The sequence below is a fragment of the Arthrobacter sp. T2-23 genome (assembly GCF_055398325.1).
In genome coordinates, this window is record NZ_AP027917.1 from 229,047 (window position 1) to 454,709 (window position 225,663).

At 67.4% G+C, this 225,663-nt stretch carries 204 protein-coding genes, 1 tRNA gene and 1 pseudogene (2 of these 206 running past the window's edge); 80 read left to right on the top strand and 126 right to left on the bottom strand.

Annotated elements, in window-relative coordinates:
- From ACZ5Z0_RS01085 to ACZ5Z0_RS01105, 5 genes and pseudogenes are all read right to left on the bottom strand, one after another.
- On the bottom strand, nt 1-603 hold the 5' portion of the coding sequence (locus ACZ5Z0_RS01085) for a phosphotransferase (protein WP_464109514.1). 156 nt of this gene lie to the left of the window's left edge; 603 of the gene's 759 nt are visible here — the first part of the coding sequence; its start codon is at nt 601-603; its stop codon lies off the left edge, out of view.
- Between the two features lie 56 nt (nt 604-659).
- Nucleotides 660-884: a hypothetical protein gene (locus tag ACZ5Z0_RS01090; RefSeq protein ID WP_464109515.1), complete on the bottom strand. Its 225-nt coding sequence runs from the start codon at nt 882-884 to the stop codon at nt 660-662.
- A gap of 74 nt (nt 885-958) precedes the next feature.
- Nucleotides 959-1,711 (bottom strand): hypothetical protein, encoded by a 753-nt coding sequence (locus ACZ5Z0_RS01095; protein WP_464109516.1) that lies wholly within the window; start codon nt 1,709-1,711, stop codon nt 959-961.
- Nucleotides 1,712-1,814: 103 nt separating this feature from the next.
- Nucleotides 1,815-3,185: a sensor domain-containing phosphodiesterase gene (locus ACZ5Z0_RS01100; RefSeq protein WP_464109517.1), complete on the bottom strand. Its 1,371-nt coding sequence runs from the start codon at nt 3,183-3,185 to the stop codon at nt 1,815-1,817.
- A gap of 284 nt (nt 3,186-3,469) precedes the next feature.
- Nucleotides 3,470-3,854: pseudogene (locus ACZ5Z0_RS01105) on the bottom strand (phosphomethylpyrimidine synthase ThiC); the annotation flags it as partial.
- 1,512 nt (nt 3,855-5,366) lie between these two features.
- Here ACZ5Z0_RS01105 and ACZ5Z0_RS01110 point away from each other — a divergent pair.
- Nucleotides 5,367-6,596, top strand: coding sequence for a hypothetical protein (locus ACZ5Z0_RS01110; RefSeq protein WP_464109518.1), 1,230 nt, complete (start codon nt 5,367-5,369; stop codon nt 6,594-6,596).
- Between the two features lie 440 nt (nt 6,597-7,036).
- Here ACZ5Z0_RS01110 and ACZ5Z0_RS01115 read toward each other — a convergent pair whose 3' ends face one another.
- The 3 genes from ACZ5Z0_RS01115 to ACZ5Z0_RS01125 form a co-directional block, all read right to left on the bottom strand.
- Nucleotides 7,037-9,229 (bottom strand): putative bifunctional diguanylate cyclase/phosphodiesterase, encoded by a 2,193-nt coding sequence (locus ACZ5Z0_RS01115; RefSeq protein ID WP_464109519.1) that lies wholly within the window; start codon nt 9,227-9,229, stop codon nt 7,037-7,039.
- A complete protein-coding gene (locus tag ACZ5Z0_RS01120) occupies nt 9,226-9,687 on the bottom strand; it encodes a YegP family protein (protein WP_464109520.1) in 462 nt (153 codons plus the stop codon). The genes ACZ5Z0_RS01115 and ACZ5Z0_RS01120 overlap by 4 nt, the downstream gene beginning before the upstream one ends.
- A 123-nt stretch (nt 9,688-9,810) precedes the next feature.
- A complete protein-coding gene (locus ACZ5Z0_RS01125; RefSeq protein WP_464109521.1) occupies nt 9,811-10,602 on the bottom strand; it encodes an EAL domain-containing protein in 792 nt (263 codons plus the stop codon).
- Nucleotides 10,603-10,659: 57 nt separating this feature from the next.
- Here ACZ5Z0_RS01125 and ACZ5Z0_RS01130 point away from each other — a divergent pair, with 57 nt between their 5' ends.
- From ACZ5Z0_RS01130 to ACZ5Z0_RS01145, 4 genes are all read left to right on the top strand, one after another.
- A complete protein-coding gene (locus tag ACZ5Z0_RS01130; RefSeq protein ID WP_464109522.1) occupies nt 10,660-10,917 on the top strand; it encodes a hypothetical protein in 258 nt (85 codons plus the stop codon).
- Between the two features lie 1,659 nt (nt 10,918-12,576).
- Nucleotides 12,577-13,398 carry an ABC transporter ATP-binding protein gene (locus ACZ5Z0_RS01135; RefSeq protein WP_464109523.1) on the top strand — a complete coding sequence of 274 codons (822 nt, stop codon included), beginning with the start codon at nt 12,577-12,579 and terminating at the stop codon, nt 13,396-13,398.
- A gap of 8 nt (nt 13,399-13,406) precedes the next feature.
- A complete protein-coding gene (locus tag ACZ5Z0_RS01140) occupies nt 13,407-14,150 on the top strand; it encodes an ABC transporter permease (protein WP_464109524.1) in 744 nt (247 codons plus the stop codon).
- Complete coding sequence (locus ACZ5Z0_RS01145; protein WP_464109525.1) at nt 14,147-14,764, top strand: TetR/AcrR family transcriptional regulator; 618 nt, start codon at nt 14,147-14,149, stop codon at nt 14,762-14,764. The genes ACZ5Z0_RS01140 and ACZ5Z0_RS01145 overlap by 4 nt, the downstream gene beginning before the upstream one ends.
- Nucleotides 14,765-15,742: 978 nt before the next feature.
- On the opposite strand, the gene ACZ5Z0_RS01150 is transcribed toward ACZ5Z0_RS01145, so the two are convergent.
- From ACZ5Z0_RS01150 to ACZ5Z0_RS01190, 9 genes are all read right to left on the bottom strand, one after another.
- Entirely contained in the window at nt 15,743-16,138 is a 396-nt protein-coding gene (locus ACZ5Z0_RS01150) for a DUF7793 family protein (RefSeq protein WP_464109526.1), read from the bottom strand.
- A 221-nt stretch (nt 16,139-16,359) separates the two neighbouring features.
- On the bottom strand, nt 16,360-16,686 hold the full coding sequence (fdxA, locus tag ACZ5Z0_RS01155; RefSeq protein ID WP_464109527.1) for a ferredoxin: 327 nt from the start codon (nt 16,684-16,686) through the stop codon (nt 16,360-16,362).
- A gap of 6 nt (nt 16,687-16,692) precedes the next feature.
- Nucleotides 16,693-18,180, bottom strand: a complete 1,488-nt coding sequence (locus ACZ5Z0_RS01160) for an aldehyde dehydrogenase family protein (RefSeq protein ID WP_464109528.1) — start codon at nt 18,178-18,180, stop codon at nt 16,693-16,695.
- 57 nt (nt 18,181-18,237) lie between these two features.
- Nucleotides 18,238-19,026: an SDR family oxidoreductase gene (locus ACZ5Z0_RS01165; protein ID WP_464109529.1), complete on the bottom strand. Its 789-nt coding sequence runs from the start codon at nt 19,024-19,026 to the stop codon at nt 18,238-18,240.
- Complete coding sequence (locus ACZ5Z0_RS01170; RefSeq protein WP_464109530.1) at nt 19,026-19,958, bottom strand: dihydrodipicolinate synthase family protein; 933 nt, start codon at nt 19,956-19,958, stop codon at nt 19,026-19,028. The genes ACZ5Z0_RS01165 and ACZ5Z0_RS01170 overlap by 1 nt, the downstream gene beginning before the upstream one ends.
- Nucleotides 19,959-20,008: 50 nt before the next feature.
- Nucleotides 20,009-20,839 (bottom strand): enoyl-CoA hydratase-related protein, encoded by an 831-nt coding sequence (locus ACZ5Z0_RS01175; RefSeq protein WP_464109531.1) that lies wholly within the window; start codon nt 20,837-20,839, stop codon nt 20,009-20,011.
- On the bottom strand, nt 20,836-22,098 hold the full coding sequence (locus ACZ5Z0_RS01180; RefSeq protein WP_464109532.1) for a CaiB/BaiF CoA transferase family protein: 1,263 nt from the start codon (nt 22,096-22,098) through the stop codon (nt 20,836-20,838). Before ACZ5Z0_RS01180 ends, ACZ5Z0_RS01175 begins: the two co-directional genes overlap by 4 nt.
- Complete coding sequence (locus ACZ5Z0_RS01185) at nt 22,095-23,477, bottom strand: FAD-dependent oxidoreductase (RefSeq protein WP_464109533.1); 1,383 nt, start codon at nt 23,475-23,477, stop codon at nt 22,095-22,097. The genes ACZ5Z0_RS01180 and ACZ5Z0_RS01185 overlap by 4 nt, the downstream gene beginning before the upstream one ends.
- A gap of 221 nt (nt 23,478-23,698) precedes the next feature.
- Nucleotides 23,699-24,307, bottom strand: coding sequence for a helix-turn-helix domain-containing protein (locus tag ACZ5Z0_RS01190; RefSeq protein ID WP_464109534.1), 609 nt, complete (start codon nt 24,305-24,307; stop codon nt 23,699-23,701).
- 581 nt (nt 24,308-24,888) lie between these two features.
- Here ACZ5Z0_RS01190 and ACZ5Z0_RS01195 point away from each other — a divergent pair.
- Entirely contained in the window at nt 24,889-26,196 is a 1,308-nt protein-coding gene (locus tag ACZ5Z0_RS01195; RefSeq protein ID WP_464109535.1) for an MFS transporter, read from the top strand.
- Between the two features lie 8 nt (nt 26,197-26,204).
- Complete coding sequence (locus ACZ5Z0_RS01200; protein ID WP_464109536.1) at nt 26,205-26,699, top strand: cytidine/deoxycytidylate deaminase family protein; 495 nt, start codon at nt 26,205-26,207, stop codon at nt 26,697-26,699.
- Nucleotides 26,700-27,237: 538 nt separating this feature from the next.
- On the opposite strand, the gene ACZ5Z0_RS01205 is transcribed toward ACZ5Z0_RS01200, so the two are convergent.
- Together ACZ5Z0_RS01205 and ACZ5Z0_RS01210 are read right to left on the bottom strand one after the other, a co-directional pair.
- Nucleotides 27,238-27,459: a hypothetical protein gene (locus ACZ5Z0_RS01205; RefSeq protein WP_464109537.1), complete on the bottom strand. Its 222-nt coding sequence runs from the start codon at nt 27,457-27,459 to the stop codon at nt 27,238-27,240.
- Nucleotides 27,460-28,651: 1,192 nt separating this feature from the next.
- Entirely contained in the window at nt 28,652-29,413 is a 762-nt protein-coding gene (locus tag ACZ5Z0_RS01210) for a response regulator transcription factor (RefSeq protein WP_464109538.1), read from the bottom strand.
- Nucleotides 29,414-29,789: 376 nt separating this feature from the next.
- Between ACZ5Z0_RS01210 and ACZ5Z0_RS01215 the strand changes: the two genes are divergently transcribed.
- Nucleotides 29,790-32,405: an AMP-binding protein gene (locus ACZ5Z0_RS01215; RefSeq protein ID WP_464109539.1), complete on the top strand. Its 2,616-nt coding sequence runs from the start codon at nt 29,790-29,792 to the stop codon at nt 32,403-32,405.
- A gap of 19 nt (nt 32,406-32,424) precedes the next feature.
- On the opposite strand, the gene ACZ5Z0_RS01220 is transcribed toward ACZ5Z0_RS01215, so the two are convergent.
- The 4 genes from ACZ5Z0_RS01220 to ACZ5Z0_RS01235 form a co-directional block, all read right to left on the bottom strand.
- Nucleotides 32,425-32,766 (bottom strand): phosphodiester glycosidase family protein, encoded by a 342-nt coding sequence (locus ACZ5Z0_RS01220; RefSeq protein ID WP_464109540.1) that lies wholly within the window; start codon nt 32,764-32,766, stop codon nt 32,425-32,427.
- Between the two features lie 430 nt (nt 32,767-33,196).
- Nucleotides 33,197-33,535, bottom strand: a complete 339-nt coding sequence (locus ACZ5Z0_RS01225) for a YciI family protein (RefSeq protein ID WP_464109541.1) — start codon at nt 33,533-33,535, stop codon at nt 33,197-33,199.
- 49 nt (nt 33,536-33,584) lie between these two features.
- Nucleotides 33,585-34,565, bottom strand: a complete 981-nt coding sequence (locus ACZ5Z0_RS01230; RefSeq protein ID WP_464109542.1) for a TIGR03086 family metal-binding protein — start codon at nt 34,563-34,565, stop codon at nt 33,585-33,587.
- Nucleotides 34,525-34,929 (bottom strand): ArsR/SmtB family transcription factor, encoded by a 405-nt coding sequence (locus tag ACZ5Z0_RS01235; RefSeq protein ID WP_464108943.1) that lies wholly within the window; start codon nt 34,927-34,929, stop codon nt 34,525-34,527. Before ACZ5Z0_RS01235 ends, ACZ5Z0_RS01230 begins: the two co-directional genes overlap by 41 nt.
- Nucleotides 34,930-35,310: 381 nt before the next feature.
- Between ACZ5Z0_RS01235 and ACZ5Z0_RS01240 the strand changes: the two genes are divergently transcribed.
- Entirely contained in the window at nt 35,311-35,745 is a 435-nt protein-coding gene (locus ACZ5Z0_RS01240; RefSeq protein WP_464109543.1) for an SRPBCC family protein, read from the top strand.
- Nucleotides 35,746-35,949: 204 nt separating this feature from the next.
- Here the strand turns inward: ACZ5Z0_RS01240 and ACZ5Z0_RS01245 are convergent, their stop codons facing one another.
- From ACZ5Z0_RS01245 to ACZ5Z0_RS01260, 4 genes are all read right to left on the bottom strand, one after another.
- Nucleotides 35,950-36,057: a YegP family protein gene (locus ACZ5Z0_RS01245; RefSeq protein WP_464110672.1), complete on the bottom strand. Its 108-nt coding sequence runs from the start codon at nt 36,055-36,057 to the stop codon at nt 35,950-35,952.
- A gap of 705 nt (nt 36,058-36,762) precedes the next feature.
- Nucleotides 36,763-37,854 carry a glycerophosphodiester phosphodiesterase gene (locus ACZ5Z0_RS01250; RefSeq protein ID WP_464109544.1) on the bottom strand — a complete coding sequence of 364 codons (1,092 nt, stop codon included), beginning with the start codon at nt 37,852-37,854 and terminating at the stop codon, nt 36,763-36,765.
- Between the two features lie 598 nt (nt 37,855-38,452).
- Nucleotides 38,453-38,803, bottom strand: a complete 351-nt coding sequence (locus tag ACZ5Z0_RS01255; protein ID WP_464109545.1) for a hypothetical protein — start codon at nt 38,801-38,803, stop codon at nt 38,453-38,455.
- 135 nt (nt 38,804-38,938) lie between these two features.
- The gene (locus ACZ5Z0_RS01260; RefSeq protein WP_464109546.1) at nt 38,939-39,283 is read right to left on the bottom strand and encodes a helix-turn-helix transcriptional regulator; all 345 of its coding nucleotides are present in this window, start codon (nt 39,281-39,283) and stop codon (nt 38,939-38,941) included.
- A gap of 292 nt (nt 39,284-39,575) precedes the next feature.
- Between ACZ5Z0_RS01260 and ACZ5Z0_RS01265 the strand changes: the two genes are divergently transcribed.
- The gene (locus ACZ5Z0_RS01265) at nt 39,576-39,944 is read left to right on the top strand and encodes a hypothetical protein (protein WP_464109547.1); all 369 of its coding nucleotides are present in this window, start codon (nt 39,576-39,578) and stop codon (nt 39,942-39,944) included.
- Nucleotides 39,941-40,714 (top strand): metallophosphoesterase family protein, encoded by a 774-nt coding sequence (locus tag ACZ5Z0_RS01270; protein ID WP_464109548.1) that lies wholly within the window; start codon nt 39,941-39,943, stop codon nt 40,712-40,714. The genes ACZ5Z0_RS01265 and ACZ5Z0_RS01270 overlap by 4 nt, the downstream gene beginning before the upstream one ends.
- Before the next feature lie 443 nt (nt 40,715-41,157).
- On the opposite strand, the gene ACZ5Z0_RS01275 is transcribed toward ACZ5Z0_RS01270, so the two are convergent.
- The 6 genes from ACZ5Z0_RS01275 to ACZ5Z0_RS01300 all read right to left on the bottom strand — a co-directional run bounded on the left by ACZ5Z0_RS01275 (nt 41,158) and on the right by ACZ5Z0_RS01300 (nt 47,846).
- A complete protein-coding gene (locus tag ACZ5Z0_RS01275) occupies nt 41,158-42,408 on the bottom strand; it encodes a hypothetical protein (protein WP_464109549.1) in 1,251 nt (416 codons plus the stop codon).
- A gap of 259 nt (nt 42,409-42,667) precedes the next feature.
- Nucleotides 42,668-43,009, bottom strand: a complete 342-nt coding sequence (locus ACZ5Z0_RS01280; protein WP_464109550.1) for a helix-turn-helix domain-containing protein — start codon at nt 43,007-43,009, stop codon at nt 42,668-42,670.
- The gene (locus tag ACZ5Z0_RS01285; protein WP_464110673.1) at nt 43,006-44,139 is read right to left on the bottom strand and encodes a tyrosine-type recombinase/integrase; all 1,134 of its coding nucleotides are present in this window, start codon (nt 44,137-44,139) and stop codon (nt 43,006-43,008) included. Before ACZ5Z0_RS01285 ends, ACZ5Z0_RS01280 begins: the two co-directional genes overlap by 4 nt.
- A gap of 352 nt (nt 44,140-44,491) precedes the next feature.
- Nucleotides 44,492-44,800: a hypothetical protein gene (locus ACZ5Z0_RS01290; RefSeq protein ID WP_464109551.1), complete on the bottom strand. Its 309-nt coding sequence runs from the start codon at nt 44,798-44,800 to the stop codon at nt 44,492-44,494.
- Complete coding sequence (locus tag ACZ5Z0_RS01295; protein WP_464109552.1) at nt 44,797-45,267, bottom strand: HIT family protein; 471 nt, start codon at nt 45,265-45,267, stop codon at nt 44,797-44,799. The genes ACZ5Z0_RS01290 and ACZ5Z0_RS01295 overlap by 4 nt, the downstream gene beginning before the upstream one ends.
- Nucleotides 45,268-45,446: 179 nt before the next feature.
- Nucleotides 45,447-47,846, bottom strand: a complete 2,400-nt coding sequence (locus ACZ5Z0_RS01300) for an ATP-binding cassette domain-containing protein (RefSeq protein ID WP_464109553.1) — start codon at nt 47,844-47,846, stop codon at nt 45,447-45,449.
- A gap of 170 nt (nt 47,847-48,016) precedes the next feature.
- On the opposite strand from ACZ5Z0_RS01300, the gene ACZ5Z0_RS01305 reads away from it, so the two are divergent.
- The 5 genes from ACZ5Z0_RS01305 to ACZ5Z0_RS01325 all read left to right on the top strand — a co-directional run bounded on the left by ACZ5Z0_RS01305 (nt 48,017) and on the right by ACZ5Z0_RS01325 (nt 52,912).
- Complete coding sequence (locus ACZ5Z0_RS01305) at nt 48,017-49,252, top strand: type III polyketide synthase (protein ID WP_464109554.1); 1,236 nt, start codon at nt 48,017-48,019, stop codon at nt 49,250-49,252.
- A gap of 11 nt (nt 49,253-49,263) precedes the next feature.
- Nucleotides 49,264-49,977, top strand: coding sequence for a class I SAM-dependent methyltransferase (locus tag ACZ5Z0_RS01310; protein ID WP_464109555.1), 714 nt, complete (start codon nt 49,264-49,266; stop codon nt 49,975-49,977).
- Complete coding sequence (locus ACZ5Z0_RS01315) at nt 49,974-51,122, top strand: FAD-dependent oxidoreductase (protein WP_464109556.1); 1,149 nt, start codon at nt 49,974-49,976, stop codon at nt 51,120-51,122. The genes ACZ5Z0_RS01310 and ACZ5Z0_RS01315 overlap by 4 nt, the downstream gene beginning before the upstream one ends.
- Nucleotides 51,123-51,244: 122 nt before the next feature.
- The gene (locus ACZ5Z0_RS01320; RefSeq protein WP_464109557.1) at nt 51,245-52,207 is read left to right on the top strand and encodes a hypothetical protein; all 963 of its coding nucleotides are present in this window, start codon (nt 51,245-51,247) and stop codon (nt 52,205-52,207) included.
- Nucleotides 52,208-52,216: 9 nt separating this feature from the next.
- The gene (locus ACZ5Z0_RS01325) at nt 52,217-52,912 is read left to right on the top strand and encodes a peptide deformylase (protein ID WP_464109558.1); all 696 of its coding nucleotides are present in this window, start codon (nt 52,217-52,219) and stop codon (nt 52,910-52,912) included.
- Here ACZ5Z0_RS01325 and ACZ5Z0_RS01330 read toward each other — a convergent pair.
- Nucleotides 52,909-55,017: a S9 family peptidase gene (locus tag ACZ5Z0_RS01330; RefSeq protein WP_464109559.1), complete on the bottom strand. Its 2,109-nt coding sequence runs from the start codon at nt 55,015-55,017 to the stop codon at nt 52,909-52,911. The genes ACZ5Z0_RS01325 and ACZ5Z0_RS01330 overlap by 4 nt on opposite strands.
- 110 nt (nt 55,018-55,127) lie before the next feature.
- Here ACZ5Z0_RS01330 and ACZ5Z0_RS01335 point away from each other — a divergent pair, with 110 nt between their 5' ends.
- The 4 genes from ACZ5Z0_RS01335 to ACZ5Z0_RS01350 all read left to right on the top strand — a co-directional run bounded on the left by ACZ5Z0_RS01335 (nt 55,128) and on the right by ACZ5Z0_RS01350 (nt 58,253).
- A complete protein-coding gene (locus ACZ5Z0_RS01335) occupies nt 55,128-56,012 on the top strand; it encodes a methyltransferase domain-containing protein (RefSeq protein WP_464109560.1) in 885 nt (294 codons plus the stop codon).
- 127 nt (nt 56,013-56,139) lie between these two features.
- On the top strand, nt 56,140-56,616 hold the full coding sequence (locus ACZ5Z0_RS01340; protein ID WP_464109561.1) for an NfeD family protein: 477 nt from the start codon (nt 56,140-56,142) through the stop codon (nt 56,614-56,616).
- Nucleotides 56,617-56,734: 118 nt separating this feature from the next.
- Nucleotides 56,735-57,634 (top strand): SPFH domain-containing protein, encoded by a 900-nt coding sequence (locus ACZ5Z0_RS01345; protein ID WP_464109562.1) that lies wholly within the window; start codon nt 56,735-56,737, stop codon nt 57,632-57,634.
- Between the two features lie 271 nt (nt 57,635-57,905).
- Nucleotides 57,906-58,253: an RNA polymerase-binding protein RbpA gene (locus ACZ5Z0_RS01350; protein WP_026266329.1), complete on the top strand. Its 348-nt coding sequence runs from the start codon at nt 57,906-57,908 to the stop codon at nt 58,251-58,253.
- 76 nt (nt 58,254-58,329) lie between these two features.
- Here the strand turns inward: ACZ5Z0_RS01350 and ACZ5Z0_RS01355 are convergent, their stop codons facing one another.
- The 18 genes from ACZ5Z0_RS01355 to ACZ5Z0_RS01440 all read right to left on the bottom strand — a co-directional run bounded on the left by ACZ5Z0_RS01355 (nt 58,330) and on the right by ACZ5Z0_RS01440 (nt 79,223).
- Complete coding sequence (locus tag ACZ5Z0_RS01355) at nt 58,330-59,067, bottom strand: polyprenol monophosphomannose synthase (protein WP_464109563.1); 738 nt, start codon at nt 59,065-59,067, stop codon at nt 58,330-58,332.
- 117 nt (nt 59,068-59,184) lie between these two features.
- Entirely contained in the window at nt 59,185-60,867 is a 1,683-nt protein-coding gene (locus tag ACZ5Z0_RS01360) for an amidohydrolase (RefSeq protein ID WP_464109564.1), read from the bottom strand.
- 91 nt (nt 60,868-60,958) lie between these two features.
- Complete coding sequence (locus tag ACZ5Z0_RS01365) at nt 60,959-63,865, bottom strand: DEAD/DEAH box helicase (RefSeq protein WP_464109565.1); 2,907 nt, start codon at nt 63,863-63,865, stop codon at nt 60,959-60,961.
- Between the two features lie 24 nt (nt 63,866-63,889).
- Nucleotides 63,890-64,684 (bottom strand): twin-arginine translocase subunit TatC, encoded by a 795-nt coding sequence (gene tatC / locus ACZ5Z0_RS01370; protein WP_464110674.1) that lies wholly within the window; start codon nt 64,682-64,684, stop codon nt 63,890-63,892.
- 48 nt (nt 64,685-64,732) lie between these two features.
- Nucleotides 64,733-65,002, bottom strand: coding sequence for a Sec-independent protein translocase subunit TatA (tatA, locus tag ACZ5Z0_RS01375; protein WP_464109566.1), 270 nt, complete (start codon nt 65,000-65,002; stop codon nt 64,733-64,735).
- A 35-nt stretch (nt 65,003-65,037) separates the two neighbouring features.
- Nucleotides 65,038-65,436 carry a hypothetical protein gene (locus ACZ5Z0_RS01380; RefSeq protein WP_464109567.1) on the bottom strand — a complete coding sequence of 133 codons (399 nt, stop codon included), beginning with the start codon at nt 65,434-65,436 and terminating at the stop codon, nt 65,038-65,040.
- Nucleotides 65,437-65,441: 5 nt separating this feature from the next.
- Entirely contained in the window at nt 65,442-67,496 is a 2,055-nt protein-coding gene (locus ACZ5Z0_RS01385; protein ID WP_464109568.1) for a helix-turn-helix transcriptional regulator, read from the bottom strand.
- 168 nt (nt 67,497-67,664) lie between these two features.
- Nucleotides 67,665-68,060: an FKBP-type peptidyl-prolyl cis-trans isomerase gene (locus ACZ5Z0_RS01390; protein WP_464109569.1), complete on the bottom strand. Its 396-nt coding sequence runs from the start codon at nt 68,058-68,060 to the stop codon at nt 67,665-67,667.
- A gap of 54 nt (nt 68,061-68,114) precedes the next feature.
- On the bottom strand, nt 68,115-69,056 hold the full coding sequence (locus ACZ5Z0_RS01395; protein WP_464109570.1) for an FKBP-type peptidyl-prolyl cis-trans isomerase: 942 nt from the start codon (nt 69,054-69,056) through the stop codon (nt 68,115-68,117).
- Nucleotides 69,057-69,168: 112 nt separating this feature from the next.
- Entirely contained in the window at nt 69,169-70,533 is a 1,365-nt protein-coding gene (gene pafA / locus ACZ5Z0_RS01400) for a Pup--protein ligase (protein WP_138769317.1), read from the bottom strand.
- A gap of 1 nt (nt 70,534) precedes the next feature.
- Complete coding sequence (gene prcA, locus ACZ5Z0_RS01405; protein WP_464109571.1) at nt 70,535-71,242, bottom strand: proteasome subunit alpha; 708 nt, start codon at nt 71,240-71,242, stop codon at nt 70,535-70,537.
- Between the two features lies 1 nt (nt 71,243).
- The gene (prcB, locus tag ACZ5Z0_RS01410; protein ID WP_464109572.1) at nt 71,244-72,068 is read right to left on the bottom strand and encodes a proteasome subunit beta; all 825 of its coding nucleotides are present in this window, start codon (nt 72,066-72,068) and stop codon (nt 71,244-71,246) included.
- Between the two features lie 110 nt (nt 72,069-72,178).
- Complete coding sequence (locus ACZ5Z0_RS01415; protein WP_146337557.1) at nt 72,179-72,379, bottom strand: ubiquitin-like protein Pup; 201 nt, start codon at nt 72,377-72,379, stop codon at nt 72,179-72,181.
- 126 nt (nt 72,380-72,505) lie between these two features.
- The gene (gene dop, locus ACZ5Z0_RS01420; RefSeq protein WP_464110675.1) at nt 72,506-74,116 is read right to left on the bottom strand and encodes a depupylase/deamidase Dop; all 1,611 of its coding nucleotides are present in this window, start codon (nt 74,114-74,116) and stop codon (nt 72,506-72,508) included.
- 47 nt (nt 74,117-74,163) lie between these two features.
- Nucleotides 74,164-75,981, bottom strand: coding sequence for a proteasome ATPase (arc, locus tag ACZ5Z0_RS01425; protein ID WP_464109573.1), 1,818 nt, complete (start codon nt 75,979-75,981; stop codon nt 74,164-74,166).
- Nucleotides 75,982-76,058: 77 nt separating this feature from the next.
- Entirely contained in the window at nt 76,059-77,156 is a 1,098-nt protein-coding gene (locus tag ACZ5Z0_RS01430; RefSeq protein WP_464109574.1) for a tRNA (adenine-N1)-methyltransferase, read from the bottom strand.
- Nucleotides 77,157-77,257: 101 nt separating this feature from the next.
- The gene (locus ACZ5Z0_RS01435; RefSeq protein ID WP_464109575.1) at nt 77,258-78,481 is read right to left on the bottom strand and encodes a site-2 protease family protein; all 1,224 of its coding nucleotides are present in this window, start codon (nt 78,479-78,481) and stop codon (nt 77,258-77,260) included.
- Nucleotides 78,474-79,223 (bottom strand): HAD family hydrolase, encoded by a 750-nt coding sequence (locus ACZ5Z0_RS01440; protein ID WP_464109576.1) that lies wholly within the window; start codon nt 79,221-79,223, stop codon nt 78,474-78,476. Before ACZ5Z0_RS01440 ends, ACZ5Z0_RS01435 begins: the two co-directional genes overlap by 8 nt.
- A 120-nt stretch (nt 79,224-79,343) precedes the next feature.
- Between ACZ5Z0_RS01440 and ACZ5Z0_RS01445 the strand changes: the two genes are divergently transcribed.
- Nucleotides 79,344-80,249, top strand: a complete 906-nt coding sequence (locus ACZ5Z0_RS01445) for a PAC2 family protein (RefSeq protein ID WP_464109577.1) — start codon at nt 79,344-79,346, stop codon at nt 80,247-80,249.
- An 11-nt stretch (nt 80,250-80,260) separates the two neighbouring features.
- Here ACZ5Z0_RS01445 and mshC read toward each other — a convergent pair whose 3' ends face one another.
- A complete protein-coding gene (gene mshC, locus ACZ5Z0_RS01450) occupies nt 80,261-81,556 on the bottom strand; it encodes a cysteine--1-D-myo-inosityl 2-amino-2-deoxy-alpha-D-glucopyranoside ligase (protein ID WP_464109578.1) in 1,296 nt (431 codons plus the stop codon).
- A 15-nt stretch (nt 81,557-81,571) separates the two neighbouring features.
- Nucleotides 81,572-82,405 (bottom strand): undecaprenyl-diphosphate phosphatase, encoded by an 834-nt coding sequence (locus tag ACZ5Z0_RS01455; RefSeq protein ID WP_464109579.1) that lies wholly within the window; start codon nt 82,403-82,405, stop codon nt 81,572-81,574.
- 51 nt (nt 82,406-82,456) lie between these two features.
- Between ACZ5Z0_RS01455 and ACZ5Z0_RS01460 the strand changes: the two genes are divergently transcribed.
- Nucleotides 82,457-83,392, top strand: a complete 936-nt coding sequence (locus ACZ5Z0_RS01460) for an aldo/keto reductase (protein ID WP_464109580.1) — start codon at nt 82,457-82,459, stop codon at nt 83,390-83,392.
- A 74-nt stretch (nt 83,393-83,466) separates the two neighbouring features.
- Nucleotides 83,467-83,994 (top strand): DUF427 domain-containing protein, encoded by a 528-nt coding sequence (locus tag ACZ5Z0_RS01465; protein WP_464109581.1) that lies wholly within the window; start codon nt 83,467-83,469, stop codon nt 83,992-83,994.
- 469 nt (nt 83,995-84,463) lie between these two features.
- On the opposite strand, the gene ACZ5Z0_RS01470 is transcribed toward ACZ5Z0_RS01465, so the two are convergent.
- On the bottom strand, nt 84,464-84,730 hold the full coding sequence (locus tag ACZ5Z0_RS01470) for a hypothetical protein (RefSeq protein ID WP_138769331.1): 267 nt from the start codon (nt 84,728-84,730) through the stop codon (nt 84,464-84,466).
- A gap of 39 nt (nt 84,731-84,769) precedes the next feature.
- Between ACZ5Z0_RS01470 and ACZ5Z0_RS01475 the strand changes: the two genes are divergently transcribed.
- Nucleotides 84,770-85,003: a DUF5703 family protein gene (locus ACZ5Z0_RS01475; RefSeq protein ID WP_138769332.1), complete on the top strand. Its 234-nt coding sequence runs from the start codon at nt 84,770-84,772 to the stop codon at nt 85,001-85,003.
- 44 nt (nt 85,004-85,047) lie between these two features.
- Here the strand turns inward: ACZ5Z0_RS01475 and ACZ5Z0_RS01480 are convergent, their stop codons facing one another.
- Together ACZ5Z0_RS01480 and ACZ5Z0_RS01485 are read right to left on the bottom strand one after the other, a co-directional pair.
- Nucleotides 85,048-86,223: an acyl-CoA dehydrogenase family protein gene (locus tag ACZ5Z0_RS01480; protein WP_464109582.1), complete on the bottom strand. Its 1,176-nt coding sequence runs from the start codon at nt 86,221-86,223 to the stop codon at nt 85,048-85,050.
- A gap of 16 nt (nt 86,224-86,239) precedes the next feature.
- Complete coding sequence (locus ACZ5Z0_RS01485; protein ID WP_464109583.1) at nt 86,240-87,544, bottom strand: M20/M25/M40 family metallo-hydrolase; 1,305 nt, start codon at nt 87,542-87,544, stop codon at nt 86,240-86,242.
- 161 nt (nt 87,545-87,705) lie between these two features.
- Between ACZ5Z0_RS01485 and ACZ5Z0_RS01490 the strand changes: the two genes are divergently transcribed.
- A tRNA-Leu gene (locus ACZ5Z0_RS01490) sits at nt 87,706-87,788 on the top strand.
- Nucleotides 87,789-88,080: 292 nt separating this feature from the next.
- Here ACZ5Z0_RS01490 and ACZ5Z0_RS01495 read toward each other — a convergent pair.
- The 3 genes from ACZ5Z0_RS01495 to ACZ5Z0_RS01505 form a co-directional block, all read right to left on the bottom strand.
- Complete coding sequence (locus ACZ5Z0_RS01495) at nt 88,081-88,713, bottom strand: GNAT family N-acetyltransferase (RefSeq protein ID WP_464109584.1); 633 nt, start codon at nt 88,711-88,713, stop codon at nt 88,081-88,083.
- 244 nt (nt 88,714-88,957) lie between these two features.
- Nucleotides 88,958-91,159 carry a 4-alpha-glucanotransferase gene (gene malQ / locus ACZ5Z0_RS01500; protein ID WP_464109585.1) on the bottom strand — a complete coding sequence of 734 codons (2,202 nt, stop codon included), beginning with the start codon at nt 91,157-91,159 and terminating at the stop codon, nt 88,958-88,960.
- 7 nt (nt 91,160-91,166) lie between these two features.
- Nucleotides 91,167-91,709, bottom strand: coding sequence for a hemerythrin domain-containing protein (locus ACZ5Z0_RS01505; RefSeq protein WP_464109586.1), 543 nt, complete (start codon nt 91,707-91,709; stop codon nt 91,167-91,169).
- A 167-nt stretch (nt 91,710-91,876) separates the two neighbouring features.
- On the opposite strand from ACZ5Z0_RS01505, the gene ACZ5Z0_RS01510 reads away from it, so the two are divergent.
- From ACZ5Z0_RS01510 to ACZ5Z0_RS01530, 5 genes are all read left to right on the top strand, one after another.
- Nucleotides 91,877-92,230 carry a TraR/DksA family transcriptional regulator gene (locus ACZ5Z0_RS01510; RefSeq protein ID WP_464109587.1) on the top strand — a complete coding sequence of 118 codons (354 nt, stop codon included), beginning with the start codon at nt 91,877-91,879 and terminating at the stop codon, nt 92,228-92,230.
- Nucleotides 92,231-92,258: 28 nt separating this feature from the next.
- Nucleotides 92,259-93,047 carry a M50 family metallopeptidase gene (locus ACZ5Z0_RS01515; RefSeq protein ID WP_464109588.1) on the top strand — a complete coding sequence of 263 codons (789 nt, stop codon included), beginning with the start codon at nt 92,259-92,261 and terminating at the stop codon, nt 93,045-93,047.
- 9 nt (nt 93,048-93,056) lie between these two features.
- On the top strand, nt 93,057-94,121 hold the full coding sequence (locus ACZ5Z0_RS01520) for a glutathione S-transferase family protein (RefSeq protein WP_464109589.1): 1,065 nt from the start codon (nt 93,057-93,059) through the stop codon (nt 94,119-94,121).
- A gap of 73 nt (nt 94,122-94,194) precedes the next feature.
- Nucleotides 94,195-95,352, top strand: coding sequence for a serine hydrolase domain-containing protein (locus ACZ5Z0_RS01525; protein ID WP_464109590.1), 1,158 nt, complete (start codon nt 94,195-94,197; stop codon nt 95,350-95,352).
- 73 nt (nt 95,353-95,425) lie between these two features.
- Entirely contained in the window at nt 95,426-96,586 is a 1,161-nt protein-coding gene (locus tag ACZ5Z0_RS01530; RefSeq protein ID WP_464109591.1) for an FUSC family protein, read from the top strand.
- Nucleotides 96,587-96,685: 99 nt separating this feature from the next.
- On the opposite strand, the gene ACZ5Z0_RS01535 is transcribed toward ACZ5Z0_RS01530, so the two are convergent.
- From ACZ5Z0_RS01535 to ACZ5Z0_RS01545, 3 genes are read right to left on the bottom strand one after another with little or no spacing between them, the layout of a single operon-like run.
- Nucleotides 96,686-97,600 carry a MaoC family dehydratase gene (locus ACZ5Z0_RS01535; RefSeq protein WP_464109592.1) on the bottom strand — a complete coding sequence of 305 codons (915 nt, stop codon included), beginning with the start codon at nt 97,598-97,600 and terminating at the stop codon, nt 96,686-96,688.
- Nucleotides 97,597-98,937 (bottom strand): 3-oxoacyl-ACP reductase, encoded by a 1,341-nt coding sequence (locus ACZ5Z0_RS01540; protein ID WP_464109593.1) that lies wholly within the window; start codon nt 98,935-98,937, stop codon nt 97,597-97,599. Before ACZ5Z0_RS01540 ends, ACZ5Z0_RS01535 begins: the two co-directional genes overlap by 4 nt.
- Before the next feature lie 8 nt (nt 98,938-98,945).
- On the bottom strand, nt 98,946-100,292 hold the full coding sequence (locus tag ACZ5Z0_RS01545) for an acetyl-CoA C-acetyltransferase (protein ID WP_464109594.1): 1,347 nt from the start codon (nt 100,290-100,292) through the stop codon (nt 98,946-98,948).
- A 59-nt stretch (nt 100,293-100,351) separates the two neighbouring features.
- On the opposite strand from ACZ5Z0_RS01545, the gene ACZ5Z0_RS01550 reads away from it, so the two are divergent.
- Both ACZ5Z0_RS01550 and ACZ5Z0_RS01555 read left to right on the top strand, forming a co-directional pair.
- Nucleotides 100,352-101,059: a TetR family transcriptional regulator gene (locus tag ACZ5Z0_RS01550; protein ID WP_464110676.1), complete on the top strand. Its 708-nt coding sequence runs from the start codon at nt 100,352-100,354 to the stop codon at nt 101,057-101,059.
- 89 nt (nt 101,060-101,148) lie between these two features.
- Complete coding sequence (locus ACZ5Z0_RS01555; protein ID WP_464109595.1) at nt 101,149-103,314, top strand: acyl-CoA dehydrogenase family protein; 2,166 nt, start codon at nt 101,149-101,151, stop codon at nt 103,312-103,314.
- Between the two features lie 98 nt (nt 103,315-103,412).
- Here the strand turns inward: ACZ5Z0_RS01555 and glgA are convergent, their stop codons facing one another.
- Complete coding sequence (glgA, locus tag ACZ5Z0_RS01560; protein ID WP_464109596.1) at nt 103,413-104,612, bottom strand: glycogen synthase; 1,200 nt, start codon at nt 104,610-104,612, stop codon at nt 103,413-103,415.
- Between the two features lie 102 nt (nt 104,613-104,714).
- Between glgA and glgC the strand changes: the two genes are divergently transcribed.
- The 3 genes from glgC to ACZ5Z0_RS01575 all read left to right on the top strand — a co-directional run bounded on the left by glgC (nt 104,715) and on the right by ACZ5Z0_RS01575 (nt 108,240).
- A complete protein-coding gene (gene glgC, locus ACZ5Z0_RS01565) occupies nt 104,715-106,133 on the top strand; it encodes a glucose-1-phosphate adenylyltransferase (RefSeq protein ID WP_464109597.1) in 1,419 nt (472 codons plus the stop codon).
- An 89-nt stretch (nt 106,134-106,222) separates the two neighbouring features.
- Nucleotides 106,223-107,674, top strand: coding sequence for an SDR family NAD(P)-dependent oxidoreductase (locus tag ACZ5Z0_RS01570; RefSeq protein WP_464110677.1), 1,452 nt, complete (start codon nt 106,223-106,225; stop codon nt 107,672-107,674).
- A 98-nt stretch (nt 107,675-107,772) separates the two neighbouring features.
- Nucleotides 107,773-108,240: a pyridoxamine 5'-phosphate oxidase family protein gene (locus ACZ5Z0_RS01575; RefSeq protein WP_138769350.1), complete on the top strand. Its 468-nt coding sequence runs from the start codon at nt 107,773-107,775 to the stop codon at nt 108,238-108,240.
- Nucleotides 108,241-108,264: 24 nt separating this feature from the next.
- On the opposite strand, the gene ACZ5Z0_RS01580 is transcribed toward ACZ5Z0_RS01575, so the two are convergent.
- Entirely contained in the window at nt 108,265-108,708 is a 444-nt protein-coding gene (locus ACZ5Z0_RS01580) for a universal stress protein (RefSeq protein ID WP_138769351.1), read from the bottom strand.
- Nucleotides 108,709-109,067: 359 nt separating this feature from the next.
- On the opposite strand from ACZ5Z0_RS01580, the gene ACZ5Z0_RS01585 reads away from it, so the two are divergent.
- Nucleotides 109,068-109,802, top strand: coding sequence for a response regulator (locus ACZ5Z0_RS01585; protein WP_464109598.1), 735 nt, complete (start codon nt 109,068-109,070; stop codon nt 109,800-109,802).
- Between the two features lie 34 nt (nt 109,803-109,836).
- Here the strand turns inward: ACZ5Z0_RS01585 and ACZ5Z0_RS01590 are convergent, their stop codons facing one another.
- Nucleotides 109,837-111,537 carry a GAF domain-containing sensor histidine kinase gene (locus ACZ5Z0_RS01590; RefSeq protein ID WP_464109599.1) on the bottom strand — a complete coding sequence of 567 codons (1,701 nt, stop codon included), beginning with the start codon at nt 111,535-111,537 and terminating at the stop codon, nt 109,837-109,839.
- 160 nt (nt 111,538-111,697) lie between these two features.
- Between ACZ5Z0_RS01590 and ACZ5Z0_RS01595 the strand changes: the two genes are divergently transcribed.
- Nucleotides 111,698-112,183, top strand: coding sequence for a pyridoxamine 5'-phosphate oxidase family protein (locus ACZ5Z0_RS01595; protein WP_464109600.1), 486 nt, complete (start codon nt 111,698-111,700; stop codon nt 112,181-112,183).
- 20 nt (nt 112,184-112,203) lie between these two features.
- Here the strand turns inward: ACZ5Z0_RS01595 and ACZ5Z0_RS01600 are convergent, their stop codons facing one another.
- Genes ACZ5Z0_RS01600 through ACZ5Z0_RS01610 form a run of 3 tightly spaced genes read right to left on the bottom strand, consistent with a single transcriptional unit; the run spans nt 112,204 to nt 115,569 of the window.
- On the bottom strand, nt 112,204-113,055 hold the full coding sequence (locus ACZ5Z0_RS01600) for a transglutaminase family protein (RefSeq protein ID WP_464109601.1): 852 nt from the start codon (nt 113,053-113,055) through the stop codon (nt 112,204-112,206).
- Nucleotides 113,052-113,978 carry an alpha-E domain-containing protein gene (locus ACZ5Z0_RS01605; RefSeq protein ID WP_138769355.1) on the bottom strand — a complete coding sequence of 309 codons (927 nt, stop codon included), beginning with the start codon at nt 113,976-113,978 and terminating at the stop codon, nt 113,052-113,054. Before ACZ5Z0_RS01605 ends, ACZ5Z0_RS01600 begins: the two co-directional genes overlap by 4 nt.
- Entirely contained in the window at nt 113,971-115,569 is a 1,599-nt protein-coding gene (locus ACZ5Z0_RS01610; RefSeq protein ID WP_464109602.1) for a circularly permuted type 2 ATP-grasp protein, read from the bottom strand. The genes ACZ5Z0_RS01605 and ACZ5Z0_RS01610 overlap by 8 nt, the downstream gene beginning before the upstream one ends.
- 236 nt (nt 115,570-115,805) lie before the next feature.
- Between ACZ5Z0_RS01610 and ACZ5Z0_RS01615 the strand changes: the two genes are divergently transcribed.
- Both ACZ5Z0_RS01615 and pepN read left to right on the top strand, forming a co-directional pair.
- A complete protein-coding gene (locus ACZ5Z0_RS01615; protein WP_464110678.1) occupies nt 115,806-116,726 on the top strand; it encodes a YeiH family protein in 921 nt (306 codons plus the stop codon).
- Between the two features lie 31 nt (nt 116,727-116,757).
- Complete coding sequence (gene pepN, locus ACZ5Z0_RS01620) at nt 116,758-119,370, top strand: aminopeptidase N (RefSeq protein WP_464109603.1); 2,613 nt, start codon at nt 116,758-116,760, stop codon at nt 119,368-119,370.
- A gap of 179 nt (nt 119,371-119,549) precedes the next feature.
- Here the strand turns inward: pepN and ACZ5Z0_RS01625 are convergent, their stop codons facing one another.
- The 5 genes from ACZ5Z0_RS01625 to ACZ5Z0_RS01645 form a co-directional block, all read right to left on the bottom strand.
- Entirely contained in the window at nt 119,550-120,656 is a 1,107-nt protein-coding gene (locus tag ACZ5Z0_RS01625; RefSeq protein ID WP_464109604.1) for a lipoate--protein ligase family protein, read from the bottom strand.
- Nucleotides 120,657-120,767: 111 nt separating this feature from the next.
- Nucleotides 120,768-121,025 carry a type B 50S ribosomal protein L31 gene (locus ACZ5Z0_RS01630; RefSeq protein WP_056739465.1) on the bottom strand — a complete coding sequence of 86 codons (258 nt, stop codon included), beginning with the start codon at nt 121,023-121,025 and terminating at the stop codon, nt 120,768-120,770.
- Nucleotides 121,026-121,190: 165 nt separating this feature from the next.
- A complete protein-coding gene (locus tag ACZ5Z0_RS01635) occupies nt 121,191-122,000 on the bottom strand; it encodes a TrmH family RNA methyltransferase (protein ID WP_464109605.1) in 810 nt (269 codons plus the stop codon).
- An 8-nt stretch (nt 122,001-122,008) separates the two neighbouring features.
- The gene (locus ACZ5Z0_RS01640; RefSeq protein ID WP_464109606.1) at nt 122,009-122,794 is read right to left on the bottom strand and encodes a sulfite exporter TauE/SafE family protein; all 786 of its coding nucleotides are present in this window, start codon (nt 122,792-122,794) and stop codon (nt 122,009-122,011) included.
- Between the two features lie 18 nt (nt 122,795-122,812).
- Nucleotides 122,813-123,598, bottom strand: a complete 786-nt coding sequence (locus tag ACZ5Z0_RS01645) for an ABC transporter ATP-binding protein (RefSeq protein ID WP_464109607.1) — start codon at nt 123,596-123,598, stop codon at nt 122,813-122,815.
- A 132-nt stretch (nt 123,599-123,730) separates the two neighbouring features.
- Between ACZ5Z0_RS01645 and serB the strand changes: the two genes are divergently transcribed.
- On the top strand, nt 123,731-124,621 hold the full coding sequence (gene serB, locus ACZ5Z0_RS01650; protein WP_464109608.1) for a phosphoserine phosphatase SerB: 891 nt from the start codon (nt 123,731-123,733) through the stop codon (nt 124,619-124,621).
- A 103-nt stretch (nt 124,622-124,724) separates the two neighbouring features.
- On the opposite strand, the gene ACZ5Z0_RS01655 is transcribed toward serB, so the two are convergent.
- The 3 genes from ACZ5Z0_RS01655 to fabG all read right to left on the bottom strand — a co-directional run bounded on the left by ACZ5Z0_RS01655 (nt 124,725) and on the right by fabG (nt 127,169).
- Nucleotides 124,725-125,489, bottom strand: coding sequence for an SDR family oxidoreductase (locus ACZ5Z0_RS01655; RefSeq protein ID WP_464109609.1), 765 nt, complete (start codon nt 125,487-125,489; stop codon nt 124,725-124,727).
- A gap of 424 nt (nt 125,490-125,913) precedes the next feature.
- The gene (locus ACZ5Z0_RS01660; RefSeq protein WP_138769364.1) at nt 125,914-126,333 is read right to left on the bottom strand and encodes an Hsp20/alpha crystallin family protein; all 420 of its coding nucleotides are present in this window, start codon (nt 126,331-126,333) and stop codon (nt 125,914-125,916) included.
- A gap of 110 nt (nt 126,334-126,443) precedes the next feature.
- Nucleotides 126,444-127,169 carry a 3-oxoacyl-ACP reductase FabG gene (gene fabG, locus ACZ5Z0_RS01665; protein WP_138769365.1) on the bottom strand — a complete coding sequence of 242 codons (726 nt, stop codon included), beginning with the start codon at nt 127,167-127,169 and terminating at the stop codon, nt 126,444-126,446.
- A 155-nt stretch (nt 127,170-127,324) separates the two neighbouring features.
- On the opposite strand from fabG, the gene ACZ5Z0_RS01670 reads away from it, so the two are divergent.
- Genes ACZ5Z0_RS01670 through ACZ5Z0_RS01685 form a run of 4 tightly spaced genes read left to right on the top strand, consistent with a single transcriptional unit; the run spans nt 127,325 to nt 129,389 of the window.
- Nucleotides 127,325-127,780: a DUF3099 domain-containing protein gene (locus tag ACZ5Z0_RS01670; RefSeq protein ID WP_464109610.1), complete on the top strand. Its 456-nt coding sequence runs from the start codon at nt 127,325-127,327 to the stop codon at nt 127,778-127,780.
- Nucleotides 127,777-128,028: a hypothetical protein gene (locus ACZ5Z0_RS01675; RefSeq protein WP_464109611.1), complete on the top strand. Its 252-nt coding sequence runs from the start codon at nt 127,777-127,779 to the stop codon at nt 128,026-128,028. Before ACZ5Z0_RS01670 ends, ACZ5Z0_RS01675 begins: the two co-directional genes overlap by 4 nt.
- Complete coding sequence (locus ACZ5Z0_RS01680) at nt 128,029-128,910, top strand: SURF1 family cytochrome oxidase biogenesis protein (RefSeq protein ID WP_464109612.1); 882 nt, start codon at nt 128,029-128,031, stop codon at nt 128,908-128,910. It begins immediately after the preceding gene.
- Nucleotides 128,911-128,921: 11 nt separating this feature from the next.
- A complete protein-coding gene (locus ACZ5Z0_RS01685) occupies nt 128,922-129,389 on the top strand; it encodes a YbaK/EbsC family protein (protein WP_464109613.1) in 468 nt (155 codons plus the stop codon).
- A 54-nt stretch (nt 129,390-129,443) separates the two neighbouring features.
- On the opposite strand, the gene ACZ5Z0_RS01690 is transcribed toward ACZ5Z0_RS01685, so the two are convergent.
- Complete coding sequence (locus ACZ5Z0_RS01690) at nt 129,444-131,042, bottom strand: ABC-F family ATP-binding cassette domain-containing protein (protein WP_138769370.1); 1,599 nt, start codon at nt 131,040-131,042, stop codon at nt 129,444-129,446.
- A 309-nt stretch (nt 131,043-131,351) separates the two neighbouring features.
- Here ACZ5Z0_RS01690 and ACZ5Z0_RS01695 point away from each other — a divergent pair, with 309 nt between their 5' ends.
- The 3 genes from ACZ5Z0_RS01695 to ACZ5Z0_RS01705 are packed head-to-tail and all read left to right on the top strand — an operon-like array spanning nt 131,352 to nt 133,449.
- Nucleotides 131,352-132,059 carry a biotin transporter BioY gene (locus ACZ5Z0_RS01695; protein WP_464109614.1) on the top strand — a complete coding sequence of 236 codons (708 nt, stop codon included), beginning with the start codon at nt 131,352-131,354 and terminating at the stop codon, nt 132,057-132,059.
- The gene (locus ACZ5Z0_RS01700; RefSeq protein ID WP_464109615.1) at nt 132,056-132,811 is read left to right on the top strand and encodes an energy-coupling factor ABC transporter ATP-binding protein; all 756 of its coding nucleotides are present in this window, start codon (nt 132,056-132,058) and stop codon (nt 132,809-132,811) included. The genes ACZ5Z0_RS01695 and ACZ5Z0_RS01700 overlap by 4 nt, the downstream gene beginning before the upstream one ends.
- Nucleotides 132,808-133,449, top strand: a complete 642-nt coding sequence (locus ACZ5Z0_RS01705; RefSeq protein ID WP_464109616.1) for an energy-coupling factor transporter transmembrane component T family protein — start codon at nt 132,808-132,810, stop codon at nt 133,447-133,449. The genes ACZ5Z0_RS01700 and ACZ5Z0_RS01705 overlap by 4 nt, the downstream gene beginning before the upstream one ends.
- Before the next feature lie 344 nt (nt 133,450-133,793).
- On the opposite strand, the gene ACZ5Z0_RS01710 is transcribed toward ACZ5Z0_RS01705, so the two are convergent.
- Together ACZ5Z0_RS01710 and ACZ5Z0_RS01715 are read right to left on the bottom strand one after the other, a co-directional pair.
- Nucleotides 133,794-135,011 (bottom strand): thiolase family protein, encoded by a 1,218-nt coding sequence (locus ACZ5Z0_RS01710; RefSeq protein ID WP_464110679.1) that lies wholly within the window; start codon nt 135,009-135,011, stop codon nt 133,794-133,796.
- A gap of 19 nt (nt 135,012-135,030) precedes the next feature.
- Complete coding sequence (locus ACZ5Z0_RS01715) at nt 135,031-136,434, bottom strand: class I adenylate-forming enzyme family protein (protein WP_464109617.1); 1,404 nt, start codon at nt 136,432-136,434, stop codon at nt 135,031-135,033.
- 58 nt (nt 136,435-136,492) lie between these two features.
- On the opposite strand from ACZ5Z0_RS01715, the gene ypfJ reads away from it, so the two are divergent.
- The gene (gene ypfJ / locus ACZ5Z0_RS01720) at nt 136,493-137,377 is read left to right on the top strand and encodes a KPN_02809 family neutral zinc metallopeptidase (protein ID WP_464109618.1); all 885 of its coding nucleotides are present in this window, start codon (nt 136,493-136,495) and stop codon (nt 137,375-137,377) included.
- Nucleotides 137,378-137,519: 142 nt separating this feature from the next.
- Here ypfJ and ACZ5Z0_RS01725 read toward each other — a convergent pair whose 3' ends face one another.
- From ACZ5Z0_RS01725 to ACZ5Z0_RS01750, 6 genes are all read right to left on the bottom strand, one after another.
- Nucleotides 137,520-137,852 carry a metal-sulfur cluster assembly factor gene (locus tag ACZ5Z0_RS01725; RefSeq protein ID WP_138769377.1) on the bottom strand — a complete coding sequence of 111 codons (333 nt, stop codon included), beginning with the start codon at nt 137,850-137,852 and terminating at the stop codon, nt 137,520-137,522.
- 13 nt (nt 137,853-137,865) lie between these two features.
- A complete protein-coding gene (sufC, locus tag ACZ5Z0_RS01730; RefSeq protein ID WP_138769378.1) occupies nt 137,866-138,663 on the bottom strand; it encodes a Fe-S cluster assembly ATPase SufC in 798 nt (265 codons plus the stop codon).
- A 116-nt stretch (nt 138,664-138,779) separates the two neighbouring features.
- Nucleotides 138,780-139,139 (bottom strand): non-heme iron oxygenase ferredoxin subunit, encoded by a 360-nt coding sequence (locus tag ACZ5Z0_RS01735; protein WP_464109619.1) that lies wholly within the window; start codon nt 139,137-139,139, stop codon nt 138,780-138,782.
- Nucleotides 139,140-139,168: 29 nt separating this feature from the next.
- Complete coding sequence (gene sufD, locus ACZ5Z0_RS01740; protein WP_464109620.1) at nt 139,169-140,455, bottom strand: Fe-S cluster assembly protein SufD; 1,287 nt, start codon at nt 140,453-140,455, stop codon at nt 139,169-139,171.
- Complete coding sequence (gene sufB / locus ACZ5Z0_RS01745) at nt 140,455-141,918, bottom strand: Fe-S cluster assembly protein SufB (protein ID WP_146337630.1); 1,464 nt, start codon at nt 141,916-141,918, stop codon at nt 140,455-140,457. The genes sufD and sufB overlap by 1 nt, the downstream gene beginning before the upstream one ends.
- Nucleotides 141,918-142,748 (bottom strand): helix-turn-helix transcriptional regulator, encoded by an 831-nt coding sequence (locus ACZ5Z0_RS01750; RefSeq protein ID WP_464109621.1) that lies wholly within the window; start codon nt 142,746-142,748, stop codon nt 141,918-141,920. Before ACZ5Z0_RS01750 ends, sufB begins: the two co-directional genes overlap by 1 nt.
- 114 nt (nt 142,749-142,862) lie before the next feature.
- Here ACZ5Z0_RS01750 and ACZ5Z0_RS01755 point away from each other — a divergent pair, with 114 nt between their 5' ends.
- From ACZ5Z0_RS01755 to ACZ5Z0_RS01770, 4 genes are all read left to right on the top strand, one after another.
- Nucleotides 142,863-143,828 carry an ABC transporter ATP-binding protein gene (locus ACZ5Z0_RS01755; RefSeq protein ID WP_464109622.1) on the top strand — a complete coding sequence of 322 codons (966 nt, stop codon included), beginning with the start codon at nt 142,863-142,865 and terminating at the stop codon, nt 143,826-143,828.
- Nucleotides 143,825-144,610 (top strand): ABC transporter permease, encoded by a 786-nt coding sequence (locus tag ACZ5Z0_RS01760; RefSeq protein ID WP_464109623.1) that lies wholly within the window; start codon nt 143,825-143,827, stop codon nt 144,608-144,610. Before ACZ5Z0_RS01755 ends, ACZ5Z0_RS01760 begins: the two co-directional genes overlap by 4 nt.
- Before the next feature lie 7 nt (nt 144,611-144,617).
- Entirely contained in the window at nt 144,618-145,562 is a 945-nt protein-coding gene (locus ACZ5Z0_RS01765) for a COX15/CtaA family protein (protein ID WP_464109624.1), read from the top strand.
- Between the two features lie 118 nt (nt 145,563-145,680).
- Nucleotides 145,681-146,340 (top strand): DedA family protein, encoded by a 660-nt coding sequence (locus tag ACZ5Z0_RS01770; protein WP_464109625.1) that lies wholly within the window; start codon nt 145,681-145,683, stop codon nt 146,338-146,340.
- 14 nt (nt 146,341-146,354) lie between these two features.
- On the opposite strand, the gene ACZ5Z0_RS01775 is transcribed toward ACZ5Z0_RS01770, so the two are convergent.
- Nucleotides 146,355-147,317 carry a heme o synthase gene (locus ACZ5Z0_RS01775; RefSeq protein WP_464109626.1) on the bottom strand — a complete coding sequence of 321 codons (963 nt, stop codon included), beginning with the start codon at nt 147,315-147,317 and terminating at the stop codon, nt 146,355-146,357.
- Nucleotides 147,318-147,841: 524 nt separating this feature from the next.
- Here ACZ5Z0_RS01775 and tkt point away from each other — a divergent pair.
- From tkt to pgl, 6 genes are all read left to right on the top strand, one after another.
- Entirely contained in the window at nt 147,842-149,959 is a 2,118-nt protein-coding gene (gene tkt / locus ACZ5Z0_RS01780; protein WP_464110680.1) for a transketolase, read from the top strand.
- Nucleotides 149,960-150,026: 67 nt separating this feature from the next.
- The gene (tal, locus tag ACZ5Z0_RS01785) at nt 150,027-151,145 is read left to right on the top strand and encodes a transaldolase (RefSeq protein WP_138769387.1); all 1,119 of its coding nucleotides are present in this window, start codon (nt 150,027-150,029) and stop codon (nt 151,143-151,145) included.
- A gap of 6 nt (nt 151,146-151,151) precedes the next feature.
- Nucleotides 151,152-152,801 (top strand): glucose-6-phosphate isomerase, encoded by a 1,650-nt coding sequence (locus tag ACZ5Z0_RS01790; protein WP_464109627.1) that lies wholly within the window; start codon nt 151,152-151,154, stop codon nt 152,799-152,801.
- Nucleotides 152,802-152,816: 15 nt separating this feature from the next.
- The gene (gene zwf / locus ACZ5Z0_RS01795) at nt 152,817-154,379 is read left to right on the top strand and encodes a glucose-6-phosphate dehydrogenase (RefSeq protein ID WP_464109628.1); all 1,563 of its coding nucleotides are present in this window, start codon (nt 152,817-152,819) and stop codon (nt 154,377-154,379) included.
- Complete coding sequence (locus ACZ5Z0_RS01800) at nt 154,376-155,317, top strand: glucose-6-phosphate dehydrogenase assembly protein OpcA (protein WP_464109629.1); 942 nt, start codon at nt 154,376-154,378, stop codon at nt 155,315-155,317. Before zwf ends, ACZ5Z0_RS01800 begins: the two co-directional genes overlap by 4 nt.
- 37 nt (nt 155,318-155,354) lie before the next feature.
- The gene (gene pgl, locus ACZ5Z0_RS01805; RefSeq protein ID WP_464110681.1) at nt 155,355-156,125 is read left to right on the top strand and encodes a 6-phosphogluconolactonase; all 771 of its coding nucleotides are present in this window, start codon (nt 155,355-155,357) and stop codon (nt 156,123-156,125) included.
- Here pgl and ACZ5Z0_RS01810 read toward each other — a convergent pair.
- The 19 genes from ACZ5Z0_RS01810 to ACZ5Z0_RS01900 form a co-directional block, all read right to left on the bottom strand.
- The gene (locus ACZ5Z0_RS01810; protein WP_138769392.1) at nt 156,078-156,473 is read right to left on the bottom strand and encodes an RNA polymerase-binding protein RbpA; all 396 of its coding nucleotides are present in this window, start codon (nt 156,471-156,473) and stop codon (nt 156,078-156,080) included. The genes pgl and ACZ5Z0_RS01810 overlap by 48 nt on opposite strands.
- Nucleotides 156,474-156,586: 113 nt before the next feature.
- Entirely contained in the window at nt 156,587-156,844 is a 258-nt protein-coding gene (secG, locus tag ACZ5Z0_RS01815) for a preprotein translocase subunit SecG (protein ID WP_464109630.1), read from the bottom strand.
- Nucleotides 156,845-156,893: 49 nt separating this feature from the next.
- Nucleotides 156,894-157,709, bottom strand: coding sequence for a triose-phosphate isomerase (tpiA, locus tag ACZ5Z0_RS01820; protein WP_464109631.1), 816 nt, complete (start codon nt 157,707-157,709; stop codon nt 156,894-156,896).
- A gap of 78 nt (nt 157,710-157,787) precedes the next feature.
- Nucleotides 157,788-159,014: a phosphoglycerate kinase gene (locus ACZ5Z0_RS01825; protein ID WP_464109632.1), complete on the bottom strand. Its 1,227-nt coding sequence runs from the start codon at nt 159,012-159,014 to the stop codon at nt 157,788-157,790.
- A 10-nt stretch (nt 159,015-159,024) separates the two neighbouring features.
- On the bottom strand, nt 159,025-160,035 hold the full coding sequence (gap, locus tag ACZ5Z0_RS01830) for a type I glyceraldehyde-3-phosphate dehydrogenase (protein WP_138769396.1): 1,011 nt from the start codon (nt 160,033-160,035) through the stop codon (nt 159,025-159,027).
- Between the two features lie 264 nt (nt 160,036-160,299).
- On the bottom strand, nt 160,300-160,923 hold the full coding sequence (locus ACZ5Z0_RS01835; protein WP_464109633.1) for a superoxide dismutase: 624 nt from the start codon (nt 160,921-160,923) through the stop codon (nt 160,300-160,302).
- A 176-nt stretch (nt 160,924-161,099) separates the two neighbouring features.
- Nucleotides 161,100-162,080: a DNA-binding protein WhiA gene (gene whiA, locus ACZ5Z0_RS01840; protein WP_066438143.1), complete on the bottom strand. Its 981-nt coding sequence runs from the start codon at nt 162,078-162,080 to the stop codon at nt 161,100-161,102.
- A 10-nt stretch (nt 162,081-162,090) separates the two neighbouring features.
- A complete protein-coding gene (locus ACZ5Z0_RS01845; RefSeq protein WP_464109634.1) occupies nt 162,091-163,110 on the bottom strand; it encodes a gluconeogenesis factor YvcK family protein in 1,020 nt (339 codons plus the stop codon).
- Nucleotides 163,110-164,033: an RNase adapter RapZ gene (gene rapZ, locus ACZ5Z0_RS01850; RefSeq protein WP_464109635.1), complete on the bottom strand. Its 924-nt coding sequence runs from the start codon at nt 164,031-164,033 to the stop codon at nt 163,110-163,112. The genes ACZ5Z0_RS01845 and rapZ overlap by 1 nt, the downstream gene beginning before the upstream one ends.
- A gap of 114 nt (nt 164,034-164,147) precedes the next feature.
- Nucleotides 164,148-166,157 (bottom strand): excinuclease ABC subunit UvrC, encoded by a 2,010-nt coding sequence (uvrC, locus tag ACZ5Z0_RS01855; RefSeq protein WP_464109636.1) that lies wholly within the window; start codon nt 166,155-166,157, stop codon nt 164,148-164,150.
- Between the two features lie 98 nt (nt 166,158-166,255).
- On the bottom strand, nt 166,256-166,924 hold the full coding sequence (locus tag ACZ5Z0_RS01860) for a lysophospholipid acyltransferase family protein (RefSeq protein WP_138769401.1): 669 nt from the start codon (nt 166,922-166,924) through the stop codon (nt 166,256-166,258).
- Nucleotides 166,911-167,648 carry an HAD hydrolase-like protein gene (locus ACZ5Z0_RS01865; protein WP_464109637.1) on the bottom strand — a complete coding sequence of 246 codons (738 nt, stop codon included), beginning with the start codon at nt 167,646-167,648 and terminating at the stop codon, nt 166,911-166,913. Before ACZ5Z0_RS01865 ends, ACZ5Z0_RS01860 begins: the two co-directional genes overlap by 14 nt.
- Before the next feature lie 90 nt (nt 167,649-167,738).
- Nucleotides 167,739-170,594: an excinuclease ABC subunit UvrA gene (gene uvrA / locus ACZ5Z0_RS01870; protein ID WP_464110682.1), complete on the bottom strand. Its 2,856-nt coding sequence runs from the start codon at nt 170,592-170,594 to the stop codon at nt 167,739-167,741.
- A 186-nt stretch (nt 170,595-170,780) separates the two neighbouring features.
- On the bottom strand, nt 170,781-171,173 hold the full coding sequence (locus ACZ5Z0_RS01875; protein ID WP_464109638.1) for a GntR family transcriptional regulator: 393 nt from the start codon (nt 171,171-171,173) through the stop codon (nt 170,781-170,783).
- Nucleotides 171,170-173,059 (bottom strand): ABC transporter ATP-binding protein, encoded by a 1,890-nt coding sequence (locus ACZ5Z0_RS01880; protein ID WP_464109639.1) that lies wholly within the window; start codon nt 173,057-173,059, stop codon nt 171,170-171,172. Before ACZ5Z0_RS01880 ends, ACZ5Z0_RS01875 begins: the two co-directional genes overlap by 4 nt.
- Entirely contained in the window at nt 173,056-174,819 is a 1,764-nt protein-coding gene (locus ACZ5Z0_RS01885; RefSeq protein ID WP_464109640.1) for an ABC transporter ATP-binding protein, read from the bottom strand. The genes ACZ5Z0_RS01880 and ACZ5Z0_RS01885 overlap by 4 nt, the downstream gene beginning before the upstream one ends.
- Nucleotides 174,820-175,006: 187 nt before the next feature.
- A complete protein-coding gene (locus ACZ5Z0_RS01890) occupies nt 175,007-175,786 on the bottom strand; it encodes a trans-aconitate 2-methyltransferase (RefSeq protein WP_464109641.1) in 780 nt (259 codons plus the stop codon).
- Between the two features lie 98 nt (nt 175,787-175,884).
- On the bottom strand, nt 175,885-176,517 hold the full coding sequence (locus ACZ5Z0_RS01895; RefSeq protein ID WP_464109642.1) for an alpha/beta hydrolase: 633 nt from the start codon (nt 176,515-176,517) through the stop codon (nt 175,885-175,887).
- The gene (locus ACZ5Z0_RS01900; protein ID WP_464109643.1) at nt 176,518-177,159 is read right to left on the bottom strand and encodes an NADPH-dependent F420 reductase; all 642 of its coding nucleotides are present in this window, start codon (nt 177,157-177,159) and stop codon (nt 176,518-176,520) included. It abuts the gene before it with no gap.
- Nucleotides 177,160-177,360: 201 nt separating this feature from the next.
- Here ACZ5Z0_RS01900 and ACZ5Z0_RS01905 point away from each other — a divergent pair, with 201 nt between their 5' ends.
- The 3 genes from ACZ5Z0_RS01905 to ACZ5Z0_RS01915 all read left to right on the top strand — a co-directional run bounded on the left by ACZ5Z0_RS01905 (nt 177,361) and on the right by ACZ5Z0_RS01915 (nt 181,757).
- A complete protein-coding gene (locus ACZ5Z0_RS01905; protein WP_464109644.1) occupies nt 177,361-179,907 on the top strand; it encodes a DEAD/DEAH box helicase in 2,547 nt (848 codons plus the stop codon).
- A 19-nt stretch (nt 179,908-179,926) separates the two neighbouring features.
- Nucleotides 179,927-180,427 (top strand): N-acetyltransferase family protein, encoded by a 501-nt coding sequence (locus tag ACZ5Z0_RS01910; protein WP_464109645.1) that lies wholly within the window; start codon nt 179,927-179,929, stop codon nt 180,425-180,427.
- Between the two features lie 64 nt (nt 180,428-180,491).
- On the top strand, nt 180,492-181,757 hold the full coding sequence (locus tag ACZ5Z0_RS01915) for an alpha/beta fold hydrolase (protein WP_464110683.1): 1,266 nt from the start codon (nt 180,492-180,494) through the stop codon (nt 181,755-181,757).
- Nucleotides 181,758-181,836: 79 nt separating this feature from the next.
- On the opposite strand, the gene ACZ5Z0_RS01920 is transcribed toward ACZ5Z0_RS01915, so the two are convergent.
- The 4 genes from ACZ5Z0_RS01920 to coaE all read right to left on the bottom strand — a co-directional run bounded on the left by ACZ5Z0_RS01920 (nt 181,837) and on the right by coaE (nt 187,821).
- Nucleotides 181,837-183,195, bottom strand: coding sequence for an MFS transporter (locus tag ACZ5Z0_RS01920; RefSeq protein WP_464109646.1), 1,359 nt, complete (start codon nt 183,193-183,195; stop codon nt 181,837-181,839).
- Between the two features lie 54 nt (nt 183,196-183,249).
- A complete protein-coding gene (locus tag ACZ5Z0_RS01925) occupies nt 183,250-184,278 on the bottom strand; it encodes a TerC family protein (protein ID WP_464109647.1) in 1,029 nt (342 codons plus the stop codon).
- Nucleotides 184,279-184,456: 178 nt separating this feature from the next.
- On the bottom strand, nt 184,457-186,538 hold the full coding sequence (uvrB, locus tag ACZ5Z0_RS01930) for an excinuclease ABC subunit UvrB (RefSeq protein ID WP_464109648.1): 2,082 nt from the start codon (nt 186,536-186,538) through the stop codon (nt 184,457-184,459).
- Nucleotides 186,539-186,579: 41 nt separating this feature from the next.
- The gene (coaE, locus tag ACZ5Z0_RS01935; RefSeq protein WP_464109649.1) at nt 186,580-187,821 is read right to left on the bottom strand and encodes a dephospho-CoA kinase; all 1,242 of its coding nucleotides are present in this window, start codon (nt 187,819-187,821) and stop codon (nt 186,580-186,582) included.
- A 22-nt stretch (nt 187,822-187,843) separates the two neighbouring features.
- On the opposite strand from coaE, the gene ACZ5Z0_RS01940 reads away from it, so the two are divergent.
- The 3 genes from ACZ5Z0_RS01940 (at nt 187,844) to ACZ5Z0_RS01950 (ending at nt 189,918) form a co-directional block, all read left to right on the top strand.
- Nucleotides 187,844-188,545: an IMPACT family protein gene (locus ACZ5Z0_RS01940; RefSeq protein WP_464109650.1), complete on the top strand. Its 702-nt coding sequence runs from the start codon at nt 187,844-187,846 to the stop codon at nt 188,543-188,545.
- Nucleotides 188,529-189,065 carry a GNAT family N-acetyltransferase gene (locus tag ACZ5Z0_RS01945; protein WP_464109651.1) on the top strand — a complete coding sequence of 179 codons (537 nt, stop codon included), beginning with the start codon at nt 188,529-188,531 and terminating at the stop codon, nt 189,063-189,065. The genes ACZ5Z0_RS01940 and ACZ5Z0_RS01945 overlap by 17 nt, the downstream gene beginning before the upstream one ends.
- Nucleotides 189,066-189,483: 418 nt before the next feature.
- Nucleotides 189,484-189,918: a DUF1810 domain-containing protein gene (locus ACZ5Z0_RS01950; RefSeq protein WP_464109652.1), complete on the top strand. Its 435-nt coding sequence runs from the start codon at nt 189,484-189,486 to the stop codon at nt 189,916-189,918.
- Nucleotides 189,919-190,080: 162 nt separating this feature from the next.
- Here ACZ5Z0_RS01950 and rpsA read toward each other — a convergent pair whose 3' ends face one another.
- The 4 genes from rpsA to polA form a co-directional block, all read right to left on the bottom strand.
- Nucleotides 190,081-191,556, bottom strand: a complete 1,476-nt coding sequence (rpsA, locus tag ACZ5Z0_RS01955) for a 30S ribosomal protein S1 (RefSeq protein ID WP_138769415.1) — start codon at nt 191,554-191,556, stop codon at nt 190,081-190,083.
- Nucleotides 191,557-191,735: 179 nt separating this feature from the next.
- Nucleotides 191,736-192,527 carry a polysaccharide deacetylase family protein gene (locus tag ACZ5Z0_RS01960; RefSeq protein ID WP_464109653.1) on the bottom strand — a complete coding sequence of 264 codons (792 nt, stop codon included), beginning with the start codon at nt 192,525-192,527 and terminating at the stop codon, nt 191,736-191,738.
- Between the two features lie 312 nt (nt 192,528-192,839).
- Complete coding sequence (locus tag ACZ5Z0_RS01965) at nt 192,840-194,126, bottom strand: GNAT family N-acetyltransferase (protein WP_464109654.1); 1,287 nt, start codon at nt 194,124-194,126, stop codon at nt 192,840-192,842.
- Between the two features lie 79 nt (nt 194,127-194,205).
- The gene (polA, locus tag ACZ5Z0_RS01970; RefSeq protein WP_464110684.1) at nt 194,206-196,845 is read right to left on the bottom strand and encodes a DNA polymerase I; all 2,640 of its coding nucleotides are present in this window, start codon (nt 196,843-196,845) and stop codon (nt 194,206-194,208) included.
- Between the two features lie 211 nt (nt 196,846-197,056).
- Here polA and ACZ5Z0_RS01975 point away from each other — a divergent pair, with 211 nt between their 5' ends.
- A complete protein-coding gene (locus tag ACZ5Z0_RS01975) occupies nt 197,057-197,521 on the top strand; it encodes a hotdog fold thioesterase (protein WP_464109655.1) in 465 nt (154 codons plus the stop codon).
- Between the two features lie 13 nt (nt 197,522-197,534).
- On the opposite strand, the gene ACZ5Z0_RS01980 is transcribed toward ACZ5Z0_RS01975, so the two are convergent.
- From ACZ5Z0_RS01980 to ACZ5Z0_RS02010, 7 genes are all read right to left on the bottom strand, one after another.
- Complete coding sequence (locus ACZ5Z0_RS01980) at nt 197,535-198,083, bottom strand: dihydrofolate reductase family protein (protein WP_464109656.1); 549 nt, start codon at nt 198,081-198,083, stop codon at nt 197,535-197,537.
- A 70-nt stretch (nt 198,084-198,153) separates the two neighbouring features.
- Complete coding sequence (locus tag ACZ5Z0_RS01985) at nt 198,154-198,375, bottom strand: hypothetical protein (protein WP_464109657.1); 222 nt, start codon at nt 198,373-198,375, stop codon at nt 198,154-198,156.
- On the bottom strand, nt 198,372-199,583 hold the full coding sequence (locus ACZ5Z0_RS01990; RefSeq protein WP_464109658.1) for an anion permease: 1,212 nt from the start codon (nt 199,581-199,583) through the stop codon (nt 198,372-198,374). The genes ACZ5Z0_RS01985 and ACZ5Z0_RS01990 overlap by 4 nt, the downstream gene beginning before the upstream one ends.
- A 297-nt stretch (nt 199,584-199,880) precedes the next feature.
- Nucleotides 199,881-200,336, bottom strand: a complete 456-nt coding sequence (locus tag ACZ5Z0_RS01995; protein ID WP_464109659.1) for a hypothetical protein — start codon at nt 200,334-200,336, stop codon at nt 199,881-199,883.
- 81 nt (nt 200,337-200,417) lie between these two features.
- Nucleotides 200,418-201,287: a universal stress protein gene (locus ACZ5Z0_RS02000; RefSeq protein WP_464109660.1), complete on the bottom strand. Its 870-nt coding sequence runs from the start codon at nt 201,285-201,287 to the stop codon at nt 200,418-200,420.
- Nucleotides 201,288-201,513: 226 nt separating this feature from the next.
- Nucleotides 201,514-202,830: an erythromycin esterase family protein gene (locus ACZ5Z0_RS02005; protein WP_464109661.1), complete on the bottom strand. Its 1,317-nt coding sequence runs from the start codon at nt 202,828-202,830 to the stop codon at nt 201,514-201,516.
- Nucleotides 202,827-204,209 (bottom strand): MBL fold metallo-hydrolase RNA specificity domain-containing protein, encoded by a 1,383-nt coding sequence (locus ACZ5Z0_RS02010; protein WP_464109662.1) that lies wholly within the window; start codon nt 204,207-204,209, stop codon nt 202,827-202,829. The genes ACZ5Z0_RS02005 and ACZ5Z0_RS02010 overlap by 4 nt, the downstream gene beginning before the upstream one ends.
- 211 nt (nt 204,210-204,420) lie before the next feature.
- Here ACZ5Z0_RS02010 and ACZ5Z0_RS02015 point away from each other — a divergent pair, with 211 nt between their 5' ends.
- Together ACZ5Z0_RS02015 and ACZ5Z0_RS02020 are read left to right on the top strand one after the other, a co-directional pair.
- A complete protein-coding gene (locus tag ACZ5Z0_RS02015) occupies nt 204,421-206,199 on the top strand; it encodes a long-chain-fatty-acid--CoA ligase (RefSeq protein WP_464109663.1) in 1,779 nt (592 codons plus the stop codon).
- A gap of 346 nt (nt 206,200-206,545) precedes the next feature.
- Nucleotides 206,546-208,903, top strand: a complete 2,358-nt coding sequence (locus ACZ5Z0_RS02020) for an FdhF/YdeP family oxidoreductase (RefSeq protein ID WP_464109664.1) — start codon at nt 206,546-206,548, stop codon at nt 208,901-208,903.
- Nucleotides 208,904-208,986: 83 nt separating this feature from the next.
- Here ACZ5Z0_RS02020 and ACZ5Z0_RS02025 read toward each other — a convergent pair whose 3' ends face one another.
- Complete coding sequence (locus ACZ5Z0_RS02025) at nt 208,987-209,304, bottom strand: DUF6457 domain-containing protein (protein ID WP_464109665.1); 318 nt, start codon at nt 209,302-209,304, stop codon at nt 208,987-208,989.
- A 117-nt stretch (nt 209,305-209,421) separates the two neighbouring features.
- Entirely contained in the window at nt 209,422-210,402 is a 981-nt protein-coding gene (locus ACZ5Z0_RS02030; protein WP_464110685.1) for a LysR family transcriptional regulator, read from the bottom strand.
- 119 nt (nt 210,403-210,521) lie between these two features.
- On the opposite strand from ACZ5Z0_RS02030, the gene ACZ5Z0_RS02035 reads away from it, so the two are divergent.
- From ACZ5Z0_RS02035 to ACZ5Z0_RS02075, 9 genes are read left to right on the top strand one after another with little or no spacing between them, the layout of a single operon-like run.
- Complete coding sequence (locus tag ACZ5Z0_RS02035) at nt 210,522-211,412, top strand: FAD binding domain-containing protein (RefSeq protein WP_464109666.1); 891 nt, start codon at nt 210,522-210,524, stop codon at nt 211,410-211,412.
- A 5-nt stretch (nt 211,413-211,417) separates the two neighbouring features.
- Nucleotides 211,418-211,984, top strand: a complete 567-nt coding sequence (locus tag ACZ5Z0_RS02040) for a (2Fe-2S)-binding protein (RefSeq protein ID WP_464109667.1) — start codon at nt 211,418-211,420, stop codon at nt 211,982-211,984.
- Nucleotides 211,981-214,374: an aerobic carbon-monoxide dehydrogenase large subunit gene (locus ACZ5Z0_RS02045; protein ID WP_464109668.1), complete on the top strand. Its 2,394-nt coding sequence runs from the start codon at nt 211,981-211,983 to the stop codon at nt 214,372-214,374. Before ACZ5Z0_RS02040 ends, ACZ5Z0_RS02045 begins: the two co-directional genes overlap by 4 nt.
- Nucleotides 214,374-215,300, top strand: a complete 927-nt coding sequence (locus ACZ5Z0_RS02050; RefSeq protein WP_464109669.1) for an XdhC family protein — start codon at nt 214,374-214,376, stop codon at nt 215,298-215,300. The genes ACZ5Z0_RS02045 and ACZ5Z0_RS02050 overlap by 1 nt, the downstream gene beginning before the upstream one ends.
- Nucleotides 215,284-215,913, top strand: coding sequence for a nucleotidyltransferase family protein (locus tag ACZ5Z0_RS02055; RefSeq protein ID WP_464109670.1), 630 nt, complete (start codon nt 215,284-215,286; stop codon nt 215,911-215,913). Before ACZ5Z0_RS02050 ends, ACZ5Z0_RS02055 begins: the two co-directional genes overlap by 17 nt.
- A complete protein-coding gene (locus ACZ5Z0_RS02060) occupies nt 215,910-216,833 on the top strand; it encodes an AAA family ATPase (protein WP_464109671.1) in 924 nt (307 codons plus the stop codon). Before ACZ5Z0_RS02055 ends, ACZ5Z0_RS02060 begins: the two co-directional genes overlap by 4 nt.
- Nucleotides 216,826-218,154: a vWA domain-containing protein gene (locus ACZ5Z0_RS02065; RefSeq protein WP_464109672.1), complete on the top strand. Its 1,329-nt coding sequence runs from the start codon at nt 216,826-216,828 to the stop codon at nt 218,152-218,154. Before ACZ5Z0_RS02060 ends, ACZ5Z0_RS02065 begins: the two co-directional genes overlap by 8 nt.
- A complete protein-coding gene (locus ACZ5Z0_RS02070; RefSeq protein WP_464109673.1) occupies nt 218,144-218,944 on the top strand; it encodes an SRPBCC family protein in 801 nt (266 codons plus the stop codon). The genes ACZ5Z0_RS02065 and ACZ5Z0_RS02070 overlap by 11 nt, the downstream gene beginning before the upstream one ends.
- A gap of 10 nt (nt 218,945-218,954) precedes the next feature.
- Nucleotides 218,955-220,100 carry an XdhC family protein gene (locus tag ACZ5Z0_RS02075; protein WP_464109674.1) on the top strand — a complete coding sequence of 382 codons (1,146 nt, stop codon included), beginning with the start codon at nt 218,955-218,957 and terminating at the stop codon, nt 220,098-220,100.
- A 52-nt stretch (nt 220,101-220,152) separates the two neighbouring features.
- Here ACZ5Z0_RS02075 and ACZ5Z0_RS02080 read toward each other — a convergent pair whose 3' ends face one another.
- Both ACZ5Z0_RS02080 and ACZ5Z0_RS02085 read right to left on the bottom strand, forming a co-directional pair.
- A complete protein-coding gene (locus ACZ5Z0_RS02080; protein ID WP_464109675.1) occupies nt 220,153-220,701 on the bottom strand; it encodes an NAD(P)H-dependent oxidoreductase in 549 nt (182 codons plus the stop codon).
- Complete coding sequence (locus tag ACZ5Z0_RS02085; protein WP_464109676.1) at nt 220,698-221,567, bottom strand: SDR family NAD(P)-dependent oxidoreductase; 870 nt, start codon at nt 221,565-221,567, stop codon at nt 220,698-220,700. Before ACZ5Z0_RS02085 ends, ACZ5Z0_RS02080 begins: the two co-directional genes overlap by 4 nt.
- A gap of 186 nt (nt 221,568-221,753) precedes the next feature.
- On the opposite strand from ACZ5Z0_RS02085, the gene ACZ5Z0_RS02090 reads away from it, so the two are divergent.
- Both ACZ5Z0_RS02090 and ACZ5Z0_RS02095 read left to right on the top strand, forming a co-directional pair.
- Nucleotides 221,754-222,374: an L-threonylcarbamoyladenylate synthase gene (locus ACZ5Z0_RS02090; protein WP_464109677.1), complete on the top strand. Its 621-nt coding sequence runs from the start codon at nt 221,754-221,756 to the stop codon at nt 222,372-222,374.
- Nucleotides 222,375-222,418: 44 nt separating this feature from the next.
- The gene (locus ACZ5Z0_RS02095; RefSeq protein WP_464109678.1) at nt 222,419-222,973 is read left to right on the top strand and encodes a GNAT family N-acetyltransferase; all 555 of its coding nucleotides are present in this window, start codon (nt 222,419-222,421) and stop codon (nt 222,971-222,973) included.
- A gap of 186 nt (nt 222,974-223,159) precedes the next feature.
- Here the strand turns inward: ACZ5Z0_RS02095 and ACZ5Z0_RS02100 are convergent, their stop codons facing one another.
- The gene (locus ACZ5Z0_RS02100) at nt 223,160-223,774 is read right to left on the bottom strand and encodes a class I SAM-dependent methyltransferase (RefSeq protein ID WP_464109679.1); all 615 of its coding nucleotides are present in this window, start codon (nt 223,772-223,774) and stop codon (nt 223,160-223,162) included.
- Between the two features lie 311 nt (nt 223,775-224,085).
- Between ACZ5Z0_RS02100 and ACZ5Z0_RS02105 the strand changes: the two genes are divergently transcribed.
- Nucleotides 224,086-224,517, top strand: coding sequence for a LexA family protein (locus ACZ5Z0_RS02105; RefSeq protein WP_138769442.1), 432 nt, complete (start codon nt 224,086-224,088; stop codon nt 224,515-224,517).
- A gap of 5 nt (nt 224,518-224,522) precedes the next feature.
- Nucleotides 224,523-225,663 carry the 5' portion of a Y-family DNA polymerase gene (locus tag ACZ5Z0_RS02110; protein ID WP_464109680.1) on the top strand. It continues 152 nt past the right edge of the window, so 1,141 of the gene's 1,293 nt are visible here — the first part of the coding sequence; its start codon is at nt 224,523-224,525; its stop codon lies off the right edge, out of view.

Sequence of the window (225,663 nt, forward strand, 5' to 3'; positions counted from 1 at the left end):
CGCCGCGGCGCGCTGAGACATGGCTTCTGGCAGCTGCTCGCGCATAGTTCGATCCGCATCGTACCCATCAACAAAGGCCGTCAAATTCTGCGCGGCTTCCTCTGGTGCCTGGTTCGTGTAGGAGAGCGTGAATGCCTGAGCAGCATAGGCCAGATCCCACAGTCGCGTGCTTGGTGCGGCAGCGTCCCAATCGATAAACGTCCAACGATCACCGATGATGAGATTCCACGGCGCCAAGTCGTTATGACAGACCAATTCTTCGCCGGGCGACGGGATCGCTACGGTCCACCGCGCGTCAAGCGGGGGAACGAATGACTCGCTCGCGTCGTGGATCGCGCGGACCATCGCCCCGACACGATGAAGCTCCGAATGCGTGAGTGGATCTGAATCGAGCGCGAGTCGCCCCGGAATGAACTCCGTGATTTGTCGGCCCTGCTCATCCTGGCCAAGGACCGCTGGCACGTCGACGCCGGCTTTCCTAATAGCTGTCATGAATTCGAAGACGCCCGGTGTTGAGTCCATCCACGGCTTGCGGACCGTCGATCCAATGCGAACGACACCATCGCTGACATTGCCACCTTTGAGTAACTGCTCGGCATCCATTACTAGATGCTAGCTCGCCCTTAAGCCGGTCCCTCAACGTGCATGCCAGATGGACGCTATGAGCCAATGTTTAGTCCAGCCAGCCTGGGCAGTGTTCGCCGGAGACTTCGGAAACTTACAAGAGTCCGCTCCAGCCTCACATCGATCTTCAAGAGCGCCGTGAACCGTGATGAGCTCAGACGAAATATAGAAGCATCCATGACGGCGAGCAGGTCGTGGGCGTTTAGGCGCTCGGTGATGGCACTGCGCAGCCGGGCGTACTCCGGGATGATGGGCTCCATGACCGTCATTCTAGGAGCAAACAGGGCCGGTGCAGCGAGAGACGGACGCAGGCGGTAGAGGCAGACACGCCGCCCTATGGGTACACGCAGACCTGGAAGTAGGCGTGCGCGGCGGCGCCGTTTTGCCAGGAGGCTGCCGTGACCGTCTTCTTGACCATGCCCACATAACCGGCGGCCTTTGACAGGATGTCGCTGGACAACCCGCTGAGGTTCACGTACTTCTGGACCACATCCAGCGTCGTCTTGGCGTCGGTGACGGCTTGCGTCAATTCGCCGTAGACGTTTCTGCCTGGACGCGCCGGTGCTGTGCCGGGGCGCGGTGTGAAGGTCGGCTGTGGGTTTTGTGCGTTCATCTCGTTGGCGAACGCGTCGCAGGTGGCTTCTTTGAGGATTTTGCCGGCGGCTTCATCCAGATTCGTTTCGAACTGCGCGCTGTGCGGCAGGGGCCGCAGCTGTCCCCGGACCAGGGTGACGGCGTCCTGCGTGAACAAGGCTTTGACACTGTCGGCCACGCCGAGCATCCGCGCGATCTCCTGAAGGGCCTGGGCGCGCTGCGCGGCGGTGTCCAGGATCTCCTTCTCGTCGGCTTTCAACCCGCCCGGGTCCGGCACCTCGGCTGCCATCTTCGTCAACCGGTCGGACAGGGCGGAGTATTCGGCAGGCTTGGCTTCGCTGGACAGGAGTCTCATGGCGTCTTCGCCTGCGCCCTTCAATGCCTGGACGGAACTGCCGACCTCCGCTGCACCGCCCCCGCAGGACGTGCCGACGAGCAGGAAGCCGGCAAGCAGGAGGGCGCTGACACGGAGACGTCTCTGCCGGACCATCATTGGACCCCACCTTTAGTCGCTGCTTAGGTGCCGGTCTACAACTGTGGGCGGCCCGCGTCTATACGCAGGGCGCCCGGACAGCCGCAGGGACCATGCGAGGTGTCTAGGCCTGGTCGGGTCCGAGGCGCAGGCTTTCAGACCACGAGGCCCAGTCCCTGGGCTCGATCGAGGGGCGGCCGATGAGGTAGCCCTGCCCGGCTGTCATGCCGAGGCCGGCCACCGCGGCGAGCTCCTCGGGGGTTTCGATGCCTTCGGCAATCAGTGTGGCGCCGATCTGTCGGGCGAACTCCACCATGGCAGCGCCGAGCGCGTGTTGGCCCTGGTCGTCGTCGATCCCGGCGATCAGGCTGCGGTCCAGTTTGATGATGTCGGGCCGGATGTGGAGGACGTGGCGCATGGAGGCGAACCCGGAGCCGGCGTCGTCCACGGCGATGCGTAGCCCCTCTTTCCGCAGCGGGCCCAGCACCGACAGTAGCGGGGCGTATTCGGAGACTTCCAGCCGCTCGGTCAGCTCCAGGACGATCCGCTTCGGGGGCAGCCCGGAGCGTTTGAGGAAGTCCGGCAGGCGCGGATCCAGGCATGTCTCCGGGGAAAGGTTTAAAGCCACGTAGATGTCAGGCGGAAGTCCCTGGGCCGCCTCCAGCGCTTTCTCCATGGCGGCGAATTCGAGTTCGCTCAGCAGGCCGACGATGGCGGCCTCTTTGAACCAAAATTCGGTGCCGGTCGCACCCTCGTCGACGAAGCGGGTCAGCGCCTCGACTCCGAGGAGTTTGCCCGTGGAGAGGCTGTGGATGGGCTGGAAGGCGGTTAGGAGCCCGTCTTGGTCGAGCATAAGCTGGAGTTGTTCGCGGTTGAGGGAGTCGATAGCCTCCCGCGCCGTCAGCGGCGGGAGCATCCGGCTCGTGCCCTCGAAGCCGCCGGGCCGGTCGTCCGTGGCCGCGCGGCGGGTGCCGGAGACGTCCATCCACACGGCCCTGCCGTCGCGGTGGCGGCACCGGACGATGAGTCCTGCCCAGCCCGGTCCGGGGGCGGCCGCCACGTCAATCTTGGCGCGGGCCAGGTCGCCCCCGTCAATGACCACGTCGCACCGCTGGCCGAGCAACTCCTCCGGTTTCCATCCGAGGAGGTTCTCGCTGCTGGGGCTCGAAAACGTAAAACGTCCTTGATTATCGACCGCCCACACCCACTCCTGGCTGGTAGTCAGGACGGTGTCCATCAACTGGGCGGTAGCCCCCGCGCGGCGCCTCTCGGCCCTGTGCCCCCTGCGGAAACGCACAGCCAGGACGAGGGCCATGACCATGGGCCCCAGAAGGAGCAGACCGGCCAGCAACCGGTCCCTGGGCTCATCCAGGATGCCCTCCGGGTCAAGAATCACGATGGCAGCCGCCGCCACGGCGAACACCATCTGGACGACCAGCACAACTCCCAGGACATCGCGAACCCGCGGCGAACCCGACTTTATCGACATATCCATACCCCCAGGCTTGGTGAGACGAGCGTACTACCATGTACGGCCGGATTGGCTGCTTCGGCGCCGCACCGCGCCCCCCGATTCGTCGAACTCATGTTCGGGGACATAGGAGCGCGCCGCCTCAGCTTCATGTGAAGGCCTGACGGTTCGGATCGGCACGGTGGCCGCAGTGCCCGGATGGCCGTCCCTTCCGGGTCACTGGCCCTGCACCGCACCGCCCCGGGAGGGCGCGGGTCGCAAGGATTCGAAGGAAGGCGACCGTGTCATCCGATCCTTCATCGCCGGCGTCAACCGCAGCCGGCACGCCCAGGCCTCTTAAGGTGCGGGCAGGGCTGTGCTTGGGCCTGTGCTCCCACCTTGGGCTCGGGCAGGTAGACCTTGCCGGCGGGCGCCGGGAATTCGTCGCTCTTCTCCCGCATTCCGGCCACCATCTGGGCCAATGCTGCCTGCGAATCCGCCGAACCGTCGTCGTCCCGGATGTCCTGGCCGATCCGCTTGGAGCAGAACTTTGGCCCTCACGTCGAGCAGAAATGGGTTGTCGTGGCGGGCTCCGCCGGCAGGGTCTCGTCGTGGAATGCCTCAGCGGTCACGGGTCCAGGGAAAGCGCGAACTGGTCCCGCCAACGGGATTCAAACGGGCTTTGGACAGGGCATCATCGCGTTCGTGCGCGCCCAGTCAGACGCCTTAACCATGGAGGCGAGATCACCGTTTCGTTGATCGGCCGGCCTCCGCAGCTCCCGCCGCATCGTGGCGACAGATGTGATCCGGAGGCTTCCCTATCATGGGACTTCACGAGGTCACGAGGCCTCCGCGTTGCCGACCAAAAGTGAGTAATGCCAGGAATTAGAGCGGCGGCCCGGATGTGCGGTCCCGACAGGGCGATGCGCTTTCTTGTGCTTTCTCATGTAACCGGGCGGATCTGCATCGGAATGTCTGAGACCATTGTCAATCTGGGAACCTGCCGTCTAGTCTTGCCGTGGGATGCGGCCCGGGCAACCCGTTGAGGGGCAGGTCGTACGGCGTCATCAACTGCCGGTTCCCGCACAAGGCTGGCTCCATGGTCTCAATACGATGGAGCCAGCTTGCGGGACAATGCGGCGCAGACGCGCGTTACTGAGCCCGCTGTTTGAGTCTTGGCATTATTTGTCGACGAATTCCCTAGACAGTCGAAAACATCTGGTTCTAGGATTAGCGAATCTTTGGTATGGGACGCAGCGGCCGCTAGGGGGCGAACCGATTGGCTCCACAACCTCATCACCGCACCGCCACTTTCTTGCGCGCTCTCGTTACCGCTGCCTTCCTTTCCTTGGCCTGGCTGCTCCTATCCTCCGCGTCGGCGCAGGCAGACTCCGGGAGCGAATCCACCATTCTTCCAACCTCGCCGATACATCTAATACCCACACAAGTGACGGCCGCGGCCCCGACCCCGCCGGTAGATGGCCGCACGGTATCGGTACCCGTCCTCCCTGCGGTCGGTGCCCCGGCGGGGCCAGCAGACTCGCAGGTGCTTGGGACTGTCGTTGCGGCGGCCAATGAGCTCGCTGGCGAAGTGGAGGCGACGTCTGCTCCAATCCTGGCGCAGGTCCCGCCTTTGACCGCGTTGGTTGAGCCTCCGACGCTTTCGGTTCTTGTCCTGCCGGTCCCTAAGGTCGTCGCAGAGCTGGATGCTTCCCTCGGACTTCCAGCAGGCAGTCCGCCGCCCGATCAACCCACGCTGGTCTCACCCGGGCGTGTAATCGCACCCCTCGGCGGATTACCAATATCGTTGTCCGCGCCGTCCATTGGGGCGACGACCCATGCATATCAAGCCGCAAATCCGCTCCTCTACCCGCAGCCTTCGACAGAATCTGGCCGGCCCGAAAGCGCCGCAACAGTTGCAGGGAGTGGTCCCGGCCTGCCTGGCCCCCTGCCGGTGGCACCGTCAGACGTGAGCGGGTCGACCGTCAGCCCAGGCAACAGGAATGCCTCTTCTTCCCAGATGTCCGCTGAGCCCGCGTATTTTGGCCTCGTGGGCGGTCCTGACCACGCGGAGGGGGGACCTGGCAACGGTTGGAAGTTGCCGGCAAGTCTAACTCTTCCTCCCGGCTCCTCGCCTGACTGAGTAGGTCGCTGCTGCCCATATTGCGGCGGTCAACGACCATGGGCGCCACTGCGTCCGAAGACTCAACCAGGAGAATCCACATCATGAAAACATGCCTCAAGCGCGGCCTCTTTAGCGCCCTTTTCGCAGGAGGGGTGCTGGTGCTCGGTGCCAGCGCAGCCTCCGCAGCCACTGGCGATCCACTTACGGGCACTCAGGCCAACGCGCCTGTTTCAGCGCCGGTCACTATCAACACGGAAGGAACCGAACCCGTCGAAAACACGCTGGCCCTGCCGGTGCTGCCGGGCACAGGTTCGCCGGTAACCGGCACTCAATTCAGTGCCCCGGTCACGGCGCCGGTCACTATCAACACGGAAGGAACCGTACCCGTCGAAAACACGCCGGCCCTGCCGGCGCTGCCGGGCACGGGTTCGCCGGTAACCGGCACTCAATTCAGTGCCCCGGTCACGGCGCCGGTCACCGTCAACACGGAAGGAACCGAACCCGTCGAAAACACGCTGGCCCTGCCGGTGCTGCCGGGCACGGGTTCGCCGGTAACCGGCACTCAATTCAGTGCCCCGGTCACGGCGCCGGTCACCGTCAACACGGAAGGAACCGAACCCGTCGAAAACACGCTGGCCCTGCCGGTGCTGCCGGGCACGGGTTCGCCGGTAACCGGCACTCAAATCAATGTGCTGGGCGGTGCGGGGACTTCGGCGAGTGTCGGGCCAGACGGTCTTTCGGTTGTGGGCGGCGCGAAAGCCGGGGGTGTTGTGTGGTCGCCGGCCATCGTGGACCTGGGTCTGGGCGCGGATGGGATCCCGGTCCTCGTTCCAGGCTTTGGGACCAGCGGTGGCACGGGGGAAGGTTCTTCCGGGGGCCTTTCTTCCGGTCCGTCCGGAGCTAGCTACGCCACTGCTGTCGGTGGATTGACCGGATCTGCGGGCGCGACGTCGTCCGGTAAGTCGAGAAATCCAAGTACGGCCGGTTTCGCGGTCGTCGGAGAGTTTTCAGGTGCTCTGAACGGCCAACAGGAGACGCCCTCGGGCGGCGTCGGGGCACCCCAGTCCGGAGCCGCGGGAAATGTCGAATCTGGGCACCGGGGGTCCGGAGAAGTAGGTCCCGGCGCTGATGTTTGTTTGAGCCAAACCGGCGCTCTGAGACTGCCGACTGCTAGTCCGGTCGGCGGTCTACAGCTTGCGGGGATGCTTCCACACGTTGCTGTGTTGGGAGCTCTGGCCGGTGTTCTGCTCCTGTTGCCCTTGCGGCGCGGCATGTGTGTACTGCGGCTCGGGCGCCGAGTGGGAAACTGGCCGGATCCATGCACTAGCTGATCGCCCGACGACGGTCGCGATTTGCGGGCCGGGCCGTAGAAGCTGACATATTTGTCGTCAGCTTCCCGGGTCTGTAATTGTGCCGCCGGCAGGCCCTGTCGGCGGCACAATTCAGAGCGGCCGCTGACATGGCGTTCTTGGCTCTGGAGGCCTGGAATTTCGAACGTAGGGACGCAGGGATGGGTCAGTGCGCCTGCGCGGTCTTCCGGCGATGCCTGACCTCTAGTCCGGCATCCTGTGAGCTGTGACTGGATTGATTTTTGTCCGGACCCTTTCCAATCGGAGGGATCGTAGTGTGATCGATGGCCTAATCCGAATCTGCACAAGGCCTTCCCGATCGCCCCGAATTTCTAGGGTTGGTTGCTCCGGACTCTGCGGAGGTGCGCAGCAGCCTGATTGAACTTGTTGCATTGAAGGAGGTGCACAAGCCGGGGAATGGCCTAATGAGTCCTGGGGACGCCAAAGCTCAATTCGGTGGGGCGTAGATTCCGGAAACGCTCAGTGGCGTGAATCTCAGCGACGGGCAGACCGGTCATCGGCACGGGAGGCGAGAAGAGATAGCCTTGCAGGGCATCGCAGTTCAAGCGCAGCAAATGCAACGCTTGTTCCGGGGTTTCAACACCCTCGGCGGTGATGTGGAGCCCGAGGTGACCGGCCATGGCAGTCATGGAACTCAGGATGGGCAGGTTCTCGTCACCGGTGATGATGACGGAAACGAAGGACCTGTCGATTTTCAGAATGTCCACGGGCAAATCCTGAAGCCGGCCGAGTGAAGAGTAGCCGGTGCCGAAGTCGTCCAAGGCGACCCGGAGTCCCTGACCGCGCAATAGCGTCAGTTGCTCCGTCACGTATGGTGCGGGATCGAGGAAAACGCTTTCGGTGACTTCGAGGATCAACTGGTCCCCCCTCACTCCGGCGGTTGCCAGGGTTTCCAACACCGAGCGGGCGTAGCCTGGTTCGCGTAATTGCACAGCCGAAACATTCACGGCTACGGAGCGCGACGGGTCTGCTGCCAGCCATGACTGCAGCTGGGCGCAAGTCTGTCTCAGTACTTCGTGGCCGATGGAGATGATGAGCCCGGAACTCTCGGCGGCTGAGATAAAGTCGGCAGGAGGCATCGAACCATCCGGCCGCTCCCAACGGACCAGGGCCTCGACCTGGGCGACTCTGGCCGACGTGGCGCAGACGACCGGCTGGTAGTGCACGGCAATCTCGCCGCGTTCGACAGCGTGACGAAGCCCATTTTCGAGATCGTTCCGGGCCAGGAGGGCGGTCATCATGTCCGGGTGGAAACGCAGGTACCGGTTCTTGCCCGCGGCCTTGGCAGCATACATTGCAATATCGGCCCGCCTCATCAGGTCGGGTGCATGCATTACGGCATCCGCGCTGGTCAGACCGAGGCTGACGCTGGGGTGTAGCTCGTGGCCGTGCAAAGCAAAGGGTTCATTCAGCCGGGCCACAATTCCGGCGGCGACCGCGGCCGGGTCCGTTGAATCGGTCAGGAGAACGACGAATTCGTCCCCTCCGAGCCGGCCCACAGTATCCGCTGCGCCTACCCTGCTTTGCAGGCGGCGGCCAACTTCGATGAGCATCTCGTCTCCGGCCTGGTGGCCCAGGACGTCGTTTACTTCCTTGAAGTCATCCAGATCCAATAGCAGCACGTGCACCCGGGAACGGTCCGGGACGGTGAGAGCGTGTTCGAGCCGCTCACGAAAAAGCGCCCGGTTGGCCAGGCCCGTGAGGTGGTCCCGGAAGGCTAGGAGCTTGAGTTCATCGGCTTGCCGGCCGAGTTCGGCCAGTGCCGCCCGTGCCTGTTCCTGGGCTTGGACACGGGCGGTGATGTCGCGAAAGCTCCATACACGCCCGACGATCATCTCTGCGACACGCTGCGGTCGCGAGTAACGTTCGAATGTACGCCCGTCAGTGAAGTGAAGCACGTCGAGGCTTTCCGCCGCGGGGCGGGCGTAGAGGTCCTGAACCTTTGCAACGAAGGCGATCGGGTCAGTGAGCTGGTCCAGTACGAAGTCCATGAGCTTCGCATCGTCGTGGGATTCCAGAAGCTCACCAGGGATGCCCCACATTGTCGCGAACCGCTCGTTGGACCCGGCGATCTTGCCTTCGGCAGTGACTACCAGGATCCCGTCAGCAGTGGACTCCAGGGTTGCGCTGAGCAGTGACAGCGCCTCGCGCAGGGCGGCATCGCTGCGTTTGCGTTCGCTCACGTCCCGGACCGCTGCGATGATCCGCGGGGCCTCCGGGCCCGGGAGCGTCGCCAGATTTACTTCGATGGGAACTTCGGTGCCATCGCGTCGAAGGCCAAAGAGGTCAAGGTCTGTCCCTATCTGCCGCGTCCGACGAGCAGAGTCGAAAATCGCCCGGAAGTCTTCATCGCGGCCCTGGAACCGGCCGGGCAGGAGCGCCCCGTAATAGCGGCCCAACAACCACTCGCGCCTGTATCCGAAAAGTGATTCCGCGGCGGCATTCAGAAAAGTGATTTTGCCGCCCTTGTCAACCATCAACATCGCGTCGGGGGCACATTCCATCATTTCCCGGTAAGCCGAGTCGCCGAAGGAGCGGGGCGCAGAAATGGCTCCCACATGCAGGTTTCGAACGCGGTCCACAGCCCCGGTCATCTGGCCTCGACCGGCCATTTGGGTCGGGGACTGCGGAGAGCAAATTTTGTCCGGACGCGCCGATGCCGCCCAGTCGAGGCGTCCCCTGTTGGGAGTGGCGCGGCCACAGTAGGCTGACGTCGAGCCAGAGGGTAATCCGCGCAATGATCCGGAGTTACACACGTATCGGAAATTGGGCCCATCCCTGCGCATTCCCGAACCTCACTGATTCCATCCACGGCAGCTGGTTTACCGTCGAAGGACCGGGAAATTGCCAGAACGGTCCCGTCGGCAGCAACCAACCGGAATCTGTAGTGTGAGTCGCCGTCGAGAAACAATTCAAAGATGCCTGCCATCGATGACCTCCCAAGTCGCAGGACCATGGTCCGCTTGGAGCCGTTTCGAGTCCAGGTTCGGCGAAAGGATCGCGGACCGGAATCGCCGACTTTGTAAATGACACTTCCCGTTAAGCGGATCATCGTTTTTTGTCAATACACTTGATGATCGTTCAGAATACGCTCCGGGGCAAGTTGTTTTCTTAAGCTCCGGACGCAAATATCCGGAGGCGCGGATTCTCTATTGGGTAGGGGACCGCGCTCCCTTTAGAGGATCGTTTCCGTCGGGCTGTTCTGTGCGACTCGCGTCCAGCCAGCCCATTCCTCGGTATTGGTGGTGGGCGTGCCCAGCAGATAGCCCTGCACGGCGGCCACCCCGAGGCGGCGTACAGCTTCGAGTTCTGCAAAGGTCTCGATTCCCTGAGCTATCACCACGGCGTCAAGGTAGTTTGCGAAGCCAACCATGGCTTCCGCAAGGGAGGAACGCAGCGGGTCTGCCTCAATGCCGGCGACAAGGGTCCGGTCAAGTTTGATGAAGTCCGGCCTAAGTTGCCCGATGTGCCGGAGGGACGTGAAGTGGGAGCCCGCATGGTCGATCGCGAGGCGGACGCCGCCCCGGCGCAACGGGGCCAGCGCCGCCCCCAGCGCGACGGGTTGTTCGCGGGTCATCTCCTCGGTAAGTTCCAGGACCAGGCGTCCAAGGTCCAGGGAGCAATCGTTGAGCAGCTCGGGCAGCAGCGGGTCGAGGCACGTCGCTGGCGAGATTTTAAGCGCAACATACAAGTGCGGCGATAAGTCCTGGGCGGCTTCCAGCGCGGATTCCAGGGCCGCGAATTCTAGTTCGCTGCCCAACTGTTCTTTCTTGGCCGTCGCAAACCAGTCCGCAGCCTCGTCGCCTCCCTCGCTGAAGAACCGGGCCAGGGCCTGGGCCCCGACGACACCCCCGTGGGAGAGTGCACATATCGGCTGGAAAGCCGTGATCAGCATCTGGCCCTGCAGGATCGACTCGACGCGCGAACCGACCTGCGTTATCGATTCCGGAGAGGACGTGCCGGTCATGGGCGCCAGGTTCGCGGCCGCGCCTACGGAGCCTGTACGCTTCCTCAGCGCAATCAGGTGCTCCACGAGCGCCACTTCCGGCCGGGCCGGATTCGCTGCGAGAAGCTCACGAAGCTGCGTTCGCGCGGCGGCCTGCGCCGACTCGGTTCCGGCCAGGACCGTCGCGATTATCTCTGCGGCTTGCGCGCGAATCCGTGGCGCAACGTGGTCCGCCGATTCGCCCTGGAGAGGGCGGCCATTCCGGCCGTCGGCGCGTTCCTGAAAAGACGAAGGCTCTATCGGCATTGGCTGCTCCCTTTCTCCCGTTCCGGCTGAGCCGGAACGCACCAGCCGCCGTGCACTCTCTCGCGCCAGATTCCGAGAGTAGCCATCCGCTGCTGTGACAAAATTTTACAACGGGACTAACCGGAATGTCGTATCAGCGTGGAAATTGGCCAATGTGGGCGAGTATGTCCGATTCGGCCCTGGCTTTGGTCCTGCCCAGTGTCTTGAGTGCGGACTCGCCGGCGCATAAATGCCGTTGTGTTCTGCCCTTCTCCCGGTGCCCCCGGGCATGGCGCTGAAACCCGGGTGCCCCGTTCACGAATACCACGGGCGCAACGGTCGCCGTGGGCGATGTAATTTGGACGCAATCGTCCCGCAGAGAGCACCAAGGGGGGCTTTAGCGCAGAATTGGGATCCGAATGCGTCAGAAGAGCGCAGGAAATAGGCAGTTTTTGCACAGCAGTGGCGGGCTACTTTTATCGCTTGGCTAGCTTTGACGCTAACCGTGGGGCCTGTCGAAAGCGTCACTCTCCCGGACAGACCAGGCACCTTCCTGGCCGGTGATCCGGTCCGAGCAATGGTCTCAACCAATCCGAAATCTCTCTCGTGTATCCCTCGTCGCCGCTGCCTCAGCCGCTCTAATGGGCTCGATGGCATTGTCGGCCACTGCTGCAACAACCTCAGGCACCGATGTCACCGTCACAGTTCCCACCGGTAACCTTTCGATCTCGGCACCGGGCACCGCGGACCCTGCCCTCGGGGCGCACCAACGTCTACTACGCTTCATTTCTCAGCTGCGTCCTCTTGCTCCCAAGTCCCGCTGGCGGCCCTGTACACACACCAGTAGCTGGTCGCTTCGCCGTGGATCGATTCGCGGATGCTTATCCAGGTCCTGTCACCTTCCCGGGGCGCGCGGGGGGTGGGGAGCTCACCGCTGGCGGCGCCCGACCCATCAGGCTCCTCGTTCACGCAAATTCACCCCTCTTATATTGCATCCAGAAAACAAGAATGCCCCGGTTGAGACAGACGCGACAGGGGCATACTGCCCTATGGCATTGGCAAGGGACGCGTTGAATGAGCCTGATGGTCAGCGGTGGTCGTAAAGGGATACATGGTTGGGAGTGAGCCACGTTTTCGCCGGTGGGCTGCTGGACTGCCCTGTCTTGTCGACAACGGCGAGCCTGCGCGGCGAGTGTCTGAGTCGGTAGCTGGGGCTTTTGGGGGCAACGACGTAGTCGTGGTGAATGATGCGGCCGATAACGGCGGAAGCGACAACCTGGTATCCGAACAAGGAGAGAATGCGGGGCGTTCACTGATTGTGGCATCAGGAGAGCCGGGCCTCACCGATCGGCTAAGCCGGCCGTAAAGCGTTCCTCATGGGTTCCGTCGGTTGGGGTGTAAGCTCCGGATATTTGTCGTCGGCGCTTTAGGTCGAGGATTGTGCGATTGCGACGGCAGGGTGATTGACCTGAACGAACACAACAATCCGGATGAATGCATCCTGAGGCCTAACAACCGGGGCACAGGTATGGAGTCGGGGCCACACGGTCCGCGGGGCCCGTCACTTCCCTGCCGGGGGACGATTCCCGTTTGCAGGTGACGGCGAGCCGTTCCAAGAATTGACCCGCGTCGCGGCATTGACTGCAGGCATCGGCCGGATCTAGCGTTTATTCATCGAATGATGAATAAACGAGACCATTGGAGGTCTTGATGTCCCCGGTCGAAAATGATGACAGAGTCGCCGGGAGCCGGGATGACAGGCTCGCTTCCGAGGGAGCCCCGGCCGTCGTGGCTTCGAAGCTACACATCTCAAGGGGTCGCACTGGAATCCTGCGGGGTCTTGACTTCTCCATTGAGTCCGGCCGCATCACCGGGCTGCTCGGACCGTCGGGCAGCGGAAAGACCACATTGATGCGCGCCATCGTTGGCGTTCAGAAAATCACCGACGGGTCCATCCGCGTGCTCGGGCGGCGGGCCGGCGAGCCCTCCTTGAGGCACGACGTTGGGTATGTCACCCAGGCGCCCAGCGTCTACACCGATCTGAGCGCAGAAGCCAACGTCCGATACTTCGGTGCGATGCACGGCGCGACAGCGGCGGATACCGCGTCGGCCATTGCCGCCGTCGGACTAGAACAGTTCGCCGGGCAGAAGACAGCGGACCTGTCCGGCGGGCAGCTAAGCCGGGTTTCGCTCGCGTGTGCGCTCGTCGCGTATCCGAAGCTGCTGGTTCTAGACGAACCGACGGTGGGTTTGGACCCGGTCTTGCGCGCCGAGTTGTGGCAGCGCTTTGCCGCGATGGCGGAGGCTGGGACCACTCTGTTGGTGTCCAGCCACGTAATGGAAGAAGCCTCGCACTGTGCGTCACTGCTTCTGTTGCGTAACGGCCTGCTGCTGGCGCAGCTCACCCCCGCCGAGCTCGCCGAGCGAGGACGCAGCGACGACCTTGAACAGGCCTTTCTGCACATCATTCAGGACGCTGAGGCCGGATCGGATTCGGGCCCGGAAGCACAGGAAAGTCAGGCGGTACGATGAACCCGCGGATGATGCTGGCCACGACGGCCCGGGTGCTGGACCAGCTGCGTCACGACCACCGCAGCGTGGCTTTGATCATGGTGGTGCCGGCGCTGTTGCTGACGGCCGTATATTTCCTGTTTGAAAATGAGACCGTGCCCCCTGGGTCCCCGCGGACTTTTGACCGCGTAGGTCTGATGATGCTGGCCATATTCCCGTTTGTCGTCATGTTCCTGGTCACCTCCATCACGATGCTGCGCGAGCGGACGTCCGGGACGCTGGAGCGCCTGCTGACCACGCCCATCCACAAGGCCGACCTCCTGTTCGGCTATGCCTTGGCATTCTCAATCATGGCGGCGCTGCAATCGATCGTTGCAACGTCCGTGGCGTACTGGGCCCTTGGGCTTGACATCAAAGGTGACCCTGGGCTCGTGGTATTGATCGCGGTCATTAATGCCGTGCTGGGTGTGGCTCTGGGGTTGCTGTGCTCCGCGTTTGCCCGCACGGAGTTTCAGGCCGTGCAGTTCATGCCCGTCGTGGTTATCCCCCAAATTCTGCTGTGCGGACTTTTTGTGGCCCGGGAGCGGATGAACGAAGTCCTTGAGGGGATCTCCAATGTTCTGCCCCTGACGTTCTCGGTGGATGCCCTCCAGGAGATCGCCGGCCATTCCGAGGCCACGGCCGTCATGTGGCAGGACGCGGTTGCCATGACGTCCATCGTCTTGGGGATTCTGGTCCTCGCGTCCCTGACGCTGCGACGGCGGACTTCATGAGCGGAGGCCGTCAGCCCTTGCGGCGCGGGCGGCGGGGCAGCGGCGCGGACTCGAAGGAGCTGATCCTGGCCGCTGCCCGGCGTCTATTTTCCGAACGCGGCTTCGACGGCACTAGCCTCCGGCAAGTTGCCCGGGAAGCCGGGGTCGACCCGGCAATGGTCCACCACTACTTCAGCAGCAAGGACCAGCTCTTTGTCTCGAGCGTGGAACTTCCCGCAGACCCGGAGACTGTCCTGGCCGGAGTGGAAGACTTGGACGCGGCCGAGCGTGGCGAAGCAATCGTCCGGGCTATGCTTTCCCTCTGGGAAAGCCCCGCCCAGCGGGGATTGGTGGCGTTCGTCCGCGGCACCATCGGCTCGAAAGCCAAGACCGCGCTGCTCCGCCAAATACTCGACCGGACCATCTTGTCACGGATCTTGGCCGGAGTGCCCGGGACGCCAGAGGAGGCCAGGATACGCGGCGATTTGATCGCCACCCAGATGGCGGGGCTATTGCTGATGCGATACGTGGTGCGTCTGGAACCGCTCGCGTCGGCCGCGCCCCAGGACGTAGTGCGGATGGTCTCCCCAACCGTCCAGCGCTACCTGACCGGCATGTTGATTACCCGCCGGTAACGCGCAGCCATTGTCGCGAACTGGTATCACATTCGGCGTGCCTCGGGTCGCCGCCGCGGAGTCACCCACCCGCAAGCCCTTGTTATTTCGTTGACTCCAGGACCAAGGCGGCGCCGTCACCTTCGAGGTGGAGGCCGCTGCAGCCGGGGTCCAGCCCGGGTCGGGGACGGTACCCTTCCGGTCAGGCATGTCCTTTCTCGTATGGGGCCGCCGGCAGAGCCGTCAATCGCAGAAAGGGTCGTCGATAGCACCAGTTAGTAGCGGTTGCTGAGTGCTGGTTGGAACTGCTCGGCTGTGCTGTGGTCTTCAGACGACGCCCTCAATGGGGGCGATCCCGCTCTGCGGTGGTCCGAGTGGATAGGATGTCGGGATGAGTTGCCGTGAGCGTCATGAGGAGCCCCGCGCGAGTCCGTGGACTCAAGCGCGAAGGCTCCCGGCTCTCCACGCTGGGGGACTGGAGAGCCGCTTCTAGTTTAGTGGCATGAATGCACTCGTGGGGACTTCGGTGGCCCGTGGCGTATCCATTGGGGCCCGGGCACCCCGGATGCGCTCTGCCGTTCTCCTTGGAGTGGCATGGTTTAGGAGCCTCAGACTCTCCGTTTCGAGCGTATCTGCGGCTGCCTTGAGCAACGTCGAAGCATGGTCGCAATTGCCCGTGCCTCCTGGCTTTGGGTTGCTGCGAGGAAATCGAATATCAGCTGCCCAGTTGATCACTTCTTCCGTTCGGCCAGATTCAGCTGGGGACACGGTCTGACGTGAGGCGGCCTCGGACCTCGAATCCATGGGGGTTCCGATAGAGTGCGGTGTCCGTTGGTATGCGACGATTGCGGGTCCGGCGTACACAAGGATGGCGATGATTTTCGGCCTCGGTCAGGCTCTGGTCGTTAGACCGCGGCTCCACCTGAGGAGAGATCGTCGTCCGCGGGCCGGCGCCCGATCCTTTGGAGGAGCCCGGAGGCTGGCTTTTTCGCGTGTCGGCTATACGACGGATTCTGCCAAAATATCGGGGGCTGGCAATGTGCTGAGCCACTCACGGGCCTCCCCGACGGATGTGAAGTATCCTGTAGGATATTTCTGATTTCGAAGGAGTGCCACGGAAACAACCTGGTCTACAATGCTGGCCCCGACGACGGCGACGGCTGATACGAAGTGTTCGGTCTGGAGCGTTGAACGGGCTTCCGGGCTTACGTTCACCTCGGACAGTTCTACAAGTATGGGCTGCAGCGTGGTGCCTCCCAGGGACCGGATGGCGAAGATCACCGCATCGGCGTCGGCCGCGGCAATGGTTACGCCCGGCGTCCACTTCAGGTGCAACGTTCCGCCCTCGTCGACGCGCAGGCTTGCGTTTACAGCTGGCATAGCGATTTCGACCACGTGGTCCCCTTAATCCCGAGCATGACAATAGCCCACAAAGCGTCACATATGCAGTTCCGCCTGTGTGTCATGGCACGCCGATGATGCGGCATCTCAGTGACAAGAGCGAAGACGCAGGGCGAGCCTGTGGATCTCTAGCGCAGAGACCGCGCGAGACCGATTCCTTGTTGGGCCACAACGGACGTCAGCGACGCTGCCTGACGGCAGCCCCCGGGAACGGGTCACCCACGAGTGCCCGCAATCGAGGCGCCGGCGATCACGGGATGGTCGCGGTGCAGGTTCCCGAGGGTCGACGCGCCCTGGGGCGAGCCCAGCTCATCGAAAAACTCGACATTTGCGAGCACGTAATCGGCCCATTCGTCCGGTACATCATCCGAATAGTAGATCGCTTCAACGGGACAGACCGGATCACAGGCGCCACAGTCCACGCACTCGGAGGGGTGGATATAGAGCGAGCGTTCGCCTTCATAAATGCAGTCCACCGGGCACTCGTCGATACAGGCCTTGTCTTTGACATCCACACAAGGCTGGGCAATCACATAGGTCATGGCAGGCTAGACCCCGGTGTAGACAGTCTTGCCCCAGGTGAAGAAGTCGAGCGCCGACTTCCCCTGCTCGCGGAACGTGTTGGTGGACGAGTCCTTGACACCGCCGAAGGGAACGTTAAGGTCCAGGCCAGCGGTCGGCCGGTTGACCTTGATGACGCCTGCCTGGGCGCGTGCAGCGAAGTCAGTGGCCAAGGCCAGCGAGTCGGTGCAAATTCCGGCGGTGAGGCCGTAGCGTGAATCGTTGATCGCGGTGAGCCCGGCCTCGTAGTCCGGGACCTCCAAGACTGCGACGACAGGTCCGAAGATCTCTTCGGTCACGGCGGCATCGTCGAAGGGCAGGTCCGTGAGAATGGCAGCTGGGAACAGGAACCCGGCGTCGGCGCCGCCGTCGAACTCGCCGTGCAGCAGCGTGGCGCCGCGTTCGACGGCGGTGCGCACCGCGGCCTGGTTCTGTTCGAACTGCTGGCTGCTCACCACGGCGCCCATCCTTGCGGCTTCGAGGCCGTCGCCGGCGGTGTACTGCGCAGCTTCCTCGGTGAGAGCGTCCAGGAATGCGGCGCGGATGCCGGGCGTGACGTAGACGCGGGACGTGGCGGTGCAGGCCTGGCCGGTAAGGCCGAACGCGCCGGCCGCCACAACCTGGGCAGCCTTGCGAGGATCGGCGTCGTCCAGGACCAGCACCCCGTTCTTGCCGCCCATTTCCAGTTGGACGCGGGCGCGGCGGCCGTTGAGGATTTCCTGCAGTCCGAGTCCCACTTTGGTGGAGCCGGTGAAGGACATGCCGGCGATGCGGTGATCGCGGGCCAGGGCGTCGCCCACCACGCGGCCCTTGCCGTGAACCACGTTGAACACGCCCGCGGGCAGCCCGGCGTCCTGCAGGGCGCGGGCCAGGTGCGTCGCGGAGAGCGGGGTGAGTTCGGCTGGCTTGATGACGACGGCGTTGCCGCTGATCAGTGCCGGGGCGGCCTTCCAGGCCGGGATGGCGATGGGGAAGTTCCACGGCGTGATGAGCCCGACGACACCGAGGGCCTCGCGGCGTGTGGTGATGGTGGTGTCCGGCAGGCCGCTGGGCAGCACTTCGCCGGTGGCCGCCCAGCCGAGGGAGCCGAAGAAGCGCAGCACGTCGGAGGCGCGTTTGACCTCGCCTTTGGCTTCGGCGAGGGTCTTGCCTTCTTCGCGGACGAGGTCTTCGGCGATGGCGGTCTGGCGTTCGAGGAGCAGGTTGCCGGCGGCTATCAGGATGGCGCCGCGGGTCGGGGCGGGCAGGGCGGCCCAGGCCGGCTGCGCGGCGGCGGCGGCGGTGATGGCGGCGTCGACGTCGGCGGCGGTGCCACTGGGGGAGAGGGCGGCGAGCTCGCCCGGGCGGGCCGGGTTCATCCGCTCGGTGTCTGCTCCGCCGACCCATTCGCCGTTGATCAGGTGCCGGGCGGTCATGCGGTCCGCGTCGGCGGAGCTCTCGGTTGCAGTTGCGGTGTCTGGTGCCGTGGAAGTCATGGTGGTCCTTCGGGGGAGTCGGAGCATTGTGTGTTGAAGGCTCAGAGCCTACTGGGGTTAGAGCCCGCGGATCAGGCCGCCGTCGCAGCGCAGGGCCACGCCGGTGATGTAGGAGGCTGGTGCGCTGCAGAGAAATGCCGCGGCGGCGCCGAATTCCTCGGGTTCGCCATAGCGTCGGGCGGGAATGGTCTTACGGGATTCGAGTTGGATTTCCTCGGGGGTGGTGCCGCGCCGCTTGGCGGCGGCCTGGTCGAGCTCGGCGGTCCGGTCCGTGGCGATGCGTCCGGGTAGGAGCATGTTGACCGTGACGGCATCCAGTGCCACCTCGGCGGCGAGGGTCTTGAGGTAGCCGGCCAGCGCTGCACGGCCGGTGTTGGACACTGCGAGGTTGGGCAGTGGTGCCACGACGCCGCTCGATCCGACGGCCAGGATCCGGCCCCAGCGCCGTTTCCGCATTTCCGGCAGGATGTGCGAGACGAGGGCGTGGTGGGGTTTGACGAGCTGTTCGAACGCCGCGGCGATGTCGTCCGCGCCGAGGGTGGCGGCCGCGCCGGGCTTGGGCCCGGGACCGTTGAGGACCAGGATGTCGATGGGCCCGAGTTCCGCGACGGCCTGTTCGACGGCGGCAGCCACGCCTTCTGGAGTGCTGAGGTCCGCTGCGATTGCCACGGCGCTTGGTCCGTAGGTGTCCGTCAGTTCGGCCACGATCTCCTTGGCCCGGACTTCGCGCCGGCCTGTGATGGCCACCCGGACGCCTTCGGCGGCGAGTGCCCGGGCGATGGCGAGGCCCAGACCGCCGGTTGACGCGGACACAAAGGCGGTCTTTCCGCTGATTCCGAAGTCCATCAATGCCTCCCTGCGGTGGTCAGGGCGGTGGCCCGGTTGCGGCCGAGGGCTTCGGCGGCCTCGGCCAGGTGCGTGCGCAGCCCGGTCCGGAGAACCTCGGGGAAGACGAACGCAGGGGCGCGGACGCTCGCGTCGGCGATGAGTCCGCGCTGTTGCAGGCATTCCTTGCGGATCGCTAGTGCGATTTTCGCCTGCTGCTCAAAGTTGATCAGCGGCAGGTAGGGCAGCAGGGCCTCGCGGGCGGCCTGGTAGCCGGCTTTGTGCCAGGCCTGCACGCAGGCGATGAGCGCTTCCGGGTAAGAGAACCCCGTCATCGCCCCCGCGGCGCCGGCCATAAGCTCGTCCAGGAGACCTTGGCCGCCGAGGCCGCCGAAGACCGAGACATCGAGCGCTGCCGTGAGGTGTCCGATGGCCACGGAGGTCGGCGGAGCCTCGGCCTTGACCGCGGTGACGAAGCCGCAGGCCTGAACCACGGAGATGAGGGCCTCGGTGCTGATGTGGACGCCGCTGGCCAACGGGTAGTCCTGCAGCACCACGTTCGCTCCGGTGGACTGGTGGATGGCATTCAGGTGCGCGATGACCACGCCGGGGTTGGCGGAGTTGGCCTGCACCATAACGGCCGACAGCCGGTCGCCAGTGGCAGCCCGGATGGATCGGATTTCATCGACGGCGGTGCCGGTGAAGAGTGAGGTCACCCCCACCACAAGAGGCAGGCGCGTTTCCTCCACGACCACCTCCAGGACCAGGTTGCGCTCGGCCGCCGTCAGGGCCGCGGCCTCGCCGAACACGCCCAGGACCGTGAGTCCTGTGGCGCCGATCGACTCGTAGTAGCCCACGAGCCCGGCCAGGCTGTCCGTGTCGACGTTCAGGGCGCTGCCTTGGAACGGTGTGGCGACGACACCCCACACTCCGGGTGTCAGTGACTCCCTCATTGGTTTCTCCTTCTAAACTCTTGTTGTTCTTCGAACGGCCGAATGTTTGGCTAGCGGCCCGGCCAGACCGGCGGGCGCTTTTCCTGGAAGGCGCGGACGCCCTCGGCGGAGTCTTCGCTGTCCAGGGCCGCCATGAGAGCCGGGAGCCGAAGGCCGCGGGCCTCGGCGGCGGTCAGGTGCGCGGTCCGTGTGACCATCTGCTTGACCGCCCGGACGGACGTGGGGGCGCAGGCCAGGATCTGGTCCACCCAGCGCTGTACCGCGGCGTCGAGCTCCTCCGCGGGGACCACCTCATTGACCAGGCCCATGGACTGCATCTCTGCGGCCTCGGCCTTTCGCCCGGTGAGGAGCATACCCATCGCCTGGGTGTAGGGGATCCGGCGCACCAGCTGGTGGATGCCGCCGTCGAGGGCCAGGCGCCCTACGCGCGGTTCTGTCAGCCCGAAGCGGGCTGTGTCCGCTGCTATCACGATGTCCGCGCCGAGCACGATTTCCATGCCGCCGCCGAGTGCGTAACCGTTGACCCGGGCGATCACCGGGACGTCCAGGGTGGTGCGCAGGCTTAGCCCGCCGAAGCCGTTCGGGTCCAGGTTCGCCCAGTATTGGAGGCCGGTCTTGTCCACGGCAGAGGCGGACATGTCAGCGCCCACGCAGAAGGCACGTGTCCCGGCGCCTGTGATGACCACGGCGCGGATGTCCGGATCGGCTTCGAGCTGGTCCCAGATCTCGTTGAGGCGGGCCTGGGCGCCGCTGTCGACGGCGTTGAGCACGTGTTGGCGGTCGATGACCACGGTGGCGACGTGGTTCTCGATGGTAAGGGTGACCTGGTCAACGGCGGTGGCGACTGGGGCGGTCGTCCCGGCCTCTGAAACGGCGGTCATCGCAGGACCCCCAGTTGCTGCAGGCGCTCGATGGTCTCGGCGTCGAACCCGTTCTCCAGCAGCACCTCTACATTGTGTTCGCCCAGCCGTGGGGCTACCCGGCGGATGGTGGGCGGGGTGGCGGAGAGCCGGATGGGCGCGTTGAGCATTTTCACGGTGCCGACGCCGGGGTGTTCGGCCTCGACGATCATGCCGTTGGCCTGGGTCTGCGCATCGGCCAGGGTCTGCGCCAGGGTGTGCACGGGTGCGTTGAGCAGCCCCTGCTCTTCGAGCCGGGTGGTCCAGTATTCGGTGCTGTTGGTAGCGATGCGTTCGCGGAAGATCGCCTGCAGCGCAGGTTTGTGTTTGAACTGCTGCTCGAGGTTGGCGAACTCGGGCCGCTGCGTGAGGTCCTCGTCCAGGCCCAGGGCCTCCGAAATGCGCAGCAGCGGGTCCGGGGTGAAGCCGCCCACCATGCAGACGGCGCCGTCGGTGGTTTCAAAGACGCCGCTGAGCGGCATGGCGCCCCAGTTCACCTCGTAGCCGCGGTTGAGCTGCATGCAGGCCTCCTGCATCTGCAGGTGCAGCATGGAGTCGTACATGGTCACTTCCACCTTCTGCCCGACGCCGGCGGACTCGCGGGTGCGCAGTGCCAGCAGGATGCCCTGCATGAGATGCATGCCCGTGATGTAGTCGCACAGCGTGGTGGGGTAGATCGAGGGCTTCACGTCATCCGATTCGCGCCGCCACATGACACCGGAGTAGGCCTGGGCGATCGCGTCCTGGCCGCCCTTGTGCGAGTAGGGGCCCTCGGGGCCGAAACCCGTGCCGGAGGCCCAGATGATGCCCGGGTTCTGCTCTTTGAGGTCCTCGTAGCCGAAGCCCATCCGCTCCATCACGCCGGAGCGGAAGTTGCTGACCACCACGTCCGCGTCTGCGAGCAGCCGGCGGAGCACGTCCTTGCCCTCCTCGGTGCGGGTGTCCACGGAGATGCTGCGCTTGTTCCGGTTGATGGACAAAAAGATCGGGTTGTCCTGGCCGTCCTTGTCCGGGAACGAGTTGCGGGAGATGTCCCCGGCGCCCGGACGTTCCACCTTGATGATGTCCGCGCCGTAGTCGCCCAGCAACTGGGTGCAGGACGGGCCCATAAACACCTGGGTGAAGTCCACGATCTTGATGCCCTCGAGGGGGAGCGGGGTGCCGGCAGCTTCCGCGGCAACCGCCGTCGTGCCTTCTGCCGTTGAACCTGCGTTGAAGAGTTCGTCGATGACGGTGCTCATGCCCCTACCACCGCGTCTACGTCGAGGGTGGCGTTCGACGACGGGACGTCGCCTGGGTCGGCGCCGTGCCGGCGCATGCCCTGCTGGATCTCCATGGCGGAGACGTCGCGGACGAGGGTGCCGTTCTGGACCGCCAGTGCGGCGGCGACTCCGACGGCCTGGCCCATGGCCATGCAGGGTGGGATCTCGCGGGACATCTTCTGCGCCTCGGGGGTGGCGGAGTAGTGGCGGCCGGCAACCAGGAGCTGGTCGACTTCCTTGGGCAGCAGCGAGCGGAAGGGGTAGTAGTAGTCGCGGCCGCGGGCCACGGTGTCCGCGAAGTGGCGGCGGGAGGTGACGTCGTCCTTGGTCATGACGTACTCGCCCTCGAGCAGGCGGGTCTGGCGGACGCCCATCTGGGAAGCGACGTCGAGCATGTAGCAGTTCTCGAAGCCGGGCAGGTTGGCGCGGACGTAGTCCACGGCCTCGGTGATGCGGTCACGCGCGGCGAATTCGGCGGCGGTCATGTCCGCCGGGTCGACGCCGTCGAAGCCGGTCATGTGGGGTGCGTTGCACCAGACGACGCCCTCGATCGGGGTCTTGAGCCACCACAGTTCCCAGGCGCCGCCGAGGAGTCGCTTGATCTTGCGGTTGATAGCGCGGGCTTCCTTCGGGTTGGCCTGTTCGAAGGCCTCCGCGGCGTCGGTGTCGACGTTCCCCAGGCGGAAGACGAGCGTGGTGAGGTAGCTGTCCTTGACGTAGCTGGCGCCGGCCCGGGAGGCGACGTCGATGTCGCCGGTGGTGTCGATGACGATGTCCGCCATGAAGGCCTGGGGGCCGGACTTGGTTTCGCAGATGACGCCTTTCATGACGCCGTTGTCCACGATCGGGCGGGAGAACCAGGAGTGCAGGCGGAGGTTCACGCCGGCCTCGCGGACGAGGTCGTTGGAGACGCGCTTCCAGCCGTCCGGGTCGAAGGCGGCCGCGTAGCAGACCGGCTTGGGGGTGGAGTGGGAGTGGAAGTCGAAGGTGCCGTAGCGGCCCCACTTGTTCCAGAGTTCCTCGGAGGTTTTGCGGTCGTCCGCCGGCGGCACGATCGCCAGGCCCAGCTTCTGCAGGCGCTCCACGTATTCGGAGACGATGCCGGTGACGGTGATTTCCTGGCCGTTGATCATGTCATCGAGCACTAGGACCATGCCGCCGGAGGCGAGGCCGCCCAGGGAGGAGTAGCGCTCGAGAAGGGTGACGGAAGCGCCCGAGCGGGCTGCGGTGACTGCAGCGGCCACACCGGCGGGGCCACCGCCGACCACCAGGACGTCGGAGCGGGAGATGACGGGTGCAGTGAGGTCCGCCGTGGTGGTGCTGAGATCCAGCGACGACAGGGCTGTGGACGGGTTCATGGAGGATCCTAACTTTTCCGGCGCAAATGCCGTTGGAAAGGCGGCCGGTGACGTAGAAGACGGTGCTCGGGAGGGGCGCGGCGACGTCGGCCGCGAATTCCACCCGGCAGGGGGTATGACGCATCGCGGCCCGTTGCGGGCCGTGCTGCGGACTGTTGGAGGGGCTCCGGGGGCTACGTGGTATCCGGACCGGAGAAAGGGTGGCGGCTAGAGCCGGCGGGTCACCACGCGTGCGGTGCGTTGACCCAGATCGCTACGCAGACCTCTTCGTAGCTGTTTTTGTACCAGTGGGGCGTTTCCGAAGAGAAGGTGATCGAGTCGCCTTCTTCCAAGGTGTACTTCTCGCCGTCCAGGAAGATGTCTTTCCGGCCGGAGATGACGATGCCGAATTCCTCGCCGCTGTGGCGGAAAGGAGTGGCGCTGGTGTCGTGGCCTGGCGGACTCACGATCCATTGGGCCTCCAGCGCACCGTTGAGGTCCGGGGTGAGCAGCTCATAGACGGCTTCACCTACAGCCTTCTTAGTGACGCCCTTGAGGTTCCGCCGCTCGGCCTTGCGGACCACGGGGGACCTGGTTTCCTCCTGCCCGAGGAAGAACTTCCCCACAGGAATGTCCAAGCCGTGTGCCAGCTGCGCCAAGGTGGTAAAAGACGGATTGGCCAAACCCCGTTCGATCTGGCTTACGATCGCCGGGCTGAGGCCAGTGACTTCGGAGAGTTTCGCAAGGGTCATCCCTTTGTCCTTGCGCATGTTGCGGACCTTGTTGCCTACAGTGGCAAGAAGAACGCTCGTGCCGGCGGGGGAATGGCCCGTGACGATTTCGTTGGTCATGCTCCGACTCTCTCTTGGTGAGCTAACACACATAACTATAGTGAAAACTTTTAGCGAATCAAGGTTTTAGCGAATGTTTTACGCTCCCGGCCTCAACTTGCCTCTGACGTGCTACTTTGCCCAGGTTCGGCGTGCGCCTCCCGCTGGTGGGCGCGAGTTCAAAAAAACCATTGACTCCGTGAAGATCTTCAATATAGTTGTGTGAGCCGCGACACTTTTTGGAAGAACGCCGAGAACGGATGGGACGCACGGCCTCCTGGCTAAGGTGCATCCAGCCCGTGAAGACGGTTTTTCGGTCAGTACAGCTGCCGTGACATCTGCCAAGCCATCCGCAGACCACGATATTGCCCGGCCAAGAAGGATTAGTCTCTCTTGCCGAGCTGGATGGCCCGTTTTGCATTCAAGCGCTACGAAGAGGCATGCGTAGCTATCTGGGCTAACTCGCCTCCCATGTGGTGAGCCGGTCCCGCCCCGGACCAAGCCAAACGATAGTTTCGATTGCCGGCGACCCCACTGGAGGTACCTGCTGGCAATCCGTACCCTCACGCACCCCGAAGGTGCGGGGGAAGGAAAATGGAATCATGACTGACACTGTCGTCAAGACTGACCTGGAGAATGGCCGCAAGCCCCGCCTCTCTCCGGAAGTACGCCGGGGACTCCTCGGCCTTGGACTCGGAAACACTCTGGAATGGTACGACTGGATGGTCTTTGGCCTGCTGTCGGCCTTCATTGGGCCCAAGTTCTTCCCGTCGCAGGACCCCGTTGCCGCAACGCTGAGCGCGCTGGCTGTCTTTGCCGTCGGCTTCGCGTTCCGTCCCCTGGGCGGCATCCTGCTCGGCACCTTCGCCGACAGGATCGGCCGACGACGGGTAATGCTCTGGTCCATCATGATGATGGCGGTGACCACTCTGGTCATTGCCGTGTCGCCGACCTATGACCAGATTGGCCCAGCGGCTGGCATCATCCTGCTGGTCTGCCGCATCGTCCAGGGCATCTCAACGGGCGTTGAAGCTCCGCTGTCCACCGCCCATGCCGTCGAACTCGTCCCCGAGGGACGAGAGGGCTTTGTCGCGGGCATCATCTCCTTTTACGTCAACGCAGGCATCCTGCTCGCATCGCTGGTCAGCTACCTGTCGTCCCTGATGCTCGGTGGAACCGCCATGGCCGACTGGGGCTGGCGTGTGCCCTTCATCGTGGGCGCAGCCTTCGGCTTCGTCGTTGTCTACCTTCGCCGGACCCTTCCGGAAACCATGAAGCCCGAGGAGCTTGCGGAAAACAACTCCGCCAAAACCGTCTGGGGCGGAGTGCGCAAGCACTGGCTCAGCGTCCTTGCCATCACGTTCGTCGTGGGCGCCGCGCAGGCCTACAACTACGCCTGGAACACGGGCCTGCCGACGGCGGCCCGCACCGGTTTCAAGGAAGACGCGACTGCTGTCTTCGCACTCACCACAGTCCTTGGCATCGTGCTGGTGGTCGGAAGCCTCATCATCGGCAAGGTCGCCGACGGAAAATCCATCTCCAAATGGTTCCTGATCACCCGGGCCCTATCCATCCCCTCCGTCTTCCTCATGCTGATGTACGTCCGCCCCGGAATCGCCGGCTTCGCTGCCGTCCTCCTGGGAGGTTCGGTGGTGCTGGTGCTCAACATGACCCTGTACAACGTCGTTACCAGCTCCCTCATGCCCAAGGGTTGCCGGGGTGCCGGAACAGCCCTCGGCTACGGACTGGGCGTCGCACTGTTCGGAGGCACCGCCTCCTACCTCCTGGTCTGGCTCCAGTCCCTGAACGCATCCTGGATCTTCCCCGTCTACGTCGCCGTCCTCTCAGCACTCAGCATCGTCTTCTACCTGCTCGCACGGAAGAAGAACGGCATCTTCATCGGAAGGTAGAAACACCCATGGACATCACCTCTACAGCCGGGCGCAGCCCGGACCCCGATGCGCCCTCCGAGCTCAGTAATGCAGACCTGGAACTGTATGAGACGGCACGACGATTGCTCATAAGCGCCCATCACACCGAAAACCACCGAGTTGCCGCCGCCATGCGCGGCGGGTCCGGAGCGATTTACCTCGGGCTTCACGTTGGCTCGAAGCGCATCAACGTGTGTGCCGAATCCAGCGCCCTCGCCAACGCACGCATCGCCCAGGAAGACTCAATCCATTCCGTGGTGGCGGTCAGCATGGACGGGGACGGTGAACCGCAGGTCACCAACCCCTGCGGTGTCTGCCGCGAACTGCTGCGCAGTTACGGTGCAGGGACATTTGTCCTGGTCGACGCCGAAGGCGAGGTGGAAAAGGTCCGTATTGATCAACTGCTGCCGTATCCCTGGATGCGTGCAACGGAAACAGAATGGGACACGCGGCCGCCACAGCTTGGGCGGGCGTACAGCTAGCAAGACCGCAATGCGGCACGATCTGAGCATCGACGGAGGCCGGGACACAGAAGTCCCGGTCTCCGTGTGTGCGTCGGATTGGGGGCAACCGGGGATGCCGGTCAGGGGCCGGCATCCGGATTGCGGTCCAATAAATACCGCTTACGAACGTTGATCTCTCGAATGAGAATTTGCGACGCATGGGTAATAATCGCGTGGAGCGAGGGGTTGTTAGCTTTGCGCGCAGGTGCCCCTGACTTGAAACGGTGTCAGATTAGGAGCCTTTTAGTTCGGACTCAGTGGTTAGAAACGCCGGCCGAAGGGCACTGAGCTCCGCGCAGAATCCGGCCGCCCTGGAGTCCATTGCAGAATATTATCGAAGACGTGTGAGCGGGGGACGGGGCCGAGGGAACGGCGCTGGATACCAAGAGATTCCCACCACATGCGGGAGTGGGTTGAGCCGAAGCGTGGGGAGCCAAGAGCGGTCCGGTTGCCCGATGGCAGCGCGCGCAAGATCTCAAGTGGGGGCGAGGCTACAGGCCGCCTAACTTTGTGGCTTTTATTGGAAGATAAGCTGCAGGAGGGTGATGAATAGTCCAGTGTAAAAAAGCGCGCCGCGGAGCCACTCACCGACTGATTTGGCGGTCCTGAGTAGGGTAGGGTCGACGGCGTCCGGCATGTTAAATAGGGCGACTGTCACCTTTATCTGGAAGCGGATCACCTCCCGGCGAAAGACGTACCAGATCCCTGCCAGGAGCAGCATTCCAAGTCCGAGGTCCATGCTGATTCTTGTTCCGGATGATTCCATGCCTACCCGGGGATCAATACGGCATTTAACCCCGCGGCGCCCGGGAATGCGCACCCTGCGAGACTTAGCCGTCTGCGCCGCCGGGCAAAAACGCGGAAACTCCGCTGTGAATGGGCGCGACCGGCTACGAATCCCAATGCCATGGAGACTGCCAGGAGCGAGGCGCCGAACAGGGTGAACGAGGGCTCGAGCATGGAGTTCGTCTTCGCATTTTCAATGAGACCAGATGATTGCCGGGCCAGCGAGCAATCATCCGGACTTCGCCTTTCGTTGACCTCGGAGGGGATGCGTTCGTCCCCGCTTGCAAACTTGGTGATCGAGACTGGTGACCGCATGCGCAGCGGCAGTTTGAAGGCTGCACTAATGCGTATTATCGCGCTTCGCCGAAAGCTCCGCCATGGCGCGGGGCCGTGTCAGTTTTGTTGTGTGTACGGGTACCTCGGTCATGTCGGTCCCACTAACCATCGAGGCAGTTTCCCGCGGCTGCGGGCGGTGTGGAGGCCTTTCGTCTTGTCGTATGCGTCCTTGAGGTGGGGAGGCCACGCCATTGAGGGGACGCCGAGGTTTTTCCGCGGTGCACCGGCCGGGTGTCTGGATGTCAGCAGAGTCGATCCTTAGGGCGGTGGCTCCGCCAGCGGCGAGGCGGAGAGGCTTGCGCTTTTGAGGATGAGAGTCTTCTGATGCGGGATGGTGAGTCTTCCAATGACGGGACTTCCGCCGCAAGGACGTCGATGGTGGGCGCCGCAGCCGCGCTCCGGTCGGTCAGCGTCGCCTGCTGATCAAAACAGGCGGAGCAGTCATGGGCCTGGTGCGGTCTAGGTCAGCGACCGACCGAGGTGTAGTCCTGGCCGGATGCCGGGTCCCTCTGCGATCGGGCCGATAGTCGCGTTGTCGGTCCTGCGGCTTTGGCCATGTTGATAGCCATCTTGTCGTCATCTGGGATTCATTGGGCCGGCCAGTGTGTCGGGCGGGAAGCTGTGGAAGGTGAGCTTACCGTCGACCAGACATCCACGGTCAGGGGCCGGGGCGCCATGACGAATGGACAGATTACCTGCCGCCCTTGGTCGCCGTGACGCCAGACGCGGGGCCGGCCCAGGGCTGACAGCGGCGTCACGTGCGTATTGCCGCCCGAAGGCGATTCCAGGAGGGACCCGTTCGGAAGTTTCTAGTCCCGCAGAGTCGTGGACTTGGGGCTTGACGGGGCCGCTTTGATTAGGTATCCGAGGCTGCGAAGCGTGTGGATCATGGGAGGGCCGGCGGGGTTTATTTTTCGCCGCAGATAGGAGATATAGAGCTCGACGTTGTTTGCGCCCCGGTCGAGTTTCCCGGGCCATACGTGATTGGCGATCTCGTCCTTGCGTATGACAATCCCGGGATTCTCCATCAGCAACTGCAGGACGGCGCATTGAGTCTTCGTCAGCTGGATCTGGTGGGCGGCCCTTTGAGCAACGAGCAATCGGGGGCGGAGGGTCAGGTCCCCGACGGTGATTTCGGGGTCCTTGTCTGCTTTGCTGCCGTGGCGGGTGAGCCAACGCAGGCGCATTGCGACATCGCGGGCGTTGAAGGGGGCGAGAATGTAGTCGTCCCCAGGCACCGTCCCTCCGGCCAGCAGGGGTTCAAGGGTTTCGCGGGTGGCAAGGAACAGCGCCGGTGTACCTGGCATGGACAGTCGGATTTGGGCGATGGAGGCGCGCTTCTGGGCGTCGTATTCGGCGGCATCCAGGATAAGGATGGAAGGATGCTTAGGCCAGATCGCATGGGCGCGGCCGTTCGTGGCGGTCATCCATCCGGCCGCAGCAAGTTTCTGGGCCAAAGTCGCGGCGGCGCCGTGGCCCGGGGGGACGATGAGGACTGGCCACGGTGCCGCGGCAGGGTTGGCCGCCACGGAAGGGTTCTCCGCTGTCGGCAGTGCGTGGGGGAACGTCATAGCAAACATTATCCATTCACTAGATGACCGTCGCGGGGTCGGGTCCACGGCGTTTCCCGTCGAACGGTCGACAGGCCCGCGCATACCCAAGCGGTGGCAGTTTCGGTGGCCCACTGGCAAGCTGTCGTCCTGACGTCTATAGCGTCCAGTCCGTCGTCCGGGGATGATTGCCCTTGGGCGGGGAAGGTTCCATCTTCCGAATGATTCGTGTGCGTTGGGCCCGTGGACCGTCTGATGTTTTGAAGTGTCGGGCCCTGGTCGCTAGGCCGGTTGACTTCGGTGCCGTGAGGATTGGCGGGGTAGTCGCGGTGCGATTACGCAAACTTTTTGTATCGTAATTTTGCTTAGGTCAGCCTAAGCTAATACTATCGACCGGGTGACCACGCAGCTTGACTTCACGCGGGTGCCCTTCGCCGCCGATTTAGCGAGCTACGGGGACCGGCCCGCCATTCTTACCGACACCCTGACGCTGAGCTACCGAGAACTGGTCGAACGCGTCGAGGACCTCGCCGTCCGGCTCGGCGCCGAACGGCGCCTCGTCGCGCTGGCCGCCGCCAACGACGTCGACTCGCTAATCGCTTATCTGGCGGCGTTGGTGGGCGGACACCCGCTGATCCTCTTGCCCGAGGACAAGCCTGCCGCCCTGGACTCCCTCATTGCGGCCTACGACCCCGACGTCGTGCTCCGCTCCGGCAGCGGACATACGGTCCTGGAGGAGCGCCGGCCGGGCACGCGACACGAGCTCCACCGGGATCTCGCCCTCCTGCTCAGCACGTCCGGATCCACCGGATCGCCCAAGCTGGTCCGCCTCTCGCACGCCAACCTGCAGTCGAACGCCGAGTCGATTGCCGAGTACCTTGGCATCTCCCCGGACGACCGTGCCGCGACGACGCTGCCGATGTCCTACTGCTATGGACTGTCGGTGATCAACAGCCACTTGCTCGGCGGTGCCGGCCTGGTCCTCACCAGCCTTTCCGTCGTTGACCCGTGCTTCTGGGAGCTCTTCCGAAACCGTGGAGCGACGGCATTCGCGGCCGTTCCCTACACCTTCGAGCTGCTCGAACGCGCGGGATTCGCGGAGATGGAGCTGCCCGGGCTACGTTACGTCACCCAGGCCGGTGGCCGGTTGGCCCCGGAGTCGGTGAGTCGATACGCCGAACTTGGACGCCGGAAGGGCTGGGATCTCTTCGTGATGTACGGCCAGACGGAAGCCACAGCACGGATGGCGTACCTGCCGCCGGAACTCGCCGCCACCGTCCCCGGTGCCGTCGGCGTTCCCGTACCCGGCGGCTCCTTCCGGATCGACCCCGTGCCCGGCCTGGAGCACGGCGAACTGGTCTACACCGGCCCCAACGTCATGCTGGGCTACGCCGAGGGCCCGGCGGACCTCGCCGCGGGCCGGACTATCACGGAGCTCCGCACCGGTGATCTCGCCCGGCAACACCCCGCCGGAGTCTACGAAGTGGTGGGCCGGCGCAGCAGGTTCGTCAAAATCGTCGGACTGCGCGTCGACTTGGGGCAGGTGGAGCGCATCCTGGCCGACCTCGGCGTGCAGGCAGCCGCCGCCGGTTCGGACGAGGGCGTCGTTGTCGCCGTCGAGGGCGACCACGATACCCGTCTGCTCGGCAAGGTACTCGCCCAGGGCATGGGCCTGCCGCGCGCAGCCCTCGAGCTCCACCCCGTCCAGCGGCTCCCGCGCCTGGCCACGGGCAAACTCGACTATCCGGCCGTCCTGTCGCTGTCCCGGCCCGGCGGCGAGCCCGTGGTCGCGGCGGCCGCCGACGCCGTCGGCCACAGCAGCGTTCGGGGTATCCTGCGCGACGCGCTGGAATGCGACAAGATTTCCGACGGCGACACCTTCGTCTCCCTCGGCGGGGACTCGCTGTCCTACGTGGCAGCATCGGTCCGGCTGGAGCAGGCCCTGGGCCACCTCCCGCAAGACTGGCACGTGACTCCGGTCCGCGACCTGGAGCAGCGCGCGGGCGAGGTACCGGTGCGGAAACGGCGGCGGCTTTTCGCGCCGCTCGAAACGAGCATCGTGCTGCGGGCTGTGGGGATAGTCCTGATTGTCAGCACCCACGTGGGCCTCTTCAAGTGGCAGGGGGCAGCCCATGTCCTGATGGCCGTGGCCGGATACAACTTCGCCCGTTTCCAGCTGTCCGGGGAGCGCATGGCACGGCTGCGGCGGCAGCTGGCGAGCCTGGCCAGAATCGTGGTGCCCAGCATGGCGTTCATCCTGTTCGCCTATCTGGTCACCGATAACTACACCCCGGCCAACATCCTGCTCCTGAATGCCATCGTCGGGCCCGAGGCCGTGACCACTCAGTGGCACTTCTGGTTCGTCGAAGTCCTGGTCTACCTGCTCGTGGCCATGACAACGCTGTTGGCCGTGCCCTGGATGGACCGCGCCGAGCGGCGCTTCCCCCTGCTGTTCCCGCTGGCCCTGACCGGCGCCGGCCTCTTCACGCGCTACGAGCTGGTTCATCCGGGTGTTCCCCACACGGCGCCCGCTCTCTGGCTCTTCGCCCTGGGCTGGGCCATCGCTCGGTCCCGGACGCTGGCCCAGCGCGGCGTGGTCTCGGCCATTGCTGTGCTGACCGTTCCGGGTTTCTTCGAGGATGCCGCCCGGGAAGGCACGCTGCTGGCCGGGATCCTGCTGCTCGTCTGGCTGCCCAGCATCCCGGTCCCGGCGGGCCTCCGCCGGGTCACGGTGGTGCTCGCGAGCGCCTCGCTCTATGCCTACCTCGTCCACTGGCTGGTGTACCCGCCCCTGGCCGCGATAAGCCCGGCCCTCGCGGTCGCGGGCTCGCTCGCCGCGGGGGTAGCGTACTGGGCGCTGTGGATGCGCGTGATGAATGCAGCCAGCCGGCGGAGTGCCGGCTTACCTCTCAAGAACGACCCCGCGACCGTCGCCGGGTCAGGGGCCCGAGAGCCCCAACCGCGGATAGCGGGCCTCGAAGTCCTTGTCCGGAAAACCGGAGAAGGGGCTTGAGGTGAATGATGCGTCTTTCCTAGTGGTTGCGGCTGGGCAGTACGAGAAGTGCGTATCCGACGGGACGTTCTCCGGTAGCGTCAGAGGGGGAGTTCACGACCTCGCGGCCCTGGACCATAGTCGTGGATCCGTCGCCGTCCAGGTTGAGCGCGTCGATCATTCCCAAGGACTTTGCCACGTCAGCCGCTTCCTTGATGCTCAGTCCGAGGGAGGTGGTCTGCCGGCCGTCGGCTGTGACAATCAGTGTTCGGCCCTGGGCGTCGACGCCGACGATAGAGCGGGGGTTGCGCTTGTGTACCCACCCGTAAACGAAGGCGGCCCTCGCAGCACGGTGGAACCTGGCATGTGAGGCGATGGCCAAACACCTTGAGGCATTGGACACTGGCGAGGAATGATGAGCCCGGTCCTGAAACATCCGGACGCGCGCTTAGCGCGCCCTCACCCGGATCTCTAACGGCGCGCTCCCGCTTCCCGGAAACCTTCCGAACCCGGCTGGGCCGCCGGATGGTTTGAACGGCGAAAACCGTAGGCCCGGTGGGAGCGGCAGGCACAAGATCTATTCCAGCCGGCGGGTCCTCAGGCATCGGTCCCGGGAAGGCGGGCAGCTCGAGTTGTGTGCCCGCGTCAGCGGCCGCCTGGATTTGGTTGAACAGCGGCTCCCGGCGGCAGAACAGCCACGCTCGCATCATGAGGTTGGTTTTGCCTATGTCTTCAAGGCAATGGCTGGCCGCCCTGCGTTCCGTTATCTGTGCCACGCACCCGACCGGCTGTGCGCTGAATGTGGTCCGCCTCTACATTCCGGGGATCTGCTGGGCTTCGTGGACCTCGATTTCGCAGCCGCCGGGCATGTTAAGGTGCGGGTGCACCTTGGCGAGCTCCACGGCTGCCTCAAGGCTGTCGGCCTCGATGATGCTGTATCCGGCGACCTCACGCTGGCTCGGTGCGGTGGCCCCGTCGGCGGAAACGCGGGTGCCGTTGGCCAGGGGCGTGCCGAAATCGATCAGGCCCTTGCCGACCTTGCCGGCCCAGACGTTCCACTGCTCCATGGCGGCGGCCATGTCCTCCGGGGCCGGCGGGGCGGCTTCCGCCGGGGTCATCGGGGCGTGGTAGATGAAGACGAACTTGGACATGCTGTTCCTGCTTTCCTTGGTTTTCTTACGGATTACTGGGTGGAGATCTTTAGGCGGCTACGGACCGGCCGGTGAACCCGATCAGGCGCTCAAGACTCCCGGCGCTCTCTGCGACAGGCTGGGCAGCGGCGAAGCTGCCGCTGGCGCGGACCTGCTCGGAGATGGTCAGCTGGGCAAGGCCCTCGACGTAGTCGGTGACGACGTCGGAGACGACGAGCTCCTGTCCGGTGGCTTTCGCGAAGTCCCAGGCGTGAACGAGCAGTTCCAGGTTCAGGATGCCGGCCACGACGGTGGCCGGGAGTTCGGCGAAGCCCATGTCGATGGTGCCCTCGGTGCCTCGGCGGGTGAAGGCTTCCAGGGTGGACTGCGCCAGTGCGGCGATGCGCACCTCGGGAGAGGCGTCCGGGTGGTCTGTCACGTCCGCGCCGAGTGCGCCGCCGATCTGCTTCAGCGATCCGGCCAGGTGCTCGAGCAGTTCGTGGGCGGTGAAGTCCGCGCAGGGGGTTGCTTTCTCCCGGTCTGCCGGGGTGAGCTTGCGTAGCACGCCCAGGAGCACGGCGAGCGATGCGTCGGCCGAGCTGAGGGGATCGATCCCTTCGGGAGCAGCGGACCATTCGTCCGGTCCGGCGCCGGCAGCGGTGGACGTTTCGGCGATGAGGCGGTCCAGATAGTGGTTCCAGCCCTCGGCGTGCGCTGTGGCTTGTTCGGTGGTGAGTCCGTCGTGCACCAGGCGCAGCGAGGTGCCCTCGGCGTCGGGCTCCAGCGTGATGGTCACGGTGGATGCCCCGGGTGCCAGGTCCATTCCGGATTCCCAGCCCCAGGTGAAGACGACGCGCTTTCCCGGTTCGATCTCCTGGAAGGTGCCGGTCGCGTGGTGGCCCGGGGTGACTGTCCAGCGGTACTCGCCCCCGATCCGCAGGTCGACACGTGCGGCGACCGTCTGCCAGCGGCGCAGACGCTCAGGGTCGGTGATGAGCGCAAATGCCTCGTCAGCGCCGACGGGCAGGTGGATGGTTTGATCGAAGCTCATGGGAGGGGTCCTTAGTCTTGAGGGAATTATCCGAATGGGACTGGTGATGTTTCGGGGGTCCTTGGCGCTGGGCGGCTAGCTCTGCGGCGTCGGAGGCCAGCAGATCCAGTTCGTCGGTCCAGAACTGCTCGACGAGTTCACGCAGCCGGCCCATGCCCCCGGGGTCGAGCCTGTAGTACCTGTTCCGCCCTTCTTTGCGGGCAGTCACGAGCCCGGCCTGCTCAAGCAACAGCAGGTGCTGCGAAACCGCAGAGCGGCTCACTGTGAATTCGGCGGCCAGCTCACCTACTGTCTGTTCCCGGCCTACCAGGAGATGCAGCAGCCGGCGCCGGTTCGGCTCTGCGGCTATCTCCAAGGCGTCCAACACAAGAAATACGTTAGTGGACGCTAACGTATTGCGCAAGGCGTCGGGGAGAGCCCGTGACTGACCGACTCCACCGGTGACGGCAGGCCGGTCAGGAGCCCCGGGGCAACGTTCGGCACCTGCGGCGCCGCGGGGGTCGGGACGCGGGCACAGCGCGCGGCATGGAGATAAAAACGAAGGTTGCTTCAGGCCGTGAGTCCCCGCCGGGTCCCGGACGCTGGCCGGCAGAACAAACAATTAATGTGTCCGACACCGGGGGGACCACGATGACGATCTACGTTCACCCGTCCTTCCTGCTGGCCGGGTGTCCGGAGCTCCGGCCGGCGGAAGTGCGCGTATCCTCACAACAGGTCCAACCGCGCCCCACCCGAGAGGAACAAAATGGCACACGCCGAAAACGAGATCACCATCGACCGCCCCGCGACGGAGGTCTACGCATTCCTCGCGGACGGGCTGAACAATCCGGCGTGGCGACGGACCGTGCAAAGCATCGCTCTCCAGAGCGGCGCCCCGGGCGAAACCGGCGCCGTTTACAGCCAGACCCTGACGGGACCGCGCGGCAAATCCATCCAAGGCGACTACCGGATCATCGCCGCCGATCCGGCCCGCGCCCTGGCCTTCCAGGTCATTGCCGGCCCGGCGCGTCCCGAAGGCCAGTACCTGCTGACAGAGTCCGAGGGCCGCACCACCGTCCGCTTCATTTTGGACCTCAAGCCCTCCGGCCTGATGAAAGTCCTCGACGGACTCATCACCAAGACAATGAAATCCGAAGCCAGCCAGCTGCAGGACCTGAAAACGGTCCTCGAAGAAGCCTGAACCTGCCACAACGGCCGGTCCGATACCCCGCCGGACCGGCCACACCCTAGGATCCATGACCGCGGAGTGCGGTTCGCCGGGCCGGCCTGGAGTGTCAATCCGGTCCGTGCCGCAGCGGTCCGGGTCATCCGGAAGAAGCGGCCGTAGGCGGACCAAAGCCCGGCTACCTCGCAGCCGGCAGCCGGGCTCAGCCAGGAATTCCGGTCAAGACTTGTCAGTGAAGTCCACGACGTCAGCCGAGGCATTCTTCTTCACCAATTCGACGCAGCCCATCGCGCTGGCCTTGGTTTTGTAGGTCTCCGAAGACGCGATCGTTTCCCCGGTCCCGGCCCTGAGGCGGAACCGGTAGCCGCCAGACTTGTGCTTTTAGACCTCGAATATGCCAGTCATGGGTGCTCCTTCGGTTGATCGGCCGGTCGCGCGGGCCGCTGACCACAGTGTGCCCGCAGCCAGGTTCCGGACCGGCAATTTCCCCTACGGCGCCAGCAGCGCGCAGACGTCCGTCGCGGATCCCTGGCAGGTGATTCCCCCGTTCGGGTAGTCCGGAGCGTTCAAGGACCAGCTTTGCCGACGGTGAGGAACAGGCCGCCCGGGTAGTCTCCGTGCTGTGGATCGCTGATCCGGTTTCTCCCCGTTCCTGTGATGACGAGGTCTAACTCGCGACTAAGAACAATGGTCCAGCTGATGCTGCCGTTCAGCGAAAAACTCAGGACTTTCGATGCGGGTGCCGGCCGCCCAGGAGCCAAGGGAAGGCGCCGGCGGCGCTTCCCAAGACGCGGACCACGAGCCAAGTGTCCCGGGAAAAGGTGCGCATGTTCCGTTCCTCGGTCCGGCTGAAATCCACCAGGCAGTACGCCCAAGGCCCAGCCAGGGGACCAGAACGAGAAAGGGCAGCCACAGCATGGCGAGGGATGTATCCATGGGCTCAGTATGCGCCGATTAACGTACGGTGGCCGGTGCCTCGTCATGAGGCACCGGCCACTTCAATGCTGCCGGAATTAGACCCGCAACGGTGGTTTAGTAGATTCGCGGAAGCTTCATGCCGGTCTCGGACATGACCTCGCGGAGCACGTTCGGGTAGTCGGTGATCAAACCGTCGACACCGTCGGCGATGAGTTTCCGCATGGTGGGCTTGTCATCGACGGTCCAGGGGATGACCTTCATGCCGGCCGCGTGGGCACGCTGCACCATGTCCGAGGTGACGTAGGGGACGTAGTTGGCGTCGGTGACCTTGCCGTTCTGCGGGGAGCCGTGCACAGGGGAGATCGCGTCGAAGTGCAGGGACGCGGCCGCTGCGACCAGGTCGCCGCCGAAGTCATCGGCGTCGATGCCGCCAAGCCACGGGGACTTACCGGGCTGGCCGACCTGCAGGAAGTCCTTGTTGGTCAGTGCGACGGTCGGGATCTGGGGCGCCTGCTGCTGGACGAGGCGCAGGGAGCCCCAGTCGAAGCTTTCGATGGAGACGCGGTGCTGCATGTGCGCCTTGTTGATTTCGCGCAGGGCGACTTCGACGAACTGTTCGCGGGGTGCGGTCTGCTCCGGGGCGCCGGCTTCGACCTTGGTTTCGATGTTGAACTTCACCTGGCTGGCGTGCTTGGCGTCGGCCATGGCGAAAACCTCGGCCAGGGTGGGCATCTTCGCCCCGGGGGAGGCCTGCTGGCCAGGGAACTGGGGCAGGGTGAGCGTGCCGCAGTCCAGGCTACGGACCTGCGCGAACGTCAGATCCTTGACGTACTTGCCGACATACGGGAACTGGGGGTCATTCGGGGTGACCGGTGCGGTGTCCAGGCACTTCCTGCCATCGATCTTCCGGTCATGGGTGATGACCTCGCGGCCGTCCTTGGTGATCTGGAGATCCATTTCAAGGGTTGACACGCCCGTGTCGATGCCTCGGGCGAAGGAGGCCAGCGTTGACTCGACGGTGAGCCCGATGCCCCCGCGGTGTGCCTGGAGGTCGAAGTGGTTGTCGTTGCCGTTCTGGTTGTAGTTGCCGTTCTGGTTGGTATTGCTGCCGTTCTGGTTGGTGTCGGCAGCCATGGCCGGGGACTGGAGGGCGAGCAGCAGGGCTGCGCTGAGTACGGCAGCGCCGAGCTTGGTCGTGGTGCGCATGAGGTGGTGTCTCCACTCTGGTGGTGTGCAGGGGCACGTGACACTGTGTCCGCCACACATCAACAGGCGGCCGCCTCCGGCTGGCTGGCATGGAAACGGCAGGTGAACGGGCTGGGGTGGTCCTCACTGTTACCGGCCGCCGAAGACCTCGGCCATGGCGCCGAGTACCAGGTAGTCCCCGGCGGCGGCCTGGAAGCCGTAGTCGGCCCAGTACGTCAGCAGCGCCTTCCTGGCAGCGGCGTGTTCGGGGCTTCCTTCCAGGGGTCCGTCCGCGGTCAGGATGGGGGAGGCCTGAAGGATGACGAGGGCCGCGGCCCGTCCGACGGTGCCCAGGATGGCCCGGAGGATCGCGTGGCCGAGCTTGTGCCCGCGGTAGACTTTTCCGCGACACTGCCATCGCCCTCCGCAGTTTCGAGGAGTAGCCGGGGAGAGGGTGCCTGCGGCGGCCTGTTCCTGGCGCCGGGTGAGCCACCCGGCCAGGGCCGACCCCCGCGCGGACCGGCCCGCGATGGGCAGCAGGGGCCTCAGCCTGGAAGAACGCCAGGGGGTCTGTCACGTTGCGCTAGAAGGCTGCAGAACCTCCGCCGGGCCGCGGTTGCTAGCGGGGACTGTCTAACAGCAAGGCCCTGACTTGGGCCACCAGGAGGGCATCCTCTTGGTCCACAAACCGGTAAGTACTGAGCTCCTCCAGTAAGGCGAGTCCGGCTTTCCGCCGTTCCGGCTTGTCGTCCAAAGCCATATCCACGGCCCATTCAGCTTTGCTCCACCATTCCGCGCGCCTTCCCGATCCAGCCGCTGGCGCTGCCGTCGGTCGGCACAACGCGAGCAGCGCAAACACAAGAGCCAGAAGCGTTGCGAGTGTTGTGAAAGCAGCCACAACCTGCCACCACTCGGCGGGCTCTCCATGCATGACCACGTCGATGCCGCTCACCGCGTTATGAAAGTTCACGAGACCAGCTTAGAACGGAGCCTACTTCGCCCTGTGCTCGCCACCGGCCTCGGTTCATTCTGATGGCGTCAACGCGCGGCCTGCTGCGGCTGGCCAGCTCTGACGCCCTGCCAGCCGTCTCATGTCTGCTCCGCGCTACAACTCGGGCGTCGACTCGTGGGAACTTACGTTTCGGTCCCTGTGGCGACGTCGGCCACCCCGATAAATGATTCTCTGGGGCATGGTTTCAGGTGGAACGAACAGATCGACTATGTCAACGCCCAGCACCGCAGAGATGTCCCAGAGGCGTTCATAGCCCAGACTCCTCTGGCCCAGTTCGATGTACAGGACGGTCTTCCGATCCATCCCCGCGGCGTTTCCGAGTCCCTCCTGCGTCAGACGTCGTTCCAACCGCAATTCGCGTATCCGGGCCCCTACCGTCTTGCGACGCGTGCTCCAAAGGTCTAGCTGCTCGGCAGAGGGCTTACGGGGAACGGGCATCGTTCAATGTCACTAAGATGGGACATTGTTGTCTGTCCAACTAGTTGGACATGGGACCCAAATCACCTTTCAAGCGAGGAGAACCAGCCTTGGCAGTACAGGTCAGACTCGACCTTTCGAAATCAGTCTCCGTCCGTGATCTCCGTATCTTCCTCAACTGCATGCCGCAGTACGTCGACGAAGCGAAAGACCTGCGCTACACCTACGTGCAAGAGGATAGGATCGTTTACCTCGCCGTAGATTTCCCTTCCCAATCGCCGCAAATCGAAGCGGCTCTGAGTAGCCAGGCCGCATGACGAAGCCTTCGCAGTCCGAGAACGCAAAAAGGCCTGTTAGAGCCCAGCGCATCGACCCCGACCTGGTGGAGGCTGTCTCCGACCTCGACTTCGGCCGTTATTCAGTGACAACCGCTTCAGGTTCGGCATACGCCCTCGACATCGGACCCCAGTCCAGCGCCCTCGTCCGATCCTCCCGGCGCCAAACAGGGGGCAAATGGGAGGCGGTGCCTTTGCGACGGGATGGGGAGACGGTGCCCTTACTCGGAATCATCCAACTTCGGCTCGGTCGGCGGGCGATCTTCCGCCTCGACGTCAGGGGTGATGGTATCGAGACGATAAGAACTACAACTCCCGTGTGCATCATCAAGACGTTCACAGAGTGAACGCCGTCCGGTTCGCTGTGGCAGGCGACTGGCACGGCGACCTAAGCATCGCCCGAGCCGTGGTCCGAACGTTGAAGAGTGAAAACGTGCACTTGCTCCTTCACGTCGGCGACTTAGCCGTTCGGTGGCCGGGCCCAAAGAAGGGGCGTTTCGACAAGCGCCTCGGCCAGCTGCTCGACGAGGCCGACATCGAATTTCTCTTCATCGACGGCAACCACGACAACCACAAGGAACTCCGCGAGCTTTCCCCCCTTCCTGACGGGACCAGGAGGCTGTCCGATCGGATGAGCTACGTGCCGCGGGGGGCTGTAATCGAGCGCCATGGCATCCGCATCGGGGGCCTAGGGGGCGCATACAGTGTTGATAGGCGATGGCGAACCGAGGGCAAAGATCTTTGGGCCGATCTAGAGGAACCGACGCCGGAGGAGGCCGAACGGCTTTTCGCGTCTGCTCCTGTTGATGTGCTTCTGACGCACGACGCCCCGGCCAGCTTCCAAGGACTCAAGGGCCTCCCGTTGCCACCAGAGATAGCCTCTGCTGCAGAACGCACGCGAGGACTGCTCCAGAGAACCCTCGAGGTGCTGCAACCTGCCCTGCTGTTTTCCGGACACTGGCACCAGCGCAAGAGTCAGGAGTTCGTCTGGGGCAAGAGCACCCTCACGGCCGCTCACGTCCTCGCCCACGAGGGCTCGTGGGGCGGGAACACCGTTCTGGTCCAATGGGCGAAGGGCGAGAGGCCACAGGTCCTGCCGCTCATAATCAGGTCCTAACACGCTTGCTGTTCATTCAATGCCGCAGGAACAGATAGCTCGAAAGTTGCCGGGTCCGAATGAAGCCAAGGGCTGAGTACGAGGGGCAATGCTTGGAATGCTGCCCTCTTCGGGTCGATGAGGAACTCGCGGAAACAATGGGGTCAACTACACAGGATGGTCCAGATAGGTCGGACTCTCACACACGCTGCTCGGTCAGCCATTGCGTGTATGTAGCGAGCGCATCTTGCTGGGCGGCAGACATTGTGAGGAACCCGTCCAAGTCGCGCTGGGGAAACGTGGCCAAGGAGTCCCCGTTGGTGCGAATTTGATTGAGTAGTTGGGCGAAGTGTTTCAGCGCGGACCGTTGTTGCGCCTACCAAGAGTTATGGGGACCCTGAATCGCGTGAGCCGGCTTTAGTTCTGCCCCCGTTATGGATCCCGTGGTCCGATCAACTGAGCTCCTACGGACTTGGCTTCTCTTTCGTGAAGCGGGGGTTCTTGCCAATGACGTAACTCGACCAGGGAACCGTTGCGGCCGATCCATGCTTGCTCATGACTTGCTTGCTGTAGCCGAGCATCTTCGCCAATGAGCTCGGATCGATCTCCTCGACTAGGCCCCGGAGCGTCCTGTTCCGGACACCCTGAATGTCGATGCCGATTCCGACTCGGAGCTGCGTCAGGAGGGTGTTGGGGGACTTAGGCCTACCAGCCCTGGCCCCAGGGAAGAGCCAGATCGTTCCAGCGTTCACCGTGCCGGCGGAGTCGCGTGCGTGCAGATGCGCGAGGAATAGAGGTATCAGAACATCCGGGACCGGGGCAGGAATCTCGCCCAGCAGGATTGTGATGCCCGTCGGCCGAATATCGAGCTGGTCGACGGTCATCATGCAAAGCCGCCCAATAGGGACGCCGAAGAGGAGGAAAATCAGCCCAGCGACGCGCGTTGATTCGCTGAGATTGACTGCTTCCATCAGGGTCTTGATGTGGTCCATGCGCTGCCGCTGCGTAAGCATCGGCGTCGTCTGCGCAAGCCGGACAGGTACGTCTACGCCGTTGGCCGTGCGCTCTCGCCCCAGGTAGCGAACGAAGTTCCGGATATGTTTCCTCGTCGATGGGCCTTCCGAGAGGTATTCGTCAACGTGGACTTGGCCTATGGATGCGCTCGTCTTGCCATGGGTCTCAAGAAGCCAGCTAAGGAACTTGCCAGCTTCCGTGATCTCCTGCTTGGCGCTCCGGACGGCGTAGTTCATGTTCTTTGTACTGGAGGACTCCGTCTTGAGCCTTCGAAGGTGGTGCCACTTGGCAAAGCGTTCGATAGGGGAGTGGATGTCCGGTGTCACCTGGAGCATGTGGAGCCGCTCTTGCAGCCATTGTTCGAACATGGCCAGCTGGCGGTCGTCCTGAGTGGGAAGCATGCGGTTGTGGCTCAGTATCGCTCGCAAGTGCTCAACTGAGGCAGTCTTCGGCAACGCATCGAAGGCCTCGTGCGAGAGATCGATTTCTCGGGCGCCTATGCGTCGTAACAGATCCGCTGAGACGCCCCCATTGCTGTGGAGCCAGGTATAGATGCTTTCGGGACGATCGACCGCAGTGAGGACCTTCACTAGCCGCTTCAGACGGAGATCCGGCGGATCGTTTGGTCTGAGGAGATCGGTGACCTCGGCTTCGATAACGCAGACGATGCAGTGGCCACCGCGGAATCTTTCCCGTTCCATGCCGCATTTCTCGCAGGTGAGCGCTGTTTGGATACCGGCGCAGGATGAGCAGATGTTCTCACCGGTTATGAGTCGACCGGGGAGCATTCGGTGCTTCCCGCAAAGTGGGCAATCTCCATAGGTGTGAACCGCCTCGGTGAAGCAAATGCCGCAGATGTCGCCGTCCGGCCAGCGCACGCGGATCTTTCCGGTTTCGCGGCCGCATCGGCCGCAGGTGTAGCCCGTTCGAGTTGATCGGGGTCGTCCCCGCGGTTTGAATTCAGTCATCCTCTGGCCTGCGGATGCGTGCCCTAACGGGCCGGTAAGCCTCTAACAGCGGGACGTCTGTTCCGTCGCCAGCGACTTTCCGTCGCGGCATCTTGACGTCAGCGCTGGTATAGGTGACCAACTGATTCATCTCGACGCCCAAGATGTCGCAAAGGGCGACGAGGACCTGGAAGGCGATACGATCCGGGTTGTGAGCGACGATCCGGTTGATCTGCGACTCCGAAAGAGTGATGCCGCGGTCACGGAGTGGTTCCACCAGATCTCTGCTGGTGTGAATTCCAGAGCGTGCCATTAGCTCGCGAACGTGGAACTTGTACTCGATCCGACGCTTCATCGGGAGGCCCTTCCTTGATTTCTCGCTGGTTTGAGCAGGAGCTTGCCCTTGCTTTTCAAAAGATCCTTGCTCAGAACCCGCTCCATCTCACTGGCAGCGAAGTCAGGAGAGGGGAGTGTGTAAATGGTCGTAGTGGTTTCGTGCGCGTGTCCGAGCTGCATTGAGATGAACTTCACGTCGTAGCCGTAGACGGTCTGCATATGCGTTGCGTAAGACCGGCGGAGGCCGTGAATGTCGAGCCCGGGGGAGAGGTCGAGGGCATTCACGAAACCGATGAACCGACTGTAGAGATCTCCCTCTGCAACTAGCCCTCCGGTCGACGTGGGAAAAAGGTGGGTCATGGGCTGGCCGTATCGGGGAAGACCGAATTCCACCCATTCCGCGACCGCTTCGGCCGCCCAGTCCACCAGCGTCTGAACCGTCCGCTGCTTCTTTGGGGCACCTTTATTGGGCTTGCCGTTGCGAACTCTCAGGAGCCCGTAGTCGCCGAAGTACGGGGCCTTGACGTTGGGGGAGAAGTCCACTATGTCGAGCTTTCTAAGTTCGTCGTGCCGCAGACCCCACCCGTAGCAAACTTTCAGAGCTGTGACGTCTCGCCAGGCGGCCAGGCCGCCCTTGACGTGGGAACTGATAATGCGGGCAACCTCGTCATCCGCGAAGTCAAAGAACTGTTGCAGCTCATCAAGCTCGAACGCCCGCTTGGTGGGCCCCATCGTTGCGGCCTGCGTGTGTCGGGCCTTGTTGAGGTCCGTGATGATCTGAGACATCGAAGACCCAAAGAGTCGCCCGCAGGTTTCGTTCCACGGGTAGCTATCGCTGGTGGCGTAGCTACAGAACAGCGATACATCGCTCTGGTATGCGCGGATCGTTTCCTGGACCAGACCTCTTACATTGACAAGGTGGGAGAAGTATTCGTCCGCGTCCGTCGGCATCCACTCCCAGGGAAATTTGCCCGTAGCGTCGCAGAAGTCGAGGACCCGATTGATCCGGCGACTGATTGTCCTTTCAGTGAAGTTCTTGGTGTACTGCTGTCGTTTCCAGCCGGTCAGGATCTCTGCGAGAAATGCGTCTTTGTTGGGACCGCGATCCGGCAACGGAAGAAAGGAAAGACCGCCCCTTTTCTCGACCATCACTCAGCGGCCATCATCTGCATGAAATGCAGACTATCTGCATAAAGTGCAGACGGCAAGAGAAAACTCGTAGTCAGATATGGTGTTGGCTGCTCGTCTTGCATGAAGATCGAGGTTTGATGGAGGGCGCCGCGAGAATCACCCGAGAAGGGCAAAAGCGCAGGTCAGAGGCATTTCGATCACTGCGGGGCAGTGGATACACGATTCATGGCTATCGGCAAAACATGCGGATGACTACGTTACTACTTGACATAATGTTGATTATCGGCGTTACGCAGACAAGCTCGGTAGGGCCGGTGCCCTCAGGTTTGAACACACTTCAAGGGCACCGACTCCCCGTCGTGCAGGTTCTCTAGAACCACAGTCTGAGGCGGAAGCGATACTTGTTTCCGAGAGCGTCCTCGAGGGCGTCTCGGAGACGGACGCCCTCCAAGTCAAAATGTTTGCGCAGTCCTTCGCTACCAAACATTCCTGTTTCGGAATTCGCATGGTCGTTGAAGAACTTTGCCCAGGCCCTCAGATCCTCGTAGAGCTGTGCCGGAAGCTCACGCTCCCAGTCAGGGATGTCCACAGGCTCCCAAAAGATCGTCGACATTGGCCACGAATACCCGTAGTCGACGTCGAGAAGAATCTCAGGCCTCGGGTCGTCCCAGGGATTCACACCGACAGGTTCTTGATCTGCACTGTAATGGCGGATCTGTAGGGATCGTGTGCGGGGCTCAGCGCTGTGGCCGGGTCGGACCAGTTCGTCCCTGGGTACAGCCACACCGGTTTGGTGCGCAATTCGGGTTCTTCCCATTGGTATCGCGGCCAGATATGCGTGTGCAAGAACGGATCTTTGTTGCCGAGAATCTCGATATTGACCCGGAGGAATGTCGGATCCAATTCCGCGCAGGCAATTTCGACGGCTTCGGCCAAAATGTCGACGCTGCTTAAATAGGCCATCCGTTCGGAGCGCGGCAGATCAGTCAGCCGGTCAACGCCGACCTTGTCTGTGATCAGCACCGAGTAGCCTGGAAGCCACTGGACGTCTCCGATGACTGCAAACCCGCCATTGAGTCGGGCCATCACGGTGGGGTTCTCCCCCGCTATCGCCGAACCCACCCGGTCGGTCTTCCAAGACTCCATTTATTTACCCTTCGTAAAGCATGAAATTCGCCGCAAGTGCACAATGTACGGTTGCATTTTAAATTCTCTATATCAATACCAGGCATTGTCGAATAACGCCACAGTATACATGCGCGGCGCTTTTGTTTGTGTCAAAGGATAACAATCACATAGATCAGGCTTTTCGGCTGGAGCGGCCCTCACTCCCCCACATAAGCCGCTAAATGTTCTCCCGTGAGAGTGGGCCGCGTGGTGACCAGTTCGGCGGGTGTGCCCTCGAAGACGATCCGGCCGCCGTCGTGTCCGGCGCCGGGGCCGAGGTCGATGATCCAGTCGGCGTGCGCCATGACCGCCTGGTGGTGCTCGATGACGATCACCGACTTGCCGGAATCGACCAGCCGGTCCAGCAGCCCGAGCAGGTTCGCGACATCGGCCAGGTGCAGGCCCGTGGTCGGTTCGTCGAGGACGTAAACGTCCCCCTTCTCCGCCATCTGGGTGGCCAGCTTGAGCCTCTGCCGTTCACCGCCGGAGAGCGTCGTCAGAGGCTGCCCCAGGCTGAGGTAGCCGAGGCCGACGTCCACGAGGCGGTCGAGGATCCTGTGGGCCGCCGGCGTGCGGGCCTCCCCGTCGGCGAAGAACAGCTCGGCCTCGGTCATCGACATCGCCAGCACTTCAGCGATGTTGCGGCCGGCCAGCTTGTACTCCAGTACCGACGCCAGGAACCTCCGGCCCTCGCAGTCCTCGCAGGTGGACTCGACGGTGGCCATCACGCCCAGTTCGGTGAAGATGACGCCGGCGCCGTTGCAGGTAGGACAGGCACCTTCCGAGTTGGAGCTGAACAGTGCCGGTTTCACGCCGTTGGCCTTCGCGAATGCCTTCCGGATCGGCTCAAGAAGGCCCGTGTAGGTCGCCGGGTTGCTGCGCCGTGAACCCTTGATGGCGCCCTGGTCGATCAGGACCACACCGTCCCGGCCGGCCACCGACCCCTGGATCAGCGAGCTCTTACCGGATCCGGCCACGCCCGTGAGCACACAAAGCACACCGAGCGGGATGTCGACGTCGACGTCACGGAGATTGTTCGTGGACGCGCCGCGCACCTCAAGCGCGCCGGCCGGCGTGCGCACCGTCGCCTTGACCGAAGCCCGGTCGTCCAGGTGGTGGCCGGTGATGGTATCGCTGGACCGGAGGCCCTCGACGCTTCCCTCGAAGCAGACATTCCCGCCCGCGGTGCCCGCCCCTGGACCCAGATCAACAACGTGGTCGGCGATGACGATGGTCTCCGGCTTGTGCTCCACGACGAGCACGGTGTTGCCCTTGTCGCGGAGTTGCAGCAGCAGCTGGTTCATCCGTTCGATGTCGTGGGGGTGGAGACCGATTGTCGGTTCGTCAAAGACGTAGGTGATGTCGGTCAGGGATGATCCAAGGTGGCGGATCATCTTGGTGCGCTGCGCCTCTCCCCCGGACAGAGTGCCCGCCGGCCGGTCCAGCGAAAGATAGCCCAGCCCGATCTCGGCAAACGAATCGAGCAGGTGCCGCAGCCCTTTGAGCAGCGGCTCGACCGAGGGCTCGTTGAGTCCGCGGACCCAGAGGGCCAGGTCGCTGATCTGCATCTGGCACAGTTCGGCGATGTTCATCCCCTGGATCTTCGAGGATCGTGCCTCCTTGCTGAGCCGGGTGCCATCGCATTCGGGGCATGCCTGGAAGGTGATGGCCCGTTCGACAAAGGCGCGGATGTGGGGCTGCATCGCCTCCACGTCCTTGGAAAGCATTGATTTCTGGATCTTCGGAATCAATCCCTCATAGGTGAGATTGATGCCCTCGACCTTGATCTTGGTCGGCTCCTTGTAGAGCAGGTCGTTCATTTCCTTTTTGGTGTACTTCGCGATCGGCTTGTTCATGTCGAAGCCGGCGCCGCTGAAGATGCGCCCATACCAGCCGTCCATGCTGTAGCCGGGGACCATCAGGGCACCCCCGGCCAGCGACTTGCTCTCGTCATAGAGCGCCGTCAGGTCGAAGTCGGAGACCGAACCCATGCCCTCGCACCGCGGGCACATTCCGCCCAGATAGACAGCGTTCTGGACCACGCTCTTTTCAACCCTGCCGCCGGCCTTCTCGGTGCTCATCACGCCGCTCGCCTTCCGGGTCGGGACGTTGAAGGAGAAGGCCGTGGGCGGTCCCACCTTCGGTGTCCCAAGTCGGCTGAACAGGATGCGCAGCATGGCATTGGCGTCGGTGGCGGTGCCGACGGTGGACCTCGGGTTCGCGCCCATCCGCTCCTGGTCGACGATGATCGCCGTCGTGAGCCCCTCCAGAAAGTCGACGTCGGGCCGTGCCAGGTTGGGCATAAAGCCCTGCACGAAGGCGCTGTAGGTTTCGTTGATCATCCGCTGCGACTCGGCGGCGATCGTGGCGAACACCAGCGAGCTCTTTCCCGAGCCGGAGACACCGGTGAACACCGTCAGCCTGCGCTTCGGAATCTCGATGCTGACGTCCTTGAGGTTGTTCTCACGCGCGCCCTGCACCCGGATCAGATCGTGGGTGTCGGCGACGTGGAGCGCGGCCGGCTGCCGGTCCGCGCTGGTGCCCGTGGCCGTGCTCATCGTGTCTCCCTCTGTCAGGCGGGGCCTCCGCCGCGGTGAACGACGGCATCGGCTGGCTCAATGGGAACAGCTTAGAACAGTCGGTGGGCATATCTTCCGACAGGCTTGTCCGGCGCACAGGGCGCCGGAGAATCCATTGTCATATCCGGCAGGCTCACTGAGAATGAACCATGACGGTCTACCTGAGGTCCCTGGAAACTGCAGTCCCGCCCACCGTACTGATTCAATCCGAAGCCCGTGACGTCTTTGCCGCCCAGCCGGGGCTCAGCCGCCTTGGCTCCCGGCTGGTGAACACCTGCTTTGACTCCGCCGCCATCGACACCCGCTACACCGCCGTTGAGGAACTGACCACCGGCAGCCGGGCGGAGAACCCGCAGTTCTTCGATCCCGCCACCGGCCTGCTGCTGAGCCCCAGCACCAAGGTCAGGAACGACATCTTCGCCACCGAAGCCACCAAGCTGTTCATCGATGCCGCGGAAAAGGCGGTGGACGCTTGCCCCGGCCTCGATCGCGGCGACATCACCCATCTGGTCACCGTTTCCTGCACCGGCTTCTTCAACCCCGGACCGGACTACAAGATTGTCCGGGCCCTCGGGCTGAACCCGGCAGTCCAGCGTTACCACCTCGGGTTCATGGGCTGCTATGCCGCCTTCCCGGCGCTGCGTGCCGCGAAATCCTTTTGCGACGCGGACCCGGACGCCGTGGTGCTGGTGGTCTGCGCGGAACTCTGTTCCCTCCACGTCCGTACGTCCAATGATCCGGACACCATCATGGGATCGGCGCTGTTCGCCGACGGCGCGGCGGCCGCAGTCGTCAGCGCCCGCGAACTGCAGGACCAGCCCGCCCTGCTGACCCTGGACCACTTCGAAACGGTACTGACGCCGGTGGGCGAGGAAGCGATGGCGTGGAACATCGGTGACGAAGGCTTTGAAATGGTCCTCGGGACCTACGTCCCGCACATCATCGACGACCACATCATCGGCGCCCTCGAACCGCTGCTGTCCCGGGATGCCTCGCTGATCGGCATTCCCTACCGCGACATCCGCCACTGGGCCATCCACCCCGGCGGCCGCAGCATCCTGGACAAGGTGCAGTCCCGGCTGGAGCTCAGCGACGAACAGCTGGTGCCTGCCCGGGAGACCCTCCGCAACTACGGAAACATGAGCAGCGCCACGGTCCTCTTCGTGATCCGGCACATCCTCGACCTCCCCGCTGCCGGCAACGCCGGCGGGGAACCCGGCGGAACAGTCGACGACGGCGGTGAACGCATCTGCTCTATGGCGTTCGGACCGGGGCTGACGGTGGAAACAGCGCTCTTCACAAAAATCACCGCCCCGCAGGCACCGGGGTCCCACGCCGGGCAGGAGCGGCCCGGTCTGACCCGGGCGGAAACGGCCCTCGCCTGAGCGCCGGAGCCATGGCCCTGCTGCGTACGCGCGCCCTGGACGCCGTCGAGGAGATGGACCGGCCCGACTGCGACCCGGTACGGCTTGACCGGACCTATGCCCAGTTCGCACTGGTCAACCGTGCGGTGTCCGGCTGGCGGGGCATCTACCGCCGGCAGCTGCGGCCGCGGCTCGCTGCGGGGACGGCCACCACGCTGCTGGATATCGGCTGCGGCGGCGGCGATGTGCCGGTGCTGCTGGCGCGTTGGGCGGCCCGGGACGGGCTGCGGCTTGAGATCACGGCGATCGACCCGGATCCGCGTGCCGCCGCGTTCGCCGCACGCTGGCGGAGCCGCGCCGGCGTGACCTTCCGGCGCCAGAGCGCAGCGGAGCTGCTGGGCGCGGGAGCGCGTTTCGACGTCGTGGTGTCCAACCATGTGCTGCACCACCTGGGCGCCGAGGAGCTGACGGGATTCCTCGCGGAATCTGCTGCCCTGGGCACCGGAACGGTCATCCACAATGACCTCCGCCGCAGCCCAGCCGCCTACGCGCTGTTTTCCGCAGCTGCGTTGCCGTTCCACGGCTCCTATATCCGGCAGGACGGCCTCACTTCGATCAGGCGCAGCTACACGGCGGCGGAACTCCGGGCCGCCGCTCCCCCGGGCTGGACCGTGGTACCCCGCCCACCCTTCCGCAACCTGCTGATCCTGGAGAGGACCGGGTCGCCGCGTAGGGGCCCAGCGTGAGCGAGGTCGTCATTATCGGCGGGGGCCCGGTGGGGCTCTATCTGGCGGCACTGTTGCTGCAGCGGGGCGTCGAGGTCGCGGTGCTCGAACAGCGGACCGCGCCGGAACCGCACTCGCGGGCCATCGGCATCCACCCGCCGGCGCTGGAGGCTCTCAGCCGGGCCGGGGTGGCCCAGGAGCTCGTCGGCCGGGGTGTCCCGATCCGTCGGGGCCTGGCCCTCAGCCGCGGCGCTGCCTTGGCCGAAATGTCCTTCGCCGGAGTGTCCGAGAGGTTCCCGTTTGTGCTGTCGCTGCCGCAAAATTCCACCGAGTCCGTGCTCGAGGAACGGGTGCTCGGACTTGACCCGCATGCGCTGCGCCGCGGTCTACGCGTCACGGGGCTGCACGACGACGGCGGCCACGTCACGGTTCAAGCCTGCGTTGCCGGAGAGCAGGAGCGGATCACCGCACCCCTCGTGATCGCCGCCGACGGGGTCCGGTCCGCTGCCCGGGCGGTCCTCGGCGCACCGCTGCGGCGCCGGGACTACCCGGACCGTTATCTTATGGGCGACTTCGCGGACAGCACCGTTTTTGGTTCCGACGCCGCGCTGTTTCTGGCCGGCGAGGGCATCGTTGAGTCGTTTCCACTGCCGGGGCTGCGGCGGCGCTGGGTGGTCCGGCGCGGTCCGGCCGACGACGGCGGTGCCGACAACTCTGCGGGTCTCGACGCCGGCTGGCTCGCCCGGGAGGTCCGGCGGCGTACCGGCATCGACGTCGATACCGGCAGTAACAGCATGCTCAGCGGCTTCGGCGTGCGAGCCCGCCTGGTCCGGCGCATGGTGTTCGGCCGGGTCATCCTGATCGGCGACGCGGCGCACGAGATCAGTCCGATCGGAGGCCAGGGCATGAGCCTGGGCTGGCTCGACGCCCTGGCCTTGGCGCCCCTGGTGCCGGCCCTCCTCGCGGGCAACCGCGCTGGACTGGCGGCATTCGAACGGAACCGGCTGCGCGAGGCGGTGCGCGCGGCACGGCAGTCCGAGATCAACATGGCGCTGGGCCGGCCGTTGCACGGTGGCCTGTTGACCGCCCGCAACGGCGCCATTGCCGCCGTGGCTGCGGTCCCCGCCGCCAACAGGCTCGTGGCACGCCGCTTCACCATGCAATAGCCACATCCGGCGGCGGCGCCGAACCCCTTACGGCGGCGTGTACCAGCAGCCGTAGCTATGCTGGCTGATGATCCGGCCGTCCTGAAACTCCGGACACCGCCATCCCGGCCTAGACTGGCCGCATGGTCAGCATTCCGCCGTCACTCCGGTGGGCCGCCGTCGCGCTGCTGCTCCTGGCGACGGCGTCGTGCAGCGCGGGCACCGGAGCCGCCGGTCCGGGGAACGGGAGCGGTACGCCGGCGTCGCCGTCGGCGTCCGCGTCGGTTGCCGCCCCGCTGACGGCGGAGATCAGCCAGTTCCGTGACAACTACAGCCGGCAGATCATCGAGATCCAGCTGACCAACACCACCGGCGAGCCGGTCACCGTGCTTGCGGCCGGGCTGCGGAGTCCACTCTTCGCGTCCCGAATCAGCTGGACCGCGGCGGCCGCCGGAACAGAACTGCCGCCGCACCAGACAAAAAGCCTGCCCGCCAGCCTCCCGGCCGCGTCCTGCCCCGACCAGGGTGTCGAGCAAAGCCGGGCCCCTGAACAAAGCCGGGCAGGGCAACCGCCCGTCGCCGTCGAGGTGCTGCTCGCGTCCGCTTCCGGGGCACCGGGACAAACGGTCACAACGGACGCAGCCGATCCCTTTGGCGTGCTGGCAAGGAACAACGTCGAAATATGCGTGGCGCAAGAAGCCGCCGCCATTGCCGACCTCCGGTTCGCCCCCGAACTGGAGCTCTCCCCGGACGCCCGGACCGCGTTCCTGCACCTGCTCATCACCCCGCGGAACTCCGCCGCTAGTCCTGCGGACCGGGCGCTGACAATCGACAGTGTCGGCGGAACCACCCTTTTGGAGGAGGATCCCGGTGCACCGTGGCCCAGCGGGCTGCGGGTCGACGCCACGGGCCCGGCGCGCGAGCTGCGGCTTGGCATCCGACCGGCCCGGTGCGACCCGCACGCGGTGGCGGAGGACAAGGTGGGCACCCTGATCCCGCTGCGCGTCTCTGTCGCCGGCCGGGAGGGAGTGCTGAAGGTCGATGCGGGCACGCAGCTGCGGGGCCGGATCTACGATTTCGTCACTTCGGCGTGCGGACGCCAGTAGTCTGTTCCCATGTCCGAAGATGCCAGGTACGACGTCAGCTACACCGCCCCCACCGCCGAGACCAGCGACGACACCATCCGGGAGGCCGTCGAGCAGATCCTGAACGCCGGGGTGCTGCCGCCGATCGTCCAGGTAGGGCACCCGGTTCTCCGGCAGCAGGCGGTCCCGTTCACCGGCCAGCTCGACGACGCCGAGCTCGGCCGACTGGTTGACCTCATGCGCCGCGTCATGCACAAGGCCCCTGGTGTCGGGCTCGCCGCCCCGCAGCTGGGGATCCCGCTGCAGCTGGCCGTCCTGGAAGACAGGTTCGACGTCGACCCCGAGGTCGCGGCGGCGCGCGGCCGGGAACCGCTGCCGTTCTTCGCCATGCTGAATCCGCGTTACGAGCCGCTGGGTACGGCAAAGAAGGCTTTTTACGAGGGCTGCCTGTCCCTGAACGGGCTGCAGGCCGCCGTGCTGCGGCCGGAATCCGTGCGCCTGGACTTCACCGCGGTGGACGGGACGGCGCAGCAGCGGGACTTCACCGGCTGGCAGGCCCGCATTGTGCAGCACGAGACCGACCACCTGCACGGCGTCCTGTACCTGGACCGGGCGGAACTGCGTTCGCTCAGCAACAACGCGGAATACTCCGCCCGCTGGGCCCAACCGGACATCAGCCACGCCCGGCAGGAACTAGGGTTCCTGCCGGGCGAACCCGACGGTTAGCCGGCAGCGGGCGCCGCGGCAGCCGTGTCGTCCTGCGGCGCCGGGTTGGCCGCTGTCGGAAGGTGCCGGGACCACCAATGCAGGATCTGGTCGAAGCGCTGCCGGCGGTGGTGTGGGGTGCCGGAGCGTGAGAGCTCATGGTTCTCGCCCGGGAAAACCAGGAAAGCGGTCTCCACACCCAGCTGCTTGAGGGCGGTGAAATAGCGCTGGCCCTGTTCCACCGGGCAGCGCAGGTCATCCTCGCTGTGGATCACCAGGGTGGGCGTCCGGACCTGGTCCACCCTGGCCATCGGGCTTTGCGCCGCCATCTGCTGGGCCGAGCGGCCGGTGTACTCGCCGCCGAAGAACCAGCCGATGTCCGAGGATCCTGTGAAGCTCACCGGATCGAGGTACCCGCGCTCCACGATGGAGGCCTTGAAGCGGTGGTCATGGCTGATGGTCCAGGCCGTCAGGTAGCCGCCGTAGGAACCGCCCATGATGCCGAGGGCATCGCCGTCGAGCTCTTCGAACTTTTCGAGCGCACCGTCGAGGAAGGCCAGGACGTCCTGCATATCCACGGTTCCCATGCGTTCCTTGATGGCGCGGCCGTGGGCCTGGCCATAACCGGCGGAGCCGCGCGGATTGCACATCAGCACCGCGTACCCGGCCTCGGCATAGACTTGGGCCTCGTCGAAGAGAGCGCCGGTGAACTGGGCGAACGGGCCGCCATGGATGTTGAGCAGCACCGGGTGCGGGCCCTCCCCCGCCGGAGTGACCAGCCAGCCGTGCACGGGATAGCCGTCGGCCGCGGCGAACGTGAGTTCCTGTGGGGGAAGGATGCCCGAGTCGGAGCGCAGCGGCGCCGAGAAGTCCGTCAACACCCGGAGCCGACCGGCTTGGAGGGCGGCGACGTCGCCGGCGGTCCCCGCATCGCTGAAGCTCAGGAGCACCGATCCCGCGCGTTCGGCCGCTCCGGTCACCACACGGTCGCCATCGAGCAGGGTGTTGCGAAGCCCGTCGGGACCGAACTCCAGCAGCTGCGTGGTGCCGCGCGCGTTGTTCAGGACCAGGACACCGTCCGAGCCGGCCGGTTCGAGGCCGCCGCCCAGGTCCATGGTTTCCACGTCGCTGAGCGCGACGGCGTCGCCGCCGTCTGCGGACATAGCGTAGAGCGCCGTGTTGCGGGCGACGAAGTCCTGGCCCGAGGCGCCGAGGTCCTGCGCCGCAAAGTACAGCCACTGGCCGTCCCGGCTCTGGCGGACCGCGGAGACGGACAGCCCGTCCGTGCCGGCGGGGATCACGGCTTCGGGCTCGGCCGGCCCGGCGTCCTGCCCGGCCCGGGTGCCGCTGTCGCCGGGCAGCGGCAGCCGGTAGATCCCGGTGACCAGGTCGTTGTCGCTGTCCTCGTGCAGGGCCGCGGTGAAGTAGATGGCGTTGCCGTCGGTGCTGTAGCTGGCGCCGTTGTGGTCGGTGGCGGCCGTGGTCAGCTGGCGCGCCTCCGGAAGGTTCCGGGCACCCTTGCCGCCGTCCCCTTCGCCGCCGCCGGCGGACTTGGCCGCCTTCAGCGCCCGGCCTGCCGGGGCCACTGCGGGCTCCTCGTCCAGGGAAGGGACGGCTACCAGGAAGAGTTGCAAGGGCTTGTCCGCCGTGTAGCCGACGCCGTTCATCCGGTACTGGTAGTCCGTGATCAGCCGGGCGTCCTCGCCGCCGGCGGAGACCCCGTCGACCGTGCCGTAGCGGCCTTCCTCGGGCGTCCGTGCGCTGAAGACGATACTGCGGGAGTCCGGGGACCAGGTGAATGCACTCACGCCCAGCGGCGCGTCCGTCACCGCCACGGGCTCCCCGCCGTGGGCCTCGACGACGTGCAGCTGGGGTTTGCCGCCGGGCTCGGCACGAAGGAACGCCAGCACCTCCCCGTCCGGGGAAAAGTCCGGCGCGGTGTCGCGGAAGCCACGGGTCAGCCGGCGCGGGCGCTGCGCCGGGTCCACCGGCACGGACCAGAGCTGGCCCACGTAGGCATCGGCCTCGAAATCGGGGCGAACCACGGACACGACGGCCCGTGAGCCGTCGGGGTGCGCGGCGGGGGCCGAAACGGACTTGAGCAGGGGCAGATGTTCGGATTTCACGAGTGCGAGCCTAGCCGCTGCCGCCCGCGAGGTGAAATGCCTCACACCGGCGCGCCGAGGCGTGGAGTACACACTGCCGGCCCGGACATGCCGGCCCTACGATGGACTCTATGCCAGCAGCCTCCCTCGCCGCCCTCGTGTGCCCCGTATGTCGGAGCCCGTTCGCGGCAGGCGACGGTGGACGTTCCCTCGCCTGCCCGGCGGGGCACAATTTCGACGCGGCCAAACAGGGCTATTTCAACTTCCTGACCGGCAGGGGAACCGTCTTCGAGTCGGACACCGTGGACATGGTCGCGGCCCGCTTCGACTTCCTCTCAGCCGGGCACTACCGGGGCCTGGCCGACGCCGTCGCCGACCTTGCCGCACCGTACCTTGCCGCCGCCGGGTCCATCGTGCTCGACGCCGGCACCGGCACCGGCCACTACCTGCGGGCCGTGTTGGACCGCGCGCCCGCGGCGGCCGCCGTTGGCCTGGACATCTCGAAATTCGCGCTGCGCCGGGCGGCGCGGCTGAATCCGGAGGCGGTTAGCCTCGTCGCCGACGTGTGGCAGCCGCTCCCGCTCGCGGACGGCGCCGTCGACGTCGTCACCGTGGTTTTCGCGCCGCGCAACGCTGGCGAATTTGCCCGTGTGCTCCGGCCCGGCGGCCGCCTGATCGTGGTCACGCCCAGGCCCGGCCACCTGGCCGAGATCGCCGGCCAGACCGGCATGCTGGGGATTGAGCCAGCCAAGGACGAGCGCCTCGCCGCCTCACTGGCCGGGCAGTTCCAGTCCCAGGGCGGACGCGAGCTGGACCTGGCGCTGAGCCTGACACCTGCCGACGTGGCCAACCTCGCCCTGATGGGCCCCGCAGGACACCACCTGGACCGCGGCGCCCTCGCTGCCCGGGTGGCAGGGCTGCCAGTCCGCACCGCCGTGTCTGCCCGGTTCCGGATCAGCGTCTTCGAGCCGTTGCCCGTGCCCGCAACGCCGGCGGCCAAGTCGGCGGCTACGTAACGACTTGGCCACGTTCGGGGGCTGACTTCCGCATCCCGTGCCGGTCCTTGCCGTCCGGCTTAGGATGGAACCACGTTACGGAGGCCTGCGCCTGCAGCCGTCCGTGCGGACCGGCAAGGGGGAAAAGATGTTTGCATGGCTGGCCGAAAACTGGTGGGCGTTGTGGCTCACGATTTTTCTGGTGTTCGCGGTGGTGGAGATGCTCACCCTCGACCTGTTCTTCATCATGCTCGGCGGCGGCGCCCTGGCCGGGCTGGCTTCCGCATTCGCGGGGGCCGACCTCTGGCTACAGATCGTCATCTTCAGTGTCGTATCCCTGCTGATGATCGGGTTCGTGCGGCCCGTGGCCCTGAAGCACCTGCGCAGCAGCCCGGCCGACCAGCGCAGCAACGTCGAACGCCTGATCGGTGAATCCGCCCTCGTCGTCGAGCCCGTGAGCGCCCTTGGGGGCCGGGTCAAGATCGGCGGGGACGTTTGGAGCGCCCGCATGGAGACCGGGGAACTCGCACCCGGGCAACATGCCGTCGTCAGGGCCATCGACGGTGCCACCGCCGTCGTCGTTCCGGAGCAGGACCCGGCCGCGCAGGATCCGGCGGCGCAGTAACGGCCGTCCGGTTCCGATTCGGTTCACACAGTCTTCCTGTAGCCGCCACCGGCAGCAGGATCCGCGGCAGCCGAACCGCCGCACAAACAAAACCACATATTTGGGGAAAAGGTGATGTATGGATATCGCAGTCGCAATAGTGCTGCTGGTACTCGTTGCGTTCGTAATAATCGTGCTGGTGCGCTCGGTGCGGATCGTGCCGCAGGCCCGCGCCGGCGTCGTGGAACGCCTCGGCAAGTACCAGCGGACGCTGAACCCGGGCCTGACTATCCTGATCCCCTTCGTTGACCGGCTGCTGCCCCTCCTCGACCTGCGCGAACAGGTGGTCTCCTTTCCGCCGCAACCGGTGATTACCGAGGACAACCTGGTGGTCTCAATCGATACCGTGGTCTACTTCCAGGTCACCGACGCGCGGGCGGCCACGTATGAGATTGCCAACTACATCCAGGCGGTCGAACAGCTCACGACCACGACGCTCCGTAACGTTGTCGGCGGTTTGAATCTCGAAGAAGCCCTGACCTCGCGTGACCAGATCAATGGCCAGCTCCGCGGTGTGCTGGACGAAGCCACCGGCCGCTGGGGCATCCGGGTCTCCCGGGTGGAGCTCAAGGCCATCGACCCGCCGCACTCCATCCAGGACTCGATGGAGAAGCAGATGCGCGCCGAGCGTGACCGCCGCGCCGCCATTCTGACCGCCGAAGGAACCAAGCAGTCCGCCATCCTCACCGCCGAAGGCCAGCGGCAGTCCTCGATCCTGAAGGCCGAGGGTGACGCCCAGGCGGCAATCCTGCGGGCCGACGGCGAGGCGCAGGCCATCCAGAAGGTCTTCGACGCCATCCACAAGGGCAATCCCGACCAGAAGCTCCTGGCCTACCAGTACCTGCAGACGCTCCCGAAGCTCGCCGAGGGCAGCTCCAACAAGCTGTGGATCATCCCCAGCGAGGTGGGCGAGGCGCTCAAGGGCATCGGCAACGTCCTGGGCGGCACCAACCCGAACCCGCGCTCGGACGGCAATTAACGCCTGAGTTACCAAGAGGCACCCGTTCCGGCGGGTGCCTCCCCTCGATCGCCGGCTTTACCTGCGGCGCCGCACCCGCGTATACTTGAGTATTTGTCCGGAAGGTTCAACCTGCCGGAACATTTACGCTTCGCGGCGCGTTATACCTACTGACGATTTCTGTAGTGGGTACGCCGTAGAAAATCGCATGCAACAAGTAGTCCGGCGTGGTCCTGGTGGCCGCCGGCTAGCGCAGGGCCCGGCCCTGCGAACCGACCATAAGGGAGAAAAGATGAGCGATCGCAGCCTGCGGGGTATGCGCCTTGGCGCACAGAGCATGGAGACCGAATCCGGCGTCGAGCCGGCTCCGCGCCAGCGTGTTGAGTACCGCTGCGAGGACGGCGAGCAGGTGTTCGTGACCTTCTCCTCCGAAGCAGAGATTCCCCCGGTCTGGGTCTCGAAGACCGGCAAGGAAGCCCTCCTGGTCGACGGCGAACGCCCTGTGAACAGCAACGAGAAGGCCGTCCGCACGCACTGGGACATGCTGCTGGAACGCCGCTCCCTGCCGGAGCTGGAGCAGATCCTCGAAGACCGGCTCACCATTTTGCGTGAACGCCGCGGCGAACGCCGCTCGGCGTAGCCAGCTAGCCGCTCAGCAAAAAGGCCGGGCCGGCACCTCATGGAGGTGCCGGCCCGGCCTTTTTACGTGGCAGGCACTACTGGCGGCCCAACTTGCGGCTCAGGGTGTTCCAGCGGGCGGTGAGGCCCCACTTGGTGACGTTGATCATGGCCTCGACCACGATGTTGCCGCTCATCTTCGAGGCGCCCAGTTCGCGCTCAACGAAGGTGATGGGGCGTTCCACGATGTTCAGGCCCAGCTTGGCCACGCGCCAGGCGAGGTCCACCTGGAAGCCGTAGCCGACCGAGTCCACCGAATCGAGATTGAGCTTTTCGAGCGTGGTCCGGCGGAAGGCACGGAAGCCGCCCGTGACGTCCTTGATCTTGACGCCCAGCATGATGCGCGCGTAGGTGCTGCCGACGCGGGAAATGGCCTGCCGGTACAGCGGCCAGTTCACGACGCTGCCGCCCGGGACCCAGCGGGACCCCATGGCGAGGTCTGCGCCCTGCTCGACTGCTTCGATCAGCTGTGGCAGCTGCTCCGGCTTGTGCGAGCCGTCGGCATCCATCTCGACGAGGATGTCGTAGCCGGCGTCCAGGCCCCACTTGAAACCGGCGATGTACGCCGCTCCGAGTCCGGCCTTGCCCTCCCGGTGCAGGACGTGGACCTGGCCGTCCTCGGCTGCGATGCGGTCGGCCAGCTGGCCCGTACCGTCGGGGCTGTTATCGTCAACCACCAGAACGTCGGAGGCCGGCACGGCGGTGCGAAGGCGCCCAAGGGTCTTGGGCAACGATTCCAGCTCGTTGTAGGTCGGGATGATCGTGAGGACACGCACAGCGAGGCCTTTCCTTGAAGGGAGCGGTCGAGGGGCCGGCGCAGCCGGCGGTTTGCCGACGACAGGCACAGCTCCCCATTATAGTCAGTCAACCGGCGGCCGCCGCCGGGCGGGACGCTAGCTTCCGAGGGAGCCGGCGGAGAAGAGTTCGACGCCGTCCCGCACCGTCTGCAGGCAGACCGGATCGTTGCCGGTGTCCAGGGCCGGCAGCAGCGGTGTCCGGGCGCGCGGGTCCGTGCTCCAGGACTGGACCCTGCCGTCGGCCACCTGGACCATAAGCTCTTCGACTTCCCAGACCGCGAAGCTGGCCGGAGCGCCGGGAACCAGCTGGCCCGCCATCGGGTTCCGGTAGCGGGCGGCGCGCCAGCCTGCCCTGGTGTGGCCCAGGAAGGCGGCCCGGGCGGAGATCCGCTCGTCGGCGTTGTGGTGTTCCAGGCAGGCGCGCACACTTGACCAGGGCCGCAGCGGGGTGACCGGGCTGTCGCTGCCGAAGCAGACCGGAACGCCGGCAGAGTAGAAGGAGCCGAAGGGGTTCATGGCCGCGTGCCGGGATCCGAGGCGCTGGGCGTACAGGCTCCCCTGGCCGCCCCAAAGGGCGTCGAAGGCGGGCTGGGCGCTGACCGTCACCGAGTACTTAGCCAGCCGGGAGATTGCCTCGGGGTCGGCGATTTCGACGTGTTCCAGGCGGTGGCCGGCTGCGCGGACGCGCTGTTCCCCGACGTCGGCGGCGGCGCGGTCCAGCGCCTCCAGTGCGGCGTCGAGCCCGGCGTCGCCAATCACATGGAACCCGGCTTGGATGCCCAGGACCGAGCAGGCCGCAAGGTGTGCCGCTGCTTCGTCGACGGAGAGGTACTGGCTGCCCCGCTCCCCCGCCGCATCGCTGTAGTCGCTGCGCAGCGCTGCGGTGCGCGAACCGATCGAGCCGTCCATGTTCAGGTCCCCGGCCAGGCCGAGCACCGGGACGCCCAGGCTGTCCAGGATGGACCGGGCATGCTCCGCGGAGCTGGCCAGCTGGCCCCAGTACGGCAGGATCTCCGGGACGGCTTCGCCGGCGCGGCCGCCGTCGTTCCAGCCGGCCGCGAGTTGCAGGTCCTCGATGCTCCCGATGTGCGGGGCCGCCATTTCGGCCAGCGCCACGTACCCGTTGGCGGCTGCCTCGGCAAGGGCAGCGTGCTGGTAGCCGCGGAGGGCGTCCGCCGGGAGTTTCCGCGCGGCGAGCCGCGCGGCGGTGTGCGCGGCCCGCTTGACCTGCCCGTCGGAGTCGGCGCCGGAATAGCCGTCGAGTCCCTCGAGCCCGGAAGCGGCCGCCAGCGACGCGGACACCAGGGCTGAATGCACGTCCACCCGGGAGAGGTACACCGGCCGGCCACCGGCGGCCCGGTCCAGTTCTTCCCGGCTCGGCAGGGTGGGGTCGGCCCAGAGCGTCTCGTCCCAGCCGTGCCCCAATACCGGGCCGCCCGAGCCCGAACCGGAGCGGGCGACGGCGTCGAGCAGCTCGGCGGCGGAACGCACACCGCCGAGCTGCAGCGAGTCCAGGGCGATCCCGGTTTCCGTCAGGTGGACGTGCGAGTCGACGAAGCCGGGAGCGAGGAGGCCGCCCTGCAGGTCAATGACCTCCATGGAGGAGTCGGCGATGGACGTGGCCGCCTGTTCGGAGCCGACCCAGGCCACGGTGTCGCCGTCGACCAGCATGGCCGTCGCGAAGGGGTCCGCCGCGGTGTAGACAGAGCCGTTGCGGTACAGCGTCACCTTGCGCTGCGCTTTGGGTGACTCGGGTGCCTCGGACGGTGAAGCGGTCATGGTGCGGATCTCCTTGTTGCTGGGCGCCGGCGGCACGCCGGGCAGGGTGAAGAATGGGCGGGCAGCACGGGCCGCTGCCGCTAGGGAAGGCTCACGCGACGGCCGAGTAGGCGACGACGCCGCGCTTGACCAGCGTGATCGCGTCGGCGCAAAGCCGGGCAACACGCGGGTCGAGGCCGGGAATCTTGGCGAGCTGGTCCAGCAGGTCGATGACCTGCTTGACCCAGCGGACGAAGTCGCCGGCGGCCAGGTCCGTGCCGCTGAGCACCTCCTGGAGGTGGCGGCCCTTGGCCCACTTGAAGATGGGCCAGACCAGGCCCAGTTCGGGCTCCCCGGTGAGGGGCAGTTTGTTGGCCTCCTCCACGTCCTCCAGGGCGGACCACTCGCGCACCACGGTGTCGACGGCGGACTCCAGCGAGACGCTCGGCATCTTGGGCCGCAGGCCGCGGTCCTCCCGCTTGGCCTGGTAGACCAGGACGCTCGCCAGTGCCGCGATCTCGGCGGCGTCGAGGTCGCTGAAGGCGCCCATCCGCAGGGACTGTGAAATGAGCAGGTCCTTTTCACCGTAGATCCGGCGGAGCCGCTGGCCGTCCGGGCTGATCGAGAGGGTCCCCGCGTCTGAGGTTTCGAGGTAGCCGTAGCTGGAGAGGACCCCGCAGACGCGGTCAAACGTCTTGGCAATGGTGTTGGTGCGGCCCTGGATCTGGCGGATCAGGCCGTCGGTCTCCTGGCGGAGTTTCCACCAGCGCTCGGACCAGCGGGCGTGATCCTCGCGTTCGCTGCAGCCGTGGCAGGGGTGGGCGCGGAGTTCGCGGCGCAGATCCGCGATCTTCTTCTCCATGTTCGGGAGCGCGGCGGCACGGCCGAAGTCCTCGTTGCGGTTCGGCGGTGCCGGCGGGCGGCTCTCCCGGATGGCGTTGCGGACCGAGGAAGCCAGGTCGCGCCGGGACTTCGGCACCTTTGCATTGAACGACTTGGGGATCCGGACCCGGGTGATCGGCGCGAGCGGACCTTCGACGTCGTGCAGGCCGATCCGGCGCAGCTGGTTGTCCATGGTCATCACCGCGGGGCGCGGTTCGCGCGAGTGGTGGTCCGAACTCAGCACGACGGCGAGGCCGGGCGCCCGGCCCGAGGGTACGTCAACGACGTCGCCGGGCAGCAGCCGGCTCAGCGAGTCCTCGGTCAGCGACTTCCGGGCCCTCGAGGTGCCCTTCGCGGCGTTGTTCTCCGCATCCGAGAGTGCCCGGCGCAGCCTGGCGTACTCGGTGAAGTCGCCCAGGTGGCATTCCATGGACTTGCTGAAGCCAGCGAGGGATTCCTCCCGGCTGCGGACCTGCTTGGCCAGGCCGACGACGGAGCGGTCCGCCTGGAACTGGGCGAAGGAGGACTCCAGGATCTCGCGGGCGCGCGGCCGGCCGAACTGCGCCACGAGGTTGATCGACATGTTGTAGGTGGGCCGGAAGCTGGAGTTCAGCGGGTAGGTCCGCCGGGAGGCGAGGCCGGCGACGGCCGCCGGGTCGGTCCCCGGCTGCCACAGCACGACGGCGTGGCCCTCCACGTCGATCCCGCGGCGCCCGGCCCGGCCGGTCAGCTGGGTGTACTCCCCCGCCGTGATGTTCACGTGCGCCTCGCCGTTGAACTTGTCCAGCTTCTCCAGCACGACGCAGCGCGCCGGCATGTTGACACCCAGGGCGAGGGTTTCGGTGGCGAACACGGCCTTGACGAGGCCGTCGACGAACAGCTTTTCCACCACTTCCTTGAACGTGGGCAGCATGCCGGCGTGGTGCGCGGCGAGGCCGCGGAGCAGCCCGTCCCGCCAGCTCCAGAAACCGAGCACGTCCAGGTCGTCGGAGGGGATGTCCTGCGCTGCCTCGTCGACGCGCCGGGCGATGATGAGCTGCTCCTGCTCGGTGGTCAGCCACAATCCCGCGGAGACACACTGCGCCACGGCGGCATCGCAGCCGGCGCGCGAGAAAATAAAAGTGATCGCCGGCAGCAGGTCCATCCGGTCCAGGCTGGCGATGACCTGCGGGCGGCTGGCCTTCCGGACCGGGCTGCGTGTGGCCTGCGGGGCCTGGTCACGTTGGCTGCGCTGGTTCCGCTGGCGCTGGTTGCGGCCGCCGTGGCCGAAGCGCCCGCGGAAGTTCATTTGGCTCTCGGCACGCGCCATTGACAGCAGTTCCGGGTTGACCTCAAAGCCGGCGCGTTCGGTGATGACACCGCCGCCGGCGGTTTCCGCGGTGGCGGACACGGCGGACACGGCGGCCTCGCCCGCGGGGGCAATCTCGTCGAAGCTGGTGTCTCCGGCAAACAGGTCCACGATCTTGCGGCCCACCATCACGTGCTGCCAGAGCGGGACGGGACGGTGCTCGGAGACGATCACGTCGGTCTGGCCGCGGACGGTGTCCAGCCAAGCGCCAAATTCCTCCGCGTTGGAGACGGTGGCGCTGAGCGAGGCCACCTGCACCTCGCTGGGCAGGTGGATGATGACCTCTTCCCACACGGCGCCGCGGAAGCGGTCGGCGAGGTAGTGGACCTCGTCCATCACGACGAAGCCGAGGTCGTCCAGCGTCGCCGAATCCGCGTAGAGCATGTTGCGGAGCACTTCGGTGGTCATCACCACCACTGGCGCCTCGCCGTTAATGCTGGTGTCACCGGTCAGCAGGCCCACCTGGGCGGCGCCGTACTTGTCCGCCAGTTCGGTGTACTTCTGGTTGCTCAGCGCCTTGATCGGCGTCGTGTAGAAGGCCTTCAGTCCGCGCTGGAGCGCCAGGTAGATGGCGAACTCCCCCACAATCGTCTTTCCGGCTCCGGTCGGGGCCGCCACCAGCACACCGCGGCCTGCCTGCAGGGACAGGCACGCCTCGCGCTGGAAGGGATCAAGGTCGAACGCGAGCGAGCGGGTAAATCCGCCCAGGTAGGTCTTGGCTTCTGCGGCCCGCTCGGCGCTGGCACGGTAGCGCTCGGACGGCGACTCCGGCCCGGGTAGTGAGGACATGCTTCCAGCCTAGTGCGCCAACGGCTAGAGATTCTCCAGCTCGGAGCTTGGAGTCGCCTGGTCGGCGGTGGCTTCAGTTTCCGCGGCCACCTTGGCGGCGCGTTTGTCCCGCCGGCGGTCGTTGAGCAGGCACAGTCCGATAGCCGTGAAGAAGAGCACCAGCATGGGGATAGCAAGGTAGAACATGCTCATCGCGTCCGCACCGGGCGCGGCCATGGCGGAGAAGAGGCAGACGAGGAACACCGTGATCCGCCAGCTCTTGACCAGCTGACGGCCCTTGATCAGTCCCGCCAAGTTCAGCCCGAACAGCACCACCGGCAGCAGGAACGCGATGCCGAACGCCAGCAGCAGGCGCAGGACAAAGGACAGGTACACCTGGGCGCTGATGAAGTTCGAGCCGCCGGAGGGGGTGAAGTCGGTCAGCACGCGGACGGCGTTGGGCAAGACCAGCCAAGCCAGCAGCACGCCGCCGACGAACAGCGGCACGGCGGCAGCTACGAAGGACAGCGCCAGCCGCCGCTCCTTCTTGTGCAACCCCGGGACGATAAAGGCCCAGAGCTGGTAGAGCCACACCGGGCTCGCGACGATCAGGCCCAGGAATACGGACACCTGGATCATCAGGTCGAAGGAGCTCGCCACGCCGTCGAAGTTCAGCGAGGCCTGCCGGCCTTCATGTTCGTTCAGGTCGCGGATTGGTTTGATCAGCGCCGCCAGCATGGGCTGGTAGACGAGGAAGCCGGCGACGGTCCCAAGGACCACGGCGATGGACGACTTAAACAGCCGGTTCCGTAGCTCCTTGAGGTGGTCCAGCAGGGCCATTCGGCCCTCGGGGTTCGATCGGCGGCTCATGGTTACTGCCATGTGGTTCTAGGCGCGGTTCGGCGGCGGAACGTCGGTTCCCTCGCCGGGGCGGCTTTCGGTGCCGGTGGACCGGGGGTGGTTCACGACTTTGCCTTCAACGGCGTCGGAATCGGCGGCCGCTTCCGGATTGCCGTCCTTCTTCATTTCACGGACCTCGGATTTGAAAATCCGCATCGACTGGCCCAGGCTGCGGGCCATTCCGGGCAGCTTCGGTGCAGCGAAAAGCACCAGTGCCAGAACGATGATGATGATGAGATGCCAGCCTTCAAGCCTCATGTCGGGTGGTCCTTTCGTTTGAATCCATCGTATGTCTAACGGAGATCGATGTCGCGCAGCGCCTGGGGCTGGCCACGCTCCGTCTTGCGCCGGATCCGGCGCAAGCGCCGGGCTTCCTGCCGGGCAACTTTGGATGCATGGTAATCATGTCGCATCAACGCGGGCGGGGCAAAAACGGCTGAGCCTGGCACAGCATACGCACCGGATTCGGTTCCTCCCCCGTCGCCGTCCGAGCCTACGGCGTCCACATGAACAGCAGCTGAACCGGAGGTAAGGGGCGCTGCGGCGAAGTTCGAGAAGCGGTCCCCCGCCTCCCCGAGTTCTTTGACCGTGGCCATGAATTTACGGAACAACCGGACGCCCAGCACGCCGTAGAAGAGCAGTGACAACGCAATGAGCGCTATCCAGATAACGATCCAAGTCCACCAAGGCATGCTGATCAGTCTAGCTGGCGCACAGCGTGCTCCCCGTACCCGGCCAGGGCGGCGTCCAGCCATTCCCGGGCCGCGTCGGCCAGGTCCTGGGGCTGCAGGATCCGGACAGCGCCCCCGTGCTGGGCCACGAACATCGGCAACCAGTCCGCGCTGCCGAATCGGATTTCCGCCAGCATGTTCCCGTCCGGAAGCGCTGCGGTCCGCTCGGCGTAGTAGTCGTCCGCCAGCCCGGCGCCCTGCCGGGTCAGCTCCAGAACCACGACGGCGTCGTCGTCGTTCGGGGTGAAGAGCTTGACCGGGAAACCGCCGGCCGGGTTGCCGGCCGAGGATACCGGCCGGCCGGTGGGCCGCAGGTCCTGGATGCGGTCCAGCCGGAAGTTCCGCAGGCCCTCCGCGGTGTGGCAGTACGCCTCGAGGTACCAGGTGCTGTCCAGCGAGTAGAGCCGATGCGGATCAACGTCGCGTTCGGACACGGCGTCGCGCTGCGGGGCGAGATAGCTGAGCCGCAGCTGTGCTCCGGTGCGGATGGCCTCGCGAGCTGTTTCCAGGGTGGCGGAATCCTCCGGTGCAACCTCGGGCCCAGAGACCGCGGCGGCCTTGAGGCCCTCCTCGCCCGCGGCAGCCATCAACTTGAGCGTGACCGACTCCAGGGCGCCGCCCTCATCGAGGCCGGGCAGGCCGTTGAGGGCCTCCAAACCGGTCAGCAGGGCACATGCCTCGTCCACGCTGAACCGGACCGGGCGTTTGAGGTCCAGGTCCTCGAAGATGTACACATGGTCGTCGTCCCACCGGATGTCCAGCAGATCGTCCGGATAGCCCTCCGGCAGGCCGGAGCAGATCAGGATGCGCAGGTCGTCTTCGAGTTCCTTGCGGGTGATGCCAAAGCGGTCGGCAACGTCGCTGATGTGCAGTCCCTGGTTGTGGACCAGGAACGGGACCAGTTGCAGCATCCGCTTGAGTTGATCCTCCGAGGTGCGCTTCCGGCGTTTCGGCTGTTCCGAGCGCGGAAATTCGATCGGCGGCTCCGGTGCCGCGGCGAAGGCCGCGGCGGCAGCCAGCCGCCTCCGTACGGCCGCGTGCAGGCCCGCCGGGGAGACGGCGATGGCCTTAGGGCCGTAGGAGGCGAGTTCTTCCGCGAGGGTTTCAGCGTCCCGGTACGGCACCCTGAGCCGGTCGAAGCCGGCGGGCGGCGGGACGGCAACGGCCTCAGCTGCGGATTCTGCGGCTGATTCTGCGGCTGCGCCGCCCGTTCTGGTGCCGCCGTCGAAGGGTTCGGAGTGCTTGCGCAGCCCCAGCAGAGCACCGGCGGCGACGTTGACGACGGCGTGCCGCACGGGCAACTCGGGCAGCGCGGCCAGTTGTTCGCGGACGTTGAACGACGGCGGGGGCGTGAAGGTGTCCTCCAACACGCTGACAGCGGAGGTGAAGCGCGAAAGCCGGAAGAACCGTTTATCACCCCGGGCGCGGTCGTGGCCGACGAGGTACCACTGGCCGAAGCGGCTGCCCAGGCCCCAGGGTTCGACCGTCCGCATTTCCTCCTGCCCGGTGCTGCCTGCCAGGTAGCTGAAGCTCACGGGGTGTTGGGCGTGGATGGCCGCGACCAGGTCCTCGAAGGCCTGACCGGCCGGCCGGATGCGGGGCTGGACGCCGGCGGGAAGTTCGGCGTCCACCAGGCCGCCGGAGGCCTGGAGTTTGCGCATGGCGTTCTGCGCGGCGGAGCCGAGAGCCGCCTGTTCCCAGAGCTGCGCGGCCAGGATCAGCACCGTGCACTCCGCGGGGGTGAGGCTTACGTCCGGGAGCCGGTTGGATTCCTTGCCGATCCGGTAGCGGGTGGTCGCGGGATCATCCGAGCCCCAGCCCTTGTCCGTCACCGTTTCGACCTCAAAACCAAAGTGGCGCAGTTCGCCCTTATCCCGCTCGAACATCCGTCCGAAGGCGGCCTCGGAGCTGGTCGTGTCGTGGTACACCTTTTCGCGAAGTTCGCTCCGACGCAGGCCGTACTTGGTGTTGAGCAGCGCGATGAGCAGGTTCAGGAGTCGTTCGGTACGTGAGGCGGACACTCCGCAAGGTTACTAAAGTCCCCACGCTTAAACGGCGAAAGCGCGGCAACAGCCGGAAGAACTTTCCGATTGTTACCGCGCTCGCACCGGATGACGCTAGGCCGGTGGGTGGGCCCACGCCCGCAGGGATCCCTGTCCGAGCTTGCGAGGATAGGGGGCGGGTGGGGACTAGCGGACGGCCACGAGGTCGACGACGAAGATCAGTGCCTCGTTGGGGCCGATCGCTCCACCGGCGCCACGCGAGCCGTAGGCCATTTCGGAGGGGATCTCCAGCCGGCGGCGGCCGCCGACCTTCATGCCCAGCAGGCCCTGGTCCCAACCCTGGATGACCTGGCCGACGCCGACCCGGAAGTCGAGCGGCGCGCCGCGGCCCCAGGACGCGTCGAACTCTTCGCCGGTGGACCAGGCCACGCCAACGTAGTGGGTGGAGACGGTGTCGCCGGCCTTGGCCTCGGCGCCGTCGCCCTCGATCAGGTCGGTGATGACGAGCTCGGCGGGTACGGCGCCCTCGGGGAAGTCAATCTCCGGCTTCTGGCGGTCGATGTTGCGTTGTCCAAATGACATGGGTTACTCCTTCGTGGGTGTGGCTTGGTGGTGGTGCGGTTTACCTGACGCGGTTTACTTCACGCCGAGGATGTCGACGACAAAGACCAGGTCACCGACCGGCTGGCCACTCGCAGCAGTGGCGTCGGGGTAGGCGAGGGCCTTCGGGATGACCAGGAGGACCCGGGAACCGACGGTCTTGCCGGAGAGGCCCTGGGTCCAGCCCTTGATCACGCCGTTGAGCGGGAACGTGGCCTTCTTACCGCTGTCGAAGCTGGAATCGAAGACATTGCCCCCGGCCAGCGCCACACCGACGTAGTTGACGGTGATGGTGTCGGTTTCCTTGACCGCCTGGCCCTTGCCCTTGATCAGGTCCTGGGAGATGAGGGCGGTGGGTGCGGCCACGCCGTCGACGGAGATGACGGGAACGCCCTTGTCGTTTTCCTTCACGGTCGGCAGGCCGGCCGGCGGGGTTACGGCGTCGCCCTCGGGCTTGTCCAGCACCTTGGGCGCGTCCTTGGCGGCGAGGATCTTGATTACCAGCAGCTGCGAAGGCTGCGCATCGCCGCCCTGGGCGCTGGCGGCCTTGCCGGGGACTGCCAGGGCAAGGTGGGAGCCGACCTTGGCGCCGACGAACGCGTTGTAGATGACCGCGCTGCCGGACTTGAGGTCGTCGTTCAGCTCCAGCTTCTCGGGATCCTTGGCGAAGGTGTCCTCAACGGTCGAACCGTCCTTGCCGTTGAAGGCGACGATGGAAATGTCCGCAACCTGGTTGGCCTTGACGCGGTCGCCGTCGCCCTCCTTGACCACCTTGATGGTCGGGTCCTTGACGTCGAGCGGCTTGGTGAACTCGACGCCGGGGGCCTTCTTCTCGCCATTGTCCGTCAGTTTCAGGGAGTCGAGCTTGGCGGTCTCACCGGCGGACTGGCTGGTGGGCTCGGGGGCGGCAGGTTCCCCGCCACCACAGGCGGTGAGCAGCAGCAGTCCGGGGATGAGAATTGCTAATAGTCGGCGCACGTAAGAACTTTCGTCGGGGCAGGATGGACGCTTCACCGGACGGGTGCCAGCGGCAAAGCATGCGGTAGCCGTGAAACGGCACCTTCCCCAGAATAACGCGGAAAGCTGGGTATCAGCCCATAGAGTCCAGCAAGGCGTCCACCCGGTCGTCCACGCTGCGGAACGGATCCTTGCACAAAATGGTCTGGTGGGCGCGGTCGTTGAGCTTCAAATGGACCCAGTCCACCGTGTAGTCGCGGCCCAGTTCCTGGGCCCGGCGGACGAAGTCGCCGCGCAGTTTGGCCCGGGTGGTCTGCGGCGGGGCGTCGACCGCGTCCTTGACCGCGGTGTCGTCCACCACGCGCCGGGCCGCGCCGCGGGACTGGAGCAAATAGAACAGCCCGCGGCTACGTGAAATGTCGTGGTAGGTGAGGTCCAGCTGCGCGATCCGGGGTGCGTCCAGCTCGAGGCCGTGCCGTTCCCGGTAGTTATCCATCAGCTTCTTCTTGATCGCCCAGTCCACCTCGGTGTCGATGGCGCTCGTGTTCTCGCTTTCAATCGCGTCCAGGGTGCGTTCCCACAGGTCCAGGATCAGCGGGACGTGGGCGTTGTGGGCGCCCCGGTCCGCCACGAACTCGGTCACCTTGGCCAGGTATTCGCGCTGGATTTCCAAGGCGGTCAGCTGCCGGCCGTTGGCGAGGCGCACCACGGCGCGTCCGGTCAGGTCGTGCGAGATCTCCCGGATGCTGCGGATGGGGTTCTCCATCCGCATGTCGCGCATGATCACGCCGGCCTCGATCATCCGCAGGATCAAGTCCACGGTCCCGACCTTGAGCAGGGCCGTGGTCTCGGACATGTTCGAGTCCCCCACGATCACGTGGAGCCGCCGGTAGAACTCGGCGTCGGCGTGCGGTTCGTCACGGGTGTTGATGATGGGCCGCGAGCGGGTCGTGGCCGAGGAGACGCCCTCCCAGATGTGGTCCGCACGCTGGGAGAAGGCGAAAGTGGCGCCGTGCGGGGTCTTCAGGATCTTGCCCGCGCCGGCGATCAGCTGGCGGGTGACGAGGAAAGGGATCAGGATTTCGGCCAGCCGGGAAAACTCCCCGCGGCGGGGTATCAGGTAGTTTTCGTGGCTGCCGTAGGAGTTGCCGGCCGAGTCGGTGTTGTTCTTGAAAAGGTACACGGTGCCGTTGAACCCTTCGGCCGCCAGGCGTTCCTGCGCCTCGTCGACAAGGTCATCCAGGATTAATTCGCCGGCACGGTCGTGGGCGATGAGCTGGGCCAGGTCGTCGCACTCGGCGGTGGCGTACTCGGGGTGGGATCCGACGTCGAGGTACAGCCGGGAGCCGTTGGTCAGGAACACGTTGGAGGACCGCCCCCAGCTGACGACCTTGCGGAAGAGGTAGCGGGCCACCTCTTCCGGCGCCAGCGGGCGGGACTCCGGGCTCGAGTAGGAAATTCCGAATTCGGTTTCGATCCCGAATATGCGCTTGTCCATCTCAGTTCTCCTCAGCGAGCAGTGCCACAACATCGGCGTCGTCGAGGCGGCGGAAAGCGCGCCGGGTGCCCCGGGCGCTTTCGGAGCCGCGGTCCAGCACGGCGACCTCCACGGCCGACGCCGGGAGGGCATCGGCTTCCTTGTCCGCGACCAGTCCTGCCAGGGCCAGCCGGATGGCCCCGGCGAAGTCCAGCTCTCCCCGCCAGCCGGCGGCGACGGCCTCGGAGACCTTGTCCGCCTGGCCGCCCATCACGATGAACCCCTGCTCATCGGCGATGGATCCGTCGAAGGTGAGCCGGTAAAGGTGGTCTGTTTCCGGGCCGGACCCGACTTCCGCGACGGCCAGCTCCACCTCGAAGGGCTTCTGCTCGGCCGTGAACACCGCGCCCAGGCTTTGCGCGTAGACGCTGGCGAGCCCGCGGGCCGTGACGTCCTCGCGGTCGTAGGAATAGCCGCGGACGTCGGCGTACCGCACCCCGGCCTGTCGCAGGCTCTCGAACTCGTTGTACTTGCCGACCGCGGCGAAGGCGATTTTGTCGTAGATTTCGCCGATCTTGTGCAGCGACGGCGAGGGGTTCTCCGCCACCAGGGCAATCCCGTCGCGGCAGCTGATGACCACCACCGAACGCCCCCGCGCGATTCCTTTCCGGGCGAAGTCCGCCCGGTCCTTCATCAGCTGTTCCGGTGAGACATAGAATTGCTGGGTCATCTTAGGCCTCCCGCTGGGCTACGGCCCGTGATTCGATGATGGTGCCGGCCGCGGCCGCGAGCTCCCGCTCCGGGACACGGACGGCGCCGGTCCGGCTGACCACGTAGACCACCGGCCAGAGCTGCCGGACCGGGTCCGGGCCGCCTGTGGCAGAGTCGTCGTCGGCCGCGTCGTACAGTGCTTCGACGGCCACTTTCACGGCGTCCGCCTCGGAGAGGCCGGGGCGCCAGAGCTTTTTCAGCGCGCCGCGGGCAAACATGGAACCCGACCCGACGGTGTGGTGTTCCTGCTCCTCGTAGCGGCCGCCGGTGACGTCGTAGGAGAATAGGCGGCCGACGCCGGCGGGCCGGTCAAAGCCGGCGAACAGCGGAACGACGGCGAGGCCCTGCATGGCCATCGGCAGATTGCCGCGGATCATGGCGCCGAGCCGGTTGGCCTTGCCGTCCAGGCTCAGCTGGGTGCCTTCGATTTTTTCGTAGTGTTCGAGTTCCACCTGGAACAGCCGGGTGATGTCCAGGGCAATGCCGGCCGTCCCGGCGATACCGAGCACGGAGTACTGGTCCGCGGGAAACACTTTCTCGATGTGCCGGCTGGCGATCACGTTGCCCATGGTGGCGCGGCGGTCCCCCGCCATCAGCACTCCCCCGGCGTAGGTCATGGCAACGATCGTGGTCGCGTGCGGGGTCTGCAGCGGCACGGCGGCGGTTCCAGAGGGTAGGCCCTGTAGGACGGAGTACGGCAACAGTTCGGGCCGTGAACGCTGCAGATGCTCGGTGAATGAGGACGTCGCGTTGGCTGCTACCTGGTTGGCTGATGTTTCCTGCACTGGTGCACTCCCTCAACGTAGTGGATCAACGACTTCCGGCCCTCAGCCTGGTGTCTCCTCAGTTCCGGTTCTCCTCCGGTGGTGCCGCGGTCAGTCGGTGCCCGGTCGGCCTACTGGCCGCCCTTCTGGACGAAGGCCCGCACGAACTCTTCGGCGTTGGACTCGAGGACGCCGTCGATCTCGTCGAGGAGGTCATCCACGCCCTGGGTCGCGGCTGAGGCCTGGGCCTCGGGCGCCGCCGGCGGCGCCGGGATGTCCTCTTCGACCTCAGTGTCGCGGGACTGCGGCTGCTGCTGCTCCTGGCCTGCCATCGTTATCTCCTTCGTGTCGTCCCACTGCTCTAACCCACTGTTTTGTCCCACTGTCTGCCCCGTGGTGCGTGGGACATCCTGTAAGCAATATTGCCACGCCCGGGCCCCGCGCGGGGGTCTTTGCGGTTACGAACCGGGGGTCAGTCCCAGCAGCTCCGCCAGGAACGGTCCGGCCTCATGGTGCCGGGCGAACAGGCCGCCGGTCAGGGCCTCCGTGCCGCGCAGTGGTTCCCGGGTGGGGACCCGCTGCAGCTTCCCGCGGCCGGGCAGGTCGAAGATCACCGAGTCCCAGCTCGCCCCCACCAGGTCCTTGCCGAAACGGCTGACGCAGCGCCCGCGGAAGAACGCCCGGGTGTCCGTCGGCGGCTCCGTCGCTGCGCGCGCGATCGCTTCGTCGTCGACGAGCCGCTGCATCCGCTCGCGGGCCAGCAGCCGGTAGTAGAGCCCCTTCTCCGGGCGGATGTCCGCCCACTGCAGGTCCACCAGGCCCAGCCGGGCGTCCGACCACTCCAGCCCGTCGCGTTGACGGTAGCCCTCCAGCAGGGAGAGCTTGGCCAGCCATTCCACGGTCGACGCGGCGGCCGTCCGGTCGCTGTCCAGCGCGGTGAGGGTCGCGGACCAGCGCTCAAGCACCTCATGCGTGTGCCCGTCGCCGTCGACGGCGTCCGCGACGCCGGTGTCCTGCGCGAGTTTCGCGGCAGCCTCGAAGTACATCCATTGCAGGTCCAGCGCGGTGACGCGGCGCCCGTCGAGCAGCCGCAGGGTCGCGGTCAGCGAGGTGTCGTGGCTGACCGACTGCAGGGCCGCCACCGGCTCGTGGACTTCGATCCGGGGCGCCAGGCCCGCCTCGATCAAGCTCAGGACCATGGCGGTGCTGCCGAACTTGAGGAAATTGGAGCCCTGGCTGAGGTTCGCATCGCCGATGATGACGTGCAGGCGGCGGTACTTGTCCGCGGTGGCGTGCGGCTCGTCCCTGGTATTGATGATGGGGCGGCGGATGGTCGTTTCGAGCCCGACCTCGGTTTCGAAGAAGTCCGCCCTTTGGCTGATCTGGTAGCCGGACCGGGAGCTGTCCTGGCCCAGTCCGACGCGGCCGGCGCCGCAGATGATCTGGCGTGTGACGAAGAACGGCGTAAGCCCGCGCACGATTTCCGCGAAGGGGACCGAGCGGGGCATCAGGTAGTTCTCATGCGAGCCGTACGAGACCGACTTGTTGTCCGTGTTGTTCTTGTACAGGTTGATCGGCGGCAGGTCAGGGTCCGCGGCCAGGCGGCGGACAGCGGCGAGGGCCACAAGGTCCCCGGCGGCGTCCCAGATGACCGCGTCACGCGGACTGGTGACTTCCGGGCTGGAGTATTCCGGGTGGGCGTGGTCGACGTAGAGCCGCGCGCCGTTGCCGAGCACCATGTTCATGAGCAGGGAACCGGATTCGTCCTCACCGTCGTGGTCCAGCTCGGCGCGGCCGTACGCCAGGGCGATCGCCTCGGCGTCCAGGGCCGGCGGCCGGTCGGTGAGCTGTTCGGGCTCGGCCGCGCTCCGCTCAAGGGTCCAGCCCCGGGCATCGTGCAGGGGCTCCTCGTCGGTATAGTCCCAGCGCGTTTCCGCGCCGCCGGCTGCGCGCTGCCGCGTCACCTGGGCGTAGGCCTGGATGACCCGGGCCGACATCATGGTGGCGTTGGCGCCCGGCGCGGAGGGCGCGTGGATGCCGTACTCGGTCTCCGAGCCCATCACGCGCATGGCGCCGCCAGCCGGCAGGCCTCCGGAAACCGCCGAGGAACCGGCCGTCACAGGTACTGGCCCGTGCTGGGCATCGTCTCGATGGACTTCCCGGGCTCCTGGCCGGCCTTGCCTTGGACGATGGTGCGGATGTACGTGATGCGTTCGCCCTTCTTGCCCGAAATCCGTGCCCAGTCGTCCGGGTTCGTGGTGTTGGGCATGTCCTCGTGCTCCCGGAACTCGTCAATGACGGCGCGGAGCAGATGGTCGATGCGCAAACCCTTCTGGCCGGTGGTGAGCAGGTCCTTGATGGCGGACTTCTTGGCCCGGTCCACCACGTTCTGGACCACGGCGCCGGAGTTGAAGTCCTTGAAGTAGAGCATTTCGGTGTCGCCGTTGGCGTAGGTCACCTCGAGGTACTCATTGGACTTCTCGGTGGAGTACATGGCCTCCACGGTGCGCTGGATCATGGCGTCCACGGTGGCCTGGATGTCGCCGTTATGCTCGGCCAGGTCCTGCTCATGGAAGGGCAGGTCCGTGGTGATGTACTTGTTGAAGATGTCCGCCGCGGCCTCGGCGTCGGGGCGCTGGATCTTGACCTTCACGTCCAGCCGGCCCGGGCGCAGGATCGCCGGGTCGATCATGTCCTCGCGGTTGGACGCGCCGATCACGATCACGTTGTCCAGCCGCTCGACGCCGTCGATCTCGCTGAGCAGCTGCGGCACGATCGTGGTCTCGACGTCCGAGGAGATGCCGGTGCCGCGGGTGCGGAACAGCGAATCCATCTCGTCGAAGAACACCACCACCGGGCTGCCCTCTGAGGCCTTCTCCCGGGCGCGGGCGAAGATCAGGCGGATGTGCCGTTCTGTTTCGCCGACGTACTTGTCGAGGAGTTCAGGTCCCTTGATGTTCAGGAAGTAGCTCTTCATGTCCGTCTTGCCGGCACGCTCGGCGGCCCGGGCGGCCAGAGAGTTGGCCACCGCCTTGGCGATGAGGGTCTTGCCGCAACCCGGAGGGCCGTACAGCAGGATGCCCTTGGGTGCCTTGAGGCCGTGCTCCCGGTAAAGGTCGGGGTGCAGGAACGGCAGTTCGACGGCGTCTCGGATCTGTTCGATCTGCGGGCCGAGGCCGCCGATGTCCTGGTAGGTGATGTCCGGAACTTCCTCGAGGACCAGGTTCTCCACCTCGGAGCGGGGGATCTTCTCCAGCGCGTAGCCCGTGCGGGAGTCGATTGAGAGCGCGTCACCCACCCGCAGCTTCTGGGCCAGCAGGGCGCCGGAGAGCCGGATAACGCGCTCCTCGTCGGCACGGCCCACCACGAGGGCGCGGTCGGAGCCGAGCAGTTCCTTGAGCGTGACGAGGTCACCGGCCCGCTCGTAGCCCAGTCCGGCGACCACCAGCAGGGCCTCGTTGAGCAGGACTTCCTGACCGACTGCGAGCTGGTTAATGTTCACCAGCGGGCTGATGCCGACCCGCATTTTGCGGCCGGCGTTGAAGATGTCCACGGACTCTTCAGTGGCGGCCTGCCCGCTGCTGCCGGGGGCAGCGTGCCGCTTCGGGTTCAGCTGCAGGATGGTGCCGAAGCTGTACGGCGGCTGCCCCTCCTGGTCGAGGGCGTTTTTCAGCCGCAGGATCTCCGCTTTGGCCGTCTCCAGCATGCCGACGAGTTTGGAATTGTTCTGCGTAGCGGCCGCGAGCTGACGGTCGATATGGCGGAGTTTGTCGCGCAGGATATTGACCTGGCGCTCGGCGACTGACAGCTCGGCCGCCGCGTAACGGTCAACCTCGCCTGCCACCGACGGCTCGGACCGGTCGGCCGCGCCGGCGGCCAGGTCATCGTCCTGGGCCGGCGTACGCCCGTTCTCGTTGTTGGGAGTCTCCATCATGCATCAGCCCCTTCAGTACTTCTATTAAGACCTTAGCCCCAAGACGGCGGTGCTGCTGAAGACTTCCGGAATGCGGACTAGTTCGTATCCCCGGGAGTGTCCTTGACGTTGGTGCCGGCGATCGCATCGCGGGCCGCCCGCCGCAGCTTCTTGTCCGAGACTGCCCGTTCGCCCACGGCGCCGGGAGTCCAGGCATTGACATCCTCGGCGTCGAACTCGGTCTTGGAAGGGCGGCGCTTCACGGAGATGCCGGTGACGCCGTCGGCCAGCCGGCGGGTGACCAGCAGGAAACCGGTGTGTGCCACCATCCGGTGGTCCGGACGTACGGCGAGGCCCTCAAGGTGCCAGCCGCGCACCATCGACTCCCAGGCGTCGGGCTCGGTGAAGCGGCCGTCGGCGCGGATGGCCTCGGCGGTACGGGACAGCTGCGTAACAGTCGCGACGTAGTTGATCCAGACGCCGCCGGGAGCCAGCACCGTCGCGACGGCGTCGAGGCATTCCCAGGGGGCCAGCATGTCCAGGACCACCCGGTCCACGGAGCCCGGAGCCTCGGTCCGCACGACTTCCTCCTGGAAGTCACCGAGGGTGATCTGCCACGCCGGGTGGGGGCCGCCGAAAATCGTCTCGACGTTGCCGCGGGCAATGTCCGCGAATTCCTCACGCCGCTCGAATGAGTGCAGGTAGCCGTTGTCGCCCACCGCGCGCAGCAGCGAGATGGACAGCGCGCCGGAGCCAACGCCGGCCTCAACCACGCGGGCGCCCGGGAAAATGTCCGCCATGGTCACGATCTGGCCGGCATCTTTGGGGTACACCACGGCAGCGCCGCGCGGCATGGAAAGCACGAAGTCCGACAGCAGGGGGCGCAGAGTCTGGTACTGCTGGCCGACGTTGTTCACCACAACCGAGCCATCCGGCTTGCCGATGATCTCGTCGTGGTTGAGGAAGCCGCGGTGCGTGTGGAACGCGCCGCCGGCCTCAAGGCTGATGGTGTTCATCCGGCCGCGTTCGTCGGTGAGCTGGACCCGCTCGCCCTCTCGGAACGGCCCGCGGCGCCGGTTGGCGCCCACCGGCGCAGTGGCTGTTTGGGTGGCTGTTTCAATGGCTGGCGCCACTGTGCTGTCGACGGCCGTGCTGTCCCCGCTGGGGGTCGCGTTGGCGGCGGTGTCGCTGCTCATGGAATGTTCCTCGCTCCTGTAAAAGCTTCGGTGGCCGCGGCTGTGGCGGCTGGCACCGGCCCGTGTTCGTGGGCCGGAAAATTCACGACCGGCAGGTAACTCTACCGGTTCCGGTCCCGATTCCGGCCCTCGCCCCCGGCGGGGGTGCCCGCACTGCCGCGCTGCTGCTTTCCGGTCAGGGCATTGAGCACGGTCAGCTGCCGCAGCAGCCCCGTAACCGAGCCGCCGTCGTTGACCACCGCGTAGTCGGAGCCCTCGAGCTGGGCCAGGTACGCCAGCAGTTCGGCGCCCCGGTCGGTTTCCTTCACGTACGCGCCCGCGGTGAGCGGGTAGGCAACGGCGGTTGCCGGGGTCGTGCCGGCCAGCGCGGCTGGAACGTCGGCGGCGGCAGTTTCGTCGACGACGGCGGCGGGCCGTGCGTCCGGACCGTAAAGTACGACGGCGGGGACCCCGGCCGGTGAGTGCCGCAGCACGTCCGCCACGGTAGCGGTCTCCGGCAGTCCGAGCGCCGGTTCGGCGAGGGCGGCGGCGTCGACCAGGTGCAGCCGGCTCCGGTAGCGGGCCTGCTGGATCGAGGCGGTGGCGCCGAGCCAGAGGAAGCTGCCCACCAGGACGGTGATCAGCATCAGCGAGGTGTCCGGGCGGTTGCCGCTGAGCAGCGGCAGCGCCACGAACCAGACGGCGAGGGCGATCACGATGATCCTGCCGGCCCAGCCGGCCGCGATGGTGCCTTTTTCATGGCTGCCGGTGGCCTTCCAGACCGCGGATTCCACCAGCCGGCCGCCGTCCAGCGGCAGGCCGGGCAGCACATTGAAGACGCCGATCAGCAGGTTGGCCCAGACAAAGATGTTCGCCAGGGTATCCGCGACGCCGGTGAGCTGGCCGCCGGAGATCAGCAGCCAGCCGCCGGCCGCGAGGACCAGGTTGGCGGCGGGGCCGGCCATGGCCACCAGCACGGACCGGCCCGGTGAGGCGGTGAAGTCTTCGAACTGGGTGTGGCCGCCCCAAAGGTTAAGGACAATTTTCCGGGTGGGCCAGCGGTACAGCCGGGCGGTCAGGGCGTGGGCCAGTTCGTGGACCAGGACCGAGATCAACAGCAGCACTGAGTAGGCTAAGGCCACCAGGTAGGCCGTGGCACCGAGGCGCGGGTCGTTGTGCGCGAGTACCGGCCCATAGGCGATCACGGTGAAGGCCGCGATAGCGAACCACGAATAGGCCAGCACCACGGGGATCCCAGCGATCCGGCCGAGCGGGATTCCGCCGCGCAGGGAATATGGCCGCCCGTCGGCGTCACCCTGCGCTTTCGGCGACGACGGCTCAGTCAAGCCGGCCTCCGCTGCCCGCGCGTTCCCGTTCGAGGTTCCAGGACCCGGCGTCTGCGTGCCGCAGCGTGACGAGCTCCTCAAGGTCCGCGACGGTGCGCCCCGCGAGGGTGTCCCAGGTTGCGCGACGCGGGTCGTCGGGCAGCGGGACGATGTGCGGAATAGCCACCGTGACCACCCCGGAAGCCACGGCCGCGGCAACTCCGGGCGCCGAGTCTTCGAGCGCGACACAGTGCCGGTGGTCCAGTTCGGGGTCGTGCTGCTGCAGGAGTTCAACGGCCTTCAGGTAGGCCTCGGGGTGCGGCTTGCCCTGCGTGACGGTGTCTCCGGTGACGAGGAATTCAAAATACGGTTTGGGCAGGCTGGCAATGATCTCGCGGGCCAGGGGCGCCTCGGACATGGTCACGAGGGCGCAGCGGACGCCGGCCGTGTGCAGTTCGTCGAGCAACTCTCGAGCCCCGGGCCGCCACGGGACCGACTCCCGGACCAGGCTGACGACGTGCCCGGTGAGGGTGTCTATGATTTCGCGCTCTTCGAGTTCCACGCCGGCTTCCTGCAGGATGCCGGCCGAGAACGCCAGCGACTGTCCAACGAGCTGCATTGCCTTCTCGTGCGACCACTCTCCGCCGTGGGCCGCGACCAGGGCGTGCTCAGCCTCGATCCAGTAAGGTTCGGTGTCCACGATCGTGCCGTCCATGTCCCATAACGCGGCTTTGAGCAGGGGCTGGGAGGCTGGAGATCGCATGCCCTCCAGTCTACGGTGCGGCCCCGGCGCCTTGCCCGCGCTACGCCGTCGGCGAATTTCAGGGGACTTGCGGTGCCCGCCTGCCTGCGCTCCCCCGCAAGTTGGACGTAGGGTGAACACATGAATAGCTTCGAGCCAGACACCACCGAAACGGGCCTCACGCCCGAGCCGGAGCGGCTGCTGCAGCCCGTACCTGAGGGCCAGCGCATCACGGTGATGCTCGCGGCGTTCGAGGGATGGAACGACGCCGGCGAAGCCGCGAGCGATGCCCTGCGCTACCTGAACAAGCTTTGGGGCGGCAAGAAAGTCGGCTCGATTGACGCCGACGAGTACTACGATTTCCAGTTCACCCGGCCGACGATCCGGCGCACCGCTTCCGGCGAACGCAAGATCAAGTGGCCGTCCACCCGGATCTTCAAAGCCAGTGTCCCGGGTTCCAACGTGGACGTTATTTTCGTCCAGGGCACCGAGCCCTCGTACAAGTGGCGTGCCTACACGGCCGAACTGCTGGTGCACGCCGAGGCGCTGAAGGTGGACTACGTCATCCTGGTCGGCGCCCTGCTGGCGGATGTGCCGCACAGCCGGCCCATCCCGGTCAGCGCCTCCACGGACGATGCCGCGTTGCGGGAGCGGATGGATCTGGAAGCCTCACAGTACGAGGGTCCCGTGGGGATCGTGGGGGTGCTCGCCGAGGTGGCCCTGCTGGCCGGGCTGCCCACGGTGTCACTCTGGGCTGCCGTGCCGCACTACGTGGCACAGGCGCCCTCGCCGAAGGCGCAGCTGGCCCTGCTGCACCGGATCGAGGAACTGCTGCAGGTCCCGTTGGACACCCAGGAGCTGGTCGAGGACGCCGACGCCTGGGAGCGCGGCGTCGACGAACTCGCCACCGAGGACCCGGAGATCGCGGCCTACGTGCGCCAGCTGGAAGAGGCCAAGGACACGGCGGACCTGCCCGAGGCCAGCGGCGAGTCGATCGCGCGGGAGTTTGAGCGCTACCTCAAGCGGCGCGGCAAGGACAAACCCTAGGGTCTGACGCTTTAGAGTTCGACGCCGAGCAGGGCGTTGACGGCGTCGGACACCAGCGCCGCGTCAGCGGCCGATCCGGCGTCGGCTTCGGTTACCGGACGGGTTGCCAAGGCGACTGCGGCCCAGGCATCCACTGCGGCGAGGGCGCGAGGGGCGTCCAGGTCGTCCGAGAGCGCGGCCCGCAGTTCTTCGATGAGCGGGCCGGCGGAACCTGCCGGAGCCAGGGCCACGGCGGCGCGCCAGTTGCGCAGCCGGTCCTTGGCCTCGGCGAAGCCGTTCTCGGTCCAGTACCAGTCGCTGCGGTAGTGGTGCGCCAGGATTGCGAGCCGGATGGCGCCGGGATCCTCGCCGGCGGCCCGCAGCTTGGACACGAGCACAAGGTTGCCCTTGGACTTGCTCATCTTTTCACCGTCCAGGCCCACCATGCCGGCGTGCGCAAAGTGCTTGGCCAGCGGGACCCCGCTCAGGGAGTAGGCGTGGCCCGCCCCCATTTCGTGGTGCGGGAAGATGAGGTCGGATCCGCCGCCCTGCACCGTGAAGGGCGCGGGCAGGTACTTCTGGGCGATGACGGTGCACTCAATGTGCCAGCCGGGCCGCCCCTCCCCCAGTTCGCCGCCGGGCCAGTTGGGTTCGCCCTCCCGGGCGACCCGCCACAGCAGCGGGTCCAGAGCCTGGCGTTTCCCGGCGCGGCCGGGGTCGCCGCCGCGTTCGGCGAAGAGTTCCAGCATTTCGGCGTCGCCCAGGCCCGAGATGGAGCCCAGCGTCCAGGCGTCGCGGGCCTCGGCGGAGTGCTTCCCGGCCGCTTCGACGTCGTAGTAGACGTCGCCGTCGGGCTCGCCCGCGGCGCCGGCGACCCGGTAGGCCAGTCCGCGGCGGACGAGGGATTCGATGGCCGGGACGATCAGCGGAATGGCTTCGACGGCGCCCACATAGTTGTCCGGGGCCAGCACATTCAGGGCTTCCATGTCGGTCTGGAACAGTTCGATCTGGCTGGCGGCGAGTTCACGCCAGTCCACGCCGGTCGCCGTCGCACGCTCCAACAGCGGATCGTCGACGTCGGTGACGTTCTGGACGTAGGCGACCTGCTGGCGGCCGTCCCGCCAAGCGCGGTTGAGCAGGTCGAAGGCAACGTAGCTGGCGGCGTGGCCCATGTGGGTGGCGTCGTACGGCGTGATGCCACACACGTACATGGACTGCTGGCCCGTCGCGTCGAGGGTGACGAGTCCGCCCTTGGCGGTGTCAAAGAGTCGCAGCGCGGGCATGCGGCCCGGGAGCTGGGGAACAGGGCGGGAGGTCCAGGATTTCACAGACCAAGCCTAGTGCTAGGCGGTGATGACATTGAAACCGAGCAGCACGTACAGCGCGAGCCCCAGGCCGATCCGGTACCAGACGAAGAGACGGTAACTGCGGGTGGAAACGTATTTGAGGAACCACCCGATGATGACGTAGCCCACCACGAAGGCGATCACGGTGGCGAGGCCGGTTTCGGGCAGGCCGTACGGTCCGGTGATCCCTTCCTTCGTGACCACCTTGTACAGCTGGTAGAGGCCGCTGCCAAAGACCGCCGGGATTGCCAGCAGGAAGGAGTAGCGGGCCGCAGCTTCGCGGGTGTAGCCCATCAGCAGTCCGGCGGTGATGGTTCCGCCGGAGCGCGAGACCCCGGGAATCAGGGCCATCGCCTGGGCGAGGCCGTAGTAGATGCCGTGCTTGTAGGTGAGTTTGGTCAGGTCACGTTCCTGGCGGCCCACGGCGTCCGCGACGGCCAGGATCATGCCGAAGACGATCAGCGTGGTGGCGACGATCCACAGGCTGCGCAGGACGGATTCGATCTGGTCCTGGAAAAGCAGGCCCAGGAAGATGATCGGGAGGCTGCCCAGGATCACGAGCCAGCCCATCCGGGCGTCCGGGTTCTGCCGGGACACCCTGCCGGTGAGCGAGCCGAACCAGGCCTTCACGATCCGCACGATGTCGCGCCAGAAATAGACGATCACCGCGGTCTCGGTGCCCAGCTGGGTGATGGCGGTGAAGGCCGCCCCGGGGTCGGCCGCGTCCGGCAGGAACGCCCCCACGATCCGTAGGTGCGCGCTCGAGGAAATCGGGAGGAATTCTGTCAGTCCCTGCACAAGGCCCAGAAAGGCTGCTTCTAACCAGTTCACGTTTATAGACCCTACGTTATGAACGTTCCGGAGCATCGTAAGCTTGCAGGCATGCAGCAGCGTTATGTCGGCAACAGTGGGTTGCGTGTCTCGTCCCTTTCCCTTGGCACCATGTCGTGGGCCGGTGAGACCGATGAGCAGGATGCCTCCGCCCTGCTCCGCACCTTCGTCGACGGGGGCGGAACGCTGATTGACACCGCCGCGTCCTACGCCGGCGGCCGCGCCGAGGCACTCCTCGGCAGCATGCTGGGCGACGTGGTCGCTCGCTCAGAAGTGGTGATCTCCACCAAAGCAGGGCTGACGACGTCGGGCGGCCGGCACAGCGTCGACACCTCCCGCAACGAAATGCTGTCCGGCCTTGACGCGAGCCTGGCCAGGCTCGGCACCGACTATGTGGACCTCTGGTTGGCCCAGGCCTGGGATCCTAACGTTCCGCTGGAGGAAACCCTCTCAGCCCTGGAATTCGCCGTCCGGTCCGGCCGGGCACGCTACGCCGGTGTCTCCAATTTCAATGGCTGGCAGACCGCGAAGGCCGCCGCCGTCGCGGGCTTCCCCCTGGTCGCCTGCCAGTCCGAGTACTCGCTCCTGCAGCGCAAGCCCGAAGCCGAGTTGATTCCCGCCATCGAGGACGCCGGGCTCGGCCTGATGGCTTGGGGCCCGCTGGGGCGCGGCGTTCTGACCGGCAAGTACCGTGGCCACATTCCGGCCGACTCCCGCGCCGCGCACCAGAAGCTGGCAGGGTACGTGGAGCCGTACCTTGAAGGGAGCGCCTCCAGCGTTGTCGAGGCGGTCGCGATGGCTGCCAAGGGACTCGGCCGGACCGCACTGGACGTGTCCCTCAGCTGGTTGCTGTCACAGCATGGGGTGGCGACCGCGGTAGTGGGACCCCGGACGGCTGTCCAGCTCAAGGAGATCCTGGACGCCTCGCTGGCGCCGCTGCCGCCGGAGATTGCCGTGGCCCTGGAGGACGTCTCCGGCGGAGTCTAGGCCGCGGGCGGGAGGCGGGCTGGCTCCGCCGGCATTCAGGGTCTTATCCCAGCCGAACGTGTCACCATGGGGACATGACTCCAACACACGGTATTTCGGGTTTCTTCCGGCGTCCCCAGCCCATCAAACCCTTGGCGGGGCAAGAATCGGTGTGGGACTACCCGCGCCCGCCACGGGTCGAGCCGCGATCCGAACGCGTGGTGGTGCGGCTCGGCGGGCAGGTAATTGTGGACACGACGGATGCCGTTCGCGTCCTGGAGACGAGTCATCCCCCTGTCTACTACCTGCCAATGGACGCATTCGCTGCCGGTGTACTCGTCCCGGTCCAGGGCACCAGCTTCTGCGAGTTCAAGGGCGAGGCGCACTACTTCGACGTCGTTGGCGGTGGCGTCGTTGCTCCCCGCGCCGGGTGGGCCTACCCGGAACCCACCCGGGGCTTCGAGGCGCTCAGTAGCCGGGTGGCCCTCTACCCGGCTCAGATGGACTCCTGCACGGTCGACGGCGAGCAGGTGACCTCGCAGGAGGGCGACTTCTACGGCGGGTGGATAACCTCGCAGATCGTAGGTCCGTTCAAGGGCGGCCCCGGCACGGCCGCGTGGTGACTGACTCCCAGCTGGCGACCAGTGCGGACCGCATCGTCGCCCGCCGTAAACGTTGGAGTGCGGTGGACGGTAGTCACGACGTAGGCTGGTCAACCTCGTTGCCTATTCGGCCGCGGATGTCAGGGCCGTGGTTCCGCTGATGGCCTCGGTCTCCTGCCCGGTCCTGGTATCAAGCCGGGCGGTCTACACCGACGCGGTGGGCAGGCACGTCAACGGCGACGAGCCGCCGGAATTCGAGGCGCCGATTACGGAAGATACTCCCACAGGCCATTGCCGCGCGACTTGGCTGGAATGGAGGGATAGAGCTGGTGCCCGCCAGGGCCGACCGGGGGGGGGCCATCCGTGGCGGACGTCCATGACCTTGGATACCGCCGCGGCCCACGAGCTGGGACACACAACCCCGTCGGAAAGGGTCACGACTTACTGGCCGACGAAGTGGAGTGGGTTCGGTCCCAAACCACGGGCGGCCCTAATCCTGGATGAGTTCGAGGTCTTCCTCGTCGTCGACGTCTTCGTTTTCCTCGTCGTCATCTTCCTCGTCAATGACCTCAAGGGGTGTCACTTCGCCATACGCTTCGTAGAGGGAGTCGTCGTAGACTTCAAAGGCATCGGCAACGGCGAAGAAGGCCGCCTCGACCGCGGGGTCCCCGTCTCCCCGCCGCGCCGCTGCAGCAGCCAAGTGCTCCTCAAGGGCGGAGGTAAGGGCCTGAAGCGCGACACGCGGATCGATGCTCATGACTTCACGTTAGCCCGAAAAAGACGAAAATGGAGAGCAATGAAGGAACATTTTCTGAGCAGCTCGGTCCGTCGGGAGCGGGACTATGCGCGTCAGTACGAGTACCTCGTGCTGACGGTCAGCCCTGAGGATTCCCTGCCGGAGGCGCGACGCCTCCTTGCGGCCCACTCCGAGTACGGCAAGTGGGAGCTCGAGCGCAGCGTCCTGTACGTCGGCGGCGGACGCCGCTTCTGGTTGCGGCGCAAGGTCATCCAAGTCCAGCGGACCGTATAAAAAGCCCAGCGGACCGCCCTGGACCCCGGAGCCATGCCCGGCGGCTAACCCTCCAGCGGGCCCAGCCATGCGTTAGCTACCGTATTGTGCGCCGATTCGTCGTCGGAGGGGTGGAACATCCCCGCCAGGACGTCCCGGTAGAGGCGCTCCAGCTCGGAACCGCGGAAGTAGCTCGAGCCGCCGGAAACCCTGATCGCAAGGTCGACGACGGTGCGTGCCGTTTCGGTGGCCCGCACCTTCACCCCGACGAGTTTCGGGAACCACTGCCCGCCGTGATCAGTGAGGGCGTCGACGTCGGCCGCCACGCTCGCAAGCTGCGGGTAGAGCGCGTCCATGGCCATGGCCGCGTCCGCGACCTTCCAGCGGATGTCCGGGTCTTGGGCGTAGCTGCGGCCGCCGTTTTTGAACGAGGTGCGGCGCTTGACGGCTTCGACGCCCAACTGCAGTGCGCGCTCCCCGATCCCCGTGTAGACCGCGGCCAGCAGCGTCTCGAAGCAGGCGAAAATGGCGAAGATCAGCGGGTCCGCGTTGGGTCCAACGGGGAGCTTCCGGAAGATCCGCTCGGGCGGAACCACGGCGCCTTCGAGGACCGTGGTGTTGGACTGGCTGGCCCGCATGCCCAGCGTGTCCCAGTCGGACAGGATCTGGTAGCCGGGGGTCTCCCGATCAATGAAGCCATGCACCAGTTCGCCCTCGCCGTCCCTCCCCGCGGCGTCCTTGCCGAAGATGCCCAGCCGGGTCCACGCCGGCGAGAGGCTGGTGAAGATCTTCCGCCCGGTAAAGCCGTAGCTTCCGTCCGGCAGCGGCGTCGCCTCTGTCCTCGAGTCGAAGAGCACGGAGTCGTTCCCCGCCTCGGAGTTGCCGAAGGCAAAGATCTCGCCCTCCGCGGCATCCTTCAGGACGAAGTCCAGCGAGGAATCGCCCCGGGCCGCCAGGACATGGGCGACGCCGGTCCACACCAGGTGCATGTTGATCGCCAGGGCGGTGGCCGGTGCGGCGGCGGCCAGCCTCCGCTGCAGCTGCGCCGCCCCGGCGAGCCCCAGGCCCAGGCCGCCGTCGGACGCCGGGACGAAGATCTTCAGGTAGCCGGCGTCCGCAAGCTCGCGGAGGTCCTCCGTGAAGAAGGCGTTGTCCCGGTCGTACCCGGCCGCGCGGGCGCGGATCCGCTCCAGCAGAGCCTCGGGCAGGATGTCTTCGGGCGTCGTGCCTGTAGGTGCCATTCTCGGTGCGTTCCGCTCAGTAGTTGCTCAGGAGGGTGTTCAGCACGCGGGAGCCGAACTTGAGCGAGTCGGCCGGAACCCGCTCGTCCACTCCGTGGAACATGCCGGTGAAGTCGAGGTCGTCCGGGAGCATGAGCGGCGCAAATCCGTAGCCGGTGATGCCGAGCCGGCTCAGGGCCTTGTTGTCAGTGCCGCCCGAGAGCGTGTACGGGAGGACCTTCGCGCCGGGGTCCTCGGAGTGCAGCGCGTCGATCATGGAGTCCACGAGGTTCCCGGCGAACGGAACTTCGAGCGAGACGTCCTGATGGACGTAGCTGACATCCACTCCGGTGCCGGCAAGTTCGCGGACGATCTCGAGGACCTGTTCCTGCTGGCCGGGCAGCGTCCGGCAGTCCACGAGGGCCTCTGCGGATTCCGGGATGACGTTGTGCTTGTACCCGCCCTGGAGCAGGGTGGGGTTGGTGGTGTTCTGCAGGGTGGCGCCGACAAACCGGGCCACGGTGCCGAGTTCCTTGAGGATCTTGTCCGGATCGTCCGGATCGAACTCGACGCCGGTGAGTTCCGTCACGCCGTCCAGGAACTGCCGGGTGGTGGGGGTCAGCTCCACCGGCCAGCGGTACTCCCCGATCCGTGAGACGGCGCTGGCTAGCCGGGTGACGGCATTGTCCATGTTGATCTGGGAGCCGTGGCCGGCGCGGCCGTGAGCCACCAGCCGCAGCCAGGACAAACCCTTCTCCGCGGTCTGCAGCAGATAGGTGCGCTGTCCGCCGATGGTGGCCGAGAAGCCGCCCACTTCGGAGATCGCCTCGGTTGCGCCCTCAAAGAGTTCGGGCCGGTGTTCGACGGCGTAGCCGGCACCGTACGTGCCGCCGGCCTCCTCATCCGCGAAGAACGCGAAGATCAGGTCGCGCTTGGGCTTCCGGCCGGTCCGGGCGAAATCCCGCAACACGGAAAGGATCATTGCGTCCATGTCCTTCATGTCCACGGCGCCGCGGCCCCAGATCAGACCGTCCTTGAGTTCCGCACCAAAGGGGTCCACGGACCACTGCTCCCGCAGCGCGGGGACGACGTCGAGGTGGCCGTGGACCACGAGCGCGCTGGCAGAAGGATCCTCGCCCGCCAGCCGGGTCACCACGCTGGCGCGGCCGGGTGCGGATTCGAAGATCTCGGCGTCCAGCCCGACCTCCGTGATCAGTCCCGCGGTGTATTCGGCGGCTGCGCGCTCCCCCGGTCCGGAACCGTCACCGTAGTTGGAGGTGTCGATCCGGATCAGTTCCTGGCAGATCCGGACAACCTCGTCTTCGGGCCGAATGTCAGTCATATCGCTCCTCGTGGCAGTGGCTCAGTGCTGGCTTCAGCCTACCCACACCGCCCCGGCAGACCCCGATTATTTGTTTCCGGAATCTTCGTGTAGAGTCTTTCTCGCTGCTTCCGAGAAAAGCAAAACGCTGAAAGGCGAAATTCTTCCCGGAAATACCACCTGCGCGGGTGGCGGAATGGCAGACGCGCTAGCTTGAGGTGCTAGTCCTCGAAAGGGGGTGGGGGTTCAAGTCCCCCTCCGCGCACAACAGGAAATGCCCTGGAATCCTTCATGGATTCCGGGGCTTTTTTGTGTCCTGCGCCCACCCGATCCGGCTTCCGGTCTGCCGCCACTCTTAGGGGCCGCCGGCTGGGCCGTCGCCCCTGGCCGAACCGCCTCCAGAGGCCCCCGGATTAGGTGATGGAAAGCGCCGTGCCCGAGGGCGGCTTCCTCCCACGGGAGCTCCGGCCACGCCCTTTCAACCTCTATCCACAGTGCCCCGGTATAGGCGTCGAGAGTGTTCACGAGGGTCAGTCTCTCGGAAGCGATGCCCGCCCCTAGACGGCGAGCAGCCCGGCGGGCTTCTGTCCCGCCAGGGAGGCCAGCGCACGGGGACGCAGTTCCGGCCACTCCTCGGTCAGCAGCGACAGGATGACGAAGTCACGCCAGAGTCCGTCGACGTTCCGGGAGGATCGGCGGCGGGTGCCCTCGGCCGTGAAGCCGAACCGGACCAGCGAGGCCAGCGACCGCTGGTTGCGGGCGTCCACGTCGCATTCGATCCGTCCGGCCCCGCAGGAGAACAGCCAGTCGAGCAGCGTGATCTTGACCTCGTGGTTGACCTTAGCGCCCCAAAGGTCCGGGTCCAGCACGGTCCGGCCGATCTTTACGCGTTCGGTGGCGTCCTCGTGCTCCGTGATGCCAGTGGTCCCGACGAACCGGGACTGTCCCAGAGGCAGCTTCTGGTACACGGAAAAAACCTGCAGTCCGGCGAAACGGCGGTCCGCAAACGCCGTCAGTTCGGCCTCGCCGACGGGCCTGGCCTCGCTGTCGCTAAATCCCTGGGACCAGATTTCATCGCGGGCCAGAAGGCGCGCCAGCGGCTCGACGTCGAGAGCTGTAAAGGGTGCCAGGACGAACCTGCCGGAGACCGTCTGAAGGGTCGGCAGGGTGTCGGGAAGGAGCAGCGCCATTGCGGCCTTTCTGGTGCGCGGTAATGCGTCCGGGAGGGGGGAAACGAGGGGCATATTTGTCCGCGAATTTCAGGCGGCAAGTGAAATTATCACCCCGGTGCCCCACCTCGCAACGACACGCTGGCGGGAGGCATCCCCGGGTCCAAGGTGCACCGTCCGGAACCTGCGCGGAAATCGCGGCACCCCGCTAAGGCACGTAGCGCCGCGCAGCCCTCGACATTGCCGTGGCCGTCTCTGCGGCCTACTACGCGTCCGACAGCCCGGGCCTCGTCCGCGTGCCCGGCCGGAGGGCTTGCTGTACCCTGCTCAGAAGGGAACGGAACCTGGCATTCTCCGGTAGCTCTTCGATGAGGACGACGCCGTCCGGTCCGGCGAGCGGAATGCACCAGTTGGGATACTCCGTGCTGGTGCCCGGCTGGTTCTGCGTACGGGTCTCCCCGACGGCATCGACCAGCGCCACGCCCAGCAACGACGACGGCGTAAGGGCGGTGAATGCGTACAGGGCCTCGACGGTGGCCTGCACCCCTGCCGCAGGCTCCCGGTCCGGTAGCAGTCCGCGCTCCCGCACGAGGGCCAGGACCTCTTCCTGCTCTGCCGCGTCGGCGGCCCGTTCCTCCGCGACCGGACGCCGCAGCAGCCCGAGCGACTCCCGCAGCGTGACATGAGCGCCGGCCAGGTAGCCGGCGGTGGGTGGCAGATCGTGGGTGTTGACGCTCGTGAGGCACTCCTGCCGGTAGCGTTCAGGCGCCAGCGGTCCGGCGTCGTCGCGTTCGAACCACAGGATGGAGGTGCCAAAGATTCCCCGTTCGGCGAGGTAGTCCCGCACCCAGGGTTCGAAGACGCCCAGGTCCTCGCCGATCACGACGGCCCCCGCACGCTGGGCCTCCAGGGCGAGAATCCCGATCAGGGCTTCATGGTCGTAGTACACATAAGTGCCCTCGCCTGGCCCGGCACCCTCTGGGATCCACCAGAGCCGGAACAGGCCCAGCACGTGGTCCACCCGGATCCCGCCGGCGTGGCGCAGCACGGTCCGCAGCATGTCTCGGTAGGCGGCGTAACCGGATTCCGCCAGCCTCGCCGGATGCCACGGCGGCTGGGTCCAGTTTTGGCCCTGCTGGTTGAACATGTCCGGCGGCGCGCCCACCGTCACACCCTGTGCGAGGGCGCCGGAGAGCGCCCACGCGTCGGCGCCACCGAGCTTCACACCGACCGCCAGATCGTGCACGATCCCGATATCCATGCCGGACCGCCTGGCCGCGTCCTGTGCCGACTCCAGTTGCTGGTCGCAGATCCATTGCAGCCAGCGGTGGAAATCGATCCGGTCCGCGAGCGCCGTCCGTTGGGCCGTGGCGTACCCGGTGTCCGGGGCGGATGCGGCGTCGTCCCAGTCGTGGGCCGACGGGCCAAGGGACTCCGCGAGGGCCGACCACAGGGCGAAGTCGTCGAGCCCCTGCCCCTGGTCACGGCAGAAATCGCTGAACTGCCGCGAGCGGGCCGGGCCCCGGCGGACGCGGAACACCAACTCGAGCGCGGCGAGCTTGGCTTCATAACTGGCGTTGCGGTCCAGCAGCCCCGCCTCCCGGTTGGCGAGCTGCAGGTGCGAGGCCAGCCGCTCCGTCTCCGCCAGGGACCGGGGGTCCAGATAGGCGTACTCCGGTATCTCCTCCACCCGGATGTACAGCGGGTTGAAGAAGCGCCGGGTGGTGGGCAGGTACGGCGAGTCCTCCACCGGCGGACGGGGCTCCGCGGCGTGCAGTGGGTTGACCAGGACGAATCCCGCTCCCTCGGTGCCGGCCACAGCGGCAAGGTCGGCCAGATCGGCGAAGTCGCCAATCCCCCAGGAACGCGAGGAGCGCACCGAGTAGAGCTGGGCCGTGAGTCCCCAGCTGCGGCGCCCTGCCAGCGCCTCGGTGGTACGCAGCCGCTGCGGGGTCACCACCAGGGGACACTCCGAACGGGTGCCGGCGGCGTCGGCCCAGACGGTGTGCCAGCCCAGCGGCAGGCCGTCCGGAGTACTAAAGCTCGCCCGCCCGGTGAGCACACCATCGACCTCGCGGGGCGCCTCCCAGTTCTCCAGTTGCGCTGCCTCGTGCCGCGTGCCGTCCTCCGTGACAACCCATACGCTGACGTGGCTGCCGTGCGGCACGTGGACCTCTAAAGCCGCCGCAGCACCCTCGCGTGCCACCACGATGGGCGGCAGGAGCCGGCGCCAGGGAGCCACGTCCGCGTCGGCCAGTGCAGCCCGCAACTGCGCCGGGCTGTCGGCGGCGATGCCCAGGGCGGTGAGGACACGGCGCAGGGTGCTGCTGGCGACGGGGCGTTCCACGCCGTCCCAGCCCCAATAGGAGGTGCCCACCCCGTGGGCCGCGGCCAGTTCGCGTAAGAGGGCCTCGGTGTCGTGCGCCGGGTCCGGGTGCCCGCCGTGTGGCTCTGTGCTGTCCGTCATGGGTGCGTCAGCCGTTGACCGGGTGAGCCGGCGGCTCGGTGCTGTGCTGGGTGGCCTGGACGTGGGTCTCTCCCACCAGTTCGTGCAGCCCGGCGACGGAGTCGGCCAGGTTGAGCCCGGACGACTCCACGATGAAGGGCATCAAGAGCCGGTTCTCCTTGTCCAGGTGCAGGGCGAACACCTCGCCGATTGCGCCCGCGGCGACGGCGGCGTCGACCCCCTGCGCGGCCCGGAGCCGTTCGACCAGCCCGACGATTACCTGGTGTTCGGCGAGCATGGCCGCCACCAGCAGCCGTCCCTCCGGTGTGTCCCCGGCTCCGCTGTACAGCGGCCCCTCCTCGGCGAGCGCGTGCGGGACGAGTTCGGTCTCGCACCACTCGACCAGCACCTCGTGGGCGTCGTGCTCCGTCAACGTGTCGTGCGCTTTCACCGCCTGGGTGAGGGCGGCGACTAAGGCGTGGAGTCGTTTGAGCATCCCCGCATGGTGGGTCTCCACGGCCGCGAGCGCCCGGGCTTCGTCCCCTGAGTTCTTGGGAACCGGCGTGTCCATGGCTTCTCCCTTGCTGGGCGGAACGTTGTTCCGGCTGGATCTGGTCCAACTGTACGGCCGGTAGGGTTCCCGGGAACAGGCCTTTCGCCCCGGGCAAGTATCCGGCCACAGCCTCCGCCCGCCCCCGTTTCGTCGCCGGGCAGCCAGCCGCGCTAGCCTTACATCCTATGGTTGACGTCGAACGGTTCAGGGTCCTCCTCACCGAGGAGCGCGAGCGGAAGCTAGCCCTGCTACCCGCCCTCCGCAAGGACATCACCTCAGTGAACGCCGCCCGGCAGGACTCCAACGTCGACGACGAACACGATCCGGAGGGCGCGACGATCGCCTTCGAACTCTCCCAGGCCTCCGCGTTGCTCGAACAGAGCAGGGCGGGGCTCGCCCAGATCGAGGCAGCCCTGGCCCGCATCGACGCCGGCAGTTACGGGATCTGCGAAGTCTGCGGCGGCCCCATCGCCGAGGGCCGGTTGGAAGCCAGGCCGTGGACGCCCTACTGCATCCGGCACAGCGCCGGGCGCGCCTAACAGGGAAGGCGTAAGACTCCCCATGAGCATGGACGCAACAACCCTCGCTGCCAACGACCTCGCCGGGACGTGGTGGCAGCGGATCCTCGGCGGCTTCAGCCACTCCCCCGCGCCGGTGGTGACCGGCACCGAGCTGCTGCTGATCATCGCGGTCGCCGTCACACTGTCCCTGCCGCGCGTGAGTTGGCGGTACTTCGGCCTGCTCGCCACCGTGACCCATGAGCTCGGCCATGCCTTCGCCGCCCTGATGACCGGGCAGCGGCTTGGCGGTATCAGGCTGAGCCTGGACCACTCCGGCACCACCACGAGCTACAGCCGGCGCCCGCTCGCCGCGGTCTGGTCGACGTTCTGGGGCTACCCGGTGCCGGCCGTCGTTGGCGCCGCCATGGTGTGGTCCGGCTTCAACGGCTGGGGGCCCGCGGCCATGTCGGTGGGCACCCTCCTGCTGCTGGTTTCCTTCCTCTTCCTGCGCAACGGCATCGGGGTGCTGATCACGGCGGCTGCAGTCCTCGCCGCGGCGCTCCTTGTCCTGTTCGTCCCGGCCGAATTCATCGGGCACGTGATGATCGGCCTGGGCATCGCGCTGCTCGTGGCTGCCGTCCGTGACCTGGGCAAACTGGCAGCGGTGCATTCGAGGCACCGGAACCGTCTCTCGACGTCGGACGCGTACCTGCTGTCCCGCGCAACACGCGTCCCCGCAGCGGTCTGGATCGTTCTCTTCGCCGCCGTGGTGGCCGCCTCCTGGTGGTTCGCCTGGCAGCCGATGGTGCAGGTGTTCGCCACACTCCGGCAGGGCACGGGTCCTTTCCCGGCTTAGGCTGGGACCATGAACACGACACACACCGACGACCCGGCCTTCAGTACCCGGGGCGCCTACGTCACCGGCGGTGCGGAATTCAACCGTGACACCAACTACATCGAAGACCGGATCACCCGCGACGGCTCCCCCGGGGCGAACGGGGAACCCGGATGGCCCGTCGAAGCCGGCCGGTACCGGCTGGTCGCCGCGCGCGCCTGCCCCTGGGCCAACCGGACCGTGATTGTCCGGCGGCTCCTCGGCCTCGAGGACGTAATCTCGCTCGGCCAGCCCGGACCCACCCACGACGCCCGCTCCTGGACCTTCGACCTCGATCCCGGCGGCAAGGACCCCGTCTTGGGCATTGAACGCATCCAGGAGGCCTACTTCCGCCGGTTCCCGGACTACCCCCGGGGCATCACGGTGCCGGCCATCGTTGACGTGCCCAGCGGCGCCGTCGTGACCAACAACTTCCCCCAGATCACCCTCGACTTCTCCACCGAGTGGACCGAGTTCCACCGCCAGGGTGCCCCGGACCTTCATCCGGAGGCCCTTCGCGAGGAGATCGACGCCGTCAACAAACGCGTCTTCACGGAGGTCAACAACGGCGTCTACCGCTGCGGCTTCGCAGGCTCCCAGGAGGCGTACGACGCCGCCTACGACCGGCTCTGGACGGCACTCGACTGGCTTGAGCAGCGCCTCACCGGACAGCGGTACCTGGTGGGCGACACGATCACCGAGGCCGACGTGCGGCTATTCACCACCTTGGCCCGTTTCGACGCCGTCTACCACGGGCACTTCAAGTGCAACCGCCAGAAGCTCAGCGAAATGCCGGCACTGTGGGCTTACGCACGGGACCTCTTCCAGACGCCCGGTTTCGGCGACACGACGGACTTCGTGCAGATCAAACAGCACTATTACATCGTCCACGAGGACATCAACCCCACCGGAATCGTCCCCAAGGGGCCGGAACTGGGCAACTGGCTCTCGGAACACGGCCGTGAAGCCCTCGGCGGACGCCCCTTCGGCGACGGCACGCCCCCCGGGCCGGTCCGCGCCGGCGAAGAGGTCACCCCCGGGCACGGCGCAGGCTAAGCCCCGGCCGGCCCCGCCCGGCCTTCCGGCAGGGTGTCCGGCGCGGCAGTCCAGGCGGCGCTAGGGTGGGGCCATGGATCTCTCCACCGGGCCCCGTCCCACGTCGTCGGTCGCAGCACCAGCCCCGCCCCGGTCCGTCGGAACCGCCGCCCCGGAGTTCCGGGCCGTACGCGAACTCTTCGACTCGTTCCTTGCGCAGGATCCGGAATACAGTGCGCAGCTGGCGGTGTACCGGGCCGGCACGAAGGTCCTGAACCTCGCCGGCGGCCCAGGACTTTGCCCGGACGACATCACCGGCACTTACTCGTGTTCCAAGGGCGCCGCTGGGCTCGTCATCGGGCTGTTGGTCCAGGACGGCCTGCTCGACCTGGACGCCACCGTCGTGTCCTACTGGCCGGAGTTCGGCGAGCACGGCAAGGACCGGCTGACCGTTCGGCAGGCCCTCTCCCACCAGGCGGGCCTGCCGGGCATCGCGGGCGGCTTCGCCCTCGAGGACTTCCCGACGCCGAAAGCGGCGCGGGCCCTGGCCGCCGCCCTCCCCTTGTGGCGCCCGGGAAACGCCTTCGGGTACCACGCGCTGACCATCGGCATCCTGATGGAGGAGCTCTGCCGCCGGGTCGCCGGGATTTCCCTCCAGGACCTCTACGACGAACGCGTCCGCCGCCCCTTCGGGATCGACTTCTTCCTAGGCCTGCCTCCGGAGGAGGAATCGCGCTACCGCGAGGTGCTCTACACCGAGGACCCGGCCGCCGCCTGGCTGGATCCGCTCGGCTACGCGGGACTGAACAGCAACGCAGCGGTCAGCACCATCATGGAGCTGCCCAACCACCGCGTAATCCGCGCCGGCGGCATGAGCAGTGCCGGCGGGGTGGGCTCCGCCGAAGGACTGGCGCGGCTCTACGCCGCGGCCACCACCGGCGTCGAGGGCCGTCCCGGGTTCCTGACACCCCGGACCGTCTGCCTGATGGCCGAGGAACAGGTGTGGGGCCTTGACCGCTCCTCAGGACAGGACAACGCCTTCGCCGTGGTCTTCATGAAGCCACAGCCGGGCCGCGATTTCGGCAGCCACCTCGCCTTCGGCCATGAGGGTGCCAATGCCGCCCTGGGATTCGCCGATCCCTGCTACGGAATAGGTTTCGGCTACGTTCCCCGGCGCAGTGAGGAAGGCCGCACCAACGGTAGGGCGCAACGCCTCTCCGCCGCGGTACGGCAGGCCTGCGCAGCCTCCTGAGGCCATCCCTGAGTCCCCGCCACGGGGTTCGTCCAGTTGTCGCAGCAGCGCCGCGCGCCTAGGGTGAGCCGGGATGGCAACTACAAACGAACACGACGCCGGCGGCCACCCCTCGCGCGTCCGCAGGCTGGGGCGAACCGTGGCCGGGAGCATCACCGCCGCCTTGCTGTGGCCGCGCCTGAAGCTGGCCACCAAAGCGGCCATCGCGGCGGGCCTCGCGTTCTTCATCGCACCGTTTATGCCCGGCTCCGCTGCGGACTATCCCTATTACGCACCGTTGGGCGCCCTCGTCGCCATGTACGAAAACGTCTCGGGTTCCATGCGCCAGGGCGTTCAGACGCTCGTCGGCCTGGCCATCGGCATCGGGCTTGCCTTTATGCTGTTCAGCCTCGGGAGCCCGTCGCCGCTGACCGTCGCCATCGTGATGGGGCTCGGCGTGATCCTCGCCGGCCTGCCCCGGATCGGCTCGGGCAGCGACTGGATCCCAACGGCGGCCCTGCTGGTGCTGCTGGTCGGCGGCCACAACCCCGACAAGTTCTCTTTCGGCTACCTGGTCCAGATGGGCGTCGGCGTCAGCGTCGGCATCCTGGTGAATCTACTCGTCTTCCCGCCGTTGCATTTCAAGGCGGCGGCACTCAGCCTGGCCGAGCTGCGGCTGGCGCTGGCCCAGCAGCTCTGGGATATGGGCAAGGCGCTGCAGGAGAAATGGCCGCCGGAGCACGAGGACTGGTCGCGCCGCTCGGAGTCGCTGGCGACCCACGCCCGTTCGGTGCGCGCCGCCGTGCAGAAGGCCGACGCGAGCCGGCAAGCCAATCCGCGGCGCCGGCTGCATCCGCGGGACGTGGACGAGGATTACCGGAGCCTGCGTGACCTGGAACGGCTGACCTTTCACATCCAGGACGTGACGCAGGTGCTCTCGGATGTCATCTGGGCGACGGACCACCCTTTCGTGATCCCCGACGGACAGGCCGCCCCTCTCGCGGAGGCCATGACCCTCGTGGGCGATGTGCTGCGCGCCACCGAAGAGGAGGATGCGCAGCGGCAGGCCCAGCTCATCGAGGAGGCCGACGCCTCCGTCAAGGAGCTCACCGCCCGCATCGCCAGCGAGGACAACTCACCCGGGGCGCCGAACGCCGTCGAGTCGATCCTGCTGAGCCTGCACCGGATGCTGCGCGTCGTGAAATCCGGCGGCGGCAAGCAGGCAGCGGATGCCTCCCCCGCAGGCTCCAGCTAGTCGGCCGCCTGCTCCCCTGCACCAACACCCTGCACACGACGACGGCGGCCGCCACCGGAATTCCCGGGGCGGCCGCCGTTTGTGTACGCCGTGGCGGTGTTACTTCAGTGAGGCAACGGATCCGCTGAAGTGTTTCCGGCCCGAGCGCGGGTTCCAGGCCACGTAGTCGGAACGCTGCCATGCGCCGTCCTCGGGCTGCACGGTGCTGATGTCCAGCGCGACCCGGGCCGGCAGGAACACGGGCGCCTCGAACGCCACGTCCCAGCTGAAGGCGTCACCCTTCGCGGCGCCGACGTCGGCCAGGGCCCGGGAGGCGAGGTACATGCCATGGGCGATGGAGCGGCGCAGGCCGAGGGCCTTGGCGCTGAGGACGCTGAGGTGGATGGGGTTGAAGTCGCCGGAAACCGAGGCGTACGCCCGGCCGGTATCCACCCCAAGCTGCCACAGTGCCGTGGGGTTCGGCACCCGGAATTCCTCCGGCACGGCGGCCGCGGTGGGCTTGTCGATGCCCGGGAGGAACACGCCCTTCGCCAGGTAAGTGGACACGCCGCGCCAGCGGACGAAGTCCTCTCCCGCCCCGCGCACCTCGGCCACCAGGTCCAGCTGGGTCCCGGCCCGGTGCCCGCGCAGGTTTTCCGCCCAGGCCCGGATGTCCAGCGCCTCGGTGAAGAGCACCGGAGCGCTCTGGACCACGTTGTTCGTGAGGTGGATCATCCCGAGCAGAGGCAGCGGAAAGTCATCCCGGTTCATCACGGACATGGACAGCGGGAACGCCAGGGCGTGGATGAATCCCGCGGGCAGCACGTCGCTGGCGGTTTCGCCGATCAGGTGCTGGTAGGCGGTGAGGTTCTCGACGCCCGCTTTGACGCCGTGGACCTCGTGGCTGCTCGCGGGCAGCTGTGAGCCCGAGTGCGTGCCGAGCACCCTTCGCCGTGCCGCGGTGGCAGCGGCGTTGACGTAGAGCTTGGAGAGGGATGGCATCTCGCCCAGTATGACGGGCTGCAAACCGGTCATGCGCCCACCAGGTTCTGTCCGCAGACGCGCAGCACCTCACCGGAGATCCCGCCGGCGGCGTCGCTGGCCAGGAAAGCGATGGCCTCCGCCACGTCCCCGGGCCGGCCGCCCTGCTGCAGCGAGTTGAGCCGGCGGGCCACCTCGCGGGTGGCGAACGGGATTTTTGCGGTCATCTCGGTTTCGATGAAGCCGGGGGCGACGGCGTTGATCGAGCCGCCGTGCGGCGCGAGCAGCGGCGCCGTGGCACGGACCATGCCCATCACGCCGGCCTTGGATGCGGCGTAGTTGGTCTGCCCGCGGTTTCCGGCAATGCCGCTGGTGGAGGCGACGGAGACGATTCGCGGCGAGTTCCGGAAGTGCTCCGAGGCCAGCAGTGCCTCGTTGATCCGCAGCTGGGCCGCAATGTTTACGGCGATCACCGAATTCCAGCGGCCCTGGTCCATGTTGGCGAGCAGCTTGTCCCGGGTGATGCCGGCGTTGTGGATGACGATGTCCAGCCGGCCGTGGCGCTCCACCGCGTGGTCGATGATCCGCTGCCCGGCGTCCTCGCGGCTGATGTCGAGCTGCAGGGCGGTCCCGTGTACCTCGTTGGCAACCCCCGCCAGGTGGTCTCCTGCGGCCGGAATGTCGACCGCAATAATCGTGGCGCCGTCGCGGTACAGCGTGCGGGCGATGGCCGCACCAATCCCCCGGGCGGCCCCGGTCGCCACCGCGACCTTTCCCGCCAGCGGCTTCTCGGCGTCGGCCGGCAGTTGCCCCGCGTCCGAGGTGACGGTGAGGAACTGCCCGTCCACGAACGCGGAGCGGCCGGAGAGGAAGAACCGGAGGGCGCCGAGGGCGCTGGGGCTGGTGGTCCGGGCGCCGTCGGCCAGCACGATGCCGTTGCCGGTGGCGCCGGCGCGCAGTTCCTTGGCCAGGGAGCGCAGCAGGCCGTCGATGCCCTGCCGGGCCGCCGCGGCGGCCGGGTCAGCGGCCTCGGCGGCGTCGCGGGAGACGGTGACGACGCGTGCATTGCTCGCAAGATCCCGGAGGGAGGCTGCAGCGGCGAGCACCGGCTTCTCCAGGTCCTCGGGCCGGGCGGCCGCATCCAGGACGAGGATGATCGCACCGAGTTTTTCGCGCGGCACGGCGTGGCGGCGGACGTCGAGGTCCCAGGACAAGAGCGTGGCGGCGAGCTCGTCCGCGCCGCTGCCGGATCCCTGGACCAGGACGGGGCCCTGGACCAGCGGATCGCCGGGTTGGTGGCGCCGAAGCACCGCGGGCTGCGGCAGCCCGAGCTTCTTGGCAAGGTCCTTGCCGAAGCCCCTGCTGACGAATTGGGTGTACTTGTCGGTCATTGGTCCCCCTAGTGTGCTTCGAGAATTGCGACGACGCCCTGGCCGCCGGCGGCGCAGATGGAGATGAGCCCGCGCGCGGGACGGCCGTCGACCTGGCCCTTGGCGTGCAGCATCTTCGCAAGCGAGGCGACGATCCGGCCGCCGGTCGCGGCGAACGGGTGGCCCGCGGCGAGCGAGGAGCCGTTGACATTGAGCTTGGCGCGGTCGACGCTGCCGAGGGCGCCGTCCAGGCCCAGCCGGGTGCGGCAGAAGTCCTCGTCCTCCCACGCGGCCAGGGTGCTCAGCACGGTGCCGGCGAAAGCCTCGTGGATCTCGAAGAAATCGATGTCCGCGAAGGTGAGGCCGTTGCGGGCCAGCAGGCGCGGCACGGCGAAGGCCGGGGCCATCAGGAGGCCGTCCTTGCCGTGGACAAAGTCGACGGCGGCGGCCTCGCCGTCGAGCACGGTGGCCAGCTTGGGCAGATCGTGGGCGTCGGCCCATTCCTCGGAGGCAAGCAGCACGGTGGAGGCGCCGTCGGTGAGCGGGGTGGAGTTCCCGGCCGTCATGGTCGCCTCGGCCCCGAGGTTCTTTCCGAAGACCGGCTTGAGGCTTGCGAGCTTCTCCAGCGTCGTGTCGGGGCGCAGGTTGGAGTCCTTGCTGAGCCCGCGGTACGGGGTCAGCAGCTCATCGAAGAAGCCGGCGTCGTAAGCGGCGGCAAGGTTGCGGTGGCTGTTGTAGGCCAGCTCGTCCTGGGCCTCGCGGGTGATCTTCCACTGCGCCGTGGTGAGCGCCTGGTGTTCACCCATGGAGAGCCCGGTCCGCGGTTCGCCGGTGTTGGGGGCGTCCGGGGCAAGGTCCTTGGGCCGGAGGCGGCTCAGCACCTGGAGCCGCTGCGGCAGGGTCTTGGCGCGGCTGAGGTCCAGCAGGACCTCTCGCAGGCCTTCGCTGACCGCAATCGGGGCGTCGGAGGCGGAGTCGACGCCGCCGGCAATGGCGGAGTCGATCTGGCCCAGTTTGATTTTGTTCGCCAGGCCCAGGACAGTCTCCAGGCCGGTGGCGCAGGCCTGCTGCAGGTCATAGGCGGGGGTTTCGGCGGAGAGCGCAGAGCCGAGGACGGCCTCGCGGGTGAGGTTGAAGTCGCGGGAGTGTTTGAGCACGGCCCCGGCGGCCACCTCGCCAATCCGCTCATCCTGCAGGCCGAACCGGGCGATCAGCCCGTCCAGGGCCGCAGTCAGCATGTCCTGGTTGGAGGACTTCGTGTAGGCGCCGCCGGTCCGTGCGAACGGGATGCGGTTGCCGCCGACCACAACGGCCTTGCGGAGCTTCGGCGCGGCGGTGTCCTTCGGCCCGGTTTCGGGCGTTCCGTTGTCAGGCATGTGCTGTCTCCTTTGATCAAAGCGGGTTTCTGATACCCAGCGTACCTGATACGCTGGGTATCGTGAACATCCTCCAGTCAGATCCCGCCGGGTCGGGTCCTGCCGCCAGCGCAGCCGTCGACGGGCGCGCCTCCCGCTGGCAGTCCCACCGCGAGGAGCGCCGCCGCGAGCTGATCAAATCCGCGCGAAAGGCCGTGCACGCACTTGGCAGCGAGGCGTCGATGGAGGACATCGCCGCTGCGGCTGGGACTTCCAAATCCGTGTTCTACCGCTACTTCGGCGACAAGGCGGGCCTGCAGCACGCCGTCGGCGAAGTGGTCCTGAACCAGATGCAGCGGCGGATCCAGGAAGCCGCGCAGAGCGCGCAGACCCCGCGCGAGGGGCTCTTCGCGATGGTCTCCGCCTACCTGCAGATGGCTGAAACCAGCCCGAACGTGTACACGTTTGTGACCCGCTACGCGCCCGGCGACGCAGAGGGCCACAACGGCTCAATCAGCACGGCCGGCGCCCTGGGCCACTTCTTCGCCGCGATCAGCGAGATGATCGCGCTGCCCATGCGGAACCAACTGCGCGCCGTCCCCGGCAAAGAAGCCGTGATCGGCTACTGGCCCAACGCCGCGATCGGGCTGGTCCGCAACGCCGGCGAGCAGTGGCTCGCCAGCCCCGACTCCCCCGCCAAGCCGGGCCAGGAGGCCATGGCCCGACAGATCACCGACTGGCTTTGCTTCGGCATCGCACCCGAACTCCAAGACCCGCCGGCCGCATAACGGGACGCCGGCCCCCGACTCGCACCGCCCAGCACCAGACCACCACCAACTGCCAGAACCGCAATGTCAGTGCCAACGAAGGAATCGACATGACTGAACTAGCCGACCGCTCCGCGGGCCACACCACCGCCGCCACCCCGGCGCCCAGAACCCCCGCGGCCCCTCCGGCCGCACCCGCGGCAGGGTCCCCCGCCGTCGACGTCGCCGCCCTCGGCGAACAGCTGCTGGGCAAATGGGCCGCAGTCCGCCGGCAGGCCAGGGAGCTGGCCGGACGGCCGGAACTCTACAAGACCGAGGGCCTCACCCACACCGAACACCGCAAGCGCACGTTCGGGCAGCTCAAGATCCTCGTGGACAGCGGGGCGGTGCACCGCGCCTTCCCCGTGGCTGTCGGCGGTTCGGACGAACACGGCGCCAACGTTGCCGGCTTCCAGGAACTCGTCATCGCCGACCCCTCGCTGCAAATCAAGGCAGGCGTGCAGTGGGGACTCTTCGGCTCGGCCGTGAACCACCTCGGCACCGAGGAGCACCACGGGAAGTGGCTGCCCGGCATCATGAGCCTGGACATTCCCGGCTGCTTCGCCATGACCGAGACCGGCCACGGCTCGGACGTCGCCAGCATCGCGACCACCGCCACCTACGACCCGGCCACGGAGGAGTTTGTGGTGCACACGCCCTTCCGCGCCGCCTGGAAGGACTACATCGGCAACGCCGCCATTGACGGCCTCGCCGCCGTCGTCTTCGCGCAGTTGATCACCAACGGCGTGAACCACGGCGTGCACGCCTTCTACATGGACCTGCGCGACCCTGAGACCAAGGAGTTCCTGCCCGGCATCGGAGGCGAGGACGACGGCGTCAAGGGCGGCCTGAACGGTATCGACAACGGCCGGCTGCACTTCACGCAGGTCCGGATCCCGCGGACGAACCTGCTCAACCGCTACGGCAACGTCGACGCCGACGGAACCTACACGTCACCGATCGCCAGCCCGGGCCGCCGCTTCTTCACCATGCTGGGCACCCTCGTCCAGGGCCGGGTCTCGCTCGACGGCGCCGCCGTGACCGCGTCCAAGTTGGCCCTCAAGACCGCCATCCAGTACGCCTCCGAACGACGCCAGTTCAACGCATCCTCCCCCACGGACGAAGAGGTGCTGCTGGACTACCAGCGGCACCAGCGCCGGCTGTTCACCCGTCTCGCCACCACTTACGCCGCGAGCTTCGCCAGCGAACAGCTGTTGCAGAAGTTCGACGACGTGTTCTCCGGCCGGAACGACACCGACGAAGACCGCCAGGACCTCGAAACGCTGGCTGCCGCGCTCAAGCCGTTGAGCACCTGGCACGCCCTCGACACCCTGCAGGAGTGCCGCGAGGCCTGCGGCGGCGCCGGCTTCCTGATCGAGAACCGCTTCGCCTCGCTGCGGGCCGACCTTGATGTCTATGCCACGTTCGAAGGCGACAACACCGTGCTGCTGCAGCTCGTGGCGAAGCGGCTGCTGGCCGACTACGCCAAGGAGTTCCGCAACGTGGACTTCGGCGTGCTGGCCCGCTACGTCGTGGGACAGGCCACCGGCGCAGCCATCCACCGCACCGGACTGCGCGGAGTCGCCCAGTTCGTGGCGGACTCCGGCTCGGTCCAGAAGGCCGCCAGCGCGATCAAGGACGAGGCCGGCCAGCGTGCCCTGCTGACCGAGCGCGTCCAGGCCATGGTCGCCGAGGTCGGCGCGGCCCTCAAGGGCGCGAACAAGCTCCCGCAGCAGCAGGCGGCTGCGCTGTTCAACAGCCACCAGAACGAACTCATCGAAGCCGCCCTGGCACACGCCGAGCTGCTGCAGTGGGAGGCCTTCACCGAGGCCCTGGGCGACGTCACCGACCCCGGCACCAAGGCGGTCCTGACATGGCTGCGGGACCTGTTCGGGCTGTCGCTGATCGAGAAGAACCTGTCCTGGTACCTGATGAACGGCCGGCTCTCGATGCAGCGCGCCCGCACCGTGGGCGAGTACATCAACCGGCTGCTCGTGAAGATCCGTCCGCATGCGCTGGACCTGGTGGACGCCTTCGGCTACGGCCCGGAGCACCTCCGCGCCGCGATCGCCACTGGGGCCGAGAAAACCCGCCAGGACGAGGCACGGGAGTTCTTCCGCGTCCAGCGCGCCAGTGGCCAGGCGCCGCTGGACGAGAAGATCCTGCTGGCCCGCTCCGCCCGTGAGGGCCGACCGCAGTCCAGCTCAGCCCAGGGCGGCAAGTCCCGGCGGGGCTGACCTTCCGGAGCAAACGACGACGGCGCCGCCCCTGAACGGGGGCGGCGCCGTCGTCGTTTGCTGCGTCCGCTCCCGTTCGGTTGAGCGGAAGCCGACCGCTACTGCGGAAGCACCGAGCGGTAGACCTCGAGCGTGGTTTCCGTGATGGATTCCCAGGAGAAGTGCGCCTCGGCCCGGCGCCGGCCCGCCTCGCCCATCGCACGGGCGCGGGCCGGGTCGGAGACGACCTCGGTCAGGGCCGAGGCGAACTCGGTGACGAACTTCTCCGGATCCAGCGGCGTGCCAGTGCCGTCCGTGACCTGCTCGAGCTGCACGAGCAGGCCGGTCTCGCCGTGCTGGACCACCTCAGGGATTCCGCCGGTGGCGCTGGCCACCACCGCCGCACCGCAGGCCATGGCCTCCAGGTTCACGATTCCGAGCGGCTCGTAGATGGACGGGCAGGCGAACGCCGTGGCGTGGCTGAGGACCTGGATCAGCTCGTGGCGGGGAAGCATCCGCTCCACGAGGACCACACCGCTGCGCTGGGCCTGCAGTTCCTCGATCAGCCGCGCGGTTTCCGCGGCGAGTTCCGGGGTGTCCGCCGCACCCAGGCACAGCACCAGCTGCACATCCGTGGGAAGCTTGGCGGCGGCCCGCAGCAGGTACGGGACGCCCTTCTGCCGGGTGTTGCGGCCCACGAAGACCACGCTCGGCCGTGACGGGTCAATTCCGAGGGCACGGACTGCGTCCTCGCCCTCGTCGCGGTTCCAGAGGCTGACGTCGATGCCGTTATGCACCACGCGGACCTTTGACGGATCTACCTCGGGGTAGCTGCGCAGGATGTCCTGCCGCATCCCCTCGGACACCGCGATGATCGCGGCGGCGGCTTCGTACGCGGTCTTCTCCACCCAGGAGGAGAGGGCATAGCCCCCGCCGAGCTGCTCGGCCTTCCACGGCCGCAGCGGCTCCAGGCTGTGCGCACTGAGTACGTGCGGGATGCCGTGCAGCAACGAGGCGATGTGCCCGGCCATGTTGGCGTACCAGGTGTGCGAGTGCACAAGGTCCGCTCCGGCGATGTCCGGAACGATCCGCAGGTCCACACCGAGGGTCTGCACCGCGGCGTTGGCCCCGGCCAGATCCTCCGGCACCGGATACGACGTGACGGTGGCTCCGTGGTAGTCGGGGTCGCGCTCTGCACCAAAGGCCCTCACCTGCAGGTCGACCCTCTTGGCCAGCACCCGGCTGAGTTCGGCCACGTGGACGCCGGCGCCCCCATAGATTTCGGGCGGAAATTCCTTGGTCACAATGTCTATTCGCACAAACCCCAAGGTAGTCGTTCCGGCTGATCTGTTCTAGTGTGAAGAGGTCCGGGCACACCGGACAGTTTTGGGGAGCAACGAAGGCGTTCAGGAGCGACCACTATGCCGCAGCAGAAGAAAGTATTGGCCATCGTCCTCGCAGGTGGCGAGGGAAATCGGCTGATGCCGTTGACGGCCGACCGGGCAAAGCCGGCCGTTCCGTTCGCCGGGAGTTACCGGCTCATTGATTTTGCCCTTTCCAACCTGGTCAATTCCCGGTATTTGCAGATTGTGGTCCTGACGCAATACAAATCCCACAGCCTCGACCGGCACATTTCCGAAACGTGGCGGATGTCCACCCAGCTGGGCAACTACATCGCCTCCGTGCCGGCCCAGCAGCGGGTCGGCAAGAGCTGGTTCCTGGGCAGCGCCAACGCCATCTACCAGTCCCTGAACCTGATCCACGACGCCAACCCGGACATCGTCGTCGTCGTCGGCGCGGACCACGTTTACCGGATGGACTTCGCGCAAATGGTCGCCCAGCATGTGGAGAGCGGCGCCAAGGCGACGGTCGCCGCCGTGCGCCAGCCGCTGCACATGGCAGACCAGTTCGGCGTGATCGAGGTGGACCAGGAGAACCCGCAAAAGATCGCGGCCTTCGTGGAGAAGCCGTCTTCGACGCCGGGACTGGCCGCTGATCCCACCCAGTTCCTGGCGTCCATGGGCAACTACGTCTTCAACGCCGATGCCCTGGTCGAGGCACTGCACGTCGACGCCGAGCGGCTCGACACCAAACACGACATGGGCGGCGACATCATCCCCTATTTCGTCGACCAGGGCGAGGCCGGGGTGTACGACTTCACCCTCAACGACATTCCGGGCTCGACCGAGCGCGACCGCACCTACTGGCGCGACGTCGGCACCATCGATTCGTTCTACGACGCCCACATGGACCTGATCTCCCCCGTGCCGGTCTTCAACCTGTACAACTCGGAGTGGCCCATCTACACCCGCCAGAGCATCTCCCCGCCGGCGAAGTTCGTCCGCGGCGAGGGCGGCACCGTGGGCACGGCACTGGACTCGATCGTGGCCAGCGGAGTGGTGATCTCCGGCGGCATCGTCGAGGGCTCCGTGCTCTCCAACGACGTCTACGTGGGTACGGCCAGCCGGGTCCTCGATTCGGTGCTGATGGACAAGGTGCAGGTCGGGGCCGGCGCGGTGGTCAAGCGTGCCATCGTCGACAAGAACGTCCGGATTCCGGCGGGCGCCGCCATCGGCCTCGACCCGGAACTCGACCGGGCCCGCGGCTTCAAGGTCACCGACTCGGGCATCACGGTCCTGGCCAAGGGCCAGGAGGTTCCCGAGCCCGGCGACGACGAACGCGCGCTCTCCGCTGCCAACCTCTACCTGGTGCCGGACGCCGTGAAGACGGCCACCGAGAACTGGCCGGCCGGACGCGAGACCGTGGAAAAGGTCGGCGAGGTCCACGCGGCCGCCGTCGGCGTCGAGACTCCCGGGAAGTCCTCCACCAAGGCCTACTGATTCCACCTGGTCGGGCCGCGGCCCGGCCAGGCTGTAAAATTGGCCCAATGAGCTCCCCCGATCTGCCCCCCGCCCCGGCCAGCGATGAGTTGACCGCGGTTGACCTGACCCCGGCGGAAATCGCCGCCTGCCTCAAAGTCCTTAACAGCATCCACGTCTACGACGAGGAACACCCGGACTTCGTGTCGATCCGGCGCGCGACCGGGAAGATGTTCAAGGCTGTCAAGCGCCACCGCCGGGTCACCAAGCGGGACCTCATCGCTGAGGCAGACCGGGCCGTCATCGCCCAGACCGCGACGGCAGCCCCGGACCGGATCGACGACGAGACGCGCGGCAACAAGCTTGCGCCCTCGGCCACCGGAGAGGTGGCCGGGCACCTGATCCGGTCGCGGCCCTGCTACATCTGCAAGCAGCACTACACGCAGGTCGATGCCTTCTACCACCAGCTCTGCCCCGAGTGTGCGCTGTTCAGCCACAGCAAACGAGACGCCCGGACCGACCTGAACGGCCGGCGCGCCCTGCTGACCGGCGGCCGGGCCAAGATCGGCATGTACATCGCCCTGCGGCTGCTCCGCGACGGCGCGCACACCACCATCACCACGCGTTTCCCCAAGGACGCCGCCCGCCGCTTCGCCGCGATGGATGACAGCGCAGACTGGCTGCACCGGCTGCGGATCGTGGGCATCGACCTGCGCGATCCCTCCCAGGTGATGGCCCTGACGGACTCCCTCGACGCGGCCGGGCCCCTGGACATCATCATCAACAACGCGGCGCAGACGGTCCGGCGCTCGGGCAACGCGTACAAGCCGCTCGTCGACGCCGAGGACGAGCCGCTGCCCGCGGAACTGCAGGCCGCCAACGGCGGACCCGAGCTGGTGACGTTCGGCCACGCCCACGACAAGCATCCGCTGGCCCTGGCCAGCACGGTCCTGGAGCACCCGGTGCTCGCCGGGGACGCCATCACCTCGCTGGCGCTGTCGACAGGCTCCGCCTCGCTCGAGCGGATTGCCTCGGGCACCGCGATCGACGCCGGCGGCCTGGTTCCGGACCTGGCTACGATCAACAGCTGGACCCAGGTGGTGGACGAGGTGGACCCGCTGGAAATGCTCGAGGTGCAGCTCTGCAACGTGACCGCGCCGTTCCTGCTGGTCAGCCGGCTCCGAGGTGCGATGAAACGCTCCACGGCCCGGCGCAAGTACATCGTCAACGTCAGCGCCATGGAGGGGCAGTTCTCCCGCGCCTACAAGGGGCCGGGGCACCCGCACACCAACATGGCGAAGGCCGCGTTGAACATGATGACACGGACGTCGGCCAAGGAGATGCTCGAGTCCGACGGCATTCTGATGACCGCCGTAGACACCGGCTGGATCACCGACGAACGGCCGCACTATACGAAGGTCCGGTTGATGGAAGAAGGCTTCCACGCCCCGCTGGACCTCGTCGACGGTGCCGCCCGGGTCTACGATCCCATCGTGATGGGCGAGGCCGGCGAAGACCAGTACGGCGTCTTCCTGAAGGACTATAAGCCGAGCCCCTGGTAAGCCCGGGCCGCCCGGCGCAGGCCTAGCAGGGCGCCCGCGCAGCTGCCACGGGCCTAATGGCCCTAATGGGGGCTGGAGGCTGTCCGTAACGTGGAGCTGTGAACACGACGACGCCACCACCGAACTTCCAGCTGTCCATCGACCAGTGCTGGGTACTGCTCGACAGCGAGGTGGTGGGACGGATTGCGTTGATCGTGGACGGCCACCCGGAGGTCTTCCCGGTGAACTTTGTCCTGCAGCGCCGCTCGATCGTGTTCCGCACGGCCGGCGGGACGAAGCTCTGGGGCGCCATCACAGCCAAGCCGGTGGCCTTCGAAATCGACGGTTACGACGCGCACGAGCAGACGGCGTGGAGCGTTGTGGCCCGCGGCGAAGCGGAGCTGATCGAAGACCAGGCCGACAAGGACGCGGTGGATGACCTGCTCCTGGAGCCGTGGCAGCCCGGTGAAAAGAACTACTACGTACGGCTCGCCCCGAAGGCCCTAACCGGGCGCCGTTTCAAGGTCAACAACCCGGACGTCTGGCGCACCAGGCTCGCCGACCCGCGGCGGGCCTCCTTCGAATAGCAGCGACAGGCCGGGATACCCCGGCTAGCGCTTCTCGGGTGTGTGCACCACCAGGACCGGGCAGTGCGCGTGGGCCACCAGTGCCGAACTCACCGAGCCGAGCAGCAGGCCACCGAAACCACCGTGACCACGCCGGCCCACCACCAGCAGGTCGGCGCTGCGGCTCTCCTCGAGGAGCGTCCGGCGCGGGTGCCCCTGCACCAGCCGGGTCTCCACATTGTCCGGGGTGTCCGCCCCGAAAGCCTTCACGACAGTTTCCGCCAGGATCTCCCCCGCACGGACGTCGAAATCGTCGATGCCCATGGCAATGTAGCCGTCGTAGACCGGCGGGACATCCCAGCAGGCCACGGCGAGAATCTTGGCCGAGAGCGGAAGTGCCAGCCTCTGGGCCTGCCGGAGCGCCTCCACGGAGGCGTCCGATCCGTCGACTCCGACCAGGATGGTCCGGATGTCCGTAGCCTCGCTCATGACTGATCCCTTCGTCGTGCCCCAGCAGCGCGTAGCTCAACCCAACCTCCCCAGCCCCCGGCGGGCTAGGGCCGAAAGTCACGGCGACCCGCCGCACGACGACGCCGTAGGCCAAATGACCCTTGTTGCGGGCCGCCGGGCGGCCTGAGAATTACGGTGCGCGGCAAAGAAATATTCGAGCTTCGCAGCCGTTGCGGTCGATTTGTTGCCACAATGGAATGCACGACTCCACTGCAATTCAGGGACCAGCAAGCGGGGTCCCGCACTAGAGGTACGGACGCGGGCTGCCACAGACCTGCAACGCGGGCTGGGGAGCTCCGTGGGTAATGTGGCAACGTCGGCGCCCGGACGGGAGAAATATGATTGCCTGGGCAGATGCCGGTCTCACTGCAGCGGAAGGCCGTCCGGCCGTTATTCGCGTGTTCATCCTCGATGACCACGAGCTCGTCCGCCGTGGCCTCCAGGAGCTGCTGGAGGGCGAGGGCTTCCTCGTGGTCGGCAGTTCCGGATCAGCCGTGGAGGCAACGCGGCGTATTCCGGCGCTCCACCCCGACGTCTGCGTCCTGGACGCGCGGCTGCCCGACGGCACCGGAATCGAGGTGTGCCGGGACGTACGTTCGGTTGATCCCTCGCTGAACTGCATCATCCTGACCAGCTTCGACGACGAACAGGCCCTTCGCGGCGCGGTCCTCGCCGGCGCCTCCGGCTACGTGCTGAAGGAGATCGGCGGCACCGACTTGATCGGTGCCCTGCGGCGGGCCGCGGCGGGAGAATCCCTCTTCGACGACGGGGTCGCCGCCGGGATCGTTGACAGCATGGTGGAAACCGACGAGGTGGATCCGCGCACCGCGGCCCTCACCCCGCAGGAGCGCCGGGTCCTGGAACTGGTCGGCGGCGGGCTTACCAACCGCCAGATCGCGGCCGAGATGTTCCTGGCTGAAAAGACGGTGAAGAACTACGTTTCCTCGCTGTTGGCCAAGCTCGGTTTCGAACGCCGTACGCAGGCGGCCGTCTTCATTGCCAGTCCGGCCGCCGCGGGGACTTCCACCGCCGGCGCGGTACCCGAGACCGGCCGGCAACACAGCGTCCGCTGACTCCGCCGCCACCCGGCCGAGTAGCTAGCGCCCGTCAGAGCGGCACAGACCACTCAACGCTGGTGCCTTCGTCCGGAGCCGTCGTGATGGTGCACTGGCCGTCCAACATCCGCGCGCGGTCTTCCAGGTTGGCCAGGCCGTTGCGCTCCAGGGAGTCGTCGAAGCCCGAGCCGTTGTCCGTGATGACCACCGTGACGCGGCCCTTGATGACGGCGACGGACACCGCGATGGCGTCTGCGCCGGAATGCCGGATGGCGTTGCTCAGCCCCTCCGAGACGACGGCCACCACGTTGTCCGCCTTATCCGGGGTGACCGCGTCCACCGGACCGGTCAGCGTGAGCCGCGGCGTGAACGGCATCGACTTCGCGGAGCTCCGGGTCACGCGGCGGATCCGGCCGCTGAGCAGTTCGGTTTCCCCACTGCTGCTCTTGAGCGAGTAGATCGTGTCCCGCAGGCTGCGGATCGCCTCGTCGAGTTCGCCGGTGATATTGCGGATCCGATCGGTCGCGAGCTCGTCCTTGGTGAACCTGGTGAGGCTCTGGACGCTCAGGCCGGCGGCGAAGAGCCGCTGGATGACCAGGTCGTGCAGGTCCCGGGCAATCCGGTCGCGGTCCGTGAACACGAGCAGCTCCTCACGCAGCCGGTGGACGCGTGCGAGTTCGAGCGCCAGGGCCACGTGTGAGCCGAAGACGGCGCCCATCTCGATGTCGGTCCGGGCATAGCGAAGCCCCTCCGGGTTCCGGGCCAGCAGCAGCAGGCCGTGGTGGGCGCCCTGCGTGCTCAAGGCGACCGCGAGCTGCGGTCCCAGGCAGCCGCCGTCGACGACGTCGTCGAAAACCCCGGCGTCGCTGTCCAGCATGACCGGCTCACCGCCGGCCAGCACGTCCTGCAGTTCGGGTGCACCGAGGGCCAGCGTCCTGCCGGAGAAGGCCTTGGCCCGCTCACCCGCCGCACCGGCCACGATGTAGCCGGGCCCGGACACCGCGGGGGCCACAATCAGCGCCAGCTCGGACTCGGATTCCTGCAGCGCCCGGGCGGCGATCGGATCGAGGCCCCCGGCGGTGTAGTCCCGGTCGCTGCCGAGCATCAGCCCGGACACATCCATGCAGGCTTCCAGCCAGCGGGCCCGGCGCCGGGAGTCGTCGTAGAGTTTGGCGTTTTCGATCGCGACGCCGGCGGCGGCGGCCAGCGCAATCGCCAGGCCCTCATCTTCTTCAGTGAAGTCCCCGCCGCCTTCCTTCTCGGTCAGGTACAGGTTGCCGAACACGGTGTCACGGACCCGGACCGGCACACCCAGGAACGACTGCATGGGCGGGTGGTTCTCCGGGAACCCGTAGGCCTCCGGATGCTTGCGCAGATCGTGCAGGCGCAGCGGCCGGGGATCGCTGATCAGCAGCCCCAGCACGCCGTGGCCGGTGGGCAGGGGGCCGATTTGCCGGGCGAGTTCGCCGTCGATGCCGACGGTGATGAAGTGGCTCAGGGCGTGGTCGCCGCCGATCACGCCCAAGGCGCCGTAGCGGGCGTGCAGGAGGCGGCAGGCTGACTGCACCACGCGCTCCAGGACGGCGTCCAGGCTGAGGTCCTCGGCGACGGCGACGACGGCTTCCAGCAGGCCCGCCATCCGCTCCTGGGACTGGAGCAGTTCTCCGGCGCGGGAGACGAAGTCCTTGAGCAGGTCCTCGATCCGGGGGTTGCCGGAACTGACGGTCTCCGGGCTGCTGCCTGATGAATGCATGTTCTTTCGCCCCAATTCTCACGACGTACATCCGCGCCGATGACGTGTTGCCAGAATACCCCGATACATTCCGATCCGACCCAACAAAGCCGAGGATTATTACGCCCACGGGCCGTTGTCCCCTAGCCCGGCCGGGGCAGCCTGACGTAGGCTCGGCGCCATGAGCACTGATCCGAAACCAGCCGCCAATCAGCCCCACGACGTCGAAAACCTGGACAGCCACGAGTGCTGGAGGCTGCTGCGCAGCGTCACCGTGGGCCGGATGGCCGTCTGGGTAGACGACCACCCGGACATCTTCCCGATCAACTACAAGGTGGACCACGGAACCCTCGTGTTCCGCACCGCCGAGGGCACGAAGCTGCACGCCGCCACCGGCGACACTCCCGTGGCCCTGGAAGCCGACGGCGTCGACTCGGACAGCGGCGTCGCCTGGAGTGTGGTGGTCAAGGGCCAGGCCGCCGCGGTGAAGAACCAGGCGGAGGTCCTTGACACGGTGGGGCTGCTGCTGTTCCCGTGGCAGGCGGGAAAGAAGGAACACTTCGTCCGGATTACGCCCGACACCATCACGGGGCGGCGGTTCAAGATCGTCCCGCCGCTGACGTGGTGGACGCCGCTGGACGACGCCACCCGCTCCGGCCTCGAATAGACGGATCGACGCCGGCCGGCTCAGGCCAGGCGGGTGATCTCCACGGTCACTGCCAGCGCAGAGCCGCCGCCGCCGGACAGGATGCCCTTCAGCGGGGGCACGTCCCGGTAATCGCGCCCGCGTGCCACGGTCACGTGGAAGTCCCCGGCAGGCTTGTGGTTCGTGGGATCCCAGCTGCGCCATTCGCCGTCCCACCATTCCAGCCACGCGTGGGACTGCCCGGCGACCGTCTCTCCGAGCTGCGCCGTCGAGCGCGGGTGCAGGTAGCCGGAGACGTACCGGGCCGGAATCCCGCAGCTGCGCAGCGCCCCGATCGCGAGGTGTGCGAGGTCCTGGCAGACGCCCTGGCGCTGGTTCCAGGCCTCCTCGGCGTTGGTGGTGACGCCGGTGGAACCCTTCATGTAGCTCATCTCGCCGCGCATCCATTCGAAGACTGCCATGGCAGCATCGTGCGGGTTGCGGCCGGCGACGACGCCGGGGACGATCCCCAGCACCTCGGCGCCGGGGCCGGTGAGCTGTGACTGCGGGATCCAGTCGCTGAACTGGTTGAGCGTCTCCGGGGCGGAGAGCACGTCCCAGCCGACGATGTCCGCCTCCGCCGGGATCCGCTCCACCCGGTGCACCTCCACCGTTGTGGTGGCGAGGACCTCGAGGTGGTCGTGCGGCATCTGCATGTCGAAGGCGGTTACGCGGGTGCCCCAGTAGTCGCGGTAGCTGCTGATCGCCGCCTGCGACGGCGAGACCTTCATGGAGGACTCCAGCACCACCTGCTGCGGATCCGTCAGCGGCGTCATCCGGGCCTCGTTGTAGGACAGGGTGACGCGCTTGTTGTACTTGTACGCCGTCTTGTGCGTGATGCTGAGCCGGGTCATGAAACTTCTCCCACCCAGGCCAGTTCGTCTGCCTGATTGAAGTACTTACGGGAAATGGCATCCGAGGCCTGCGATACGGCCTTCTGCACCCGTTCCATGTGCTCCGGCAGTTCGGACATCAGGTCGTCGGTGCGGTGGAACTCCAGGAAGGTCCGGGCCTGGCCCACGATCCGTCGGGCGTCGTTAATGAAGCCGACGCGCTGGGCCGAGGGGTCCAGTTTGGCCAGGCACTCGTCGGCGTCGCGCAGGGCATAGACGATGGAACGCGGGAAGAGCCGGTCCAGCAGCAGGAACTCGGCCGCGTGCTGGTCGCCGAAGGCGGCGCGGCGGGTCCGCAGGAACGACTCGTAGGCGCCGGCGCAGCGGAGCATGTTCACCCAGGACATGCCGGCCGAGAGCACATCGCGGGTGGAGAGCATCCGCGCGGTCATGTCCGCACGTTCCAGCGAGCGGCCCAGGACCAGGAACAGCCAGCTCTCGTCGTGGCTGACGGTGGTGTCCGCGAGGCCGCTGACCATCGCGGTGCGCTCCAGGACCCAGTTGCAGAAGCGGTAGGTGCCCACCACGTCCTTGCGGTGCTGGTTCAGCCCGTAGTAGGTGGTGTTCAGGCTCTCCCAGAGTCCCGAGGAGACGGTCTCCCGGGCCCGCCGGGCGTTTTCCCGCGCGGCACCGAGCGAGCCGGCGATCGAGGTGGCGCTGTGCTTGTCGTAGGCCAGGGCGTGCAGCAGCTCGTCCAGGCCGAAGTCATCGGACTGCGGCCGGGCGCCCATGACCGCGAGGAGTTCCTGCGCCACGCTGCGCTGTTCCTCCATCGGCAGGTGGTTCAGGCGTTCGAGGTGGACGTCCAGGATCCGGGCGGTGCCGTCTGCCCGCTCCACATAGCGGCCGATCCAAAACAGGGACTCGGCAATACGGCTAAGCATTCGCGGCTACCTCCTGGGCGTCGGAACTCTGCTGCTGCTGTTGCTGCTCTTTCTGGCTGTCGCGCCAGTTGCTTTCCACCGGCCAGACCGAGACCCGTTCGCGGACGGCGACGGCGGGCCGCGGGATTGCCTCGACCGGGACCTGCGGCGAATCCGCGAGCACCCAGGTGTCCTTGGAGCCGCCGCCCTGGCTGGAGTTCACGATCAGGGAACCTTCCTTAAGCGCCACCCGGGTGAGGCCGCCGGGCAGGACCCAGACGTCGTCGCCGTCGTTGACAGCGAAGGGGCGAAGGTCGACGTGCCGCGGGCCGAACTTGTCGCCGCTGAGCGTGGGAACGGTGGAGAGCTGCAGCACCGGCTGCGCGATCCAGCCGCGAGGGTCGGCAACGATGCGCTTGCGCAGGGCTTCGAGCTCGTCTTTGGACGCGTCCGGGCCGATCACCAGGCCCTTGCCGCCGGAGCCGTCGACGGGCTTGACCACGAGCTCATCGAGCCGGTCCAGCACCTCCTCCCGGGCTTCCTTCTCCTCGAGACGGTAGGTGTCCACGTTGGCGATCACCGGCTCTTCGCCCAGGTAGTAGCGGATCAGGTCAGGCACGTAGCTGTAGACCAGCTTGTCGTCCGCGACGCCGTTGCCCACGGCATTGGCGATCGTGACGCCGCCGGCTCGGGCGGCGTTGACCAGCCCGGGGCAGCCGAGCATGGAGTCGGAGCGGAACTGCAGGGGGTCCAGGAACTCGTCGTCGATCCGCTTGTAGATCACGTCCACGCGCTGTTCACCGGCGGTGGTGCGCATGTAGACGCGGTTGCCGCGGCAGATCAGGTCGCGGCCCTCCACCAGTTCGACGCCCATCAGGCCGGCAAGCAGGGTGTGCTCGAAGTAGGCGCTGTTGAACACGCCGGGGGTCAGGACCACCACAGTGGGATCGTCGACGCCGGACGGCGCCGTCTTCCGCAGCGCGGACAGGAGCCGACGGGGGTACTCCTCCACCGGGCGGATGAGCTGCTGGCCGAAGGCCTCGGGCAGGCCCTTGGCCATGGCACGGCGGTTCTCCAGCACGTAGCTGACGCCCGAGGGGACGCGCACGTTGTCCTCCAGGACGCGGAAGGTGCCGGCGGCGTCGCGGACGACGTCGATCCCGGAGATGTGGACGCGGACCCCGCCGGCCGGCTCGAAGCCGTGGACCTGGCGGTGGAAGTGCGCGCTCGTGGTGACGAGTTGCCGCGGGATCACGCCGTCGGAGACCACGGTCATCTTGTCGTAGACGTCGTTCAGGAAGGCTTCCAGGGCCCGCACCCGCTGCGCCACACCGCGTTCGAGCACGGTCCACTCATCGGCCGGGATCACCCGGGGGACGATGTCCAACGGGAACGGCCGTTCCTCGCCCGCGAAGTCGAAGGTGACGCCGCGGTCCAGGAACGTCCGGGCCATTGAGTCCGCACGCGCCGTGACATCGGCCAGCGAGAGCTCCCTCAGCGCCCCGGCAACCTGGCCGTAGGAGCGCCGGGCCTCCTGGCCCGGGGCAAACATCTCGTCGTAGGCGCCGCTGCGGCCGGCGGCCTCTGAGTAATCCTCAAAAAGGTCAGACATGCCCATAAGCCAACCACCTTTTCGTTACGAAATCATTTCGGTGCCTCCCGCGGGGCGTGTTGCGGCTCACGCTTCGGTGATTGACCTGCCGGTAGGGCAAGGTGGATGACGTGCCTGTCTTCCGCCCCTTTTTCCTGCTGCACGCGGTCCGCCAGCGCCCAGGCCGGCTGCGCGTGCTGTTGCCGGGCCTGATTGCCTGCGCTGCCGCCGTCGGGACCGCCTTGGCCGTCCACACAATGCTGCCGGCGCTGCCCGCCATGACGGTCGCGGTCCTGCTGGGGCTCCTGGCCGCGAACCTGCCGGGAGTGTCGGGCTGGAGCGCGGGGTCCGGCAGGGCCGGGCTGGACTTCGCCGGCAAGCACCTGATGCGCGCCGGCATCGTCGTGCTGGGGCTCAAGGTCAGCGTGGCGGACGTGCTGGGCCTGGGCTGGGCCGCCCTGCTGCTGATCACCGGGGTGGTGCTGGCAGCGTTCGCGGGCACCTACGGCATCGGCCGGTTGTTTCGCCTGCCGCCCCCTGTTTCGCTGCTGATTGCCACCGGATTCGCAATTTGCGGGGCCTCCGCGATCGGCGCGATGGCAGCCGTCCGGCGGATCCGGCAGCAGGACACGGTGCTGCCGATCGCGCTCGTCACCCTCTGCGGCACACTCGCCATCGGCGTCCTGCCCCTCCTCATCGGCCCGCTGGGGCTCAGCCCGGAGGCCTTCGGGGCGTGGGCAGGCGCCTCGGTGCACGACGTCGGACAGGTAGTCGCCACCGCCCAGACCGCGGGGGCCTCGGCGCTCGCCGTCGCCGTAATCGTCAAACTGACCCGTGTGCTGCTGCTCGCCCCCATGGTCGCCGCGGCGGGCATCCACCACCGCATCGGTTCCGACGACGGCGGCCGGCTCCCGCCGATCGTTCCGCTGTTCGTGGTGGGGTTCGTCGCCATGGCGGCCCTGCGGACCACCGACTGGCTCTCCCCCGGCGTGCTCGGGGCCGCCGCCGTGCTGCAGGACCTGCTGCTGGGCATGGCCCTGTTCGGACTCGGCTCGGCCGTCCGGGTACGGCAACTGCTGCGGACGGGAACCCCGGCGCTGCTGGCCGCCCTGGCCTCGTGGCTGCTGATCGCGGCCCTGGGGTTGGCCGCCGCCGTCGTCCTCATCCCCGCCCGCTGAGCTTCGGGTCTCCCCGTGATTAGATAGCGGAGTGTCGAACCAGAACCTGAGCCGTGACGAAGCGGCAACCCGCTCAGCCCTGATCACTACCCACAGCTACGACGTCTCCCTTGACGTCCGGCAGGCGGCCGATCCCGACGTCGCGGGTTACACCAGCCGCAGCGTGATCAACTTTTCCGCCAGCGAACCCGGCGCCTCCACGTTCCTGGACTTCATCAGCAGTTCGGTGCACAGCGTCTTCCTCAACGGCAAGGGACTGCCGGTTTCAGACGTGGTGGACGGCTCCCGGATCCGGTTGGACAACCTGCAGGCCGAGAACCAGGTCACGGTCACCGGCACGGCCCTGTACAGCACCTCCGGCGAGGGCATGCACCGCTTCTATGACCCCGCCGACGGCCAGTGCTACCTGTACACGCAGTATGAGCCCGCCGACGCGCGCCGCGTCTTCGCGAACTTCGAACAGCCGGATCTCAAGGCAGAGTTCACCTTCCACGTGATGGCCCCGTCCGAGTGGCAGGTCTCCTCGAACGGAATCGAAACCCTCCGCACCCAGCTGACCAGCGACCCGGCCACGAGCCGGTGGGATTTCGCCCCCACCAAGCCGATGTCCACCTACATCACCACCGTGCTCGCCGGCCCCTACTTCAAGGCCGAGGACACCTGGCACGGGAGCGTCGCGGACGGAACCGTGCGGGACGTGCCGCTGGCGCTCTACTGCCGGGCCTCCATGGCGCCGTCCTTCGACGCGGAGGAACTGTTCCGTCTGACCAGGAACGGCCTGGACTTCTTCAACGACCTCTTCGATTACCCATACCCGTGGGGAAAGTACGAGCAGGCATTCGTGCCCGAGTACAACCTAGGCGCCATGGAGAACCCGGGACTGGTGACGTTCACCGAAAGCTACGTCTTCACGTCCCGCGCCGCCGACTCGCAGTACCAGGGCCGCGCCAACACCCTGCTGCACGAGATGGCGCACATGTGGTTCGGCGACCTCGTCACGATGCAGTGGTGGGATGACCTGTGGCTCAAGGAATCCTTCGCTGACTACATGGGCACCCTGGGCGTAGACCGGACGACGGACTGGGAAACGGCGTGGGTGAACTTCGCCAACAACCGCAAGGCCTGGGCCTACGTCCAGGACCAGCTGCCCACCACCCACCCGATTGTTGCCGACATCCCGGACCTTGAGGCCGCGAAGCAGAACTTCGACGGGATCACCTACGCCAAGGGCGCTTCGGTGCTCAAGCAACTTGTCGCCTACGTGGGCTTCGACGCCTTCATCGCCGGCTCCCGCCGGTATTTCCGCGACCACGCCTACGGCAACACCACGTTGGCTGATCTGTTGGCCGCGTTGAGCGCCGCCTCCGGCCGCGACCTCGCCACCTGGGCACGGCAGTGGCTGCAGACCTCCGGTATCTCGACCCTGACCTCCGAGATTGACGAGCACGACGGCGTGCTGGGCTCCGTGTCGCTGGTCCAGCACGCCGAGGACCCGATCACCGGCCGGCAGGAGCCGAGGCCGCACCGGCTGCGGATTGGACTTTACGACTTCGACGCCGCAGGCGCCCTGGTGCGCACCGACAGCGTGGAAACCGACGTCGACGGCGATCGTACCGTGGTCGGCCAGCTCGCCGGAAAGGGCCGCCCGGCGCTGCTGCTGGTCAACGACGAGGACCTCAGCTACGCCAAGGTTCGGCTCGACCCGCACTCCGAAGCCACGGTGCGCAGCTCCCTCGGCGCCATCACTGACCCGATGGCGCGGGCCCTGTGCTGGACCGCGCTGTGGGATTCGGCCCGCGACGCCGCCACCCCCGCTGCCCGTTACGTCGAGGCGGTGCAGCGCTTCGGCCCGGCCGAGTCCGGCATCGGGGTGCTGCTGAACATTCTGGGCAACGCAGGAACGGCAATCGAACGCTACGTACCGGCGGCCCGGCGCAAGGAGGCCCGCGGCAGCTTCCTGGCCACCGCCGCCGCAGAACTCCGTAACGCGGCACCGGGCTCCGACCAGCAGCTGGCCTGGGCCCGTGCCCTCGCCGCCACGAGCCGCTTCGACGCCGGTCAGCTCGGCATGCTCAGGGGCCTGCTGGACGGCAGCACCGTGATCGAGGGACTCTCCGTTGATGCGGAGCTCCGCTGGAACCTCTGGCATGCCCTCGCGGCCCACGGACAGGACAACCCCGGGGAGCTGGACGCCGAGCTGGCGCGCGACAACACGGCGTCGGGAAAGTCCGGGCACGCCACGGCCCTCGCGGCGCGGCCGGACCCCAGGGTCAAGGCCGAAGCGTGGGAAGCCGCCGTCCACGGCACGGCGCTGTCCAACCAGTTGCTCAGCGCGACCATCGCGGGCTTCAACACGGCCCCGGAAGGACTGCTTGCGGGCTACGTCGAGCCCTACTTCGAGTGCCTTGATCGAGTCTGGACGGAGCGCAGCATCGAGATCGCCAGCCGGATCGTGCGCGGGCTCTACCCCGCAGGGCAGGACCTCGACGGGCCGGGCGCGGCGCCGGAATCGCACCCCGTCATCGCCCGGACGGACCAATGGCTGGCCGAGCACGCGGATGCGCCGCGGGCGCTGCGCCGGATCATCATCGAACAGCGCAGCCAGTTGCTGCGGGCGCTCAAGGCACAAGCCGTGTCCGCATGAGACGCTGCCCGCCAGGGGCGCCCGTCTGACGCGAATGGCCGCCAAACGGGTGGGTGTAGCGGCCACTTGTGGCGAATCGACGAAGGATCCCGCCCGCCCGGGGCGCCCGTCTGACGCGAATGGCCGCCAAACGGGTGGGTGTAGCGGCCACTTATGGCGAATCGACGAAGGATCCCGCCCTACGGGACCCGGTGCAGCCATTCGGTGGTGCCGAACTTGGTCTCCACCCGCTGACGGGCGGCGTCGAGTTCGGCCTCGGTGAGTTCCGCCGGCGTCGCCCCGTAGCGCTCCGTGAACACCTCCATCATCGCCGCGACGATCTCGGACCGGGCCAGGCCGGTCTGCCGGCGCAGCGGGTCGACGCGCTTCTTGGCGCTTGTGGTGCCCTTGTCCGAGAGCTTTTCCTTGCCGATCCGCAGCACCTCAACCATCTTGTCCGCGTCGATGTCGTAGCTCATGGTGACGTGGTGCAGCATTCCGCCGTTGGCGAGCCGCTTCTGGGCCGCGCCGCCGATCTTGCCATGCTCGGTCGCGATGTCGTTCAGCGGCACGTAGAACGCACTGATGCCCACCTTTTCGAGCGCCGCCATGACCCACGTGTCGAGGAAGCCGTAGGAGTCGGCGAAGCTGATGCCGTCCACGAGGGTCTGCGGCAGGTAGAGCGAATAGGTGATGCAGTTGCCGGCCTCCATGAACATCGCCCCGCCGCCGCTGATCCGGCGGACCACGCTGATCCCGTGCCGGCTGACGCCGTCGGGATGGACCTCGTTGCGGACGGACTGGAAACTGCCGATCACCACGGACGGCTCCTCCCAGTCCCAGAACCGCAGCGTCGGGTTGCGGCGGCCGGCGCCGACCTCTTCGGTGAGGACTTCGTCCAGCGCGACGTTGACGTGCGTGGGCAGCACCGAGGGCCCGATGATGTTCCAGTGGTGGTCGCCCCAGCCGGTGGCTTTGGCCAGGGCGCGGCGGACGGCGATCGCCACCGCGCCGGCGGAGAAGCCGAACAGCACCGCATCCTCGGGCAGCGCCGCGGTGACTGCCGCGGCAAGGTCAGCCGCGCCCGCGTCCACGGGCAGTCCGGTGAGGCTCCGGTTGATGTCCAGGAGCGCCTCGTCGGGTTCCAGGAAGAAGTCCCCGCTGATCGAGACGTGCGCCAGGACGCCGTCGACGACGTCGAGGTCGGCCACCACGAGTTTGCCGCCGGGAACCTTGTATTCGCCGTGGCGTCGGCGGCCGTCCTCGTCAGCGCTGCTGGGAACGGGGACCGGAGGAAGGGTTGTCATGCCCTTAATCCTGCCACGCGGCCAGGGTGCCGGTACGCAATGCGGCCGGAACGCAAAAAGCCCGCACCGTCGCCGGTGCGGGCTTTTCCAAAAGACCTTGGGAGCAGAAGGCTACTTCTTGCCGCCGAAGCCCTTGAAGCGAGCGTTGAAGCGCTCGACGCGGCCTGCAGAGTCCATGATGCGCTGCTTGCCCGTGTAGAACGGGTGGGACTCGGAGGAGATTTCGACGTCGATGACCGGGTAGGTGTTTCCGTCTTCCCACTCGATGGTCTTCGAGGAAGACACGGTGGACTTGGTCAGGAACTTGACGCCGGAAGCCAGGTCGTTGAAAACAACAGCTTCGTACTTCGGGTGGATATCAGACTGCATAATTGGACCTTTGTTCGCGCAACTGGATTTTGCCAGCTGCCAGGTATGAGTGGGATGGCTGCCCGGCACCGGAAGGCGCAGCACGGCCAGCTACCCATAATAGCCCAGATCCGCGGGCCGGACGAACCGGGGCGTGGGGGGGGTCCACTGCCGGCCCGGGGAGTGTCAGCCGCGGGGCCGCAGCTCCCAGAAAGCGACGGCGGACGCGGCCGCCACGTTGAGCGAATCAACCCCGGCGCGCATCGGGATTTTCACGGCAAGATCGACGGCGGCGAGAGTCTCCTCGCTCATTCCGGCGCCTTCGGTGCCGAGCACCAGGGCCAGCCGCTCGGGGTTCCGGGCCGCGAGGACGTCGACGTCGACGGCGTCCTGGGTGAGTTCCATAGCGGCCACCAGAAACCCGTGCTCCTTCAGTACCGCCAGCTCCCCCGGCCATTCCTCGAGTCGGGCCCACGGGACCTGGAAGACGGTGCCCATGCTCACGCGCACGCTGCGCCGGTAGAGGGGGTCGCCGCAGCGCGGGGACACCAGCACGGCGTCGAGCCCCAGAGCAGCAGCGGAGCGGAAGATCGCACCGACATTCGTGTGGTCCACGATGTCTTCCAGGACGGCGATCCGGCGCGCCCCGGCGAGCAGCTCGGGCAGCGGAACGGGTGCAGGGCGCTGCATGGCGGCCATCGCACCGCGGTGCAGGTGGAAGCCGGTGATCTGCTCCAGGAGCGGGGCCGGGCCGATGTAGGCCGGCACGTCCGGGTAAGCCTCAAAGACGTCGGCGAGGTCCTTGAGCCATTTCTCCGCGAGGAAGAATGAGCGCGGCCGGTGCCCGGCGGCGAGGGCTCGGCGCAGCACCCGGGAAGACTCCGCGATATACATACCCTCGGCGGGCTCGCGTAGCTTGCGCAGGTGCACGTCAGTCAGCTGGGTGTAGTCGGCGACGCGGGGGTCGTCCGCGGATTCGAGGTAGTGAAAGCTCATGGTCCGGGTCAGTTCAGCAGCTTGGCGATCATGAAGCCCAGCGCTACGGTGCCGAGGACGAATATCACGCCGCGCAGCACCGGCGGCGAGAGGCGTCGGCCCACCTTGGAGCCGACCAGGCCGCCGATCAGCGAACTGACGGCGATCAGGCCGACCGCGGTCCAGCTGATCCGGTCGAACGCGAAGAGCAGGTACGACGCGGCGGCGACAACGTTGACCCCCAGCACCAGGATGTTCTTCATGGCGTTGGCGTTCTGCATGGTTCCGGCCATAAAGACACCGAGGATGCCGACCAGGAGGATGCCCTGCGCCGCTACGAAGTAACCGCCGTAGACGCCCGCGAGGTAGACCAGCACCACGAGGAGTATCCCGTGCTGCTTGTCCCGGAGGGCGTGCTCCGGGTTTTCTTCCCGGGCCTGCACCCAGCGCTGGAGCCGGGGCTGGAACACGACCATCAGCAGGGCGACCACGATCAGGGCCGGCGCCGCGTATTGAAAGACCAGCTCCGGCAGGTGCAGGAGCAGGTAGGCGCCGGTGATGCCGCCCAGCAACGAGGCCGGCAGCAGCTTCAGGAGCTGGTTGCGGCGCCCGGCGAGCTCCTTGCGGTAGCCCCAGGCGCCGGCAGCGCTGCCGGCCACGAGGCCCATGGCGTTGCTGATCGAGGCGGTCACCGGAGCGAAGCCGAGCGCGATCAGCACCGGGAAGGTGACCAGCGTGCCGGAACCCACCACGCTGTTGATAGTGCCGGCCCAGAGCCCGGCGAAGAAAATAAAGACGCTACTGAGGAACTCCACGCGTTGTCAGTGGTCCCTTCAGCGGCGGGCTGTGGCGGTGTACCGTCCGCCGGAGACGCTCACGTCCAGGTCGACGCCGAACGTCTGGCTGAGGTTTTCGGCGGTCAGCACCTCGTCCAGCGGGCCGGAGGCGACCACGCCGCCGTCGCGCATCAAGAGCGCGTGGGTGAAGCCCGGCGGGACCTCTTCGAGGTGGTGGGTGACGAGCACGATGGCGGGCGCGGCCTCGTCGCGGGCCAGCCCGCTGAGCCGGTGCACAAGGTCCTCGCGGCCGCCCAGGTCGAGGCCGGCGGCGGGCTCGTCGAGCAGCAGCAGTTCCGGGTCCGTCATGAGTGCCCGGGCAATCTGCACGCGTTTGCGTTCGCCCTCGGACAGCGAGGCGAAGGGGCGGTTCAGCAGCGGGCCCATGCCCCATTCGTTGAGCAGGGCGAAGGCGCGGCGTTCGTCGTCCTTTTCGTAGCCTTCGCGCCAGCGGCCGGTGACCCCGTAGGCGGCCGTCACGACGACGTTGAGGACCTTCTCGTGCTCGGGAATCTGGTTGGCCAGAGCCGCCGAGGAGAGGCCGATGCGCGGCCGGAGTTCGAAGACGTCAACGGCGCCGAGGATCTCTTCGAGGATCCCTGCCATGCCGGACGTGGGGTGGAGGCGGGCGGCGGCCACCTGCAACAGAGTGGTCTTGCCGGCACCGTTGGGTCCCAGAATCACCCAGCGCTCGCCCTCCTTGACCTGCCAGTCGACCTTGTCCAGGAGCGTTTTCGCCCCACGTACAACGCTGACGGCGGCCATTTCAAGAACATCACTCATAGGAGTAGACACTAGGACAAAATAGCGGACGACTGATAACCGGGCGGGCACCCCGGCCGCGGGGCCCGTGCCCGCGTCGCCGGAGCGAAACCAATTCAGGGCCCACCCGGCCCGCTCGCTAGGATTGAAGCCATGAGTTCGAACGTGACTGCGGTCAGCTACGGCGTCAATCTGTCCCTTCCCGAGGTGGAGCAACTGCGCCGTTCGCTGGCCGGAGCGGGGCTGACCGTCGGCGCGGAAAACACCGCCGGCGACGGCCGCTTCTCGGTCTACACCGCCGACTGCACGCTGCCGGACGCCATCACCGCCGCCGACCTGGCCGGGCTTCGCCGGAGCATCGCCGCAATCGAGGGGGTCGATACGGCGGTTGTTCCCGCCGCGCTGCGGCAGGCCCCGCGGAAGTTCCTGATCATGGACGTGGACTCCACACTGATCCAGCAGGAAGTCATCGAACTGCTGGCGGCGTATGCGGGCAAACGCGAGGAGGTCACGGCCGTCACCGAAGCGGCGATGCGCGGCGAACTGGACTTTGCGCAGAGCCTGCACGCCCGGGTGGCGGTGCTCGCCGGACTGCCGGCCGACGTCGTCGACTCCGTCCGCGCCGAGGTGACCCTCAGCGACGGCGCCGCCGAACTAGTGGCGGCCTTCAAGGCGGCCGGGCACGCCGTGGCGGTCGTCTCGGGCGGCTTCAACCAGATCCTGCGCCCGATTGCGGAGGACCTGGGGCTGGACTACTGGATTGCCAACGAGCTGGAAATTTCCGACGGCGCACTCACCGGCAAGGTGGTGGGCGACGTGGTCGACCGCGCAGCCAAGGAGAAGTACCTGCGCGAGTGGGCCGCGGCGGAGGGCATCCCGATGGAACACACCATCGCGGTGGGAGACGGCGCCAACGACCTGGACATGCTCGGCGCCGCGGGGATTGGCGTCGCGTTCAACGCCAAACCAGCCGTCCGCGCCGTGGCCGACGCGGCCATCAACATGCCCTACCTGGATGCGGTCCGGCACATCGCCGGGGTCTGAGACCGGGCAGGCGCCAAGCCGGCGGCCGTCTTAACGCCGGATGGCACCCGGCGGCAGGGTCCGTGAAGAACGCTGCCGCCAGGTGCCATCCGGGCCGCCGGTCCTAGTTGCTTCCGGGACCGCTCGCCTTGTCGAAGTAGTCGGCACCGCCGACGTATTCGGTGTGGCCGGTCTCGACGTCGGCGGTGGCCATCTTGGCGACCTCCGCGGCGAACTCCTTGACCGAGTACAGCTTGCCGGCTTCGGCCCGGCGGGCCTCAATGGCGCCCGGGTTGGAACGGTCCAGCAGCGTGGCGGTGACGGTGCCCTCGATCATGTCACCTGAGACGACCACCAGCTTGATGCCCTTCTCCGCGAGGCTGGGAAGGTGTTCACGGAGTGCGTCCTCGCCGGCGCGCTTGCTGCGGGCGACGGGCTCATACTCGGGCATCGTGGGGACGGTCTCGATGAAGTGCGCCTGGTGGCTGGTCACGAACACCACGCGCGAACCCTCGGGCATCAGCGGCACCGCGGCGTTGAGCATGTTCACCTGGGCGTCGCGGTTGAGCTTGAGGGCGTATCCCTCTTCCATGCCGGATTCCATGCCGCCGGAGGCGTTGAGGACCAGCAGATCCAGCGAGCCGAAGTTTTCCATCGCGGCGCTGGCGAGGGCCTGGACACCTTCCTGCGTGGTCAGGTCCGCGCCGACGGCTGCGGCGCGGCCACCCGCGGCCTCGATCTCGGCGACAACCTTATTGGCGCGCGGTGCCTTCTGGCGGTAGTTGACGACGACGGCGGCACCCTCCCCGGCGAGGTATTTCGCCACCTCGGCGCCAATGCCCCGCGATGAACCGGTAACGATGGCGGTCTTGTTGTCCAGCAATCCCATTCGAGCTCCTTTGTTCCAAACGTCCAAATACTGTTGGGTCTGCTGTCCATCATGCCAGCGACCCGCAGCAATTCAGTTGTGCAGGATCCACAAAGAAGCCGGACGGGCCTAGTTTGGGACAGTTGCGGAGAGGGCCGACGGCGAACCTTGAGGGCGGGACGCGGCGGCTCGAACCGGGACGCCGGAGTGTCACGCCGGAGCATGTCGCCGGTTTGCGGCTGCACCGGATGGGCATGCCCATCCGGTGCAGCCGTCAATGGACATATTCAGTAATTGTCCATTGCGCGCTTTGAGGAATGGGCATGTCCGTCGAAGTGGGCGGCCGGGGCTGAACATGTCCGCTGTCGGCAGCGAAAAATGGGCATGTCCAGCAGCGGCATTGAAAGCCGGGCCAGCTGCGCGAACGCAGCTCAAACGGCGCGGATTAGCCCCGGTCGACCCTGATCTTCTTGGTGGCTTCCCCCGGTGCGGCCATCGGGGCGGGCGCGCGCACTTCGAGGACACCGTCCTTGTAGCTTGCGGTGATGTCTTCTTCCTTGGCACCGGCCGGCAGGGCGACGCTCCGCAGGAAGGAGCCGTAACGGAACTCCGAGCGGTAGCCGGTCTTGCTCTTGTGCTCCGTCTTTTCCTCGCGTTCGGCCCTGATATGCAGCATGCCTTCGCTGACCGACACGTCGACGTCCTTGTCGGGATCGATGCCGGGAACTTCTGCACGCACCACCAGGGTGTTGCCATCCTGGAACTGCTCGACCTTGATGGTCGACGCCATCGTGAGGTCGCCGTCGAGGAAGCGGCGGACGGGTTCCAACATGTCCGACGGCGCCCACTTGCTGAGATCAGCCATGATCAAATCCTCCTGGGTCCATGCCCCTGCCGTGGCGCGGTCGGGGGCTGTGACACCATTACACGCCCCGGCCTGCAGCTCCGCCTAGGGCCAAAGGCCCGGTACCGCAGCTAGTGGCCCATGCCAAGGCCGCCGTCGACCGGGATCACCGCGCCGGAGATGTAGGCGGCTTCATCGCTGGCGATCCAGCGGACGACGTCGGCGACCTCCGACGCTTCGGCGAAGCGGCCCGCGGGTACTTTGGACAGGTAGTCCTTCTGCGTGGCCTCCGGGAGTTCGGCGGTCATGTCCGTATTGATGAAGCCCGGCGCCACCACGTTGGCGGTGATGCCGCGGCCTCCGAGTTCGCGGGTCAGGGAGCGGGCAATGCCGACCAGACCGGCCTTGGAGGCGGAGTAGTTGATCTGGCCCGGGGCGCCGTACAGGCCGGAGACGGAGGAAATGAGGACCACTCGCCCCTTGCGTGCCCGGATCATGCCCTTGGAGGCGCGCTTAATGACGCGGAAGGCGCCGGTGAGGTTGGTGTCGATCACGGAGGTGAAGTCGTCCTCGCTCATCCGCATCAGGAGCGTGTCCTTGGTGATGCCAGCGTTGGCCACCAGCACCTCTACCGGGCCGTGCGCCGCTTCGACTTCGGCGAAGGCCGCGTCCACGGATGCTTCGTCAGTGACGTCGGCTTTGACGCCCAGGATGCCCTCCGGCAGGGAGGCTGCGCTGCGGTAGGTGACGGCGACCTTGTCTCCATTGGCGAGGAAGGATTCGGCAATGGCCAGGCCGATGCCCCGGTTGCCGCCGGTGATGAGGACACTGCGGCCGGTGGAGGTTGCTTCAGTCATGGTGGTCTCCGGGTTTCTGCGGCTCAGTGGCACCGCGGTGGTGTGGGCTGGATTTTCCTGCCTCCGATCTTAGCCTCCGGTGCCCGCCTGCCCCGCCCCGGTCGCCGCGGCTGTTTGGGCGCCTCCCCCGATGGTGAGAGAATCGAAGCAAGCCTATGGAGCGTGATCTGACAGCCGTGACAAACAAGAACCGACCCGGTGAGCGGACGTCCGGGGAGTACTCCGGCGAAACCGAGGTCCACAGTATTACCGACGCAGCCGCCGCGCACTCGGAAGAGATGCGCCAGCGGATGATCAAGTACGCCGTGGCCATGGGCATCCGTATGGTCTGCCTGGTCCTGGTATTCGTGGTCGACGGCTGGTTCAAGATCCTGCCTGTTATCGGGGCCGTCTTCCTGCCCTGGTTCGCGGTGGTGATCGCCAACGGCAGCGACCACGCCGAAGTGCACAGCGACTCGCTGATCGACTATGTGCCGATGGCCGAACTGGGCGCATCCAACTCCGCGGAAACGGCCGGCCCAGGACCGCAGGCCGCGGACGATGCCCCCATCACCCTGCTGCAGGGCGAGCTGGTTGACGACGAAGAAGACCACGGACGGGCCGCTTCATGAACATTTTTGACCTGGCCGGCCCCCCGGCCGAGCCTTCCCGCGCACTGTGCTCCCGCAAGGCCTGCCGTGCCGACGCCGCGTGGCAGCTGCTGTGGAACAACCCCAAGATCCACACCCCGGAGCGACGCAAGATCTGGCTCGCCTGCCCCGAACACCGCGCCTGGCTGGAGGACTACCTCCAGACCCGGGGGCTGTGGAAAGAGACCGTTCCCCTGTCGAACGCCGGCGTGGCAGGCAGGGCCGGCTGAATGTACCGTTTCCTCTTCTCGAGCAAGTGGCTGGGCTATTTGTTGCTGGCCGCTGTTTTCGCAACCGCCTGCGTGCTCTTGGGCCGCTGGCAGATGGACCGCCGGGCGGAAACGCTCGCCGAGATCAACCGGGTGGTCTCCAACTATTCCGCCACCCCGATTCCGTTCGCGGCGGCGCGGGACCAGTTCGTCCACCTCGACGCCGAGCGTGAGTGGACGCAGGTGGAACTGCGCGGCAGCTATGACACCGCCGGCCAGCGGATTGTCCGCAACCGCCCGCTCAACGGCCAGCCCGGTTACGAGGTGGTGGTCCCCTTCAAGCTGGACTCCGGCGAGACGGTCGTGGTCGACCGCGGCTGGCTGCCGATCGGCAACAGGACCCCGGGCAGCCCGGACTCGGTTCCGGCACCGCCGCCGGGGAACATCACAGTAGTGGCCCGGCTCAAGCATTCCGAGCCGGAACTGCAACGAGGCGCGCCGAACGGGCAGCTCGCCTCGATCGACCTGGCCGCGTACTCGGCCCAGCTCGGGTATCCCGTCCTCACGGGGGCCTACGGCCAGCTGGCCTCCGAGACCCCGCCGGCAGCGGAGATGCCCATCGGATTCCCCAAACCCTCCACCGATGAGGGCACGCACCTGTCCTACTCACTGCAGTGGTTCGCCTTTGGCGTGCTGATGTTCGTCGGCTTCGGTTACGCGGCGCGGCAACAGGCCCGCAACGCTGAGATTGATGCCGAGGACGCCGCAGACCAGGCCGCGGCCGCCGACGGCTACCTGCACGCCAGCAACCCTGCGCCCCGCCGTCGTCCCGTCCCCCGGAAGCGGAAGACTGCTACTGCGGAGGAAGAGGAAGATGCCATCCTCGACGCCCAGGGATTCTGAAGGAGCACGCCATGGACCCCGATGCCGTAGCGAACGTCCGGCGCGCGCTGCTCGCGGCAGGCGCGGCCGACACCGTAGCCGTCTTTGAGACCCAGGTGCCGACCGCCGCCGCGGCGGCCGCCGCCCTAGGCTGCGACGTCGCGGCGATCACCAACAGCCTCGTGTTCGACGTCGACGGCTCTCCCCTGCTGATCCTGGCCAGCGGCGCGGCCAAGGTCGATCTCCGCCACGTCGCCGCGCGCCTGGGGTCCGGGAAGATCCGCCGCGCGGAGCCCGACTTCGTCCTGCATCACACCGGCCAGCGCGTAGGCGGCGTAGCCCCGGTGGGCCACCCGCAGAAAATCAGGACCCTGCTCGACGAATCCCTGAAGAACCACGAACTCCTCTGGGCCGGAGCCGGCGACCACCACGCCATGTTCTCGATCACCTACCAAGAACTCCACCGCATCACCAACGCCGAAGCAATGCCCGTCCGCTAGCCCGCCGAGGCGCGAATCCAACCAAGGCGAGCGGAAGACGAGACCGGGCGAGGCCTACGCCAGCGTAATCAGGTCCAAGTAGTCTTCGTTCCAGAGGTCCTCGACGCCATCAGGCAGCAGCACAACACGCTCCGGGTTGAGGGCTTCAACGGCGCCCTCGTCGTGGCTGACCAGCACCACGGCACCGGTGTAGTTGCTCAGGGCCCCGAGGATTTCGGCGCGGCTGGCCGGGTCGAGGTTGTTGGTGGGCTCATCGAGGAGCAGCACGTTCGCGCTCGAGGCCACGATGGTGGCCAGCGCCAGCCGGGTCTTCTCACCGCCGGAGAGCACACCGGCGGGCTTGTCGACGTCGTCGCCGGAGAACAGGAACGAGCCCAGGATGTTGCGGACCTCGGCGTCGTTCATGTCAGGGGCCGAGGAGCGCATGTTCTGCAGCACCGTGCGGTCGACATCGAGCGTCTCATGTTCCTGGGCGTAGTAGCCCACCTTCAGGCCGTGGCCGGGGATGACCTCGCCGGTGTCGGGCTTGTCGACGCCGGCGAGCATCCGCAGCAGGGTGGTCTTGCCGGCGCCGTTGAGGCCCAGGATGACCACCTTGGAGCCGCGGTCGATCGCGAGGTCGACGTCGGTGAAGATCTCCAGCGAACCGTAGGACTTGCTGAGGCCGTCGGCGGTAAGCGGGGTCTTGCCGCAGGGCGACGGGTCCGGGAAGCGCAGGGCGGCCACCCGGTCGGTCTCGCGGACCGCTTCGAGGCCGCCGAGCAGCCGCTCGGCACGCTTGGCCATGTTCTGCGCGGCGACGGCTTTGGTGGCCTTGGCACGCATCTTGTTGGCCTGGTCCATCAGGACCTGGGCCTTCTTCTCGGCGTTGGCGCGTTCGCGCTTGCGGGCGCGCTCGTCGGTTTCGCGCTGCGTCAGGTAGCGCTTCCAGTCCATGTTGTAGAAGTCGATCTGCGCGCGGTTGGCGTCCAGCAGGAAGACCTTGTTCACCGTGGCTTCGAGCAGCTCGGTGTCGTGGCTGATCACGATCAGCCCGCCCTGGTGGTTCTTCAGAAACTCCCGGAGCCAGGCGATGGAATCGGCGTCAAGGTGGTTGGTGGGCTCATCGAGGAGCATCGTCTCGGCGTCGGAGTACAGGATGCGGGCGAGCTCCACACGGCGGCGCTGGCCGCCGGAGAGGGTCTTCAGCGGCTGGTTCAGCAGGCGGTCCGGCAGGGCGAGGTTTGAGCAGATCGCCGCGGCCTCGGCCTCGGCGGCGTAACCGCCCGCGGCCAGGAACTCGGATTCCAGCCGGTCGTAGCGGTTCATGGCCTTGCGCTGGATGGTGGCGTCCTCGCTGGCCATTTCCTCGTGCGCGATTCGGAGCTTGCCGACGGCGATGTCGAGTCCGCGGGCGGAGAGGATCCGGTCGCGGGCCAGCTGCTCCATGTCCGGCGTACGCGGGTCCTGCGGCAGGTAGCCGATCTCGCCGCTGCGGGTGACCTTGCCGGCGGCGGGCAAGCCCTCGCCGGCCAGCACGCGGGTCAGTGTGGTCTTGCCTGCACCGTTACGGCCGACGAGGCCGATCTTGTCTCCCTTGTCGATCCGGAAGCTCACCTGGTCCATAAGCAGACGGGCGCCGGCGCGCAGTTCGAGATCCTGGACGGTAATCAATGCAGCTAAGGCCTTTCACAACGGGGAACGCCGCGGCACAACGGATGGAAACTGGACGGGGCCGGGGCGGTGTGGCCGAGAGGACGGCCCCTACCAGTCTACCGGCAGCTCCCCCGGTGGCTGACATCGGGCAAGGCAGTGGACGACGGCGGCTGACTCCCCCTCCCGGGGCTCCCGCCCTGGTCCCCTTTGGCGGGGTGGTCCAGCGCCGGGCCCGGGGTTTAGTGGGAGGCCTACAAAATGCCGGGGTTGCCGCAGCCGTATCGTCGAACGTGAGAACCCCGTTCCACCCACTCGACAGGAACCAGCATGAGCAACACCGACGACGCCGTCACCGGCACCACCCCCGCAGCAAACCCTGGAAGCAGCGCCCCGGAGGCCCCGCGCCTGAACCCCCGCAGCCGCTGGGATGCGACCGATCTCGCGCTGATCGCGGTGTTCGCCGCGATTGTCGCGGGTTCTGCCCTCATTGCCGCGATCCCAGTGGGCGGCCTTGGTGTGCCGATCACCCTGCAGACTCTCGCCGTGATGCTCACCGGGCTCGCGCTGGGCCCGGGCCGCGCCTTCGCTGCCGTGGGCCTGTACCTCCTGCTGGGCTTCGCCGGGCTGCCGATCTTCAGCGGCGGGCGCAGCGGGCTGGGGGTCCTGGCGGGACCTTCGGCCGGCTACATTTTCGGTTTCCTGCTGGCGGCCACGGCCGTCGGAGCCCTGACCGTCGTCATCCTGCGCCGCACGGCGGCGCGGCCCGCGAAGTTCCGGGCTGTGCTGCTCTTCTGCGCCGCCATGGTCAGCAGCATCGTCTTCGTCCACGGGCTGGGGATCCTCGGCATGATGGTCAATGCCAAGCTCAGTCTCTCCGCGGCCTTCCTTGCCGATCTGGCCTTTTACCCGGGCGACGTCATCAAGAACATTCTCGCCGTGACTGTCGCCCTGACCTTGCATAAAGCGTTCCCTGACCTGCTGATCCGCCGGGTCCGCCGGGTCAACTTGGCCGGCGAGGCAGACGGCCGCGCATGAGTGTTGTCCTGGACGGTGCTGCCGTCCGGGTAGCCGTCGACGGCCGCCCGGAGCCCAAGACCTTGCTCGAACCGGTGTCCCTGACGCTGGCCGAACGCCGGATCGGCGTCATCGGGGCGAACGGTTCCGGCAAGTCCACGCTGCTCCGGATGCTTAACGGCCTCGTCGCACCGAGCTCCGGCGCGGTAGCGGTGTCAGGTTTCGACACGGTCCGGGATGTCCGCGCTGTCCGCCGGCGGGTCGGTTTCGTGTTCACCGATCCGCTCGCCCAACTCGTGATGCCCACCGGGCGCGAAGACGTCGAACTATCGCTGCGCCGCTCAGTGCGGAACGCCACCGAACGGCGCGCCCTGGCGGAAGCGACGCTGGACCGTTTCGGTTTGCTGCCGCTGGCGGACCAGAGCATCTACGAGCTCTCCGGCGGTGAACGGCAGCTCGTGGCGCTCGCCGCGGTCCTGGCCGTCGATCCGGACATCCTGGTCCTGGACGAGCCGTCCACCCTGTTGGACCTGCGGAACCGGGAACTGCTGCGCCGCACCTTGGCCGACCTGGACCAGCAGATCATCCTGTCAACGCACGACCTTGACCTGGCCCTGGATCTGGACCGGGTGCTGGTCGTGGAGGCCGGGAAAATCGTGTTCGACGGCGGCCCGGCCGCCGCCGTCGACCACTACCGGATGCTGTGCGCAGGGGATCCTGCCCCCGTGCGTGGCGACGGAGACACGCCCGCCGGGGATACGGGGCGGCTATGAGGGGGCACGGCTTCTTGCTGGCCAATTACGTGCCGGGCGCTTCCCCGGTGCACCGGGCTCCCCTGGGGCTGAAGTTTTTGCTGGTATTGGCCTGCGGGATGGGATCGTTTCTCGTTGCGGACTGGGCAGCGGCGGCAGTGGGAATCGCCGTGCTGTGCGGCGTCTTTCTGCTCAGCGGGGCCGGCGTCCGAAGGCTGTTCCGGGCTGTCCGGTCGATCCTGCCCGTGCTGGCGCTGATCGGCTTGTTCCAGTGGTGGCAGTTGGGTGGCCCCGTTGCCGCGCGGATTGTGTTGAACGTTCTGGTCTGCGTGGTGGCAGCGGCAATCCTGACGGCCACCACACCCGTGCAGGTCCTGCTGGACGGGGTGGCCTCGCTGGCCCGGCCCTTTCGCCGGCTCGGCGCCGATCCCGAGCGGTTCGCCCTGACGATTGCCATCATGCTGCGCAGTATCCCCTTTATCGCGGGCGCCTACGCCGATGTCCGCGATTCCGCCCGGGCCCGTGGCCTGGAACGCAACCCCCGGGCGCTGGTGCTGCCGGTCTTCATCACCACGGTGGCGTTCGCCCGGCAGACCGGCGACGCCCTGGCAGCCCGCGGCCTGGGCGAGGCGGACGACGCGGACGACGCGGACGACTGACGGGGATCGCCCGGCGCGGCAGGAATGGCCATGTCCGTGCCTGCACCCCGCTGCTGAGCATGCCCATCCTTCGCCGCCGGGCATGGACATACCAGCACTATGTCCAGCCTTGGAGCCGAAGAATGGGCATGTCCCTCCGCGCACGCACGGCAAGTCCAATCCCCCAGCCAAAGAATGGGCATGTCCGTGCCTGCACCCCGCTGCTGAGCATGCCCATCCTTCGCCGCCGGGCATGGACATATCAGCACTATGTCCAGCCTTGGAGCCGAAGAATGGGCATGTCCCTCCGCGCACGCACGGCAAGTCCAATCCCCCAGCCAAAGAATGGGCATGTCCGGCGGGCCCTAGAGGAAAGACCGGTACTCGAACAGCGCGGCGGTCCCCATGCCGCCGGCAATGCTGATCATCGCCAGCGCGAGACTCCTGTCCGCCGCCTCCCTGCGGGCCTGGGCCAGCAGCCTTGTGACAAGCACGGCGCCTGACGCCCCGTACGCGTGGCCCAGGGCAAGGGCCCCGCCGTCGAGGTTCGCCCGCTGCGGGTCGATGCCCAGGTGGTCGAGGCAGGCCAGCACTTGGGAAGCGAAGGCCTCATTGAACTCGATGAGGCTGAGTTCCGCGGCCGTGACGCCCGTGACGGCGAGCAGGCGCTCCGCCGCGGCGGCTGCCCCCATCCCCAGCAGCGCCGGTTCGACGCCGGCCGTGTCCGTCCCGAGCAGCACGAGGCCGTCGGGGGCACCGAGCGCCTTCGCCCGGGCCAACGAAGTGACCACAACGGCGGCAGCCCCGTCGGCGTCGAAGCAGGAGTTGCCGGCCGTGACCGTTCCGTCCGGCACGAAGGCAGCCGGGAACCGGGCCAACACCGCAGGAGTCAGGGAGCGGCGCGGCCCGTCGTCGGCGCCGACGGGACCGTCAGGCAAGGGCAATGCCACAACTTCGCCCGCGAATGCGCCGGCCGCGGCGGCGCGGAGGGCCCGCCGCTGGCTGCGGAGCGCGAAGTCGTCCTGCCGCTGGCGGGAAATGCCGAATCGGACGGCGACGTTTTCGGCGGCCACGCCCATGTCCGGGTCGCCGTGGCTGTCCGGGGCGAACCGGGCCCGGCTGAAGAACCCGGGCTCCCCTCCGGGACCGGGCCGGGCCCGGAGCGGGGCGGTGCTGATGCTCTCCACTCCGCCGGCGAGATACACATCCCCTTGGCCGGGGCCGCCGCCAAAGCCGCTGCCGGACGCAACCAGCCGGCAGGCCAGCACGATTGCGTCCAGGCCGGAGCCGCACTGCCGGTCCACGGTCAGCCCGGGAACACTGACGGGCAGCCCGGCTTCCAGGGCCGCCAGGCGCGCGACATTCCCGCCCCCGCCCACGGCGTTGCCAACCACGACGTCGGATAGTTGGTCCGCAGCGACGCCGGTGCCGGTGAGCAGGCGGCGCAGCAGCGGGGCGAGCAACTCGTGGGCGTGCAGGGTCTTGAGGGCGCCATGGGCGCGGCAGAGCGGCGTCCTGAGCGCGGCGATGATGACGGGCTGCCGGTCCTCCGGCAGCGCTTCCGGGCCGATCCCGCCTGGCATGGGACTCATGTCCGGGACCTCAGCCAAGGCGCCGGATCCGTGGGTCACCGCGGGCAATCCACTCGAGCAGGAGTGGGCGGCTGACCTTGCCGCGGTCCGTGAGGGGCAGTTCGGCCAGGAGGTAGTAATCCAGCGGCCGTTTGTTGCGGGCCAGGACGTCCTCGACGCCGGCCCTCAGCTGGGTGCCGGTCACGCCGCCGTGCGAGGGCAGCACCGCAGCGACGACGCGCTGGCCCCGAAGCTCATCGGCCAGGCCGGCGGCCACCACAGCCGCGACCCCCGGCACGGACGCTAAGGCCAGCTCCACCTCGTGCGGGTACACGTTGGTTCCCGAGGTGATAATCATGTCCGAGCGGCGCCCCAGCAGGTGCAGCACCCCCTCGGACAGGTAGCCCTGGTCCCCCACGGTGTACCAGCCGTCGACGCACCGCAGCGCCTCGCCGTCGTCCCCCCATAGGTAGCCGTCGCTGACCAAGCCGCTGCGGACATATACGGTGCCGTCAGCCCCGTCCGGAAGGAGTGCGCCGTCGCCGTCGAGGATCCTGAGCTCGACGCCGGGGAACGGCCGGCCGATCCCGGTGTCGCCCGCGGCCGGGGCAGCGCCCGGCGGGAGCCCGGCACCCGCGACGAAACTGAGTTCGGCCGCCCCGTAGTACTCGAAAATGGTGGCGTTGGGCGCCCATCGGCGGGCAGCCTCGACAGTGCGGGCGTCGAGCTTGGAGCCGGCGCAGATGATGCTCCGCAGGCCGGATGCGTCCACGCCGCCGGCCAGGCCGCGTTCGCTGAGCAGTCGGAGCATCGTGGGCACCAGGACGAGCCGGGTGATGCCGTCGTGGCTGACCGCGGCGTGCGCGTCGCCGACGTCGAACTGGGCCAGGGTGTGGAACTCGGAGCCTGCGTAGAGGCACTCGGCGAGGGCGTAGAGGTTCAGGCTGGCGGCGAGGGGGCCGGGCGCGAGCGTCTTGTCGCCGGGGCGCAGGCCGAAGAACTCCACGGAGGAGTCGAAGGACAGCCGCCAGGACCGACGCGAACGGCTGAACGCTTTGGGGACGGCGGTGGTTCCGGAGGTGAGGCCGATCAGGAACGGAGCATCCGGCCCACCGTCGGCGAGGTCGTTGCCCGCTTCGGGGCCGTTGGCGGGGACAGTCTCCACAATCCGTGCGCTGAGCGTGTCCCGGAGCTGCTGCGGCCAGGTGGGGTCCAGCACGGCGCAGCGGCGGCTGCCGGCGACCGCCGCAGCGAAGGCGGAAACGAAATTGGTGGAGTTGTGTTCGGCCAGCACCGTGACGGGCGGGGCGGCCGGCACCAGCGCGGCTGCGGCGTCGCGGAGTTCTGCCCAGCTCAGCCGCTTGCTGGCCACGACCACGGCCGTACCGTCAGGGCGCTCGTCGGCCCAGCGCTGGAGTCTGTCGAGAAATGGCATCGGACCAACTTTACCGGGGAGCGACGCCTCCGTACCCGGCAGGCGATATTGTGACAGCATGAGTTTCAATGACAACGTCCAGCTGGACCCGTCGCAGGTCCAGGACCGCCGCGGCATGGGCCGTGGCACTAAAATCGGCGGCGGGATCGGCGGCGGCATCGTGTTGCTCCTGGCCGCCCTGTTCGGCATCAACCCCAGCCTCCTTGAAGGACTGACCGGCACCACGCCGGACCAGTCGCAAAGCCAGGGCACGGCCCCGGCCTGCAAGACCGGCGCGGATGCCAATGCGCGGCTCGACTGCCGGATTAACGGCACGGTGAACAGCCTCAATGCGTTCTGGCCGGCTTACCTGGCCCAGTACGGCAAAAAGTATCCGCAGCCGCAGACCGTGATCTTCGACCGGGCCACCAACACCGGCTGCGGCTCGGCGACCTCGGCGGTGGGCCCGTTCTACTGCCCCGCCGACCAGACCGCGTATTTCGATCCCGGCTTCTTCCAGGAACTCGTGGACCGGTTCGGATCATCCGGCGGCCCGCTTGCCCAGGAATACGTGGTGGCGCATGAATTCGGGCACCACATCCAGAACCTCCTTGGCAACATCGACCGTGCCCAGCAGGATCCGCAGGGCCCGCAGTCCGGCGCGGTGCGGGTGGAACTCCAGGCCGATTGCTACGCCGGCCTCTGGGTCCGGTATGCCACCACCACGAAAGATCCAGCCTCCGGCCAGCCCTTCCTCGCCCCATTGAAGGACCAGGACCTGCAGGATGCCCTGTCCGCGGCGTCCTCGGTGGGCGATGACCGGATCCAGAAGGCGGCCACGGGGCGGGTCTCGCCGGAATCCTGGACCCACGGCTCGAGCGCGCAGCGGCAAAAGTGGTTCTACCAGGGCTACAAGACGGGCGACATCAACCAGTGCGACACCTTCAAGGTCGCCACCCCGTGACCCGGTAACCCGTCGTCTGCTCCAAAACCGCCGTGATGGGCCTCCAAAAGGGCAGCTGCGGAGCAGCCGATGGGACGACGACGGCGGGCCCACCTCCAGGAGGTGGGCCCGCCGTCGTTTTAGGCCAGGGAAGCGATGGGAGCTAGATGTTGAAGCCGAGGGCGCGCATCTGGTCGCGGCCGTCCTCGGTGATCCGTTCCGGGCCCCATGGCGGCATCCAGACCCAGTTCAGGCGCCAGTCATCGACGATGCCGTCCAGGGCCTTGCCCACCTGCTCCTCGATCACGTCAGTGAGCGGGCAGGCAGCCGTGGTGAGCGTCATGTCGATCAGCAGGGCGCCGTCGTCGTCTGAGTACTTGAGGCCGTAGAGCAGGCCCAGATCAACGATGTTCACGCCCAGTTCGGGGTCGATCACATCCTTGAGTGCCTCTTCGACATCCTCCAGGCCCGTGCGGGCCATATTGATTTCGGTCATGGCGTAGTCCTAACTAGGCCTGTGCTGCGGCGTCGGCGGCAGCGATGGTTGCGGCTCCGGCACCGGGCAGGTAGCGGTCGTAGCCTTCTTCTTCGAGGCGGTCGGCCAGCTCCGGGCCGCCCTCTTCGACGACCTTGCCGTCCACGAACACGTGCACGAATTCAGGCTTGATGTAGCGCAGGATCCGGGTGTAGTGCGTGATCAGCAGGGTGCCCATGTTGCCGTCAGCGTGGGCGCGGTTGACGCCCTCGGAGACAACCTTCAGTGCGTCCACGTCGAGGCCGGAGTCAGTCTCGTCGAGGATGGCGAACTTCGGCTTGAAGAGCTCCAGCTGGAGGATCTCCACCCGCTTCTTCTCGCCGCCGGAGAAACCTTCGTTGACGTTGCGCTGGGTGAAGTCGGCGTCGATGCGCAGCTTCTCCATGGCGGCCTTGACGTCCTTGGTCCAGGTGCGGAGCTTCGGGGCTTCACCATCGATCGCGGTCTTGGCGGTGCGCAGGAAGTTGGTCATGCTGACGCCGGGAACCTCGACCGGGTACTGCATGGCCAGGAACAGGCCGGCGCGGGCGCGCTCGTCGACGCTCATCGCGAGGACGTCCTCGCCGTCGAGCGTGATGGTGCCGCTCGTGACGTTGTAGCGCGGGTGGCCGGCGATGGTGGACGCCAGGGTGGACTTGCCCGAGCCGTTAGGACCCATGATGGCGTGGGTCTGGCCGGTCTTGATGGTCAGGCTGACGCCCTTCAGGATTTCCTTGGTGCCCTGCTCGGTGTCAATGCTGACGTGCAGGTCCTTGATCTCAAGAGTAGACATGTGTCTGGTTCTCCTCTGCACCGCTGCCGGGGCGGCGGTGCGTTTTCTCGTCGATAAGTTTTTGGGTCTTGCTGGCTGCCGGCCGGGCGGGGCTGGTGGTGCCGGCCCCGGCCCGGTCAGCTGAAGTTCGGAGCCTCGGCGCCGTTCAGGACGGTGCTGACATCCACATAGACGTCGTCATCCACGATGGTGACGGCAAAGACGGGCACGGGGTCGTAGGCCGGCAGCTGGAGCGGCTGGCCGCTGCGCAGGTCGAACTGGGAGCCGTGGCCCCAGCACTCGATCTTGCAGCCTTCAACCTCACCTTCGGAGAGCGAGATGTCCGCGTGCGAGCAGGTGTCGCCGATCGCATGGATTTCCCCCATCGAGTCCTTCACGATCGCTACCGGGTAGTCGTCGATCAGGATGCGCAGGGCCTGCTTGAGCTGGATCTCGCTGGCGCTGCAGACCAACTCGCCCTTTGGCTGTTCCGTCATTTGTCGTCCCTATTCTCTAGTGCCGTGCACTAGTTTTCCGTTGCCGCGAGCTCGCGCTCGACGGCTTCGGTGAGGCGTTCCTCGATGGCGGGAACCTTGATCTGCTGGATGATCTCGTTCAGGAAGCCGCGGACCACCAGTCGGCGGGCCACCTTTTCCGGAATACCGCGGGCCATCAGGTAGAACAGGTGCTCGTCGTCGAAACGGCCGGTGGCGCTGGCGTGGCCGGCTCCGGCGATCAGGCCGGTCTCGATCTCCAGGTTGGGCACGGAATCCGCGCGGGCACCGTCGGTGAGGACCAGGTTGCGGTTGGCCTCGTAGGTGTCTGTGCCTTCTGCTTCCTTGCGGATCAGTACGTCGCCCACCCAGACGGTGTGCGCATTGCGGCCCTGGAGGGCGCCCTTGTAGAGCACGTTGGACTTGCAGTTGGCGACCGCGTGGTCCACGAAGAGGCGCTGCTCGAGGTGCTGGCCGGCGTCGGCGAAGTACAGGCCGAACAGTTCCGCTTCGGCACCGGGGGCGGTGAAGCGGGCCGACGGCGTGACACGCACCAGGTCGCCGCCGAGGCTGACGACGATGTGCTTGAACTTGGCGTCGCGGCCAAGCCTCGCCTGCTGGGAGGACGCGTGCACGGCGTCGTCGTTCCATTCCTGGAGCGAGATGACGGTCAGCTGTGCGCCGTCCTCCACGAGGATTTCAATGTTTTCCGAGACAACGGCGGTGCCCTGGTGATCGAGCACCACCACGGCCTTGGAGAACTTCTCCGCGATGATCACAACGTGCTGCGACGCTGCCGCGGTTCCCTGGCCGGTGAGCACCACGCTGACCTCGCCCTCGGCCTGGACTTCGGCGGGGACCGTGATGACGGTGGCCTCGGTGAAGTTCTCCCAGGCGTTGGCGGACACGCGGTCCTCGGGGATCGCGGCGGAGCCGATGCGTGCATCGTCGCGGCCGACGGTCTCTACCCGGACGCTGTCCGGGCCGGTGACGGCCACGGACGGCGCGGCACCGTTCAGGATCTCGGTGTGGAGGCCGCGGAGGCGCTTGAGCGGGGTGAACCGCCAGTCCTCCTCCATGCCGGTCAGCGGCTTGAAGTCCGCCAGCTTGTACGAGGTCAGCCGGCCGGCGCGTGAGCTGTCCGGGATGCCGACGCCGCCGCCGTGCGAGTGGCGTTTGACGGCTTCGCCGGCCAGCGGGGACTTTGACTCGGCGGCGTTCAGCGGCGAGAGGCTTTCGCCTTCCTCGGTGAAACCGTTGATGAACGGCTGGGCTGAGGGCGCGCCGATGCGGGCCTTTTCAGTAGTGATGTCAGTCATTAACCGACCGATCCTTCCATCTGCAGTTCAATCAGGCGGTTCAGCTCGAGGGCGTATTCCATCGGCAGTTCGCGGGCGATGGGCTCGATGAAGCCGCGCACGATCATCGCCATGGCCTCGTCTTCGCGCATGCCACGGGACATCAGGTAGAACAGCTGTTCTTCGCTGACGCGCGAGACGGTCGCCTCGTGGCCCATAGTCACATCGTCCTCGCGGATGTCGATGTACGGGTAGGTGTCCGAGCGGCTGATGGTGTCCACCAGCAGCGCGTCACAGCGGACCGTGTTGGCCGAGTGCTTGGCACCCTCGCGGACCTGGACCAGGCCGCGGTAGGCGGCGCGGCCGCCGCCGCGGGCCACGGACTTGGAGATGATCGAGCTCTTGGTGTTGGGAGCGATGTGGACCATCTTGGAACCGGTGTCCTGGTGCTGGCCTTCACCCGCGAAAGCGATCGAGAGGGTCTCGCCCTTGGCGCCCTCGCCGACGAGATAGACGGCCGGGTACTTCATGGTGACCTTGGAACCGATGTTGCCGTCGATCCACTCCATGGTGGCGCCCTCTTCGCAGATGGCACGCTTGGTGACCAGGTTGTACACGTTTGTGGACCAGTTCTGGATGGTCGTGTAGCGGACGCGGGCGCCCTTCTTCACGACAATTTCCACGACGGCGGAGTGCAGCGAATCCGAGGTGTAGATCGGCGCGGTGCAGCCCTCGATGTAGTGGACGTAGGAATCCTCGTCCGCAATGATCAGGGTGCGCTCGAACTGGCCCATGTTTTCCGTGTTGATGCGGAAGTAGGCCTGCAGCGGGATGTCGACGTGGACGCCCTTGGGCACGTACACGAAGGAACCGCCGGACCACACGGCCGTGTTCAGCGAGGCGAACTTGTTGTCGCCCACCGGGATGATGGTGCCGAAGTATTCCTGGAAGATCTCCGGGTGCTCACGCAGCGCGGTGTCGGTGTCCAGGAAGATAACGCCCTGGGCTTCCAGGTCCTCGCGGATCTGGTGGTAGACGACTTCGGATTCGTACTGGGCGGCCACACCGGAGACCAGGCGGCTGCGCTCGGCTTCCGGGATGCCCAGCTTCTCGTACGTGTTCCGGATGTCCTCGGGCAGGTCCTCCCAGGTGGCGGCCTGCTTCTCGGTGGAGCGCACGAAGTACTTGATGTTGTCGAAGTCGATGCCGGAGAGGTCCGCGCCCCAGGTGGGCATGGGCTTGCGGTCGAAGTACTTCAGGCCCTTCAGGCGGAGGTCCAGCATCCATTCCGGCTCGTTCTTCTTGGCCGAGATGTCACGTACGACGTCCTCATCGATACCACGGCGGGCGTTCGCGCCGACGTCGTTCTTGTCGGCCCAGCCGTACTCGTAGGTGCCAATTCCGTGGAGCTCGGGATTCTTCTCCAGAATCTCCGAGATCACAGTGGATTCAGCAACCTTCTTCTCTGATAGTTGGTCCGTCATCACGGCCTTTCTTGCAGATGGTTGGATTCTTCGTCCGGGTTGCCCGCGCCCGCGGGGCTGGAAGCCCCGCCGGCGGCCGGACGGCCCGTAGGTATGTGGGTGGTGCAGACATGGCCGCCGCGCGCGAGCGTGGAGAGCCGGCGCACGTCGACGCCGACCAGCCGGGAGAACAGTTCGGTCTCCACATCGCAGAACACGGGGAACTGCGCGGCGAGCTGCTGGATGGGGCAGTGGCCCTGGCACAGCTGCACACTGGAGAGCGCGGCCGGCAGCGGCGCCTTGGCCTCGATGGACTGCGCCGAGGCAACGAAACCGTCGCGACTGAGGGCCTCGGACAGGGCCTGGGCGCGGGCGGTGATGTCGCGGCCCGCCCGCTCGATTTCCGGCGCGTACCGGCGTTCCATTTCGGCGAAGCGCTCGACGGCGAACTCCCGGACAGCTCCGGAGCCCGCCATTTCGCCCAGCCGCCGCAGGGCGGAGCTGGCAATGTCGAGGTAGTCGTTGCCCAGCGTGGACTGGCCCTGCGAGCTGAGCACATAGCGGCGGGCCGGCCGTCCCGCGCCGGCGCCAGCGCGGGCCACGCGCTTGACTTCGATCACGCCGTGGCGCGAGAGGTGGTCGAGGTGGCGGCGAACCGCCGCGGGGGTGAAGCCCAGCAGCTCGCCCAGTTCGGCGGCGCTGATGGGCCCGTGCTCCAGCACAGCGGCCAGGACGCGGTCCCGGGTGCGGTCCTCGGCTTCTGCGGCGTGCGTGGCCGGCGGAACAGCGCCACCGGAAGGCTCGCGCGACTCAGCGCGCACGGCAGGCGCGGCAGAAGTACTTGGGCTCATGGAATACACAACACAATCATGTCGTAATTTACTCCCCCGATCCAGTAAGGCATGGCTTTCCTGCGCCCGGCCACGGATCGGGCCACGCCCTACTACATCGCGTAGAATGCTTTGGTGCGATCTCCCGAATCCCCCGCCCTGACCATCAGCGGGTTCATCAAGGATGTTGGCCCGCTGCCCAGCCTTGACGGCAAGATGCTGCGGGTGGTCAGCGGTTTGTCCCTCGTTGCCGAACGCGGGCAGGTCACCGCCCTGCTGGGCGCCAACGGGGCGGGCAAGACCACGACGATCGAGTGCGCCCAAGGCTTGCAGAAGCGCACCGGCGGCAGCATCAGCCTGCTCGGCCAGGACCCCGACACCGCCGGGGCGGAACTCCGCGCCCGCGTCGGGGTGATGCTCCAGGACGGCGGCCTACCGCCGTCGGCCCGGCCCATCCCCCTGCTCCGGCACATCGCCGGCCTGTACCAGGACCCCTGGCCGGTGGACGAGCTCATCGCCCGCCTTGGCATCGACACCTTCAGCCGCACCACGGTCCGGCGCCTCTCCGGCGGCCAGAAGCAGCGGCTCGCCCTTGCCGCGGCCCTGGTTGGCCGCCCCGAGGTGCTCTTCCTCGACGAGCCAAGCGCGGGCTTGGACCCGCAGTCCCGCCAGCTGGTGTTCGAACTGATTGCCGAACTGCGGGACCGCGGGATGGGCATCATCCTCACCACGCACCTGATGGATGACGCCCAGCGGCTGGCCGATTACGTCTACATCATCGACGCCGGCCGGAACGTCGCGGAGGGCACCGTCGCCCAGCTGCTGCGGCACGAGTTGACCACCGGCGCAGATCAGCACGTCCGCACGCTTCTCTTCGAAACCGAGCCGGGGTTGGATCTTTCCGGCGTGTTGCCGGCCGCAGTCGAGGTCCGGGAAACGCGGGCCGGCAGTTACAGCGCCACCGGAGCGCTGACCCCGGCCGATCTCGCCGCAGTGACGGCCTGGTGGGCGGAGCGCGGCATCATGCCCGCTTCGATGAGCCTCGCGGCCCGCAGCCTCGAGGACGTCTTCCTCGACATCTCCGGAAGGGAAACCCGATGAGCTCCGCCCCCGCCGGAACAACAGCCGGCACGCCGCTGGGCAGTGCCCCCGCTCCCCTGCTGCGGCGGGTCCTGCTGCAGGGGCGGTATGAGACGGTCACCATGCTCCGGAACGGCGAGCAGCTGATCCTGGCCGTCATCCTGCCGCTGCTGGCCCTGGTGGGCCTGACCGTCACTCCGCTGCTGGACGGCCTCGGCTCCAGCCGCGTCAATATCGCTGTGCCTGGGATCCTGGCGCTGTGCGCCATGTCCACGGCCTTCACCGGCCAGGGCATCGCTACAGGTTTCGACCGCCGGTACGGGGTGCTGCGATTCCTGTCCACGACCCCGCTGGGCCGGACCGGCCTGATCCTCGGCAAGGTGATTGCCGTGCTGGTGGTGCTGCTGCTGCAGGTGCTGGTGGTCACCGCCGTCGCCCTGCCGCTCGGCTGGCAGCCGTCAGCCGCGGGGCTGCTGCCCGGGTTCGCGTTGCTGGTCCTTGGCGCGGCGGCCTTCACCGCCCTCGGCCTGCTCGTGGCCGGCACGGTCCGGCCGGAGGCGACGCTGGCGATCACCAACCTGCTCTGGATCCTGCTCGGCGCCCTGGGCGGGATCGTCATTCCGGCCGAGCGGCTGCCCGCGCTCGCCCAGGCCACCGTGCATTTCCTTCCCTCCGGCGCGCTGGGCCAGGCGCTGCGGGATGCTTTCCTGCACGGCAGCATTAACCCTGCCGCCATGTTCGTCCTGCTGCTCTGGACCGCCCTCGCCGGCCTCGCAGCAACCCGTTGGTTCAAGTGGAATTGAGAAAATTGTGAGTACGGCTTCCCGCCCTCCCCGGATCATGTCCCGGATTTCCTCCCGGTTGCCCGTCACCGTCGACAAGACGGTCCGCCGGCTGGCCGTGCTGTCCCTGGTCGGTCAGACAGTGCTTGTGGTGACCGGCGGCGCCGTCCGCCTGACGGCTTCGGGCCTGGGCTGCCCCACGTGGCCTCGCTGCACGGACAGTTCGCTCGTGAACACCCCGGAGATGGGCATCCACGGCTTCATCGAGTTCGGCAACCGCCTGCTGACGTTCGCGCTGGCCGCCGTCGCCGTGCTGATGCTGGTCTACCTGTGGAACCTCCGGAGGGAACGCCGCGACCTTTTCCTGCTGGCCCTCGGCCTGCTCGCCAGCATTCCGGCCCAGGCCATCATTGGCGGCATCACGGTCCTCACCCAGCTGAACCCGTGGGTGGTGGGCCTGCACTTCCTCGTCTCGATGGCCCTCGTGGTGCTCGCCACGCTGCTCGTCAACCGCGCCTACGGAAGGACCGGCAAAGCCCGGGCCCGGGAGCTTCCCGCCCTGCCGGGTGCCGCACGCCCGGTGCTGGCCGCCGTCGCGCTCTTCTCCGCCCTGGCAGTCTGCCTCGGCGTCGTCGTGACCGGCGCGGGCCCGCACGCGGGTGACGCGAACGCGCCGCGCAACAACCTGGACTGGGATCTGTTCTCGCACATCCACGCCGTCCCGGCCTACCTCGTGACCGCCGGTGCCCTGTTCGGCGTGTTCCTCGTGCTCCGGGGCCGCATCACGGGTCCGTTCCGCACCGCGGTGTTCCTGCTTCTGGGCGTCACTGTGCTGCAGGCTGTCATCGGCTTCACGCAGTACTACAACGGCATCCCCGCGCTGCTCGTGGGCGCCCATATGCTCGGCGCGGCCCTGCTGATGAGCGCCTCCACCAACGCCGCCGACCTCGCCCGCAGCAGCGCGGTCAAGTAACGGCAAACTCCAACGCGGGGTCACATTGCGCCCATCCGGACGCCTGGGACCGGCGGAAAGGGACCCCGCGTTGCTTTGCCGGCCGGTAGCCTGACTTTGTCGAGAGAAAGGCAGCGCCGTGAACGGAGTCGTCGAAAGCCTCCTGAATATGAGTCCCGCGCTGGCCTTCACACTCGTGGCGTGCCTGGTATTCGCCGAAGACGCGGTCTTCATTGGCTTCGTGATTCCGGGCGAGACGGCCGCGGTCCTGGGCGGCGTGATTGCGAGCCGCGGGGAGGTGCCGCTGTTGGGCATGGCCGCCGTCGTGGTCACCGCGGCCATTGCGGGCGACACAGTGGGCTACGAAATCGGCAAGCACGTGGGTCCCCGCCTGCTGGACTTCAAACTAATGAAGCGGCGTCGGCGCGGCCTGGCCAGGGCCCAGGCCTTTCTCCGCCAACGAGGCGGCTCGGCCGTTTTCCTGGGCCGCTTCGTGGCGTTTTTCCGGGCCGTCATGCCCGCTCTGGCCGGCGCCTCCCGAATGCACTACCCGAAGTTCCTGGCCTTCAATGCGGCCGGTGGATTGGTGTGGGGAACGGGCTTCGTGCTGCTGGGCTTCTTTGCCGGGAACTCCTATGAAGCCGTAGCCAAGATGGCCGGCCGCGACATCACGGCGGCGATAGCTGTGCTCGGTGTGCTGGGACTCGGCCTCTGGCATCTGCGGCGCGGGCGCCGTGCCCGGCGGGATCTGCCGGAAGAGGCCGACCGCCGTGACGCTGCCGGCCCCGAAGAGCCCTGACCTCCCGCGCCTGCCTAGCCGCCGATGATCGAGGAGCCGATGAACGGGTCCACGGCCAGCGCGATGAAGAGCAGGGTGAGGTAGCTGATGGAGCCATGGAAGACCTTCATGGCGCCCTTGTTCGAGACGTCGCCGCCCTGGGCCCGGTTGTAGAGCGCGTGCGACTCGTACAGGAACCAGCCGCCCGCGGCGACGGCGGTGACGGTGTAGACCCAGCCGGCGCCGCCGACCGGGATCAGCAGCAGCGAGCAGGCAACCATGGCCCACGCGTACAGGACCACCTGCACGGAGACGACCTTGGCGCCGGCGATGGCACCGAGCATCGGCACGTTGGCGTTCCGGTAGTCCTCGCCGTAGCGCATGGACAGCGGCCAGTAGTGCGGCGGGGTCCAGAGGAAGATCACCATAAAGAGGACGACGGCGGGCCACTCCACCGTGTTGGTCACCGCGGCCCAGGCGATCAGCACCGGGAAGCAGCCGGCAGCCCCGCCCCAGACGATGTTCTGGGCAGTGCGGCGCTTGAGGATCATCGTGTAGATGACGACGTAGAACACGATCGCGCCGAGGCCCAGCCAGGCCGAGAGCGGGTTGGCGCCGAACCAAAGGATCGCGATGGCGGCCGCGCCGAGAAGCCACGAGAAGACCAGTGCTTCACGAGGGGTGACCTCGCCCGTGACCAGCGGACGGTTTTCGGTCCGGTGCATGAGCTTGTCGATGTCCCGGTCGATGTAGCAGTTGAAGGAGCCCGCGCTGCCGGCGGCAAACGCGCCGCCGACGAGGGTGGCCAGGATCAGTCCGAGGGACGGGAAGCCGCGCTCGGCGTAGATCATAGTGGGCAAGGTGCTGACCAGCAGGAGTTCGATCACCCGGGGTTTCGTGAGCGCCAGGTAGGCCTTGGCTTTGCGGGCGAAGCCGATCCGGGCCGGGGCCTGGGAGGCGTTAAGCGGCGTATCTGTTGTGCTCACGGTGGCAGTCACTCTGTTCTGTCTGGCTGTTCAGTCCGGCTGGTCGTCGCAGCGCGCCTAAGTCCGGCGCATTGCATTCGGAGGGGGTCCACGCGCAGCGCACAGGCGTGCCCTCGCCCCCATGGGTGGCCAGCCACCATCATACCGTGGCGGCAGCCGCGTTCCGGCCCCGAAGGCGCCCGCATGAGTCCGGCTGGTTAACACGGCCTCACCGCCGCCGCGGCACACGGTGATTCATATAAGCCCAAAACCGGTCCAATTCCTGAGATGCACCCTGCCCGGCAGGTGGAATGGGGCTAAGCTGTCTCACAGATCAGCACGCGCGGGCGGGCGCCCCAACGGCGCTCACGGACCCGTGCATGCGGCGCAAAGATAGATCAACGTTTCGATGGTGAACGGCTGGTACGAACCGCGGCGGGCACCGAACTGTGCCCCGGCGGTAGGCCCCCAAGGTAAATCCCCCAGCGGGAAAACCCCGAGGGAACCTCGTGCCACCGGCCGTCAGCACAGAGAGGGGCCCGGTTTTCGTGCCACATTTGGAAGAGCAAGAACTGTCATGGACTCATCTGGACGCCCGTGCCGTGGACACCGTCCGGGTGCTCGCGGCGGATGCGGTGGAGAAGGTCGGTAACGGCCACCCCGGCACGGCGATGAGTCTGGCTCCGGCCGCCTACCTGCTCTTCCAGAAGCTGATGCGCCATGATCCCGCGAACCCGCAGTGGTTGGGCCGCGACCGGTTCGTCCTGTCCCCCGGCCACACCTCCCTGACGCTCTACATCCAGCTCTTCCTCTCGGGCTACGGCCTGGAGTTGAAGGATCTGGAGGCGTTGCGGACCTGGGGTTCCCTGACCCCCGGGCACCCGGAGTACAAGCACACCGCCGGGGTGGAGATCACCACGGGCCCGCTGGGCCAGGGCCTGGCGTCCGCGGTCGGCTTCGCGTACTCCCAGCGGCGGATGCGCGGGCTGTTCGACGCGGACGCTCCCGCCGGCGAGTCCCCGTTTGATCACACGGTGTGGGTGATTGCCTCCGACGGCGACCTGCAGGAAGGCGTCACGTCCGAGGCGTCCTCGCTCGCCGGCCACCAGGAACTGGGCAACCTCGTGGTGATCTACGACGAGAACCACATCAGCATCGAAGACGACACCGACGTCGCGTTCACCGAGGACGTCCTGGCCCGCTACGAGGCCTACGGCTGGCACACCCAGCGGGTCGACTGGACCCGCACCGGCGAATACAAGGAGGACGTGCCCGAACTGCACGCCGCGCTGCTCGCCGCGAAGGCCGAGACCGGCAGGCCCTCCATCATCTCGCTGCGCACCATCATCGGGTGGCCGGCGCCGAAGAAGCAGAACACCGGCAAGATCCACGGCTCGGCGCTCGGCGCGGAGGAAGTCGCCGGCCTGAAGAAGGTCCTCGGCTTCGACCCGGAGCGGTCTTTCCAGGTTGACGACGAGGTTCTGGCCCACACCCGCGAAGCGCAGGCCCGCGGCGCCGCGGCCCGGTCCGAATGGCAGGCGGCCTTCGAGGCCTGGCAGTCCGGCAACCCCGAGGCGGCGGCCCTGCTCGAGCGCGTCGAGGCCCGCAAGCTTCCGGCCGACTTCGACGCCGCGCTGCCGGTCTTCGAAGCCGGCAAGGACGTCTCCACGCGCGCCGCGTCCGGCAAGGTCCTGAACGCGATCGGCCCGGTCATGCCCGAGTTGTGGGGCGGCTCCGCCGACCTTGCCGAGTCGAACAACACCACGATCGAAGGTTCGCCGTCGTTCATCCCGGCCTCCCGGCAGACCGAGGCGTGGAAGGGCAACCCGTACGGGCGGGTGCTGCACTTCGGCATCCGCGAACACGCCGCCGCGTCGATCGTGAACGGGATCAGCCTGGCCGGGGCAACCCGGGCCTTCTCCGGCACCTTCCTGATCTTCTCCGACTACCAGCGCCCGGCCATCCGGCTCGGCGCCCTGATGGGCGTCCCCTCGCTCTACGTCTGGACGCACGACTCGATCGGCCTCGGCGAGGACGGCCCCACCCACCAGCCGGTCGAACAGCTCGCCTCCCTGCGGGCCATCCCGGGCCTGGACGTCGTCCGTCCCGGCGACGCCAATGAGGTCGCCGCGGCGTGGAAGGCGATGCTCGAAAACCACGCCAACCCCGCCGGGATCGTGCTGACCCGGCAGAACATCCCCACCTGGGAGCGCGGAACCGGCGACGCCGACGGCGATACCTTCGCCTCCACCGCCGGGGTCGCCAAGGGCGGCTACGTCCTGGCCGAGGCATCCGCCGGCGGCGCGACCGCGGAGGCGCAGGTCATCCTGATCGGCACCGGCTCCGAGGTCCAGCTCGCTGTGGCCGCACGCGAAGCCCTGCAGGCCGAGGGTATCCCCACCAGGGTCGTGTCCATGCCCTGCGTGGAATGGTTCAACAAGCAGGACGCCGCCTACCGCGAGACGGTGCTCCCCGCCAACGTCAAGGCGCGCGTCTCGGTCGAAGCCGGACTCGCCCTCGGCTGGCGCGAGTTCGTCGGCGACGCCGGCCGCTCCATCAGCCTGGAGCACTTCGGAGCCTCGGCCGACTACAAGCGCCTGTTCCAGGAATTCGGCATCACCGCCGAGGCCGTGGCCGCCGCCGCCAAGGAATCCCTCGCCGGCCTCACGGCCTGACCCCCAACTTCACGCATTCCGGGCCGCCGCCCCTGCCGGCGGCGGCCCCAGACTCCAGGAGTGAACCATGAACACCACCCCCACCCAGCAGCTGTCCGACGCCGGCGTTTCCATCTGGCTCGATGACCTCTCCCGCGGCCGCCTCGAAACCGGGACGCTGCGCAAACTGATCGAAGAGAAGAACGTCGTCGGCGTCACCACGAACCCGAGCATCTTCCACGCCGCGATCACCACCGGCACGGACTACGACGCCAAAATCCGTGAAATGGCCGCCTCGGGCGCCAGCGTGGACGAGACCGTGTTCGCGATCACCACCACCGACGTCGCCGACGCCTGCGAGCTGTTCGCCCCGGTGGCCGCAGCGACGAACGGCGTCGACGGCCGCGTCTCCATCGAAGTGGATCCCCGCCTCGCCTGGGACACCGCCGGCACCATCGCCGAGGCCAAAGAACTCTACGGCCAGGTCAATAAGGACAACGTCCTGATCAAGATCCCCGCCACGATCGAGGGCCTCGAGGCCATCACCGCCACGCTGGCGAGCGGCATCAGCGTCAACGTGACCCTGATCTTCTCGCTCGAGCGCTACCGCGCAGTGATCAACGCCTTCCAGAGCGGACTCGAGCAGGCCAAGGAAAACGGCCACGACCTCTCGAAGATCCACTCGGTCGCCTCGTTCTTCGTCTCCCGCGTGGACACGGAAATCGACAAGCGCCTCGACGCGATCGGCACCGCGGAAGCCAAGGCGCTCAAGGGCAAGGCCGGCGTCGCCAACGCACGCCTCGCCTACCAGGTCTACGAGGAGCTCTTCTCCACCGAGCGCTGGGCCCTGCTCGCCGAGGCCGGCGCACGCCCGCAGCGGCCGCTCTGGGCGTCCACCGGTGTCAAGGATCCTGCCTACCCCGACACCCTGTACGTCACCGAGCTCGTCGCCCCCGGCGTGGTGAACACCATGCCGGAGAAGACCCTGGACGCAACCTACGACCACGGCGCCATCACCGGCAACACCATCACCCGAGGCTACGACGACGCTAACGCCACCCTCAACGCCCTGGATGCCCTCGGCATTTCCTACAACGAGGTCGTCGCCGTACTCGAGTCCGAAGGCCTCGACAAGTTTGTGGCAAGCTGGAAGGAACTGCTGGCCGACGTCGAGGGCGCCCTCGCCGCTGCACGGAAGGACGCATAGTCCCCCATGACCACTCTCAGCTACGACGCCACGGGCGCCGCCCGCCAGGCCCACGAACAGCACCTGCCCGCCCTGCTGGAGGACCGGGTCGCCACCCGGATCTTCGCCAAGGACGCCACCCTGTGGGGTCCCGACGCCGAAGCCGAGGCCGCGGTCCGGCTCGGCTGGGTGGAGGCCGCCACCGTCTCCCAGCCGCTCGTGGCGGAAATCCTGTCGCTCCGGGACGCGCTCCGGGCAGAAGGCGTGAGCCGGATTGTCCTGTGCGGCATGGGCGGTTCCTCGCTGGCCCCCGAGGTCATCGCCGGAACCGCCGGCGTCGAGTTGACGGTCCTGGACAGCACCGACCCCGAGCAGGTTGCTGCCGCCCTGGCGGACCGGCTCGCGGAGACCGCCATCGTGGTCTCCTCGAAGTCGGGTTCGACTCTGGAGACCGATTCGCAACGCCGGGTCTTCGAGCACGCCTTTACCGAGGCCGGGCTCGACGCGAAGGGCCGGATCATCATTGTCACCGACCCGGGCTCCCCGCTGGACAAGGCATCCCGCGAAGCCGGCTACCGCGCCGTCTTCAACGCCGACCCCAACGTAGGCGGCCGCTACTCGGCGCTGACCGCTTTCGGCCTGGTGCCGTGCGGGCTGGCCGGCGTGGACATCCAGGCCTTCCTGGACGAGGCCGAGGAGACCGCCGAGATCCTCAATGACGACAGCGAGGAGAACATCGGACTCGCACTCGGCGCCGCGCTGGGCGGCACCAACCCGCTACGCGACAAGATCGTCATCGCCGAGGACGGCTCCGGGATCGTGGGCTTCGCCGACTGGGCTGAACAGCTCATCGCAGAATCCACCGGCAAGCTCGGCACCGGCGTGCTGCCGGTCGTCGCCGGCCCGGATGCCCCGGAGGTCACCGGTGGCGCAGACGACGTGCTGGTGATCCGGCTGGTCGCAGCCGATGCCGACGTCGACCTCGGCTCCAACGAGGCGGCGATCGCAGGCGGCCTGGCAGCGCAGATGATGACCTGGGAGTTCGCCACCGCCGTCGCGGGACGGCTGCTGGGCATCAACCCGTTCGACCAGCCCGACGTCGAAGCCGCGAAGGTGGCGGCCCGCGGGCTGCTGGACGCGCAGCCGGAGCCGACGCCGGCCAGCTTCACCGACGGCGCCATCGAGGTCCGCGGCGGCGACTGGCTGGGCGGGGCGGGCACCGCGGCCGAAGCGGTCAGCGCATTGCTCGGCCAGCTTGGCGCCAACGGCTACCTCAGCGTCCAGGCCTACTTCGACCGGCTCAGCTACGCGCCGCTCGAGGGGATCCGGGACGAACTGGCCGCCCTCAGCGGCCGTCCCGTCACGTTCGGCTGGGGACCGAGGTTCCTGCACTCCACCGGCCAGTTCCACAAGGGCGGCCCGGCGATTGGCGTGTTCCTGCAGGTCACGGCGGCGTCCGCGACGGATCTCGCCATCCCGGAGCGTCCCTTCACCTTCGGTGAGCTGATCTCCGCCCAGGCCGCAGGCGACGCGCAGGTCCTCAGTGAACACGGCCGGCCCGTGCTCCGCCTCCATCTCACGGACCGTGCCGCCGGCGTCCGCCAGTTGCAGGGCCTCGTCTCCGCGCTGGCCGCCAGTTCGCTGGCCGGCCGCCCCGCATCCACCACCGAAAGCTAAGGCACCACAGCAACCATGCCACTCTCGCAAAACGGCGGCCGCAAGTCCGCGGGCCGGGGGCGCAATCCGCTCCGGGACCCGCGGGACCGCCGGCTGAACCGCATCGCCGGCCCATCCTCCCTGGTGCTCTTCGGCGTCACCGGTGACCTCGCCCGGAAGAAACTCATGCCGGCCGTCTACGACCTGGCCAACCGCGGGCTGCTTCCCCCCAGCTTCGCCCTGGTCGGATTCGCCCGGCGGCAGTGGGAAAACGAGGACTTCGCCGCCGAGGTGAAGGAGGCCGTCAAGAGCTACGCCCGGACCCCCTTCGACGAGACGGTGTGGAAGCAGCTCTCCGAGGGCATCCGTTTTGTCCAGGGTGAGTTCGACGACGACGACGCCTTCGAGCGGCTCAGCGAGACGATCGACGAACTGGACGAGCAGCGCGGCACGCGGGGCAACCACGCCTTCTACCTCTCCATCCCGCCGAAGGCCTTCGAACTCGTCTGCCGCCAGCTCTCTAAGCACGGGCTGGCCCAGGCCGAGGGCGACAAGTGGCGCCGGGTCGTGATCGAAAAGCCGTTCGGGCACGATCTCGAGTCCGCCCGACAGCTCAACGACATTGTGGAGTCGGTCTTTCCGCCGGACGCGGTTTTCCGGATCGACCACTACCTCGGCAAGGAGACGGTGCAGAACATCCTGGCGCTGCGCTTTGCCAACCAGCTGTTCGAACCGCTCTGGAACGCGAACTACGTGGACCACGTGCAGATCACCATGGCCGAGGACATCGGCACCGGCGGCCGCGCCGGCTACTACGACGGCGTGGGCGCGGCCCGCGACGTCATCCAGAACCACCTGCTGCAGCTGCTGGCCCTGACCGCCATGGAGGAGCCGATCTCCTTCAACGCGGACGACCTCCGCGCCGAGAAGGAAAAGGTCCTGGCCGCCGTACGGCTGCCGGAGGACCTCTCCACCCACTCGGCGCGCGGGCAGTTCACCGGCGGCTGGCAGGGCGGCGAGCAGGTCCTGGGCTACCTGGAGGAAGAAGGCATCCCCGCCGATTCCACCACCGAGACCTTCGCAGCGATCCGGGTGGACATCAACACCCGGCGTTGGAGCGGCGTGCCGTTCTACCTGCGGGCCGGCAAACGGCTGGGCCGCCGGGTGACGGAAATCGCCGTCGTCTTCAAGCGCGCGCCCAACCTGCTGTTCCGTGACCACGGCGAGGACGACTTCGGCCAGAATGCCGTAGTGATCCGGGTCCAGCCCGATGAGGGCGCCACGATCCGCTTCGGTTCCAAGGTCCCCGGCACACAGATGGAAGTCCGGGACGTCACGATGGACTTCGGCTACGGGCACTCGTTCACCGAGTCCAGCCCCGAGGCGTACGAACGGCTCATCCTGGACGTGCTGCTTGGCGAGCCTCCGCTGTTCCCCCGCCACGCGGAAGTCGAGCTGTCCTGGAAGATCCTGGACCCGTTCGAGGACTACTGGGCGTCCCTGAACGAACAGCCCGAGCCATACGCCCCCGGAAGCTGGGGCCCGGCCTCTGCCGACGAACTGCTCGCCCGCGACGGACGGACCTGGAGAAGGCCATGATCGTAGATCTTCCAGACACAACAACCTCCAAGATCTCAAAGAAGATCATGGCGCTGCGCGAACAGGGCGGCGTGATCGCCCTCGGCCGCGTGCTGACCCTCGTGGTCGTGACGAAGTCCGGTCTCGAAGAGGAGGCCATCCAAGCCGCCAACGAGGCGAGCCGCGAGCACCCGTGCCGCATCATCGTCCTCGCCGACGCTGGCGCCTCGAAGCCCACCCGGCTCGATGCCCAGATCCGCGTGGGCGGCGACGCCGGCGCATCCGAGGTCATCCTGCTCCGCGGCTATGGTGAGCTCGCGGAGGAAAGCGAATCCCTCGTGGCTGCCCTGCTCCTTCCGGACGCCCCGATCGTGGCCTGGTGGCCGCACGGCGCGCCCCGGAATGCCTGCGAGACGTCGATCGGCCGGATCGCGCACCGCCGGATCACGGACTCCGCGAACGAGGCGGACCCGCAGGCTGCGCTGGAGAATCTCCGCAGCACCTACAAGGCCGGCGACACCGACCTGGCCTGGACCCGCCTGACCAACTGGCGGATCCAGCTGGCCGCGGTCCTGGACCAGGTGGACGCGTCCCCGGTCACCGCCGTCGCCGTCGAAGGCGCCTCGGACTCCCCCAGCACCCTGTTGCTCGCGGCGTGGCTCACCCTGGCGCTGGACGCGCCGGTGACCATCGTGGCCGATCCGGCCGGCACCGGCATCCGGCGGGTACGCCTGTCCCGCACCGGCGGCGATGTGCAGCTGTTCCGGCCCGGCTTGACCGTCGCCGAACTGACGCAGCCGGGCCAGCCCGCCCAGCGCATCTCGCTGCCGCGCCGCAGCCTCAAGGACTGCCTAGCCGAGGAGCTCCGGCGCCTGGACCCGGACGAGGTCTTCGGCGAAGTGCTTACTATTGGACTGCCGCGTACCAACCTAAGGAGTGTCCGTCCCAGTGAGCGCTGACCCCAGAGTAAGCATCCATCCTGACTCGACGGTCCTGATGGCCGCGATCGCGGCACGCCTGATCACCAAGCTTGTGGATATCCAGGACAAGCACGGCGAGGCGACGGTGGTGCTGACCGGCGGCACCATGGGCATCGGCTCGCTCAAGGCGGTCGCCGAGTCGCCGGCCGCTCCGGCGGTGGACTGGTCCAAGGTGAACTTCTGGTGGGGCGACGAACGCTTCGTCGGCGCGGACGACGCCGACCGCAACGCCCGCCAGGCACACGAGGCGCTACTGGCCCACATCAATGTGGACCCGGCGCGCGTTCACGTTCCCGGGTCCACGGACGACTTCGAAACCCCTGAGGAGGCCGCGGCCGACTATGCCCGGCGGCTCGCCGAGGCGGCCGCCGCCGAGCACGCCGCCGACATGTCCGATGACCGTCCGGAGGAACCCGGCCGCCTGCCGCGGCTGGATATTGTGCTGCTGGGCGTGGGCCCCGACGCCCATGTTGCCTCGCTTTTCCCCGAGCAGGCTGGAATCCGGGAGAAGGACCTGACCGTCGTCGGCGTCCGCAACTCCCCCAAGCCGCCGCCGGCACGGCTGTCCCTGACGCTGCCGACGATCAACACCGCGAGCGAAGTGTGGATGGTGGTGGCCGGCGACGACAAGGCCGGCGCCGTGGGCCTGGCCCTGGCCGGCGCCAACCCGGTCCAGGTCCCGGCTGCGGGGCCGCGCGGGCGGTTCCAGACCCTGTGGCTGATCGATGAGGACGCGGCCTCACGCGTCCCCGAGCAGCTCGTCCGGAAGGGCGCGTCGGGCGCGTAGCTTTTCCAGCGCTCCGGCCAGCACGTCTTCGGCGTCCTGGCTGGAGCGTCTTTCTTTAACGTATTCCAGGTGGCTCTTGAAGCCTTCGACGGGCTCGTCCTCCAGCGCGAAGCGGGACTCGTCCCGGGTCGCAGTCCCGCCGCAGCGCCGGCAGTCCCAGACGCCAGGGATCTGGTCTTCCGGGAGCTTCGCGAACACCAGGGCCGTTTCATGGCCCTTGGCGCACCGATAGGTGACGCCGATCCGGGGCTGGCCGACGCCGCCACCGTCGAGGGGCTCATGGCGGGCCGGGGCGCCGGCGACGGCACCAACGCGGATGCCCCTGAATCCGGAAGCAGAATGCAGCATCGGGAACTCCTGGCTAGTCGGCTGGTGGTGTTTGCCAGCGATAGTTTATTCCTGGAGCTCCCGATGCGGGGAGGGCCGCAAGGCCCTTATGGAGTTTTAGGCGATGCGCGTAGTTAGGAGTCGCCGCCCGTGCTGAAGCGCATCAGCAGGCCGAGGGCGATGATGACAACGCCCCAGGTGACGCCAAGGATGATCGTGAAGCGGTTGAGGTTCCGCTCGGCAACACCCGAGGAGCTGAGCCCGGAGCTCATGCCGCCGCCGAACATGTCGGACAGACCGCCGCCACGACCCTTATGAAGCAGGATGAGCAAGGTCAACAGGAGGCTGGTGATGCCCAGCAGAACCTGCAGGATGACATGAAGAACGTCCACGACGGCCTTTCAGAAGAGGGGATTGCGGGGGCCAGTAGCTGTGTCCGGACTAGTCCGTCAGCAAGTGACTCTCGAACCTGACAATATTAGCAAACTCGGCGGCGTCCAGGCTGGCACCACCGACCAGCAATCCGTCCACGTCGCGTTCCTTGAGGATCGACGCGGCGTTGTTGGCCTTCACCGAACCCCCGTAGAGCAGGCGCGTCTTGGCGGCGACCGAGGCGTCGAAGAGGCTGGCCAGCTCCGCACGGATCGCGGCGCACATTTCCTGTGCGTCCTCCGGGCCGGCGACTTCACCGGTGCCGATGGCCCAGACGGGCTCGTAGGCGACAACCAGCTCCGCGGCCTGTTCCGGGCTGAGCCCTTCGACGCCGGCCCGGAGCTGCGCGAGGGTGTGCTCGACGTGGGTGCCGGCCTGGCGGACCTCGAGGCCTTCGCCGACGCACAGCACCGGCGTGATGCCGTGCCGGAAAGCCGCCTTGGTCTTGGCGTTGAGGATCTCGTCGGACTCGTGGTGGATGGTGCGGCGTTCGCTGTGGCCCACCAGGACGTAACGGCAGCCGAGCTTGGCGAGGAACTGCCCGGAGATGTCCCCGGTGTAGGCGCCGGAGTCGAACTGCGAGAGGTCCTGGCCGCCGTAGGCGACGTCCAGCTCGTCACCCTGGACGAGGGTCTGCACGCCGCGGAGGTCGGTGAACGGCGGGAACACGGCAACCTCCACCCGGCTGTAGTCGTGCTTGGCGTCGGACAGGGTCCAGGCCAGCTTCTGCAGGAGGGTGATGCCCTGGACGTGGTCCATGTTCATCTTCCAGTTGCCTGCGATGAAGGGCTTACGGTCGTACTTGCCGTTGGTTGACGTTGTCACGTGATCTCCAAAAGGTTCGTAGCAGTGAAAGAGCCGGCAGGGTGGCGTACGGGACGGCCACCCTGCCGGCTGGTGGTCCTAGCGGTCCAGGACGCTCAGGCCGGGGAGTTCCTTGCCTTCAAGGTATTCCAGGCTGGCGCCGCCGCCGGTGGAGATGTGTCCGAACTGGTCGTCGGCGAAACCGAGGGTCCGGACCGCAGCGGCGGAGTCGCCGCCGCCTACGACCGAGAACGCCGCGGTCTCGGTCAGGGCCTGGGCGACCGCCCGGGTGCCGCCGGCGAAGGCGGGGAACTCGAAGACACCCATGGGGCCGTTCCAGAAGACGGTCTTGGCGCCCCGGATCCGTTCCGCGAAGGCAGCCGCCGAGTCGGGGCCGATGTCCAGGCCTATGCCGGCGCCGCCGAAGCGGCTGGACTCCATCGAGTCGGCCGGAACCGTCTCGTGCTCCGCGTCCGCGGCGAACTTGCTGGCGACGACGACGTCGGTCGGGACGACGAATTCGGTCCCCGCGTCCGACGCCCGCTTGAGGTACTCCTGGACGACCGGGATCTGGTCCTCTTCCAGCAGGCTGCCGGCCACCTTGTGGCCCTCGGCTGCAAGGAAGGTGAACAGCATGCCGCCGCCCACCAGGATGGTGTCCGCCTTGCCGATCAGGTTGTCGATCACGGCGAGCTTGTCCGAAACTTTGGAGCCGCCGAGCACCACGACGTAGGGACGCTGTGTGTCGGTGGTGAGCTTGCGCAGCACCTCGACCTCGGTGCGGACCAGGTCGCCCTGGTAGGACGGGAGCCGGGTGGCGACGTCGTAGACGCTGGCGTGCTTACGGTGCACGGCGCCAAAGGCATCGTCCACGAAAGCGCCGTTGGCACCGGTGAGGGCCACCAGTTCATCCGCGAAGGCGCCGCGTTCGGCGTCGTCCTTGGAGGTTTCGCGGGCGTCGAAGCGCACGTTTTCGAGGACCAGGGCTTCGCCGTCCTGCAGCGCCGCGGCGGCCGTAGTCGCGGCCTCGCCTACGGTATCGCCGGCCAGGGTGACCCTGAACGGGGCGATCTCGGCCAGCCGGGCGACCGCAGGCTTGAGCGAGTACTTCTCGTCCGGGGAGCCCTTGGGGCGGCCGAGGTGCGCTGTGACCAGCACACGGGCACCGGCGTCCGTGAGCGTCGCCAGCACTGGCAGGGAGGCCTTGATCCGGCCGTCGTCAGTCACTGTAGAGCCGTCGAGCGGCACGTTCAGGTCACTTCTGACCAGAACGTACCGCCCGCGGACACCTTCAGCGATCAGTTCGTCGAGGGTGTGGAATGTCATGAGTCTTACCCTAGCCCAGCTTCGACGCGACGAGCTCCGTGAGGTCGACGAGGCGGTTGGAGTAACCCCATTCGTTGTCATACCAGGAAACAACCTTGACCTGGTTGCCGATGACCTTGGTCAGGCCGGAGTCGAAGATCGACGACGCCGGGTCCCCGACGATGTCCGAGGAGACGATCGGCTCGTCGGTGTAGGTCAGCAGGCCCTTCAGCTCGTCCGACTCGGAGGCGGCCTTCAGCGCGGCGTTGACCTCCTCGACGGTGGTTTCGCGCGAGACGGTGACGGTGAGGTCGGTGGCGGAGCCGGTGGGGACCGGGACGCGGATGGCGTAGCCGTCCAGCTTGCCCTTGAGCTCCGGGAGGACGAGGCCGATGGCCTTGGCGGCTCCCGTGGAGGTGGGAACCATGTTGATGGCGGCGGCGCGGGCCCGGCGGAGGTCCTTGTGCGGACCGTCCTGCAGGTTCTGGTCCGCGGTGTAGGCGTGGATCGTGGTCATCAGGCCACGCTCGATGCCGAAGGCGTCGTTGACCACCTTGGCGAGCGGGCCGAGGCAGTTGGTGGTGCAGGAGGCATTGGAGATGATGTTGTGCGCGGCCGGGTCGTAGAGGCCGTCATTGACGCCCATCACGATCGTGATGTCCTCGTCGGAGGCGGGGGCGGAGATCAGGACCTTCTTGGCGCCGGCGTCGATGTGCTTCTGCGCATCGGCTGCCTTGGTGAAGAAGCCGGTGGACTCGATGACGATGTCGACACCCAGCTCGCCCCAGGGCAGCTTGGCCGGGTCGCGCTCGGCGAGGACCTTCACGGTCTTGCCGTCGACGACGATGTTGCCGTCCTTTACCTCGATGGATTCGGCCAGACGGCCGCCGACGGAGTCGTACTTGAAGAGGTGGGCGAGGGCCTCCGGGCTGGTGAGGTCGTTGACGGCAACGATCTCAAGGTCGGCTCCCTGGGCGAGTGCGGCGCGGAAGTAGTTGCGGCCGATGCGGCCGAAGCCGTTGATACCAATACGTGTCGTCACGTTTTCAGTCTCCTTGGTGCTCTCTCAAGCACGACTAGTTGAGTAGGCGTTCAAGCCAACTAACAGATCCCGCACGCCATTGGGCAGAGATGATTACCAGATCGGAGGGCGACCAGCCACGTTGCTGAAGGCTAACCGCCTTCCGTGATCCATCTTACGTTTAACTGGACCCGCCCCCGCAAGTGCGGGGGCGGACCTTCCACGATCCGGGCCGAACGGCCCGAAATGTGAGCTTTGTTACAGTGATATTTCGGTCTGCCGCCCTTAGAGGGTGATCAGGCCGGTGGCGTTCTTCCGGGCGGCGTCGAAACGCTTGGCGACGTCGGCCCAGTTCACGATGTTCCAGAACGCCTTGACGTAGTCGGCCTTGACGTTGACGTAGTCCAGGTAGAAGGCGTGCTCCCACATGTCCAGCATCAGCAGCGGGGTGGTGCCCAGCGCCACGTTGCCCTGCTGGTCGTAGAGCTGCTCGATGACGAGGTTGCCGCCGATCGGCTCGTAGGCCAGAAAGCCCCAGCCGGAGCCCTGCAGGCCAAGGGCCGCGGCGCTGAACTGGGCGCGGAACGCGTCGAAGGACCCGAACGCATCGTCGATGGCGGCAGCGAGCTCGCCTTCGGGCTTGTCGCCGCCGTCCGGGGAGAGGTTCTTCCAGAACACGGAGTGGTTGATGTGGCCGCCGGTGTGGAAGGCGAGGTCCTTGGAGAGGCGGTTGATGTTGGCGAAATCGCCCTTATCGCGGGCCTCCGCCAGCTGCTTCAGCGCGTTGTTGGCGCCGGCGACGTAGGCCGCGTGGTGCTTGCTGTGGTGCAGCTCCATGATTTTCGCGGAGATGTGCGGCTCCAGCGCGGCGTAGTCGTAATCAAGTTCAGGCAGTACGTATTCGGTCACAAAATCCTCCAATGTCGTGGACGGCTCGTCCGGTTTTGCTAACTCTCGGATTGTGCATCCGGATGGTTCAACACCCGGAAGTTTTCATGGATGGGGATCCAGTGGTCATAGCCTCCGGCTGCGCCGGGGTATTCCCGGCCGCTGGATCCGATTCTGGCCCTGATCCCCGGCGGTGGCTACTCGTCCAGCATTTCCGGCGTCACGTTGGCCTCGGTCCCCGGGATGCCGAGGTCCTGCGCCCGCTTGTCCGCCATCGCCAGCAGCCGGCGGATCCGGCCGGCAATGGCGTCCTTCGTCATGACCGGGTCGGCGAGGCGGCCGAGCTCGTCGAGGCTGGCCTGTTTGTGGGCCACGCGCAGTTCGCCGGCGTATTTGAGGTGGTCCGGAACGTCGTCGCCGAGGATCTCGAGCGCGCGGTCCACACGGGCGCCGGCTGCGACTGCGGCCTGGGCCGAGCGGCGCAGGTTCGCGTCGTCGAAGTTGGCGAGCCGGTTCGCGGTGGCACGGACTTCCTTGCGCATCCGCCGTTCCTCCCAGACCATGAGCGCATCGTGCGCACCCATCCTGGTCAGCAGCGCGGCAATCGTGTCGCCGTCGCGGATCACCACGCGGTCCACTCCCCTGACTTCGCGGGCCTTGGCCTGGATGCCGAGGCGGCGCGCCGCGCCGACGAGCGCGAGGGCGGACTCCGGACCGGGGCAGGTGACCTCCATCGCGGAGGACCGGCCGGGCTCGGTGAGCGAGCCGTGGGCCAGGAACGCGCCGCGCCAGACCGCCTCGGCGTCGGCGGCGGAGCCGTTCACCACAACGGAAGGCAGGCCGCGGACGGGCCGGCCCCGGGCATCCAGCAGGCCGGTCTGGCGGGCGAGGGCCTCGCCGTCGCGGACCACCCGCACCACGTAGCGGCTGCCGCGGCGCAGCCCGCCGCCGGAGACCACGATGATCTCGCTCTGGTGTCCGTAGACTTCCGCGATGGCGGCGCGGAGCCGGCGGGCGGTCGACGCGAGGTCCACTTCGGCCTCGATCACGATCCGGCCGGAGATGATGTGCAATCCCCCGGCGAAACGGAGCATGGCGGACACCTCGGCCTTGCGGACCGAGGACTTCTTGATATCCAGCCGGGAAAGCTCTTCCTTGACTGATGCTGTCAGTGCCATGGCACCTTTCCTACCTGTTCCCGAAAATGTCGTGGTACGCCGTTGCCAGGCGCAGCGGGTCGTGGATCGGCCGGCGGCTCGACGCCCCTACTTTACCCAAGACCACCTCTGCTCCCAGCATCCCGGCGGCCCGTTCGAAGTCCGGCAGGTCAGGCACCGAGGCCGGGTCGGCCAGGACGACGTCGATCGTGAACTCGGGGGCGTACTCCCGCAGCACGCGCAGGTGGTCGGCGGCGGACATACCGAGGGTCTCCTTGGTGTCCGTGGCGAGGTTCATCGTGAGGCAGCGCCGGGCTTCGGTGCTGCACAGCGCGTCGCGCATCTCCGGGAGCAGCAGGTGCGGCAGGACGGAGGTGTACCAGGAGCCGGGGCCGAGGACCACCCAGTCCGCGAGCTCAATCGCGGTCAGCGCCTCGACGCAGGCGGGGGCGGACTCGGGCAGCAGGCGGACGGCCTCGAGCCGGCCGGCGATGGCGCACCGGGCCTGCCCGCTGACCGTCTCCAGCGCCGATGTGCCGTCGGGCCGGGAGACCCGGGCCTGGCCCTCGATGGTGAGCGGGGTGGTGGACATCGGAAGGACTTGCCCCCGGGCGCCGAGGAGCGCTCCGGCCCACTGCAGGCCGGCCACGGTGTCCCCCAGCAGCTCCCACAGTGTGACGATCAGCAGGTTGCCCATGGCGTGCTCGTCGAGGGAGCCGCCGCGGCCCTTGCCGGGGACAAAACGGTGCTGCATGACGTCACGCCAGGTCCGGCCCCAGTCGGTGTCGTCGCAGAGCGCGGAGAGCGCCATCCTGAGGTCACCGGGCGGCAGCACGCCGTACTCCTCGCGCAGCCGGCCGGAGGAGCCGCCGTCGTCCGCGACCGTGACGATGGCGGTCAGCTCCGAGGTGAGCAGGCGCAGGGCCGAGAGCGAGGCGGAGAGGCCGTGGCCGCCGCCCAGGGCGACCACGGAGGGGCCTTTGTCCTGCTGGCCGGCGAAGGCCGCGCTGGCGGCCGGCACCAGGGGCAGGGGCCCGGTCAGGAGCGCCATTATTCGCGGCCCAGATCCCGGTGGGTGGTGGTGACGGTGACGCGGGGGTATTGTGCGAGCCGGCGTGAGAGTTCAACGGCAACGGCTACCGAGCGGTGCTTCCCGCCGGTGCAGCCGACGGCGATCGTCGCGTAGTGCTTGTTCTCGCGCCGGTAGCCGTCCAGGACCGGTTCGAGCGCCAGCACGTAGCGTTCAACGAAGTTGCTGACGCCTTCCGCTTCGAGCACGTAGTCACTGACGTCCTTGTCCAGCCCGGTGTGCGGGCGCAGCTGCGGCACCCAGTGCGGGTTCGGGATGAATCGGGCGTCGGCGACGAAGTTGGCGTCCACGGGCAGACCGTACTTGAAGCCGAAACTCATGACGTTTAGGCGCAGTGCCACCGGGCCGGTTTCGCTGAACAGCTCGGTGATGGCGGTCGCGAGGCCGTGGACATTGAGCGCGGAGGTGTCCAGGACGATGTCCGAGGATTCGCGCAGTTCGTGCAGCAGCTCACGCTCCGCGGCAATGCCGTCGAGGATCCGGCCGCCGCCCTGCAGCGGGTGCGGGCGCCGGCCCTGTTCGAAGCGGCGGACCAGCACGTCGTCGCTGGCGTCCAGGAACAGGACCCGGAAGGTGGCACCGCTGGCCTCGAGATTGCGCAGCGCGGTGCGGATGTCCGCGAAAAGATCCTTGCTGCGGACGTCCATAACGACGGCGAGCTTGGAGATGGAGCGCGGGGCGTGGGAGACGAGTTCCGCGAGCGTTCCGAGCATCTGTGGCGGCAGGTTTTCCACGACGTACCAGCCGTGGTCTTCGAGGGCATCCGAGGCGGTGCTCCGGCCTGCCCCCGACATCCCGGTCACCACGAGCAGCTCCGCCTCTACGGGCTTGACGGGGGTCAACCCGTCCGCTTCCACGCCGGATCCTGCCGTTGACTCTGCCATCAGTCGTGCCCCATCTCTGCTGTTTGCTCTGCCGCGAGGCCGGGGCGCGGGGCAGTTGCCTGCCGGCCGCGTCCTACCTCAGCTCCTTACCCTAGCCAAGATTGCCGGAGCTAGCTAAGTTTCGAGGATTTCACCGGTCGTCATGTTGATGGCCGGCGCAACCGGCCCGTCCGCGCCCGAGTCGTCGCTAAAATGCCGCACGATGGCGCCGGCCAGTGCGGGGCCGATGCCCTTCGCGGCTGTCAGCTCTTCGATGCTGGCGGCCCGAATGCCCTTGACCGAGCCGAACTGGTTTAGCAGCGCCTTGCGCTTGGACTCGCCCAGGCCGGGGACGCCGTCGAGCGCGGAGGCGGTCATGGCTTTGCCGCGCTTTTGCCGGTGGAAGGTGATGGCGAAGCGGTGCGCTTCGTCGCGGATCCGCTGCAGTAGGTAAAGGCCGGCCGAAGCGCGCGGCAGGATGACCGGGAAGTCGCTGTCCGGCAGCCAGACCTCCTCAAGCCGTTTGGCCAGTCCGACGACGTAGACGTCGTCGATACCGAGTTCGGCCAGGGCGCGGGCGGCGGCGTTGACCTGGGGCTTGCCGCCGTCGACGACGACGAGGTTGGGCGGGTAGGCAAACTTCGTCCGTGGCGCCGGCGTCGTGGTGTCCTCAAGCGGGGCGTCGGCCACGGCGGCGGCCTGGGCGGCAGCCAGGGGCGAGGAACCGGAGTCCGTCTTCTCGGCCTGTTCCTGCAGGTAGTTCCGGAAACGCCGCGTCAGGACGTCGTGCATGGCGGCGGTGTCGTCGTTGGCGGCCTCCCCCGTGACCGAGAACTTCCGGTAGTCCGATTTCTTGGGCAGGCCGTCCTCGACCACCACCATGGAACCCACGACGTTGGTGCCCTGCACATGCGAGATGTCGAAGCATTCGATCCGCAACAGAGCGACGGGCAGGTCAAGGGCTTCCTGGAGTTCCTGAAGCGCCTGGGAACGCATGGTCAGGTCGCCGGCGCGGCGGGACTTGTGCAGCTTGAGCGCGTGTTCGGCGTTGTCACGCACGGTGGAGAGCAGCGCGGCCTTGTCGCCGCGCTGCGGCACGCGGACGTCCACCCGGGCGCCGCGCAGCCCGCTGAGCCACTGGGCGAGCTCGGCGGCATTGCTGGGCTCGGCGGGGACCAGCACCTCGCGGGGCAGCCGGCCCTGGCTTCCGGCTTCCTCGCCGTAGACCTGCTGCAGCAGGTGTTCCACGAGGTCTGGGGTGGTGGAATCCTCGACTTTTTCCACCACCCAGCCGCGCTGGCCGCGGATCCGCCCGCCCCGCACGTGGAAGACCTGGACCGCCGCCTCGAGTTCGTCCTCGTACAGCGCGAACACGTCCGCGTCGGTGTCTTCGGCGAGGACCACGGCGTTGCGTTCAAAGACCTTCTTCAGCGCGACGATGTCGTCCCGGACCCGGGCGGCGCGTTCGTAGTCGAGCTCGGCCACGGCGGCGGCCATGTCCTTCTCCAGCCGGGAGACGAAGCGCTTGGCTTCGCCGCCCATAAAGGCGCAGAAATCCTCGGCGAGGGCCCGGTGGTCTTCGGCCGAGATGCGGCCCACGCAGGGGGCGGCGCATTTGTCGATGTAGCCGAGCAGGCAGGGCCGACCGCTGGCCTCGGCGCGCTTCAGGACCCCGGGGCTGCAGCTGCGGACCGGGAAGACCCGCAGCAGGGTGTCCATGGTGTCGCGGATGGCTCCCGCCGTGTACGGGCCGAAATACCGTGTCCCCTTGCGCCGTTCGCCGCGCAGGACCTGTACCCGGGGGTACTTCTCCCCCATCGTGACGGCCAGGTAGGGGTAGGATTTGTCGTCCCGGAACATCACGTTGAACCGCGGCTTGAATTCCTTGATCCAGGTGTATTCCAGCTGCAGCGATTCCAGCTCGCTGCCCACCACCGTCCACTCCACGCTGCTGGCGGTATGGACCATCGCGTAGGTCTTGGGCAGCAGGCCGGCGGGGTTGGCGAAGTAGGAGTTCAGCCGCGAGCGGAGGTTCTTGGCCTTGCCCACGTAAATGACCCGGCCGTGCGGGTCGCGAAAGCGGTACACACCCGGGTTGTTCGGGATCTCCCCGGTCTGGGGCCGGTAACTAGCTGGATTTGCCACTGATCTATTCTACTGAACCTTCACGGAGCCGGCCGGTAAGGGCCCGCCGGCGTAGCGGACGCACGGCCCCGAAGGGGCGCGCAGGCGGGGTGCCCCGATTAGTCGACGCTCTTGCTCTGGTTGTAGGTGGTGGCCCGTTGCTGCCCGCTGAGTTCCGCGATGGCGTCCATAATGCGGTCCGTGACCTGGCGCCGCGCCGGGAGGGAATGGTCCGGCCCGGTCTTCTCGAAGTAGAGCGGCTCGCCCACCTTCATGGTGAAGTGCTGGGGCTTGACCTTGTTGCTGTCCGCGGGTTGCAGGTTCTCCGTGCCGATCAGTCCGACCGGGATCACGGGGGCGCCGGTGGTGAGGGCAAGCCAGCCGACGCCGGTGCGGCCGCGGTAGAGGATGCCGTCGCGTGAGCGGGTGCCCTCCGGGTAGATTCCCACGCCCTTGCCGGCGTCGAGGATGTCCAGCAGCGTCTTCAGTGCCTGGACACTGGCGGCCTGTTCACCGCGTTCGACCGGGATGGAGCCCACGGCCTCGAAGAAGGACTTCATCATCCGGCCCTTGGCGCCGCCGGTGGTGAAGTATTCCGCTTTGGCGAAGAACGCCACCGGCCGAGGCATAAGGGCCTGCACGATCACGCTGTCCAGGAAGGAGAGGTGGTTCGGCGCCACGATGAAGGGGCCTTCCTTGGGCACATTCTCGAGGCCGATCACGGTAGGACGGCAGGTCGAGGAGATGAGCCCGCGGGTGGTCCAGCGGATCGCGTCAAACATTGCCAATGGTGTGCACCTCATTCAGGGCTTCGGTCCCCGGGCGTTCGGAGAGTCTGGTGATCGTAGCGTGGAGCGCCAGGGTGGTGTGCACGATCTCGACGGCGCCGGCCGCGTGCAGTTCGCCGTCGGGCGCAAAACCCCAGCCTACGCCGATGCAGTCGAGTCCGTTCGCAGCCGCCCCGGCCACGTCCTGTGCCCGGTCCCCCACCATCACCGCATATTCGCTGTCCGCGCCATACCGGGTGGAGAGGTCCGCCAGCGCCGCGGCCACGATCGAAGCTTTCCCGGACGGCGCACCGGCGGCTGCCGCCTCGTCGGCGGCCGAGCCGCGGATGGTGTGGAACAGGGCGGCGATGCCGTGGTGCTCCAGGACGGTGCGGGCGATGCCTTCGGGCTTCTGGGTGGCGACGGCGACGGGCCGTCCTGCCTCGACCAGGGTTTCCAGCAGCGCCCGGATGCCCGGGTAAAGCCTGCTTTGGGCGATGCCGGTGGCCAGGTAGTGCCCGCGGTAGATGCGGATGGCGTCGTCGAGCTGTTCGGGCGGGACCCCCGCGATATCCCTCAGTGAGTGGCTGAGCTTCGGCCCGATCATGGCGTCCAGCCGGTCCGTGCCCGGCACCGGCAGGCCGAGTTCGGTGAGGGCCGCCGCGATTCCGTCCGTGATCCCCCCGGCCGGGTCGACAAGAGTGCCGTCGAGGTCAAAGATAACGGGCACGGTGGTATGGGTCACCGGAGTAGTTTCTCACGACCGCGCGGATGGCAGAAAATTGCATGCCCTGTCGGGAATAGATCAGGGAAGATTTCCGCCGTCGGCGGCCCGTCAGCCCAGGATGTCGGCGAGGAACGCCGCGGTGTGGCTTTCCTTGGACTTCGCCACCTGCTCCGGTGTGCCGGACGCGACGATCCGGCCGCCGCCGGAACCGCCGTCGGGGCCCAGGTCCACGATCCAGTCGGCGCTCTTGATGACGTCGAGGTTGTGTTCGATCGTGATCACGGTGTTGCCCTTTTCGACCAGTCCCTGCAGCACCATCAGCAGCTTGCGGATGTCCTCGAAGTGCAGGCCGGTGGTCGGCTCGTCGAGGACATAGACGCTGCGACCGTTTGAGCGCTTTTGCAGCTCCGCGGCCAGTTTCACGCGCTGCGCCTCGCCGCCCGAGAGTGTCGTGGCGGGCTGCCCCAGCCGCACGTAGCCGAGGCCGACGTCGACGAGGGTCTTCAGGTGCCGCGCGATCGGCGAGAAGGCGGCGAAGAACTCCGCGCCCTCCTCGATCGGCATGTTGAGGACGTCCGCGATGGTCTTGCCCTTGTAGTGCACCTCGAGCGTTTCGCGGTTGTAGCGTGCGCCGTGGCAGACCTCGCAGGGCACGTAGACGTCCGGCAGGAAGTTCATCTCGATCTTCAGCGTGCCGTCGCCGGAGCAGGCCTCGCAGCGGCCGCCCTTGACGTTGAAGGAGAACCGGCCGGGCTGGTAGCCGCGGACCTTGGCCTCGGTGGTTTCGGCGAAGAGCTTCCTGATGTGGTCGAAGACTCCCGTGTAGGTGGCCGGGTTGGAGCGCGGGGTCCGGCCGATGGGGCTCTGGTCGACGTGCACCACCTTGTCCAGGTGCTCAAGGCCCTGGACGGTCTTGTGCCGCCCGGCGACCTGCTTGGCGCCGTTGAGCTTGTTGGCGAGCACCTTGTAGAGGATCTCGTTGACCAGGGTGGACTTGCCTGAACCGCTGACACCGGTGACGGCCGTAAACAGGCCCAGCGGGAAGGCGGCGTCAACGTTGAGCAGGTTGTTTTCCTTGGCCCCGACGACCTTCAGCTCGCGCTTCTTGTCGTACTTGCGGCGCTTCTTCGGCACCGCGATGGACTTCCGGCCGGAGAGGTAGTCGCCGGTCAAGGACTCGGTGTTCTCCAGCAGGTCCTGGTAGGACCCGGAGTGCACCACCATGCCGCCGTGCTCGCCGGCGCCGGGTCCGATGTCCACCACCCAGTCGGCCTCCTGGATGGTGTCCTCATCGTGTTCGACCACGATCAGGGTGTTGCCGAGGTCCCTGAGCCTGGTGAGGGTTTCGATCAGGCGCCGGTTGTCGCGCTGGTGCAGGCCGATGGAGGGCTCGTCCAGGACGTAGAGCACACCGACGAGGCCGGAGCCGATCTGGGTGGCCAGCCGGATGCGCTGGGCCTCGCCGCCGGACAGGGTGCCGGAGGGCCGTTCCAGGTTCAGGTATTCCAGGCCGACGTCGAGCAGGAAGGTCAGGCGGGCCTGGATCTCCTTGAGGACCTGGTGGGCGATCTGAGCCTCGCGGCCGGTGAGGACCAGGCTGTCGAGGAAGTGCGCGCACTCGCGCATCGGCAGCGCGGCGACCTCCGCGATGGACTTGCCGTTGATCAGGACCGACAGCGACGCCGGGTTCAGCCGGGCGCCGTTGCAGGCCGGGCACGGGACCTGCCGCATGTACTCCTCGTAGCGGTCGCGGGCCGAGTCCGAGTCGGTTTCGGTGTGCTTGCGATGCACGTACTGGACCACGCCTTCAAAGCCGGTGCTGTATTTGCGCTCCCGGCCGAAACGGTTGCGGTACTGCACCACGACCTTGTGGTCCTTGCCGTGCAGCACGGTCTGCCGCGCCTCGGCGGAGAGCTTCTCCCAAGGCGTGGTCATCTTGAAGCCGAGCTCTTTAGCCAGGCCGCCGAGGAGCCGGTTCCAGTATTCGGTGGTGGCGGCGCCCAGCGACCAGGGCGCAATGGCGCCCTCGGAGAGCGAGAGCTCGGGGTTGGGGATGAGGAGTTCCTCGTCCACTTCGAGCCTGGTGCCGATGCCGCTGCAGGCCGAGCAGGCGCCGAAGGGGTTGTTGAAGGAGAACGATCGGGGCTCGATTTCGTCAATCGCGAGAGGGTGCTCGTTGGGGCAGGCGAGGTGCTCCGAGAAGGCCCGGATCCGCTCCGGATCGTCCGCCTCGAGGTCGACGAATTCGGCCAGGACACGGCCTTCGGCCAGGCCCAGCGCGGTTTCCACCGAGTCCGTGAGTCGCTGGCTGATGCCTTCCTTCACGACCAGGCGGTCCACGACGACCTCGATGGTGTGCTTGAACTGCTTGCCGAGCTTGGGCGGTTCGCTGAGCTGGATCAGTTTGTCGTCCACCCGGGCCCGGGAGTAGCCCTTGGCGGTGAGCTCCTTGAACAGCTCGACGAATTCGCCCTTGCGGCCGCGGACCACCGGGGCCAGCACCTGGAAGCGGGTGCCCTCGGGCAGTTCCAGCAGTTGGTCGACGATCTGCTGGGGCGTCTGCTTGGTGACGGGCTCGCCGCAGACCGGGCAGTGCGGGCGCCCCACGCGGGCCCAGAGCAGGCGCATGTAGTCGTAGATCTCGGTGATCGTGCCCACGGTGGAGCGGGGGTTCTTGCTGGTGGACTTCTGGTCGATCGACACGGCCGGCGACAGGCCTTCGATGAAGTCGACGTCGGGCTTGTCCACCTGGCCGAGGAACTGGCGGGCGTAGGCGGAGAGCGACTCGACGTAGCGGCGCTGGCCTTCGGCGAAGATCGTGTCGAAGGCGAGCGAGGATTTGCCGGAGCCGGAAAGCCCCGTGAAGACAATCATCGCGTCGCGGGGCAGGTCGAGGTCGACGTTGCGCAGGTTGTGTTCGCGTGCGCCCTTCACGACCAGCCGGGAAAGGTCGGGGCGGACCAGCTCCGCGCCCGGCGACGCCGGGCCTGATGGCTGGGGGCCGGCGGCTTTTCCGGAGTTTTCCGGAGCGGCGGCGGGCTGGACATCGACGGCAGGTTCTTCAGCTACGGCTTTAGGCACGCCTCCAATGCTAATCGAAAACTTCTTCGAATATCCATTCCGACTGCTGTTGTGCTATTGGCGGTTGAGCTAATGGCGGTCGTATGCGGCCGCCAGGAGTTGGACGGCTTCGGCGAAGCTGGCGCCCTGGGCTTTAGCGGCCGCCGCGAATTCCGCGGCCGCCGCGCTCAGTGAGCCCCAGGCCTCGTCGCGGGCACACACGACGGTGCCGTTCCTGCCACGGGTGGCGACGACGCCGGCGGCTTCGAGTTCCTTGTAGGCGCGCGCCACGGTGTGCGGCGCGACACCGAGATCGGCCGCCAGGCTGCGGACGGCGGGTAGCCGGGTGCCCGGCGCGAGGGTGCCGTCGTCGGCCCGCTCGATGATGTTCAGCCGGAGCTGTTCGAACAGCGGCACCGAGCTGCCGGTGTTGGGTTTCCAGCCGCCGGGAAAGCGTGCCAGGCCGGACTCCGGCGGGGTCACAGTTCGGGCTCCAGGACGCCGTCGAATTCTTCCCGGCCGGCGAACTGGGCACGGTAGAGGCCCGTGTAGAGGCCCTCCCCCGCCATCAGTTCCTGGTGGTTCCCTTGTTCAACAATCCGTCCGTGGTCCATGACGAGAATTAGATCAGCGTCGCGGACGGTGGACAAGCGGTGGGCGATCACGAAGCTGGTCCTGCCCTGCCGCAGCCTGGACATGGCCTGCCGGATCTGGACCTCCGTCCTGCTGTCCACCGAGCTGGTGGCCTCGTCGAGGATCAGGATGCTGCGGCCGGCCAGTTGCGCCCGGGCGATTGAGATGAGCTGTCGCTGGCCGCGGCTGAGCGAGTCGCCGTCGTTGCCCAGCATGGTGGCGTAGCCGGCCGGGAGGGCACGCACGAACTGGTCCACGTGGCTTGCCTGGGCTGCGGCGGTGATGTCGGCGTCGCTGGCGCCGGGACGGCCGTATTCGATGTTCTCCCGGATGCTCCCGGTAAACAGCCAGGCATCCTGCATCACGGTGCCGATGGCTGCCCGCAGCCCGTCGCGCGGCAGTTCCGCGATGTCCTGGCCGTCCACGGTGATCTTGCCGGCGTCGAGTTCGTAGAAGCGCATCAGGAGGTTGACCACGGTGGTCTTGCCGGCCCCGGTGTGGCCCACGATTGCCACCGTCTGGCCCGGCTCCACGGTGAAGGACAGATCCTCCACCACTGGCGCGCCGGGGCTGTAGCCGAAGGTCGCGCCCTCGAAGGTGACCCGGCCCGTGGGCCCCGCGGATTTTCTGCCGCCGGAGCGTGCGGCCGCGGCCCTGGCCGCGCCGGCGGCGCCCTCGGCAGGGGCGTCCGCGCCGGCGGCGCCCGCGGCAGGGGCGTCCCCGGGGATTTCCGGTGCGTCCAGCAGCGCGAAGACCCGCTCGGCGGAGGCCGCGCAGGACTGCATCAGGGTCAGCATGCCGCCGATCTGGCCCATCGGCTGGCTGAAGAGCCGGCTGAACTGGATGAACGCCTGGACGCCGCCGATCGTCATGCTGCCGGTGGCGACCTGCAGCGCGCCGAGTACCGCGACCGCGATGTAGTTAAGGTTGGAGACGAAGATCATCAGCGGCTGCACGACGCCGGACAGGTACTGGGCGCCGGAGGCCGCCCGGAAGAGACGGTCGTTGCTCGCCCGGAAGATGTCCGCGGCCGCCTGCTGGCGGCCGAACGCCTTGACTACCTCGTGCCCGGTGAAGAACTCTTCCAGGTGCGAGTGCAGATCGCCGGTGCTGCTCCACTGCGCGGTGAAGTGTGCCTGCGACTTCCGCGCCACGAGCACGGTAATCACGGTGGAGACCGGGACCGAGGCGAGGGCCACCAACGCCAGCAGCGACGACAGCCAGAACATCATGGCCAGGGCGCCGGAGAGCATCAGGACCGACATGATGAGCTGGTTGAGCAGCTGGTTAAGCGCCTGCGAGACGTTGTCGACGTCGTTGGTGGCGCGGCTGAGCACGTCGCCGCGGTGCTGGTCGTCGAAATGGCTGGAGGGCAGCAGGTGCAGTTTCTGCTCCACGGAGGCACGGAGCCCGTAACTGAGCCGCTGCACGGCCGTGGCCGTCAGGGCGCCCTGGATCCAGCTGAACAGCGAGGCGCCGAGGTACATCAGCGCCACAGCGAGCAGCAGGCGGCCCAGCTTCGACTCATCGAAGGCGCCGCGCACGACACTTTGCACCACGACGTCGGTGGCGTCGCCAAGGTATTTGGGCGCGGCCACGTTCAGGGCGGCGAAGCCGCAGGTCGCGGCGATGACGCCGGCCATCCGGAGGCGCACCGGGCGCAGGAGCCCCAGCAGCCTCCCGGCGGCCCGCCATTTGGCGGCGGTCCCGGAGGCAGCCGGGAAGGCGGCGCTCACGCTGTTTCCTCCAGGACCAGCTGGGAGGCGGCGATTTCCTGGTAGGTCGGCGACGTCGCCATCAGCTCCTCGTGGGTGCCCTGCGCGACCAGCCGGCCGTCCTCCAACACCAGGATCAGCCCCGCGTCCCCAATCGTGGCGACGCGTTCGGCCACGACCAGCACCGTCGCCGAACGCAGAAGTGGGGCCAGCGCCGCGCGGAGTCGCTCGTCGGTGCCGTAGTCGAGGGCGGAGAAGCTGTCGTCGAAAACGTAGACCGGGGCGGCCCGGAGCAGCGCCCGGGCGATGCACATGCGCTGGCGCTGGCCGCCGGAGAAATTGGTGCCGCCCTGGCGGACCGGGGCGTCCAGGCCGCCGTCGAGGTCCCGGACAAAGTCCGCGGCCTGGGCGGTCTCCAGTGCCCGCCACAGTTCCGCGTCGCTCGCGTCCGGTGCGCCCATCCGCAGGTTCTCGGCGAGGGTGCCCGAGAAGAGGTAGGAGTGCTGCGGCACCATGGCGATCAGGCGTCGCAGCGACGCCAGCGGCAGGGAACGGGTGTCGCGGCCGCCGATGCTGATGGTGCCTGCCGACGGATCGAGGAAGCGCGGCAGCAGGTTCAGCAGCGTGGTCTTGCCGCTGCCTGTGGCGCCGACGATCGCCGTCGTCGTCCCTGGTACGGCGGTGAACGAGACCCCGGCCAGCACCGGCGCTTCGGCCCCGGGATAAGCGAAGGCCACGTCGCGGAACTCCACAGTCCCTTCCGGTACCCTCCCGTCCGGTGCCGTCCCTTCGGGTAACGCCGCCGGCGGCTCCACGGCCGGCCCGTCGATGGCGGGCTCGGTGTCGAGGACCGCCTGGATCCGCTCGGCGCAGGCCGCCGCGCGCGGTGCCGTGGTGAACACGTACATCGCCATCATGATGGCGATCAGGATCTGCAGAATGTAGGCGATGAACGCGGTCAGCGCACCGAGCCGCATCTCTCCGGACTGGATCCGGTGGCCGCCGAACCAGACCACCGCGACGGAGGACAGGTTCACCACCACCATGATCATCGGATTCATGCCGGCGACCAGCAGCGCGGAGTCCAGGTTGTTCCTGGTGAGGTCCCGGTTGGCGGCGTCGAAGCGGCGGATCTCGTGATCCTGACGGACGAAGCCGCGGATGACGTTGGCTCCGATGATCTGCTCCCGGAGCACGCGGCTGATCCGGTCAATGAGTTTCTGGCCCTGCCGGTAGAGCGGAATCAGGCGGCGGACGATCAGGAACATGATGACCGCGAGGACCGGGATGACCGCCACCACAATCCCGGACAGGGCAAGGTCCTGGTGCACCGCAAGGGCAATCCCGCCGATGAAGCTGGCGGGCGCCGCGACCAGCATAGTAAAAGCGAGGACCGTGAGGTTTTGGATCTGGGTGACGTCGTTGGTGGCACGGGTGACGAGGCTGGGCGCCCCGAACTCGCCGATCTCCTGCGAGGAGAGGGTTTGGACCTTGGCGAACAGTTCCTCGCGCAGTTCCCGCGCCACGCGCATGGCGACGACGGCGCCGAGATAGCCGGCGGCGATGGCGGCGCCGACCTGGAGCGCGGCGACAACCGCCATCCAGCCGCCCAGCCGCAGGATCACCGGAGTGTTTCCGGCGACAATGCCGTCGTCGATGATGGCAGCGTTCAGGGTGGGGAGCACCAGACTGGCTGTGGTCTGCAGGAGTTGCAGGAAGATGATGGCCAGGACGGTCATCCTGTGGGCGGCGAGCAGCCGTCCAATCAGGTTAAAGAGCACCGAACCTCCATCATCAGAACAGGGCCCGGATCCGGAACAGATGACGGCCGCCCCCAGACCGCTTTGTCATTGTATGCCCCACCCACTCCGTTTGTTGTCACACGGCGTGTCACATCCGTCAAAGCGGCGGGATCCGGGGTAATTCCTCGCACCTAGCGTCCTGGGGCCGGCCCGGCGGACTGTCCCTTCAGCCGCGCTTCCGGGCAACGGCGAAGATCCGCCGGAACGGGAAGACCGTTCCGTGGGGGCCAGGCGGATAGGCCTCGCGCAGCAGCCGCGCGTACTCCGCTTCGAACCGGCGGGCCTCCTCGTCCGTGAGTGCTGCCAGTATCGGGCGGAGGCCCGTTCCCCGCACCCAGTCAAGCACCGGATCGGTTCCGGGCAGGAGCTGCAGGTAAGTGGTTTCCCAGGCGTCAGCGTCGCAGCCCGCATCGAGCATCAGCCCAAGATATTCCGCGGGTTCCGCCACCACGTCCTCGTGGCGAAGCACGCCGGCGAGGCGGCCGGACCATGCGTCCGAGCCGGCCAGGGCGCGCATCAGCGTGTGGGATGGCGCAGTGAAGTTGCCCGGCACCTGGAGGGCGAACCAGGCGCCCGGCCGCAGTGCTGCCAGCCAGCGGGGCAGCAGTTCGCGGTGGCCGGGCACCCACTGCAGAGCTGCGTTAGTGACCACGACGTCGGCGTCCGGCCTCGGCATCCAGTCGGTGATATCCGCCAGGCCGAAGGCGAGGTTTCCGGCGGCGCCAGCGAAGGTGCCGGACTTCGCGAGCATCTCGGCGGAGGAATCCAGCCCCTCCACCGCCGCCCCGGGCCAGCGCGCGGCCAGGGTGGCGGTGAGGTTGCCGGGCCCGCAGCCGAGGTCCACGACGTGCCGCGGCGCGTCCGCGTGGATGCGTGCGGTCAGGTCGAAGAAGGGCCTGTCCCGGTAGTCGCCGAATTGCACGTACCTGGCTGGATCCCACTTCACGCATTTCCTCCGCTTCACCCGTGGACTGACAGGCGAAGCCTAACCCGCGGAGCCGGCCGGTCCTCACAGGCAGCTCAGCCCGCGCCGCGGGCGGGAGCCTACGCCGTGGCCAGCCCGCCGATCCAGGCGCCGAGCTCGGCCAGCGCCTGTCCGGTGATGCCGTGGCCGCCGGGATCGCGGCGGGAATGCGCCGCGGCTCCGGATTCGGTCAGCAGATACTGCCAGGTGCGCGCCAGCAGCTCCGCCGGGATGACCCGGTCCTGCTCGCCGTGGGCAACGAAGACCGGGGCGCCGGCCAGCCGCCCCGGGGTGGCGGGCACACCGGCGTCGAACGGCAAGGTGCCGTACAGGATTGCCGTGCCGGCAAAGCGTGCCGGGTCCGCCAGCAGCAGGCCGCCGGCAAACGCGGCGCCCCCGCTGAAACCGACCAGCACGACCGGCCTGCCCTCGGGCGCCACCGCGTCGAGCCAGGTCCGGAACCAGGACATGGTGCTGCGCAGCGATTCGGCGACGGGACGGCCGATGCCCCGGTTGGCGAACCAGGCATAGCCGCCGCCTTCGGCAATCGGCGCCCGCACCGCGGCGTAGGCAGGTCCGGCGGGAAGCCGGTCGGCAAGGCCAAGAATCTCGCGCTCGTTTGAGCCCCGGCCGTGCAGCAGCACCACCAGCGGCGACGCCGGGTCGGCCGACCCGGCGGTCGCCACCACGGGATCCGCGAAGGTGGCCTCCATTTAGTTGGTGACCTTCAGTCCGGTGTCCCAGTTGAAGTCCGAGAACTCCGGGTTCGCCTGGAGGGTCATCAGGACGAACTGGAAGCCCTCGAGCTCCCTCGCCCGCTTGAGCGGGCCGACGACGAGCGGGCGAAGGCCGGCCGCGCCGACGAAGTCGCTGACCGCGCCGTTGGCGTCGGCGTCGTCCCCCGCAATGAAGACATCCAGCGGCTGGCCACCGGACTGGCCCGCGGCCAGGGTCCCTGCAAAGGTCGTGTTGAAGGCCTTGACCACCTTGGCGCCGGCGGGGGCCAGCTTGGCGATCTCCTCGGCGGCGGACGTGTCCGGGCCGACGACCAGGGAATCGAAGGTCTCGAAATTCACCGGGTTGGTGATGTCCACGAGGATCTTTCCGGCGAGGGCATCGCCGTAGTTGCTGACCACGGACGTGGCGGCGGCGAAGGGCACGGCCAGGACAACGATGCCGCCCTTCGGCGCGTCGGCCGTGGTGCTGAAGGTGACCCCGGCGCCGAGTTCGGCGGCCAGGGCCTGTGCCTTGGCGGCGTCCTGGCCGAGGATCTCGACGGTGCGGCCGGCGGCGAGAGCGGTTGCGGCGATGCCGCGGGCCATGTTGCCGTTGCCGATGATGGTGATGTCAGTCATTGCGGTCTTCTTTCCAAAGATGCGGGCCAGGAAATTTTTCATCAGAGTCTGTTCTGCCGGATTGTGAATGTTTACTTGAAGCTACAACCAACATACTCCCTTACAGTTGAAGTATCAAGTAATCGTGTTCGTCGACTGCCGGCCCCCTGCCGGACTGCCGCCCGCCGCCGTCCGGACCGCGGGCCACTAAGCTGGGAGGCAATGAAACTCGTTGATCAGCTCCCCGCCCCGGCCGCCCGAGTCCCCGGCAGGACCGGCCTGGATCCGGATGAGCTCTACACCCGGTTTGTCGAATGGACGGAGAGCCGCGGCCTGGCCCTCTACACGGCCCAGGACGAGGCCGTGATGGAGCTCGCCGCGGGCGCGAACGTCATCCTGGCGACCCCCACAGGCTCCGGGAAGTCCCTGGTCGCGATCGCCGCCCACTTCCAGGCCATGGCCCGCGGCGCGCGCAGCTACTACACCGCCCCGATCAAGGCCCTCGTCTCGGAGAAGTTCTTCGCCCTCTGCGAGATCTTCGGAGCCGAGAATGTCGGCATGATCACCGGCGATTCCGGCGTCAACCAGGACGCGCCGATCATCTGCTGCACCGCCGAGATCCTGGCGAACGTCGCCCTGCGCGAGGGCGCGGCCGCGGAGCTGGGCACGGTAATCATGGACGAGTTCCACTTCTATTCCGACCCGCAGCGCGGCTGGGCGTGGCAGGTGCCGCTGCTGGAGCTGCCGCAGGCCCAGTTCCTGCTGATGTCCGCCACCCTCGGCGACGTCAGTCGTTTCGAAGAGGGCATCAGCGAGCTGACCGGGCGCCCGACGACGACCGTCAGTTCCGCCGAGCGGCCCATCCCGCTGCACTTCTACTACCAGCAGACCCCGGTACACGAGACGCTCGAGGAGCTGCTCTCCACGAAACAGGTGCCCGTCTACGTCGTGCACTTCAGCCAGCTTGAGGCGATCGACCGCGCGCAGAACCTCATGAGTATCAACGTCTGCACCCGCGAGGAGAAGGACAAGATCGCCGAGCTGATCGCGGGGTTCCGCTTCGCCGCGGGCTTCGGCAAGACCCTCAACCGGCTGGTCCGGCACGGCATCGGCGTGCACCACGCCGGGATGCTGCCCAAGTACCGCCGGCTTGTCGAGCAACTGGCCCAGGCGGGCCTGCTCAAGGTCATCTGCGGCACCGACACCCTCGGGGTCGGCATCAACGTCCCCATCCGCACCGTGCTCCTGACGGCGCTCAGCAAGTACGACGGCGTCCGCACCCGGTTGCTGAACTCCCGCGAGTTCCACCAGATCGCTGGCCGGGCTGGCCGCGCCGGCTACGACACCGCCGGGACCGTGGTGGTCCAGGCACCCGAGCATGTGATCGAGAACGTCAAGGCGATGGCCAAGGCCACGGCAAAGTTCGGCGACGACCAGAAGAAGCTCCGCCAGGTGGTCAAAAAGAAGCCGCCGGAGGGCTTCGTATCCTGGGGCGAGCCCACCTACAAGCGGCTGGTGGAGTCCGTGCCGGACCCGCTGGGCTCCAGCTTCACCGTCACCCACGCGATGCTCATGAACCTCATGGAGCGGCCCGGGGACCCGTTCAAGGCCGCGCGCCGGCTGCTGACCGAAAACCATGAGCCCCGCGCCGCGCAGCTGAAACTGATGAAGAAGGCCCTCGGTATTTACCGCGAGCTCCTGGCCGCAGGCGTCGTCGAGCGCATCCCGCCGGAGGAGCAGGGCCCGGACGGACGCAGTGTCCGCCTCACGGTCCACCTGCAGGCGAACTTCGCGCTGAACCAGCCGCTCTCCCCCTTCGCCCTCGCGGCGCTTGAGCTGCTGGACCCGGAGTCGCCGTCGTACGCCCTGGACGTCGTCTCCGTGATCGAATCGACGCTGGAGAAGCCGCGGCAGATCCTTTCCGCCCAGCAGAAAAAGGCGCGCGGGGAGGCGATCGCCGCGATGAAGGCGGACGGGATCGAGTACGACCAGCGGATGGCCCTGCTCGAGGAGGTCAGCTACCCGCAGCCGCTCGCGGAGATCCTCGGCGAGGCGTTCGAGGTGTACCGCAAGGCCGCCCCGTGGATCGGTGACTTCGAGCTCGCGCCGAAGTCCGTGATCCGGGACATGTACGAGCGGGCCATGAACTTCGGCGAGTTCGTGCAGTTCTACGGCCTGGCCCGGTCCGAGGGCATCGTCTTGCGCTACCTGGCCGACGGCTTCAAGGCGCTCCGGCAGACCGTGCCGCAGGATGCGCTGCGCGAGGACCTCGAGGACCTCATCGCCTGGCTCGGCGAGCTGGTCCGCCAGGTGGACTCCAGCCTCCTGGACGAATGGGAGGAACTCACCTCCGGCGCCGCCCCGACCCCGCACGACGCCCCGCCGCCTCCGCCGCCGTCGCTGACCTCGAACATCCGGGCATTCCGGGTGATGGTCCGCAACGAAATGTTCCGCCGGGTGGAGCTGTTCGCCGACGAGGCCGCCACCGCCCTGGGCGAGCTCGACGGCGGCTCCGGCTGGGATGCGGAGCGCTGGGAAGACGCGCTGGACGACTACTTCGAGGAGCACGGGGACATCGGCACCGGCCCGGACGCACGCGGCCCCGGGCTGCTGATCATCACCGAGGAGGCCGGCACGTGGAAGGTGCGGCAGATCTTTGATGACCCGGCCGGCAACCACGACTGGGGCATCTCCGCCGAGGTGGACCTGGCCGCCTCGGACGAGACCGGCACCGCCGTCGTCCGCGTGACCGACGTGAACCGGTTGTAGCCGCTAGTAAACTCGGGTCATGACTGTAATCCGCCCGGCCACCGCCCATGACGTTCCCGCCATCCTGCAGATGATCCACGACCTGGCCATCTACGAGAAGGAACCGGATGCCGTCCGGAACACGCCGGAGATGCTCGCGGAAGTGCTGTTTGGCGAGAACCCGCGGGTGTACGCGACCATGGCCGAGAACGAGGCCGGTGCCGTGCAGGGCTTCGCGTTGTGGTTCCTGAACTACTCCACCTGGGAAGGTGTGCACGGGATCTATCTGGAGGACCTGTACGTGATGCCGGAGGCCCGCGGCGCCGGGCACGGGAAGGCGCTGCTGCAGCACCTGGCCGCGACCGCGGTCGAGCTCGGCTACGCCCGGGTGGAGTGGAGCGTGCTGGACTGGAACGAGCCCTCGATCGCGTTCTACCGGAACCTTGGGGCAGCCCCGATGGCTGAATGGTCGACCTTCCGCCTGACCGGCGACGCCCTGGAGGCGTTCGGCAGCGCCCGGACGGCGGACGCCCGTGGCTGAGACCACGGCGACTGAGACAGCCCGGGTCCCGCACATCGTCAAGGCCCGGCATGACTACCGCGGGATGCGCACCGCGGAGCACTACTTCGAGGTGCCGCTAGACCACTTCGCAGCCGGCGGTGAGACGATCACGGTTTTCGCCCGCGAGTACGTCTCGGCCGACCACAGCGCGGAGGCAGCCGCCGAGCTGCCGTGGCTGCTGTACCTGCAGGGCGGCCCCGGCGGACGCGGCAACCGTTTCCCTACGCTGGGCGGCTGGAGCAAGGCCGCGGCGAAGGACTTCCGGATCCTGATGCTGGACCAGCGCGGCACCGGGCTCTCCTCCCCCATCGACCGAAACACCCTGCCCTTGCGCGGCAGCGACCAGGACCAGGCCCGGTACCTGGAACACTTCCGCGCCGACTCGATCGTGGCCGACGCTGAAGCGATCCGTACGGCCCTCGGCGCCGCCCCCTGGACCATCTACGGCCAAAGCTATGGCGGCTTCTGCGCGCTTAGCTACCTGTCGTTCGCCCCGGAGGGCCTGCGCGAGGCCCTGATCACCGGCGGCCTCCCGCCCCTGGCCGGCCCGGCGGACCGCGTCTACCAGGCGACCTTCCGGCGTGTCGCGGCGCGCAACGCCGAATACTTCGGCTGGTACCCGCACGACCGGGAGCAGGTCAACCGCATCGCCCGGCACCTCCGCGACGCGGAAGAACTCCTGCCCGACGGCAGCAGGCTCACCGTGGAACGGTTCCAGATGGTGGGTGCGTACCTCGGCGGCAACACGCGGGTGGACGGGCTGCACCACCTTCTCGAGGACGCGTTCGTCAGCACGCCCGACGGCGAACGCCTGTCCGATGCCTTCCTGGAGCAGGTCCGCGGCCTCGTCTCGCGCGCCTCAAACCCGCTCTACGCCCTCATGCACGAGTCCATCTACGGCCAGGGCGAGGCCACGGACTGGGCAGCGCTGCGGGTGCTCCAGGCCTACCCGGAATTCCGGCCGGACGTCCCCGCCCCCTTGCTGACCGGCGAGATGGTCTACCCGTGGTACTTCGACCAGGACCCGGCGCTCCGCCCCCTCCGCACGGTGGCCCAACTGCTGGCCGAGAAGGACGACTGGAAGCCGCTCTACGACCCCGAGCGGCTCGCGCTCAACACCGTTCCGGTGGCGGCGGCCGTGTACAGCGACGACATCTACGTGGACCGCGACCTCTCGCTGGAGACTGCTGCCGCCGTCCGCGGCCTGCAGGTGTGGGAATCGGCTGAGTTCCACCACGACGGCATCGCGGACGACGGCGAGGCCATCTTCGGCCGGCTGCTCGGCATGGCCCGCGCCGCCACGGGCTGACGCCCCGGGGGCTGACACTCCAGGGGACGGGGCTCGCGGGTGTGGGGCCCGCGGGTATGGGGCTCGCGGGTTTGGGGCCTCAGCCGGCGGCCGGCTCCGGGCCGCGGCGGGAGCGGGCGGCCGCCGGTATGACGGCGCCAAGCACCGCCGCGGCCACGGCCGCCGCCACAAGGTTGAGCCCCTGGTAGCCGACGCCGCTCATCACGAGGCCGGCGAAGCCCGACCCCACGGCGCCCGCAACGCCCATCAGGGTGTCGGACACGCCCTGAACGAGCACCCGGTCCCCGGCCGCGACGCTCTCCGCAAGCAGCGTGGATCCGGCGATGGTGGCCGCGGACCAGCCGAGCCCCAGCAGGACCAGCCCGGTCGTGACCAGCACCGGCTGGGCCTGGCCGAAGCCCGCGACGCAGACGGCCAGCAGGATCAGCCCGTGGCCCAGCAGGATCACCGGCAGCCGGCCGACCCGGTCGGTGAGCCAGCCCATCACGGGTGAGAGCGCATACATGCCGGCGATGTGCAGCGAAATGGTGAAACCGATCAGGACAAAAACGTCGGTGCTGGCGGCATGGGCGTGTTCGGCGGGGTGCCCCGCAAGCGGTCCTTCCGTGAGCAACTGCAGGTGCAGCGGCGTCATGGACATCACGGCGGCCATGCAGCCGTGCGCGGCGACGACAGCGAGCAGCGCAAGCCCGGCGCGCGGTGCGGCCCGGACGGCCCGGAGCCCGTTGCGCAACGCGTGCCTCCCCCGGCTGCCGGTGGTCCCTTTGGCCGGCTCCTCGGCGGCGCCGCGCAGCCGGGCGGCCAGCAGCAGCGGATCAGGGCGGAGTCCGATCAACAGCACCAGGGCGGCCAGGGCCAGTCCCGCCGTCGAAAATACGAAGGGCCCGGAGATCGGCGGCAGGCCGAGTGCCTGTCCCACGAGTGCGCCGGGCTGGATCAGGTTGGGCCCGGCCACGGCACCGACCGTCACCGCCCAGACCACGATCGCGAGCGAGCGTCCACGGTGCTCCGGGTCGGCCAGGTCGACGGCGGCGAAGCGTGCCTGCAGATTGGCCGCCGTGCCGAGGCCCAGCAGGGCGGCGCCCAGCAGCAGCACCGGGAAGGCTGTGATGACGGTGGCCAGGATGACCAGCAGGGCGCCGGTCATCGCGGAGAGCAACCCGGTCACGAGGGCGGCACGGCGCCCCCGCCGGCCTGCCAGCCCGGCGAGTGGAAGGGCCGTCAGTGCCGCCGCCAGCGTCATGGTGGTGGTGACCGAGCCCGCCCAGGCATTGGATCCGGCGAGCTGGACGGCCAGCAGTGAGCCGACGGACAGGCTGGCGCCGCTGCCCACGCCGCTGAGGAGCTGGGCGGCACTGAGCACAACAACGGTACGGCGCTGCACACGTTGCGGGTCCAGCGCCGGTCCGGCGGTGGTGGCGGCGTCAAAGATTTTCACGATCCGAGCTTAGCCCGTGACCGGCAGCCCGGCGTGCGACGGGCTGCGCCGGGGCTACTCGGCGTCGTTGAGGCTTTTGCGGGAGTCCTCTTCGAGCCGGGCGTCCAGCTTGGCCTTGGAGGCCTTCGAGCTGACCAGGCTGGCGACGACGGCAATGATGATGGTGCCGATGATCACCGCGAGCGATACGTAGGTGGGGATCTCAGGAGCCCATTCGATATGCTTGCCGCCGTTGATGAAGGGCAGTTCGTTGACGTGCATGGCGTGCAGCACCAGCTTTAAGCCGATGAAGGCGAGGATGACGGAAAGCGCGTGCTTGAGGTAGATCAGCCGGTTCATCAGGCCGCCGAGCAGGAAGTAGAGCTGGCGCAGGCCCATCAGGGCGAAGATGTTGGCGGTGAAGACGATGAACGCGCTCTGGGTGAGGCCGAAGATCGCGGGAATCGAGTCCACCGCGAAGAGCAGGTCGGTCATGCCGATGGTCACGAAGACGATCAGCATGGGGGTGAAGACCTTCTTGCCGTCGACCTCGGTGCGGAGCTTGCCGCCGTCGAACTTCTCCGACATCGGCAGGATCCGGCGGATCCGGGCGATCAGCGGGTTTTCCCTGTCTTCCTCGTCCTCGCCCTCGTCCTGGGCCTGCTTCCACGCGGTCCAGAGCAGGAACGCGCCGAAGATGTAGAAGACCCAGCTGAACTGCTCGATCACGATTGCGCCGAGCAGGATGAAGATGCCGCGCAGGACCAGGGCGATGATGATGCCCACCATCAGCACTTCCTGCTGGTACTTACGGGGTACCGAGAAGCGGGCCATGATGATGATGAAGACGAAGAGATTGTCGATGCTGAGGCTGTATTCCGTCACCCAGCCGGCGATGAACTGCCCGCCGTATTCCGGGCCGGTAAAGAGGAACATGGAGCCGGCGAACACGAGCGCCAGGGCGATGTAGAAGGAGACCCACAGGCCTGCTTCCTTCATGGAGGGCTCATGCGGCCGCTTCAGCACCAGGAGGAGGTCGATGGCGAGGATGATGCCGAGAACGACGAAGGAGCCGATCTCGAACCAGACGGGAAGTTCAGGCACGTAGATACCTTTCGCAGGGTGCAGCTAAGCGGTGTAAGTCTCTCCGGCTGAGCCGCGCACCCGGGCCATTGCCCTCGGGTGCCGCCTTGCTGCCCGCTACGCCCGGCATGGCGTCTGCGCCCTGCGTGTTGACGATCGTAGCGCTTGGGATACTCCCCTACGTTCGACCTACTTTACCCTAGGCGTGCCCGGCCGACTGCATCTGGCGCAGTTCTTTCTTGAGCTCGCCGACCTCGTCGCGGAGCCTGGCCGCCAGCTCGAATTGCAACTCCCCGGCCGCGGCGTGCATCTGCTCGGTCAACTGTTCGATCAGGCCAACGAGGTCTTCCGCCGGGGCCGCCGCGAGCCCGTCGGCCCGGACCTTGGAGCTGCCCTTGCCCTTGCCGCGCGTCTTGCCGGCGCTGGCCAGCAGCTCCCGGGTGTCCGCATCTTCCTTGGCCAGCTGGTCGGTGATGTCGGCGATCTTCTTCCGCAGCGGCTGGGGATCGATCCCCTTCTCGGTGTTGTAGGACACCTGGATGGCGCGGCGCCGGTTCGTTTCGTCGATGGCGTGGGCCATGGAGTCGGTGATCTTGTCCGCGTACATGTGCACCTGGCCGGACACGTTGCGGGCGGCGCGGCCGATGGTCTGGATCAGGGATGTCGAGGAGCGCAGGAAGCCTTCCTTGTCCGCGTCCAGGATGCTCACGAGGGACACCTCCGGGAGGTCGAGGCCTTCGCGGAGCAGGTTGATGCCGACCAGTACGTCGAAGACGCCCATCCGCAGTTCGCGCAGCAGCTCAACGCGACGCAGCGTGTCGACGTCGGAGTGCAGGTATTCGACCTTCACGCCGTGGCCGAGCAGGTAGTCGGTGAGGTCCTCCGCCATCCGCTTGGTCAGCGTGGTGACGAGGACTCGCTCGTTCTTCGCGGTCCGGGTCCGGATTTCGCCCAGCAGGTCATCGATCTGGCCCTTCGTGGGCTTCACGATGACCTCGGGATCGATCAGACCGGTGGGCCGGATGATCTGCTGCACGAAGCCGTCCGCCTTGCCGAGCTCAAACTTCCCCGGGGTCGCGGACAGGTAGACGGTCTGGCCGACACGTTCCTGGAACTCGTCCCACTTGAGCGGTCGGTTGTCCATCGCCGAGGGCAGCCGGAAGCCGTGGTCCACGAGGTTCCGCTTGCGGGACATGTCGCCCTCGTACATGGCGCCGATCTGCGGCACGGTGACGTGGGATTCATCGATCACCAGGAGGAAATCGTCCGGGAAGTAGTCGATGAGGCAGTGCGGCGCGGTCCCCCGGGCGCGGCCGTCAATGTGCGAGGAGTAGTTCTCGATGCCGTTGCAGAATCCCATCTGCTGCATCATTTCCAGGTCGTAGGTGGTGCGCATCCGGAGCCGCTGGGCCTCGACGAGCTTGTTCTGGCTCTCCAGGACCTTGAGCCGGTCGGCGAGCTCGTCCTCGATCCGCTTGATCGCGCGGGACATGCGTTCCGGACCCGCCACGTAGTGCGAGGCGGGGAAGACGTACATTTCGGTCTCGTCCCGGAGCACCTCGCCGGTCAGCGGGTGCAGGGTGTAGATGTTCTCGATCTCGTCGCCGAAGAACTCGATCCGGATCGCAAGCTCCTCGTACATCGGGATGATTTCCACGGTGTCGCCGCGGACCCGGAACGTGCCGCGGTGGAAGTCCATGTCGTTCCGGGTGTACTGCATGGACACGAATTTCCGGAGCAGGTCGTCGCGGTTCATTTCGGCGCCCTTGCGGAGGGTCACCATGCCGGCGATGTATTCCTCCGGGGTGCCCAGACCGTAGATGCAGGAGACCGTTGCCACCACGATCACGTCGCGGCGGGTCAGCAGCGCGTTGGTGGCGGAGTGCCGGAGCCGCTCGACTTCCTCGTTGATGGAGGAGTCCTTCTCGATGAAGGTGTCCGTCTGGGCGACGTAGGCCTCGGGCTGGTAGTAGTCGTAGTACGAGACGAAGTATTCCACCGCGTTGTTGGGCAGCAGCTCACGGAATTCGTTGGCGAGCTGGGCGGCGAGCGTCTTGTTCTGCACCATCACGAGGGTGGGGCGCTGGACTTGTTCGATCAGCCACGCCGTCGTCGCGCTCTTGCCGGTACCGGTGGCGCCGAGCAGCACCACGTCCTTCTCGCCGTTCTTGATGCGCTCGGTCAGTTCGGCGATCGCGGCGGGCTGGTCCCCCGCGGGCTGGAACTCGCTAATGACCTCGAAGGGCGCCACAACACGGTTGATTTCCTGGGCAAGGCTCATGTAACTAATCTACCGCCGCCCTGTGACAGCGTTCCCCGGATTCAGCTTTGGGCTGTACCGGATGGTCCGGCGGCGGCATACGACGGCGGCAGCCAGCCCGTGCGCCGGGCCCACTCTTCCATCCGCGGAGCGGCGTAGTCCGTGAACCAGTCCTCTTTATCGGCCGCGTAGCCCGCGGTGGACTTGTCAACGCCGTGCCGCCGTGCCGCGCGCCGCTTCTCCGCGAGGTAATCGGCGCGGGCGGCCGGGTCGTCACGCAGCCAGTCGCGGAAGCACAGGGCGTAGCGCCAGCCGGGAGACCCGGCGGCCCGGACGTGCAGGTTCACGGGCCGGCCGGGGTCCGCACTGCCATGGACGCGCTTGTCCCAGTCGGCCGGGTCGGGGTGGGCGGGTTTCGGGTTGTCCGCGCCGATGCCCGGCCAGCGCGGGAAGCCGGCCGCCGCCAGCAGGGGTTCGAGGCGGTCCGCCGTCGCCAGGTCCGGGACGGTGAGCTGGAGGTCAAGCACGTCCTTGGCGTCCAGGCCCGGAACGGCCGTGGACCCGATGTGGTCCACGGCGAGGATGTCCTGCGGTGCCACCGCCTGCAGGCGGCCGATCACCCGGGCGGCCTGGGCCGGCCAGTCGGGGTCGGCGGGACTGAGCACGGGTCCGCCGGTGCGCGCGGCCATCTGGCCCTTGGCGAGGTTCTCCGCGAACGGTTGCAGGCGGTGCCACCACAGCCGGTCCACCGAGTCCCTTAATTCGTCCTTGGTGCCGGAGTTGTCCAGGACGACGTCGGCGGCCGCCAGCCGGTCCTCCCGCGTGGCCTGGGCCGTCATCCGGGAGCGGGCCTCCTCGACCGTCATCTTCCGGCGCTCCACCATCCGACGCACCCGAATATCGTCGGGGGCGTCGACCACCACCACGAGGTGGAAGTTGGCACCCTGGCCGGTCTCGACCAGGAGCGGGATGTCCTGGACCAGGACGGCGCCTTTCGGGACGGCAGCGGCGAGGGCGGCGGCGCGTTCCCTGACGAGCGGGTGGATGATGCCGTTCAGCACGGCGAGGCGCTCCGGGTTGCCGAAGACAAGGGCGCCCAGGCGGGGCCGGTCAAGCCTGCCGTCGGGGCCCAGGACGGAGGCGCTGAAGGCCTCCACCACCCGAGCCAGCCCGGGTGTGCCCGGCTCCACCACTTCCCGGGCCAGCGCGTCCGCGTCGACCAGGACCGCCCCGAGCTCGCGCAGCCGCGAGGCAGCCACTGACTTCCCTGAGGCGATGCCGCCAGTCAACCCGATCTTCAGCACTCCACCAGACTAAACTGAAGCGGTGCCAGACGACGCGCTTTCCCCGGAAAGCAGGGCCACCGTCTACACAACACTGGCGGTCGGCGCCGGGTTCCGGCATGAGCTGGAGATCAAACGCTCCCGCTTCATTACGGTGCTCCAGCGCACCGGCGACGAAGAGAGCGCGCGTACCCTGGTCGCCTCGCTGCGCCGCGAGTTCCACGACGCCCGCCACCACTGCTCGGCGTTCGTGCTCGGCCCCGACCGCGAGGTACAGCGCTCCAGCGACGACGGCGAACCCTCCGGCACGGCCGGCCTCCCCATGCTGGAGGCACTGGTCAAGCGCGAAACCGCCCGCGGCGTGACGGACCTCAGCGACGTGACCGCCGTCGTGGTCCGCTATTTCGGCGGGATCCTGCTGGGCGCCGGAGGCCTGGTCCGCGCCTATTCCGAATCCGTTTCCTCCGCACTGGCGCTGGCGCCGCTCGTGCGCCGGCAACGGCTGCGGATCTGCGACGTGCGGGTGCCGCACGCCTCCGCGGGCCGGCTCGAAAACGACTTGCGCGCGGCGGGCTACGTGATGGCGGGCGCCAGCTATGATGCGCAGACGACGGTTCTCCGGCTGGCCCTGCCGGACGATCCTGCTGGTCTGGCGCTGGCAGCCGACCGCCTCGGGGCACTTACGGCCGGGAGCGCTGCGCTGCTGCCCGGGGAAACGGAGTGGATCGATGTCGCCATCAGTTGAGCAGGTGCCCGTGGTGGCGCTGGTGGATGTGACGGACCAGATACTGGAGCGGCTGCTGGCGGTGGCCCTGCACGACGCCGACGCCGACGAGGTCACCCCGCCGCTGGGGACAGCAGCGGGCTGGAACACCGAACGGATCAGCTGGTTCCGCGACTATCACCACGCCGCGGCGGCGGGCCTCGACGGCCCGGCGCGGCAGAAATCCTGGGCGGTCACCGCCGACGGCGAACTGGCCGGTTCCATCCGGCTGGCCCGGGTCACCGGGGCCGGGTCGGGGACCTTCGCACGCGACGGCGGGGCACTGGAGACCGGCCTCTGGCTCGGTAGGAGCTTCCGCGGCCGCGGCATCGGCGGTGAGGCGCTCCGGCTGGTCAAGGCCGAGGCCGCGGCGGCCGGTGCGGACCTGCTGGAGGCGGAGACGACCCCCGGCAACGCTGCCGCGCAGGCCCTGCTCCGGGCCGCCGGCGCCGCTCTCGCCGTCGACGGCCAGCGGGTTAAGGCACGATTCACACTGGGGTAGGTCCTGCGGCGGCCAAGGATGGACATGCCCGTCGCCAACCCGATCCAATGGGCATGCCCATCTCGCGGCGCGGGGAACGAGCATGATGGCACTCTGTCCAACGTTCGGGCCCAGGGATGGACATGGCCGGCCGAGGCCGTTTCACCCCGCCGGGCATCTCCAACGCCAGCCCCACACAACGGGCATGCCCATCTTCCGGCGCGGGGAACGAGCATGATGGCACTCTGTCCAACGTTCGGGCCCAGGGATGGACATGCCCGGCGCAACCGGTCGAGCCTGGGCCAACACGCTGGGACCAGGGCGGCGGGTAGCTGTTGCCGGGGCCAGCTGAGTGCTTGGATGAAGGGGAGGCCGCACTCCCGGCATGCGGCCGGGCAGCGGCGGGACCCGTGTGATCGGCCAGACGAGGAGAACAGACGTGGATGACCCTTTCGAGCTATCTCGTTTCGTGGACGCCCAGGACTCTGCCGGGACCTACCAGCGCGCCCTCTCGGAGCTTCGCGGCGGGAGCAAGCGAAGCCACTGGATGTGGTTCATCTTCCCGCAGATCGCCGGCCTCGGAATGAGCCCGACCTCGCAGAGGTATGCCCTTTCATCATTGGATGAGGCACGGGCCTATCTGCGCCATCCGCTGCTGGGTGCCCGCCTGTTGGAGTGCTTCCGGGCAGTCCTCGCCCTCGAGGATCGCAGCGCCGAGCAGATCTTCGGCGCGATCGACGCCCGAAAAGTGCACTCGTCGTCGACCTTGTTCCTCCGGGCCGCACCCGACGAGCCCGTGTTCAAACAGATCCTGGATGAATACTTCGGCGGAGTCCCCGACGCAGCCACCGACCGGATCCTGTCCGCACCCTGAACCCTCGCGCCGCCATCCCTTCTCCACCGGGCACCCCGCTTCTGGCCGAGAGGACTGGGCATGTCCCCACGCCCGGAGACATGCCCCTTAACCCAAAAGCGGGCCCCTGCACGTGGCAGGGACCCGCTTTGGCTGGCCCGGAGCAACCCGGGCCAGTGGCAATTAGTTGCCGGTCAGCTTCTCGCGCAGAGCGGCTAGGGCCTCGTCCGAAGCAAGCGTGCCTGCACCGGTCTCGGCGGCAGCCGGCTCGGAGGAGTAGCTGGTGGTGCCGGAGTCGCTCTCGCCGGACGTTGCAGCGGCAGCGTCGTCGGCAGCGTGCTGGGCAACCTGCTTCTTGTGGGCTTCCCAGCGGGTCTGGGCGTCAGCGTACTGCTGCTCCCAGGCGGCGCGCTGCGTCTCGTAGCCTTCAAGCCACTCGTTGGACTCCGGGTCGAAGCCCTCCGGGTACTTGTAGTTGCCCTCTTCGTCGTACTCTGCGGCCATGCCGTAGAGAGCCGGATCGAATTCGGTGGAGTCAGCGTCGACACCCTCGTTGGCCTGCTTGAGGGACAGCGAGATACGGCGGCGCTCGAGGTCGATGTCGATGACCTTGACGAACAGCTCGTCGCCAACGGAGACAACCTGCTCGGCCAGCTCAACGTGGCGCACGGCGAGCTCGGAGATGTGGACCAGGCCTTCGATGCCGTCTTCAACGCGAACGAACGCGCCGAACGGAACCAGCTTGGTGACCTTACCCGGAACAACCTGGCCGAGGGCGTGGGTGCGGGCGAAGGTCTGCCACGGGTCTTCCTGCGTAGCCTTGAGCGACAGGGAAACACGCTCGCGGTCCAGGTCGACTTCGAGAACCTCGACGGTGACTTCCTGGCCAACTTCGACAACCTCGGACGGGTGGTCGATGTGCTTCCAGGACAGCTCGGAAACGTGAACCAGGCCGTCTACGCCGCCCAGGTCCACGAAGGCACCGAAGTTGACGATGGAGGAAACGACGCCCGGACGGACCTGGCCCTTTTCCAGCTTGTTGAGGAACGTGGAGCGGACCTCGGACTGGGTCTGCTCGAGCCAGGCACGGCGGGACAGCACAACGTTGTTGCGGTTCTTGTCCAGCTCGATGATCTTGGCTTCGATCTGCTGACCGATGTACGGAGCAAGGTCGCGCACACGGCGCATCTCGACGAGCGATGCGGGCAGGAAGCCGCGCAGGCCGATGTCGAGGATAAGACCACCCTTGACAACCTCGATGACGGTACCGGTGACGACGCCGTCTTCTTCCTTGACCTTCTCGATGTCGCCCCAGGCACGCTCGTACTGAGCACGCTTCTTGGAGAGGATCAGACGGCCTTCTTTGTCTTCCTTGGTGAGCACCAGGGCTTCGACGAGATCGCCAACGGAGACGACGTCTCCGGGATCAACATCGTGCTTGATGGAAAGCTCGCGGGAGGGAATGACACCTTCGGTCTTGTAACCGATGTCGAGCAGAACTTCGTCGCGGTCGACCTTGACGACGGTACCTTCGACGAGGTCCCCGTCGTTGAAGTACTTGATGGTGGCGTCGACTGCTGCGAGGAAGTCCTCAGCGGTACCGATGTCGTTAATCGCGACTACGGGGGTACCGGGCTTCTCGGTGGAGGTGATGGTCATGTAGTAGGGGCTCCGTTGTGGATAGTTAGTCGGTCAGGCAAACCGTCCCGCCCGCGTCGGCGACACGGGTGGAGAACACGGCACATCAAAGGCGATCCGCCGGGTCATCCTGATTTTGTGGATTGAATGCGCGCACGTAGTACACGCCCGTTTAGTCTAGTCGGATACGCCAACGCCGGTCAAAGCGCGACGGCACCCGCCGGCAACACCCGGCCGAGCTGCGCAAACGCCGTTCCATGCGCCAGCATCCGGGGAAGCGCCTGCTCAAACCCGGCCGCGGTGCCGCTTCCTGGCCTGTTGAAGTGGGCAATCACAATGTCACCTGCGGACGCCTTGGCCAGCGCCGCGGCGACGGCAGGGGCCGGCAGCGTGGCGCCGGCGTCGGCGTTGACGCTGAAGTTCACCGGCAGCAGGCCGGTGCGCCGCGTGATCGCGACGGCGACGTCGTCATAATAGGCGGTTCCCGGCCGGAAGAACCGCGGTGGCCGGCCGGTCAGGCTCCGGAGCACCGCCTGGTTGTCCATGATTTCGCGGTAGACCTGACCGACGTCGGACGTGCCGGGGATGCCGTAAGCGCGTTTCCCGGTGACGGAGAGGGGGCAGTGACTGGAGCCGTGGTTGGCGAGTTCGAACAGCGGGTCGGCGGCCAGTTCGCGCGCCACACCCGGGTTCGCCTCAATCCAGCGCTGGTTGACGAAGAGGGTGGCCGGGACGCCCAGGCGCCGCAGCGTGTCCAGCAGCCGGTGGTCGCAGCCGGCGCCGCCGGGGCCGCCGCAGGCATCGAACGTCAGGGCCAGCTGGGCCGCGGCGGTTGACGTGATAACCCCGGCCAGGGCAAGTCCCCAGTCGGTGGGACGGCGGCCGGAGAATTCCGCCACCACCTCCGCCTCGGTCGGAGCCAGCCGCGCCGGGACCGGCGGCGGTGCCGTTCCGACGGCGGCGGGCCCGGGTTCGACGGCGGCGGGCGGCACCGGCCCGGTGGGACTCGCCGACTCTGGGGCAGGCGCGGCGGCCGGCGGCGTGCCTTCCCCCGCACCGGCGGGCGGCGTCGACGCAGGCGTGCCCGCCGGTGCGGGGTCTAATCCACTCTCCTGAACGGCGTTCCGCGCCGGCGGCAAATTCCTGGCCCCCCTGGGCACGGAACGGTACGACGGCATCAACCAGGACGCCGGCGGCGAGTGCGCCGAGTCCGATCAGGACAGAGCGGCGCCCGCGCAGGGCTGGGCGAGGCAAATCCCCCACGAGTATTCCTTTTGCAGATGTCAGCGGTCCGTGACGACAGCTTAGAAGTGGGTGAGGCAGTGCGGCGCGCGTTCGACGGCGAACATCCGGGCAGCGAGGAACGCTGCGCCCGGCGTGTGCTCGCGGATCCGCCCCGAGTCGGCCAGGGTCACGGGGTGCGCGCCCCCGAGATAGAACGAGGACAGGGCAGCCACGTCCAGTTCAAGGTCCGCGGCGTCGTTTTCCGTTTCCGTGACGACGGCGGCGCCCCCGTCCACCTCCAGCGCGAACGTCCCGCCGGTCAGGCCGAGCGGATCAGCCACTTTGAGCACCAGCCGGCCGTCGGCCGGATAGTGGCGTGCCGCGAGGGCCTTCTGCACGTCCAGGATCCGCAGCCAGAGCATGTCCCGGGGTTCCGAAGCGTCGACGCAGCGCGGATCGCTGAGGGCCCACTTCAATGGGTCGTCAACCGGCGCCTCGTCCCACGTGACGCGTTCAACGAGGTCGATGGCCCCGAGGTACTGCCACAGTTCCAGGTAGGCGGCCCGGGTGGCCGCCACCAGGTCAACGATTTCCATCGTGTACGGAGTGCTGGACCAGCCGCCGAACTTGTAGGACACATAGCCGTCGACGTCGCCGTCGGGGCCGTAGTGCAGCGCGACCTTGACCTTGGGGTCCTCGCCGTCGTCCCGGCTGATGGAACCGGAGACGAACTGCCGGTAGAACTCGTGCCGGCCGATGGAGCCCGGCGTCAGGCGGTGCAGGCGGTCGAAAATCACCGGGGCCAGCTCAAGCAGGACCTTGGGATCGGCCACCTCCACACTGCCGACCGGGGTGTGGTTCACGAGGAAACGGGCACTCGTGTCGACCTTGATCGACTGTTCCGACGTCGCGACGCCGTAGCCGAAGCGGCCGTAAATGGAGGCTTCGGAGGCGGTCAGGGCCGCCATCGCCAGGCCCTCCTCCCGCGCCATCCCCAGGTCCTCGGCCATCATGCGGCGCAACAGTCCCCGGCGGCGGTGCGAGGTCCGCACGGTGACGGCGGTGACGAGCCGGGTGTCCAGGAGCCGCCCGAAGCCGATATTCAGGGTCTTGTTCATCGTGCCGAAGGTCGCCACCGGAATGTCGGCGCCGAGGGAATGGTCGGCGACGGGCCCGGTCTGGTAGGCGCCGGTCATTGCGCGCCCGTCAGCGCGCTGCATCTCGAGGCCCCGGTCCACCCGTTCGTCGCTGCGGCGGGCGTCGTGGAAGCCGAATGCGACAGCCCGCATCCACGCGACGGACTCCGGGTACGCCGGATCCTCCTTGGACGCCGGTGTGAACCGCCTGATTTCGTACTGCTCTACCACGTACTTCCCCCCGGGAAATTTCTGCAACCTTGAAAGAATTGAAATAGACCGTCCGGCCGGAACCGGAAGACCAACGCGCCTAGTGGCCGGCCTCGTACCAACTGGTGCCGATGCCGATCTGCACATCGAGCGGAACCGACAACTGCGCGGCGGAGCCCATCTGTTCCGTGACCAGCTTCTCGACGGCCTCGCGTTCGCCCTTGGCGACTTCGAGGACCAGTTCATCATGCACCTGCAGCAACATGCGCGATTTCAGGCCCTGCTCGGCCAGCGCGCCGGACACACCCAGCATGGCCCGTTTGATGATGTCCGCCGCGGAGCCCTGGATCGGGGAGTTCAGCGCAATACGCTCCGCATTCTCCCGCAGCTGGCGGTCGGTGCTGGTCAGGTCCGGCAGGTAACGGCGCCGGCCCTCGATCGTCGCGGTGTAACCGTCGATCCGGGCCTGGTCCACAACGCCGCGGAGGTAGTCTCGCACGGCGCCGAACCGGTCGAAGTAGTCCTTCATCAGGGTCCGTGCCTCGTCCACGGAAATCTCCAGCTGCTTGGACAGGCCGAACGAGGTCAGACCGTACGCGAGGCCGTAGGACATCGCCTTGACCTTGGAGCGCATCGCACTGGTGACCTGGTCGGTGGGGACGTGGAAGATGTTGGAGCCGACGAAACGGTGCAGGTCCTCGCCATCCTTGTACGCCTGGATCAGGCCGGCGTCGCCGGAGAGGTGCGCCATGATTCGCATTTCGATCTGCGAGTAGTCCGCGGAGAGCAGGCATTCGTAGCCCTCGCTGACCACAAAGATGCCGCGGACGCGGCGGCCTTCCTCGCTGCGGATCGGGATGTTCTGCAGGTTGGGATTGTTGGACGAGATCCGGCCCGTGGCCGCGACGTTCTGCGCGTAGGTGGTGTGGATGCGCCCGTCTTCGGTGACGGATTTCTTCAGCGACTCCAGCATCTGGCGCAGCTTCGACGACTCACGGTGCGCCATCAGCTGGACCAGGAACTCATGCCCGGTCTTTTCCAGCAGGTTCTTGAGCGAGGCGGCGTCGGTGGTGTAGCCGGACTTGATCTTCTTCGTCTTGGGCAGGCCGAGCTCGTCGAACAGGACGGTCTGGAGCTGCTTCGGCGAACCCAGGTTGACCTCGTGCCCGATCGCGGCGAATGCCAGCTCCTGGGCGTGGTCGATCACCTTCGCCAGGTCCGCGAGCTGCTCGTCCATGCGCGGCATGTCGATCGCGATCCCGGCGAGTTCCATGTCGGCGAGAACACGGCTGACCGGCAGTTCAAGGGTGGTCAGCAGGTCCTGGGCCTTCCGTTCCTTGAGTTCTGATTCGAAGTAGTGGCTCAGGGCCCGGACGACGGCGGCTTCGTGGACCAGCGCACCCGCCGCGGCGGCGTCGTCGCCGTCGAACGCCAGCTCCAGCTGGCCGGCCTTGGCGGCCTCCGTGGACACCGAGATGTTGAGGTGGTGCTGCGCCAGCTCAGCGAGCTCGTAGCTGCGGCGGTCGGGCTGGATCAGGTAGCCGGAGATCGAGGTGTCGTCCACGACGCCCTCCAGGTCCAGGCCGCGGGCGGACAGTGCCTTCAGGGCGGCCTTGAACCCGTGCATCACCTTGGGTGAGCCGGCGTCGCGCAGCCAGCCGGCCAGCACGTTCTCGGCTGCGGCGTCCTGGCTGGCCAGGTCGATGTAGGCGGCGGCGTCGTCGCGGACGATTGCCAGCGCGGTGGCGTCCTCGCCGATCCGGCCGGGCACCAGGTCGACGGCCAGGGCGGACCGTTTCCCGGCTCCGGCCGCGAGGAAGGCGCCCAGTTCGGCTGCGTCCGAGGGGGTGACGAAGTCCGGGGTGTCGAGGCTCTCGCGCTCGGCTTCCGTCACTTCACTGCCGTAGAGGGCGAAGAGCCGTGTACGGATGGTCTTGAATTCGAGGGTATCGAACAGGTCCTCGAGGGCGGCCTGGTCCGGCCTCGGGTCCGCGAGGTCCTCGAGGGTGACGGGCAGCTCGAGGTCGGTGTGGAGCCTGTTCAGCCTCCGGTTGCGCTTGACTTCCTCGACGTTGGCGCGCAGGGCATCGCCCACCTTGCCGCCGATCGCGTCGAGGTTTTCCAGGACGCCCTCGAGGCCGCCATAGAGGTTGATCCACTTGGCCGCGGTCTTGGGGCCGACGCCGGGGACGCCGGGGAGGTTGTCCGCGGTCTCACCCACCAGGGCGGCGAGGTCCGAGTACTGGGCGGGGCTGACGAAGTACTTCTCCTTGATGGCGTCTGCATCCATCCGGGGAATATCGCTGACGCCCTTGCGCGGATACAGCACAAACACGTTGTCGGTGATGAGCTGGAAGGCATCGCGGTCGCCGGAGACCAGCAGCACCTCGTAGCCCGCCTTTTCACCCATGGCGGCGAGCGTGGCCAGGATGTCGTCCGCTTCCCAGCCGGGCATCTTGATGGTCTTAATGCCCCACGCGCCCATGACCTTGTCGATGAGGTCAATCTGGCCGCTCATTTCCCGCGGGGTCTCGTTCCGTCCGCCCTTGTAGCCGTCATACTCGGCCTTCCGGTGGGTGGTGTCGTCGGAGACGTCGAACGCCACGGCCACGTGGGTGGGCTTCTGCTCCTTGATCAGGTTGATCAGCATGGAGGTAAATCCGTGAACGGCGTTCGTGTGCTGGCCGGTGGCGGTGGAGAACTTGTCAGCGGGCAGGGCGAAGAACGCCCGGAAGGCCATGGAGTGTCCGTCCAGCACCAGGAGTCGGGGCTGGTCCGTGATGGGAATCACGGGAGCCTCGGTGGCGGAAACCGACTGCGCTGCCCGGCTGGTCCTTGCCGCGGGCCGGGCCGCGACCACTGATTCCGGCTCAGCTGCCGGCAGGAGGTCAGTCGAGGAAGGGGAAAGGGCCGGTTTGGTAGTTTCGCTCACAGGTGCCAGCCTAGTTCCCATGATCGACAATTTCACGCCAGCCCCGTTCGCCGCCGAGCTCGAAGCCGCCGGGGTTCCCGCGGAGCTCCATGGCTGGCTTGGCCGGCTGGGCGTCGGCGCCCTCGTGGTCAAGATGGGCATCCACTTTGTGGAGCTGAGCCCGGAACGCACCGTTGCCACCATGCCGGTGGAGGGCAACACACAGGTTGCCGGCATCTTGCACGGCGGCGCCCACGTGGTGCTGGCCGAGACGCTCGGCTCCTTCGCCGCCGGCATGCACGCCGGCCCGGGCCGGCAGGCACTGGGGGTCGACGTCAGCGCGACGCATCACCGCGCGGTATCCTCCGGCACCGTGACGGGCACGTGCACCGCCATCCACCTGGGCCGCACCCTGACCACGCACGAAATTGTCATGACCGATGAACAGGGCCGCCGGCTTTCCACCGCACGGATCACGAACCTGCTCCGCGACATCCCCGGCTAGCCGGCCCGAGTGGTCAGGCGCCGTCTGCGACGCGGTAACGGAGTTCGACGATGCCCCGGCCCATGGTCCGGGACGCGAGCAGCTCCAGCGGCGCCGTCGGTCGGACCAGCGGCAGCAGCGGCTTCCCGCTGCCCAGCACCACGGGGATAATCGAGACGATCAGCTCGTCCAGCAGGCCGGCGTCGGCGAATTGCGCGGCAAGGACTCCCCCACCCACCACCCAGACGTTCCGGCCAGCGGCTGCGGACTTCAGGTCTTCCACGAATTCCGTCACCGGTCCGCGGACAAAGGTGACGTCCGCTCCCGGCGGGGCGGACAGTTCGTGGTGCGTGAAGATCCAGCTCGGCGTTCCGCGGTACGGCCAGTTGTCCGCTTCATGCTTCTTGAGCCAGGCGTAGGTTTCGCCGCCCATCACGATGGCGCCGACATCGGCCATAAACGCCTCGTAGCTCTCCATGCCGCCTTCAAAACCGTCGAACTGGAGCAGCCAGTCCAGGTTGTCGTCTGCGGTGGCGATGAAGCCGTCCAGAGAGGTCGCTACGAAGTACTGGAAACTCGGCATGGACTCAGCGTAGCCACTAGCGGCCCCCTTTCCCAGAGCCCGCTCCGCGGCACCCTGGCCTAGCTGTGGCCTACTTGCTGAAGTACGGAACGATCAGGTAGAGCCCGAAGAGCACCGCGACGCCGCAGAGGCCGAAACAAGCGTAGGACAGCGGACGGACCCAGCCGGGCTGGCTGGTCCGGGCATCGCCGGCGATGGCGGTCAGCCGGACGCCGAGGGCGTAGAGGACGACGACGGTCACCGCGGCCACGAGGGTGGCCCCCGCTACCAGCACGAGTTCAAGCCACTTCATTTCAGGCCATCCTTGGAGTCGTTGTTGCGGCTGACCGCCGCGGCCTTCTTCTTTGCGAACTCGATGGCCTGACCGGCCTCTTCGACTTCGACGGCGTTGTGGTGGCCGACGTGGGATTTCCGGGAGGCAACAAACATGTACGCCACTGCTGCCGTCCCGGCGACGGCGGCGATGATGAATCCGACGGTGCCGGTGTGCACCAGCATCGCCGTCAGGGCACCGACGACGCCTGCGGCCGGCAGGGTGAAGAGCCAGCCGACGACGATCTTCCGTGCGGTCGACCAGCGGACGGAGGTGCCGCGGCGGCCCATCCCCGACCCGATGACCGAGCCCGAGGCCACGTGGGTGGTGGACAGGGCGAAGCCGAGGTGGGAGGAAGCCAGAATGGCCGCGGCGGTGCTGGTCTCGGCGGCGAAGCCCTGGGCCGGCTTGACGTCGGTGAGCCCGGAGCCCATCGTCCGGATGATCCGCCAGCCGCCGGAGTAGGTGCCGACGGCGATGGCGAGGGCGCAGGCAGCGATGACCCAGAGCTGCGGGCCGGTGCCGGGGGCCTGGCTGCCGGCCGAGATCAGGACCAGGGTGATGATGCCCATGGTCTTCTGCGCGTCGTTCGTGCCGTGTGCGAGGGCCACGAGGCTTGAGGTGAAGATCTGTCCGGTGCGGAACCCGCCGCGCTTCTGCGTGAGCTTGCTGCCGGTTTCAGGGTCGTGCCGGGACGTCAGGGCGTAGGCGAGCCGGGTGCAGACGTAGGCCACCGCCGCGGCGATCACGGGGGCGAAGACGGCTGGCAGGAGGACTTTCTGGAGTACCGAGGTGAAGTTCACCGAGTGCAGGCCGATGCCGGCGATGGCCGCGCCGATCAGGCCGCCGAAGAGCGCGTGCGAGGAACTGGAGGGCAGGCCTTTCAGCCAGGTGATCATGTTCCAGAGAATCGCGCCCATCAGACCGGCGAAGATAATGTCCGGGGTGATTTGGACGCCGTCGGACCCTTCCCGGATGATGCCGCCGGACACCGTCTTGGCCACTTCGGTGGAGAGGAACGCGCCCACGAGATTCAGCACGGCCGCGAGGGCGACGGCGATCTTCGGCTTGATGGCACCGGTCGCGATAGGCGTTGCCATCGCGTTGGCGGTGTCGTGAAACCCGTTCGTGAAGTCAAAGAACAGCGCCAGCGTTATGACGAGCGCCACCATTACGGTGATTTCCACCTGTTGCCCAATCTGCAGAGTCGACGGTCAGCAGTTTCATTCCCCGTGGCGGCCCTGTTGGTCACTGTTCATCCGTTCGTAAGCCGGAATCCCTTGCGCAGTTCACCAAAGCTGTCCTGAAACCCAATAGATCGTACGTGCCAATGTCTGCTGGGCAAAACATCGTGCGTCGACGCCGATGCCGCCGCGGATTAGAAGGGAGGCCGGCCGCGCGTCGGGCCGGCGTCGAGCATGCCGGCGATCCTCTCCTCAAGGGAAGCCAGCGCGGCCTCCGGCAGCACGATCAAACCGTCCAGCTCACGCCGGGCCCGTTTGTACGCGGTCGGCGACGTCGAAGGCCACTTCGAAGTCACGCACCGCGGTCCGGTCCTCGCCCAGCCCGGCTGCGGTCGTGATCCGCCCCGGGCCCTCGGGGCGCAAGCCGTCTGCTTCCCGTTTGGCGCGGAGGAACGCGACGGTGAGCGGTTCGCGCACGTCCGTCATCATGGGGAAGTCGATCAGCTTTCCGACGTCCAGTTCGTAGTCCAGCCAGCGCCGGTTGACCGCGTCGTGGTCGTCCAGGAGGGCCTGCACCTCGTTGCGGCCGGCGGTTTCCGCGTCGGCCTGACGGTTCCTGAGCCGGTACAGCTCCACTTTCCGGAGGTGTCGGCGTTCGGAAGCTTTGCCCAGGGAGCGGCCCCATGGGGCCAGGAGCGTGCTCAACGGAAAGACCATCCACCAGTTGTGGCCGATCCGATTGAACAGCGAATCCACTGAAATATCCTCCCACCGGGCCCGGGCACAGGAAAGACCCCCTCCGCGGAGGGGGCCGTCCCTGACGGTTTAGACGCGCGCTCAGCCCTCGTGCTTGACCTTGTGCACCCGGGTCACCACGGTGGGACACGTCACGTTCAACAGCACGGCGTGGGCCGTGGAGCCAAGCACCAGCCGGGAGAAGCCGCCGCGGCCGCGGCTGCCGATCACTAGCAGGCGGGCATCCCGCGCCAGGTCGGTGAGCGCTTTCGCCGGCTCCGTGTCGGTTTCGAGGCGCTGGTGGATCACCAGGTCCGGGTACTTGTCCCCGAGGCCGGCCACTGATTCGGCCAAGGCAATCCGGTCCTCTTCGACGATCGTCTCGGCGAGTCCGCTATCGGGCAGCTGGTGCTCAACCCAGCGGGCAGGGCTGCGGAAAGCCAAGACGACGGTCAGTTCGTCACCGCCGCGGTCAGCCTCGGCTGCGGCGAACGCCACGGCCTGAAGCGATTCTTCCGAGCCGTCCACACCGACCACGACGCCGCGGTTGGCGGCGCCCGAGGTGCTGGGGATGACGGCCACCGGACTGTCCGAGGCGGTCACGATCTGGAGGGCGCGGTCCGTCATGGGTCCGCCGTCCATCCAGTGTTTGTCGTGGGCGCCCACGACTACCATGGAGGCTTCCTTCGACGCCTCTCGCAGGCCCGAGCCCGCGCTTCCGTGCCGCAACTGGACGTCAACGTCGACGTCGGGGGCCTGGTTTTTTGCACTGGCTTTGGCCTTTTCCAGCAGTTCCATCCCGGATTCCCGGATGAGCTCGTGGTACTGGAAGTCCGGTGACATCCAGCGGTCATCAACGGCGTGGACGCACAGGACCGGGAGCTTGTGCGCTGCGGCGCGTTTCAGCGCCCAGGCCAGCGCGGCCTCGCTGCCCGCCGAGCCATTGATGCCGACGACGATTGGTTTACTCATGCTGAATCCTGCTCTTTTCCGTGGCGCGAACGTGGACGCGACCCCCACAGTGGTCCCGGCAGCGCACCGTTCTGTGACCACTGCTGAGACCGCGGCGGAGACCGTTGCAGGCGGCCGCTGCTGTTTGGCATGACTCGCCGGCAGCGCCGAGGCACTGCCGACACTTCAGTGTCCCCCGGGCCCTAGCGGCCGGTTAGGGCCTTAAGCCCCTCACCGGCACCCGGCCCTAGAAGCCGGTCGGTTCCGTCTCGAACTCCGGCTCGACGGCCGGCCCTTCGTGGTGCACCGGGCGCAGCGCGGCGGTCTGTTCCAGCCAGATCAGCGCGTCGTAGCGTTCCCCCATCCGGGTCGGCACGTAGTTCCCCTGTTCCCGCTCCGGGTGGTAGACGACGCCGATGGCCCGGTGCCCGAGCCAGGTCGAAAGCCACGCGCCGGTCCGGTCGTCGCCGAACTCCAGCACGGAGGGCACCCCCAGCGCCTCGTGCAGGAAGTCCTCATGGCTGCCGGGGCGCGCGGCGGGCACCGGCAGGATCCGCTCCGGCGTCCCCCAGGCATCCGCGGCGATCACCGTGCCGCGGTGGGAGGCGAAGCCCACCAGCAGGACCCCTTCGAGGGCATGCCGTTCCCGCAGCAGCTGGCCCACGTTGACCAGCCCGTCCTGCGCCATTTCCGTGGCGCGTGCGTCGCCCACATGGGTGTTGTGCTCCCAGATGATGCCCTTGGACGCCGCGCCCAGATGGCGGGCCAGCCGGTCGATGGTGTCCGCCATGTGGTGGTCCCGGACGTTCCAGGACTGTCGGTCGCCGCGGACCATGATCCGGTAGTAGTGCTCGGCGTTCGCCGCCACCTCGGCGTTCTGGACGGCGTCGAAGGCTTCCTCGTCGTGGTCGCCCGGGCTGAACACCCGGCTCCGGACCTCGCTGAGCAGGGCCACGACGTCGGCCTCGCAGGAGTCCGGGACCAGCCGTGTGCTCCAGGCGTATTTGTGCGGGTCCTCGTGGTGCGGCAGGAAGCACTGCCAGGCCCGCATGGCGGCGGGCACGGCGTCGGGCAGGTGCTCCTGGAGCCAGCCGATGATCTCACGCAGCGAGTCCCAGAGTGAGTAGACATCCAGGCCGTAGAAGCCGACGCGTTGCGCAGGGGGCCGACGTGAATTCCAGGTGCGCAGCCAATCCAGGAACCCGGCCACTTCCTCGTTCGCCCACATCCAGGTGGGCCAGCGCTGGAACCCGGCGAGAAGCGCATGGACGCCCTGATCCTGTCCGCTGAGCCCGCGGACCCACTGGTTGAGCCGCCAGCAATCCGGCCAGTCCCCTTCCACACCGATCCAGGTATAGCCCTGTTCCTCGATCAGCCGGCGGCTCAGGGTGGCCCGCCAGGTATAGAACTCGTGGGTGCCGTGCGAGGCCTCCCCGATCGCGGTGAAGCGGCACTCCGCGGCGCGCCGGACCAGCCCGTCCAGGTCGCGGTCGCTGCGGAGCTGGCGGGCGAGGGAGTGGATCTCGCCGAGGACGGCCGCCTTGGTGACGTTGCCCGGGTTCACCGCGGGTCCCCGATGTCGATCCGTTCCAGGTGCTCCGGGACCCGGGCCCGCCAACCCAGCTCGCGCTTGATCCGGACCCGCAGCGCGTCAGCGGCATCAGGTTCGCCGTGCGTGATGTAGGTCATCCGCGGCTCCCGCGGCGCCGCCTTCATCCAATTGATCAGGCCGTCCGTGTCGGCGTGCGCGGACAGGTTCTCCATCTGGATAACTTCGGCCCGGATCTTTACGTCCTCCCCGTAGATCCGGAGCTCACGCTCCCCCGCAGCCAGCGTGGCGCCGCGGGTGCCTCCGGCCTGGTAGCCGCTGAGGACGATGGCGTTTTTGGGGTCGGGGCCGTAGGCGGCGAGGTGGTGCAGGATCCTGCCGCCGGTCAGCATGCCGCTGGCGGAGATGATGATCATCGGCCCGCCGCGCAGGTTCAGCAGCTTGGAGTCGTCCACGCTGCGGGTGAGCTTGGCGATGCTGTACATGTTCTCGTATTCGTCCCGTTTGAGCCGGTGCTCCTCCGGATGCCGCTGGTACATTCCGGAGGCGTCGATGGCCATCGGGCTGTTCAGGTACACCGGAATGTCCGGGATCGCGTTTTTGCGCCGGAGCCTGGAGAGGTACAGCATGAGCGTCTCCGCCCGGCCGACGGCGAACGCGGCGAACATCACCACGCCGCCGCGCTTGGCGACCCGCGTGATGATCTCCCCGAGCTGCTGCTCGGGATCCAGCGTGGAGTGCAACCGATCCCCGTAGGTGGACTCGGTGACGAGGACGTCGACGGCGCCCAGCGCCCGGGGCGGGAACATAAACGGGTCATCGGCGCGGCCCAGGTCGCCGGTGAAGTGCACCGACTGGGAGCCCAGCCGGACGTGCACCTGCGCCGCCCCAAGGATGTGCCCGGCCGGCACGAACGTCAGTTCCATCCCCCCGCCGAGGTCCAGCGGGTCGTCGAAGTCGCGGATCCGGAAGCTGTTGAGCGACTTGACAGCGTCTTCGGCCGTGTAAAGCGGCAGCGCCGGGCTGTGCCGTGATGATCCGCGGTGGGCTGCGTAGCGGGCCTCCTCCTCCTGCAGGTAGCCGCTGTCCGGCAGGATCAGCTTGCAGAGGTCCGTGGTGCCGTCGGTGGCGAAAACGGGTCCGGTGAAGCCGTCCCGCACCAACGCCGGCACGTAGCCCGTGTGGTCCAGGTGCGCATGGGTGAGGACGACCGCGTCGATCGTCCGCGGCGGAACCGGAAAGGGCATCCGGTTGCGCTCGCGGCTGCGTTTGTAGCCCTGGAAGAGCCCGCAGTCGACGAGCACCCGGCGCCCGCCGGCTTCGAGCATGTAGCGGGAACCGGTCACAGTGTCGGTGGCACCGAAGAACCGGAGGGTCGGCTGCTCGTGTTTCATGATGCTTCCGTTCCCGAGTCCGTCAAACCCACCTTCCGCGCAAACCGCCCCCTCCCCTAGGGCCGAAAGTCACTCCCGCGCCAGGCACCCGGGCTGCGGGCGTGCGGGACGCCGGTGCCCGTACCGGTAGGCTTTTCGGGCGGGCACTTTGGGCCGGCTTGAGGGCGGCCCGCCAGCCGGACGCCGCCATTCCCAGTGGCAAGGACTGAGCATGAATAAGAAATCCACCCCCGGCGCCCCGGTTCCCGCCCTCCCCTGGGCGGACCGTCCGTGGACGAAGCACTACAGCCCGGGAGTCCCCGCCAACCTCAAGCTGCCCAAGGGTTCCCTCGTTGACTTGATGGACTCCTCCGTCCGGCGTTTCGGCGCCAAGACGGCCCTGGAGTTCTTCGGTGCCCGGACCACCTACCGGGAGCTGGGTACGCAGATCAGCCGGGTGGCCGCCGGGCTGAAGAAGCTCGGCGTAACGGCCGGCGACCGGGTCGCCCTGGTCCTGCCGAACTGCCCGCAGCACGTGGTCGCCTTCCACGCCGCCCTGCGGCTCGGCGCCGTCGTGGTCGAGCACAACCCGCTCTACACCGACCGCGAACTGCGCCACCAGTTCGAGGACCACGGCGCCGCCGTCGCGATCGTCTGGGACAAGGCGGTGGACCGGGTGCTGCGGCTCCCGGCCGACGTCGGGCTGCGTAGCATCGTCTCGGTCGAGCTGATCCCGGCGATGCCGCTGGGCAAGCGGCTCGCGCTGCGGCTGCCGCTGCCCGCCGCGCGCAGGGCGCGGGCGGCCCTTTCTGCCGGGAAATTGTCCGCAGCAATACCGCCATCAGGAAGATCCGCCCGCCAGGCCGGCGGCGTCCGGCGGCAGGTCCTGCCGTGGCGCGACCTCCTGGACGCAGGCGAACTGAAGAAGCGGCACCCGCGCCCCGCGCCGGAGGACCTGGCCGTGCTGCAGTACACGTCCGGCACCACCGGAACGCCCAAGGGCGCCATGCTGACGCATGCCAACCTGCAGGCCAACGCCGCCCAGGGCCGGGCCTGGGTGCCGGGCCTCAAGGACGGGCGCGAAACCGTGTACGCGGTGCTGCCGATGTTCCACGCGTACGGGCTGACCCTGTGCATGACCTTCGCGCTGAGTACCGGTGCCAGGCTGGTGCTGTTTCCCAAGTTCGACGTCGACCTGGTGCTGAAGGCGCACCGGAAGTCCCCGGCGACCTTCCTGCCCGCGGTACCTCCGATTTACGACCGGCTCGCGGCCGCGGCGGCCCGGCAGGGCGTCAGCCTCAAGGGCATCCGCTACTCCATCTCCGGTGCCATGAACCTGCCGGCCGCGACGGTGGAGACCTGGGAGCGGGCGACCGGCGGCTACCTGATCGAGGGCTACGGGCTGACCGAGACCTCGCCCATCTCGGTGGGCAACCCGTTCGGACCCAGCCGGAAGCCGGGTACGGTGGGCGTGCCGTTCCCGCTGACGGACATCCGCGTGGTGGATCCGCAGAACGTCCTGATCGACCGTGGCCCCGGCGAGCCGGGCGAGCTGCTGATCCGCGGGCCCCAGGTCTTCGCCGGCTACTGGAACCGGCCGCAGGAGACGGAGGAGGCGCTGCTGGAGGGCGGCTGGTTCCGCACCGGCGACATCGTGTCGGTGGACAACGACTTCTTCGTCACGATCCGGGACCGGATCAAGGAGCTGATCATCAGCGGCGGCTTCAACATCTCCCCCACCGAGGTGGAGGACGTCCTCGCCGAGTTCCCGGGCGTCGCCGAGGTCTCCGTCGTCGGCCTGCCCCGGCCCGGCGGGGGCGAGGACGTAGTAGCCGCCGTCGTGCCGGCCGCGGGCGCTACGGTCGACACCGGCGCCCTCCAGAACTTCGCGCGGGGGCACCTGGCAGCCTACAAAGTCCCGCGACGCGTGGTGCTGATGGATGAGCTGCCGCGCTCGCTGATCGGCAAGGTCCTGCGCCGGGAAATCCAGGACATGCTGGCGGCCGGCTGACGGGTCGCTGGGAACCCGCCAGCCGGCGGTGCCATCTTCCTGCCCCCGGACGCGGCACCCGCTCGTGTACCGCGTCAAGGCGCCGGGTGCCGGAGAGCACGAACCCGCCTCCAGAAGCTGATGGTGCTACCAGAATGCGTGCAGGTTCTTGCGAAAAACTTGAATCGCCCCTCCCGCCGCCCACGGGCCCCTGCGTTCGGAGGGCCCGTGCCGCCGCAGGATCGGGGCAATTGCTTGCGGCGCTCCGGGCAAGCTGATAGGCCTGTGATGGGCGTGCGGGTAGGGTGCCTAGAGAAGTTGTGCCCGCCGCCGGGCCACCGGCGGCGTCTGCAGAAGGGAAGTTGACGTGACTCGTAAGACTCCGCGCATTGAGGAAACCAGCGAAAAGGACCTGGAGGTCGGCAAGGGACCGAAGCACTGGGCTGCCGGTGTCCCAGGCGTTTACCATTCGATGGTCCCGGCCGTGGAGCAGATGGGCCTCAACCGGACCCGCAAGACGGTCATGAAGATGAACCAGAAGGACGGTTTCGACTGCCCGAGCTGCGCCTGGCCGGACCCGCATCACCGGAAGGCCTTCGAATTCTGCGAAAACGGCGCCAAGGCCGTCACCTGGGAGGCGACGCCGGTGGTTATCCCGACGTCGTTCTGGGCGGAGCACTCGGTGAGTGAACTGCGGGACCGCTCCGATTACTGGCTGGGCATGCAGGGCCGGCTCACGGAGCCGGTCTACAAGCCGGCCGGCGAGGACCACTACAAGCCGGTCAGCTGGGACGAGGCGATCCGGATCCTCACAGGGAAGCTCAAAGGCCTGGACTCCCCGGACGAGGCCTCCTTTTACACGAGCGGCCGTACCTCCAACGAGGCTGCCTTCCTGTACCAGCTGATGGTCCGCGGCTACGGCACCAACAACCTGCCTGACTGCTCCAACATGTGCCATGAGTCCTCGGGCTGGGCCATGGGGCAGACCATCGGCATCGGCAAGGCCACGGTCAACTTCGATGACTACGCCGACGCCGACCTGATCATCATCATGGGCCAGAACCCCGGCACGAACCACCCGCGCATGCTCACCGAGCTGGAGAACTGCAAGCACAACGGCGGCGAAATTGTCGCCGTCAACCCGCTGCCCGAGGCCGGCCTGCACCGTTACAAGAACCCGCAGAAGGTCAAGGGCATCATCGGCCGGGGCACCTCGATCGCGGACCAGTTCCTGCACATCCGGATCGGCGGGGACATGGCCCTGCTGCAGGCGGTCTCCAAGCGCGTGCTCGACGCCGAGGCGAAGAACCCCGGCACCGTACTTGACCATGCCTTCCTCGCCGAGCACTGCGAAGGCCTCGAGGAACTCAAGGAGCACCTCGCGCTGCTGGACGAACAGGCCGTTCTGGACGCGACCGGGCTGCGGTCCGAGGAAATCGACGAGCTGGCCGCCCGGTACCTGAAAGCCGAGAAGGTCATCATCACCTGGGCCATGGGGATCACGCAGCAGAAGAAGGGCGTGGCAACTATCAAGGAGATCATCAACCTGCTCCTGCTGCGCGGCAACATGGGCAAGCCCGGCGCCGGCGCCTCCCCGATCCGCGGGCACAGCAACGTGCAGGGCGACCGGACGATGGGCATCTGGGAACAGATGCCGCAGTCCTTCATGGAAGCCCTCGGCGAGGAGTTCGACTTCGAACCGCCCCGCGAGCACGGCGTCGACGCGGTGGAGACCATCAACAAGATGCAAGAGGGCGAGATCAAGGTCTTCATGGCGATGGGCGGCAATTTCGTCGGCGCCATCTCGGACACCAACGCCGCCGAGGCCGCGGTGGCAGGGACGGAAATGTCGATCCAGGTCTCCACCAAGCTCAACCGCTCCCATGTCGTGACCGGAGCCGAAGCCCTGATCCTGCCCACCATGGGCCGGAGCGAGATCGACATCCAGGAATCCGGGGAGCAGTTCGTCTCGGTTGAGGACACCGTCTGCGCAGTGCACCCCTCGTGGGGCAGCGTGGAGCCCGTGTCGCACCACCTGCTCTCCGAACCGGCCATCCTCAGCCGCCTCGGCAAAGCCCTCGTCGGGGACAAGATCAAGGCCGACTGGGACGGCTACGAGAAGAACTACGACCTGATCCGGGACCACATTTCACGGGTGGTGGGCGGCTGCGAGGACTACAACACGAGGATCCGCCAGGAAGGCGGCTTCATCCTCGCCAACGGCCCCCGCGACTCGCGCACGTTCCCGACGCCGACCGGCAAGGCCGTTCTCACCGTCAACGAGCTCGAACACGTGGAGCGGCCCGCGGGCACCCTGATCCTGCAGAGCATGCGTTCGCACGACCAGTTCAACACCACCATCTACGGCCACAACGACCGCTACCGCGGCATCAAGAAAGGCCGCCATGTGGTGTTCGTGAACCCGGACGACATCAGTGAACTGGGCCTCTCGGACGGCCTCTACGTGGACATCCACGGCCAGTACCAGGACGGCGTCGAACGGGTGCTGCGCAAGTTCCGTGTGGTCTCGTACCCGACGGCGCCGGGCTGCGCCGCTGCGTACTACCCGGAGGCAAACGTGCTGGTGCCGCTCAACCACACCGCCGAAGGCAGCAACACGCCGATCTCGAAGGCAGTCATCGTGCGGCTTGAGCCAAGCCTGGACCAGACGCCGGACAGCCCCGCCCGGCTCCACACGGCACCCGGAGTGGCTACGCCTGCCTAGGCCGGCACCGCGCCCAACGCAGGCAGGCCGCGTCCCCACATGGTGGGGACGCGGCCTGCCTGCGTTGCTGGCGATTCGTCCGGCTACTGGGCGCGCTTGGCCCAGCCCTTCTCATCCGGGCCGCCCGACTCGCCGTGTTCGCACAGCTCGATGACCTTGTTGGACGCGGCATGCACCGCTTCCTGTGTGCTCTTCCGGCCGTTGGTGGACGCCGTCCCCGCGGCATAGCCGACGATGAACGCGCTGATGGCATCCGCGTGCGGCCCCACGGCCTTGAGCGACTCGTCCGCGACCTGGACGATCTTCTCGTGGTCGACTTCCAGGTCCAGGATCTGCAGGGCCTGGATCACGCGGGCGCTCCAGTGCCGCAGCGAGCTGTCTTCATCTCGGGGCAAAGTCATGTGCTACTCCTCTTCGTCGGGTTCATACGTCGATCGGCTGTCCCTCAAGGGGTAGCACCGAATCCGGCCAATGTGCAACGCGACACAGGCAACTTCAGTCCCGGCCCTGACCCGCCACTAGCTCCACAGCGCGACGTGGAACTTCGAGCCTCGCCGCTCCAGCCCGCGGGAACCGCCCGGGGCGACCATCGCCGCCGTCGCGTCGGCCGTGCGGACAAAACGCTGCAGGGTTTTCGCCATGGTGGTGGTCCGGTGCTGGTCCAGGGTGCTGGCCCACCACAGCCCGGGAACCGGGGTTCCGGCCACGGGGACCCGGACCAGCGCGCCGCTGAGGACCTCGGCCCGGACGATGTGCCCGATCGCCAGCATGATCCCCTCCCCCGCCCGCACGGCCGCGAGGGCGTCCGTCTCGCTGCTCAGCCTGATGATTTCCGGCACGACGCCGAGGCCCGCGAGCCAGCGGCCTTCCTCCGAGCTGTCCAGGATGCCCGCGGGCCCGGCGAACCACGGCCTTCCCAGCAGCCGTTCCACGGCGAGCGGGCCGCGCATCCGGCCAAGCGGGTCGGCGGCGTCCGCCACGAAGACCCGCTGGTAGCGCAGGAAGGGGACGGACTCGAGGCCCTGTTCGGTGGCGGGGGTACCCGCTGGGGCCAGCGGCCGGGCCCCCAGGGCGATGTCGTAGGCGCGTTCCAGCAGGAGTCCCGCCAGGTCCTCCGCCGCCACGGCGACCACGTCCACGGAGGCGCCCGGAACGCGTTTGGTGAACAGGTCCAGCAGCCGGCCCGCCGCGTGTTCGGCGAACGGCGCCGTGGCGGCGATCTTCAGCTGCCCGGCGTCGTTCTTGGCGTTGGCGACCTCCCAACGGGCCTGGTCCGCCAGCCCGACGATGTCCTGGGCGTAGTCCGCCAGCGCCCGCCCGCCCGGGGTCAGGGTAATCCCGCCCGGGGACCGCACAAACAGCGGGTCGCCCAGGTCCTGCCGGAGCGCCGCCAGGGCCGCGGAGACGGCCGGTTCGCTGACTTCCAGGGCCGTTGCGGCGGCATGAAGCGAGCCCAGGCGTGCCACCAACGCGAACGTCCGCAACTGGCTCAACGTCATCGACACGGCTTCATAACCTTTCGCTTATGTCGATATTGACACCCCCGTCGGGGCGGGGCAACACTTGCCTTAAATCGGCGCCGCGCGACGTTGCCTGCGCCCCGGAGTGAGGTGGGACTATGCAGATTCCGGCTCCATTCGACTATGTTCGGGCCACCACGGTGGAGAACGCGCTCGAGCTTCTGGCACGCCACGGCCCCGAATCGCGGATCATCGCCGGCGGCCACAGCCTGCTTCCGATGATGAAACTGCGGCTCGCCCGGCCCGAGTGGCTGATCGACATCAACGACCTCTTCGAACTGGACTTCATCCTGCGCGACGGCGCGGAGCTGCGCGTCGGTGCCCTCACCCGGCACAGCACGCTGCTGGAATCGGAAGAGATCGCCCGGCTGTTCCCGATTGTCCGGGACGCCGAACGCGTGATTGCCGACCCGGTGGTGCGCAACCGCGGCACCATCGGCGGCTCCCTGTGCCAGGCCGATCCCGCCGAAGACCTCTCCACGGTCTGCGACGTCCTCGGCGCCGTGGCCGTGGTCCGTGGGCCCGGCGGTGAGCGCGTCCTGTCCATGCGGGACTTCCACCGCGGCCCGTACCAGACCGCTGTCGGGCAGGACGAGCTGCTGTCCGAAGTCCGCTTCCCGGTCCGGCCCCGCTCGTCCAGCGCCTACGAGAAGGTGGAACGGCGCGTGGGCGACTGGGCAGTCGGTGCCGCGGGCGCGGCCGTGACCCTCGCCGAGGACGGCAGCATCGCCGACGGCGCCGTCGGGCTGACGGCGCTGGGCCTGGAGCACACGGTCGCGGAGGCCGCCGAACTGCTGCGCGGCAAGCGGCCCTCCGAGGAGCTGTACGCCGACGCCGGGCGGCTGGCGGCCGAGGCCTGCGACCCGGTGGCGGACCAGCGCGGGCCGGTCGACTACAAACGGCATCTGGCCGACGAACTCACCCGGCGGGTCCTGCGACGGGCCTGCGCCCGCGCCGCCCGGACGGCCGAACAGACACAGGAAGGCTGAAGCGCATGCAGATCAGCATGACCGTGAACGGCAACGAAGTAACGTCCGAGATCGAACCCCGGGTGCTCCTGGTGCATTACATCCGGGAGGTGCTGGGCCTGACCGGCACGCACTGGGGCTGCGACACCAGCAACTGCGGGACCTGCGTGGTCCTGATGGACGGCCAGCCGGTGAAGTCCTGCACCGTCCTCGCGGCCATGGCCGCCGGGCACGACATCCGCACCGTGGAGGGGCTCGCCACCGGGGCCACGCTGGACCCGGTCCAGCAGGGCTTTATGGAGGAACACGGGCTGCAGTGCGGCTTCTGCACCCCGGGCATGATGCTCACCGCCCGGGCCCTGCTGGATAAGAACCCGCACCCGGATGAGGGCGAGATCAGGCAGGCCATCTCCGGTCAGATCTGCCGGTGCACCGGCTACGCGACGATCGTCCGCTCGGTGCAGTGGGCCGCCGCCCATCCGGCCGCCGCTGCCGACGCCGGCGGCGAAGGCGCCGACGAGGTCCTCGACGGCACCGACACCGTGGTGGAGGACGTCGCCACGGAAACCGAAGACGCAGAGGTGAAGGCATGACTGTCATCCATGAGCGGGGAATCAACCCCGCGGCCGGCGACGCGGACCGCCCGATCGGCTATGGCCGGATCCAGCGCAAGGAAGACCCCCGCTTCGTTCGCGGCAAGGGCCACTACATCGACGACCTGGTGCTGCCCGGCATGCTGCACGGCGCGATCCTGCGTGCCCCGGTGGCCCACGCCCGGCTCGTGTCGATCGACACCACGAACGCCCTGGCCCACCCCAAAGTGCTGGCCGTCATCACCGGCAAGGACCTGGAGGGCCTCAAGCTCGCCTGGGCGCCGACGCTCTCCGCCGACGTGCAGGCGGTGCTGGTCACGGACAAGGTCCGGTTCCAGGGCCAGGAGGTCGCCTTCGTTGTGGCCGAGGACCGGTACGCCGCCCGCGACGCCCTGGAACTGATCGACGTCGAATACGACGTGCTGCCGCCGCTGGTCGACGCGCGGCGGGCCCTCGACGCCGACGCCCCCGTCATCCGGGACGAGATCGCCGGCCGGACGGACAACAAGATCTTCGATTGGGAGATCGGCAACGCGGCGGAAACCGAGGCCTTGTTCGCGAGCGCCGACGTCGTGGTCAGCCAGGAGATGGTCTATCCGCGGGTGCACCCGGCCCCGATGGAGACCTGCGGCGCCGTCGCCGACTTCGATGCCGTCAACGGCAAGCTGACCCTCTATGAGACCACGCAGGCCCCGCACGCCCACCGCACGCTGTTCGCGATCGTCGCCGGCATCCCGGAGCACAAGATCCGGATCGTGTCCCCGGACATCGGCGGCGGCTTCGGCAACAAAGTGGGCATCTACCCCGGCTACATCCTCGCCGTCGTCGGCTCCATCGTCACGGGCCGGCCGGTGAAATGGGTGGAGGACCGTTCCGAGAACCTGATGTCCACCTCGTTCGCCCGCGACTACATCATGCAGGGCGAGATCGCCGCGACCAGGGACGGGAAGATCCTGGCCCTGCGCACCAACGTGCTGGCCGACCACGGCGCCTTCAACGCCACCGCCCAACCCACCAAGACCCCGGCCGGCTTCTTCTCCATCTTCACCGGCAGTTACGACCTGCAGGCCGCCTACTGCAAGGTGACCGGCGTCTACACCAACAAGGCACCCGGCGGCGTGGCCTACGCCTGCTCCTTCCGCGTCACCGAGGCCGTGTACCTCGTGGAGCGGATGGTGGACATCCTCGCCCGGAAGCTGGAGATGGACCCCGCGGAGCTGCGGCTGAAGAACTTCATCAAGCCGGAGCAGTTCCCCTACGCCAACAAGACCGGCTGGGTCTACGACTCGGGCAACTACGAGGCGGCCATGCGGAAATCCATGGAGCTGGCCGGTTACGAGGACCTGCGGCGCGAACAGGTCGAGAAACGGGCCAAGGGCGAGCTGATGGGCATCGGCATCTCCTTCTTCACCGAGGTCGTCGGCGCCGGGCCGCGCAAGCACTTCGACATTGTCGGCCTGGGCATGGCCGACGGCGCCGAACTGCGGGTGCACCCCACCGGCAAGGCCGTGGTCCGGATCTCCGTGCAAAGCCAGGGCCAGGGCCACGAAACCACCTTCGCCCAGATCGTCGCCGAGGAACTCGGCATCCCGCCGGAGAACATCGACGTCGTCCACGGCGACACGGACCAGACGCCGTTCGGCCTGGGCACCTACGGCAGCCGCTCGACGCCGGTCAGCGGCGGCGCCGTCGCGCTGGTTGCCCGCAAGGTGCGGGAGAAGGCGAAGCTGATCGCCGCCGCCATGCTGGAGACCCGTCCGGAGGACCTGGAATGGGAAAAGGGCCGCTGGTTCGTGAAGGGCGACCCCACCGCGGGGAAGACCATCGAGGACATCGCGATGGCCGCCCATGGCACCATGACCCTGCCGGAGGGCGTCGACGGCAACCTGGACGCGGAAGTCACGTACGACCCGCCCAACCTCACGTTCCCGTTCGGCGCCTACATCTGCGTCGTCGACGTCGACCCGGGCACCGGGCACGTCAAAGTACGGCGCTTCGTAGCGGTGGACGACTGCGGGACCCGGATCAACCCGATGATCATCGAGGGCCAGGTCCACGGCGGCCTGACCGACGGCGTCGGGATGGCCCTGATGGAGATTATCGAGTTCGACGCGGACGGCAACAACCTCGGCGGCTCCTTCATGGACTACCTGATCCCCACCGCCATGGAAGTGCCGGACTGGGAGACCGGTTTCACGGTCACGCCATCCCCGCACCACCCCATCGGCGCCAAGGGCATCGGCGAGTCCGCGACGGTCGGTTCCCCGCCGGCGATCGTGAACGCGGTGGTGGACGCGCTGGCGCCGTTCGGCGTCGTGCACATGGACATGCCCTGCACCCCGGCCCGGGTCTGGGCGGCCATGCAGGGCCGGGCAAGGCCGCCGATCTGATGACCAACACCGCAGAATCCCTCGCCGCCCGGGCCGGCGAGCTCACCGCCCGCCGCGAGCCCTTCGTGCACGCCACGGTGGTCCGGGCCCAGCATCCGACCAGCGCCCGCGCCGGGGACACCGCCCTGCTGCTGCCCGGCGGCGAGCTCCAGGGCTTCGTCGGCGGCAACTGCGTCGAGTCCTCGGTCCGGGAGTACGGACTGCAGGTGCTGGCCTCCGGAGAGCCCCTCCTGCTGCGCGTCCTACCCGGCGAGCCGTCGCACCGGTCCGAGGAGGGCGCCGTCGAGGTGTCCAACCCGTGCCTGAGCGGCGGTGCGATCGAGATCTTCCTGCAGCCCCGGATCCCGGCACCCCGGGTCGTGGTGGTCGGGGCAGCACCGGTGGCACAGGCGCTCGCCGAGCTGGGACCCGGCGTCGGCTTCGACGTCGAACTGGCCGAGGGCGAGGCGGCCCGGCCGCGCCCCGGGGACGCCGCCCTGATTGTCGCCTCGCATGGAAAGGCCGAAGAGGGGGCCCTCGAAGCGGCGTTGCGCGCCGGCGTCCCCTACGTCGCCCTCGTGGCCAGCGAAGTGCGCGGCGCGGCCGTACTCGACTCGCTCGAGGTGGACGATGTGCTGCGTTCCCGGGTCTACACCCCGGCAGGGCTGCAGCTGGGCGCACGCACCCCCGGGGAAATCGCAGTGTCCATCCTGGCCCAGCTGGTCCAGGAACGGGCCGTGGCACGGGCCCACGCAGACACCGGCGGGGTACCGGCACCGTCCACCCCGCAGCCAGAGACCGCGGTGGACCCCGTGTGCGTCATGTCGGTCCCGGCGGTGGAATCGTCCCTGCACCTCGAGCACAACGGCGTCACCGTGTATTTCTGCTCCCCTGGCTGCCGCGCGGCCTTCCGCAAGGACCCGGAGCGCTATGCTCTCAGCACCTGACTCCCCCGCCCTGGCCGGCACCGCGGCCGTCATCCTGGCGGCCGGGGCCTCACGGCGCCTGGGCCGGCCCAAACAGCTGCTGCCCTATGGCGACGGCGTGCTGCTGGACGCCGTCCTCGCGACGGCACGGCGCTGCGGCTTCGCCCAGACCGTGCTGGCGCTGGGTGGCTCCGCAGCGGAGGTCCTGGGCGCCGTGGACACCTCGGGCTGCGAGGTGGCGCTGAACCCCGACTACGACGAGGGCTGCTCGTCCTCGATTGCCGCCGCGATGGCCCTGTTGCGGCCGGACACCAGCGCGGTAGTGCTGCTGCTGGGCGACCAGCCGGGCGTCCGGGCCGAGAACGTGGCGCCGCTGCTGCAGGCGCTGGCGCGGCAGCACAGTCCCGGCGCGGCCGTATGCCGCTACGACGACGGCGTCGGCCACCCCCTGGCGTTCAGCCGCCGGCTGCTGCCTGAACTGGCCTCGCTGCACGGCGACAAGGCCGTGTGGAAGCTGCTGGAGCAGCGGGCGGACGACGTCGTCGAGGTCCCGACGCCGGGCAACGTCCCGCCGGACGTCGACACCGAGGACGACTACCGCCGGGTGCTGTCCGAGCTACAGGGGGCCGGGTGAACACGGCGGCCCGGACAGGTGCCGAGGAAGAGGTGCGGCGGCGGATCCCGGACGTGGCGTCGCTCATGGCGGCCCTGGACCAGCACGACTACCTGGCCGATGCGGGGCTGGCGACCGCCCTGTTCCTCGCAGTGCGGCTGCCGCAGCCCATCCTGCTCGAAGGCGAGGCGGGCGTGGGCAAGACGGAGGCGGCCAAGACCCTGGCGGAGCTGCTGGACACACCCCTGTTCCGGCTGCAGTGCTACGAGGGAATCGACGCAGGCGAGGCGCTCTACGAGTGGAACCACCAGCGCCAGCTACTGGGCATCCGGCTGGCCGAAGCACGCGACGCCGAGGTCAGCGAAGCCGAGCTGTTCGGCCCCCAGTACCTGCTGCGCCGGCCACTGCTGCAAGCAATCGAACACCCCGGGCCGCGGCCGGCGGTGCTGCTGCTGGACGAAATCGACCGCGCCGATGCCGAGTTCGAGGCGTTCACCTTCGAGCTGCTGGCGGAGGCCTCCGTCACCATCCCCGAGCTCGGCACCATCCGCGCCACCCATCCCCCCATCGTTGTCCTGACCTCCAACCGCACCCGGGACCTGCACGACGCGCTCACGCGCCGCTGCCTCTACCACTGGATCGACTACCCCGGGCCGGCGCGGATTGCCGAGATCGTCCGCCGCCGGGTGCCGGCCAGCAGCGGTCCGCTGGCGTTGCAGGCCGCCGCGGTGATCACGCGGCTGCGGACCCTGGACCTGGCCAAACCGCCCGGCATTTCGGAGGCCATCGACTGGGTTTCGGCGCTCGCCGTGCTGGGCATTGAGCGGATCGACGCCGCCACCGCCGAACAAACCTGGGGCTCGATCGTCAAGAACCGTGACGACCTGGAACTGGTGGACTCACGCGGGGCCGCCTGGCTGGTGGGCGGCGCCGGTGACTGAGACGAGGCCGCCGGTGCAGGCTCCCGCTCCGGCGTTTGTGGAGGCTGCCGCCCTGGCGGCCACCTTTATTACGGCGCTGCGCGGTGCCGGCCTCCTGTGCTCCCCGGACCGGGCCGCCCGGCTGGCACAGGCTCTCCGGCTGGTACCGCCAACGAATCTGGAACGGCTCTACTGGACCCTGCGGGTGGTCCTGGTCTCCAGTCTCGAGCAGGTGCCGGTGTTCGACGCCGTGTTCGATTCCGTCTTCCGGGGCGGCTTCGATCCCGCCGCAGCGCTGGGCCGCAGCGCCAGCACACCCGTGCCCGCGCCGCCGGCCCCACCGCCCGACGAGGGATCGCACCCCCGGCCCGCCGCGGATAGCGGCCGCCCGACCGAGCCCGGCCGCACGGCCGGCCGGCGGCATCCTGCCGTGGCGACTGGCCGTGACGACGACGGCGCCCGCTCCGGCCCCGACCGGGAGGCCGTCCTCGCGATGGCGTCCACCGAGGAGCACCTGCACACGACAAACTTTGCCGAACTCTCCGAGCAGGAAGCCGCCGAGGTCCGGCGGCTGGCGGCGCGGATCCTTTTGGCGACACCGGCGCGGCTGAGCCGGCGGACCCGCAAGTCCCCGCACAGCGGTGCCCGCCTGGACATCCGGGCCACGGTGCGGGCGGCCCGCCGTTCCGGCTACGACTCGCCCCGGCTGCTCTACGCCCGGCGCCGCGAACAACGCCGCAAACTGGTGCTCCTGTGCGACGTCTCCGCCTCGATGGAGTCCTACTCCCGGGTTTTCCTGGCCCTGCTGCAGGGCGCCGTCACGAACGCCGGGGCCGAGGCCTTCGTCTTCTCCACCCGGCTGACCCGCCTGACCCGGCAGCTGGCCCACCGCGATCCCGATCTGGCCCTCGCCCAGGCGGCTGCCACGGCGACGGAGTGGGCCAGCGGCACCAGGATCGCCGAGAGCTTCCGGCACTTCCTGGACGAATACGGCCGCCGCGGGCTGGCCCGGGGAGCCGTGGTGGTGGTGTTCTCCGACGGGTGGGCGCAGGAGGATCCGGGACAAGTCGGCGCCCAAATGGCCCGGCTGCGCCGGCTCGCGCACCGGGTGGTCTGGGTGAACCCGCGAAAAGCGGCACCGGGCTTCCGGCCGCTGGCCGGCGGTATCGCCGCGGCCCTGCCCTACTGCGACGCCTTCGTCAGTGGACACAGCTACGCGGCGCTGGCGGAGCTCGCCGCCGCAATCCGGGGTGAAGGCCCGCCCGCGGCCGGCGGCCACGAAACGCGACTTCGAATGATCGGACGACAAGCGGAAGACAAGGGAGCAGCTCATGCAGATTGACAGCAGTTTTTCGGTGGTCGCACCGATCGGCAAGGTTTGGGACACCCTGATGGACTTCGAACGGGTGGCCGGCTGCCTGCCGGGCGCCCAGATCCTGAACAAACTCTCCGACGACGCCTACCAGGTGGGCATGACGGTCAAGCTGGGCCCGGTGAACATGCAGTACAAGGGGCTGCTCAACGTGCTGGAGCGCAACGCCGCCGAGCACCGGGCCGTGCTGGGCGGCAAGGCCCAGGAGACCCGCGGCCAAGGCACCGCGGAAGCCCAGGTGACGCTGGCCCTCACGGAAGAAGGAACCACCACCCGCGGAACCGTGAGCGCCGACCTGGCGCTGTCCGGCAAGGCGGCGGCGATGGGCAAAAGCGTGATCGGCAGCGTCACCGAACAAATGATGGGACTCTTCGCCAGCAACTTGCAGGCCATGCTCGCCGAACCGGGTGCCGCTGCCGGGGCCGGCACCGGGACTGCCCCCGAAGTGGAGACGCCGGCCGCGGCACCCCCGCCGGCCTCGTCCGCGGTCCCGGTAACTGCGCCCGCAACCACCGGGACCGGCGCAACGCCGCCGCCGAGCGCGACGCCGCCGCCGAGCGCGACGCCGCCGTCGAGCACGGCGCTGTCGGCGTCGGGGTCGGGCAGCCTCGACGCGTTCAGCCTGGCCAGGGGCATCGCCGCAGATCAACTCTCCAGCCCCGGCAAGGTCCTCGGCCTGGTTGCCGTGGTGGCCTGCGTCGCCTACTGGGCCGGACGGCGGTCCGCGTTCCGCATGCTCCGTATTTTCGGAAGGCTCTAGGGAGGGCACGGTGCGGGACGTCCTGGAAGCCATCATGCCGGACTGGCGGGAGGGGAAGACCGCCGGCCTGGCGACGGTCGTGAATACGTTCAAGTCCGCCCCGCGTCTGCCCGGAGCTTCCATGGCCGTCACCGCCAGCGGCGCCGCCGTCGGCTCGGTGTCCGGCGGCTGCGTGGAAGGCGCCGTGTACGAACTCGCCAGCCAGGTCCGGGACGACGGCGTGCCGGTGCTGGTGCGGTACGGGATCAGCGACGACGACGCGTTCGCCGTCGGCCTGACCTGCGGCGGGATCATCGACATCTTCGTCGAGCCGGTCTCGCGGCAGCGCTTCGCGGAGCTCGACGACGTCCGGCGGGACATCGCCGACGGGAGGCGGGTAGGGGTGGCCACGGTCATAGAGCACCCGGACAGCAGCTGGCTGGGCCGGCACCTGGTGGTGCGCCGGGACGGTTTTGAGGGCAACCTGGGCTCCGAGCGCGCCAACCTGGCCGTCGGAGACGACACCCAGGGCTACCTGGCAGCGGGCCGGACCGGCATCCTGAGCTACGGCCCGGACGGGGAGCGGCTGGACAGCGGGATGCGGATCTTTTTCTCGAGCTACGCGCCGGCGCCGCGGATGCTCGTCTTCGGCGCAATCGACTTCGCCTCGGCGCTCGCGCGGCTCGGCACCTTCCTCGGCTACCGCGTGACCGTCTGCGACGCCCGCGCCGTCTTCGCCACGCCGGCGAGGTTTCCCGACGCCGCCGAGGTGGTCAACGAGTGGCCGCACCGCTACCTCGCCGGGCAGCAGTCCCGTGGGCTGGTGGATGAACGGACCGTCATCTGCGTCCTCACTCACGACCCAAAGTTCGATATTCCACTTCTGGACGTGGCCCTGCGCGGAAGTCCCGTGGCGTTTGTCGGGGCGATGGGCTCCCGCCGGACGCACGAGGACCGGCTGAGGCGGCTGCGCGAGGCAGGACTGGGCGGTGCCGAACTGTCCAAGCTGCACAGCCCCGTCGGCCTGGACCTCGGCGCCCGGACCCCGGAGGAAACGGCGGTGTCCATCGCCGCGGAGATCATCGCCAAGCAGTGGAGCGGCAGCGGCGAGCCGCTGCGGCAACTGGACGAACGGATCCACCACGACGAACAGAACCGCGAACAGCCGCAGTCCTAGCGGAGCTCGGCACCTGCCGCGGCGCCCGGGCCCGGCCGGGCACCGGGGAAGCCTAGCGGCCTGCGGTGGCAGGAACGGCCGAGAGCAGTTCCCGGTAGCGGGCGGCGTGGGCCCCAAGTTCCTCGGGCGTCATCCGGGGCGCCGCATGCAGGACCAGGGGTTCTGCCATCTCCAGCCCGCAGAGGTGCGCGGTGGCCTCCAGGGGCCGCAGCAGCTCGGCCATGGTGAAGCGGTTGTGCCCCGTTGGCGTGTAGGAGGACTCGGGGCCGCCGGTCGAGATGACCAACTGCAGCCGTTTGCCATGCAAGGCGTCGCCGCCGGCACCGTAGGCGAACCCGTAGGTGAGGACCTGGTCCATCCACTCCTTCAGCACCCCGGGAACCGAGTACCAGTGCCAGGGGAACTGCAAGACGATGGTGTCATGCCCGCGCAGGAGCTCCTGCTCCCGGACGACGTCAACGCGCCGCTCGGGGTAAGCCGATGCGAGTTCCCGGACCGTGACGCCGTCGAGGTCCTTGATGGCGGCGGCGAGCGCCGCGGTGATCCGGGACGCCGCCAGGTCAGGGTGGGCAACGACGACGAGGGTGCGGTGAGCGGTCATGGAAGGTTTGTGCTTCTTTCGGAATCGGATTCGAGGCCTACCAGGGCGGCGCTGAGCTGCCAGAGACGGTCAGCATCGGCCCGGCTGTAACTGCGTTTTGATGATTTCTTTGCCGTGCTGTTGGCAAAGTACTGGCCCGTGACATTTTCAAGTTCGGGCGCCGAGGCGAGATGGATGGACGTCTGCGCCCCCTGCTCCGGAGACTTCATCCACCGCTGCACCAGCGGCGTCAGGAACCCCTGCAACGGGCCCGGATCCTCGGCCCCGAAGGCTGTCCGCACCACACCGGGGTGCAGCGCGTTGGCGGTGACCCGGGTGCCGGCGAGCCGGGCGGCGAGGCCGTACGTGAACAGGACGTTTGCCAGTTTGGACTGGTTGTAGGCCCGCTGCCCCGAGTAGGATCGCTCGGCCTGAAGATCCGCGAAATCCATGCGGCCCATGGCCTGGGCTCCGGAGGAAACCGTCACCACCCGCGCGGGCGCGCTGTCCTTCAACCGCTCGAGCAGCAGGTTGGTGAGCAGGAACGGCGCGAGGTGGTTGAGGGCGAAGGTGTACTCAAGCCCGTCCGCGGTGAGCCGGCGGCTGTTCCAGAACCCGCCGACATTGTTGACCAGGACGTCGAGGCGGTCCAGGATCTGCATCACGTCGCCGGCCAGGCGGCGGACCTCTTGCTGGGAGGAGAGGTCCGCAATGAACACCTCGACCGGGGCCGAGGCTACCGCGCGGATCTCTTCCGCTGCCCGAGCCGCCCGCTCGGCGTCGCGTCCCGTGATGGCTACCCGCGCTCCCCTGGCTGCCAGCCCCAGCGCTGTGGCCTTGCCGATCCCGCCGGTACCCCCGGTGATCAGGACAGTCTTTCCCGCCATGGATTGCATACGAGCCTCGCTCCGGGTGCCGCGGTCGCCGGATGACATTCCCCGCCGGCGGACCTAGACAGGATTGTCTAGGTCGGGATCGAAGTTACCAGACAGAATTGTCTGTTCACAAGCCGCGTCCGTGGTCCGGCCGGCATTGCCGCCCCTGCCCCGGGGCGCCGGGCGTAAGCTCGTGCCATGGCGAGATATTTCGATGTGCACCCCGACAACCCACAGCCGCGCTCCATCACGCAGGTGGTGGAGCTGGTGAAGTCCGGCGGCCTGATCGCCTACCCGACCGACTCGTGCTACGCCCTCGGCGCCCAGCTCGGAAACAGGGAAGCGCTGGACCGGATCCGGTCCATCCGCCACCTTGACGACAAGCACCACTTCACGCTGGTCTGCAAGGACTTCGCCCAGCTCGGCCAGTTCGTGCAGATCGACAACGACGTGTTCCGCAGCATCAAGGCCGTCACCCCAGGCAGCTACACCTTCATCCTGCCCGCCACCAAGGAGGTGCCCAAGCGGCTGCTGCACCCGAAGAAGAAGACGGTCGGGGTCCGGATCCCGGACCACAAGGTGGTCCAGGCGCTGCTGGACGAACTTGGCGAGCCGCTGCTCTCCAGCACCCTGCTGCTGCCGGACGAGGAGGAGCCGCTGACGCAGGGCTGGGAGATCAAGGAGCGGCTGGACCACGTGGTGGACGCCGTGATCGATTCCGGCGACTGCGGGGCGGAGCCGACGACGGTCATCGACTTCTCCAGCGGCGTCGCCGAGGTCGTCCGCCACGGCATGGGCGACCCGTCCCGATTCGAGTAGGGCCGATCGCCGGGAACCGCAGCGTCGTCGACTAGGCTCTTGGGATGCCTCACCTCATCGCTCCGGACGTCCGCTACCACTCCACCTGGCTGGAAGGATCCGCGGAATTCGACGGCGCCCACCGGGACGGCGGGGGCGCGGAGGACTGGTCCCTGCAAGAGCTCCGGGACGCGGAGTCGTTCGGCCGCTTTGTGGAGGCCCGCCTTCTGGACGCCCTGCCAGAGAGCCCGCGGAAGCCGGGCTATGTGCCCTGCACGTATTTGTGGATCATGGACGGTGGCACGTTCCTCGGCTCACTTGCCATCAGGCACGAACTCAACGATTTCCTTCTCAACGAGGGTGGCCACATCGGCTACAGCGTGAGGCCCTCCGCGAGGCGCCGCGGCCACGCGGCGGCGGCGCTGGCCGATGCCCTGCCGATTGCCCGGGACCTTGGAATCGCGCCGGTCCTGCTCACCTGCGATGAGGACAATGCCGGCTCGCGGGCGACTATCGAAAAGAACGGCGGCGTCTACGAGGACAGCCGCAACGGCAAGCGCCGCTACTGGATCGATACACCCGCAACGGGCGCGCCCCGGACGACGTCGACCAGCGCGTGAGCCGCCAGCCGGCGGCCGCGTCGGGTTGCCCCAGGTCCGTCGCAAGTTTTCCCGGGCCGGCCGCCCAGTAGCGAACTCGCCCATGAAGGTCCTGCGCGGGCGCCACGGTCTAGCCGCACCGCGGCGCCTTTCATCCGCATGCCGGATCCAAGGGGAGTCACTGGGCGGGGCTGTTAACGAGCCGAGCTAGTCCACTTCGAGGACGAAGAAGATGAAGGACAGGAAGGCCGACTTCTCGCCGCTGAGGATGCGCGGCGGAAGGAGTTCGTGTGGCGTGTCCGGAGCCGGTTCAGGTTCGCTCACGGTGGCTACGCGGTACCCCGCCGACGTGAAAGCGTTGAACATCGCGTGGAGCGGCCGGTGCCAGAACGTCAGGACCGCGGGCTCGCCGTCGAACTCGTAATCCTCCGAATACTCCCGGATGGCGAAGTAGTCCTCGGTTGGTTGGGTGACCACGCTGACTGTCGGGTGGTTGACCGACAGGATCAGGCGACCGCCCGGCTTGAGCACGCGACGCAGTTCGGCAAGCGGTGCCGACCAGTCCTCCATATAGTGCAGGACCAGGGAGGAGACGACGTCGTCGAAGGAGTCATCGGCGAAAGGGAGCGGCTTGCTGAGGTCGGCCAGGTGCAGGTCCGCGGTGGCGCCCAACCGCTGTCTTGCCAATTCCAGCATCGCGGGGCTGGCGTCGAAGCCGGTCATGATTGCGCCCTTCGCGCTCAACGCCGCGGACAGGGGCCCGGAGCCGCACCCTGCGTCCAGGACCCGGTGGCCGTCGACGTCGCCGGCGAGCGCGATCATCGCAGGCCGCTCGTAGTAGGCGTTCAGGAGGCTGGCCTCGTTCTCTGCGGCGTAGCTCTCGGCGAAGCTGACACGCCTAGCAGCTTTTATGCCTCATCGAGGATGGGTATGATCCCATCGTTTCCCGCCTCGGGTCACGGGGCGTCAGGACGAGCAGATCACCCACGTCACAGTTCAGGGCGCTCTCCTACTATGCCTGGGGACCACGCGGCAACGCGGAACTTTTCGCACAGCTGACAGGCAACGTCGGTTCATTGTCAGCCCGCGGGGCTACACTTGAATTCGAAGATATGTTCGAATAAGGGTGTGTTGTGGGCGTAATCATCGGGCCGCGCGTGATAGATGCGGGCTCTTCCCTATTGTCGGTGCTGATCTCGCCGGTGCCGGTCGCCGCAGGCTATCCGTCGCCGGCCCAGGACTACTTTGACGGCAGGATCGACCTCAATGAACACCTCATCAAGGACATCACCAGCACGTACGTGGTGCGCGTGTCCGGGGACTCGATGGAGGGCGCCGGCATCAGCGACGGCGACGAACTTATCGTGAACCGGGCGCTGGAACCCCGCGACGGGAGCGTCGTCGTCGCCGTCCTCGACGGCGAACTCACCGTCAAGCGCCTCCGCCTGACGGCTCGCGGGGTGGTCCTGCAGGCGGACAACCCGCGCTACCCCGACATCCGCGTGCCCGCCCTCGCCGACCTCGTCATCTGGGGCGTCGCCACCCGGTGCCTCCACCATGTCTGAGCCCCATGTCTGAGTACCCGGCCCGGCGCGGCAGCATCGCCCTTGTGGACGTGAACTGTTTCTACGCCAGCGCCGAACGGGCCTTCGACCCCTCCCTGGAGGGCCGTCCTGTGGTGGTGCTGTCGAACAACGACGGTTGCGCGGTCACCCGCTCGCCCGAAGCCAAGGCCCTTGGCATCCCCCTCGGGGAACCCTGGTTCAAGATCGCCCCGCGGGCCAAGGAGTGGGGGCTCGTGGCCAAGTCCAGCAACTACGAGCTCTACGGGGACATCAGCGCCCGGGTGATGGAGCTCCTGGGCCGGTATTCGGCCTGGTTGGAGGTGTACAGCATCGACGAGGCATTCCTTGGCGTACGGGGCACTCCGGAGGAGCTGCTGCGGCTCGGCCACGCCATGAAGACGGCGGTCCGCCGGAACGTCGGCGTTCCGGTCTGCGTGGGTATCGCCGGCACCAAGACTCTTGCGAAGCTGGCCAACAAGTGGGCCAAGCACAACCCGGATTTTGACGGCGTCTGCCACTGGGACTCCGTTCCCGCGGCCAGGCGGGATCACCTGATGGCCCGCCTGTCCGTGATCGAACTCTGGGGTGTCGCCACCCGGCTGACCAAGCGCCTCAACGGGATGGGGATCCATACCGTGCTGGACCTCGCCCGGGCGGATCCGATCAGAATCAGGGACCGCTTCTCCGTGGTGCTGATGCGCACAGTCCTGGAGCTCCAGGGCACCCCCTGCATCCCGCTCGAAGAAGAACGCGTCGGACGTGACCAGCTGATCTTCAGCCGGTCATTCGCCACGCCCATCAACACCGCGGCCGGAATGCGCCAGGTCCTCGGCGTCTATGCGCAGCAGGCCAGCGCCAGGCTCGCCAGGCACGAGCTGCAGGCGTCTGTCCTTACCGCCTTCGCTGCCACGTCCTACTACAACCCCCGGGACAGCTCGCATCCCTCGGTCTGTGTTCGGCTGCCGATGCCCACCGCGGACCCGGTGCTGCTGGCCCGGGCGTCCTACGCCCTGCTCCCCCGGATCGACGACGGCGTGAAGTACGCACGGGCCGGCATCATGGTCACGGACCTGCGCCCCACCGCCCGCCAGGCTCCGCTGGCTGTCTTTGAGAACCCGCACGAGGAACGCGGCATCGGACCGCTGC

What these genes read in the sequence shown, in the direction of transcription:
- ACZ5Z0_RS01090 (WP_464109515.1), bottom strand. Translation starts at nt 884, where the DNA reads ATGGAGCCCATCATCCCGGAGTACGCCCGGCTGCGCAGTGCCATCACC.
- ACZ5Z0_RS01095 (WP_464109516.1), bottom strand. Translation starts at nt 1,711, where the DNA reads ATGATGGTCCGGCAGAGACGTCTCCGTGTCAGCGCCCTCCTGCTTGCC.
- ACZ5Z0_RS01100 (WP_464109517.1), bottom strand. Translation starts at nt 3,185, where the DNA reads ATGGATATGTCGATAAAGTCGGGTTCGCCGCGGGTTCGCGATGTCCTG.
- ACZ5Z0_RS01110 (WP_464109518.1), top strand. Translation starts at nt 5,367, where the DNA reads ATGAAAACATGCCTCAAGCGCGGCCTCTTTAGCGCCCTTTTCGCAGGA.
- ACZ5Z0_RS01115 (WP_464109519.1), bottom strand. Translation starts at nt 9,229, where the DNA reads ATGACCGGGGCTGTGGACCGCGTTCGAAACCTGCATGTGGGAGCCATT.
- ACZ5Z0_RS01120 (WP_464109520.1), bottom strand. Translation starts at nt 9,687, where the DNA reads ATGATCCGCTTAACGGGAAGTGTCATTTACAAAGTCGGCGATTCCGGT.
- ACZ5Z0_RS01125 (WP_464109521.1), bottom strand. Translation starts at nt 10,602, where the DNA reads ATGACCGGCACGTCCTCTCCGGAATCGATAACGCAGGTCGGTTCGCGC.
- ACZ5Z0_RS01135 (WP_464109523.1), top strand. Translation starts at nt 12,577, where the DNA reads ATGTCCCCGGTCGAAAATGATGACAGAGTCGCCGGGAGCCGGGATGAC.
- ACZ5Z0_RS01140 (WP_464109524.1), top strand. Translation starts at nt 13,407, where the DNA reads ATGATGCTGGCCACGACGGCCCGGGTGCTGGACCAGCTGCGTCACGAC.
- ACZ5Z0_RS01145 (WP_464109525.1), top strand. Translation starts at nt 14,147, where the DNA reads ATGAGCGGAGGCCGTCAGCCCTTGCGGCGCGGGCGGCGGGGCAGCGGC.
- fdxA (WP_464109527.1), bottom strand. Translation starts at nt 16,686, where the DNA reads ATGACCTATGTGATTGCCCAGCCTTGTGTGGATGTCAAAGACAAGGCC.
- ACZ5Z0_RS01160 (WP_464109528.1), bottom strand. Translation starts at nt 18,180, where the DNA reads ATGACTTCCACGGCACCAGACACCGCAACTGCAACCGAGAGCTCCGCC.
- ACZ5Z0_RS01165 (WP_464109529.1), bottom strand. Translation starts at nt 19,026, where the DNA reads ATGGACTTCGGAATCAGCGGAAAGACCGCCTTTGTGTCCGCGTCAACC.
- ACZ5Z0_RS01170 (WP_464109530.1), bottom strand. Translation starts at nt 19,958, where the DNA reads ATGAGGGAGTCACTGACACCCGGAGTGTGGGGTGTCGTCGCCACACCG.
- ACZ5Z0_RS01175 (WP_464109531.1), bottom strand. Translation starts at nt 20,839, where the DNA reads ATGACCGCCGTTTCAGAGGCCGGGACGACCGCCCCAGTCGCCACCGCC.
- ACZ5Z0_RS01180 (WP_464109532.1), bottom strand. Translation starts at nt 22,098, where the DNA reads ATGAGCACCGTCATCGACGAACTCTTCAACGCAGGTTCAACGGCAGAA.
- ACZ5Z0_RS01185 (WP_464109533.1), bottom strand. Translation starts at nt 23,477, where the DNA reads ATGAACCCGTCCACAGCCCTGTCGTCGCTGGATCTCAGCACCACCACG.
- ACZ5Z0_RS01190 (WP_464109534.1), bottom strand. Translation starts at nt 24,307, where the DNA reads ATGACCAACGAAATCGTCACGGGCCATTCCCCCGCCGGCACGAGCGTT.
- ACZ5Z0_RS01195 (WP_464109535.1), top strand. Translation starts at nt 24,889, where the DNA reads ATGACTGACACTGTCGTCAAGACTGACCTGGAGAATGGCCGCAAGCCC.
- ACZ5Z0_RS01200 (WP_464109536.1), top strand. Translation starts at nt 26,205, where the DNA reads ATGGACATCACCTCTACAGCCGGGCGCAGCCCGGACCCCGATGCGCCC.
- ACZ5Z0_RS01205 (WP_464109537.1), bottom strand. Translation starts at nt 27,459, where the DNA reads ATGGACCTCGGACTTGGAATGCTGCTCCTGGCAGGGATCTGGTACGTC.
- ACZ5Z0_RS01210 (WP_464109538.1), bottom strand. Translation starts at nt 29,413, where the DNA reads ATGACGTTCCCCCACGCACTGCCGACAGCGGAGAACCCTTCCGTGGCG.
- ACZ5Z0_RS01225 (WP_464109541.1), bottom strand. Translation starts at nt 33,535, where the DNA reads ATGTCCAAGTTCGTCTTCATCTACCACGCCCCGATGACCCCGGCGGAA.
- ACZ5Z0_RS01230 (WP_464109542.1), bottom strand. Translation starts at nt 34,565, where the DNA reads ATGAGCTTCGATCAAACCATCCACCTGCCCGTCGGCGCTGACGAGGCA.
- ACZ5Z0_RS01240 (WP_464109543.1), top strand. Translation starts at nt 35,311, where the DNA reads ATGGCACACGCCGAAAACGAGATCACCATCGACCGCCCCGCGACGGAG.
- ACZ5Z0_RS01250 (WP_464109544.1), bottom strand. Translation starts at nt 37,854, where the DNA reads ATGCGCACCACGACCAAGCTCGGCGCTGCCGTACTCAGCGCAGCCCTG.
- ACZ5Z0_RS01260 (WP_464109546.1), bottom strand. Translation starts at nt 39,283, where the DNA reads ATGCCCGTTCCCCGTAAGCCCTCTGCCGAGCAGCTAGACCTTTGGAGC.
- ACZ5Z0_RS01265 (WP_464109547.1), top strand. Translation starts at nt 39,576, where the DNA reads ATGACGAAGCCTTCGCAGTCCGAGAACGCAAAAAGGCCTGTTAGAGCC.
- ACZ5Z0_RS01275 (WP_464109549.1), bottom strand. Translation starts at nt 42,408, where the DNA reads ATGGAACGGGAAAGATTCCGCGGTGGCCACTGCATCGTCTGCGTTATC.
- ACZ5Z0_RS01280 (WP_464109550.1), bottom strand. Translation starts at nt 43,009, where the DNA reads ATGAAGCGTCGGATCGAGTACAAGTTCCACGTTCGCGAGCTAATGGCA.
- ACZ5Z0_RS01285 (WP_464110673.1), bottom strand. Translation starts at nt 44,139, where the DNA reads ATGGTCGAGAAAAGGGGCGGTCTTTCCTTTCTTCCGTTGCCGGATCGC.
- ACZ5Z0_RS01295 (WP_464109552.1), bottom strand. Translation starts at nt 45,267, where the DNA reads ATGGAGTCTTGGAAGACCGACCGGGTGGGTTCGGCGATAGCGGGGGAG.
- ACZ5Z0_RS01300 (WP_464109553.1), bottom strand. Translation starts at nt 47,846, where the DNA reads ATGAGCACGGCCACGGGCACCAGCGCGGACCGGCAGCCGGCCGCGCTC.
- ACZ5Z0_RS01305 (WP_464109554.1), top strand. Translation starts at nt 48,017, where the DNA reads ATGACGGTCTACCTGAGGTCCCTGGAAACTGCAGTCCCGCCCACCGTA.
- ACZ5Z0_RS01310 (WP_464109555.1), top strand. Translation starts at nt 49,264, where the DNA reads ATGGCCCTGCTGCGTACGCGCGCCCTGGACGCCGTCGAGGAGATGGAC.
- ACZ5Z0_RS01320 (WP_464109557.1), top strand. Translation starts at nt 51,245, where the DNA reads ATGGTCAGCATTCCGCCGTCACTCCGGTGGGCCGCCGTCGCGCTGCTG.
- ACZ5Z0_RS01325 (WP_464109558.1), top strand. Translation starts at nt 52,217, where the DNA reads ATGTCCGAAGATGCCAGGTACGACGTCAGCTACACCGCCCCCACCGCC.
- ACZ5Z0_RS01335 (WP_464109560.1), top strand. Translation starts at nt 55,128, where the DNA reads ATGCCAGCAGCCTCCCTCGCCGCCCTCGTGTGCCCCGTATGTCGGAGC.
- ACZ5Z0_RS01340 (WP_464109561.1), top strand. Translation starts at nt 56,140, where the DNA reads ATGTTTGCATGGCTGGCCGAAAACTGGTGGGCGTTGTGGCTCACGATT.
- ACZ5Z0_RS01345 (WP_464109562.1), top strand. Translation starts at nt 56,735, where the DNA reads ATGGATATCGCAGTCGCAATAGTGCTGCTGGTACTCGTTGCGTTCGTA.
- ACZ5Z0_RS01350 (WP_026266329.1), top strand. Translation starts at nt 57,906, where the DNA reads ATGAGCGATCGCAGCCTGCGGGGTATGCGCCTTGGCGCACAGAGCATG.
- ACZ5Z0_RS01360 (WP_464109564.1), bottom strand. Translation starts at nt 60,867, where the DNA reads ATGACCGCTTCACCGTCCGAGGCACCCGAGTCACCCAAAGCGCAGCGC.
- ACZ5Z0_RS01365 (WP_464109565.1), bottom strand. Translation starts at nt 63,865, where the DNA reads ATGTCCTCACTACCCGGGCCGGAGTCGCCGTCCGAGCGCTACCGTGCC.
- tatC (WP_464110674.1), bottom strand. Translation starts at nt 64,684, where the DNA reads ATGGCCCTGCTGGACCACCTCAAGGAGCTACGGAACCGGCTGTTTAAG.
- tatA (WP_464109566.1), bottom strand. Translation starts at nt 65,002, where the DNA reads ATGAGGCTTGAAGGCTGGCATCTCATCATCATCATCGTTCTGGCACTG.
- ACZ5Z0_RS01380 (WP_464109567.1), bottom strand. Translation starts at nt 65,436, where the DNA reads ATGCCTTGGTGGACTTGGATCGTTATCTGGATAGCGCTCATTGCGTTG.
- ACZ5Z0_RS01390 (WP_464109569.1), bottom strand. Translation starts at nt 68,060, where the DNA reads ATGTCATTTGGACAACGCAACATCGACCGCCAGAAGCCGGAGATTGAC.
- pafA (WP_138769317.1), bottom strand. Translation starts at nt 70,533, where the DNA reads ATGGACAAGCGCATATTCGGGATCGAAACCGAATTCGGAATTTCCTAC.
- prcA (WP_464109571.1), bottom strand. Translation starts at nt 71,242, where the DNA reads ATGACCCAGCAATTCTATGTCTCACCGGAACAGCTGATGAAGGACCGG.
- ACZ5Z0_RS01415 (WP_146337557.1), bottom strand. Translation starts at nt 72,379, where the DNA reads ATGGCAGGCCAGGAGCAGCAGCAGCCGCAGTCCCGCGACACTGAGGTC.
- dop (WP_464110675.1), bottom strand. Translation starts at nt 74,116, where the DNA reads ATGCGCGTGATGGGCTCGGAGACCGAGTACGGCATCCACGCGCCCTCC.
- arc (WP_464109573.1), bottom strand. Translation starts at nt 75,981, where the DNA reads ATGATGGAGACTCCCAACAACGAGAACGGGCGTACGCCGGCCCAGGAC.
- ACZ5Z0_RS01430 (WP_464109574.1), bottom strand. Translation starts at nt 77,156, where the DNA reads ATGAGCAGCGACACCGCCGCCAACGCGACCCCCAGCGGGGACAGCACG.
- ACZ5Z0_RS01440 (WP_464109576.1), bottom strand. Translation starts at nt 79,223, where the DNA reads ATGCGATCTCCAGCCTCCCAGCCCCTGCTCAAAGCCGCGTTATGGGAC.
- ACZ5Z0_RS01445 (WP_464109577.1), top strand. Translation starts at nt 79,344, where the DNA reads ATGAATAGCTTCGAGCCAGACACCACCGAAACGGGCCTCACGCCCGAG.
- ACZ5Z0_RS01460 (WP_464109580.1), top strand. Translation starts at nt 82,457, where the DNA reads ATGCAGCAGCGTTATGTCGGCAACAGTGGGTTGCGTGTCTCGTCCCTT.
- ACZ5Z0_RS01465 (WP_464109581.1), top strand. Translation starts at nt 83,467, where the DNA reads ATGACTCCAACACACGGTATTTCGGGTTTCTTCCGGCGTCCCCAGCCC.
- ACZ5Z0_RS01470 (WP_138769331.1), bottom strand. Translation starts at nt 84,730, where the DNA reads ATGAGCATCGATCCGCGTGTCGCGCTTCAGGCCCTTACCTCCGCCCTT.
- ACZ5Z0_RS01475 (WP_138769332.1), top strand. Translation starts at nt 84,770, where the DNA reads ATGAAGGAACATTTTCTGAGCAGCTCGGTCCGTCGGGAGCGGGACTAT.
- ACZ5Z0_RS01480 (WP_464109582.1), bottom strand. Translation starts at nt 86,223, where the DNA reads ATGGCACCTACAGGCACGACGCCCGAAGACATCCTGCCCGAGGCTCTG.
- ACZ5Z0_RS01485 (WP_464109583.1), bottom strand. Translation starts at nt 87,544, where the DNA reads ATGACTGACATTCGGCCCGAAGACGAGGTTGTCCGGATCTGCCAGGAA.
- ACZ5Z0_RS01495 (WP_464109584.1), bottom strand. Translation starts at nt 88,713, where the DNA reads ATGGCGCTGCTCCTTCCCGACACCCTGCCGACCCTTCAGACGGTCTCC.
- malQ (WP_464109585.1), bottom strand. Translation starts at nt 91,159, where the DNA reads ATGACGGACAGCACAGAGCCACACGGCGGGCACCCGGACCCGGCGCAC.
- ACZ5Z0_RS01505 (WP_464109586.1), bottom strand. Translation starts at nt 91,709, where the DNA reads ATGGACACGCCGGTTCCCAAGAACTCAGGGGACGAAGCCCGGGCGCTC.
- ACZ5Z0_RS01510 (WP_464109587.1), top strand. Translation starts at nt 91,877, where the DNA reads ATGGTTGACGTCGAACGGTTCAGGGTCCTCCTCACCGAGGAGCGCGAG.
- ACZ5Z0_RS01515 (WP_464109588.1), top strand. Translation starts at nt 92,259, where the DNA reads ATGGACGCAACAACCCTCGCTGCCAACGACCTCGCCGGGACGTGGTGG.
- ACZ5Z0_RS01520 (WP_464109589.1), top strand. Translation starts at nt 93,057, where the DNA reads ATGAACACGACACACACCGACGACCCGGCCTTCAGTACCCGGGGCGCC.
- ACZ5Z0_RS01525 (WP_464109590.1), top strand. Translation starts at nt 94,195, where the DNA reads ATGGATCTCTCCACCGGGCCCCGTCCCACGTCGTCGGTCGCAGCACCA.
- ACZ5Z0_RS01530 (WP_464109591.1), top strand. Translation starts at nt 95,426, where the DNA reads ATGGCAACTACAAACGAACACGACGCCGGCGGCCACCCCTCGCGCGTC.
- ACZ5Z0_RS01535 (WP_464109592.1), bottom strand. Translation starts at nt 97,600, where the DNA reads ATGACCGGTTTGCAGCCCGTCATACTGGGCGAGATGCCATCCCTCTCC.
- ACZ5Z0_RS01540 (WP_464109593.1), bottom strand. Translation starts at nt 98,937, where the DNA reads ATGACCGACAAGTACACCCAATTCGTCAGCAGGGGCTTCGGCAAGGAC.
- ACZ5Z0_RS01545 (WP_464109594.1), bottom strand. Translation starts at nt 100,292, where the DNA reads ATGCCTGACAACGGAACGCCCGAAACCGGGCCGAAGGACACCGCCGCG.
- ACZ5Z0_RS01555 (WP_464109595.1), top strand. Translation starts at nt 101,149, where the DNA reads ATGACTGAACTAGCCGACCGCTCCGCGGGCCACACCACCGCCGCCACC.
- glgC (WP_464109597.1), top strand. Translation starts at nt 104,715, where the DNA reads ATGCCGCAGCAGAAGAAAGTATTGGCCATCGTCCTCGCAGGTGGCGAG.
- ACZ5Z0_RS01580 (WP_138769351.1), bottom strand. Translation starts at nt 108,708, where the DNA reads ATGAGCGAGGCTACGGACATCCGGACCATCCTGGTCGGAGTCGACGGA.
- ACZ5Z0_RS01585 (WP_464109598.1), top strand. Translation starts at nt 109,068, where the DNA reads ATGATTGCCTGGGCAGATGCCGGTCTCACTGCAGCGGAAGGCCGTCCG.
- ACZ5Z0_RS01590 (WP_464109599.1), bottom strand. Translation starts at nt 111,537, where the DNA reads ATGCATTCATCAGGCAGCAGCCCGGAGACCGTCAGTTCCGGCAACCCC.
- ACZ5Z0_RS01595 (WP_464109600.1), top strand. Translation starts at nt 111,698, where the DNA reads ATGAGCACTGATCCGAAACCAGCCGCCAATCAGCCCCACGACGTCGAA.
- ACZ5Z0_RS01600 (WP_464109601.1), bottom strand. Translation starts at nt 113,055, where the DNA reads ATGACCCGGCTCAGCATCACGCACAAGACGGCGTACAAGTACAACAAG.
- ACZ5Z0_RS01605 (WP_138769355.1), bottom strand. Translation starts at nt 113,978, where the DNA reads ATGCTTAGCCGTATTGCCGAGTCCCTGTTTTGGATCGGCCGCTATGTG.
- ACZ5Z0_RS01610 (WP_464109602.1), bottom strand. Translation starts at nt 115,569, where the DNA reads ATGTCTGACCTTTTTGAGGATTACTCAGAGGCCGCCGGCCGCAGCGGC.
- ACZ5Z0_RS01615 (WP_464110678.1), top strand. Translation starts at nt 115,806, where the DNA reads ATGCTGCCGGCGCTGCCCGCCATGACGGTCGCGGTCCTGCTGGGGCTC.
- ACZ5Z0_RS01625 (WP_464109604.1), bottom strand. Translation starts at nt 120,656, where the DNA reads ATGACAACCCTTCCTCCGGTCCCCGTTCCCAGCAGCGCTGACGAGGAC.
- ACZ5Z0_RS01630 (WP_056739465.1), bottom strand. Translation starts at nt 121,025, where the DNA reads ATGCAGTCTGATATCCACCCGAAGTACGAAGCTGTTGTTTTCAACGAC.
- ACZ5Z0_RS01635 (WP_464109605.1), bottom strand. Translation starts at nt 122,000, where the DNA reads ATGAGCTTTCACTACCTCGAATCCGCGGACGACCCCCGCGTCGCCGAC.
- ACZ5Z0_RS01645 (WP_464109607.1), bottom strand. Translation starts at nt 123,598, where the DNA reads ATGAGTGATGTTCTTGAAATGGCCGCCGTCAGCGTTGTACGTGGGGCG.
- serB (WP_464109608.1), top strand. Translation starts at nt 123,731, where the DNA reads ATGAGTTCGAACGTGACTGCGGTCAGCTACGGCGTCAATCTGTCCCTT.
- ACZ5Z0_RS01655 (WP_464109609.1), bottom strand. Translation starts at nt 125,489, where the DNA reads ATGGGATTGCTGGACAACAAGACCGCCATCGTTACCGGTTCATCGCGG.
- ACZ5Z0_RS01660 (WP_138769364.1), bottom strand. Translation starts at nt 126,333, where the DNA reads ATGGCTGATCTCAGCAAGTGGGCGCCGTCGGACATGTTGGAACCCGTC.
- fabG (WP_138769365.1), bottom strand. Translation starts at nt 127,169, where the DNA reads ATGACTGAAGCAACCTCCACCGGCCGCAGTGTCCTCATCACCGGCGGC.
- ACZ5Z0_RS01670 (WP_464109610.1), top strand. Translation starts at nt 127,325, where the DNA reads ATGGAGCGTGATCTGACAGCCGTGACAAACAAGAACCGACCCGGTGAG.
- ACZ5Z0_RS01675 (WP_464109611.1), top strand. Translation starts at nt 127,777, where the DNA reads ATGAACATTTTTGACCTGGCCGGCCCCCCGGCCGAGCCTTCCCGCGCA.
- ACZ5Z0_RS01680 (WP_464109612.1), top strand. Translation starts at nt 128,029, where the DNA reads ATGTACCGTTTCCTCTTCTCGAGCAAGTGGCTGGGCTATTTGTTGCTG.
- ACZ5Z0_RS01685 (WP_464109613.1), top strand. Translation starts at nt 128,922, where the DNA reads ATGGACCCCGATGCCGTAGCGAACGTCCGGCGCGCGCTGCTCGCGGCA.
- ACZ5Z0_RS01695 (WP_464109614.1), top strand. Translation starts at nt 131,352, where the DNA reads ATGAGCAACACCGACGACGCCGTCACCGGCACCACCCCCGCAGCAAAC.
- ACZ5Z0_RS01700 (WP_464109615.1), top strand. Translation starts at nt 132,056, where the DNA reads ATGAGTGTTGTCCTGGACGGTGCTGCCGTCCGGGTAGCCGTCGACGGC.
- ACZ5Z0_RS01705 (WP_464109616.1), top strand. Translation starts at nt 132,808, where the DNA reads ATGAGGGGGCACGGCTTCTTGCTGGCCAATTACGTGCCGGGCGCTTCC.
- ACZ5Z0_RS01710 (WP_464110679.1), bottom strand. Translation starts at nt 135,011, where the DNA reads ATGCCAGGCGGGATCGGCCCGGAAGCGCTGCCGGAGGACCGGCAGCCC.
- ACZ5Z0_RS01715 (WP_464109617.1), bottom strand. Translation starts at nt 136,434, where the DNA reads ATGCCATTTCTCGACAGACTCCAGCGCTGGGCCGACGAGCGCCCTGAC.
- ypfJ (WP_464109618.1), top strand. Translation starts at nt 136,493, where the DNA reads ATGAGTTTCAATGACAACGTCCAGCTGGACCCGTCGCAGGTCCAGGAC.
- ACZ5Z0_RS01725 (WP_138769377.1), bottom strand. Translation starts at nt 137,852, where the DNA reads ATGACCGAAATCAATATGGCCCGCACGGGCCTGGAGGATGTCGAAGAG.
- sufC (WP_138769378.1), bottom strand. Translation starts at nt 138,663, where the DNA reads ATGTCTACTCTTGAGATCAAGGACCTGCACGTCAGCATTGACACCGAG.
- ACZ5Z0_RS01735 (WP_464109619.1), bottom strand. Translation starts at nt 139,139, where the DNA reads ATGACGGAACAGCCAAAGGGCGAGTTGGTCTGCAGCGCCAGCGAGATC.
- sufD (WP_464109620.1), bottom strand. Translation starts at nt 140,455, where the DNA reads ATGACTGACATCACTACTGAAAAGGCCCGCATCGGCGCGCCCTCAGCC.
- sufB (WP_146337630.1), bottom strand. Translation starts at nt 141,918, where the DNA reads ATGACGGACCAACTATCAGAGAAGAAGGTTGCTGAATCCACTGTGATC.
- ACZ5Z0_RS01750 (WP_464109621.1), bottom strand. Translation starts at nt 142,748, where the DNA reads ATGAGCCCAAGTACTTCTGCCGCGCCTGCCGTGCGCGCTGAGTCGCGC.
- ACZ5Z0_RS01760 (WP_464109623.1), top strand. Translation starts at nt 143,825, where the DNA reads ATGAGCTCCGCCCCCGCCGGAACAACAGCCGGCACGCCGCTGGGCAGT.
- tal (WP_138769387.1), top strand. Translation starts at nt 150,027, where the DNA reads ATGAACACCACCCCCACCCAGCAGCTGTCCGACGCCGGCGTTTCCATC.
- ACZ5Z0_RS01790 (WP_464109627.1), top strand. Translation starts at nt 151,152, where the DNA reads ATGACCACTCTCAGCTACGACGCCACGGGCGCCGCCCGCCAGGCCCAC.
- zwf (WP_464109628.1), top strand. Translation starts at nt 152,817, where the DNA reads ATGCCACTCTCGCAAAACGGCGGCCGCAAGTCCGCGGGCCGGGGGCGC.
- ACZ5Z0_RS01800 (WP_464109629.1), top strand. Translation starts at nt 154,376, where the DNA reads ATGATCGTAGATCTTCCAGACACAACAACCTCCAAGATCTCAAAGAAG.
- pgl (WP_464110681.1), top strand. Translation starts at nt 155,355, where the DNA reads ATGGCCGCGATCGCGGCACGCCTGATCACCAAGCTTGTGGATATCCAG.
- ACZ5Z0_RS01810 (WP_138769392.1), bottom strand. Translation starts at nt 156,473, where the DNA reads ATGCTGCATTCTGCTTCCGGATTCAGGGGCATCCGCGTTGGTGCCGTC.
- ACZ5Z0_RS01825 (WP_464109632.1), bottom strand. Translation starts at nt 159,014, where the DNA reads ATGACATTCCACACCCTCGACGAACTGATCGCTGAAGGTGTCCGCGGG.
- whiA (WP_066438143.1), bottom strand. Translation starts at nt 162,080, where the DNA reads ATGGCACTGACAGCATCAGTCAAGGAAGAGCTTTCCCGGCTGGATATC.
- ACZ5Z0_RS01845 (WP_464109634.1), bottom strand. Translation starts at nt 163,110, where the DNA reads ATGGCGCTCCTGACCGGGCCCCTGCCCCTGGTGCCGGCCGCCAGCGCG.
- rapZ (WP_464109635.1), bottom strand. Translation starts at nt 164,033, where the DNA reads ATGGCAGAGTCAACGGCAGGATCCGGCGTGGAAGCGGACGGGTTGACC.
- ACZ5Z0_RS01895 (WP_464109642.1), bottom strand. Translation starts at nt 176,517, where the DNA reads ATGGAGGCCACCTTCGCGGATCCCGTGGTGGCGACCGCCGGGTCGGCC.
- ACZ5Z0_RS01900 (WP_464109643.1), bottom strand. Translation starts at nt 177,159, where the DNA reads ATGACTGACATCACCATCATCGGCAACGGCAACATGGCCCGCGGCATC.
- ACZ5Z0_RS01905 (WP_464109644.1), top strand. Translation starts at nt 177,361, where the DNA reads ATGAAACTCGTTGATCAGCTCCCCGCCCCGGCCGCCCGAGTCCCCGGC.
- ACZ5Z0_RS01910 (WP_464109645.1), top strand. Translation starts at nt 179,927, where the DNA reads ATGACTGTAATCCGCCCGGCCACCGCCCATGACGTTCCCGCCATCCTG.
- ACZ5Z0_RS01915 (WP_464110683.1), top strand. Translation starts at nt 180,492, where the DNA reads ATGCGCACCGCGGAGCACTACTTCGAGGTGCCGCTAGACCACTTCGCA.
- uvrB (WP_464109648.1), bottom strand. Translation starts at nt 186,538, where the DNA reads ATGAGCCTTGCCCAGGAAATCAACCGTGTTGTGGCGCCCTTCGAGGTC.
- ACZ5Z0_RS01945 (WP_464109651.1), top strand. Translation starts at nt 188,529, where the DNA reads ATGTCGCCATCAGTTGAGCAGGTGCCCGTGGTGGCGCTGGTGGATGTG.
- rpsA (WP_138769415.1), bottom strand. Translation starts at nt 191,556, where the DNA reads ATGACCATCACCTCCACCGAGAAGCCCGGTACCCCCGTAGTCGCGATT.
- polA (WP_464110684.1), bottom strand. Translation starts at nt 196,845, where the DNA reads ATGGCCTTCCGGGCGTTCTTCGCCCTGCCCGCTGACAAGTTCTCCACC.
- ACZ5Z0_RS01975 (WP_464109655.1), top strand. Translation starts at nt 197,057, where the DNA reads ATGATCGACAATTTCACGCCAGCCCCGTTCGCCGCCGAGCTCGAAGCC.
- ACZ5Z0_RS01980 (WP_464109656.1), bottom strand. Translation starts at nt 198,083, where the DNA reads ATGCCGAGTTTCCAGTACTTCGTAGCGACCTCTCTGGACGGCTTCATC.
- ACZ5Z0_RS01985 (WP_464109657.1), bottom strand. Translation starts at nt 198,375, where the DNA reads ATGAAGTGGCTTGAACTCGTGCTGGTAGCGGGGGCCACCCTCGTGGCC.
- ACZ5Z0_RS02000 (WP_464109660.1), bottom strand. Translation starts at nt 201,287, where the DNA reads ATGAGTAAACCAATCGTCGTCGGCATCAATGGCTCGGCGGGCAGCGAG.
- ACZ5Z0_RS02010 (WP_464109662.1), bottom strand. Translation starts at nt 204,209, where the DNA reads ATGAAACACGAGCAGCCGACCCTCCGGTTCTTCGGTGCCACCGACACT.
- ACZ5Z0_RS02015 (WP_464109663.1), top strand. Translation starts at nt 204,421, where the DNA reads ATGAATAAGAAATCCACCCCCGGCGCCCCGGTTCCCGCCCTCCCCTGG.
- ACZ5Z0_RS02025 (WP_464109665.1), bottom strand. Translation starts at nt 209,304, where the DNA reads ATGACTTTGCCCCGAGATGAAGACAGCTCGCTGCGGCACTGGAGCGCC.
- ACZ5Z0_RS02030 (WP_464110685.1), bottom strand. Translation starts at nt 210,402, where the DNA reads ATGACGTTGAGCCAGTTGCGGACGTTCGCGTTGGTGGCACGCCTGGGC.
- ACZ5Z0_RS02035 (WP_464109666.1), top strand. Translation starts at nt 210,522, where the DNA reads ATGCAGATTCCGGCTCCATTCGACTATGTTCGGGCCACCACGGTGGAG.
- ACZ5Z0_RS02040 (WP_464109667.1), top strand. Translation starts at nt 211,418, where the DNA reads ATGCAGATCAGCATGACCGTGAACGGCAACGAAGTAACGTCCGAGATC.
- ACZ5Z0_RS02045 (WP_464109668.1), top strand. Translation starts at nt 211,981, where the DNA reads ATGACTGTCATCCATGAGCGGGGAATCAACCCCGCGGCCGGCGACGCG.
- ACZ5Z0_RS02050 (WP_464109669.1), top strand. Translation starts at nt 214,374, where the DNA reads ATGACCAACACCGCAGAATCCCTCGCCGCCCGGGCCGGCGAGCTCACC.
- ACZ5Z0_RS02055 (WP_464109670.1), top strand. Translation starts at nt 215,284, where the DNA reads ATGCTCTCAGCACCTGACTCCCCCGCCCTGGCCGGCACCGCGGCCGTC.
- ACZ5Z0_RS02070 (WP_464109673.1), top strand. Translation starts at nt 218,144, where the DNA reads ATGCAGATTGACAGCAGTTTTTCGGTGGTCGCACCGATCGGCAAGGTT.
- ACZ5Z0_RS02080 (WP_464109675.1), bottom strand. Translation starts at nt 220,701, where the DNA reads ATGACCGCTCACCGCACCCTCGTCGTCGTTGCCCACCCTGACCTGGCG.
- ACZ5Z0_RS02085 (WP_464109676.1), bottom strand. Translation starts at nt 221,567, where the DNA reads ATGGCGGGAAAGACTGTCCTGATCACCGGGGGTACCGGCGGGATCGGC.
- ACZ5Z0_RS02090 (WP_464109677.1), top strand. Translation starts at nt 221,754, where the DNA reads ATGGCGAGATATTTCGATGTGCACCCCGACAACCCACAGCCGCGCTCC.
- ACZ5Z0_RS02095 (WP_464109678.1), top strand. Translation starts at nt 222,419, where the DNA reads ATGCCTCACCTCATCGCTCCGGACGTCCGCTACCACTCCACCTGGCTG.
- ACZ5Z0_RS02100 (WP_464109679.1), bottom strand. Translation starts at nt 223,774, where the DNA reads ATGATCGCGCTCGCCGGCGACGTCGACGGCCACCGGGTCCTGGACGCA.